Source organism: Stenotrophomonas sp. G106K1 (genome assembly GCF_037969685.1).
Classification (GTDB): domain Bacteria; phylum Pseudomonadota; class Gammaproteobacteria; order Xanthomonadales; family Xanthomonadaceae; genus Stenotrophomonas; species Stenotrophomonas lactitubi.
Genome location: NZ_JBBPFR010000003.1, coordinates 57,672 through 288,357, shown reverse-complemented (window position 1 = coordinate 288,357; position 230,686 = coordinate 57,672). Strand labels below are relative to the sequence as shown.

202 protein-coding genes, 1 tRNA gene and 6 pseudogenes (2 of these 209 only partly in view) are annotated in these 230,686 nt (G+C 64.4%); 103 read left to right on the top strand and 106 right to left on the bottom strand.

All coding sequences use genetic code 11. From position 1 onward, the window contains the following. Together WKB25_RS05330 and WKB25_RS05325 are read right to left on the bottom strand one after the other, a co-directional pair. On the bottom strand, window positions 1–2,588 hold part of the coding region annotated (locus WKB25_RS05330; RefSeq protein ID WP_340569120.1) for a hemagglutinin repeat-containing protein (this coding region is incomplete at its 3' end). Its footprint begins 7,099 nt before the window's first position; 2,588 of 9,687 annotated nt are visible. 21 nt (window positions 2,589–2,609) lie between these two features. After that, window positions 2,610–4,286, bottom strand: coding sequence for a ShlB/FhaC/HecB family hemolysin secretion/activation protein (locus WKB25_RS05325; RefSeq protein WP_340569139.1), 1,677 nt, complete (start codon window positions 4,284–4,286; stop codon window positions 2,610–2,612). A gap of 369 nt (window positions 4,287–4,655) precedes the next feature. Here WKB25_RS05325 and WKB25_RS05320 point away from each other — a divergent pair, with 369 nt between their 5' ends. The 4 genes from WKB25_RS05320 to katG all read left to right on the top strand — a co-directional run bounded on the left by WKB25_RS05320 (window position 4,656) and on the right by katG (window position 10,976). After that, window positions 4,656–5,048 (top strand): ribonuclease inhibitor, encoded by a 393-nt coding sequence (locus tag WKB25_RS05320; protein ID WP_340569119.1) that lies wholly within the window; start codon window positions 4,656–4,658, stop codon window positions 5,046–5,048. A 207-nt stretch (window positions 5,049–5,255) separates the two neighbouring features. Next, a complete protein-coding gene (gene mutS, locus WKB25_RS05315) occupies window positions 5,256–7,847 on the top strand; it encodes a DNA mismatch repair protein MutS (protein ID WP_340569118.1) in 2,592 nt (863 codons plus the stop codon). A 129-nt stretch (window positions 7,848–7,976) separates the two neighbouring features. Further along, window positions 7,977–8,591, top strand: a complete 615-nt coding sequence (locus WKB25_RS05310) for a DUF937 domain-containing protein (protein WP_340569116.1) — start codon at window positions 7,977–7,979, stop codon at window positions 8,589–8,591. A gap of 144 nt (window positions 8,592–8,735) precedes the next feature. Continuing rightward, window positions 8,736–10,976 carry a catalase/peroxidase HPI gene (gene katG, locus WKB25_RS05305; RefSeq protein WP_340569114.1) on the top strand — a complete coding sequence of 747 codons (2,241 nt, stop codon included), beginning with the start codon at window positions 8,736–8,738 and terminating at the stop codon, window positions 10,974–10,976. 193 nt (window positions 10,977–11,169) lie between these two features. Here katG and WKB25_RS05300 read toward each other — a convergent pair whose 3' ends face one another. The 3 genes from WKB25_RS05300 to WKB25_RS05290 all read right to left on the bottom strand — a co-directional run bounded on the left by WKB25_RS05300 (window position 11,170) and on the right by WKB25_RS05290 (window position 13,150). Continuing rightward, window positions 11,170–12,363: a cellulase family glycosylhydrolase gene (locus tag WKB25_RS05300; RefSeq protein ID WP_340569112.1), complete on the bottom strand. Its 1,194-nt coding sequence runs from the start codon at window positions 12,361–12,363 to the stop codon at window positions 11,170–11,172. 130 nt (window positions 12,364–12,493) lie between these two features. Beyond that, complete coding sequence (locus WKB25_RS05295) at window positions 12,494–12,901, bottom strand: RNA-binding S4 domain-containing protein (RefSeq protein WP_340569110.1); 408 nt, start codon at window positions 12,899–12,901, stop codon at window positions 12,494–12,496. A gap of 9 nt (window positions 12,902–12,910) precedes the next feature. Then, on the bottom strand, window positions 12,911–13,150 hold the full coding sequence (locus WKB25_RS05290) for a hypothetical protein (RefSeq protein ID WP_340569109.1): 240 nt from the start codon (window positions 13,148–13,150) through the stop codon (window positions 12,911–12,913). A 62-nt stretch (window positions 13,151–13,212) separates the two neighbouring features. Here WKB25_RS05290 and WKB25_RS05285 point away from each other — a divergent pair, with 62 nt between their 5' ends. Then, complete coding sequence (locus WKB25_RS05285; RefSeq protein WP_089239656.1) at window positions 13,213–14,685, top strand: MATE family efflux transporter; 1,473 nt, start codon at window positions 13,213–13,215, stop codon at window positions 14,683–14,685. 82 nt (window positions 14,686–14,767) lie between these two features. Here the strand turns inward: WKB25_RS05285 and WKB25_RS05280 are convergent, their stop codons facing one another. The 11 genes from WKB25_RS05280 to ffh all read right to left on the bottom strand — a co-directional run bounded on the left by WKB25_RS05280 (window position 14,768) and on the right by ffh (window position 22,277). Continuing rightward, entirely contained in the window at window positions 14,768–15,175 is a 408-nt protein-coding gene (locus tag WKB25_RS05280) for a DUF1801 domain-containing protein (protein WP_340569106.1), read from the bottom strand. 34 nt (window positions 15,176–15,209) lie between these two features. Then, window positions 15,210–15,644, bottom strand: coding sequence for a DUF1801 domain-containing protein (locus tag WKB25_RS05275; protein ID WP_340569105.1), 435 nt, complete (start codon window positions 15,642–15,644; stop codon window positions 15,210–15,212). Between the two features lie 76 nt (window positions 15,645–15,720). Beyond that, window positions 15,721–16,095: a DUF6404 family protein gene (locus WKB25_RS05270; RefSeq protein WP_340569104.1), complete on the bottom strand. Its 375-nt coding sequence runs from the start codon at window positions 16,093–16,095 to the stop codon at window positions 15,721–15,723. 81 nt (window positions 16,096–16,176) lie between these two features. Further along, on the bottom strand, window positions 16,177–16,578 hold the full coding sequence (rplS, locus tag WKB25_RS05265) for a 50S ribosomal protein L19 (protein WP_099821063.1): 402 nt from the start codon (window positions 16,576–16,578) through the stop codon (window positions 16,177–16,179). A gap of 152 nt (window positions 16,579–16,730) precedes the next feature. Continuing rightward, entirely contained in the window at window positions 16,731–17,489 is a 759-nt protein-coding gene (trmD, locus tag WKB25_RS05260; RefSeq protein ID WP_340569103.1) for a tRNA (guanosine(37)-N1)-methyltransferase TrmD, read from the bottom strand. An 8-nt stretch (window positions 17,490–17,497) separates the two neighbouring features. Continuing rightward, window positions 17,498–18,010 carry a ribosome maturation factor RimM gene (rimM, locus tag WKB25_RS05255; protein WP_025873820.1) on the bottom strand — a complete coding sequence of 171 codons (513 nt, stop codon included), beginning with the start codon at window positions 18,008–18,010 and terminating at the stop codon, window positions 17,498–17,500. A 45-nt stretch (window positions 18,011–18,055) separates the two neighbouring features. Further along, complete coding sequence (rpsP, locus tag WKB25_RS05250; RefSeq protein WP_025873821.1) at window positions 18,056–18,316, bottom strand: 30S ribosomal protein S16; 261 nt, start codon at window positions 18,314–18,316, stop codon at window positions 18,056–18,058. A 150-nt stretch (window positions 18,317–18,466) separates the two neighbouring features. Beyond that, entirely contained in the window at window positions 18,467–19,249 is a 783-nt protein-coding gene (locus tag WKB25_RS05245; RefSeq protein ID WP_340569101.1) for an aminotransferase class IV family protein, read from the bottom strand. Continuing rightward, on the bottom strand, window positions 19,246–20,322 hold the full coding sequence (locus WKB25_RS05240) for a nitronate monooxygenase (protein WP_340569099.1): 1,077 nt from the start codon (window positions 20,320–20,322) through the stop codon (window positions 19,246–19,248). Before WKB25_RS05240 ends, WKB25_RS05245 begins: the two co-directional genes overlap by 4 nt. 88 nt (window positions 20,323–20,410) lie before the next feature. Next, window positions 20,411–20,845, bottom strand: coding sequence for a hypothetical protein (locus WKB25_RS05235; protein WP_099821059.1), 435 nt, complete (start codon window positions 20,843–20,845; stop codon window positions 20,411–20,413). 55 nt (window positions 20,846–20,900) lie between these two features. Further along, window positions 20,901–22,277 (bottom strand): signal recognition particle protein, encoded by a 1,377-nt coding sequence (ffh, locus tag WKB25_RS05230; RefSeq protein ID WP_099821058.1) that lies wholly within the window; start codon window positions 22,275–22,277, stop codon window positions 20,901–20,903. A gap of 122 nt (window positions 22,278–22,399) precedes the next feature. On the opposite strand from ffh, the gene ccsA reads away from it, so the two are divergent. Beyond that, window positions 22,400–23,194 carry a cytochrome c biogenesis protein CcsA gene (ccsA, locus tag WKB25_RS05225; RefSeq protein ID WP_180164013.1) on the top strand — a complete coding sequence of 265 codons (795 nt, stop codon included), beginning with the start codon at window positions 22,400–22,402 and terminating at the stop codon, window positions 23,192–23,194. A gap of 160 nt (window positions 23,195–23,354) precedes the next feature. On the opposite strand, the gene WKB25_RS05220 is transcribed toward ccsA, so the two are convergent. The 4 genes from WKB25_RS05220 to radA form a co-directional block, all read right to left on the bottom strand. Beyond that, window positions 23,355–23,819 (bottom strand): hypothetical protein, encoded by a 465-nt coding sequence (locus WKB25_RS05220; RefSeq protein WP_340569096.1) that lies wholly within the window; start codon window positions 23,817–23,819, stop codon window positions 23,355–23,357. A gap of 64 nt (window positions 23,820–23,883) precedes the next feature. After that, a complete protein-coding gene (locus WKB25_RS05215; RefSeq protein WP_340569094.1) occupies window positions 23,884–26,190 on the bottom strand; it encodes a tetratricopeptide repeat protein in 2,307 nt (768 codons plus the stop codon). A 48-nt stretch (window positions 26,191–26,238) separates the two neighbouring features. Then, the gene (locus tag WKB25_RS05210) at window positions 26,239–28,095 is read right to left on the bottom strand and encodes an ATP-binding protein (protein ID WP_340569092.1); all 1,857 of its coding nucleotides are present in this window, start codon (window positions 28,093–28,095) and stop codon (window positions 26,239–26,241) included. 176 nt (window positions 28,096–28,271) lie between these two features. Then, on the bottom strand, window positions 28,272–29,648 hold the full coding sequence (gene radA, locus WKB25_RS05205; protein WP_164281002.1) for a DNA repair protein RadA: 1,377 nt from the start codon (window positions 29,646–29,648) through the stop codon (window positions 28,272–28,274). A 148-nt stretch (window positions 29,649–29,796) separates the two neighbouring features. On the opposite strand from radA, the gene WKB25_RS05200 reads away from it, so the two are divergent. Next, on the top strand, window positions 29,797–31,854 hold the full coding sequence (locus WKB25_RS05200; protein WP_340569090.1) for an EAL domain-containing protein: 2,058 nt from the start codon (window positions 29,797–29,799) through the stop codon (window positions 31,852–31,854). Window positions 31,855–32,066: 212 nt separating this feature from the next. Here WKB25_RS05200 and cyoD read toward each other — a convergent pair whose 3' ends face one another. Genes cyoD through cyoA form a run of 4 tightly spaced genes read right to left on the bottom strand, consistent with a single transcriptional unit; the run spans window position 32,067 to window position 36,086 of the window. Further along, entirely contained in the window at window positions 32,067–32,408 is a 342-nt protein-coding gene (gene cyoD / locus WKB25_RS05195; RefSeq protein WP_025873831.1) for a cytochrome o ubiquinol oxidase subunit IV, read from the bottom strand. Further along, window positions 32,408–33,046, bottom strand: a complete 639-nt coding sequence (cyoC, locus tag WKB25_RS05190; RefSeq protein ID WP_025873832.1) for a cytochrome o ubiquinol oxidase subunit III — start codon at window positions 33,044–33,046, stop codon at window positions 32,408–32,410. Before cyoC ends, cyoD begins: the two co-directional genes overlap by 1 nt. Beyond that, window positions 33,043–35,040, bottom strand: a complete 1,998-nt coding sequence (gene cyoB, locus WKB25_RS05185; RefSeq protein WP_025873833.1) for a cytochrome o ubiquinol oxidase subunit I — start codon at window positions 35,038–35,040, stop codon at window positions 33,043–33,045. The genes cyoC and cyoB overlap by 4 nt, the downstream gene beginning before the upstream one ends. Before the next feature lie 2 nt (window positions 35,041–35,042). After that, complete coding sequence (gene cyoA, locus WKB25_RS05180) at window positions 35,043–36,086, bottom strand: ubiquinol oxidase subunit II (RefSeq protein WP_340569086.1); 1,044 nt, start codon at window positions 36,084–36,086, stop codon at window positions 35,043–35,045. A 338-nt stretch (window positions 36,087–36,424) separates the two neighbouring features. Between cyoA and WKB25_RS05175 the strand changes: the two genes are divergently transcribed. From WKB25_RS05175 to WKB25_RS05150, 6 genes and pseudogenes are all read left to right on the top strand, one after another. Further along, complete coding sequence (locus WKB25_RS05175; RefSeq protein WP_340569085.1) at window positions 36,425–36,763, top strand: hypothetical protein; 339 nt, start codon at window positions 36,425–36,427, stop codon at window positions 36,761–36,763. A gap of 421 nt (window positions 36,764–37,184) precedes the next feature. Then, window positions 37,185–37,553, top strand: a complete 369-nt coding sequence (locus WKB25_RS05170; protein WP_340569083.1) for a hypothetical protein — start codon at window positions 37,185–37,187, stop codon at window positions 37,551–37,553. Between the two features lie 41 nt (window positions 37,554–37,594). Then, on the top strand, window positions 37,595–37,870 hold the full coding sequence (locus tag WKB25_RS05165; protein ID WP_340569082.1) for a hypothetical protein: 276 nt from the start codon (window positions 37,595–37,597) through the stop codon (window positions 37,868–37,870). Between the two features lie 877 nt (window positions 37,871–38,747). Then, a complete protein-coding gene (locus WKB25_RS05160) occupies window positions 38,748–40,856 on the top strand; it encodes an ATP-binding domain-containing protein (RefSeq protein ID WP_340569080.1) in 2,109 nt (702 codons plus the stop codon). Between the two features lie 8 nt (window positions 40,857–40,864). Continuing rightward, the gene (locus WKB25_RS05155) at window positions 40,865–41,533 is read left to right on the top strand and encodes a DUF2290 domain-containing protein (protein ID WP_340569078.1); all 669 of its coding nucleotides are present in this window, start codon (window positions 40,865–40,867) and stop codon (window positions 41,531–41,533) included. 191 nt (window positions 41,534–41,724) lie between these two features. Then, window positions 41,725–42,880 (top strand): annotated as a pseudogene (locus WKB25_RS05150) (IS3 family transposase). Window positions 42,881–43,094: 214 nt separating this feature from the next. Here WKB25_RS05150 and WKB25_RS05145 read toward each other — a convergent pair. Beyond that, complete coding sequence (locus WKB25_RS05145; RefSeq protein ID WP_340569077.1) at window positions 43,095–44,099, bottom strand: DUF4238 domain-containing protein; 1,005 nt, start codon at window positions 44,097–44,099, stop codon at window positions 43,095–43,097. 724 nt (window positions 44,100–44,823) lie between these two features. On the opposite strand from WKB25_RS05145, the gene WKB25_RS05140 reads away from it, so the two are divergent. Further along, the gene (locus WKB25_RS05140) at window positions 44,824–46,407 is read left to right on the top strand and encodes a TIGR04141 family sporadically distributed protein (RefSeq protein WP_340569075.1); all 1,584 of its coding nucleotides are present in this window, start codon (window positions 44,824–44,826) and stop codon (window positions 46,405–46,407) included. Window positions 46,408–46,694: 287 nt separating this feature from the next. On the opposite strand, the gene WKB25_RS05135 is transcribed toward WKB25_RS05140, so the two are convergent. The 3 genes from WKB25_RS05135 to WKB25_RS05125 form a co-directional block, all read right to left on the bottom strand. Continuing rightward, window positions 46,695–46,770 (bottom strand) — tRNA-Thr (locus WKB25_RS05135). Between the two features lie 84 nt (window positions 46,771–46,854). Beyond that, window positions 46,855–47,859: a 2-hydroxyacid dehydrogenase gene (locus tag WKB25_RS05130; protein WP_340569073.1), complete on the bottom strand. Its 1,005-nt coding sequence runs from the start codon at window positions 47,857–47,859 to the stop codon at window positions 46,855–46,857. A gap of 97 nt (window positions 47,860–47,956) precedes the next feature. After that, on the bottom strand, window positions 47,957–50,845 hold the full coding sequence (locus WKB25_RS05125; protein WP_340569072.1) for an autotransporter outer membrane beta-barrel domain-containing protein: 2,889 nt from the start codon (window positions 50,843–50,845) through the stop codon (window positions 47,957–47,959). A gap of 267 nt (window positions 50,846–51,112) precedes the next feature. On the opposite strand from WKB25_RS05125, the gene WKB25_RS05120 reads away from it, so the two are divergent. The 5 genes from WKB25_RS05120 to WKB25_RS05100 are packed head-to-tail and all read left to right on the top strand — an operon-like array spanning window position 51,113 to window position 57,103. Then, window positions 51,113–51,613 carry a sigma-70 family RNA polymerase sigma factor gene (locus WKB25_RS05120; RefSeq protein WP_340569070.1) on the top strand — a complete coding sequence of 167 codons (501 nt, stop codon included), beginning with the start codon at window positions 51,113–51,115 and terminating at the stop codon, window positions 51,611–51,613. Next, window positions 51,610–52,578: a FecR domain-containing protein gene (locus WKB25_RS05115; protein WP_340569068.1), complete on the top strand. Its 969-nt coding sequence runs from the start codon at window positions 51,610–51,612 to the stop codon at window positions 52,576–52,578. Before WKB25_RS05120 ends, WKB25_RS05115 begins: the two co-directional genes overlap by 4 nt. Window positions 52,579–52,589: 11 nt before the next feature. Continuing rightward, window positions 52,590–55,388 carry a TonB-dependent receptor gene (locus WKB25_RS05110; RefSeq protein WP_340569067.1) on the top strand — a complete coding sequence of 933 codons (2,799 nt, stop codon included), beginning with the start codon at window positions 52,590–52,592 and terminating at the stop codon, window positions 55,386–55,388. Between the two features lie 45 nt (window positions 55,389–55,433). After that, the gene (locus WKB25_RS05105; protein WP_340569065.1) at window positions 55,434–56,402 is read left to right on the top strand and encodes a hypothetical protein; all 969 of its coding nucleotides are present in this window, start codon (window positions 55,434–55,436) and stop codon (window positions 56,400–56,402) included. After that, a complete protein-coding gene (locus WKB25_RS05100) occupies window positions 56,399–57,103 on the top strand; it encodes a hypothetical protein (RefSeq protein ID WP_340569063.1) in 705 nt (234 codons plus the stop codon). The genes WKB25_RS05105 and WKB25_RS05100 overlap by 4 nt, the downstream gene beginning before the upstream one ends. Window positions 57,104–57,183: 80 nt before the next feature. On the opposite strand, the gene WKB25_RS05095 is transcribed toward WKB25_RS05100, so the two are convergent. The 7 genes from WKB25_RS05095 to murJ all read right to left on the bottom strand — a co-directional run bounded on the left by WKB25_RS05095 (window position 57,184) and on the right by murJ (window position 67,277). Continuing rightward, entirely contained in the window at window positions 57,184–57,849 is a 666-nt protein-coding gene (locus tag WKB25_RS05095; RefSeq protein WP_340569062.1) for a lysoplasmalogenase, read from the bottom strand. Further along, entirely contained in the window at window positions 57,846–59,729 is a 1,884-nt protein-coding gene (locus WKB25_RS05090; RefSeq protein ID WP_340569060.1) for a peptidase M61, read from the bottom strand. The genes WKB25_RS05095 and WKB25_RS05090 overlap by 4 nt, the downstream gene beginning before the upstream one ends. Before the next feature lie 590 nt (window positions 59,730–60,319). Then, window positions 60,320–61,270, bottom strand: coding sequence for a 4-hydroxy-3-methylbut-2-enyl diphosphate reductase (gene ispH, locus WKB25_RS05085; protein WP_340569059.1), 951 nt, complete (start codon window positions 61,268–61,270; stop codon window positions 60,320–60,322). Between the two features lie 27 nt (window positions 61,271–61,297). Continuing rightward, on the bottom strand, window positions 61,298–61,822 hold the full coding sequence (gene lspA, locus WKB25_RS05080) for a signal peptidase II (protein WP_100551860.1): 525 nt from the start codon (window positions 61,820–61,822) through the stop codon (window positions 61,298–61,300). Then, on the bottom strand, window positions 61,822–64,653 hold the full coding sequence (gene ileS / locus WKB25_RS05075) for an isoleucine--tRNA ligase (RefSeq protein ID WP_340569057.1): 2,832 nt from the start codon (window positions 64,651–64,653) through the stop codon (window positions 61,822–61,824). The genes lspA and ileS overlap by 1 nt, the downstream gene beginning before the upstream one ends. Then, the gene (locus tag WKB25_RS05070) at window positions 64,650–65,597 is read right to left on the bottom strand and encodes a bifunctional riboflavin kinase/FAD synthetase (RefSeq protein WP_340569056.1); all 948 of its coding nucleotides are present in this window, start codon (window positions 65,595–65,597) and stop codon (window positions 64,650–64,652) included. Before WKB25_RS05070 ends, ileS begins: the two co-directional genes overlap by 4 nt. Before the next feature lie 75 nt (window positions 65,598–65,672). Beyond that, entirely contained in the window at window positions 65,673–67,277 is a 1,605-nt protein-coding gene (murJ, locus tag WKB25_RS05065) for a murein biosynthesis integral membrane protein MurJ (RefSeq protein WP_340569137.1), read from the bottom strand. 116 nt (window positions 67,278–67,393) lie between these two features. Between murJ and rpsT the strand changes: the two genes are divergently transcribed. Next, window positions 67,394–67,663, top strand: coding sequence for a 30S ribosomal protein S20 (rpsT, locus tag WKB25_RS05060; protein ID WP_025873851.1), 270 nt, complete (start codon window positions 67,394–67,396; stop codon window positions 67,661–67,663). A gap of 178 nt (window positions 67,664–67,841) precedes the next feature. Here rpsT and obgE read toward each other — a convergent pair whose 3' ends face one another. Genes obgE through rplU form a run of 4 tightly spaced genes read right to left on the bottom strand, consistent with a single transcriptional unit; the run spans window position 67,842 to window position 69,683 of the window. Beyond that, a complete protein-coding gene (gene obgE / locus WKB25_RS05055) occupies window positions 67,842–68,897 on the bottom strand; it encodes a GTPase ObgE (protein ID WP_340569054.1) in 1,056 nt (351 codons plus the stop codon). Next, window positions 68,894–69,031 carry a hypothetical protein gene (locus WKB25_RS05050; RefSeq protein ID WP_157804331.1) on the bottom strand — a complete coding sequence of 46 codons (138 nt, stop codon included), beginning with the start codon at window positions 69,029–69,031 and terminating at the stop codon, window positions 68,894–68,896. Before WKB25_RS05050 ends, obgE begins: the two co-directional genes overlap by 4 nt. 59 nt (window positions 69,032–69,090) lie before the next feature. After that, window positions 69,091–69,354 (bottom strand): 50S ribosomal protein L27, encoded by a 264-nt coding sequence (rpmA, locus tag WKB25_RS05045; RefSeq protein WP_089239574.1) that lies wholly within the window; start codon window positions 69,352–69,354, stop codon window positions 69,091–69,093. Window positions 69,355–69,365: 11 nt separating this feature from the next. Then, complete coding sequence (gene rplU / locus WKB25_RS05040) at window positions 69,366–69,683, bottom strand: 50S ribosomal protein L21 (RefSeq protein WP_004148331.1); 318 nt, start codon at window positions 69,681–69,683, stop codon at window positions 69,366–69,368. Between the two features lie 342 nt (window positions 69,684–70,025). On the opposite strand from rplU, the gene uvrA reads away from it, so the two are divergent. From uvrA to WKB25_RS05025, 3 genes are all read left to right on the top strand, one after another. Then, window positions 70,026–73,025 carry an excinuclease ABC subunit UvrA gene (gene uvrA / locus WKB25_RS05035; RefSeq protein ID WP_340569051.1) on the top strand — a complete coding sequence of 1,000 codons (3,000 nt, stop codon included), beginning with the start codon at window positions 70,026–70,028 and terminating at the stop codon, window positions 73,023–73,025. Beyond that, window positions 73,025–73,432, top strand: a complete 408-nt coding sequence (locus WKB25_RS05030) for a thioesterase family protein (RefSeq protein ID WP_089239570.1) — start codon at window positions 73,025–73,027, stop codon at window positions 73,430–73,432. Before uvrA ends, WKB25_RS05030 begins: the two co-directional genes overlap by 1 nt. A gap of 82 nt (window positions 73,433–73,514) precedes the next feature. After that, window positions 73,515–74,240: an enolase gene (locus tag WKB25_RS05025; RefSeq protein ID WP_340569049.1), complete on the top strand. Its 726-nt coding sequence runs from the start codon at window positions 73,515–73,517 to the stop codon at window positions 74,238–74,240. A 53-nt stretch (window positions 74,241–74,293) separates the two neighbouring features. Here the strand turns inward: WKB25_RS05025 and WKB25_RS05020 are convergent, their stop codons facing one another. After that, window positions 74,294–74,740 carry a copper chaperone PCu(A)C gene (locus tag WKB25_RS05020; RefSeq protein WP_340569047.1) on the bottom strand — a complete coding sequence of 149 codons (447 nt, stop codon included), beginning with the start codon at window positions 74,738–74,740 and terminating at the stop codon, window positions 74,294–74,296. A 35-nt stretch (window positions 74,741–74,775) separates the two neighbouring features. On the opposite strand from WKB25_RS05020, the gene WKB25_RS05015 reads away from it, so the two are divergent. The 4 genes from WKB25_RS05015 to WKB25_RS05000 all read left to right on the top strand — a co-directional run bounded on the left by WKB25_RS05015 (window position 74,776) and on the right by WKB25_RS05000 (window position 78,462). After that, window positions 74,776–75,552: an enoyl-CoA hydratase/isomerase family protein gene (locus WKB25_RS05015; RefSeq protein ID WP_340569046.1), complete on the top strand. Its 777-nt coding sequence runs from the start codon at window positions 74,776–74,778 to the stop codon at window positions 75,550–75,552. Between the two features lie 145 nt (window positions 75,553–75,697). Then, entirely contained in the window at window positions 75,698–76,606 is a 909-nt protein-coding gene (gene tesB, locus WKB25_RS05010) for an acyl-CoA thioesterase II (RefSeq protein ID WP_089239560.1), read from the top strand. Window positions 76,607–76,610: 4 nt separating this feature from the next. Continuing rightward, window positions 76,611–77,120, top strand: a complete 510-nt coding sequence (locus WKB25_RS05005; RefSeq protein ID WP_340569045.1) for a pathogenicity-like protein — start codon at window positions 76,611–76,613, stop codon at window positions 77,118–77,120. A gap of 124 nt (window positions 77,121–77,244) precedes the next feature. Then, complete coding sequence (locus WKB25_RS05000; RefSeq protein ID WP_340569043.1) at window positions 77,245–78,462, top strand: RNA polymerase sigma factor; 1,218 nt, start codon at window positions 77,245–77,247, stop codon at window positions 78,460–78,462. Between the two features lie 51 nt (window positions 78,463–78,513). On the opposite strand, the gene WKB25_RS04995 is transcribed toward WKB25_RS05000, so the two are convergent. Then, window positions 78,514–79,077: an EF-hand domain-containing protein gene (locus WKB25_RS04995; RefSeq protein ID WP_340569042.1), complete on the bottom strand. Its 564-nt coding sequence runs from the start codon at window positions 79,075–79,077 to the stop codon at window positions 78,514–78,516. Window positions 79,078–79,234: 157 nt separating this feature from the next. Here WKB25_RS04995 and WKB25_RS04990 point away from each other — a divergent pair, with 157 nt between their 5' ends. The 3 genes from WKB25_RS04990 to WKB25_RS04980 all read left to right on the top strand — a co-directional run bounded on the left by WKB25_RS04990 (window position 79,235) and on the right by WKB25_RS04980 (window position 81,592). Continuing rightward, a complete protein-coding gene (locus WKB25_RS04990; protein WP_049467687.1) occupies window positions 79,235–79,990 on the top strand; it encodes an arginyltransferase in 756 nt (251 codons plus the stop codon). Between the two features lie 38 nt (window positions 79,991–80,028). Further along, a complete protein-coding gene (locus WKB25_RS04985; protein ID WP_340569041.1) occupies window positions 80,029–81,234 on the top strand; it encodes an endonuclease/exonuclease/phosphatase family protein in 1,206 nt (401 codons plus the stop codon). 121 nt (window positions 81,235–81,355) lie between these two features. Next, a complete protein-coding gene (locus WKB25_RS04980; protein WP_340569040.1) occupies window positions 81,356–81,592 on the top strand; it encodes a hypothetical protein in 237 nt (78 codons plus the stop codon). Between the two features lie 67 nt (window positions 81,593–81,659). Here the strand turns inward: WKB25_RS04980 and purT are convergent, their stop codons facing one another. Next, the gene (gene purT / locus WKB25_RS04975; protein ID WP_100463899.1) at window positions 81,660–82,847 is read right to left on the bottom strand and encodes a formate-dependent phosphoribosylglycinamide formyltransferase; all 1,188 of its coding nucleotides are present in this window, start codon (window positions 82,845–82,847) and stop codon (window positions 81,660–81,662) included. 145 nt (window positions 82,848–82,992) lie between these two features. On the opposite strand from purT, the gene WKB25_RS04970 reads away from it, so the two are divergent. From WKB25_RS04970 to WKB25_RS04945, 6 genes are read left to right on the top strand one after another with little or no spacing between them, the layout of a single operon-like run. Then, complete coding sequence (locus tag WKB25_RS04970; RefSeq protein ID WP_340569039.1) at window positions 82,993–83,874, top strand: SPFH domain-containing protein; 882 nt, start codon at window positions 82,993–82,995, stop codon at window positions 83,872–83,874. Window positions 83,875–83,919: 45 nt separating this feature from the next. Beyond that, window positions 83,920–84,099 carry a hypothetical protein gene (locus WKB25_RS04965; protein WP_005412615.1) on the top strand — a complete coding sequence of 60 codons (180 nt, stop codon included), beginning with the start codon at window positions 83,920–83,922 and terminating at the stop codon, window positions 84,097–84,099. Then, on the top strand, window positions 84,096–84,275 hold the full coding sequence (locus WKB25_RS04960) for a DUF4177 domain-containing protein (protein WP_165376544.1): 180 nt from the start codon (window positions 84,096–84,098) through the stop codon (window positions 84,273–84,275). The genes WKB25_RS04965 and WKB25_RS04960 overlap by 4 nt, the downstream gene beginning before the upstream one ends. A gap of 2 nt (window positions 84,276–84,277) precedes the next feature. Continuing rightward, complete coding sequence (locus WKB25_RS04955) at window positions 84,278–85,567, top strand: alpha/beta fold hydrolase (RefSeq protein WP_340569037.1); 1,290 nt, start codon at window positions 84,278–84,280, stop codon at window positions 85,565–85,567. Then, window positions 85,564–86,157 carry a PH domain-containing protein gene (locus WKB25_RS04950; RefSeq protein ID WP_340569035.1) on the top strand — a complete coding sequence of 198 codons (594 nt, stop codon included), beginning with the start codon at window positions 85,564–85,566 and terminating at the stop codon, window positions 86,155–86,157. The genes WKB25_RS04955 and WKB25_RS04950 overlap by 4 nt, the downstream gene beginning before the upstream one ends. Window positions 86,158–86,166: 9 nt before the next feature. Beyond that, the gene (locus WKB25_RS04945; RefSeq protein WP_340569034.1) at window positions 86,167–86,976 is read left to right on the top strand and encodes a M15 family metallopeptidase; all 810 of its coding nucleotides are present in this window, start codon (window positions 86,167–86,169) and stop codon (window positions 86,974–86,976) included. Window positions 86,977–87,235: 259 nt separating this feature from the next. On the opposite strand, the gene WKB25_RS04940 is transcribed toward WKB25_RS04945, so the two are convergent. From WKB25_RS04940 to WKB25_RS04925, 4 genes are all read right to left on the bottom strand, one after another. Continuing rightward, on the bottom strand, window positions 87,236–87,607 hold the full coding sequence (locus tag WKB25_RS04940) for a DUF423 domain-containing protein (protein ID WP_089239536.1): 372 nt from the start codon (window positions 87,605–87,607) through the stop codon (window positions 87,236–87,238). A gap of 104 nt (window positions 87,608–87,711) precedes the next feature. Continuing rightward, window positions 87,712–88,785 carry an SRPBCC family protein gene (locus tag WKB25_RS04935; RefSeq protein ID WP_099819371.1) on the bottom strand — a complete coding sequence of 358 codons (1,074 nt, stop codon included), beginning with the start codon at window positions 88,783–88,785 and terminating at the stop codon, window positions 87,712–87,714. A gap of 245 nt (window positions 88,786–89,030) precedes the next feature. Next, window positions 89,031–89,672 (bottom strand): response regulator transcription factor, encoded by a 642-nt coding sequence (locus WKB25_RS04930; RefSeq protein WP_025873873.1) that lies wholly within the window; start codon window positions 89,670–89,672, stop codon window positions 89,031–89,033. After that, a complete protein-coding gene (locus tag WKB25_RS04925) occupies window positions 89,672–90,877 on the bottom strand; it encodes a sensor histidine kinase (RefSeq protein WP_340569031.1) in 1,206 nt (401 codons plus the stop codon). Before WKB25_RS04925 ends, WKB25_RS04930 begins: the two co-directional genes overlap by 1 nt. A gap of 150 nt (window positions 90,878–91,027) precedes the next feature. Here WKB25_RS04925 and WKB25_RS04920 point away from each other — a divergent pair, with 150 nt between their 5' ends. From WKB25_RS04920 to WKB25_RS04900, 5 genes are read left to right on the top strand one after another with little or no spacing between them, the layout of a single operon-like run. Then, window positions 91,028–91,624 (top strand): GNAT family N-acetyltransferase, encoded by a 597-nt coding sequence (locus WKB25_RS04920; RefSeq protein WP_340569030.1) that lies wholly within the window; start codon window positions 91,028–91,030, stop codon window positions 91,622–91,624. Window positions 91,625–91,626: 2 nt separating this feature from the next. Beyond that, window positions 91,627–92,430 (top strand): septum site-determining protein MinC, encoded by an 804-nt coding sequence (gene minC, locus WKB25_RS04915; RefSeq protein WP_100551839.1) that lies wholly within the window; start codon window positions 91,627–91,629, stop codon window positions 92,428–92,430. Between the two features lie 36 nt (window positions 92,431–92,466). Continuing rightward, window positions 92,467–93,276: a septum site-determining protein MinD gene (minD, locus tag WKB25_RS04910; RefSeq protein WP_099819368.1), complete on the top strand. Its 810-nt coding sequence runs from the start codon at window positions 92,467–92,469 to the stop codon at window positions 93,274–93,276. A gap of 2 nt (window positions 93,277–93,278) precedes the next feature. Continuing rightward, complete coding sequence (gene minE, locus WKB25_RS04905) at window positions 93,279–93,539, top strand: cell division topological specificity factor MinE (protein ID WP_005408532.1); 261 nt, start codon at window positions 93,279–93,281, stop codon at window positions 93,537–93,539. 46 nt (window positions 93,540–93,585) lie between these two features. Further along, window positions 93,586–94,065 carry a hypothetical protein gene (locus WKB25_RS04900; RefSeq protein WP_340569028.1) on the top strand — a complete coding sequence of 160 codons (480 nt, stop codon included), beginning with the start codon at window positions 93,586–93,588 and terminating at the stop codon, window positions 94,063–94,065. An 85-nt stretch (window positions 94,066–94,150) separates the two neighbouring features. Here WKB25_RS04900 and WKB25_RS04895 read toward each other — a convergent pair whose 3' ends face one another. The 3 genes from WKB25_RS04895 to WKB25_RS04885 form a co-directional block, all read right to left on the bottom strand. Beyond that, window positions 94,151–95,395: a DUF819 family protein gene (locus WKB25_RS04895; RefSeq protein WP_340569027.1), complete on the bottom strand. Its 1,245-nt coding sequence runs from the start codon at window positions 95,393–95,395 to the stop codon at window positions 94,151–94,153. 125 nt (window positions 95,396–95,520) lie between these two features. Then, entirely contained in the window at window positions 95,521–97,599 is a 2,079-nt protein-coding gene (locus WKB25_RS04890) for a S9 family peptidase (RefSeq protein ID WP_340569025.1), read from the bottom strand. A gap of 243 nt (window positions 97,600–97,842) precedes the next feature. Then, window positions 97,843–99,807: an oligopeptide transporter, OPT family gene (locus tag WKB25_RS04885; RefSeq protein WP_089239520.1), complete on the bottom strand. Its 1,965-nt coding sequence runs from the start codon at window positions 99,805–99,807 to the stop codon at window positions 97,843–97,845. Window positions 99,808–100,007: 200 nt separating this feature from the next. Here WKB25_RS04885 and WKB25_RS04880 point away from each other — a divergent pair, with 200 nt between their 5' ends. Next, the gene (locus WKB25_RS04880) at window positions 100,008–101,156 is read left to right on the top strand and encodes a heparan-alpha-glucosaminide N-acetyltransferase domain-containing protein (RefSeq protein ID WP_340569022.1); all 1,149 of its coding nucleotides are present in this window, start codon (window positions 100,008–100,010) and stop codon (window positions 101,154–101,156) included. 79 nt (window positions 101,157–101,235) lie between these two features. Beyond that, the gene (locus WKB25_RS04875) at window positions 101,236–102,990 is read left to right on the top strand and encodes an oligopeptide:H+ symporter (protein WP_340569020.1); all 1,755 of its coding nucleotides are present in this window, start codon (window positions 101,236–101,238) and stop codon (window positions 102,988–102,990) included. A 55-nt stretch (window positions 102,991–103,045) separates the two neighbouring features. Here WKB25_RS04875 and WKB25_RS04870 read toward each other — a convergent pair whose 3' ends face one another. The 4 genes from WKB25_RS04870 to WKB25_RS04855 form a co-directional block, all read right to left on the bottom strand. Further along, entirely contained in the window at window positions 103,046–105,031 is a 1,986-nt protein-coding gene (locus WKB25_RS04870; protein ID WP_340569018.1) for a prolyl oligopeptidase family serine peptidase, read from the bottom strand. 67 nt (window positions 105,032–105,098) lie between these two features. After that, the gene (locus tag WKB25_RS04865) at window positions 105,099–107,084 is read right to left on the bottom strand and encodes a S9 family peptidase (RefSeq protein ID WP_340569016.1); all 1,986 of its coding nucleotides are present in this window, start codon (window positions 107,082–107,084) and stop codon (window positions 105,099–105,101) included. Window positions 107,085–107,179: 95 nt separating this feature from the next. Beyond that, entirely contained in the window at window positions 107,180–109,147 is a 1,968-nt protein-coding gene (locus WKB25_RS04860; RefSeq protein WP_340569014.1) for a prolyl oligopeptidase family serine peptidase, read from the bottom strand. Window positions 109,148–109,312: 165 nt separating this feature from the next. Then, window positions 109,313–109,948, bottom strand: a complete 636-nt coding sequence (locus WKB25_RS04855) for a LysE family transporter (RefSeq protein ID WP_025873889.1) — start codon at window positions 109,946–109,948, stop codon at window positions 109,313–109,315. A gap of 140 nt (window positions 109,949–110,088) precedes the next feature. On the opposite strand from WKB25_RS04855, the gene WKB25_RS04850 reads away from it, so the two are divergent. The 14 genes from WKB25_RS04850 (at window position 110,089) to WKB25_RS04785 (ending at window position 125,187) form a co-directional block, all read left to right on the top strand. Continuing rightward, window positions 110,089–110,994, top strand: coding sequence for a LysR family transcriptional regulator ArgP (locus tag WKB25_RS04850; protein WP_100551831.1), 906 nt, complete (start codon window positions 110,089–110,091; stop codon window positions 110,992–110,994). Window positions 110,995–111,096: 102 nt separating this feature from the next. Then, window positions 111,097–111,681, top strand: coding sequence for a hypothetical protein (locus WKB25_RS04845; protein ID WP_049464715.1), 585 nt, complete (start codon window positions 111,097–111,099; stop codon window positions 111,679–111,681). Between the two features lie 79 nt (window positions 111,682–111,760). Further along, window positions 111,761–112,207 (top strand): GNAT family N-acetyltransferase, encoded by a 447-nt coding sequence (locus tag WKB25_RS04840; RefSeq protein WP_340569010.1) that lies wholly within the window; start codon window positions 111,761–111,763, stop codon window positions 112,205–112,207. A 193-nt stretch (window positions 112,208–112,400) separates the two neighbouring features. Beyond that, the gene (gene mqo, locus WKB25_RS04835; protein ID WP_340569008.1) at window positions 112,401–114,092 is read left to right on the top strand and encodes a malate dehydrogenase (quinone); all 1,692 of its coding nucleotides are present in this window, start codon (window positions 112,401–112,403) and stop codon (window positions 114,090–114,092) included. A 329-nt stretch (window positions 114,093–114,421) separates the two neighbouring features. Continuing rightward, window positions 114,422–116,611 carry a TonB-dependent siderophore receptor gene (locus WKB25_RS04830; protein ID WP_340569006.1) on the top strand — a complete coding sequence of 730 codons (2,190 nt, stop codon included), beginning with the start codon at window positions 114,422–114,424 and terminating at the stop codon, window positions 116,609–116,611. Window positions 116,612–116,894: 283 nt separating this feature from the next. After that, window positions 116,895–118,538 (top strand): malonate decarboxylase subunit alpha, encoded by a 1,644-nt coding sequence (mdcA, locus tag WKB25_RS04825; protein WP_340569004.1) that lies wholly within the window; start codon window positions 116,895–116,897, stop codon window positions 118,536–118,538. Window positions 118,539–118,548: 10 nt separating this feature from the next. After that, window positions 118,549–118,869 (top strand): malonate decarboxylase acyl carrier protein, encoded by a 321-nt coding sequence (mdcC, locus tag WKB25_RS04820; protein ID WP_340569002.1) that lies wholly within the window; start codon window positions 118,549–118,551, stop codon window positions 118,867–118,869. Beyond that, window positions 118,866–119,774 (top strand): biotin-independent malonate decarboxylase subunit beta, encoded by a 909-nt coding sequence (locus tag WKB25_RS04815; RefSeq protein WP_340569000.1) that lies wholly within the window; start codon window positions 118,866–118,868, stop codon window positions 119,772–119,774. The genes mdcC and WKB25_RS04815 overlap by 4 nt, the downstream gene beginning before the upstream one ends. Window positions 119,775–119,776: 2 nt before the next feature. Continuing rightward, window positions 119,777–120,481, top strand: a complete 705-nt coding sequence (gene mdcE, locus WKB25_RS04810) for a biotin-independent malonate decarboxylase subunit gamma (RefSeq protein ID WP_340569135.1) — start codon at window positions 119,777–119,779, stop codon at window positions 120,479–120,481. After that, the gene (gene mdcG, locus WKB25_RS04805) at window positions 120,474–121,124 is read left to right on the top strand and encodes a malonate decarboxylase holo-[acyl-carrier-protein] synthase (RefSeq protein ID WP_340568998.1); all 651 of its coding nucleotides are present in this window, start codon (window positions 120,474–120,476) and stop codon (window positions 121,122–121,124) included. The genes mdcE and mdcG overlap by 8 nt, the downstream gene beginning before the upstream one ends. Further along, entirely contained in the window at window positions 121,121–121,978 is an 858-nt protein-coding gene (gene mdcB, locus WKB25_RS04800) for a triphosphoribosyl-dephospho-CoA synthase MdcB (protein ID WP_340568996.1), read from the top strand. Before mdcG ends, mdcB begins: the two co-directional genes overlap by 4 nt. Then, window positions 121,975–122,895 (top strand): malonate decarboxylase subunit epsilon, encoded by a 921-nt coding sequence (mdcH, locus tag WKB25_RS04795; protein ID WP_340568994.1) that lies wholly within the window; start codon window positions 121,975–121,977, stop codon window positions 122,893–122,895. The genes mdcB and mdcH overlap by 4 nt, the downstream gene beginning before the upstream one ends. A gap of 100 nt (window positions 122,896–122,995) precedes the next feature. Further along, window positions 122,996–124,363 (top strand): SLC13 family permease, encoded by a 1,368-nt coding sequence (locus WKB25_RS04790; RefSeq protein ID WP_340568992.1) that lies wholly within the window; start codon window positions 122,996–122,998, stop codon window positions 124,361–124,363. Between the two features lie 104 nt (window positions 124,364–124,467). After that, window positions 124,468–125,187, top strand: coding sequence for a GntR family transcriptional regulator (locus tag WKB25_RS04785; protein WP_099819348.1), 720 nt, complete (start codon window positions 124,468–124,470; stop codon window positions 125,185–125,187). 92 nt (window positions 125,188–125,279) lie between these two features. Here the strand turns inward: WKB25_RS04785 and WKB25_RS04780 are convergent, their stop codons facing one another. Beyond that, complete coding sequence (locus WKB25_RS04780; RefSeq protein WP_340568988.1) at window positions 125,280–125,609, bottom strand: hypothetical protein; 330 nt, start codon at window positions 125,607–125,609, stop codon at window positions 125,280–125,282. 154 nt (window positions 125,610–125,763) lie between these two features. On the opposite strand from WKB25_RS04780, the gene WKB25_RS04775 reads away from it, so the two are divergent. Beyond that, entirely contained in the window at window positions 125,764–126,711 is a 948-nt protein-coding gene (locus WKB25_RS04775) for a nucleoside hydrolase (protein ID WP_340568986.1), read from the top strand. A gap of 4 nt (window positions 126,712–126,715) precedes the next feature. Here WKB25_RS04775 and WKB25_RS04770 read toward each other — a convergent pair whose 3' ends face one another. The 6 genes from WKB25_RS04770 to WKB25_RS04745 form a co-directional block, all read right to left on the bottom strand. Then, window positions 126,716–127,990 carry an MFS transporter gene (locus WKB25_RS04770; RefSeq protein ID WP_340568984.1) on the bottom strand — a complete coding sequence of 425 codons (1,275 nt, stop codon included), beginning with the start codon at window positions 127,988–127,990 and terminating at the stop codon, window positions 126,716–126,718. Between the two features lie 181 nt (window positions 127,991–128,171). Then, the gene (locus WKB25_RS04765; RefSeq protein WP_340569133.1) at window positions 128,172–129,308 is read right to left on the bottom strand and encodes a metallophosphoesterase; all 1,137 of its coding nucleotides are present in this window, start codon (window positions 129,306–129,308) and stop codon (window positions 128,172–128,174) included. Between the two features lie 82 nt (window positions 129,309–129,390). Further along, entirely contained in the window at window positions 129,391–130,929 is a 1,539-nt protein-coding gene (locus WKB25_RS04760; RefSeq protein WP_340568982.1) for a TerC family protein, read from the bottom strand. A gap of 62 nt (window positions 130,930–130,991) precedes the next feature. After that, entirely contained in the window at window positions 130,992–131,216 is a 225-nt protein-coding gene (locus WKB25_RS04755) for a helix-turn-helix transcriptional regulator (protein ID WP_100551815.1), read from the bottom strand. Between the two features lie 13 nt (window positions 131,217–131,229). Continuing rightward, on the bottom strand, window positions 131,230–131,697 hold the full coding sequence (locus WKB25_RS04750; RefSeq protein ID WP_340569131.1) for a DUF2975 domain-containing protein: 468 nt from the start codon (window positions 131,695–131,697) through the stop codon (window positions 131,230–131,232). Window positions 131,698–131,883: 186 nt separating this feature from the next. After that, window positions 131,884–132,477: a hypothetical protein gene (locus WKB25_RS04745; RefSeq protein WP_340568980.1), complete on the bottom strand. Its 594-nt coding sequence runs from the start codon at window positions 132,475–132,477 to the stop codon at window positions 131,884–131,886. A gap of 131 nt (window positions 132,478–132,608) precedes the next feature. On the opposite strand from WKB25_RS04745, the gene WKB25_RS04740 reads away from it, so the two are divergent. Both WKB25_RS04740 and WKB25_RS04735 read left to right on the top strand, forming a co-directional pair. Next, entirely contained in the window at window positions 132,609–132,920 is a 312-nt protein-coding gene (locus tag WKB25_RS04740) for a metalloregulator ArsR/SmtB family transcription factor (protein WP_340568978.1), read from the top strand. A gap of 11 nt (window positions 132,921–132,931) precedes the next feature. After that, window positions 132,932–134,317 (top strand): DUF2867 domain-containing protein, encoded by a 1,386-nt coding sequence (locus WKB25_RS04735; RefSeq protein ID WP_340568977.1) that lies wholly within the window; start codon window positions 132,932–132,934, stop codon window positions 134,315–134,317. A 41-nt stretch (window positions 134,318–134,358) separates the two neighbouring features. On the opposite strand, the gene WKB25_RS04730 is transcribed toward WKB25_RS04735, so the two are convergent. The 6 genes from WKB25_RS04730 to arsH (WKB25_RS04705) all read right to left on the bottom strand — a co-directional run bounded on the left by WKB25_RS04730 (window position 134,359) and on the right by arsH (WKB25_RS04705) (window position 139,596). Beyond that, the gene (locus WKB25_RS04730; RefSeq protein WP_100551812.1) at window positions 134,359–134,790 is read right to left on the bottom strand and encodes a pyridoxamine 5'-phosphate oxidase family protein; all 432 of its coding nucleotides are present in this window, start codon (window positions 134,788–134,790) and stop codon (window positions 134,359–134,361) included. Window positions 134,791–134,924: 134 nt separating this feature from the next. Further along, entirely contained in the window at window positions 134,925–135,425 is a 501-nt protein-coding gene (locus tag WKB25_RS04725) for a GNAT family N-acetyltransferase (protein WP_340568975.1), read from the bottom strand. Window positions 135,426–135,436: 11 nt separating this feature from the next. After that, window positions 135,437–135,880, bottom strand: a complete 444-nt coding sequence (locus tag WKB25_RS04720; protein WP_340568973.1) for a hypothetical protein — start codon at window positions 135,878–135,880, stop codon at window positions 135,437–135,439. A 72-nt stretch (window positions 135,881–135,952) separates the two neighbouring features. Next, window positions 135,953–137,695, bottom strand: a complete 1,743-nt coding sequence (locus WKB25_RS04715) for a GGDEF domain-containing protein (RefSeq protein WP_340568971.1) — start codon at window positions 137,693–137,695, stop codon at window positions 135,953–135,955. 55 nt (window positions 137,696–137,750) lie between these two features. Then, on the bottom strand, window positions 137,751–138,776 hold the full coding sequence (locus tag WKB25_RS04710; RefSeq protein ID WP_340568970.1) for an AI-2E family transporter: 1,026 nt from the start codon (window positions 138,774–138,776) through the stop codon (window positions 137,751–137,753). Between the two features lie 88 nt (window positions 138,777–138,864). After that, the gene (arsH, locus tag WKB25_RS04705; protein ID WP_340568968.1) at window positions 138,865–139,596 is read right to left on the bottom strand and encodes an arsenical resistance protein ArsH; all 732 of its coding nucleotides are present in this window, start codon (window positions 139,594–139,596) and stop codon (window positions 138,865–138,867) included. 17 nt (window positions 139,597–139,613) lie between these two features. Between arsH (WKB25_RS04705) and WKB25_RS04700 the strand changes: the two genes are divergently transcribed. From WKB25_RS04700 to WKB25_RS04685, 4 genes are all read left to right on the top strand, one after another. Then, window positions 139,614–139,943, top strand: coding sequence for a metalloregulator ArsR/SmtB family transcription factor (locus WKB25_RS04700; protein WP_340568966.1), 330 nt, complete (start codon window positions 139,614–139,616; stop codon window positions 139,941–139,943). 15 nt (window positions 139,944–139,958) lie between these two features. Then, the gene (locus tag WKB25_RS04695) at window positions 139,959–140,465 is read left to right on the top strand and encodes an arsenate reductase ArsC (protein WP_340568964.1); all 507 of its coding nucleotides are present in this window, start codon (window positions 139,959–139,961) and stop codon (window positions 140,463–140,465) included. Between the two features lie 14 nt (window positions 140,466–140,479). Next, the gene (gene arsB, locus WKB25_RS04690) at window positions 140,480–141,502 is read left to right on the top strand and encodes an ACR3 family arsenite efflux transporter (protein WP_340569130.1); all 1,023 of its coding nucleotides are present in this window, start codon (window positions 140,480–140,482) and stop codon (window positions 141,500–141,502) included. A 134-nt stretch (window positions 141,503–141,636) separates the two neighbouring features. Next, complete coding sequence (locus WKB25_RS04685) at window positions 141,637–142,029, top strand: DoxX family protein (RefSeq protein ID WP_100551799.1); 393 nt, start codon at window positions 141,637–141,639, stop codon at window positions 142,027–142,029. 39 nt (window positions 142,030–142,068) lie between these two features. Here WKB25_RS04685 and WKB25_RS04680 read toward each other — a convergent pair whose 3' ends face one another. Then, window positions 142,069–143,076, bottom strand: coding sequence for a LacI family DNA-binding transcriptional regulator (locus tag WKB25_RS04680; protein WP_340568962.1), 1,008 nt, complete (start codon window positions 143,074–143,076; stop codon window positions 142,069–142,071). A 95-nt stretch (window positions 143,077–143,171) separates the two neighbouring features. Between WKB25_RS04680 and WKB25_RS04675 the strand changes: the two genes are divergently transcribed. From WKB25_RS04675 to WKB25_RS04655, 5 genes are read left to right on the top strand one after another with little or no spacing between them, the layout of a single operon-like run. Then, complete coding sequence (locus WKB25_RS04675) at window positions 143,172–144,224, top strand: sugar phosphate isomerase/epimerase family protein (protein WP_340568961.1); 1,053 nt, start codon at window positions 143,172–143,174, stop codon at window positions 144,222–144,224. A gap of 27 nt (window positions 144,225–144,251) precedes the next feature. After that, on the top strand, window positions 144,252–145,469 hold the full coding sequence (locus WKB25_RS04670; RefSeq protein ID WP_340568960.1) for a nucleoside permease: 1,218 nt from the start codon (window positions 144,252–144,254) through the stop codon (window positions 145,467–145,469). Between the two features lie 12 nt (window positions 145,470–145,481). Beyond that, window positions 145,482–146,606, top strand: a complete 1,125-nt coding sequence (locus WKB25_RS04665) for a Gfo/Idh/MocA family oxidoreductase (protein WP_340568959.1) — start codon at window positions 145,482–145,484, stop codon at window positions 146,604–146,606. A 19-nt stretch (window positions 146,607–146,625) separates the two neighbouring features. Further along, window positions 146,626–147,492, top strand: a complete 867-nt coding sequence (locus WKB25_RS04660) for a sugar phosphate isomerase/epimerase (protein ID WP_340568958.1) — start codon at window positions 146,626–146,628, stop codon at window positions 147,490–147,492. Between the two features lie 19 nt (window positions 147,493–147,511). Further along, the gene (locus WKB25_RS04655; protein WP_340568956.1) at window positions 147,512–147,808 is read left to right on the top strand and encodes a cytochrome c; all 297 of its coding nucleotides are present in this window, start codon (window positions 147,512–147,514) and stop codon (window positions 147,806–147,808) included. A 30-nt stretch (window positions 147,809–147,838) separates the two neighbouring features. Here the strand turns inward: WKB25_RS04655 and WKB25_RS04650 are convergent, their stop codons facing one another. Genes WKB25_RS04650 through WKB25_RS04635 form a run of 4 tightly spaced genes read right to left on the bottom strand, consistent with a single transcriptional unit; the run spans window position 147,839 to window position 151,774 of the window. Beyond that, window positions 147,839–148,612, bottom strand: a complete 774-nt coding sequence (locus WKB25_RS04650) for a DUF1080 domain-containing protein (RefSeq protein ID WP_340568954.1) — start codon at window positions 148,610–148,612, stop codon at window positions 147,839–147,841. Further along, entirely contained in the window at window positions 148,597–149,172 is a 576-nt protein-coding gene (locus WKB25_RS04645; protein WP_340568952.1) for a gluconate 2-dehydrogenase subunit 3 family protein, read from the bottom strand. The genes WKB25_RS04650 and WKB25_RS04645 overlap by 16 nt, the downstream gene beginning before the upstream one ends. Continuing rightward, window positions 149,172–150,857, bottom strand: coding sequence for a GMC family oxidoreductase (locus WKB25_RS04640; protein WP_340568951.1), 1,686 nt, complete (start codon window positions 150,855–150,857; stop codon window positions 149,172–149,174). The genes WKB25_RS04645 and WKB25_RS04640 overlap by 1 nt, the downstream gene beginning before the upstream one ends. Before the next feature lie 26 nt (window positions 150,858–150,883). Then, the gene (locus WKB25_RS04635; RefSeq protein WP_340568949.1) at window positions 150,884–151,774 is read right to left on the bottom strand and encodes a TIM barrel protein; all 891 of its coding nucleotides are present in this window, start codon (window positions 151,772–151,774) and stop codon (window positions 150,884–150,886) included. 905 nt (window positions 151,775–152,679) lie between these two features. Between WKB25_RS04635 and WKB25_RS21070 the strand changes: the two genes are divergently transcribed. Further along, window positions 152,680–152,814 (top strand): DUF2274 domain-containing protein, encoded by a 135-nt coding sequence (locus tag WKB25_RS21070; protein ID WP_343240238.1) that lies wholly within the window; start codon window positions 152,680–152,682, stop codon window positions 152,812–152,814. A gap of 6 nt (window positions 152,815–152,820) precedes the next feature. Here WKB25_RS21070 and WKB25_RS04625 read toward each other — a convergent pair whose 3' ends face one another. After that, window positions 152,821–154,056: a multidrug effflux MFS transporter gene (locus tag WKB25_RS04625; RefSeq protein WP_340568948.1), complete on the bottom strand. Its 1,236-nt coding sequence runs from the start codon at window positions 154,054–154,056 to the stop codon at window positions 152,821–152,823. A gap of 64 nt (window positions 154,057–154,120) precedes the next feature. On the opposite strand from WKB25_RS04625, the gene WKB25_RS04620 reads away from it, so the two are divergent. Then, on the top strand, window positions 154,121–155,008 hold the full coding sequence (locus tag WKB25_RS04620) for a LysR family transcriptional regulator (RefSeq protein ID WP_340568946.1): 888 nt from the start codon (window positions 154,121–154,123) through the stop codon (window positions 155,006–155,008). Between the two features lie 15 nt (window positions 155,009–155,023). On the opposite strand, the gene WKB25_RS04615 is transcribed toward WKB25_RS04620, so the two are convergent. Continuing rightward, window positions 155,024–155,620 (bottom strand): TetR/AcrR family transcriptional regulator, encoded by a 597-nt coding sequence (locus tag WKB25_RS04615; protein ID WP_340568945.1) that lies wholly within the window; start codon window positions 155,618–155,620, stop codon window positions 155,024–155,026. A gap of 116 nt (window positions 155,621–155,736) precedes the next feature. Here WKB25_RS04615 and WKB25_RS04610 point away from each other — a divergent pair, with 116 nt between their 5' ends. From WKB25_RS04610 to WKB25_RS04595, 4 genes are all read left to right on the top strand, one after another. Next, window positions 155,737–156,492: an SDR family NAD(P)-dependent oxidoreductase gene (locus tag WKB25_RS04610; protein WP_340568944.1), complete on the top strand. Its 756-nt coding sequence runs from the start codon at window positions 155,737–155,739 to the stop codon at window positions 156,490–156,492. A gap of 242 nt (window positions 156,493–156,734) precedes the next feature. Then, window positions 156,735–157,979 carry an NtaA/DmoA family FMN-dependent monooxygenase gene (locus tag WKB25_RS04605; protein ID WP_340568943.1) on the top strand — a complete coding sequence of 415 codons (1,245 nt, stop codon included), beginning with the start codon at window positions 156,735–156,737 and terminating at the stop codon, window positions 157,977–157,979. Window positions 157,980–158,148: 169 nt separating this feature from the next. Beyond that, a complete protein-coding gene (locus WKB25_RS04600) occupies window positions 158,149–158,898 on the top strand; it encodes an NAD(P)-binding domain-containing protein (RefSeq protein WP_340568942.1) in 750 nt (249 codons plus the stop codon). A gap of 413 nt (window positions 158,899–159,311) precedes the next feature. Next, window positions 159,312–159,740: a sodium-independent anion transporter gene (locus WKB25_RS04595; protein WP_340568941.1), complete on the top strand. Its 429-nt coding sequence runs from the start codon at window positions 159,312–159,314 to the stop codon at window positions 159,738–159,740. 142 nt (window positions 159,741–159,882) lie between these two features. On the opposite strand, the gene WKB25_RS04590 is transcribed toward WKB25_RS04595, so the two are convergent. After that, a complete protein-coding gene (locus WKB25_RS04590) occupies window positions 159,883–160,305 on the bottom strand; it encodes a hypothetical protein (protein ID WP_340568940.1) in 423 nt (140 codons plus the stop codon). 340 nt (window positions 160,306–160,645) lie between these two features. On the opposite strand from WKB25_RS04590, the gene WKB25_RS04585 reads away from it, so the two are divergent. The 5 genes and pseudogenes from WKB25_RS04585 to WKB25_RS04565 all read left to right on the top strand — a co-directional run bounded on the left by WKB25_RS04585 (window position 160,646) and on the right by WKB25_RS04565 (window position 167,506). Then, the gene (locus WKB25_RS04585; protein WP_340568939.1) at window positions 160,646–161,278 is read left to right on the top strand and encodes a hypothetical protein; all 633 of its coding nucleotides are present in this window, start codon (window positions 160,646–160,648) and stop codon (window positions 161,276–161,278) included. Between the two features lie 4 nt (window positions 161,279–161,282). After that, window positions 161,283–161,699 (top strand): response regulator, encoded by a 417-nt coding sequence (locus tag WKB25_RS04580; protein ID WP_340568938.1) that lies wholly within the window; start codon window positions 161,283–161,285, stop codon window positions 161,697–161,699. Then, on the top strand, window positions 161,662–161,931 hold the full coding sequence (locus WKB25_RS04575; RefSeq protein WP_340569127.1) for a LuxR C-terminal-related transcriptional regulator: 270 nt from the start codon (window positions 161,662–161,664) through the stop codon (window positions 161,929–161,931). Before WKB25_RS04580 ends, WKB25_RS04575 begins: the two co-directional genes overlap by 38 nt. 371 nt (window positions 161,932–162,302) lie before the next feature. After that, window positions 162,303–165,560, top strand: a complete 3,258-nt coding sequence (locus tag WKB25_RS04570; protein WP_340568937.1) for an autotransporter outer membrane beta-barrel domain-containing protein — start codon at window positions 162,303–162,305, stop codon at window positions 165,558–165,560. A gap of 980 nt (window positions 165,561–166,540) precedes the next feature. Next, window positions 166,541–167,506, top strand: a pseudogene (locus WKB25_RS04565) (IS5 family transposase). 182 nt (window positions 167,507–167,688) lie between these two features. Here the strand turns inward: WKB25_RS04565 and WKB25_RS04560 are convergent. The 4 genes and pseudogenes from WKB25_RS04560 to WKB25_RS04545 form a co-directional block, all read right to left on the bottom strand. Beyond that, window positions 167,689–168,264, bottom strand: coding sequence for a hypothetical protein (locus WKB25_RS04560; RefSeq protein ID WP_340568936.1), 576 nt, complete (start codon window positions 168,262–168,264; stop codon window positions 167,689–167,691). A 4-nt stretch (window positions 168,265–168,268) separates the two neighbouring features. Next, window positions 168,269–172,966 (bottom strand): RHS repeat-associated core domain-containing protein, encoded by a 4,698-nt coding sequence (locus tag WKB25_RS04555; RefSeq protein ID WP_340568935.1) that lies wholly within the window; start codon window positions 172,964–172,966, stop codon window positions 168,269–168,271. Window positions 172,967–173,374: 408 nt separating this feature from the next. Then, window positions 173,375–173,821: pseudogene (locus WKB25_RS04550) on the bottom strand (DDE-type integrase/transposase/recombinase); the annotation flags it as partial. 509 nt (window positions 173,822–174,330) lie between these two features. Then, entirely contained in the window at window positions 174,331–174,615 is a 285-nt protein-coding gene (locus tag WKB25_RS04545; protein ID WP_340568934.1) for a helix-turn-helix transcriptional regulator, read from the bottom strand. A 524-nt stretch (window positions 174,616–175,139) separates the two neighbouring features. On the opposite strand from WKB25_RS04545, the gene WKB25_RS04540 reads away from it, so the two are divergent. After that, window positions 175,140–175,610 (top strand): NIF family HAD-type phosphatase, encoded by a 471-nt coding sequence (locus WKB25_RS04540; RefSeq protein WP_340568933.1) that lies wholly within the window; start codon window positions 175,140–175,142, stop codon window positions 175,608–175,610. Window positions 175,611–175,647: 37 nt separating this feature from the next. Further along, on the top strand, window positions 175,648–176,103 hold the full coding sequence (locus tag WKB25_RS04535) for a hypothetical protein (protein WP_340568932.1): 456 nt from the start codon (window positions 175,648–175,650) through the stop codon (window positions 176,101–176,103). 853 nt (window positions 176,104–176,956) lie between these two features. Here the strand turns inward: WKB25_RS04535 and WKB25_RS04530 are convergent. After that, complete coding sequence (locus tag WKB25_RS04530; protein WP_340568931.1) at window positions 176,957–178,039, bottom strand: aldose epimerase family protein; 1,083 nt, start codon at window positions 178,037–178,039, stop codon at window positions 176,957–176,959. Window positions 178,040–178,402: 363 nt separating this feature from the next. Between WKB25_RS04530 and WKB25_RS04525 the strand changes: the two genes are divergently transcribed. The 3 genes from WKB25_RS04525 to WKB25_RS04515 all read left to right on the top strand — a co-directional run bounded on the left by WKB25_RS04525 (window position 178,403) and on the right by WKB25_RS04515 (window position 185,667). Continuing rightward, the gene (locus WKB25_RS04525) at window positions 178,403–181,054 is read left to right on the top strand and encodes a TonB-dependent receptor (protein ID WP_340568930.1); all 2,652 of its coding nucleotides are present in this window, start codon (window positions 178,403–178,405) and stop codon (window positions 181,052–181,054) included. Window positions 181,055–181,161: 107 nt separating this feature from the next. Continuing rightward, on the top strand, window positions 181,162–183,984 hold the full coding sequence (locus WKB25_RS04520) for a TonB-dependent receptor (RefSeq protein ID WP_340568929.1): 2,823 nt from the start codon (window positions 181,162–181,164) through the stop codon (window positions 183,982–183,984). 99 nt (window positions 183,985–184,083) lie between these two features. Beyond that, window positions 184,084–185,667 (top strand): alpha-N-arabinofuranosidase, encoded by a 1,584-nt coding sequence (locus WKB25_RS04515; RefSeq protein WP_340568928.1) that lies wholly within the window; start codon window positions 184,084–184,086, stop codon window positions 185,665–185,667. A gap of 574 nt (window positions 185,668–186,241) precedes the next feature. Here WKB25_RS04515 and WKB25_RS04510 read toward each other — a convergent pair. From WKB25_RS04510 to araD1, 10 genes are all read right to left on the bottom strand, one after another. Beyond that, entirely contained in the window at window positions 186,242–187,309 is a 1,068-nt protein-coding gene (locus WKB25_RS04510; RefSeq protein WP_340568927.1) for an arabinan endo-1,5-alpha-L-arabinosidase, read from the bottom strand. Continuing rightward, window positions 187,306–188,256 carry a glycoside hydrolase family 43 protein gene (locus WKB25_RS04505; protein ID WP_340568926.1) on the bottom strand — a complete coding sequence of 317 codons (951 nt, stop codon included), beginning with the start codon at window positions 188,254–188,256 and terminating at the stop codon, window positions 187,306–187,308. The genes WKB25_RS04510 and WKB25_RS04505 overlap by 4 nt, the downstream gene beginning before the upstream one ends. Then, complete coding sequence (locus WKB25_RS04500) at window positions 188,253–189,659, bottom strand: MFS transporter (protein WP_340568925.1); 1,407 nt, start codon at window positions 189,657–189,659, stop codon at window positions 188,253–188,255. Before WKB25_RS04500 ends, WKB25_RS04505 begins: the two co-directional genes overlap by 4 nt. A gap of 184 nt (window positions 189,660–189,843) precedes the next feature. Continuing rightward, the gene (locus WKB25_RS04495; protein ID WP_340568924.1) at window positions 189,844–191,796 is read right to left on the bottom strand and encodes a glycoside hydrolase family 127 protein; all 1,953 of its coding nucleotides are present in this window, start codon (window positions 191,794–191,796) and stop codon (window positions 189,844–189,846) included. Further along, a complete protein-coding gene (gene yjfF, locus WKB25_RS04490) occupies window positions 191,793–192,809 on the bottom strand; it encodes a galactofuranose ABC transporter, permease protein YjfF (protein WP_340568923.1) in 1,017 nt (338 codons plus the stop codon). The genes WKB25_RS04495 and yjfF overlap by 4 nt, the downstream gene beginning before the upstream one ends. Beyond that, window positions 192,806–193,858: an ABC transporter permease gene (locus tag WKB25_RS04485; RefSeq protein ID WP_340568922.1), complete on the bottom strand. Its 1,053-nt coding sequence runs from the start codon at window positions 193,856–193,858 to the stop codon at window positions 192,806–192,808. Before WKB25_RS04485 ends, yjfF begins: the two co-directional genes overlap by 4 nt. 26 nt (window positions 193,859–193,884) lie before the next feature. Then, on the bottom strand, window positions 193,885–195,411 hold the full coding sequence (locus WKB25_RS04480) for a sugar ABC transporter ATP-binding protein (protein ID WP_340568921.1): 1,527 nt from the start codon (window positions 195,409–195,411) through the stop codon (window positions 193,885–193,887). A gap of 13 nt (window positions 195,412–195,424) precedes the next feature. Beyond that, the gene (locus WKB25_RS04475; protein ID WP_340568920.1) at window positions 195,425–196,399 is read right to left on the bottom strand and encodes an ABC transporter substrate-binding protein; all 975 of its coding nucleotides are present in this window, start codon (window positions 196,397–196,399) and stop codon (window positions 195,425–195,427) included. A 94-nt stretch (window positions 196,400–196,493) separates the two neighbouring features. Next, window positions 196,494–197,924 carry an aldehyde dehydrogenase family protein gene (locus WKB25_RS04470; RefSeq protein ID WP_340569125.1) on the bottom strand — a complete coding sequence of 477 codons (1,431 nt, stop codon included), beginning with the start codon at window positions 197,922–197,924 and terminating at the stop codon, window positions 196,494–196,496. Window positions 197,925–197,963: 39 nt separating this feature from the next. Further along, entirely contained in the window at window positions 197,964–198,968 is a 1,005-nt protein-coding gene (gene araD1, locus WKB25_RS04465) for an AraD1 family protein (protein ID WP_340568919.1), read from the bottom strand. A 170-nt stretch (window positions 198,969–199,138) separates the two neighbouring features. On the opposite strand from araD1, the gene WKB25_RS04460 reads away from it, so the two are divergent. Beyond that, a complete protein-coding gene (locus WKB25_RS04460) occupies window positions 199,139–200,089 on the top strand; it encodes a LysR family transcriptional regulator (protein WP_340568918.1) in 951 nt (316 codons plus the stop codon). A 50-nt stretch (window positions 200,090–200,139) separates the two neighbouring features. On the opposite strand, the gene WKB25_RS04455 is transcribed toward WKB25_RS04460, so the two are convergent. Continuing rightward, window positions 200,140–200,925, bottom strand: a complete 786-nt coding sequence (locus tag WKB25_RS04455) for an SDR family oxidoreductase (protein ID WP_340568917.1) — start codon at window positions 200,923–200,925, stop codon at window positions 200,140–200,142. 189 nt (window positions 200,926–201,114) lie between these two features. Between WKB25_RS04455 and WKB25_RS04450 the strand changes: the two genes are divergently transcribed. After that, complete coding sequence (locus WKB25_RS04450; RefSeq protein WP_340568916.1) at window positions 201,115–202,839, top strand: IlvD/Edd family dehydratase; 1,725 nt, start codon at window positions 201,115–201,117, stop codon at window positions 202,837–202,839. After that, entirely contained in the window at window positions 202,802–203,740 is a 939-nt protein-coding gene (locus WKB25_RS04445; RefSeq protein ID WP_340569123.1) for an SMP-30/gluconolactonase/LRE family protein, read from the top strand. The genes WKB25_RS04450 and WKB25_RS04445 overlap by 38 nt, the downstream gene beginning before the upstream one ends. Before the next feature lie 32 nt (window positions 203,741–203,772). Here the strand turns inward: WKB25_RS04445 and WKB25_RS04440 are convergent. Both WKB25_RS04440 and WKB25_RS04435 read right to left on the bottom strand, forming a co-directional pair. Beyond that, window positions 203,773–203,975, bottom strand: a pseudogene (locus WKB25_RS04440) (LysE family transporter); the annotation flags it as partial. A gap of 141 nt (window positions 203,976–204,116) precedes the next feature. Beyond that, a complete protein-coding gene (locus WKB25_RS04435) occupies window positions 204,117–205,100 on the bottom strand; it encodes a helix-turn-helix domain-containing protein (RefSeq protein ID WP_340568915.1) in 984 nt (327 codons plus the stop codon). Window positions 205,101–205,126: 26 nt separating this feature from the next. Here WKB25_RS04435 and WKB25_RS04430 point away from each other — a divergent pair, with 26 nt between their 5' ends. Beyond that, a complete protein-coding gene (locus WKB25_RS04430; RefSeq protein ID WP_340568914.1) occupies window positions 205,127–206,080 on the top strand; it encodes an MBL fold metallo-hydrolase in 954 nt (317 codons plus the stop codon). Further along, window positions 206,077–206,565 carry an isochorismatase family protein gene (locus WKB25_RS04425; RefSeq protein WP_340568913.1) on the top strand — a complete coding sequence of 163 codons (489 nt, stop codon included), beginning with the start codon at window positions 206,077–206,079 and terminating at the stop codon, window positions 206,563–206,565. Before WKB25_RS04430 ends, WKB25_RS04425 begins: the two co-directional genes overlap by 4 nt. A gap of 428 nt (window positions 206,566–206,993) precedes the next feature. Here WKB25_RS04425 and WKB25_RS04420 read toward each other — a convergent pair whose 3' ends face one another. From WKB25_RS04420 to arsH (WKB25_RS04405), 4 genes are all read right to left on the bottom strand, one after another. Then, a complete protein-coding gene (locus WKB25_RS04420; protein ID WP_026070691.1) occupies window positions 206,994–208,163 on the bottom strand; it encodes an XRE family transcriptional regulator in 1,170 nt (389 codons plus the stop codon). A gap of 10 nt (window positions 208,164–208,173) precedes the next feature. Beyond that, on the bottom strand, window positions 208,174–208,320 hold the full coding sequence (locus WKB25_RS04415; RefSeq protein ID WP_340568912.1) for a hypothetical protein: 147 nt from the start codon (window positions 208,318–208,320) through the stop codon (window positions 208,174–208,176). A gap of 88 nt (window positions 208,321–208,408) precedes the next feature. Further along, on the bottom strand, window positions 208,409–208,828 hold the full coding sequence (gene arsC / locus WKB25_RS04410; protein WP_340568911.1) for an arsenate reductase (glutaredoxin): 420 nt from the start codon (window positions 208,826–208,828) through the stop codon (window positions 208,409–208,411). Then, entirely contained in the window at window positions 208,825–209,565 is a 741-nt protein-coding gene (gene arsH / locus WKB25_RS04405) for an arsenical resistance protein ArsH (RefSeq protein WP_340568910.1), read from the bottom strand. The genes arsC and arsH (WKB25_RS04405) overlap by 4 nt, the downstream gene beginning before the upstream one ends. 39 nt (window positions 209,566–209,604) lie before the next feature. Here arsH (WKB25_RS04405) and WKB25_RS04400 point away from each other — a divergent pair, with 39 nt between their 5' ends. The 5 genes from WKB25_RS04400 to WKB25_RS04380 are packed head-to-tail and all read left to right on the top strand — an operon-like array spanning window position 209,605 to window position 213,615. Beyond that, window positions 209,605–209,919: a metalloregulator ArsR/SmtB family transcription factor gene (locus WKB25_RS04400; RefSeq protein WP_049467965.1), complete on the top strand. Its 315-nt coding sequence runs from the start codon at window positions 209,605–209,607 to the stop codon at window positions 209,917–209,919. Between the two features lie 25 nt (window positions 209,920–209,944). Next, window positions 209,945–210,436, top strand: coding sequence for an arsenate reductase ArsC (locus WKB25_RS04395; protein ID WP_164280052.1), 492 nt, complete (start codon window positions 209,945–209,947; stop codon window positions 210,434–210,436). A 20-nt stretch (window positions 210,437–210,456) separates the two neighbouring features. Continuing rightward, the gene (gene arsB, locus WKB25_RS04390; protein ID WP_340568909.1) at window positions 210,457–211,515 is read left to right on the top strand and encodes an ACR3 family arsenite efflux transporter; all 1,059 of its coding nucleotides are present in this window, start codon (window positions 210,457–210,459) and stop codon (window positions 211,513–211,515) included. A gap of 3 nt (window positions 211,516–211,518) precedes the next feature. Continuing rightward, the gene (gene trxB, locus WKB25_RS04385) at window positions 211,519–212,505 is read left to right on the top strand and encodes a thioredoxin-disulfide reductase (protein ID WP_340568908.1); all 987 of its coding nucleotides are present in this window, start codon (window positions 211,519–211,521) and stop codon (window positions 212,503–212,505) included. A gap of 24 nt (window positions 212,506–212,529) precedes the next feature. Next, window positions 212,530–213,615: an ArsO family NAD(P)H-dependent flavin-containing monooxygenase gene (locus tag WKB25_RS04380; RefSeq protein ID WP_340568907.1), complete on the top strand. Its 1,086-nt coding sequence runs from the start codon at window positions 212,530–212,532 to the stop codon at window positions 213,613–213,615. Here WKB25_RS04380 and WKB25_RS04375 read toward each other — a convergent pair. From WKB25_RS04375 to WKB25_RS04365, 3 genes are all read right to left on the bottom strand, one after another. Then, a complete protein-coding gene (locus tag WKB25_RS04375; protein ID WP_340568906.1) occupies window positions 213,576–214,109 on the bottom strand; it encodes an arsenate reductase ArsC in 534 nt (177 codons plus the stop codon). The two genes, WKB25_RS04380 and WKB25_RS04375, sit on opposite strands and share 40 nt — an antisense overlap. Window positions 214,110–214,725: 616 nt before the next feature. Beyond that, window positions 214,726–216,204: a SulP family inorganic anion transporter gene (locus WKB25_RS04370; RefSeq protein WP_340568905.1), complete on the bottom strand. Its 1,479-nt coding sequence runs from the start codon at window positions 216,202–216,204 to the stop codon at window positions 214,726–214,728. A 432-nt stretch (window positions 216,205–216,636) separates the two neighbouring features. Further along, window positions 216,637–216,897, bottom strand: a complete 261-nt coding sequence (locus tag WKB25_RS04365) for a hypothetical protein (RefSeq protein ID WP_340568904.1) — start codon at window positions 216,895–216,897, stop codon at window positions 216,637–216,639. 80 nt (window positions 216,898–216,977) lie between these two features. On the opposite strand from WKB25_RS04365, the gene WKB25_RS04360 reads away from it, so the two are divergent. Further along, window positions 216,978–217,532 carry an XVIPCD domain-containing protein gene (locus WKB25_RS04360; protein WP_340568903.1) on the top strand — a complete coding sequence of 185 codons (555 nt, stop codon included), beginning with the start codon at window positions 216,978–216,980 and terminating at the stop codon, window positions 217,530–217,532. Window positions 217,533–217,726: 194 nt separating this feature from the next. Here the strand turns inward: WKB25_RS04360 and WKB25_RS04355 are convergent. The 5 genes and pseudogenes from WKB25_RS04355 to WKB25_RS04335 all read right to left on the bottom strand — a co-directional run. Continuing rightward, window positions 217,727–217,914 (bottom strand): annotated as a pseudogene (locus tag WKB25_RS04355) (transposase); the annotation flags it as partial. A 115-nt stretch (window positions 217,915–218,029) separates the two neighbouring features. Next, window positions 218,030–218,932, bottom strand: coding sequence for a plasmid partitioning protein RepB C-terminal domain-containing protein (locus tag WKB25_RS04350; protein ID WP_340568902.1), 903 nt, complete (start codon window positions 218,930–218,932; stop codon window positions 218,030–218,032). Next, the gene (locus WKB25_RS04345) at window positions 218,929–219,825 is read right to left on the bottom strand and encodes a plasmid partitioning protein RepB C-terminal domain-containing protein (protein ID WP_340568901.1); all 897 of its coding nucleotides are present in this window, start codon (window positions 219,823–219,825) and stop codon (window positions 218,929–218,931) included. The genes WKB25_RS04350 and WKB25_RS04345 overlap by 4 nt, the downstream gene beginning before the upstream one ends. Then, window positions 219,822–221,321 (bottom strand): recombinase family protein, encoded by a 1,500-nt coding sequence (locus tag WKB25_RS04340; RefSeq protein WP_340569121.1) that lies wholly within the window; start codon window positions 221,319–221,321, stop codon window positions 219,822–219,824. Before WKB25_RS04340 ends, WKB25_RS04345 begins: the two co-directional genes overlap by 4 nt. Window positions 221,322–221,953: 632 nt before the next feature. Next, window positions 221,954–222,865 (bottom strand): annotated as a pseudogene (locus WKB25_RS04335) (IS5 family transposase); the annotation flags it as partial. Between the two features lie 316 nt (window positions 222,866–223,181). Here WKB25_RS04335 and WKB25_RS04330 point away from each other — a divergent pair. From WKB25_RS04330 to WKB25_RS04300, 7 genes are all read left to right on the top strand, one after another. Continuing rightward, window positions 223,182–223,685 (top strand): H-NS family nucleoid-associated regulatory protein, encoded by a 504-nt coding sequence (locus tag WKB25_RS04330; protein WP_340568900.1) that lies wholly within the window; start codon window positions 223,182–223,184, stop codon window positions 223,683–223,685. Window positions 223,686–223,687: 2 nt separating this feature from the next. Further along, window positions 223,688–223,933: a hypothetical protein gene (locus tag WKB25_RS04325; RefSeq protein ID WP_340568899.1), complete on the top strand. Its 246-nt coding sequence runs from the start codon at window positions 223,688–223,690 to the stop codon at window positions 223,931–223,933. Further along, the gene (locus WKB25_RS04320) at window positions 223,934–224,095 is read left to right on the top strand and encodes a hypothetical protein (RefSeq protein ID WP_340568898.1); all 162 of its coding nucleotides are present in this window, start codon (window positions 223,934–223,936) and stop codon (window positions 224,093–224,095) included. A gap of 321 nt (window positions 224,096–224,416) precedes the next feature. Further along, a complete protein-coding gene (locus WKB25_RS04315; protein WP_340568897.1) occupies window positions 224,417–225,067 on the top strand; it encodes a restriction endonuclease in 651 nt (216 codons plus the stop codon). A 124-nt stretch (window positions 225,068–225,191) separates the two neighbouring features. Continuing rightward, on the top strand, window positions 225,192–226,412 hold the full coding sequence (locus tag WKB25_RS04310) for an ABC-three component system protein (protein WP_340568896.1): 1,221 nt from the start codon (window positions 225,192–225,194) through the stop codon (window positions 226,410–226,412). Next, on the top strand, window positions 226,409–226,897 hold the full coding sequence (locus WKB25_RS04305; RefSeq protein WP_340568895.1) for a three component ABC system middle component: 489 nt from the start codon (window positions 226,409–226,411) through the stop codon (window positions 226,895–226,897). Before WKB25_RS04310 ends, WKB25_RS04305 begins: the two co-directional genes overlap by 4 nt. Next, on the top strand, window positions 226,894–228,849 hold the full coding sequence (locus WKB25_RS04300) for a DUF3732 domain-containing protein (RefSeq protein ID WP_340568894.1): 1,956 nt from the start codon (window positions 226,894–226,896) through the stop codon (window positions 228,847–228,849). Before WKB25_RS04305 ends, WKB25_RS04300 begins: the two co-directional genes overlap by 4 nt. Before the next feature lie 479 nt (window positions 228,850–229,328). Here the strand turns inward: WKB25_RS04300 and WKB25_RS04295 are convergent, their stop codons facing one another. Then, window positions 229,329–229,766 carry a hypothetical protein gene (locus WKB25_RS04295; RefSeq protein ID WP_340568893.1) on the bottom strand — a complete coding sequence of 146 codons (438 nt, stop codon included), beginning with the start codon at window positions 229,764–229,766 and terminating at the stop codon, window positions 229,329–229,331. Beyond that, window positions 229,763–230,686 carry the end of a hypothetical protein gene (locus WKB25_RS04290; protein WP_340568892.1) on the bottom strand. 1,083 nt of this gene lie beyond the right edge of the window, so the window shows 924 of its 2,007 coding nt (coding positions 1,084–2,007); its start codon lies beyond the right edge, outside the window — the gene reads right to left on this strand; its stop codon occupies window positions 229,763–229,765. The genes WKB25_RS04295 and WKB25_RS04290 overlap by 4 nt, the downstream gene beginning before the upstream one ends.

The following is a 230,686-nucleotide window of genomic DNA, read 5'->3' as shown; positions in this document are numbered from 1 at the left end:
CCGCCCTGGTTGAGCAGACTGCCGACCTGAATCTGCAACAGGCCGTTACCGGAGATCGTACCGGCGCTGTTGTCCAGATCGTCGCGCACGCTCAGCATCGCGCCCTGGGTACCGGCCGACTGCAGCGTGCCCTTCTGGTTGTCGATGCGGCCCGCGTCGATGCGCAGGCCCGCATTGCCGAGCACCTGCCCGCCCTGGTTGTCGAAGGTTCCGCGCACATCCAGCGTCAGCTCGGAAGTGCCGAGCGAGACGATCTGGCCACCGGCATTGCGCAGGCCATCGGCGTTGATCTGCACGCTCTGGGCGGAGGTGGTGCCGCCACTCACATCCAGCTGGCCACCGGTCAGCGTCAGGTCGCCGTTGCTGAGCAGGCGGCCTTCGCTGCCATGCAGGGTATCGGCGTGCACGCGCAGGGAGCCGTTGCCTGCCTGCTGCAGCAGGCCCTTGCTGTTGTCCAGCGTGGTCGCTGTCAGATGCAGATCGCCATTGCCGGCCACGGTGCCACCGGCACTGTTGTCCAGCGTACCGGCGCGCAGCGTGCTGCCCTGGTTGCCCAGCGACAGCAGGTTGCCACCGCGGTTGTCCAGCGTGCCGGCGACGACCTGGAACTGCTTTGCAGTGAGCGTGCCATTGCGCACGTCCGCGTTGCCCACCGTCCAGTCCAGGCGACCGAGCGTGCTCAGGCGGCCACCGGCACCGGTCCAGTCGCCGGTGGTCAGCAGCATGCCGCCGTCACCGGCATGCTCGATGCGACCACCCGCGTTGGAGACCCGACCTGCGCCCAGGGTCAGGCGCTCGGCATTGCTGGCCAGCAGGCCACCGTCGTTGTTGAACGTGCCGTGCACCGACCAGGCCGATGCTGCACTGCCGGCATGGCGAAGCTCACCTGCCCGGTTGTCCAGCGACTGTGCCTCCAGCTGCAGTGTACCGGCCACGCTCAGCGTGCCCTTCTGGTTTGACAGCGCGCCCACCTGCAGCGCGGCGTCACCATGCACCTGCAGGGTGCCGCCATCGTTGTTCAGATCGCCCGTGGCCTGCAGCGCGGCCACGCCAAGGCGGCCTCCGCTGTTGTCCAGACCATTGCCGGCGACCAGCGAAACACGACCGCCGCTGCTGATGCTGCCGCCGTCGTTGTCGAGAAGGCCGGCGATGTCCAGCACACCCGCAGCCAACGGAATCACCGGCGTCACCGGCGTACCGCCCGTGCCGGTACCAGGGGCACCCGTACCTGGCGTGCCGGTACCCGGCGCACCGGTACCTGGCGTTCCGCCGCTTCCCGGCGAGGCACCACTGCCGGGGGTACCACCGGTACCACCCGACGCCACCGCATCCAGCGCACCGATCAGGCCTTCGCTGCGATTGCTCACGCTGCCCGCGTTGAGGCTCAACGCCTGCACGCCGGTCTGCTCGATGGCACCGCCACGGTTGCGCAGCCCCTGCGCCTGCAGCTGCAGGCGTTGTGCATTGAGCTTGCCGCCACTGTTGTCCAGCGTGCCGCCGGAAGTGATTGCAGCCTCGCGCGTAGCGGCTATCGTGCCGCTGTTGGCCACATCGCCGCTCGCCTGCACACGCACGTTCTGCAGCGACTGCAGCGCGCCGGTGTTCTCCAGCCGGCCGTCCACCGTGACCACCAGTTCGCCGGCCTGCGCACCGATGCTGCCGGCATTGCGCACACCCACGCCGTGTTCATTGCCGACCAGCCAGATCTTGTTGGCGAACATGCCGCCCAGCGCGCCCACGTCCAGCGCGAAGCTCGGCGCCTCGCCGCTGGCCGCGGTAGCGGTCACCTGGCTGTGATCGGCGCTGACCACGTTGTTGCCGAGCGAGGCCTGCAGCTGGTTGGCCCAGATGCCGGCGTTGACCTTCAGCGATCGGGTGATCAGGTCGGTGTAGTCGGCGCGGCTGGCATCGAGGCCATCGCCGTTGACCTCGATCGCACCACCACTGACACGATAACCTTCCAGCGAACCGCTGCCGCTGAACACCGGCGTGCCGGTGGTGAGCGTGACGCGGCTGGCATTGAGGAAACCGCCACCGTTGACCTGGATGCCGGCAGGATTGGCGATGATCACCTCGGCGCGCTGTCCGGCCACTTCCACGTAGCCATTGAGCCGGCTGGCCGGGCCGTTGACCTCGTTGAGGATCACCCGCGCGCTGCCGGTGGCGAGCCACGGATTGCCCTGCACCCAGCCACCCAGCTGCGTCTGCACCTGGCCACGCGCGTTGTTGAGGATCACGCCCTCGCGGCCGACATCGAACTGCGAATAGCGGTTGCGTGAGACACCACCGGCCGACGGCGTGGTGATGTTGACCATCGGCACACCGTTCGGCGCGGTCACCACGGTAGGGCGCTCACGGCCGGGCGCATTGGGATCGGACACGATGTGGCCGGCCGACTGTGCCTGCGCCAAGGGCACCAGGCTGACCCAGCCCAGCGAGCACATCAGCGCGAAGCCCAGCGGCGTCAACGCGGCGCTCTGCCGGCCAGCGACCTGGCCGACCAGGCCACCGCCGCCCTTGACCAGTTCCGAAGCGACCTGCCACACGCGCAGCGCGCGGTTGAAAACCAGGCGATAGATGCTGTTCATTTCACGAATCCTTGTGTCAGATCAGTAACGCCACGCCAGGCTGAAGCCGAAGGTGGTGTAGTCGGTCGGGAAGTTGGCCGGTTTGTGCAGGGCCGAGCCCACGAAGCCGTCCCAGGAAAGCTGCTGCCAGCCGCCGCGCAGGCCCATCGCCATGCCGGCCAGATCGCGGCCGGATTGCCATTGCGCCGATGGCCCGCCGATGCGGCCGTAGTCGGCGGCGACGTAGAACTCCTGGCCGCCGCCGATGCCCAGCGACAGATCGTTGCGCAGCGACCAGCCGCGCTCACCGCTGAGCGAGCTTTCGCCGTCGAATCCACGCACCGTGTAGCGGCCACCAATCGCAAAGCGATCCTGGGGCGACAACGGCGTGCGGTTCCACTGCGCGCGCCAGGCAGCGGTGTAACGCAGGCGCTGCTTGCCCAGCTGGAACGGCACGGTGAACTGTGCGTCGGCGGTGATCACCTTCATCCGCGAGGTGCCTTCCAACGGCAGGGTCGGATCCCACGCCTGCGCCATCTCTTCGGGCGAACGTAGTGCATGGAAGGCGCCGGTGCCGCGCCGGTAGGCCAGCGTCGCATCGAGCGTGGCCGCGCCGATGAACTGCTTGTGGGTCAGACCCAGTTCCCAGCCGGAGGTACGGCGGCGCTGCACCTCGATCTCGGTATCGTCGATGTAGTTCTTCGACGTGCGCTGCCAACCGCGGCCGTAGATGCCCAGCTTGGTCTTGGCGTTGCGCAGCAGCAGGCGATCCACCCGCGCCTCGGCATTGCCGCTGCGGCCGCTGTAGTCATAGCTTTCGTAGGCCCCGACCACGGTCTGGCGGTAGTCGTAGGCACTGGCCGTGGCGCCGAACAGCCAGTAGCCATAGGGCACGTCGTAGTGCGCGGTCCAGCTGTTGGTGTCCTTGCCTTTGCCATTGAACACGCCGCGCCCGGCACTGACGTAGAACAGCTCGTTCAGGCCCAGCGGATTGTCCAGCGACAGTGTGGTGTTGGCCTGCAGCTTGCCGGTGCCCTGGCTGCCGGCATCGTCCAGGGTCACGCTGGCGCGCAACGGCGAACGCTGCTTCCAGTCGATCTGCAGGTCGCTCTGCCCGGGTGCGGCACCTTCGCCATCGGCGGGTGCGATCTTGATGTCCGCGCTGACGGTGGGCACGCGCTGCAGGTTTTCCAGGCCCTGCTCGATGTCCCGCAGGTTGAGCAGGCCACCGCTGCGGATCGGCAGCGCATTGGCGATGGCCGGATGCCGCCCATCCGCCTCGGTGAACACCGCCTCGCGGAATCGCCCGGGCACCACCGACAGCGTCAGCGTGCCGGTATTCAGATCCTGCGGGGCCGACAGCACGCGGGTGGTGACATAGCCGCGCGCGATGATCGCGTTCTGCACGCGCTTCATCACCACGTTGATGCCTTCAGTGCCCAGGCAGCGGCCGCTGGTGGGATCTTCGCGCGGATCGGCTGCGGCCAGCGCCCACTGGAAGCGCTTGGCGGCCTCGCCTTCCAGCACGATGCGCTCAATGCGCACGCAGGGCTGCTCCTGCGCCGGCAGGCGCTCACCCTGTTCACCCTTGCTGCTCTCAAGGCGCACATCGGGCCGGCTTTCCTGCTGCTCGCGCAGTACGCGTTCGCGTTCCTGCTGGCGCAACAGCTCCTGTGCACCCGGGTCACCCACCTGCTGGGCAGCAACACCGAAGGCCATGGCCAGAAGCACCAACCCTCCACCTCCGCGGCGCGCACAGCGCGCAGACTTCTTCCTTGCTCGCACAATCAATTCCAGGTTTTGATGCCACGCGTCAGCGGTCCTGCTCCCGGAAGGGAGAAGGGCCAACCCGATGGCTTGAATCGAGGTTCGCCGGGGATATTCAACGGCACGCCACCGCGCCCGACGCGAAGTGACGCATAGGCTATCGGCTGCCCGGAGGATTTCTATAGGGAAATTTTCAAATGCCCAGAACTACGGGAAAGCACACCGCAGACAGACATTGTGAGTATGCGTGGGCACGCGCGACGTCGCAAAGCAACAGCGTTCAGCACAGCCCCTGCCGACAACCCACGCTACAGTTGGCGCATGACCGTATTCCTGCAGATCGAAGGCGCCACCATCGTTGACATCCCCAGTCTGTATGCGGAGATCAACCGGGTGTTCATGCCCGGCGAAGACTGGCAGCTCGGGCCCAGCCTCGATGCGCTGGACGATCTGCTGTACGGCGGCCATGGCGCGCTGGCGGGGCACGAAACCGCCACGGTGGTCTGGCACGACATCGACCGCAGCCGCGAGGCACTGGGGTTGCAGGCCACGCGTGCGTGGCTGGAAGACAAGCTGCGGCAGCCGGGTACGTTCAATGCCGAAACCATCAGCCGCCAGCTGGACGCCCTGCAACGCGGCGAGGGGCCGACCTATTTCCAGATCGTGATGGAGATCTTCGCCAGCCACCCGAACATTGTGCTGCTGCCGGCCTGAGGCCGGCGTCGACAGCGATGCGCGCAACCGGTCCTGTGCGCGCCCCCGTGCAGTTGGGCCGTGCGTGCCACGGCACCTGTTCGGATGGACCAGCCCCCCTGGCAATCGAGGCACCCCGGGCCCCTACCCGTTAACATGGACGACCCTGTACCCGCTCCGCCCCCGCTGCCTTCCGGCGCGAGCGGATGCCCCTGATCCACGAGTCCCATGTCCAAAGACAAGTCCGCCGAACACACCCCGCTGATGAAGCAGTTCTTCGCAGCCAAGTCCGACTACCCGGACCTGCTGCTGTTCTTCCGCATGGGCGATTTCTACGAGCTGTTCTACGACGACGCGCGCAAGGCCGCGCGCCTGCTCGACATCACCCTGACCCAGCGCGGCAGCTCCGGTGGTGCACCGATTCCGATGGCTGGTGTGCCGGTGCACGCCTACGAGGGTTACCTCGCACGACTGGTCGCGCTGGGCGAATCGGTGGCGATCTGCGAACAGATCGGCGATCCGGCGCTGGCCAAGGGCCTGGTCGAGCGCAAGGTGGTGCGCGTCGTCACCCCCGGCACGGTCACCGACGAAGCGCTGCTGGACGAGCGCCGCGACACCCTGCTGATGGCCCTGTCGCGCAGCAAGAGCGGCTATGGGCTGGCCTGGGCCGATCTGGCCGGCGGCCGCTTCCTGGTCAACGAAGTGGATACCGATGACGCGCTGGAAGCCGAATTGGCCCGTCTGGAGCCGGCCGAACTGCTGGTGCCCGACGAAGAGAACTGGCCCGACTTCCTGCGTCAGCGCAGCGGCGTGCGTCGCCGCGCGCCGTGGCTGTTCGACGCCGACAGTGGCCGCCGTCAGCTGCTGAACTTCTTCAAGCTGCACGACCTGAGCGGCTTCGGCATCGACGACAAGCCGCGCGCCACCGCCGCTGCCGGCGCCCTGCTCGGCTATGTCGAGGAAACCCAGAAGCAGCGCCTGCCGCACCTGACCTCCATCTCGATGGAGACCGCCAGCGAAGCGATCGCGATGAACGCGGCCACGCGTCGCCATCTGGAGCTGGACACCCGCGTCGACGGCGATACCCGCAACACCCTGCTCGGCGTGCTCGACAGCACGGTGACGCCGATGGGTGGCCGCCTGCTGCGCCGCTGGCTGCATCGGCCGCTGCGCCTGCGTGAGGTTCTGGTGCAGCGCCACCACGCGGTGGAAACACTGATCGACCGCGGCGCGGACGCAGATATCCGCGAGCAGTTCCGTCGTCTCGGCGACCTGGAACGCATCCTCACCCGCGTCGCCCTGCGCTCGGCGCGGCCGCGCGACTTCTCCACCCTGCGCGATGGCCTCGGCCTGCTGCCGGCCGTCCGCGAAGTGCTGGCACCGCTGGATTCACCGCGCCTGCAGACCCTGCACGCGGCGCTCGGCGAGCACGACGAGTGTGCGCACCTGCTGGCCAGCGCCATCGCCGAGATGCCGCCGCTCAAGCTCAGCGATGGTGGCGTGCTGGCCGATGGCTTCGACGCCGAGCTGGATGAACTGCGCCGCCTGTCGACCCACGCCGACCAGTTCCTGGTCGACCTGGAACAGCGTGAGCGCGAGAGCAGCGGCATCGCCACCCTGAAGGTCGGCTACAACCGTGTGCACGGCTACTACATCGAAATCAGCAAGGGCCAGTCCGAGCGCGCGCCGGTGCACTACACCCGCCGGCAGACACTGACCAATGCCGAGCGCTATATCACCGAAGAACTGAAGGCGTTCGAGGACAAGGTGCTGTCCGCCCGCGACCGTTCGCTGTCGCGCGAGAAGTACCTGTACGAGCAGCTGCTGGACACGCTGGGCACCCAGCTGGAGCCGCTCAAGCAGTGCGCCGCCGCACTCAGCGAACTGGATGTGCTGGCCGCCTTCGCCGAGCGTGCGCAGGCGCTGGACTGGGCGCGCCCGGAGCTGCAGGCCGAGCCGTGCCTGAACATCGAACGCGGCCGCCATCCGGTGGTGGAAGCGGTGCGTGACCAGCCGTTCGAGCCCAACGACCTGGACCTGCACCCGGACCGTCGCATGCTGGTCATCACCGGCCCGAACATGGGCGGTAAATCGACCTACATGCGGCAGAACGCGCTGATCGTGCTGCTGGCCCACATCGGCAGCTTCGTGCCGGCCAGCCGCGCGCTGATCGGCCCGATCGACCGCATCCTGACCCGCATCGGCGCCGGCGACGATCTTGCCCGGGGGCAGTCGACCTTCATGGTCGAGATGGCTGAAACCAGCTACATCCTGCATCACGCCACCGCGCATTCGCTGGTGCTGATGGACGAGATCGGCCGCGGCACCTCCACCTACGATGGCCTGGCGCTGGCCGACGCGGTGGCGCGCCACCTCGCCTACGAGAACCGCTGCTACACGCTGTTCGCCACCCATTACTTCGAACTGACCGCGCTGGCCGACGAGCAGCACGAGGGCGGCCGCAGCGGCATCGCCAACGTGCATCTGGATGCCGTCGAGCACGGCGAAGCGCTGGTGTTCATGCATGCGGTGAAGGACGGCCCGGCCAACCGCAGCTTCGGCCTGCAGGTGGCCGCGCTGGCCGGCCTGCCGCGCGCCACCGTGGCACAGGCGCGTCGACGCCTGGCCGAGCTGGAGCAGCGCGGCGGCGAAAGCCATGCCGCCGGACTCGCCCCGCAGGCGCTGGATGCCCCCCAGCAGTTCGGGCTGTTTGCTGCACCGCCGAACAAGGCGCAGGAGGCGCTGGCCGCGATCGACCCGGACGAGCTGACCCCGAAGCAGGCACTGGAAGCGCTGTACCGGTTGAAGGCGCTGTTGTAATCCCGGCCGCCGGGCATGGCCCGGCGCTACCGTTGTAGAGCCGAGCCCACGCTCGGCTGCCCTTCGCACTTCCGTCGTGTACACGGCGTTATGCTCGGGCGGTTCGTCCTTCACAGACCGGAGACCGCCATGAACACCGAATCCCTCGCTGCATCCCTCTTCCAGCAGCTGCAGCAGGGCCAAGGCCTGCAGCAGGTGTCACAGCAGCTCGGCCTGGACAGCAGCCAGGCCACCCAGGCCGTCGGCAGCGCCCTGCCCCTGCTGCTCGGCGCGATGGGCCAGAACGCCAGTGAGCCGCAGGGTGCGCAGTCCCTGCTCAATGCCCTGCAGCGCGACCACCTCGGTTCGGGCGGCGGTGGCGGCGGTTTCGATCTCGGCAGCATCCTCGGCGCGGTGATGGGCGGTGGCGGCGGCAACGCCACCAACGGTGCCGGCATCCTCGGCCACGTATTCGGCGGGCAGACCTCCCAGGCGGCCGAAGCGCTGGGCCAGAAGACCGGCCTGGACAGCGGCAAGTCCAGTCAGCTGCTGGCGATCCTCGCCCCCATCGTCATGTCGTTCCTGGCCCAGCGGTTTGCCCAGAGCGGCAACGCCGGCCAGCTCAGCCAGGCCCTGGGCCAGGAAGCACAGCAGTCCGGCGGCGGCATCGGCAGCCTGCTCGGCGGTGCGCTCGACCAGGACGGCGATGGCCAGTTCGGCGCAAGCGATCTGTTCAAGCTCGGCGCGGGCCTGCTCAAGCGCTGATCGCGCACAACGATGCAAGCGCCGCCGACCATAGGTAGCCACTATCGCATCGGTTGAATCAATCGAATTTACCCATCGTTAGGCGATGCCTATGGTGGGTAAGCGATCTGATTCCCTCATTCGCCAGTCCACAGGTAGAGACCCATGAAAAGCGAAGCGAAGTGCCCGTTCAACCATGCCGTCGTCGGTGATGCGACGACCAACCGCGACTGGTGGCCGAACCAGCTGCGCGTTGACCTGCTCAACCAGCACTCCACGCGCTCCAATCCCCTTGATGCGGGCTTCGACTACGCCAAGGCCTTCAACGGGCTGGACTACAGCGCCCTGAAGGCCGACCTGAAGGCGTTGATGACCGACTCGCAGGACTGGTGGCCGGCCGACTTCGGCCATTACGGCGGCCTGTTCATCCGCATGGCGTGGCACAGCGCCGGCACCTACCGCATCGACGATGGCCGTGGTGGCGGTGGCCGCGGCCAGCAGCGCTTCGCGCCGCTCAACAGCTGGCCGGACAATGTCAGCCTGGACAAGGCGCGGCGCCTGCTGTGGCCGATCAAGCAGAAATACGGCCAGGCCATTTCCTGGGCCGACCTGCTGATCCTGACCGGCAACGTCGCACTGGAATCGATGGGCTTCAAGACGCTCGGCTTTGCCGGCGGCCGTCCCGATACCTGGGAGCCGGACCAGGACGTGTACTGGGGCCGCGAGACCACCTGGCTCGGCGGCGACGTGCGTTACAAGCACGGCTCGGAAGGTGTGGAAGAGAACCACGGCGTGCTGGTGTCCGATGACGACGCTGATGGCGACGTGCATTCGCGCAAACTGGAAAACCCGCTGGCCGCAGTGCAGATGGGCCTGATCTACGTGAACCCGGAAGGCCCGGACGGCAATCCCGATCCGGTACTGGCCGCGCATGACATCCGTGACACCTTCGGCCGCATGGCGATGGACGACGAAGAAACCGTCGCCCTGATCGCCGGTGGCCACAGCTTCGGCAAGACCCACGGCGCCGGTCCGGCCGACAACGTCGGCAAGGAACCGGAAGCAGCAGGCCTGGAAAGCCAGGGCCTGGGCTGGGCCAACAGCTTCGGCAGTGGCAAGGGTGGCGACACCATCACCAGCGGCCTGGAAGTCACCTGGACCCGTACGCCCGCACAGTGGAGCCATGACTTCTTCGAGATCCTGTTCGGCCACGAGTGGGAGCTGAGCAAGAGCCCGGCTGGCGCCCACCAGTGGGTCGCCAAGAACGCGGATGCGGTGATCCCCGATGCGCACGATCCGTCGAAGAAGCACCGCCCGACCATGCTGACCACCGACCTGTCGCTGCGCATGGACCCGGCCTACGAAAAGATCTCGCGGAAATTCCTTGCGGATCCGCAGGCCTTCGCCGATGCGTTCGCCCGCGCCTGGTTCAAGCTGACCCATCGCGACATGGGTCCGCGTGCGCGCTACCTGGGCCCGGAAGTTCCGGCCGAGGAATTCATCTGGCAGGACCCGGTGCCGGAAGCCAAGCACCCGTTGATCGACGCCAAGGACATCGCCGCGCTGAAGCAGAAGATCGCGGCAACTGGGCTGAGCGTGGCAGAGCTGGTGTCGACGGCGTGGGCTTCGGCGTCGACCTTCCGCGGCTCGGACAAGCGCGGTGGTGCCAACGGTGCGCGCGTGCGACTGGCGCCGCAGAAGGATTGGGCGGTGAACCAGCCGCAGCAGCTGGCCAAGGTGTTGGCCGCGCTGGAAAAGGTCCAGACCGAGTTCAACGGCGCAGGCAGCAAGCAGGTGTCGCTGGCCGACCTGATCGTGCTGGCCGGTGGCGTCGGCATCGAGCAGGCGGCAAAGGCCGGCGGCCACGACCTGAGCGTGCCGTTCACGCCGGGCCGCACCGATGCCAGCCAGGAGCAGACCGACGTCGAATCGTTCGCGGTACTGGAGCCGGCTGCCGATGGTTTCCGCAACTACCTCAAGGGCGCTTACAGCGTGCCGGGTGAGGCGCTGTTGATCGACAAGGCGCAGCTGCTGACCCTGACCGCACCGGAAATGACTGCCTTGGTCGGTGGTCTGCGCGTGCTCGGCGCCAACGTCGATGGCGGCAGGCACGGCGTGTTCACCAACCGTCCCGGCACGTTGAGCAACGACTTCTTCGTCAACCTGCTGGACATGGGCACGACCTGGAAGGCGACCGGTCGCGAAAGCTATGAAGGCCGCGGCCGCAACGATGGCGCTGCACGCTGGACCGGCACCCGTGCGGATCTCGTGTTCGGCTCCAACGCCGTGCTGCGCGCATTGGCCGAGGTGTATGCCAGTGCCGATGGCGAGAAGAAGTTCGTGCAGGATTTCATCGCCGCCTGGACGCGGGTGATGGAACTGGACCGCTACGACCTGCACGGTTGACGTGCTCTGGTAGGTGCCAACCTTGGTTGGCATGCGGCACGCGGCACAACGCCCACCAAGGTGGGCGACTACCAAAGCGTTCGCGCCATGATTCGGTAGGTGCCAACCTTGTTTGGCACATGGCACAACGCCCACCAAGGTGGGCGTCTACCGATGCAACCGCCGGGCGTGGCCCGGCGCTACCGCGTAGGCGTCAGCGCGCCCCTGCCTTCAGCCGCTCCAGAATCGGTGAGAACAGCGGCGCCTGCATCGAACGCGGCGGCTGCACGGCTTCACCCTTTTCAACCGCCTGCCAGTACGACCATGGCAACGCCTTGTCGCCCAGCTCGTAATCCATGCCGTCCCAGCCGTCTTCGCGGAATGCGTAGAACGCCCAGTGCACCTTCTGCTGCTCGGCCACGTCCAGCACGTCGCGCAGGTAGCGGCCGCAATCCGGCCAGCGACGCATGCAGCCGAACTCGCCGATCACCATGCGGTTGGCGCCGATGCCATGTGTCTTCGCCCAGTCCATCGGCTGCTGCAGGTAGCTGCGCACGCGCGCGGCATGCCAGCGCTCGCTGCGGTCGCCGAACGGCACTTCGGCGGGATAGCGGTACGGTGTGCTGCGCTTCTGATTCGGCGCACTGGTGGCCGCGTATGGCTCGTACATGTGCACGCTGTACAGCAGCTTCGCGTCGTCCAGCGGCGCAGGCCAGTAGTCGAACGCATCGGCCGCGGCATACCAGCCGGCATCAAGCATCAATGGCATGTCTGCATCGACCGCTCGCACACTGGCCACCAGCTCCTTGTACAGCTGGCGCAGATCGCGCGGCCCGCCCTGCACCCCGGCGTACCACTTGAGCATGTCCTCGCGGGAGGCATGTTCGGCCAGCGTGGTGCCGTATTCCGGCGCCGGCTCATTGATAAGGTTGTAGGCGGCCAGCGCCGGATGCCCCTTCAGCGCGACAGCCAGATCACGCCAGAAGCGCTGCGCAGGTGCGTGGTTGTCGAAGGACTGCCACAGGCGCTGGTCGACCACATCGCCGTTCTTCTGTTTCCAGCGCAGCAGCGGCAGTGACAGCGGCACCAGCACCACTTTCAATCCCGAGGCATTGGCGTCATCCAGCGCGCGGCGCAGCTTGGCCACGTCGGCCTCGACCAGTCCTTGATAATGGTCGGCATCGCCCATCAGGAAATCGCGGCCGCCGGCACTGCGCCACTTGTCCGGGGTCAGTCGTACCCAGGTGGCGCCGGTCGCACGCAATGCCTGGAAATAGGCCTTGTCCGGCGGCGCTTCATTGAAGCTGTTGCCACCGCGTTGCGGCGTATCCCAGAAGGTGATGTCGGCGGCGAACACCGGGACGGCGGCGGACAGGACCAGGCACAGCAGGCTGCGGCGCAGGAACATGGTGGGCTTCCTTGAGGAGACCATCCAACGTGCGGGGCCTAAGCCGAACGGTGGCTGAGCGCGGGCGGCACAGCGCCCACCAAGGTGGGCGGCTACCAGAGCGCTTGCCGGTTCAATCCGGCAAATACCGTCAAAGCGCGTCAAGATCACCCAGGGCGCGGATCAACCGTCGCGCGCGCTTGTCCGGCTTGTGCTCCGGCGCCTGGTAGCCATCACGCGCGGCAATGCGCAGCGCACGCAGTTCGGTGCGGCGCGCCCTGGAGGCTTCGCTTTCGACATACAGCTGCTGCGCCACCGGCGCTGGACCGCGCTGATCGCTCAAGCCCAGTACCTGGATCTCGAAGTGTTCTTCACCGCGATCAACCACCAGTTGCTCCCCCACACGCACCGCGCGCGAGGACTTCGGCCGCTGCCCGGCCACGGATACCTTGCCGGTCTCGATTGCCTGTTTTGCCAGGCTGCGGGTCTTGAAGAAGCGGGCCGCCCACAGCCAGATGTCCAGACGGACGCTGGGCGCCAACGGGGAAAGCTCGGACATCGGTAGGGACTACTCCGTTCGCTTGTTCAGGGGGCGTGGATTGTCGGGGTCGGTACGGCAACCCGTGCCCCCGATCAATGCCGGCGTTCCGGCCGCCAGATCCTGGCGCTGGCTGCCGACCAGGCACTCGGGGCGGTCGGTCGGCCGCATCTGGGTATCGCCCAGCCGGTCACCTGACGAACATGCGGCCAGTGCCGCTGCGATCAAGGCCACCACGATGATCCGCGTCACCTGCTGTCGTTGATGCATTGCCACATCCTGCAAACCGGCTTGATGCTAGTGTGCGCCTCCCAGGAATTGATCACCACTCCATGGCCAAAGCGCCGCTTGACCTGACCTCCGGCCCGATCGGCCGCAACCTGCTGCTGTTCGCGCTGCCGATCCTGGCAGGCAACATCGCGCAGTCGCTGAACGGCTCGGTGAATGCGGTATGGGTGGGGCGCTTCCTCGGCGAAGCGGCACTGACCGCAACCGCGAACGCCAACAACATCATGTTCTTCCTGATCGGTTCGGTGTTCGGCTTCGGCATGGCCTCGACCATCCTGATCGGCCAGGCCATCGGTGCACGCGACATCGCCCAGGCACGGCGCGTGGTCGGCACCAGCGCCACGTTCTTCATCGGCCTGTCGGTGATCATCGCCATCGCCGGCTGGTTCCTGGCCCACCCGCTGCTGGCGGCGATGGGCACGCCTGCCGCCTCGCTGCCGTTGGCCGAGGCCTACCTGCGCATCATCTTCCTGGCGATGCCGACGCTGTACGCCTTCGCCTTCCTCAGTGCGGCGCTGCGTGGTGCCGGCGACTCGCGCACGCCGTTCCGTTTCCTGCTGGTCTCGGTGGTGCTGGACATCGCCCTGAACCCGGTGCTGATCTTCGGCATGGGGCCGTTCCCGGAACTGGGCATCGCCGGCTCGGCCTGGGCCACGCTGGTGTCGCAGACGCTGTCGCTGGCTGGCCTGCTGCTGTACATGCGGCACAAGCGGCACACGCTGTGGCTGGGCCGCGCCGACATGCACCTGTTCAAGCTGGACATGACCATCCTGCGTGCGCTGGTGGTCAAGGGCGTGCCGATGGGCCTGCAGATGGTGCTGATCTCGCTGTCGGTGATCATGCTGATGACGATGGTCAACCAGTACGGCACCGACACCGGCGCAGCCTACGGTGCATCGCTGCAGCTGTGGAACTACGTGCAGATGCCGGCGATGGCGATCGGCGCGGCATGTTCGTCGATGGCCGCGCAGAATGTCGGTGCGCAGCGCTGGGACCGCGTGCGCGGTACCGCACGCCAGGGCATTCTGTTCAACTTCCTGCTGACCGGCGCGTTGATCCTGCCGCTGGTACTGCTGGACCAGTATTCGCTGGCCTTGTTCCTGCCGCAGGGCAGCGAGTCGCTGCAGATCGCGCGGCACCTGAACCACATCGTGATTGGTTCGTTCCTGTTCTTCGGCGTCAGCTTCGTGATCTCCGGCGTGGTGCGATCCACCGGCGCGGTGCTGCCGCCGCTGCTGATCCTGGCGGCGTCGCTGTGGGGCGTGCGCGTGCCGTTCGCCGAATTCCTGCAGCCGTACTGGGGCGCGGACGCGATCTGGTGGAGCTTCCCGGCCGGTTCGTTGGTATCGATGCTGCTGTCGCTGGCGTATTACCGCTGGGGCGGCTGGCGCAAGGCGAGGATGATCAGCAAGCCGGTGCACGCGGAGGAACTGGCCACGCCATCGGAGATTCCGGCCTGCCCACCTTCGCCGGTGGCTGATCCGGATGCAGCGCTGGAAACCACCCCACCGCGTTGAACATGCACCGGTAGTGCCGGCCGCTGGCCCGCAACTCCATGGACGTAGCAAACATCGCGCAGTTGCCGGCCAGCGGCCGGCACTACCGCTTTTTCTTTTCCGCGTTGCGCTTGGCGGCTGCACGCAGCAGTGCCTTCAGCGCCGTGGCGTTGGGCATTTCGCCTTCGCGGATGTCGATCGCGCGGCGCGTGCCGCCTTCCAGGCTGGCATTGAACAGACCCTTCGGATCCGGCAACGCGGCGCCGTGGGCGAAGGTCAGCTTCACCGCCTGCTTGTAGCTTTCGCCGGTGCACAGGATGCCGTTGTGTTCCCACACCGGTGTGCCGCGCCACTTCCAGGTTTCCTCCACGTCCGGCAGCGCCTCGTGGATCAGCGCGCGCACGCGGGCGAGGATGTCGCCGCGCCAATCACCGAGCTCGGCAATACGAGCATCGATCAGCGCGGCGGCGGGGAGAGCGGCATCTGCGGGATCGGTCTTCTGCGTGGCCATCGTGTGGTCTCGTACGGGGAAAGATCCTGGGGAACTACATGCGTTCGCCGGGCAATTCGCTGGCCTGCCGCACCCAGTCGAGGAAGCGGGCCTCGTCCAGCGCCTCATTCTCAAGGATGTGCAGGTAACGCGTGTCGGCGCTCTTGGATGGTTCAGGCGGAACAGGCTGCAACCGCGCACCGCGGAAGAATGCGACCTTGATGTAGCGGGCGAAGCAATGGAAGCTGAGGAACCAGCCCTCGCCGGCAGCAACGCCGTACATCGGCGAGTTCCATTTCACCGCCTTGTGCACGCCCGGCACGGCCTGTTCGATCAGTGCATCCAGACGTGCACCGACGGCCCGTTTCCAGTCCGGCATGGCGGCGATATAGGCCTGCACGGGTGCATCGCCCTCCCCCTTGGCGATCTGCGGATTACCGCCGGACAGCAGCTTCGGCGCAGCACAGTTGGCAGGTCGCTTGGCGGACATCGCAGGGGCCATGGGGGTCGAAGGTCCGAGCGTACGCCGCAGCCCGGCAGCGGTCACGGCGCACTGCGCCATGGCCTCAGAGGCTGCGGCGGAACTGCTGCCAGGTGGGCAGCTTGCGGGCGCCGCGCAGGAACCACATCAGGGTGGCCATCACCAGGCCGAACATCGCGCCGGCGGCCACCCCGGCAAGCAACAGCAGCTCCAGCGCCGGGGCTCTGCCCTGCCACAGCAGCAGCCACATCAGCACCGTCCAGAACACGCCGAACAGCAGGCCCTGCAGCAGCGTATTGGTCAGGAACCCGGCCAGTATCGGCGGTGGCAGCGCGATACCCAGCCGCCACAGCATGCGGTGCAGCAGAGGGGCCGCTTCCCGCCGCGGAACGCCGGAAGCGTCCAGGAAGCGCAATGCCACCTGGATGTCGGCCGGGTATCGATGGTCGGTCTCATCCATCCCTTGAAACTAACGAGGCGACACCACAAACGCAAACGGCCGCCCGAAGGCGGCCGTCGCGGCAACAACCGAAGTTGTTTATCAGCCCTTGGTTGCCAGACGGGCAACCTTGGCGGCAGCAGCAGCAGCCAGATCTTCCTTGATGCGGGCAGCCTTGCCTTCCAGGCCACGCAGGTAGTACAGCTTGCCGGCGCGGACCTTACCACGACGCTTCACTTCGACCGAGTCGATGATGGCGCTGTGGGTCTGGAACACGCGCTCGACGCCGTAGCCGTGCGAGATCTTGCGCACGGTGAACGAGGAGTTCAGGCCGCCGTTCTTGGTCGCGATGACAACGCCTTCATAGGCCTGCACGCGCTCGCGGGCACCTTCCTTCACCTTCACGTTGACGACAACGGTGTCGCCCTGGCTGAACTGCGGCAGTTCACGGGTGATCTGGGCGGATTCGAATTCCGCGACGATGGACTTGTTCAGCTTGCTCATGGGTTACACCGATTCATTGTTCGGGTGGGCGTGTCATTCGACAGCGTGGGCTCATGCAGTCACCGGACTGTGCTGCACGTTTGTTTTGGGTATTGCACGCCAGCCTGGGCCGGCGGTAATTGGCCATGATAGCCGATAAAGCGGGGCTGGCGCTAGGGCCTGCCCTTTTCTGCCGGGGTCTGGCGGGCCAGGGCCAACAGCTTGCGGTCGGCCTTGCCCAGCGCCTGTTCATCCAGCAGGTCCGGGCGCCGCTGCGCGGTACGGATCAACGACTGCTGCCGGCGCCAGGCGGCGATGGCGGCATGGTTGCCCGAGCGCAGCACGTCCGGCACGTCACCCAGCGGATGCTGGGCCGGCTGGCTGTAATGTGGGCAGTCGAGCAGGCCGAGGTCCCCCTCGAAACTGTCCTGCGCGGCCGATTCGGCGTCATTCAAGGCGCCTTCCTGCAGCCGGGCCACCGCGTCGATGATGACCGCAGCCCCCAGCTCGCCACCGGACAGCACATAGTCGCCGAGGGAGATCTCCTCATCGACATTGGTGGCCAGGAAACGCTCGTCGATACCTTCATAGCGGCCGCAGAGCAGGACCATGCGCGGCAATGCCGCCAGTTCCCGCACCTTGGCCTGGGTCAGTGGTGCGCCCTGCGGGCTGAGATGGATCACCCGCGCAGGCGTCGGATCGGCGTCGCGGATCGCCTGCAGGCAGGCCTGCAGCGGTTCGATCAGCATCACCATGCCCGGGCCACCGCCGAACGGACGATCGTCCACCCGGCGGTAATTGCCCTCGGCGTAGTCACGGGGATTCCAGCCATGCAGGCTGAACAACCCCTTTTCCTGCGCACGGCCGACCACGCCCAGCCCAGCGGACTGGGCGAGGAAATCGGGGAACAGGGTGATGACGTCGAAACGCATGCTTACACTCAGAACTCGGGGTCCCAGTCGACCACGACCAGATTGGCCTCGAAGTCGACGGATTTGACGAACTCCGGCACGACGAACGGAATCATCCGCTCGCGATCGCCGCGTACGACCACCACATCGTTGGCGCCGGTACTGAACAGGTGCGAGACCTGGCCGAGGGCAACGCCTTCGACGGTCTTCACATCCAGGCCTTCCAGATCGACCCAGTAATACTCGTCGGCATTCGGCGGCGGCAGCGCACTGCGGGCCACAAAGACCTCGGTGCCATGCATCGCCTCGACCGTGTCGCGATCCTCGATGCCCGGGAAGCGGGCCACCAGGTGCTTGCCGGTATCCCGGCCACGGGCGCCTTCAAGAGTGGATTCCTGCCCGTTGGGGCTGCGCAGGATCCACGGTTGGTAACGGAAAATAGCGGAACGCGGCTCGGTCCAGGACTCGAGCTTTATTTCGCCGCGCACACCAAAAGCGCCGACAATCCTGCCAAGCAGGATGCGGCGCTCGTTATCTTTCATCTGCGTTCAATCAGATGGGCCGCACCAGGGCGCGGCCCGTCAGGATCAGGCCGCAGCGGCCTGGGACTTGCTCGCTTCCTTGATCAGGTTGCGAACTTTCTCGGTCGGCTGGGCGCCGTTCTTGACCCAATGGTCAACGCGGGCCAGGTCCAGCTCGATGCGCTTCTCGCCACCCTGTGCAACCGGGTTGTAGAAGCCGACGCGCTCGATGTTGCGGCCGTCGCGGGCGCTGCGGACGTCGGTGACGATGATGTGGTAGAACGGACGCTTCTTGGCGCCGCCGCGGGTCAGTCGAATCTTGACCATGGTGGTTTTTTTCCTATTGCCCAGTCGCCAGGATGGCGCGGTAAGCGGGCGATTATAGCGGCAGAGTGCGGCCGAGCCAACCCCGGGCGTCCACCCCGGGGTCAGATCCCTTTTGCCGAGCAAAAGGGATCTGACCCCAGCGACTTCCGTTCAGGAAAGCGGCTGCCAGGGCACCCGGGCCAGCACCGCCCTGCCCTGTTCGGCCAGGGCCTGCGAACCCGGCAGCACCTGACCGTCGATGGCGTCCAGTGCCCACAGCCCGCTGGCATTGCAGGCGAAGGCGGCCTGCATGCCGGCCAGCTCATTCAGTTGCAGCGGACGGATCTGCTGCGGATCCGCCCAGCCCGCCTGCAGCAGCGCTTCAGCGGTTCCCCGCAGCGCAGGCGCCTGCGGCCAGACCAGGTGTTCGCCGTCATGCATGGCCAGGTTCCAGGTCGTGCCCTCGCTGATCTGCCCATCGGCAGTCACCAGCAGCGCGTCGTCGAAACCCGCTGCCAGCGCGGCACGGCGCTGGGCGAACAGGCCGAACGTGCCGACGTGCTTGATCTGCGGCAGCTCGCGCTGCCAGGTCACGCTGCGTACGCGCCTGGGAGCGGTCAGCGCGACCGGCGCGGACACGGCAACCAGTACATCTACCGGCACGCTGGCCAGCGGATCGCGGAAATCGAAACGGCGCGAGAACACGGTGACCCGCATCGATGCATCGATCTGACCGGCCTGCTGCAGCGCCTGCGCCATCCACGCCTGCACCTGCGCGATATCGAGCGCGCTGCCGAACAGCTCCTGCGTTGCCTGGGCCAGCCGCTGCAGATGCAGGTCGAGCCCCTGCACCGCGCGGCCGCGCACCTGCAGCGAGGTGAAGTGGCCATAGTTGGTCAGCGCCGGCAGCAGGTCTTCGGCCCGCGCGGTTGCGCCGTTGCAGGTCACCGTCATCGCAGCAGTGCCCGCGCCTGTTGCCACATATCACGCAGCACGTCGGCGGCCGGCGCGGCCGGTGCCATCCACGCCGACTGCCCGGCCCAGGCCTGCATCGCGGCAAGCCGGTTTTCCTGCGTGGCCTGCTTGCGCATCGGTCCGGTCAGGCCACGCTGCACCGGATACGGGCGCGGCGTAGGTGCGCCCTCGGCGGCAGCGGCGCGCACGTAGGCGGTCGCCAGGCCACGGCCCAGGCGCCCACTGAACGCGCGGGTCGGCCAGGTGTCTTCGGGTTCGCTGCGGGCCAATGCATCGGCCCATGCCGGCGCCAACGCCGCTTCGGGCGTACGCAGGAAGGCCGTGCCGATCTGCACCGCGCTGGCCCCGAGCATCAACGCAGCAGCAATGCCACGACCATCGCCGATTCCTCCCGCAGCGATCACCGGAATCTTCAGGTTGTCCGCCAGCCGCGGCAGCAGTGCGAACAGGCCGACCAGCTGCTGTTCTGCACGTATCGGATCGAAGGCGCCGCGATGGCCACCTGCTTCGGCGCCTTGGGCGACCACCGCGTCAGCCCCCGCATCCTGCGCAGCGCGCGCTTCGGCCAGCGTCGTAGCGCAGGCGATCCAGGCGATGCCCGCATCCTTCAACTGCTGCACATGATGCGGCGACAGCACGCCCATGATGGTCGAGGCCACCGCCGGCCGTGCCGCCAGCAGCGCACTGAACTGCTCCTCGAAATCGGCAGGCGTGGCATCCGCTGCGCTGGCCGCAACCTCCGGCCCCCACTGGCCCAGGAATGCACGCGTGGCGGCCTCGGCGGCCACATCGCGCACCGGCGCGGGATCGGGCAACCACAGGTTCACCTGCGCCGGCCCGTTGGACGCTGTCCGGAAGTCCTGCATCCAGCGGCTGATCTCAGCCGCCGGCGACAACACGGCGCCCATCGCGCCCATGCTGCCGGCGTTGGCCAGCGCGGCGGAAAGCGGAACCGGACAGGCACCGGCCATCGGTGCCAGCAGGATCGGCAGCTGCAATGAAAAACGCCGACAGAAATCGTCGGCGCGTTCGAGAATCGGCGAAAGGCTCACGCGACGCACCTGTGGGAGGAGTCGCTGCCAGCATACGCCAGGCATTGTGGACGGGAGCGTCGCATCGGGCGATCTGCTCCCGCCTGGCTCAGCGGGCAGACACCGCGTAGGTGCGGACCAGCTGGCTGTCCATTTCCTCATTGAACTTGAACGTCACATAGCGTGCGTCATCCGCGGCGAACTCTTCCTCGGCGCTGGCGCGGCCGATCTCGGTGCCCTCGGCATCCAGCGCACGCGCCACCAGCTTGCCCTTGAAGGCCTTGTCGGCCACCACGTAGACCGCTGCGTCCTTGGAGCCCATGCCGCGGCTCTTGCCCAAGGTGACGGTGAGCCCGCGCGCAGCCAGGCCCGGATCGGCCTGCAGCGTCACGTTCATCTTCTTGTCCACGCCCTCGCCCAGCCCGGCGACGAAATCGGCAGCGGTGCCGCTGATGGCACTGCCGGCCTTCTGCGACACGGAGGTGTCGTCCTTGCAGGCAACCAGGCCCAGGGCCAGCGCCATCACCACGATCGACTTGTTCATGCACATTCCTTTGATTGATTCCGCGGGTTGTTCAAGCGTTCGATACAGCAAGCGCTCAGCGGAACGGCATGCCACGGCCGCCCATGGCGCCCATCATGCCCTTCATGCTGCGCATCATGCCCTTCATGCCGCCGCCGGCCATCTTGCTCATCATCTTTTCCATCTGCATGTACTGCTTCATGAGCTTGTTGACGTCGGCCGGGGTCACGCCCGAGCCCTTGGCGATGCGGGCGCGACGCGAGCCGTTGAGCAGGTTCGGGTTGCGCCGTTCCTTCTTGGTCATCGAGCCGATGATGGCGATCATGCGCGGCACTTCCTTGCCCTGGCTGACCTGCTGCTTGAGGTGCTCGGGAATCTGGCCCAGGCCCGGCAGCTTGTCCATCAGACCGCCGATGCCGCCCATGTTCTGCATCTGCTCGAGCTGGTCGCGCATGTCGTTCAGATCGAACTTCTTGCCCTTGGCGACCTTCTCGGCCAGCTTCTGCGCCTTGTCCTTGTCGACCTGCTGCTCGACCTGCTCGACCAGCGACAGCACGTCGCCCATGTCGAGGATGCGGCTGGCGATACGGTCCGGGTGGAACACGTCCAGGCCTTCCGGCTTTTCGCTGACACCGACGAACTTGATCGGCTTGCCGGTGATGTAGCGCACGCTCAGCGCGGCGCCGCCACGTGCGTCACCATCGGTCTTGGTCAGCACCACGCCGGTCAGCGGCAGTGCATCGCCGAAGGCCTTGGCGGTATTGGCCGCGTCCTGGCCGGTCATGGCGTCGACCACGAACAACGTTTCAGCCGGGTTGACCGCAGCGTGCAGGGCCTTGATCTCGGCCATCATCGCTTCGTCGATGGCGAGGCGACCGGCGGTATCGACCAGCAGCACGTCGACGAACGACTTGCGCGCGTCATCGATGGCGGCGCGGACGATGGCCTCCGGCTTCTGCTCGGCGCTGGACGGGAAGAACAGCACGCCCACCTGCTCGGCCAGCGTCTTCAGCTGCTCGATCGCCGCCGGACGGTAGACGTCGGCCGAGACCACCATCACCTTCTTCTTGCGCTTTTCCTTCAGGTGCTTGGCCAGCTTGCCGACCGTGGTGGTCTTGCCGGCGCCCTGCAGGCCCGCCATCAGGATGATGGCCGGAGCGGGAACGTTGAGGTTCAGGTCGCTGGCTTCGGCGCCCATCACCGCGGTCAGCTCGTCGCGCACGACCTTGATCAGGGCCTGGCCCGGGGTCAGCGACTTCAGCACTTCCTGGCCGACCGCACGCACCTTGATGCGCTCGATCAGGGCCTGAACCACCGGCAGCGCGACGTCGGCTTCGAGCAGCGCGATGCGGACCTCGCGGGTCGCCTCGCGGATGTTCTCTTCGGTCAGGCGGCCACGGCCGCGCAGGCGCTCGATGGTGCCGGAAAGGCGCTGGGTCAGGGACTCGAACATGCGGCGCAACCTGTCTGAAAGCGGGGGACAATAAGGCCCACAGTATAACGGGTCCACCGCGCTCCCCGGACTGCGACGCCAGGGCCGTCGCCAGCACCCCGGGGGTATGCGAAACTTCAACGATGACAATCGTTCTCATCGCCGTCCTGCTCTACCTGGCCGCCAGCGCCCTGCTGGTGCGCGCCCTTGGTCGCAACGACGGGGTGACCGCGCCTGTGTGGCTGTGGCCTGCGCTGCCGGCGATGCTGCTGCATGGCGGTTACCACGTGCTGGTCGCGATGCGCACGACCGGCGGACCGGACATGCACTTCTTCGCCGCGCTGTCGCTGGTCGGCCTGGGCATGGCCTGGCTGACCTCGCTGGTGGGCGCGCGCGGGCGCATGTCCACCCTGGGCGTGGTGGTGTTCCCGCTGGCCGCGCTGCTGCTGGTGGTCTACCACGGCTACGGCCACGAACCGAGCAAGCTGCTGGGCTGGCGCCTGGCCAGCCACGCCTGGTTGGCGCTGCTGGCCTACGCCACGTTGAGCATCGCTGCGCTGCTGGCGATCATGCTGTGGCTGCAGGAGCGTGCGCTGCGGCGCCGCGAATTCCGTCCGTGGCTGCGTGCGCTGCCGCCGATGGCCGACCTTGAATCGCTGCTGTTCCGGGTGATCACCGTCGGCTTCGCGCTGCTGACCCTCACCCTGGTCACCGGCGTGCTGTTCGTCGACGACCTGCTGGCGCAGAAGCTGGTGCACAAGACGGTACTCAGCGTGCTGTCGTGGATCGTGTTCGGCGTACTGCTGATCGGCCGCCGTCGCTACGGCTGGCGCGGCACGAAGGCGGTGCACTGGACGCTGACGGCGATGCTGTTGCTGCTGCTGGCATTCTTCGGCAGCCAGTTCGTGATCGAGCTGGTGTTCGGGCATTCGCGCTGAGCGGTGACCGCATCCACGCATGGCGTGGATCTACTGTGCTCCGATTGCCGGCCGGCGGCCGGCACGCCTCTGTCGCGAATGCCCGAACACCAGTAGTACCGGCCGCTGGTCGGCAACCGGGATGCAGTAGATCCACGCCATGCGTGGACGCCCCATACGCTCAAGGAAGCGACTGGGCCAGGATCCTGCGCACCGAGCGGCCGCTGTTGGTGAGGATGTCATCGACCTGCCAGCAGCCCTCGCCCTTGCGCACCATCGGCAACCGCGTCACGTAGGCCTTGTTCCATACCGCATAGCGCATCTCGACCTGGCCGGCCGTGGCTGAAGCCTGCTTCCAGCTGTAGCGCACCGGGCTGTCGATCTCCCCGTCCTGCGCGTCCAGCCACGGATCGGAATCGATCGTGCAGATGCCCTCTTCGCGCACCTGGCAGGCACGCTCACCGTGCAGCGCCTCGGCAAACGCCGCGCTGACCAGTGCCTGCGGCGGCGCCAGCAGGTCGCCCTTGCCGGTGGTCGCTTCGAAGAAGGCGCGCGCCACGTCAGCCGGTTGCTGGCAGACCGGCGCGGCCTGCACGGTGGGGGCCAGCAGCAGGCCGATGATCAGCCACATCCCTGTCCTTCGCATATCCAGTTCCTTGATGGTGGAGGGACGCCGGGCCATGCCCGGCGAGCGCGCAGCGCGGCAGAGATTACAACCCGTACCGTTCGATCGCATCTAGATGCGGCTGGCGGTCCTGGTCGCAGGACTCGGCCAGACGCAGCCAGCAGTGTGGATGTGCCCAATCCGCCGTGGCCTGCTGCAGGAAGCGGTGCAGCGCCAACGGCGCATGGTCCTGTGGCTGGGCGACGGTGAACAGCAGGCCCGGCAACGTCCCGTCTTCCACGTCCGGATCGGTCACGGTGTAGTCCGCACGGCTATGCGCCCATACCTTCCAGCCCTGTGCCTCGGCCGCTTCGACGAAGTCATTCCATGCCTCCTCGCCCGGGTGCGCGCCGTCGACCAGCCAGCTGCGCGCGAAACCACCCCGCTCCAGCACATGCACCTGTGCATAGGTCGGAATGAAGTGCTCGCGCTCCGCTTCGTCCTCTGGCGCGGGGTGTACCAGGCCGGCGTCGAATACCACCCAGTCCCCGACCTGCTGGGCGCGGTTGGCCGGTGCGTTCTCGACGATGCGCGCGGTTACCGGGCCGCTGCGGCGGGCGTAGTACTCCATCGGCTCGCCGCCTTCTTCGCTGCGGATGATCACCCAGCCCCAAGGCTCTTCGACCACGCCCTGCTGGCTGGACAATTCCATGCCGATCGCTGCCGCCGAGCGGCGCACCGCATCCCAGTCGCGCGCCGCGCTGGCCGCACTCATGTGGTCCCAGTGCGCGGCGTTTGGCTCTTCCAGCAGTTCCACCAGCTGCGCATAGCAGGCCTGCGCCTCGCTGAAGCGGCCGGTCTCCATGTACATGCGGGCAAGCGTCCCGCGTGCACCGTTCGATCCCGGCGACAACGCCAGCAACGCCTGCGCGGCCTGCTCCAGCGCCGGCCAGTCGGACGCACGCCGTGCACGCTGTACCTCGCACCAGTGCGCGAACACCGGCACGCTGTCGCGGTAGGTCGCGGCCAGCCTGCGCAGGCCGTCATCATCGCCCTGCTCGGCCAGCCAACGCATCAGCGTGTAGGCCGCTGCGCCATCTTCCTGCGCGTGGCCGCGCACGAAGTCCCACAGCAGTGCCTGCGCTTCGGTCCTGGCGCCACAGGCGTGCAGCGCCGAGGCGGCCACCTCGGCCAGCGCGCCGTCGTCCGGCCGCTCGGCGTGCGCCTGCAGCAGCCACTGCGCTTCACGCTCGGGATCGCGCGACTGGTTCTGTTCGCCCTGTGCTTGCAGCCACGCCAGCAGTTCATCGGCAGGCACCGGCAGCGGTGCCGTCTCCGGCAGCGCCTCGATCCGTGCCGCCAAGCCAGCCACCAGCGCGGCAGCGCCGCGGTCCTGCCGCAGTTGCCCCAGATGGGTGCGGGCCAGGCCCAGCTGGCGCTGCGCCACCCAGCGCGCACCGCGCTGCAGGGCCAGTTCCAGGCTCAGTGCAGCGATCTCGATCACCAGGCGATGCGCGCCAACAGTGGCGAAGTGCTCGATGATGGTGTTGAAGCGCGTGCCGAGATCCCAGGTGTTGCGTTCGCCATCACGACTGCACAGCGTCGAAGCCGTATTGGCCCACAGCCGCCAGTGGTTCGGCGTCAGCTCGCTCCAGGGCACCAGCTGCTGCAGCGCCTCTTCATCACGTCCCAGTTGAGCCAGCGCCCAGGCCTTGGACAGCCGGCGCGGCACCGTGCAGTTGGCCGGCTCGTATTCGCCTGCGGCGGCCACTTCGGCCTCGCGCTGCTCGATCAGTGCCAGCGCCTCCGCCGCACGGCCGCTGGCCAGCAGGATCTTGATCTGCATTTCCGGGAAGCTGTCGAACACTTCCTTGCCCCGCGCCTGGATCGCCGCCGCCTGCACCTGCAGGTAGTCCAAGGCGTCCTGGCCGCGGCCGTCGTCCAGCAGCGCGTCGGCCTTCTCGCAGCTCAGGCACTGGAAGCAGGCCCAGCTCGGGTCGATGCGGCCCAGCGTCTCGTCGCAGACCTCGATGCGCTCGGGCACCCAGCCCGGACCATCGATGTTGCCGTAGCAGGCGGCAAGGTCCTGGGTGACGCAGATCGACTGCGGGCAGTCCAGGGTATCGGCACGGTGTGCGCGCTCGAACAGCGCCACCGACTCGCCCAGCGCGCTTTCACCTTCCACGCGGTTGCCGACGCGGTTGCGCAGCGCCCAATGGCCGACATAGACGTCGACCCAGGGGTTGTCCAGCGCCTTGCCCAGCGCGCGCGCTTCGGGCAGCAGTGCATCGACGCGGTCGACCTGCAGTTCACTGACTTCATCGGCAAGGCGGGTCAGCAGGTGGGCGTTCTGTGCCTGCCCGGCCTGGCGCAGGTCTTCCTGCAGTTTTTCGACCCAGTTCCAGATATCCATGGGGGTAATGCTCCTGTCTAGCGAAGGCTGGATGAGAGGGGGCGGTGCTCAGCGCAGCATCTGCTGCAGGGCACCGGCAATATCGGTAAATGCACCATTGAGATCGGGGCCCGGCGTCGCCGCACTGCGCTGCAACGGCCGGCCCTGCGCGGACACGATGATCTTCAACGAGCGCAGCAGGCGCGCGGCCGACGCGGCCTGCGGGTGGCCATCGCGCTGGGCCTGCAGCAAGGCCTGCACGGCTGGATTTTCCAGATTGAGGTAGAGCCGCGACGGTGCACGCGCCTCGATGCGCGCGGTGAACTGGCGCGCCAGCCGCAATGCGGCCATCGATACGCGCTTGTCGTTCTCGTCGTCTTCCAGGCGCTGCTTCAGTTCGGCTTCGCGGTCAGGCACCACCACCACCGGCAGCGCCTCGGGGCTGAACCGCGCCGGCAACAGCTGCTCGCCGTCACCCAGGTGTTCGCGAAGCCAGGCCAGCTGCGTATCGTCAAGGCTGTCGTCGGTGCGGAACAGTGCGCGATTGCCCTGCTCGGTACCCAGTTCGACCAGTCGCAGGCCCTTGGCCTGGGCCCAGCGGCGCAGGAAAGGCACCACGGCATAGCGATGGCCATGCGCAACCGGCACGCCCATCGCACGGAACAGCATTTCCTCGAAGCCGCCACCGTTGTCGAGGATGACATGCACCGCGCCACGTGCCGGCAACGCGCTGGCCGGCAGGTCCCCCTGCGAGGTCGGCACGCGCACGTGTTCCAGCAGCAGGTCGAACAGGCGCTCATCGCACAGCGCCGCACCCAGCAAGGCTTCGTTGTGGCGGCTGAGCACGCGCCGCCAGGCTTCGGGCTGCTGCCGCGCGACGTCGGCCAGGCCATCGATCAGTGCTTCCAGCAGGGCGTGCTGCACGGCGCGATAGTGGTCATCGCGCTGCAGGTCCTCGCGGCTGGCGGTCGGGGTCAGCTTCGACGATTCGATCACCCCGCCGATGAAGCCGGCCCACGGCGGCAGCAGGTCGCGTGCATCATCGTCCAGCAGCATGCCGCGCACGAACACCGACAGGTTGCGGTTGTCGCTGGTGCCATAGGTGGCACCGTCCTGTACCCAGAGCATGCCGACGGCGTCGCTGCTGCCATCGGACTGCAGCGGCATCGTCACGATGGGCTCGAAATCGTGTTCGAAGCGGGCCGCGAACTGCTGCGCCTGGCGGCGTGCCTGCACCGGATGCAGCGCGACGTCACCCTGCCCGCGCCACGGCGGCGGTTCGGGATTGATCGCGGCGGTCGCCGCACCGATGAAGATCGGCTCGGACAGCAGCGCGCAGTAGCGGCCCAGCACCTCGTGCAGGCGCGCTTCGTTGGCCAGCGGCAGGAAGTCCGGATGCAGCTCCAGCTCGACCTCGGTGCCGATCGCGCGCGCCGGCACTTCGCTGACGGTGTACTGCTCGGCGTTGCTGGACACGTACAGGTGGCCCAGCTGCGGCGCCTGGTAGGAGGTGGTACGCACGCTGACACGGCGCGCCAGCACGAAGGCCGACAGGAAGCCCAGACCAAACATGCCGATCAGGCCATCGTTGTCCTCGCCGTCCTGGCGCAGGCCGCGGGTGTAACCGACACCGACCGTGGCCAGGTAATCGTGGATTTCCTGCCGGGTCAGGCCGGCACCGGTGTCGGTGATGCGCAGCACGCCGGCGGCGACATCGACCTGCACGTCGATGCGCGACACACTCTGGATGCCGGGCTGCTCGATACGGCGACGGATGATCGAATCGTGCGCGTTCTGCACCAGCTCACGCAGCGCCACCATCGGGGTGGAATACAGGTGCTTGCCCAGCACCGTCATCAGTCCATTGAGATCGACCCCGGCGCGGCGGATTTCGGCGGCGGGGGTGCTGAACATCGGATCCTGCATGTAATCGATTACTCCTTGCCACGGAAAGGCGCCAGGGGGCGCCTTCGTCGAGCCGGGAAAACTAGCACAGGCAGGCCGACCGTTGCCGCATGTGACGTTTGTAGAGCCGAGCCCACGCTCGGCTGGCCTTTGCCGGAAAAGCAGCCGAGCATGGGCTTGGCTCTACAGTACCGGCATCACGCCGCGTCGATGGCCTCGGACAGGCGTTCGACCGCGATCACTTCCATCCCCTTCACCGAGCCGCCCTTGGGCGCATTGGCCTTGGGCACGATGGCGCGCTTGAAACCGTGGGTCGCCGCCTCGCGCAGGCGGTCCTCGCCGTTGGGAACCGGCCGGATCTCACCGGACAGGCCGACTTCACCGAACGCGATGGTCTTCTCGGCCAGCGGACGGTCCTGCAGCGAGGACAGCACCGCCAGCAGCACCGGCAGGTCGGCGGCGGTCTCCTGCACGCGGATGCCTCCGACCACGTTCACGAACACGTCCTGGTCGCCGACCAGCACGCCGCCATGCCGATGCAGCACCGCCAGCAGCATGGCCAGGCGGTTCTGCTCCAGGCCCACCGCCACGCGGCGCGGATTGGACAGCGGCGAGGCGTCGACCAGCGCCTGCACTTCCACCAGCAGCGGCCGGGTGCCCTCGCGGGTGACCATCACGCAGCTGCCCGGCTGGTGCGTGCTGGCACCGGACAGGAAGATCGCCGACGGATTGGAGACTTCCTTCAGGCCCTTGTCGCCCATCGCGAACACGCCCAGCTCGTTGACCGCGCCAAAGCGGTTCTTGAAGGCGCGCAGCAGGCGGAAGCGGCTGCCGCTCTCGCCCTCGAAATACAGCACGGCATCGACCATGTGTTCCAGCACGCGCGGGCCGGCGATGCCGCCTTCCTTGGTCACATGGCCGACCAGGAACACTGCGGTTCCGGTTTCCTTGGCAAAGCGCACCAGCCGCGCAGCGCTCTCGCGCACCTGGCTGACCGAACCGGGCGCGGCGGTCAGCGTCTCGGTCCACAGCGTCTGCACCGAATCGGCAACGATCAGCCGCGGCCCACTCTTGGTGGCGTGCTGCAGGATGGATTCGACACCGGTCTCGGCCAACGCGTTGACGCCCTCCAGCGGCAGCTCCAGCCGGTGCGCACGACCGGCAACCTGGGCCAGTGATTCTTCACCGGTGACGTAGAGCACCGGCAGCACCGCGGCCATCTTGGCCACGGCCTGCAGCAGCAGGGTGGATTTGCCGATGCCCGGGTCGCCACCGACCAGCACCACCGCGCCTTCGACCAGGCCGCCACCGAGCACGCGGTCGAATTCACCGATACCGGTGCTGACCCGGTTGTGTTCGGTCTGCGCCACGTCCTTCAGTGCGGTGATCTTCGGCGGGTCGATCTTGCCCGCCCAGCCGGCACGGCGCGAGGCGGGCGCCTTGGCCGCCGCAGCACTCTCCAGGACGATTTCCGACAGCGCGTTCCAGGCATTGCACTCGGTGCACTGGCCTTGCCACTTGCTGTATTCGGCGCCGCATTCATTGCAGACATACGCGGTGCGGGCTTTGGCCATCGGGAATTTCCTGCAGGGGCAACGAGCGTGGCAGGATAGCCGAGCCGGGTCGCAGCTGCTGCGACCACTCAAGTCCCACCCGCCGGTGCCGATAGCGGTGGCGGGCGTGCGCCTTGCGGTCGCCCCTCCCTTTTCCTTTGGATTCAACATGACTGGTAGTTACAGTCAGGGCCTGGTCGCCATCTCGCTGCTGGTGGCGATCCTGGCGTCGTATACCGCACTCGACATGGCCGGCCGCCTGGCCACGGCCGACGGCCGGGTCGCCCGCTGGTGGCTGGCCGGCGGTGCCGCCGCGATGGGCCTGGGCATCTGGTCGATGCACTTCATCGCGATGCTGGCGTTCAAGCTGCCGATTCCAGTCGGATACGACCTGGCGATCACCCTGTATTCGCTGGCCGTGTCGATCGGCGCGTCGGCCTATGCGCTGTGGCTGGTGTCGCGGCCCAGACTGCCGCTGCAGCGGCTGGGCGCCGGTGCGGTGCTGATGGGACTGGGTATCGCGGCGATGCACTACCTGGGCATGGCCGCGATGCGGATGCAGCCCGGCATCGATTACCACCCTGGCTGGTTTGCCGCGTCGATCGCGGTGGCCATCGGTGCCGCAGGTGCAGCGCTGTGGATCGCCTTCCGGCTACGCGTAGAGCAACGCAACACGGTGCGCCTGCGGGTACTGGCGTCGCTGGTGATGGGCCTGGCCATCGTCGGGATGCACTACACCGGCATGGCCGCCGCGCGTTTCCCGGCAGGCAGCGTCTGCGGCGCGGTCGGCAGCGGCGGTATCGACCCCCGCTGGCTGGCAGTGCTGGTGATCGTGACCACCCTGGCCACGCTGGGCATCGCCCTGGTTGCCTCGTTGTTCGACCGCCAGATGCGCGTGCGCACCGGTCTTCTGGCCGATTCCCTGGCGCACGCCAATGACAAGCTGATCCAGGCGGCACTGCACGATCCGCTGACCCAGCTACCGAACCGCATGCTGCTGCAGGATCGGATCGAGCAGGCCATCGAGAAGGCGCAACGCCGCCAGCAGTCGGTGGCGGTGATGTTCTGCGACCTGGACGGCTTCAAGGCCGTCAACGATGCCTATGGCCACCAGCTGGGCGATCGCCTGCTGGTCGCGGTGGCCCAGCGCGTGGGGGCGCAGCTGCGGCCGCAGGACACCCTCGCCCGCCTCGGTGGCGACGAGTTCGTGATCGTGCTGGCCATCGATGCGCCTGACGACGCGGCGGTGGTAGCCGAACGGGTAATCGCGGCGGCCAGCGAACCGTTCGTGCTGGACGCGGCGGAGCTGCAGGTCACCGCCAGCCTGGGTATTGCCCTGTATCCGGACGATGCCGGCGACGAACGCGAGTTGATGGCGCATGCCGATGCGGCGATGTATCACACCAAGGAAACCGGCCGGAACGGCTACACCTTCTTCATCCCCTCGATGCAGCTCAGTGCCAACCGCCAGCTGCGCCTGCTGCAGGACCTGCGCAAAGCGATCGCACGCAACGAACTGCTGCTGCACTACCAGCCGAAATTCCCGGCGGCCGACGCACCCGCCACCGGCGCCGAGGCGCTGCTGCGCTGGCAGCATCCGGAGCTGGGGCTGCTGGCACCGGACGTGTTCATTCCCATCGCCGAGCGCAGCGGCCTGATCCTGCCGATCGGCGACTGGGTGCTGGACCAGGCATGCGCGCAGCTGCGGGCCTGGCATGACAGCGGGCACAGCGAATGGTCGATGGCGGTGAACCTGTCGCCGCTGCAGTTCGCCTCGCCGGCCCTGCTGGACAGCGTGCGGTCGGTGCTGGAACGGCATCGCATCGACCCGGAGCGGCTGACCCTGGAGATTACCGAAACCACGGCGATGAAGGATGTCGAGGCCAGCCTGGCGATCCTCAATGATCTGACCGCGATGGGCGTGCACATCGCCATCGATGATTTCGGCACCGGCTATTCCAGCCTGCTGTACCTCAAGCGCATGCCGGCCACCGAGCTGAAGATCGACCGGGCGTTCGTGCATGACCTTGAACGCAATGACGAAGATTCCGCCATCGTGTCCTCGATCATCGCGCTGGGCCGTACCCTGCAGCTGCAGGTGGTGGCCGAGGGCGTGGAGACCCAGGCGCAGCGGGATTACCTGAGTGAGCTGGGATGCGACCAGCTGCAGGGTTATCACCTGGGGCGGCCGATGGAAGCCGACGAGTTCCTGCGCAAGGTGGGGTGAGAGGCAACCGCATCCACGCATGGCGTGGATCTACTGCATCCTCCGGATGCATTGAACGGCAACCGCATCCACGCATGGCGTGGATCTACTGTGCGGGGACTTCGCGGTGACTGGTAGATCCACGCCATGCGTGGATGCGTTCCCCGCGATCGCGCAACAAACAGAAAGGCCGCCCGGGGGCGGCCTTTCTGCGTGGCAACGTCGGCAAGACGTCAGTGCATCATGTGCACGTTCATGTTGTGCATGACCCACAGGGTACCGACCACGATGATGCCGATCACCACCACGGTGAAGGCCGCAGCGTTGACGTTCCAGCGGCTCTCCGACGAGCGGTCCAGGTGCAGGAAGAACACCAGGTGGACCAGCATCTGCAGCACCGCGGTGATGGCGATCACCACACCGTTGACGGTGCGCGAGAAATCACCCGACATCACCATGTAGAACGGGATGACGGTCAGCACCACCGCCAGCACGAAGCCGATCAGGTACGACTTCACGGTGCCGTGGCTTTCGCCGCCGGCGGCGTGGTCGTGTGCATGGTTGTCATGTGCCATTACAGCGCTCCATTGAGGTAGACGACGGAGAACACGCCGATCCAGATCAGGTCCAGGAAGTGCCAGAACAGGCTCAGGCACGCCATGCGGGTCTTGTTGGTCGGGGTCAGGCCGTACTTCTTCAGCTGCACGAACATCACCAGCAGCCACAGCAGGCCGGCGCTGACGTGCAGGCCGTGGGTACCGACCAGGGCGAAGAACGCCGACAGGAAGGCACTGCGGTCCGGACCGTAGCCCTGATGGATCAGGTGCTGGAATTCATAGACTTCCATGCACATGAAGCCGAAGCCCAGCAGCCAGGTGATGCCCAGCCACAGGAACATCTGGCCGACCTGCTTGCGGTGCATGGAGATCATGCCCAGGCCGAAGGTCAGCGACGAGGTCAGCAGCAGCGCGGTTTCCCACGCCACGAACGGCAGCTCGAACAGGTCCTTCGCGCCGGGGCCGCCATCGGTGCCGCCGGCCAGCACCACGTAGGTGGCAAACAGCGAGGCGAAGATGAGGCAGTCGCTCATCAGGTACACCCAGAAACCGAAGACGGTGTTGCCGCCGGTGTCGTGGTGCTCATGGTCGTCATGGCCATGGGCCGCCGCGTGTGCGGCGTGCCCGTGGCTCAGGGTCGAGGTATTGGTGCTCATGCCTTCAGCTCCGACTTCACCAGGCCCTGGGCTTCCAGGTGCTTGCGGTGTTCGTTCTCGATGCGTTCCACCTCGGCGGCCGGGACCCAATAGTCCACGTCCTGGTCGAAGGTGCGGTAGATGAACGTGGCGATCATGCCGACGAAGCCGATGATGGCCAGCCACCAGATGTGCCAGATCATCGCAAAGCCGAACACCAGGCTGAAGGCGCCGATGACAACGCCGGTGCCGGTGTTGCGCGGCATGTGGATGTCGGTGTACTTGGCCGGCTTCGGCCAGGCTTCACCACGCTGCTTGCGCTCCCAGAAATCGTCCAGCTCGGTGACTTCCGGCAAAGTGCCGAAGTTGTAGAAGGCCGGCGGCGAAGAGGTTTCCCACTCCAGCGTACGGGCATCCCACGGGTCGCCAGTCAGGTCGGCAGTCTTCTTGCGGTCGCGGATCGACACGGCCACCTGGATGATCTGGCACAGGATGCCGGCACCCACGATGAAGGCGCCCACAGCGGCCACCAGCAGGAACGGCTCGTAGGCCGGGTTGACGGTGCTCTGCAGACGACGGGTCATGCCCATGAAGCCCAGCACGTACATCGGCATGAAGGTCACATAGAAGCCGATGAACCAGCACCAGAACGCGCACTTGCCCCAGAACTCGTTGAGGCGGAAGCCGAACATCTTCGGCCACCAGTAGGTGATGCCGGCGAACATGCCGAACACCACGCCGCCGATGATGACGTTGTGGAAGTGGGCGATCAGGAACAGGCTGTTGTGCAGCACGAAGTCGATGGCCGGGATCGCCAGCATCACGCCGGTCATGCCGCCGATGGTGAAGGTGACCATGAAGCCGATGGTCCACAGCACGGGCGTGGTGAACTGCACGCGACCGCGGAACATGGTGAACAGCCAGTTGAAGATCTTCACGCCGGTGGGGATGGAGATGATCATCGTCGTGATGCCGAAGAAGGCATTGACGTTGGCACCCGAGCCCATGGTGAAGAAGTGGTGCAGCCACACGATGAACGACAGCACGCCGATGCAGGCGGTGGCGTAGACCATGCCCTTGTAGCCGAACAGGGCCTTTCGCGAGAAGGTCGCGATGACCTCGGAGAACACGCCGAAGGCCGGCAGCACCAGGATATAGACTTCCGGGTGGCCCCAGATCCAGATCAGGTTGATGTACAGCATGGCGTTGCCGCCACCGTCATTGGTGAAGAAGTGCGTACCCAGGTAACGGTCAAGGGTCAGCAGCACCAGGGTGATGGTCAGCACCGGGAAGGCGGCGACGATCAGCACGTTGGTCACCAGCGCGGTCCAGGTGAACACCGGCATCTGCATGAGCTTCATGCTCGGGGTGCGCATCTTGAGGATGGTGATGAAGAAGTTGATACCACTCAACGTGGTACCCAGACCCGCCACCTGTAGTCCCCATATGTAGTAGTCCATACCTACATTGTTGCTGTACTCGATGCCCGACAATGGCGGGAAGGCCAGCCAGCCGGTGGCGGCGAATTCACCGATCCACAGCGACAGCATGATCAGCACCGCACCGGACACGAACAGCCAGAAGCTGAGCGAGTTGACGAACGGGAACGCGACGTCGCGCGCGCCGATCTGCAGCGGCACGGCCAGGTTCATCAGGCCGGTGATCAGCGGCATCGCCACGAAGAAGATCATGATCACGCCGTGGGCGGTGAAGATCTGGTCGTAGTGGTGCGGCGGCAGGTAACCCTCGGACCCGCCGACGGCGATGGCCTGCTGGGTACGCATCATGATCGCGTCGGAGAAACCGCGCAGCAGCATGACGAAGGCGACGATGATGTACATCACGCCGATCTTCTTGTGGTCCACCGAGGTGAACCACTCCTTCCACAGATAGCCCCACAGCTTGAACTTGGTGATCAGGGCCATGACGCCCAGGCCACCCAGCACCGCACCGACCAGGGTGGTCAGCACGATCGGATCGTGGGGGATCGACTCAAGAGAGAGTTTTCCCAACATGTTCATTCTCCCGAACCCATGTGGCCTTCATGGCCAGCGTGTTCGTGTTCTTCGGTGGCATCCAGGTTCTTCCCGGATTCCTTGGCATCATGCGCGTCGCTCGGGGCGTGCCCCTCGTGCGCTTCATGGCTGGACGCATCGGCAGCAGCCGCACCCGCATGGGCATGCTTCATGCCGTAGTGCTTGTTGTCGCCCATGTGCTTGGCGATGACCCAGTCGAACAGGCTGTCTTCAACCTTGCCGAAGTAGGTGACCGGGTACCACTCGGAATTCTTCGCTTCGCCCAGCGCCTTGAACGAGGTCTTGTCCAGGGTCTGCTCGCCGGCACGGACCTGGTCCAGCCACTGGCGGTACTGCGCATCGGTGACCGAATAGGCCGTGAAATGCATCTTGGCGAAGCCTGCACCGCTGTAGTGCGAGGACATGCCCGGGAATTCACCCAGCTCGTTGGCGATCAGGTGGAGCTTGGTCTCCATCGCCGCCATCGAATAGATCATGCTGCCCAGGTGCGGGATGAAGAACGCATTCATCACCGTATCGGAGGTGATCTCGAAGTTCAGCGGGGTGTTGACCGGGAACTTGATCTCGTTGACGACCGCGATCTTCTCTTCCGGATAGATGAACAGCCACTTCCAGTCCAGCGAGATCGCCTGGATGGTGACCGGCTTGACGTCCGATTCCAGGGGCTTGTACGGATCCAGCGCGTGCGAGGACCGCCAGGTCAGCACCGCCAGGACCAGCACGATCATGCAGGGGATCGACCACACCACCACCTCGATCGCCGTCGAGTGGGACCACTTCGGCTCATAGCGGGCCTTGGTGTTGGAGGCGCGATACTTCCACGCGAAGGTCAGGGTCATGATGATGACCGGGATGACGACCAGCAGCATGAGCACGGTGGCCGTGATCAGCAGTGTCTTTTCATCCTGGCCGATCTGGCCCTTCGGACTGAGGATGGCCACGGCATCGCAGCCGGTGAGCATCACCAGCAATGCGAGCAGCAGGCCCGGGCGCAACCAGCGCCCAAGGGTTTTCAACGGAATCATCGGTCGATCCAATTGCGAGGGAATGCCGTTCCCCGTCCTGCCCGCACCGGCCAAAGCCGGCCCACCCGTCCAGAGGACAGGCAGGTGAGGTGGGGTCGAGTCAGCCTTTCAATTTTAGGCCGTCACCCACCATTTAAGAAAGGCATTGACAATGATCAGGCGCAGGAAAGGCCCGGATCTGGATGCGACACGTTGTCGCACCGCGCGCAGCGCGCCCCTGTTGCGGGCGCTGGCGACCAGATTCGGCAAAGCAAGCTGAACATGCTCAGGCTACTTGAAGTGCATGTCTGCCGCACCGAGACTGGATGACAGACGCCTCGTCCTGGCAAAGATGCCTTATGACCGCCCTGCTCCGCTGGCTCAGCACGCCCGCCCTGCGCCGCACGCTTGCCGTGCTGGGCGCCACGCTGGTGGTGTTGCTGGCCTGCAACCCGGAACTGGCGCCGCTGCTGGCGGTGCTGGATGTGTTGGGGCTGGACGTGCTGGCGCTTCTGCTGGGTGCGCAACTGCTGGCCACTCTGCCCTGGCTGCAACTGCAGGTCGACCGCGGGCTGCGGGGCGCTGGGCGGCTGGCCTGCGGCGCGGTGGCCGGGGCGGCAGGCGGTTATCTGCGGCAGTTCTGGCCGTTCTGTCGTGATCGCCTCGGGTTGGGCCGTGGGGTCGGCCGTGCTGGCTGACGCGTTCGACGTTGGCTGCGCCGACCGCTGAAATGGGCCTGATGAGCACCCGGCCTTGCCGGCTAAGCGTTTCGGCCTGCGGGCCGCCGTGCCAAAATGCACCCGAAGCGTAAGGCAGCCCTGCGTTGACGGAATCTGCCCTTGGCAGCCTGCGGCGGGGTATGTACACCATGGCATGCCACTTAAAACGAGTGGCCGGGTCGGCAAAAACCCGATTACTGCTGGTTGTTTACGCTTGTCAGCCGGCGTCACCTCTGCGTGGCGCCGGCTGGCAATCCGTTCGCGTTCCATGGCGGGCGGTGCGTGGGGGTGCGTGCTTGCATGCGCCCGCCGGGTTCCAGCAGTAACCGGTTTTTGCCGCCACGCATCGTCCGCCACCTCCCCCGGTGGCGCTGCTGTCTGTCCTGCACGGAGCACTGCCATGCACGCATCGGAATATCTTGACCTCAACGCCCGCCATGACCCGGCCAATGCCGAGAGCCTGGGCGAGCCTGGAGCGGACCCCACCGCCTTCGTCTCCACGTTGCGCAGCATCCAGGCCGGCGCCGCCGTCGATGGGCGCCCGTGGCCGGAAACCTACCTGCGGCCAGGGCGCCGCATGGAACTGGCCGACGCCGACTGCGCGCTGGCCGGCCTGACTGTGGTGCAGGAAATGCTGTTGGCGGCGGAACGCACCCGGCAGAACGGCCCTTCCCACGAATACGTAGGCGAGCGCGCGATGGAGGGCATGATGATGGCCTGCCTGGCCCTTACCGCACAGGTCACTGCCTGCCTGCATGTGCGCAGCTAGTGCGCGGCCGGTTCGGCAGGCGGGCGCTGGCGTGGGCCGCCGTGTTGATGATCGCGGTGCTGGGCCCGGTGGTCGCGCACAGCTATCGGCCGGAGGCACGCATCAACGTCACGACCTATCGGGAGTTTTCCGATCTGGAGTTTCTGCAGCTGCAGGAAGACCTGCGCGTGCGGTTGCAGCGGGAAAGCGTGGCGGGGATGCCGGCATTCAACATGGTCAGCGCTGCGACGTATTTTGAGATCCAACAGGATGGCGAGCCCGTCATTCTGGTGGACAACTCGGCAGGCCGTTTGTTGGTGATCGCGTTCGGGGAATAGCGCGGGTTGGTTTTGAAGTGCCTTCGACGTATGGCCGAGGTTTGGACTTCAGGCCGTGGCCGATGTCCGACGCGCATCAACGGTGGGTTGATATAGAAGGCGTCAATCCATCCCCCGCATGACGCCAGCGCTTTAAGTTGTGCGTCGGGTCGGGACAACGCAAGACGTGCGGCGTTCCCGCGTTGCCAGCCATGGGCTGGCACTACTGAAGCAGCGAGTCGGTGGCCGGGCTGCCCAAACAAAAAGCCCCGACCAAGGCCGGGGCTTTTCATTACAACTGGTGCCGGAAATAGGAATCGAACCTACGACCTACGCATTACGAACCCGGCCGACAAGCCACACGAGCAAACAAAGCGGCTAGCAACGGACAGGATAAGCACCACTCGCGCGGAGCGGATCGGCAAGGACCGTCGCCAATGGCACGCTCTATAGAGCTCGCCCGGCAAGTGCCCAACAGGGGGCCCGGAGACTGAGGAGACTGACCGGAACTGGCCCGGCTGACGGTAAGCGCCAACTAAGCCTCGGGTTGCGGACAGCACCACCCCCGTGATCCCCCCAATGCGGACGAGGATGAGGACACACCTTACCTATACCTATAGGGGCACTCCGTCGCTGAACCCCAAACCGAGGAGCGTCGCATGTGCAACCCAGGCCAGATCCAGGGCACTTCCTTATTATTCAATGGTTTATCACGACACTGAACGGGCGTAAGGTTAGGGTAAGCCAAGTCAACCTCAGCGCAAGGAAGAAGTCCGACGTAGCTGATAAGATCGTCGCCAAATCGTGTGAGCGGCAACGCCAGAGCGTTCCCCTAAGCTAGGCTAGGACCACGCTTAACTTCCACTCACTGAAGCCACGCCATGCAAGAGCGAACAAGATGATCGAAATCAGAAGAGGCCAAGTAGATAGCCCTGGAGCCACTGAGGCATTGGCTCGTGCGATTGGCCTACTTCCTGCAGAGAGCGAGGGAGTCGTTTACGTTGGCTATCCGGTCATGGGTACGCCAGACGGGCCTTTTACAATAGATGCGCTTTTGGTTTCACCTGAGTTTGGTCTAATTGCCTTTGACCTAGTTGACGGCAAGGACCTGCGCGACTTTGAGGAAAGACACGATGCTGCCTATGCCATTCTTACGGCCAAGTTACTTCAGAGCGGCCGGCGCCTAAGTAAAAGAAAGCGTATCACAATCGAACCGCAGGTCGTCACGCTTGCTCCAAATTGCAAGCAGCCCGATGATGATCTACAGGACTACTCAGTCCTTTCAACCTCGCAAGAGCTTGCGCGGTGGATCGAGAATAATGCCACCGCTCTCCCCGAATTCAATGAAGTCCTGTCGACTATACAGTCGATTTCTAACATTCGTAGGGCTAGAGCTAAGCGCGACATTAAGAAGGCGGGGTCGCGCGGCGAGCGGTTGCAGCGACTAGAGGACGCGATTGCAACTCTAGACAGCCAGCAAAGCGACGCGGTGATCCAGACATTCGACGGAGTGCAGCGCATCAGGGGACTCGCCGGGTCCGGTAAAACCGTGGTACTTGCACTTAAGGTAGCTTACCTCTATACGCAAAACCCAGACTGGACTATCGCAGTTACCTTCAACACGAAATCTCTCAAAGGTCAGTTTCAACGGTTCATAACCTCTTTTATTTACGACCAGGCGAACGAAGAACCTGACTGGTCTCGCATTAAAGTTTTACACGCCTGGGGATCCTCCTCGAACGAAGGCATTTATTACAGCTACTGCATTCGCACGGGCACTGCCTATCATGACTTGACGGCCGCAAAGGCCAAGTTTGGTCAAGGCGCAGAGTTCGCGGGAGTGTGCCAGCTTGCACTCGAGTCATCAGTGGCAGATGTCCCTCTATACGACATCATCCTAATTGACGAAGCCCAGGACTTCCACCCTGCATTTCTAAGGCTTTGCTATAGGCTCTTAAAAGATCCAAAGAGAATTGTTTACGCTTACGATGAGTTGCAGAATCTAAACCGAGGGGAGATGCCTCCGCCGAGTGAGCTCTTCGGCGTGAACCAGAACGGCACTCCACTCGTCGCATTCTCCGACGACCCTGACCTTGCAAAAAGGCAGGACATCATTCTTAGGCGTTGCTACAGAAACTCTCGCCCAGTACTGACTACCGCCCATGCGCTTGGCTTCGGCATCTATCGCACGAGGGGACTGGTGCAAATGTTCGACAACTCAGACCTCTGGGAGGACATTGGTTACTCCGTTGTGGACGGGGAACTGGAGGATGGACAGAACGTCAGCCTAACCAGAACAGATGCGACCAGCCCGAAATTCCTCGAAACGCACTCCCCCTTGAGTGACCTGATTTCATTCGAAGTATTTGACGACGATGCCCAGCAAGTGGAGTGGCTGGCCGATCAGATTCGGAAGAATATCGAAGAAGATGATCTGCGCCCAGAGGATATACTTGTCATCCACCCAAATCCCGTCAACGCCCGGAAAGCTGTAGGCGGTGTACGAAGCGCCTTGATGTCTCTCGGCATAAACTCCATCATTGCAGGCGTGACGCACTCACCTGACGAATTTGAGTACGCCGGATCTGTCACCTTCACTGGCATTTACCGAGCCAAAGGCAACGAAGCCGCCATGGTTTACATCATGAACGGACAATTCTGTGGCACCGATTGGGATGCAGCGTGGGCACGCAACATACTATTCACTGGAATTACGCGCAGCAAAGCATGGGTTCGGGTCTGCGGCTTCGGGAAAGGCATGATCACGCTCAATGAGGAGTTTGAACGCGTTAAAGCGGCCGACTTCAAATTGAACTTCACGTATCCGACCGAAACCGAAAGAAAGAAGCTGAACATTGTAAATCGAGACCTCACTCCTGCGGAAAGAAGGCGCAGGGAAAGGTCGCGATCCGACCTTAAGCGCATTGCGAGCGACCTGAAAGCAGGCCGAATACAGCGTGAAGATATCGACGAGATCCTTGGATCACTGTTCCAACAGGGCGAATGAGGTCGAGCATGACCCTACTCAGCTCAATTGAAAAATCAACTTTATCCATAATAAAGGCATTGATTGAGAGGGGTCTCGCCGACCACTTCACGATGCCTTCTGTAGTGTCGAGCAACAAGTATACTGGTGACATCGGATTTGCCTCCGGCGTAGACATAGCATGGGCAATGAAAGACCAACCATACGCAGATCTATACGCAGAACTAATCCGTCGACAGCAATTTCACGTAATGCTCCCCGATGGCGGCACGCTTCAGTTCTTATATAAAGTTAGATTAGACAAGATAACCAAGCATCGATTGGCATTTTATCCAAACCCGAGCTTGAAGCCGTTCGACACCGACTCGATGCGCTATCTTCAAGACTCCGTATGGGGCCACGTAGTTTCCGAATTCCAAATGCCGGTTGTCGTCCGACTAGACTATGAGAGCACGCCCGAGAGCTACAAAGCGATTCAACACTCTTCAAGCCACATGACTCTCGGGCAATATCCCAACTGCAGAATCCCCGTAAGCTCTCCATTCACGCCCTGGGCGTTCACAGATTTGATCCTTCGGAATTTCTACAGCAAGGCGTTTGAACCACTTTCCAGAGCAAACATACATAAGTGCTTGCCGTTTGAAGACTGCCTCAAGCCAGATGAGATGAATCATATGCATCTAAGGTTGCCCGCTTAGTAGTGCGCGCGCAGATCGTCGCCAGCATTGAATTAGCGAGCTTTCGACATCAGTTCCAACCACCTAGCCCTACTTTCTTTCTACACACCGCTCACGGTAGGACTTGAGCCTCACCAAATTTTCACCGCCGGGTTCACCCCCGTTTTCACGGACACTTACGAGAAGGCCGATCCAGGCCATAAGGAGTGTTGATGTCAAAGCGCAGGAAGTTCAGTGCCGAGTTCAAGCGCGGAGCGGTTGAGCAGGCGAGCCAGCCCGGCGTCAGCTGCGCCCAGGTGGCCCGGGAGCTGGGGATCCGCGACACCCTGCTGACCCGCTGGAAACGCGAGGCACAGAGCCCGGGGCTATCGCCTTCGGGGGCACCGGAACACCTCGGGATGAGGAGTTGGCACGCCTCAAGCGTGAGCTGGCGCGGGTGAAGAAGGAACGGGATTTTTTGCGAGAAGCGGCGACGTTCTTTGCAAAGGGATCATCCTGAGGTATCAGGTGATCGAACGTTGCCGCGATGAGTATCCGATCCGGCTGATGTGCCGGTGCCTGAAGGTATCGGCCAGCGGCTACTACGCGTGGAGCAAGCGCCCTGCGAGCGCCCGGCAGGTCGACAATGAGCGCCTGGTGGTACGGATGCGCGTGCTGCACGAAGACAGCCGCGGTACGTTGGGGGCTGGTCGCATGCGCGAAGACCTGGCTGAGGAGGGCGAAAGTGCCAGCTTGAACCGGGTCGCGCGCCTGATGGCGGCCGACGGCCTGCAGGGCTGGCCCCGACGGAAGCGTCGCAGGACGCGTGGCAGCCCGGCCGTAACGCCGCCGGGCGTGGTCAACCTGCTTGAACGCGACTTTCTCGCGCTGGAGCCGGAAACCAAGTGGGTGACCGATATCACCGAGATCAAGACCCAGCAAGGCAAGCTGCATCTGTGCATCGCGCTGGATCTGTACGACCAGCGCGTTGTGGGCTGGTCAATGCACGCTGGGCAGGACCGTCAGATGGTGATCCGGGCGGTGCAGATGGCGGCGTGGCAGCGGCAAGGAAGCGATGAGGTGATCCCGCATTCGGATCGTGGCAGTCAGTTCCGCAGCGGCGACTACCAGGGGTATCTCGCGGCTAACGGGCTGATCTGCTCAATGAGCGCTGTGGGGCATTGCGGCGACAACGCGGCCTGCGAAGGCTTTTTTGGGCTGCTGAAGCGCGAGCGGATCCATCGAACGAGCTACCCCACATTGGATGCAGCAAGAGCGGATGTGTTTGACTACATCGAGCGACGCCACAACCCAAGGATGCGGCGAAGGATCGCCAGGCAGGATCAGAAGGTTGCAACTCTTTTAGAACCGTCCGTGATATCGGGGTAGAACCCCTGGCCGGTCCAAACTTAGGACAGGATGCGAGGCGGTGTTTGGATGCGGATCGTCCGTATCCCACTATCGCGAATCACCCGTGCGATGTGTGGGCCACAGGCAGGGGAGCGACGAATCCTTGTCCCTTTTGGAAGCGCTTCCCTTCGAGTTGGATCATGCTCCAACCGATGAAGTACGAAGGCCGGGAGTTCGGCCAGCTGTAAATCGTCTATTCGGCCGAAGTTCTCTTGCTTGCCATATCGGTGATTCGCGGCCCACCTCTAAGAATCGGATGATCCGCAACCATCCTGATGGGCAATGAGAAGTCTCCCATCGAGGAAAAAACATAGCGTTCGCTTCTGCTCACCTGAAGTGAATTGAAGTTCATCACATGCTCCGGCTTGTAGGGCAGCGCTGTGCCGAGGGTCAGGGCATCGTCCAATGCGAAAATTCCTTCACGGTCGCGTACGACCGACGCAGTGAGCTGGATTGGCAAGGAGTGAAGTGTGTTCGCCGCCTCAGCCACTTGTTGAGCCACCGATGGGCACCACATGGCGAGAGCACGTGTTGAAGAAAGGGGGAAGTAGATTTCGATCCCCTTAACACCGAGGCCGAGATTGCCGTACGGCTCCATGTCGATATGATTTTGGAGAGCGACCGGATTGTCGCCGATCATGAAGGGATGGGTCTTCGTGGTCTTCGCCAAAAACCAGACCTTGTTCAGAAAGTGAGGGCCGAAGTCAGTCGGCGCCTGCAAGATCATTCGTGCTGTGTCGATCTTGATTTCGTTCTCGGACTGCGGCCGAATGAGCGCTTCAGCCTGGGACCCTGGTGCGACGTGGTCGCCCATGGACTCAATCTTCTCACGCAGCAAGCGGCGCATGTCTTCCCATTGCATCCGGAACGCTCGCGTCCTAACGAACTGGATAGCAAGGAATGCGGCCAAAAGAGCGCGGCCTTGGGCTGGAATTGCGCCGACAGAATCATCTTGGAGAATCCGCTCCATGATGGGTTTTGCTTGCGACTCGATCCTTGACAGCCCATCTTCCAAGGAGTGGTCAGCACCATCGACCACAAAATCATAGAAGCGCGACTCACTGGCGACATTCTTGGCGTTCGTCTGGAAGCTGCGTCCGGAGGCCTTGTCGAAGACCCAGAGCTGGTCCTTCTTCCCTGTTCCGAAGTTTCGCAAGAGGAACTTCGGAACGTAGTGCTGGATCTTCGCTGCCGTCATGGCGGTCCTGAAAAGCTCTGGATTTATTGGGCGTAATCTTATCCTGCCCACGCGCCTTGCAGGTCACGATCCATGCCTTATGCCCGAAGGGTTGCACACGAAGAATCAGACCACGAACCCGAGTGTCCCTGAGCTCGTAGGGGCGTTCCTTGGGCTCAGCCGTGAGGACGATGCGCTTGGTGAGGGCGACTGATATTGAATGACTGTCCTGTAAGTGGCGATAAGGACCACTTAGGACAGGATGCGGGGCGGTGTCTGGATGCAGATCGTCCGCAGCCTAGCGTCTGCCGAGATAGCCAAGCAAGGATCTATCGATCCGGCAACTTGACCGACGTCACAGTTTCTGCCATAAGACCAATGGCTTTGGCCGATTCCAACTAGCTCCCGTAGAGAGCGAACCGCCTCAGCTTCAGTCGTCCCGATCTACTCCCATTCCGAAATTGGAGAGTCGATGTATGACCATACGAAAGATCCATCCCCCCAAGCCTCCGAAGCCACCGGATCGGCCCCAGAACATCCAGACATTTCGACCATTTGGAAAGACCAAATGGGTACGTGCGCACTGGCGGTGGGATTACTCGACCCATCAATGGGAATGGGTGGTTGGTCATTGGAGCAAGTAGCCATAGTTTCTGATGCCTGCAGGAAATTCGCACAGAAATCCCTTCATAGAGCATAAGAGTCCCAACAAATGGCAAAAGGATATCGCCGACTCAACCTTTTTATGGCAAAGCCACTGGCGAAAGAAAAAAAACTGGCCACTCTCCTCACTGCAGCGCCTGTCGATGAATATCCGATAGCAGGCGCCCTAGGCATGGACGGCACTCTCTTCGTGAAGAAGAGCGATGAGAAGAGACCGACTTGGGGCCCATTTCTTGATGAGATTGGTGGCGTAAATGTTCCAGGGCTCGCAAATAGATCGAGCTCAGCTGTTTTGCTTCTACGAGTGGATGACGATGTATTCGCATTCACTTTCGGATACGGGCGATATCTTATTGAGCAATCGTTGTTCGTACAGGACTTTGGGCTACGTACCGCGCTCAATACGCTAGACGAGAAGTCACTGCGGAGTGTCGATCTTCACACTCTTGAAGATCAACCCGTCCAAAAGAAGTCCCAGGCCGCTCGAGACTCAGAGGTCAGCATTTTTGGAATCGATATCCTAAGAGACGTTCTCCGCGCAGTGACAGGCGTACCCAGAAGGGGCATAGACCTTGTGCAGATCGCTGGAGGAGACGCCGGCTTCTCTTTTGGCATCGAGATGGAGCCCTCAGAGCTGCCCGCATTGAGCCGCCGCATCAAGAATTACTACGACAGCGACACCTATAAGACGTCGTTCTCTTGGGTCGATAACGTACGCAGGGTCAAAGACGAAACAGAAATTAAGAGACTTGACGAGCTATTGATCGCGGCCATACGCGCACGCAACGACAGGCTGATGATCACCCTGCCAGAGATAGGAGCATGGGACTCAATCCTAGGATTTAGCTTCACTCGAAACAAAAAGGGTCTACAACCCGTCATTGATCCCGCCGACTATCTCGACAATGTTGATGACCTTCCGAAACTGAGCATAGAGGCGGTCAAACGGGACCGTCTCTTTGTCCACGACGTCGACGGCAAAGTCACTGAACACTCAGTGTATCGATGCGTCTACTTTGAGATCACGGAAGGTGACAAGACAAAGATCATCTTCGACGGTAAGTGGTACGAGATCGATGCGACATTCATCGGTCGAATCACCGAGGTTCTGACTCATATCCCCCTTTGTCAGCTTCCATTCCCGGCAGTAGAGACTTGGGAAGACAATGGAAAGCCTAGGATTGAAGCAGAGGGCGATTACAACATCCGATCCGCTGCGGCAAATGGCTACTATTTGCTGGATAAGAAACTCGTCAAGACGGACCGCACAACAACTGCCATTGAGCTGTGTGACCTCTTATCTCCGACCAAGCACCTTATCCACGTTAAACATCGGAAGGGCGGCTCTGCGGGACTTAGCCACCTCTTTGCACAGGGAGGCGTAGCTGCAGAGATCATGCTCAGCGACAAGGGGTTTCGCAAGAAGGCTCGGACAGTGCTGCGAGGCGTGAATCCGGCAGCCGGAAATCTGATCCCCTTGAGTTCCCTCAAATCAGCAGACTATGAGATCGTCTTCTTGGTTCTTGGCGAAGCGAGCGCAACACTCAAGCAGAACCTACCGTTTTTCAGCAAGGTGAACCTTACAAAGACATTTGAGAACCTCAAACAACGTGGCTTCCGGGTTTCAATTGCGGGCGCTCCAACGATCCCGCGAGCAGTGCCATGACTATCATCGCCAGAAAGAAGTGAATTTCTGCCAGCAGCTCCTATTCTGTTCCCGGGACGAGCTTCTGCCATAGGGCCTCGTACAAAGCATCTTCGTTGCCCTTGTAAGTCGCCATGAAGCCGGAGCGCCAAGTGAACGGAGAAGCTGGAGCGGAAGCGAACCATCCGTAAAGGGCAGCAGGGATGCCCACCGATGCTCAAATTGCGGAGAATGGCTCACCAATCAATGGGTTCCGACCCGCCCACAAACAAAAAGCCCCGACCAAGGCCGGGGCTTTCTGCTGTATCTGGTGCCGGAAATAGGAATCGAACCTACGACCTACGCATTACGAATGCGCCGCTCTACCAACTGAGCTATTCCGGCTGAGCAGGCGATTTTACGGTCGCCCTGCCCCTGCGGTCAATGCGGTCGTGACGATTGCCGTCAAACGCCCACCCGCCCGGCCTCTCAACCCGCCGCCACCCGGTTGCCGCACGCCCGCCCCGCCGCGAAATCGGCCAGGTTGCCCAGCGTGATCGCCGAGATCTCCTGCAGCGCCTCCACGGTGAAGAAGCCCTGGTGGCCGGTCACCAGGACGTTGGGGAAGGTCATCAACCGCTGGAAGGCCTCATCGTCGATGATCTCGCCGGACAGGTCCTGGAAGAACAGCGCGCTTTCCTGCTCGTAGACGTCGATGGCCAGGTGGCCGAGCCGGCGCGACTTCAGCGCGCGGATCACCGCATGGGTATCGACCAGGCCGCCACGCGAGGTGTTGACCAGCATCGCGCCGGGCTTCATCCGCGCCAGCGAGGCGTCGTCGATCAGGTGTTGGGTATCCGGCGTTAGCGGGCAATGCAGCGAGACGATGTCCGAGCGCGACAGCAGCTCGTCCAGCTCCACCATCGCGCCGATCTCGGCGAAGGCCGGCGAGGGATACGGATCGTGACCCAGCACGGTGCAGCCCATGCCGCGGAAGATGCGCGCGGTGGCCAGCCCGATCTTGCCGGTACCGATGATGCCCACGGTTTTGCCATGCAGGGTGCGGCCGAGCAGGCCATCAAGCATGAAGTTGCCCTCGCGCACGCGGTTGTAGGCGCGATGGGTCTGCCGGTTGAGGGTCATCACCAGCGCCAGTGCGTGCTCGGCCACGGCTTCGGGCGAGTAGGCCGGCACGCGGGCGACGAACAGGCCGAGCGCGTTCGCGGTGGCCAGATCCACATTGTTGAAGCCGGCGCAGCGCAGCAGCACCGCGCGTACGCCCAGCGCATGCAGGGCCTGCAGCACCGGCGCATCAAGCCTGTCATTGACGAACACGCAGACGGCGGCGCAGTCCTGTGCCAGTGCGGCGGTGTGCACGTCCAGCGCGGCGTCGAAGTACACGAACTGGAACGGCTGCCCTGCCGCTTCGCGCGCGTTGGCTTCCTCCAGAAAGCGGCGATCGTAGGGACGGGCACTGAAAACGGCGATCTGCATGGGAAGGTCTGCGCGGAAATCCGCCACGACCATAGCGCACCCGCACATCGATGGGGATGGCACCGGCGGCGTGACTGCCGCCGGTGCCGGTACTGCCTTAGAACGTATAGCCCAGGCCCAGCATCACGCCGTTCTGCAGTTGGCCGTCGCGACGCTCGCCCACGTAGTCGACCATCACCGACAGGCGATCGCTGGCGCGGCTGGTCACGCCCAGATTCCAGGCCAGCACCTGCTCGCCCACGGTCTGGCTGCTGGCACCGAACACCAGGTCCGGCGCAGCGGCGAAGCCGGTGCTGTAACGGGCCTGGGTGTCGCCCAGTTCCTTCTGCCAGACCACGCGCGCGCGCGGGGTGATGCGCTCGCCGTTGTTGCCTTCAAAGGTCTTGAACACCTGCAGGCCCGCGCCGACGCGGATGCTTTCCAGGCTGTCACCACGCCCCACCAGTGCGCCGGCACCCTGCCCTTCATTGAAACGGGTGGCCGAGGTGCGCGCGTAATCGACCACCGGCAGCAACGGCTGGATCACCACGCCCTTGGCGGTGGTGAACGAGAAGCCGTGCTCCAGCCGGGCCGAGATGGCATCGTTGTTGTACTTGGCACGCAACGGACCCTGCAGGCCGTCGATGCCATCGATGCTGCGGCGGGTGTCGTGGCGCAGGTCGGTGTAGCGCACCGAGGCCGACAGGTAGCCCCGCGAGTAAGTGGCATCCAGGTAGCCGCCCACATCCAGCGCGCGCACGTCGCCGGTGAACCCGGAACCATCGCGGCCCTTGGTCGACATGTCCGCCGCGGCAACGCTGACACCCAGCGTCACCCGATCATCGGCCAGCTGCGTATCTGCACCGAGCACGATGCCACCGACGGTATGGCTCAGGCCGGCCACGCCGCCTTCGCCATCGATGCGGCCATGGCTGCCGAAACCGCGGCCCCAGAGGCCATGGCTGCGCGGCGCTTCGCCGCCGAAGTTGGTGTTGCCACCGCCCGCCCCCGCCGGCTCCACCAGATGCATTGCCAACTGATTGAACAGGCTGCCGTTGGCCATGCCCGGCTGCGCCGACGCCGCCTGCGCGGCCTGTGCCGCCAGGCCGCCGGCGTCACCACTGCCGCTGCGTCGTGCGGCCTGGTGCTGCTGCACCACGCTGCCGATGCTGCCAACCAGCGCGTTGTCGGCCAGGCGCAGGCTGGCATGGCCATCACCGCGCAGTGCACCGGCCTGCTGTGCGATCACATCGCGATCGGCGAACTGCAGTGCACCCAGCAGCGGCTTCAGGCCGGCATCCTGGCGCTGCCCGGCCGTGGCCAGCGCACGGCCGAGACCGTCGTTGCCGTTGCTGCCGGTGAGCTGCGCAAGCTGGTCGAAGCCGGGGTTGGCGGTCAGCGACAGGCCCTCGGCAGTCTGCTTGATGTTGAAGCTCAGCAGCGAGTTGTGGCGCGGCCGGAACACTTCGCCGTCGGTGATGCTGGCCGTATAGCCGGTGTCGCCCAGGCGCACCGCATCGGTGAAGCCGCCCTGGTAGATCGGGCCGCTCACCAGCTCACGCTGGTAGTTGCCGGCGTAGAAGCCCTGCGCCACGTTCAGTTCAAGGTGTGCGCCCGGCGAGATGACCAGCGCGCCCTCGTTGGTGCCGCTGTCGTAGAAGTCGCCGACGCGCAGGCGGCCACTGTTGGTGCCGCCCGCCTCGGTGACGTCGAACAGCACCTTGCCGCCCGGCATGATGTTGACGTAACCGTGGGTGACCAGGTCACCACCACGCGGCATCAGGGTGCCGTACACGCGCAGGCGGTTGAAGCCGTCCTCGCGGTACGACGGACCGGTGCCAGCGAACAGCGCATCCGAGTCGTTGGCGACCGAGGCGATGTCACCGTGGCCGACCACCATGCCGGCCGCCAGCACGCGCAGCTCCGGGGTCCGCAGGGCGCCGCCTTCCAGGGCGATGGTGCCGTTCTCCACCAGCATGAAATCGGCGCCGGTGGTCTCGGCGGTGCGCCAGGTGCCGCCCTTGGCGACACGGATCACGCCGGCCGAATTGCCCAGCGTGGAAGCATCCAGCTGCGACAGGCGCAGGCTCGCCAGAAGGTCGGCCTGGATGCCCGGATCGCTGAGGAAGTCCTGCACCGAGAAGCGACCGATGCCGTTGGGACCGCGTGCAGCCGCGTTGTAGATGGAGACGGCCTGGTTGATGTACGTGGTGGCGAAGTCGGTATCGTTCCAGCGCGCGAAGTCGTCATCGACGAACGCCTGCAGCTGGCGCGCAGTGCGCAGGTAGCCCGGGTTGATGTCGCCGCTGACATTGCCGGTGACCGTCAGGGTGTCGCCCGGATCGCGATAACCGGCAGCGGTGATGATGTTGTTGCTGTAGATGTCCTGCCCGGGGAAGGTCTCCAGCTTGCGGCCGCTGCCATCGGGATCGAAGCTGACCGAAGGGCCGGTGGTCCGGGCCGGGTCGCGGAACACCAGCAGGCCGTTGGGCTGCACCACCTCGTACATGGCCTTGTGCAGCAGGCCGGCATCCATGCCGCCGCCGTAGTTGCCGGTGTAGATCTCGGTCATCCGCGGCGACGGCGTGTAGATCACCTTGCCACTGTTGCTGGCGGCGTGGATCTGCACCGAGTCGACCAGCGGCAGGTCGCCGGCCAGGTAACGTTCGACGCCACCGGACTGCATGATCGAGCAGGACGAGATGCAGTGGCCGGACACGATGGTGTTCAGGCCGTTGGTGCGGATCACTCCTTGCAGCCACTCACCCGCGATCAGCGCGCCACCATTAGAGGTGCGCAGCACGACTTCGCGGATCGGGCGGCCTTCGGCCTGCGCTTTGGCCAGCAGCGCCGGCAGTGCGACCACGTCGGCGACGGTGACACCGCCACTGAGCACGACGCGATCGCCCTGCACGTGATAATTCATTGCCATGACGTCATCCATCTGGCCCAGGGTCGCGATACCTACCAGGCCTGCCAGGGCGATGCTCAACTTCGAATGCTTCATTGCGTTCTCTCTCTCCGCCCGCACCACGCGGGTCGAAAGCAGAACGCAGCAGCAGGGCGGACGCCCCCAGTCGACGACGAGGAAAAAAATGAATGCATTCACAATGGAAATGCAGAAGAAGCGTGGGCTTCCCCATCCGGTCACCGTCGCGTAAAACTCGGTGACGCGTCCGTCATCGTCGTCCGAGGCCCTCCCCTGTCCGCGCCCTCCCCTTTGCTCCGTCCTGCGCCGGAACTGCCCGGGGTTCCGGATGCCTTCATCGCATTCGTGCGCGAGGAACGTGCGCCGCTATGCGCTTTCCTGCGCGCCCGCGGTGTCGGCCCCGAGGATGCCGAGGACATCGCCCAGGACTGCATGGAGCGCCTGATCCGCTACCGTGCACACGGCACCGAGGAACTGCGGCTGCTGCTGTACCGCATCGCCCGCAACCGCCTGGCAGACCGCGGGCGCTCGCCACAATCGCGCAACCACCTGTCGCTGACCGAACGCGACGGCAACGAAGAAGCCGCCAGTGCTTCTCCTGATCCGCTGCGTCAGGCAGAATCCGGGCAGATGCTCGCCCTGCTGCGCCAGGCACTGTTCAAGCTTCCCGAACGTGCCCGCGAGGTGTACCTGCTCAACCGCATCACCGGGATGAGCTATGCACAGATCGCCCGGCATTGCGGCATTACCGCCAAGACCGTGGAAAAACACATCGCCCGTGCATTGCAGGGCCTGCGCAAGGAGCTGGGCCCCGATCCTCTCCACAATGATGGAGATACCGAATGATCCGCAACGACAACAGGGATGACACGTTGCTTTTTGAACACGCAAGCGCCTGGGTAGCCCGGCTGGACGCCCCCGACTGCAGCCCCGAAGAGCGTCAATCCTTCGAGGACTGGCTGGCCGAGGATCCCGCGCACGTCAGCGCATGGGTACAGGCCGAGAAGCTGCACCAGCGCAGTGCCGGCCTGGCCGGCGACCCGTGGCTGCGCACCGCCGCCGCACGCGCGGCACGCAGGCCGCAGCGGCGTTGGCTGCCAAGTGTGGCCGCCGCTGCCGGCGTGTGCCTGGCCGTTGGCCTGGGCTGGATGCTGTACACCGATGGCAATCCCACACCCCTGACCTATGCCAACGCCAGCCTGCTGCCGCAGCAGCGCACACTGGCCGATGGCAGCATCGCCATGCTCGACGCCGGCACTACGCTCACCGCACGCTTCGGCTGGCGCAAGCGCGAACTGGCGCTGGAACACGGCCGCATCCAGCTGCAGGTCGAACCGTCATCGCGCTCGCTGCGGGTGCAGGCCGGTGGCAGTTCGATCCGCGATATCGGCACCACCTTCCAGGTTGAGCGCCTGGCTGACGGCCGGGTCGAGGTCGCGCTGCTGGAAGGCGTGGTGGAAGTCACCAGTGGCAGGGCGCAGCACACGCTCTCACCGGGCCAGCAGCTGCAGGTCCTGGCCTCCGGCAAGATCCAGCCGGGCCCGCAGCTGTCCTCGACCGCCGCCGCCGAGGGCTGGCCACAGGGCAGGTTGGTGTTCGACGCCACGCCCCTGGCCACCGTGGTCGAACGCATGAACCGCTATGGCAGCACGCCACTGGTGGTCGCCGACCCGGACATCGCCGACCTCGCGGTCAGCGGCACCTTCCGCGCAGGCGATGCGCATGAACTGCTTTCCGCCCTGGAACTGGGGTGGTCCATTGCTGGCCAGCCGCGCTCGGATGGCGCGCTGGAACTGCGCCGCACCTACTGAGGCGGCGGCCGATGCCGGCGCCGGGTGTGCTTCGTTGGGACGTGCTGCGCTGGGGCCTGCTGCAGGCCCTGCTGTGCGTTGTGCTGGTGCCGGGTGTGACAGCCGCAACAGGCGCTGCCGAGGCAGTCACGCAGGTCGATTACCGTATCGCTCCCGGTGCCCTGCCACCGGCCCTGCAGCAATGGGCACGCCAGAGTGGCATCGCCCTGGTGTTCGACACACGTGAGCTGACCGACCTGCGCACCGGCGGCGTCGCCGGCTCGCTGGCGCCGGCCGCCGCACTGAAGCAGCTTGTCGCCGGCATGCCGGTGAACATCCTGCAGACCCCCAGCGGCGGATTCGTGGTGCGCCGGCATGCTGCGCCAGCCGACGTGGTCGCGCAGCCGGTGCGGCGGCCACCGCCGCCGGCGCCAGCGAAGCCGGTGCAGGTGGAACTGGCGCCGATCCATGTCACCGGCAGCCGGTTGCCGCGCACCTCCGTGCAGACCACGCTGCCGGTAACGGTGATCGATCGCGAGGACATCCTGCGCAGCGGCTACGGCACGTTGTTCGACCTGTTGCGCCACCTGCCCGGCATGAACGGTCACCCGCCACTGAGCACCTCGCGCAGTGGCGATTCGCTGTACCTGCCGGTCGGCGCGGCCGCCACCACCAGCCTGGACGGCATGGGCCCACGCGCGACCCTGTTCCTGGTCAATGGCCGGCGCCTGCCGCGCTATCCGATGGTCTCGCTGGAAGAAGGCGGGCTGACCGATCTGGGCGGCATTCCGCTCAGCTTCGTCGAGCGCATCGAGCTGGTGCGCGGCGGTGCCTCGGCCATCTACGGCGCCGATGCGATGTCCGGCGTGGTCAACATCATCCTGCGTGACCAGGCCGAGGGACCGGAAGCTACGCTGCAGTCGGGTGTCAGCAGCCGTGGCGACGGCGATCAGTACCGGCTGCAGGCGGCAACGGGTGGCGTGCGCGAAGGCGGCGATCGCTGGTTCGCCGGCATCGACCTGCATCGCCTGCAGCATGTGGCCGGTGACCAGCGCGACTGGCATGCGGAAACCTCGCTGTACCCGATCGGGCTGATCATGGCCAATGGCGATTACTATCCGGCCACGCAGTGCCATCCGCCGCTGCAGCGCGAAGACGACGGCTGCTGGTTCGACAACGCACGCCCGCGCTCGCTGCAGCCGGCATCGGAAACACTGTCCGGCTACCTGCGTTATCGCCATGAACGCGGTGACGGACGCTACGCCTATGTGGAAGCACGCGCCAGCCACAACCGCCAGCGGTTTGAACTGGGCCCGACCGCCGTCGCCCTCAATTTCAACCGTGGCGCGATCCTCAACGTGGTGCTGCAGGAAGGCGGCGAAGTGCGCCCGCGCGTGCATGCCACCGAAGGCGACATCAGTTTCGGCATGGGCCGTGAGCGCGCCGGCCGCAACTGGGATGCCGGCCTCAGCGCGCAGCGCAGCCAGGTGCACCTGCGCACCGAAGGCACCGTGCGCAGCGAGCGCCTGCTGGAAGCCGCACGAACGCTGGATTTCCTACCCGGCTTTTCCACCCTGCCGCCAGGGCTGGCAGAGGAACTGTTCCCAGCCATCCACAACCGCGGACGTACCGAACAGTGGCAGGGCTGGTGGGGCATGCAGCGCACCCTGATGACACTGCCCGGTGGTGCAGCACAACTGGCCACCGGCATCGACCTGCGCCGCGAGCGTTGGACGTCGCTGCCTGATCCGCTGCTGGGCAAGGGCGAGCTGGCGCTGGGCCTGCCGATGGAGCAGCGCCGGCTGACGCGGCAGAGCAACGCCGCCTACGCCGAACTGGGCCTGCCGTTGGCGCCGACGCTGCGCCTGGACGTGGCCGCGCGGCTGGACCGCGATGGCAGTGACACCGCGTTCTCGCCGCGTGCCGGCCTGCGCTGGAGCCCGAGCCCGCACTGGTCGTTCCTGCTGGCCAGTGGCCGCGGCTACCGCGCGCCCAGCATCTTCGAGCGACGACGACCGCCGGGCTACTTCGGCCTGTATCCCCTGCCGGCATCGGCGTCCCTGCCGCCGTGCGCGCGCCCGCTGCGTGGTGGTGGCTGCGCGGTGGAAGTAGAGGTGGTGGAGAACGATGCGCTGAAAGCCGAGACTTCGCGCAGCCACTCGCTGGCTGCCAGCTGGACTCCGAGCGATGCGTTCTCGCTGTCGCTGACCCACAACATCGTCGAACTGCGCAACGAGATCCTCGCCCTGCAACCCAGCGATGCACTGTGGAATCCCGGTACCTGGGAGCTGGATGAGCAGGGCCGCCTGCGTGATCTTCGCCTGTCATTCGACAACATCGGCCGCACCACCTCGCGCAACTGGGTATTGCGTGGCGAGTACCGGGTGGATGCCGGCCGCAACGGGCAGTGGCTGTTCTCGCTGGATGCATTGAAACAGCAGGAACTGCGTCGTGATCGCAGCCATGGCGAATCGGTGGATCTGCGCGGGCACGCCACGCCGGCAAACGCGGGCATTCTCAACGTGCAGTGGCAGAACCCGTCCTGGGACATCGCGCTGCGTGGCAATCGCGTCGGTCGCACCCGCGCATGGCTGGCCGGCGAGGCGTGCGCGCAGGAGCAGCATGACCAGCGCCGCTGCATGAACCCCGCGCAGCTGCGCTGGAACCTGCACCTGGCGCGCCGGCTGAGCCCACGCGTGATTGCCGCACTGGACGTGCACAACCTGCTTGGTACGCAGCCGGTGAACCATCTGGTCGGCAGCGGCGGGCAGATGCCGGGGCTGGACGATCCGCTGGGGCGCTACTTCCTGCTGACCCTGCAATTCCGCTGAGCGTAGTACCCTACGCCGCCTGTTCCACGGCGTCGAAGGCGAGTCATGAAAGCCTACCTCTGGTTCCTGGGCGCGCTCATGTTGTTCTTCGCGCTGCCCTTCCCCTGCCTGATCTACTTCGGCACCAGCTGGCCACTGGAGGTGGGCGAGCGCAGCGCGCCAGGGCTGGCACTGGGCCTGCTGGCGGCGTCGCTCGCGCTGTGGCTGGTGCTGCTGTACGCCTTCCTGCATTACCTGCTGCTGGCGCCACCGCGTGCATTGCAACGCGTGCGCAGCATCCTCGCCGACGGCGAGCCACGCAGCGCGCGCATCGAGCAGGCCGAACAGACCGGTGTGCAGGTGCGTGGCTTCTCGCAGTGGCGGCTGCAATTGGCCTTCGACAATCTGTCCGGCACGCCGATCACCGAAACGCTTGTCGTGGTCGACAGCAAGCCACAGCTGCAGCGTTTTGCCGTGGGCAGACAGGTGGGTGTGCTGCTCAGCCGCACGCCGGGCACTTCTCCCAATCTGATGCTGGAAGGAGCGCAACCGGAACTGGACAGCGCCAGCCTGTGGCGCCGCGCGATCGGTGGCCTGGTCGGCATCGTCGGGGTCGCTGCCGCGTACGTCATGGCCTACCGGCTGCAAAGCGATGGCATGGGTTGGACGTTCCTGGGTTTCGGTCATCCACTGCTGGTCTGCCCGCTGGTGCTGTGCAGCTACCTGATCGGCCTGCGCCTGCTCGCGCGACTGCTGGCCGGCACACTGCAGATCGACGCGCGCGCTGAAGCCCTCAAGTACCGCGGCATCGCTGCCGAAGCGCGGGTGCTCGACGTGCGCCAGACCGGTACCTACGTCAACGAACAACCGCAGGTGGAGTTCCAGCTGGAATATCTCGACCGCGAGGGCAACGTGCAGCACGCCAGCGTGCGCCGCTTCGTTGCGCTGCTCGAACTGGCCAACGTTCCACGTGGGCAGGTCGACATCCTGTACGACGCGGATGATCGCCGTAGCGTGCGCATGGAGCACGCGTGAAGCGGCCCGTGTCCACACCGCTGGTGTTCGCTGGAGTAGTGCTGGCCCTGGCCGGTGTCGCCACGGCAGGCGGCGCATTGCAGACCGTCAACGCGACCCTGCGTAGCGCTGCATCGACCACGCCTGCAGATGCAACGCAGCAACACCCCTGGGAACAACCGTTGCGCACCACGGCCATCGCCACGCCACGGGCGGCGCCCGAACCGGTGCAGGTGCCCGGGCGCACGCGGCCGAACCTGCTGCTCGACGCTGAGCGCCTGCAGGCTGCACGGCAGGCGCTGGAGGCAATGCCCGGACTGGCCGGCAAACGGCTGGTCGTCTTCCACAGCATCCACTTCCATGACGACGGCCGCATCGACATCGATCTGGTGGATCCACAGCAGCCGGACCACGTGGATGCTTACCACTACCAACGCGGGCAGTGGCGCAAGGGCGATGCGGTGAACCCGCAACAGTTCGCGCCGACCATCACCCTGCGCCGCAGCAGCACCGCACTGGCCAACATCGATTTCGATGCCGTGCCACGGGTGACGCAGGCCCTGCAGCAACAGCGCAATGCACTGATGCGTACACCCGCCGACGTCGGCCATGTGTATGTGGTCATCCGCAAGGGCGGCAAGCTGGTGTGGTTGCCGGATGAAGTGGCCGGCGACCGCCAGACCGTGCGCCTGCGCTACGATGCCAAGGGCAACCTGCAGTAGATAGAGGGGACGGAGGGGATCAAGTCGCACGTGGCTCAACGAGAGCAGCAGCGACTCAATCCCCTCCGTCCCCTTTTCTGCTATCTCACCGAGCGGGCGATGGCGTACTGCGCGGCGTAATAGGTGGACAGCACCAGCAGGCTGGCCATCGGCAGGCCGCCGCCGAAGCGATCCCATGCCAGCAATGAATCGCTGGCCACGAACAGCAGTGCGCCACCGGCGGCCCAACGCGCGCTGCCTGCTTCCAGCGCATCGGCGTGCGGCCACTTCCAGTAACGCGCCAGTGCCAGCACTGCCATGGCGGCCAGCACCACGACGTAGGCCAACACCGGAATGCGCATCGGCAGCGGCAGATGCGGCCACAGGCCGGCCACGTTGATCGAAGCGAATGCGGCAAGCAGCACGAACGCTGAGGGCAATCCGCGGCCCGCGCGCAGGCCGGCACGGAACGCGGCGATGTAGCAAAGATGCGCAAGCAGGAAGGCAACCAGCCCCGGCACGAACGCGTCGACCGGCAGCATCAACGCGATATCGCCCACGCAGGACAGCAGCATGCCGGCCAGCACCGCGCGCCGGTAGAACGCATCCGCCACCGGCCGCGCCTGCCAGGCGATGGCAGCGATCAGCAGCGTGGTTGCCGGCTTGGCCAACCAGTGCAGCCAACGCCCGTCGCCGTCCAGGTAGGCGCCGACGATGGCCAGCACGGCCACCACCAGGATCACCCCATCACGCGTGCGCAGCTTCATCGCGCCTTCCACAGCTCTGCAAGGCGGTCAGGGCGGCCGGCGATGCGTTCCAGCACCGGATACTGCAGGCCGCCGTGGTAGTCGATTTTCATCGTGTCGATGCGGTCGAACTGTTTGACCAGCAGTGTAATCGGCGCCTTGTCGGTGGCCGCTGCAGCCACCGCGTCCTTCAGGCGCTGGCTGCTGTACTCGCGACCGCCAATGGCGATTACCTTCATGCCCGGCGCCAGGCCTGCGTTGAACGCCGGGCTGTCCCAGACCACATCGCCGACCACGCCACTGTCGAGCACCGTCGCGCCCAGCGAATAGGCCAGCAGCGCCGCCTTTGCGCGCTTTTCCTGTGCCTTGTAGGCCTCGTTTGGCGCATCACGGTAGACCAGCTTCCAACCCGCCAGTTCCAGGCCGCCGGTCAGCGATCCGTGCCCGTCCAGGCGCTGGCGCAGGAAGCTCGCCCAATCGTACGGCGCGATGCCGTTGAGGGTCGCCACCACGTCATCGAAGGTGTATGGATTGACGTCCCAATCACCGTTGCCGACGCCAAAGAACGCACGCGCGAAATCATCCAGGCTGCGACGGTTGCCGGTCAGCCCCCGCAGCTTGCCCTCCACCTCCAGCCACAGCATCTGCCCGCCGGAGTAGTAGTCCTCGCTCATCTGGTAGTTGCGGTACGGCAGCGTGCGACGCTGGGCGATGGTCGGGTCGTTGGTGGTGTCCTGCAGCGGACGCCAGGCCAGGCCCGGGCGGCCGCGGTCATAGGTTGCCGCGACGTTCGCCAGCATGTCGCGCGCCTGCTCAGTGGTCCACAGACCGGAACGCGCGGCCAGCACCTGGCCCCAGAACTGGGTCTGGCCTTCGTACACCCACAGCAGGCTGTCGCCCATCGGTGTATTGAAGTTGGCCGTGGCCAGGTCGGCACCGCGACGGTACTTGCCGTTCCAGGAATGGGTGTACTCATGCGGCAGCAGGTCACGCATCCAGGCATTGCTGTCCCACTCGGTGAAATACCCCGGGTCGGCGCTGTTTTCGCTGGAACGATGGTGCTCCAGCCCGATGCCGCCGAGACGATCGGTCAGGGCAAGCAGGAATTCGTAGTGATCGTAGTGGCGCGCGCCGTACAGCTTGTCGGCCTGCTGCACCAGCGCGCGATGCGCCTTCAGCTGCGCGTCGGTTGGCTTCAGCGATTTGGCATCGTCGGCGAACACGTTCAGGTGCACAGGCGCCTTTGCACCGGGATCGAGGTCGATGCGCTGGTGATGCTCGCCGGCAAACAACGGCGAGTCGACCAGGTGGTCATAGGAGATCGGCTTGAACACCACGGTGTCGCCATCGCGGCGCGCGGTCTCCAGCGCGGTGGCATAGGCCCAGCCCTTGGGCAGCGTCACGCTCGCCTGCGCCTGCAGGTTGCGCGCGTCCACGCCGGCCGGATACAGCGAATTGGCGTTCCACTGCAGGTTGAGCATTTCCGGGGTCATCACCACCCGCCCCTGGCTTCCACCCTGCGAAGACAGGAAATCGAAGTGGGCGACGATCTCGCTCACCCCCGCCGGCACCTCCACCTTGAACGCGTACACGTTGAACTGGTCACGCTGCCAGGCCAACGGCTTGCCGTTGGCGGTCACCCGCAGGCCGGCCAGCTTGTCGATAGGGCCGGTGGGTGAATGGTTGCCGGGAATCCACTGCGGGTACAGCAGGGTCAGCGGGCCGGGCCTGGCCGGCACGGTGGCGGTCACCTTGAAGATGCGCCGGGCCAGGTCGCGCGCGTCGACATCGATGCGCAGCAGGCCCGGGGCGGCGGCATCACCCGGTGGCGGGGTCTGCGCCAGCGCGGGCGTGCCCACCAGCGCGAACAGCACGGACATCACCAGGGCACGGGTTTTCATCGGCAACTTCCAGCAGCGAAGGATTTCCCGATGCTAGGCCTGTGCGGTGCCGAGCCCCATGGCCGAAGGTCATGGTTGCTAGTGCATCGACCTGATGCAGCAAAGCCTCACCGCAGCGATGTCGAGGGCGGACCGCATCCCGAAGCCGTGCGAACCAAGGTTCGCACCCACCAGATGCACCATCGCAATAAACCGGAAGCCCCACCGGTAGATCCACGCCATGCGTGGATGGCGTGCATCCCGAAGCCGTGCGAACCAAGGTTCGCACCCACCAGATGCACCATCGCAATAAACCGGAAGCCCCACCGATAGATCCACACCATGCGTGGATAACGTGCATCCCGAAGCCGTGCGAACCAAGGTTCGCACCCACCAGATGCACCATCGCAATAAACCGGAAGCCCCACCGGTAGATCCACGCCATGCGCGGATGGCGTGCATCCCGAAGCCGTGCGAACCAAGGTTCGCACCCACCAGATGCACCATCGCAATAAACCGGAAGCCCCACCGGTAGATCTACGCCATGCGTGGATGGCGTGCATCCCGAAGCCGTGCGAACCAAGGTTCGCACCCACCCATAGCGCTATTGGTCAGTCGACCAGGCGCAGGCGCAGTTCCTTCGGCAGCGCGAACACCATCGATTCCGGCTCGCCGTCCAGCTCACCGATACCGGAAGCCCCCAACTCGGCCAGACGCGCCAGCACGCCATCAACCAGCACCTGCGGCGCCGACGCACCGGCCGTCACGCCGATATGCTGCTTGCCCACCACCCAGGCCGGGTCGATCTCGTGCGCACCATCGATCAGGTAGCTCTCCACGCCTTCACGGCGGGCCAGCTCACTCAGACGGTTGGAATTGGAGCTGTTCGGCGAACCGACCACCAGCACCAGGTCGCAGCGCTTGGCCAGGTCGCGCACGGCGTCCTGGCGGTTCTGCGTGGCGTAGCAGATGTCGTCGTTCTTCGGCCCCTGCATCGCCGGGAAGCGCGCGCGCATGGCTTCGATGATGCCGCGCGTATCGTCCACCGACAGCGTGGTCTGGGTGGTGTACGCGAAGTTCTCCGGCTGGTTGATGTGCAGCGTGGCCACCTGCTCCACGTCCTCGACCAGGTAGATCTGGCCGGTGCCCGCTTCGCGGTTCCACTGGCCCATCGTGCCTTCCACTTCCGGATGGCCGGCATGGCCGATCAGCACCACGTCACGGCCGGCGCGGCAGTGGCGGGCGACTTCGAAATGGACCTTGGTCACCAGCGGACAGGTGGCGTCGAACACCTTCAGGCCACGACGCTCGGCTTCCTGACGCACGGCCTGGGAAACACCATGGGCGCTGAAGATGACGGTGTTGTTGTCCGGCACTTCGTCGAGTTCTTCGACGAAGATCGCGCCGCGCTGCTTCAGGTCATCGACCACGAAGCGGTTGTGCACCACTTCATGGCGGACATAGATGGGCGCGCCGAGCGTTTCGATTGCGCGCTTGACGATCTCGATCGCACGATCGACACCGGCACAGAAACCACGCGGGTTGGCGAGCAGCACATCCATCAGTTCAGTCTCCCGGCAGCGGCCGGCTTACGGTTTCGGATTGGCATTATCCGCCTTTTTGGCGGACTTGCCGTCGAACAGGCCGAACAGGGCGATGCCTACGGCACCCACCACGATGGCCGAATCGGCGATGTTGAACGACGGCCAGACATGCTCGCCGACGTACCACTGGATGAAATCCACCACGTGGCCATGCACCTGGCGGTCGATCACGTTGCCGATCGCACCGCCGATGATCAGCGCATAAGGCACGGCGGCCTTCCAGTTGCCACGGGCGGTAGCGCGCAGCCACCAGGCCATCAGGCCGCTGATGGCGATCGCCAGCACGGTGAAGAAATGCTTCTGCCAGCCACCGGCGTCGCTCAGGAAGCTGAACGCTGCACCGGTGTTGTAGGTGCGGTACCAGTTCCAGAAGCCGTCGATGACCACCACCGGCTGGAACTCCGGCAGGCTCGACAGCACCCAGGCCTTCGACCACTGGTCCAGGCCGATGATGACTGCCGACAGCAGCAGCCAGATCAGTGCGTTCGGATGCGGGCGCGGGGCGGCCATCAGAACCAGCTCCGCACTTCGCCGGCACCGGCGATGTTGGTCACGCAGCGGCCGCACAGTTCCGGGTGGTCGGCATTGCTGCCAACGTCGGCACGGTGGTGCCAGCAGCGCACGCACTTGGACTTCTGCGTCGGCTGGGCGCTGACGAACACCTCGTCGGTGGTCGCCGGGCGCACCTGCACGTCACCGCTGATGAACAGGAAACGCAGTTCATCGGCCAGCGGCTGCCAGCGCGCGGCCTGCTCTTCGCTGGCGGCGATGGTGATCTCCGCTTCCAGCGCGGCACCGATCGCACCATTGGCGCGCATCGGCTCCAGCACCTTGGCCACCTGTTCGCGCACGGCCAGCAGCTGGTCGAAGTCTGCAGCGTTGAGCTGTGCATCGGCCGGCAGCGGCGCCAGGCCCTCGTACCAGGTGGTGAACAGCACATGGCCGGCACGATCGCCCGGCAGGTAGCCCCACAGCTCGTCGGCGGTGAAGGTCAGGATCGGCGCCACCCAGCGGGTGAACGCTTCGGCGATGTGGTACATCGCGCTCTGCGCCGAACGACGACCATCCGAATCGGTCGGCATCGTATACAGGCGGTCCTTGGTCACGTCCAGGTACAGCGAGCCCAGGTCCACGCTGCAGAAGTTCAGCAGCAGCTGCACGATCTCGGCCATGTCGTAGTTGTCATACGCCGCCTTGATCTTCTCCTGCAGCTCCCAGGCGCGGTGCACGATCCAGCGGTCCAGCGCGACCATCTCGTTGAGCGGACGCAGGTGCTGGGCCGGATCGAAACCATCCAGGTTGCCCAGCAGGAAGCGGGCGGTGTTGCGCAGGCGGCGGTAGGCGTCGGCGGTGCGCTTGAGGATTTCCTGCGACAGCGACATCTCGTTGCTGTAGTCGGCCGAGGCAATCCACAGGCGCAGGATGTCCGCGCCCAGCTTGTTCATGATTTCCTGCGGTTCGATGCCGTTGCCCAGCGACTTGGACATCTTGCGGCCGTGCTCGTCCACGGTGAAACCGTGGGTGAGGCACTGCTTGTACGGCGCGCGCTTGTCGATGGCCACGCCGGTCAGCAGCGAGGACTGGAACCAGCCGCGATGCTGGTCGGAGCCTTCCAGGTACAGGTCGGCCGGCTTGCCGAAGCCACGCGCAGCCAGCACCGCTTCATGGGTCACGCCGGAATCGAACCAGACATCGAGGATGTCGGTGACCTTCTCGTAGTCGGCCGCTTCGGCGCCCAGCAGTTCGGCCGCGTCCAGCGAGTACCACACGTCGATGCCTTCGGCCTGGACGCGGTCGGCGACCTGCTGCATCAGCTCCACCGAACGCGGGTGGATCTCGCCGGTCTGGCGGTGGGTGAACAGCGCGATCGGCACGCCCCAGGTGCGCTGGCGCGAGATCGTCCAGTCCGGGCGGCCGTCGATCATGCTCTGGATGCGCGCCTTGCCCCAGCTCGGGAACCAGCCGACGGTATCGATCGCGGCCAGCGCATCGTTGCGCAGGTTGGCCTTGTCCATCGAAATGAACCACTGCGGGGTGGCGCGGAACACCACCGGCGTCTTGTGCCGCCAGCAGTGCGGGTAGCTGTGGCGGATCTCGACGAAGGCCAGCAGTGCGCCGCTGTCGCGCAGCACCTGCACGATCGCCTCCTGCGCCTTCCACAGGTGCTGGCCCGCCAGCACCACGTCGCCTGCAGGCGGGGTCGATTCCAGGTATACGCCACGGCCGTCGATCGGCGTGATCTGACCGGCGTTGTACTTGTCCAGCAGGCCGTACATCTGGCTGACCACGTAGTCTTCCTGGCCGTGGCCGGGGGCGGTGTGCACCGCACCGGTACCGTCCTCGTCGGACACGTGTTCGCCGTTGAGCACGGGGATCTCGCGCTCCGGGTAGAACGGGTGCGCCAGCAGCTGGTTGTCCAGCGCCGAACCTTCGGCTTCACCGTGCAGCACCACCGCGTCCACGCCGTAGCGCTGCAGCGAGCGCTCGGCCAGCGCAGCAGCCAGCACCAGCCAACGGCGCTTGCCGTTGTGCGCCGGGCCTTCGGCCAGCACGTAGCGGATGTCCGCGCCCAGCGACACCGCCAGCGAAGCCGGCAGCGTCCACGGGGTGGTGGTCCAGATCGGCACGGCCACTTCGACATCCGCCGGCAGGCTGACACCGAACGCCTGCGCCACCGCCTGCGCATCGCGCGCGGCGTAGGCCACGTCGATCGCCGGCGAGGTCTTCTCGTGGTACTCGATCTCGGCCTCGGCCAGCGCCGAGCCGCAGTCGAAGCACCAGTACACCGGCTTGGCACCGCGCAGCAGATGGCCGTTGGCCACGATCTTGGACAGCGCACGGATCTCGTTGGCCTCGAAATCGAAGCTCAGGGTCTTGTACGGGTTGTCCCAGTCGCCGGTGACGCCCAGGCGCTTGAAGTCGGCACGCTGGATGTCGATCTGTTCTTCGGCGAACTCGCGGCACTTCTGCCGGAACTCGACCGCATCGAGCTTCACCCCGACCTTGCCCCACTTCTTTTCCACCGCGATTTCGATCGGCAGGCCATGGCAGTCCCAGCCCGGCACGTAGGGCGCATCGAAGCCGGCCAGGTAGCGCGACTTGACGATGATGTCCTTGAGGATCTTGTTGACCGCGTGGCCCAGGTGGATGCGCGCATTGGCGTACGGCGGGCCGTCATGCAGCACGAACAGCGGGCGGCCGGCGGCGTTGTCGCGCAGCTGCTGGTAGAGCCCCTGCTCTTCCCAGCGCGCCAGAATGCCCGGCTCGCGCTTGGGCAGGTCGCCGCGCATCGGGAATTCGGTGGCCGGCAGGTTGAGGGTGGTCTTGTAGTCCTGGCTCACGCAGTGGCTCGCAATCTATGTTCGGAAAGGATGGCACGCGCCTGTTCGGCGTCGCGGTGCATCTGGTCGGTCAGCGCCGCCAGATCGTTGAATTTCTCTTCATCACGCAGCTTGGCGACGAATTCCACTTCGATGTGGCGCCCGTACAGGTCGCCCTGGAAATCGAACAGGTGCGCTTCCAGCAGCGGCTCCACGCCGTCCACGGTGGGCCGGGTACCGAAACTGGACACCGACGGCCACGGCTGGTCGAACACCCCATGCACCCAGGTCGCGTAGATGCCCGACAGCGCCGGGGTCTTCGGGAACCGCAGGTTGGCAGTGGGGAAGCCCAGCCTACGGCCGAGCTGGCGCCCGCGCACCACTCGCCCGCTGATCGAGTAGGGACGCCCCAGCAGGTCGCCGACGCGGGCGAAGTCGCCTTCCTGCAGCAGCTGGCGGATCCGGGTACTGGAGATGCGATCACCATGCAGGTCGACCGCTTCGATTTCGCCGGCGCTGAAACCGAGCTCGGCGCCCAGCGCCTGCAGCAGGGCCAGATCGCCACGGCGACGGTTGCCGAAACAGAACTCCGGCCCGATCCAGACCTCGCGGGCGTTCAGGCGCTGGGCCAGCAGCTGGCGTACGAACGCCTCGGCCGGCATTGCCGCCATCGCCGCGTCGAAGCGCAGCAGGCCGATCGCATCGACCCCCAGTTCGTGCAGGATCTCGACCTTGCTGCGGGCCAGGGTCAACCGCGGCGGCGGCGTGCCCTGGGCAAAGAACTCACGCGGCAGGGGCTCGAAGGCCACCGCCACCGCAGCCACACCCAACGCGCGCGCGCGCGCGACCGCGTGCCGCACCAGCGCACGATGGCCCAGGTGGAGGCCGTCGAATGCACCGATGCAGACCACGCTTCCGTTGGGGAACAGCTCCCCGCCCTCGACGCTTCTGAACAGCCTGCTCATCAACTCTCGTTCCGGCCGGCCCAAGCCCGCCGTTTCAATGGTGTAACCCTGAAGTATAGCCGCCGGGAGCCACGATCAATGCCCACGCAGGTCGCGCGGACGGAAGCCCATCGCCACCATCGCCAGCAGATAGGTCAGACCGCCACCGCCGACCAGCAGGCCGAGGGCGCCGATCCGCTCCCACACGCCCATCGACGAAAAGCCCGGCAGCCAGTACAGCAGGGCCAGCAGCACGCCGACCATCGCCGCACACGCCAGCAGCAGCCGCAGCAGGTAGCCGCCCCAGCCCGGACGCCGCTGGTAGACATCGGTCTTGCCCAGCCAGTACCAGAGCAGCCCCAGGTTCAGGTAACTGGACAGTGCGCTGGCAATGCCCAGCGCCAGGTGCAGGCCGGGCTGCTTGCCGAGGGCGGCCATCACCCCCTGCGCCTTCAGTTCATCGGGCACCATCACCTGGTACAGCACCGCCAGCAGGGCGAAGTTGAACACCATGTTGGCCACCAGCGCGGCGACACCGGCACGCACCGGCGTTCTGGTGTCCTGGCGCGCGTAGAACGCCGGCAGCACCACCTTCAGCAGCGCAAAAGCCGGCAGGCCGAAGCTCAGGCCGTACACCGACAGCGCCGTCATGCGGGTGTCGAAGGCGGTGAACTGGCCGTGCTGGAAGATCGTGGAGATCAGCGGCTCGGCCAGCAGCAGCAGGCCGAGCATGGCCGGCACCGAGATCAGCAGGGTCATGCGCAGGCCCCAGTCCAGCGAGCGCGAGAAGCCTTCGCGGTCGGTGCTGACATGGTGCCGGGCCAGCGCCGGCAGGATCACCGTGCCCAAGGCCACGCCGAACACACCCAGCGGCAGTTCCAGGAAGCGATCGGCCAGCGACAGCCAGGACTGCGAACCATCGGTCAGCTTGGCGGCGATGACGGTATCCAGCAGCAGGTTGATCTGCGCCACCGATGAGCCGAACAGGGTCGGCACCATCAGCGTCATCACCTTGCGCACGCCCGGATGGTTCCAGCCCCAGCGCGGCAGGGTCAGCAGGTCGATGCCCTTCAACGAAGGCAGCTGGAACAGCAGCTGCAGCAGGCCGGCGGCCAGCACGGCCCAGCCCAGCGCGAGGATCTGCTTTTCCGGGGTACCTCCCAGCCGCGGCGCCAGCCACAGCGCGCCGGCGATCATGCACAGGTTGAGGATGACCGGCGTCAGCGCCGGCATCGCGAAGCGCTGGAAACTGTTCAGCGCACCGCCGGCCAGGGCGGTCAGCGAGACGAACAGCAGGAACGGGAAGGTCAGGCGGAACAGGTCGATCAGCAGGCCCTGCTTGGCAGGGTCGGTGTCGACGCCACTTGCGAAGACCGACGCCAGCTGCGGCGCGAAGATCAGCGCCAGCGCGGTGACCAGCATCAGCACGCCGCCCAGGGTGCCGGCGGTGCGCGCCATCAGTTCACGCAGCTCGGCATGGCTGCGGGTTTCCTTCACCTCGGTGAACACCGGCACGAAGGCGGTGGCAAAGGAGCCCTCGGCGAACAGCCGGCGCAGGAAATTGGGTATCCTGAAGGCGACCCAGAAAGCATCGGTGATGGCGTTGGTGCCGAAGGTCGAGGTCACCACCTGGTCCCGGACCAGGCCGAGAACCCGCGAGACCATGGTCATGCTGCTGAACGACAGCAGGCCCCGCAACATCTTGGGTGAACTCACTCAACGTCCCTCTTGACAATCGACTTGACGTACATTTCTTACGCCATCATACTAGCTAGCTTGCTGTTCCCATAACACCGATTTTTCAGGAAACCACCACCGTGGCCAATATCAAGTCCGCCAAGAAGCGCGCCAAGCAGACCGTCGTGCGCAACGCGCGCAACGTGGCTCAGCGCTCGATGCTGCGCACCGCTGTCAAGAAAGTGATCAAGGCGCTGGACGCCAACGATGCCGCCGGCGCCCAAGCCGCCTTCGCCGTTGCCCAGCCGATCCTGGATCGTTTCAGCGCGCGTGGCCTGATCCACAAGAACAAGGCTGCTCGCCACAAGAGCCGCCTGAACGACCGCATCAAGGCCCTCCAGGCCGCCTGATCCGGTTGGTTGCTGGAGCCCCGGCTCCGGCAGCACGCAAAAGCCCGGCTTCGGCCGGGTTTTTTGTTGCCTGCAGTTTCCGCTTCTGCAGAGCCGAGCCCATGCTCGGCTTTACAGAAGAGCGGCACCCACAAAAAACCCGGCCGAAGCCGGGTTTTTTGCGCGAACCACAACGGCATTACTGCGCGTTGCGGGCCGCCTCGAGCTCGTCTTCCTTCTGGCGATCGAAGAACGCCATGATCCGGCTCATGATCGGGAAGGTGCCTTCACGACCCAGTGCGGACACCAGGAACCACGGCTCCTTCCAGCCCAGCTCGGCAACGATCTTCTCGGCGGCGGCCTTGGCCTCGTCCTCGAACATCAGGTCGGCCTTGTTCAGCACCAGCCAGCGCGGCTTGGCCAGCAGCTCCGGATCGTGCTTTTCCAGTTCGCGCTCGATGGCACGCACCTGCTCGACCGGGGAAACACCTTCCACACCACCTTCCATCGGCGAAATGTCGACGAGATGCAGCAGCAGCCGGGTGCGCTGCAGGTGGCGCAGGAACTGCGCACCCAGGCCGGCACCGTCGGCAGCACCTTCGATCAGGCCTGGAATATCGGCGATCACGAAGCTACGGTAGTTCTCCACCTTCACCACACCCAGGTTCGGGTACAGCGTGGTGAACGGGTAATCGGCCACCTTCGGCGTCGCCGCCGAGACGGCGCGGATCAGGGTGCTCTTGCCGGCATTGGGGAAGCCCAGCAGGCCGACGTCGGCCAGCAGCTTCAACTCCAGCTTCAGCGTGCGCTCTTCACCCGGCTCACCCGGCAGCGCCTGGCGCGGCGAGCGGTTGGTGGAGCTCTTGAAATGCATGTTGCCGAGGCCGCCACGGCCGCCCTTGGCCACCAGCAGGCGGTCGCCATGCTGGGTCAGGTCGCCGATGATTTCATCGGTGGCCACGTTGATGATCACGGTGCCGACCGGCACGGTGATGATCATGTCCTCGCCGCCCTTGCCATAGGCCTGGCGGCCCATGCCGTTCTCGCCGCGCTGCGCCTTGAAGATGCGGTCATGGCGGAAGTCGACCAGGGTGTTGAGGTTTTCGTCGGCGCGGATCCACACGCTGCCGCCCGCACCGCCGTCGCCGCCGTCCGGGCCGCCGAGCGGAATGAACTTCTCGCGACGGAAGCCAATGCAGCCGTTGCCGCCGTTGCCGGCGAACACTTCGATTTCTGCTTCGTCTACCAGTTTCATTGTTTCGATGCCTGCGATGGGCGCGGCATGCACGCCGCCACCTTGATGTAGTGCCGGCCGCTGGCCGACAACCGGGCGATGCCCGTTTTACCATTGATTCCAACGAAAAGCCCCGCCGAAGCGGGGCTCTTCATGCAGCGAGCTCTTCATCCAGCACGGCCATGCCGAGGCATGGGCGCCGGACGCAGCCTTATCAGGCTTCGACCGAGACGACGCTGACGGTGCGACGCTTCTTCGGGCCCTTCACGGTGAACTCCACCTTGCCGTCCGTCAGGGCGAACAGGGTGTGGTCACGACCGAGGCCGACGCCGGAACCCGGATGGAACTGGGTGCCGCGCTGACGCACGATGATGTTGCCGGCTTCGATGGCCTGGCCGCCGAAGATCTTGACGCCGAGGTACTTCGGGTTGGAGTCGCGACCGTTGCGCGAAGAGCCTACGCCTTTTTTATGTGCCATGACCTATCTCCTTACTTGCTGCCACCGGCAATGCCGGTGATCTCGATTTCGGTGTAGTACTGACGGTGACCCTGGCGCTTCATGTGGTGCTTACGGCGACGGAACTTGATGATCCGGACCTTGTCGGCACGACCCTGGGACAGGACGGTGGCAGTGACCGCAGCGCCGCTCAGGGCGTCGCCGATCTTGATGCCATCGCTGTCGCCGAGCAGCAGGATGTTGTCGAACTTGATCTCGCTGCCGACTTCGACTTCGAGCTTTTCAATGCGGAGCTTTTCGCCCTGCGCCACGCGGTATTGCTTACCGCCGGTGACCAGTACTGCGTACATGACCAGACTTCCTCTGTAGTTATTGTGGTCTATGGACTGCCGCCGTCGAGGGCGGACAGGAGCGGAATTGTACGTGGACCACCGCGGACGGGTCAAGTCAACCCCTGGGCGGGGCCTGCGGGGACCTGTCCCCCGCCCTCAGTAGAGCCGAGCCATGCTCGGCTGAACGGTTCGGGGTCCGGCCAGCCGAGCGTGGCTCGTCTCTACTGGCCGTCTCACGAGGTGAGACACCGGGCTGGCATTGTCGCCCATTGCCCCCATCTGGTCACCTCGGTAGGCTGACCGATTGCCGCCCTATCGCTGGCCCGGCGGCCCAGCCACGCCCCCACAACCGGATTCCCCATGGCGATGGATTTCATCCGCATCCGCGGCGCGCGGACGCACAACCTCAAGAACATCGACCTCGACCTGCCCCGCGACAAACTGATCGTGATCACCGGCCTGTCCGGCTCGGGCAAGTCGTCGCTGGCGTTCGACACCATCTATGCCGAGGGCCAGCGGCGTTACGTCGAGTCCCTGTCGGCGTATGCGCGGCAGTTCCTGAGCGTGATGGAAAAGCCGGACCTGGACCATATCGAAGGTCTGTCCCCGGCGATCTCGATCGAGCAGAAGTCGACCTCGCACAACCCGCGCTCGACGGTCGGCACGATCACCGAGATCTACGACTACCTGCGCCTGCTGTATGCACGCGTCGGCACGCCGCGCTGCCCCGACCACGGCTATCCGCTGGAGGCGCAGACGGTCAGCCAGATGGTCGACCACATGCTGACGCTGGACCCGGAACAGCGCTACATGCTGCTGGCGCCAGTGATCCGCGACCGCAAGGGCGAGCACGCGCAGGTGTTCGACCAGCTTCGCGCGCAGGGCTTCGTGCGTGTGCGCGTGGATGGCGAGCTGTACGAAATCGATGCGGTGCCGCCGCTGGCGCTGCGCCAGAAGCACACCATCGAAGCGGTGATCGATCGCTTCCGCCCGCGCGAAGACATCAAGCAGCGCCTGGCCGAGAGCTTCGAAACGGCCCTGAAGCTGGGTGATGGCATGGCGTCGGTGCAGTCGCTGGACGACGCCAGCGCGACCCCTACCCTGTTCTCGTCCAAGTATTCCTGCCCGGTCTGCGACTACTCGCTGCCCGAACTGGAGCCGCGCCTGTTCTCGTTCAACGCACCGATGGGCGCCTGCCCCGGCTGCGACGGGCTGGGCATGGCCGAGTTCTTCGATCCCTCGCGCGTGGTGGTGCATCCCGAGCTTTCCCTGGCTGCCGGTGCCGTGCGCGGCTGGGATCGCCGCAATGCCTATTACTTCCAGCTGATCGCCTCGCTGGCCAAGCACTACAAGTTCGACACCGACGCAGCGTGGAACTCACTGCCGGCAAAGGTGCAGCAGGCCGTGCTGTATGGCAGCGGCGAGGAAGCGATCACCTTCACCTACTTCACCGAGGCCGGTGGCCGCACCCAGCGCAAGCATCGCTTCGAAGGCATCATTCCCAACCTCGAACGCCGCTACAAGGAAACCGAATCGGCGGCGGTGCAGGAAGAGCTGGGCAAGTACATCAGCGAGCATGCCTGCCCCGAGTGCAACGGCGCGCGCCTGAACAAGGCCGCGCGCAACGTGTTCGTGGCCGACCGCCCGCTGCCGGAACTGGTGGTGCTGCCGATCGATGAAGCGCTGAAGTTCTTCAGCGAACTGAGCCTGCCGGGCTGGCGCGGCGAGATCGCTGCGAAGATCGTCAAGGAGATCGGTGAGCGTCTCGGCTTCCTGGTCGATGTGGGTCTGGATTACCTGACCCTGGAGCGCAAGGCCGACACCCTGTCCGGTGGCGAGGCACAGCGCATCCGTCTGGCCAGCCAGATCGGTGCCGGCCTGGTGGGCGTGATGTACGTGCTCGATGAGCCGTCCATCGGCCTGCACCAGCGCGACAACGAACGCCTGCTGGGCACCCTCACCCGCCTGCGCGACCTCGGCAACACGGTGATCGTGGTCGAGCATGACGAAGATGCGATCCGCCTGGCCGACTACGTGCTGGACATCGGCCCGGGTGCGGGCGTGCATGGCGGCGAAATCGTCGGCCAGGGCAGCCTGCAGGACCTCCTGGATGCACCGCGGTCGCTGACCGGCCAGTACCTGTCGGGCAAGCGCGCGATCAAGATTCCGGCGCGCCGGCACAAGCCGAACCCGAAGATGACCCTGCATCTGCGTGGTGCCACCGGCAACAACCTGAAAGGCGTGGACCTGGCCATTCCGGCGGGGCTGCTGACCTGCGTGACCGGCGTGTCCGGTTCGGGCAAGTCGACCCTGATCAACGACACCCTTTTCTCGCTGGCTGCCAACGAGATCAACGGCGCCTCGCACCCGATCGCCCCTTACAAGGAGATCGATGGCCTGGACCTGTTCGACAAGGTGGTGGACATCGACCAGTCGCCGATCGGCCGTACCCCGCGCTCGAACCCGGCCACCTATACCGGCCTGTTCACACCGCTGCGCGAACTTTTCGCACAGGTGCCCGAATCGCGTGCGCGCGGCTATTCGCCGGGCCGCTTCAGTTTCAACGTGCGTGGTGGCCGCTGCGAGGCCTGCCAGGGCGATGGCCTGATCAAGGTCGAGATGCACTTCCTGCCGGACGTGTACGTGCCCTGCGACGTCTGCCATGGCAAGCGCTACAACCGCGAAACGCTGGAGATCCTGTACAAGGGCTTCAACATCAACGACGTGCTGGAAATGACCGTCGAAGATGCGTTGAAGCTGTTCGAGCCGGTGCCGTCCATCGCCCGCAAGCTGGAAACCCTGGTTGATGTCGGCCTGAGCTACATCAAGCTGGGCCAGAGCGCGACCACGCTGTCCGGTGGTGAAGCGCAGCGCGTGAAGCTGTCCAAGGAACTGTCGCGCCGCGATACCGGCCGCACCCTGTACATCCTCGACGAGCCGACCACCGGCCTGCACTTCCATGACATCGAGGCGCTGCTCGGCGTGCTGCACAAGCTGCGCGACGAGGGCAACACGGTGGTGGTGATCGAGCACAACCTGGACGTCATCAAGACCGCGGACTGGATCGTCGATCTGGGTCCGGAAGGCGGTCATCGCGGCGGCACCATCCTGGTGACCGGCACGCCGGAAGACGTCGCGGCATGCCCGGATTCGTACACCGGCCAGTTCCTCGCCCGGATGCTGCCCTCCACCAGTGCGCGACCGGACCAGCCCGCCGCCGTGGCCAACAAGCCCGATGCGCGCCCGCCGCGCAAGGTGAAGCCCGAGAAGCCGGCAAAGAAGGCAGCGGCCGCCAAGAGCACCGGCAAGGCCAGCAAGACCGCCGCGGCCGGCGGCACCAAGAAGAAAAAGGACACCTGATGAGCAGCGAACACAAGATCCTGGCCCGCATTCCGATCAGCGTGCGCTGGCGTGACATGGACAGCATGGGCCACGTCAACAACGCCAAGTACATCTCCTACCTGGAAGAGGCGCGCGTGCGCTGGATGCTGGGCGTGGAAGGCGTGTCGATGACCGACCGCATCGCACCGGTGGTGGCTGCCACCAACGTCAACTACCGGTTGCCGATCGTGTGGCCCAACGACATCCTGGTCGAGCTGTTTGTCGAGCGCCTGGGCAACAGCAGCGTGACCATCGGTCATCGCATCGTCGACCAGCAGGATGAGTCGAGGCTGTATTCGGACGGCAACGTGGTGGTGGTGTGGATGGACACGCAGACCGGCAAGAGCGCGCCGCTGCCGGACGCGATCCGCAACGCGTCGAGCTGACACATCTGGTAGATGCCGACCTTGGTCGGCACCGGCCCGCCGGGCATGGCCCGGCGCTACCGTTCCACATCAAAGGACTGACATGATCCACCAGACTGAACTGCGCGACCTACTGCCCGGCATGGTTCCCTTCCCGGCCGACGTATTCCCGGATGACCAGGCCTGGCTTGGCCAGCACCTGCTGCCGCTGCTGAAGATCGACCTCGGCGTGCTGCGCCCGGAACTGGCCGGCAGCGTGGCCACGATGTTGTGCCCGATCGAACCCTACGACGGCTGCATCGGCGAAACCACCGAAGACCACCACAACGCGTTCACCGGCACCAACTGGATCGCCTTTGCACTGACCGCCGACAACCGCATGCGTTTCCTTGGCGACGAGGGCTACTTCATCGGTGACCAGGTGCAGGACAACGACGCGCTGGAGCACATCACGGAGATGCGTGAGAGCTACAGCAAGGCACACGCGTACTTCCAGCAGCATGGACGCCTGGCCAGCTATTCGCGCTATGGCGATGGCGAGCCTGGCGAGCAGGCCTACCTCGACGTGCTGGGCGGGCAGATCTCGACCGGTAACTGGATTGAAACCGCGGAAATTCCCGCCGCCTTCGCGTTGGAGTTCACCGAGGCTGCCGACGACCGCCATGCGCCGGACGATGCCGAGTGCGCGATCATCACCCGCGATGGCAGGAAATTCTTCGCCGTGGCCGAAGTGGCCGGCTACAACTGGTGCGCCACCGGTGCCGATGCGATCGTGATGCTGTACGAGCCGGAAAGCCGCACGGTGCTGTTCTCGTACGACTGGTCGTAAGCCCCGCCGCGCTGCGCGCTCGCCGGGCATGGCCCGGCGGAACGAGCGCCGCGTTACGGCGCGGCCTTGCGTGCTATCAACGCGGTGCTGACTTCGGTGCCATCTTCCAGCTGCAGCTGCAGCCACACAGGCTGCCCCTCTTCCAGGGTGCGGTAGCCATCCATCAGCATCAGGTGCAGGCCACCGGGCTTGAGCACAGCGCGTGCGCCGGGCGCCAATGGCAGGCGCCGGACCTCACGCATGCGGCTGACCCCATCGACGATCGTGGTCTCGTGCAGCGACACATCGCCGAAGGTCGCACTGCGTGCACCGGTGATCACCACCGCGCTGGCGCAGCCGTTGCGGATCACCGCATAACCGGCAGTCATTGCCATCTTCGGGTTGGGCAACAACCGTACCCAGCCCTGCTCGACGGTGACGCACTTCGTCTCGGCGGCGGAAGCCGATGCTGCGGCCGCACACAGCACCAACAGTACGCCAACGAATGGTTTGGTTATCATCGCCTCAGTTCCCTCTTCGCAACGAGACCCGCAGCATGACGACGCTCATCGAGGTGATCAACCATGGCCCCATCCGCGAACTGCGGCTGGCGCGGCCGCCGGTCAATGCCCTGGACACCGAGCTGTGCCGGCAACTGATCCACGCCATCGAACTGGCGATGGCCGAGGACGCGCACGGCATCGTGCTGTCCGGCAGTGAGCGCATCTTCACTGGCGGCATGGATGTGCCGCACCTGCTCTCGCACGGCGATGACAAGCACAAACTGCTGGACACCTGGAACGCCTTCTTCGGCGCGGTGCGCACGCTGGCCGAGAGCCGCATCCCGGTGGTTGCGGCGATCACCGGCCACGCACCGGCTGGCGGCTGCGTACTGGCCCTGTGCTGCGACTACCGGGTGATGGCACGCAGTGCCGATCCGGCGCGCCCGTACGCCATCGGCCTGAACGAAGTGCAGGTCGGCCTGATCGCACCGGAAGGCATCCAGCGCCTGCTGCGCCGTGCCGTGGGCGCGCACCGCTCCAGCGTCCTGCTGGCCACCGGCGCGCTGGTACCCGCCGAACAGGCGCTGCAGATCGGCCTGGTCGATGAACTGGTTGATGGCGAGCTGGTGACTGCCCGCGCGGTGGCCTGGCTGCAGGACCTGCTGAAGCAGCCGCGGCAGCCGATGCTGCTGACCCGTGCCATCGCCCGCGCAGAGCTGCACGACGCCCTGCACCCGGACCTGATCCAGCTCGACCGCTTCGTCGAGGCCTGGTTCGCCCCGGATGCGCAGAACGCACTGCAGGCACTGGTCGCCCGGCTGGGTAAATAAGAAAGGGGGTAGTGCCGGCCGCTGGCCGGCAACCGCACGCATCCCGGGAGGACCACGAGGCTGCCGGCCAGCGGCCGGTACTACCGCTGTTGGGCCGGCCTGCACCGGTATAATCGGGCCCTCTTTCATCGCTGTGGCCGCCCCCTTGAACGACACGCCCGAACCCGTCGTCTCCGAGCTGATCGATCTGCTCACCCTGGAGCGGCTGGAGGACAACCTGTTCCGCGGCCAAAGCCGCGACATCGGCACCAAGTATGTGTTCGGCGGACAGGTGCTGGGCCAGGCCCTGGCGGCCGCACAGGCCACGGTCGACAACGGTCGCCATGTGCACTCGCTGCATGCCTATTTCCTGCGCGCCGGCAACATCGACCATCCGATCGTCTACGACGTCGACCGTACCCGCGACGGCGGCAGCTTCTCGGTGCGCCGGGTGACCGCGATCCAGCATGGCAAGGTGATCTTCTTCTGTGCGGCCTCGTTCCAGCAGGCCGAATCCGGTGCCGAGCACCAGCACAAGATGCCCGAAGTGCCGCAACCGGAAGACATCGAACCGAACAGGCCACTGCCGGCGGAGGTGCTTGAGCGCCTGCCGATCAAGGTGCAGCGCTGGCTGTCGCGCGGTGGTCCGTTCGAGTTCCGCCATGTGTATCCGCGCGATGAACTGAACCCGCCCAAGCGCCCGCCCTACCACCAGGTCTGGCTGCGCTTGAGCGAGCGTGTAGGCGATGCACCGGAGCTGCACCAGGCGCTGCTGGCCTACGCGTCGGACTTCCACCTGCTGGGCACAGCGACCTTCCCGCACGGCATCAGCTACTACCATCCGCACGTGCAGATGGCCTCGCTGGACCACGCGATCTGGTTCCATCGCCCGTTCCGCGCCGACGATTGGCTGCTGTACTCGCTGGACAGCCCCAGCGCGCAGGACTCGCGCGGCCTGGCCCGCGGCCAGTTCTTCACCCGTGATGGCGTGCTGGTTGCCAGCACCGCCCAGGAAGGCTTGATCCGCGTGGTTCCGGACCAGGCAGCAGCGGCCGCCGTGCCGGCCAAGGATTGATCCGATGCGTCAGATTTTCAGCAGCCAGCGCGTGGAAACCGTGGAAGGCGTGGCCGAGCTCCTGCGCAGCCACGACATCCAGGTGAAGGTCACCAACGGGCGCTCGTACAAGACCCGTCGCCGGGGCCAGTTCAGCTATACCGACCTGGGCAATACCGGTGCCTACCCGGCGGTCTGGGTCGTGCGTGCCGACGACCAGCCGCGCGCGCGCGAAATCCTGCGCGACGCCCGGCTGCTCGACACCACCCGCCGTGATCATCCGACCGCCGAATTCGCCTTCCGCGATGACGTGCAGGAAAGCACAGGTGGTCGCAGCTGGGCCTGGCGCATCCGCATCGCCCTGCTGGTGGTGATCGCCGGCGTGGCGCTGGTGATCGGCCTGCGCCATCGCGGTGTCCCGGCCCCCGCCGCCCCGGTGCCCGCCCCGCAGGCCCAGCCGCAGCAAGCCCAGCCGACCGCACCGGCACCGCCGGAAGAAGAGGAAGTCCGGGTCCGCATCCAGCCGGCGAAGTAGTGCCGGCCGCTGGCCGGCAACCGCAGACAGCCGCCGGGCATGGCCCGGCGCTACCGGAAAATGGCAGGTCACATTCCGCACGCGCCTCCGTCATGGGACACAATCCCTGCAGGAGCCCGCCGCCATGACGACCTTCGCCGCAAGCATCGACGACACACTGCACCGCGAACTGCCTGCCGCCAGCGGCGGCTGCCAGCATGCCTATGGGCGCATCGTGCTGGCCTGCCAGAACACGGTCACCGCCATCGCCCTGGCCATCACCGGCGACCGCCAGGCCAGCGAGGACATCGCCCAGGAAGCGTTCGTGAAAGGCTGGCAGCAGCTGCACCAGCTGCGCAGCGCGAGCAGCTTCCTGCCCTGGTTGCGGCAGATCACCCGCAATCTCGCCCGTGACTGGCTGCGCGCGCAACGCGGCCGACCACTGAGCGGCGAGGCTGCCGAAGTGGCGTTGACCATGGCTGCGGATCCGACCCCGGGCGCGGCCGATCGCCTGCAACGGCTGGAAGAGGAAATCGCCGCCGAGAACATCATCTCCGCCCTGCCCACCGACAGCCGCGAAGTGCTCCTGCTGTATTACCGCGAAGGCCAGCATTCGCAGCAGGTCGCCAACCTGCTCGGGCTGAGCGACGCGGCAGTACGCAAGCGCCTGTCGCGTGCCCGTGCGCAGGTACGCGAGGGCCTGCTGCTTCGCTTCGGCGAATTCGCACGCAGCAGCGCACCGAGTGCAGCGTTCGCAACGGCGGTGGTGTCGATGGTGATGATCGCCGCGCCCGGCACCGCCAGCGCGGCGATCCTGCTGGGAACCGGCGTCGGCGTAGGTGGCAGCAAGCTCGGCCTCGGTGGCGCCAGCGCTGCCGGCGGTACCGCGCTCGGATCGTTGACCGCCACGTTGGGCCAACTGCAGATGCTGCCTGCCTCAAGCTGGGCTGCGATCATCGGTGGCGTCGCCGGTGGCGCGCTCGGCAGCTATCTCGGCGGCCGTTTCCTGCTGTCGTACGCCGAGACCGGCGCCGAGCAGGCGCAGGTTCGCCGCTTCGTCAATGTCAGCACGGGCACGAGCCTGGGCTGGTGCCTGGCCATCCTGTTCACCGTAATGCTGCAGGCGCCGATGTGGGCGCAGCTGCTGGTGCTGGCACTGGGCCTGGTGGTGGTCAACTACCAGTGCCTGGTGACACTGCGGCGTATCATGGCACCGCTGCTCGCGCGTGATGCAACCCGGCGTGGGCGTCACGGGATCAACTGGAAGTACGAGTCCATGTACGGCCTGACCGGCATGATGGTGGTGAACCTGATCGTCATCGGTGCCTTGGCCTACACGATGACGCGCAGCGGCCGCCTGTAACGGACAACGCCGGCATCACGCCGGCGTTGTCGTCGATCACTGCATTGAAAATCAGCGCTGCGGCTTCGGCGCGGCGCCGTCACGCGGGCCGCCATGGCGCGGGCCACCATGCATCGGACCCTTGGCGGCGTCGAACTCGGCCTTGCTCAACTGGCCGTCCTTGTTGGTGTCAGCCGCGGCGAACCAGGCATCACGATGCTGCTTCATGCGCAGCTCGCGGTCGGCCTTGTCCAGGTAACCATCCTTGTTGAGGTCGAGCTGGTCGAAACGCTCGGCCAGGCGCGGATCGGCCTTGGCTTCCTCACGGCTGATGCGGCCATCCTTGTTCACGTCCAGCTTGGCCCAGCGCTCGCCGCCGCGACCACCATGGCGGCCATGCTTCCAGCGCGGCAGCTCATCACGCGAGAGCTTGCCGTCCTTGTTCCTGTCCAGCTCATCGAACTTCGCGGCCAGGCGCGGGTTGGCCGCCGCTTCGCTGCGGTCGATGACGCCATCGCCATTGGTATCCAGCTTGGCCGGACGCTGTGCCGGTGCAGCCGGGGTGTCGGCGGCCAAGGCGATACCGGTCGCGGAGGTGCCGAGCAGCAGGGCCAGCAGCAGGGGGGTACGGATCATGGGGTCACTCCTGGGAATGGGATTTGGCATCGGGGTGAACACCTCACCCTCGGAGGACAACAACGCCTGACCACGACCTCGGTTGACGCAGCCGCCCGTTCCATTCATCCGGCGGACAGTCGCCGCCATTGCGACAGGCTGGGGCTATGCTGTGCCCATGGCGAGACACGGCGACAGAGACGACGAACTGCGACTGTTCCAGACCGGCGAGCACCCCTGCGGGTACTGGCCGGACCGGGTCGCGCGCGATCTGGTGCTGGACCCGCAGGACCGTCGCCTCGGCGGGCTGTATCCGCTGGCCCTGAGCTGGGGATTCCGCCGCAGCGGTGATCTGGTCTATCGCCCGCACTGTGCGAACTGCCACGCCTGCGTCGCCGTGCGTATCCCGGTGGCGCGCTTCGCCCCCGACCGCAGCCAGCGCCGCTGCGCCGCCCGCAATGCCGACCTGGAAGTGCGCATCACTGCAGCCATGCCGCGAGAGGATCTGTTCGAGCTGTACCACCGCTACCTGGTACATCGTCATGCCAAAGGCGGCATGGACGACCACGGCCCGCACGAGTTCGAGCAGTTCCTGATCGGCAGCTGGTCGCACACACGCTTCATGGAAATGCGCCTGCCCGGCCACGATGGCCAGCCCAGCCAGCTGCTGGGCGTGGCGGTGACCGATGTGACCGAGCACGGCCTGTCGGCGGTCTATACCTTCTTCGACCCCGCCCATGCTGCGCGCGGGCTGGGCACCTTCGCGATCCTGCAGCAGCTGGAGTGGGCCCGCCGCGAGGGCCTGCCACATCTGTACCTGGGCTACTGGATACGTGAGCACCAGAAGATGGACTACAAGCGGCGCTATCGCCCGCTGGAGGCCTACGACGGCCGCCGCTGGCATGATTTCGATGACGATCTGGACGGACGCTGACAAACCACTGACACCGGGCCGGGTGCACAATACGGCCCATGAACGCCAAACCCCTGATCCTCGGCCTGGCCCTGCTCTGTGGCGCCGCCGCTCCCGCCTTCGCCACGTCCCCCGCGATGACCGAAAAACCGTCTGCAGCGCTGCGCCTGGCCACCTACAACACCTCGCTGTATTCGGACGAAGCCGGCGGACTGATCGCCGAGCTGGAAGGCGACAGCGAACACGCGCGCAAGATCGCCGCGGTACTGCAGCAGGCGCGCCCTGACCTGGTGCTGTTGAACGAATTCGATTTCGACGACGCCCATCGCGCTGCCGACCTGTTCCAGAAGCGCTACCTGGAAGTGGCCCAGCCCGGTGGCGGCAAGCCGCTGCACTTCGCCTACCGCTACCTGGCACCGGTGAACACCGGCGTGCCCAGCGGCCTGGACCTGGACAACAACGGCGTGGTCGGTGGTGAAGGGCGCGGTCGCGGCAACGACGCCTGGGGCTACGGCCTGCACCCGGGCCAGTACGGCATGCTGGTGCTGTCGCGTTACCCGATCGACGAAGCCAAGGTGCGCAGCTTCCAGCTGCTGAAGTGGAGTGCGATGCCCGGCGCGATCCGCCCGATCGATCCGCGTACCGGCAAGAGCTTCTACAACGACAGCGTCTGGTCGCAGCTGCGGCTGTCGTCGAAGTCGCATTGGGACGTGCCGGTGAAGACCCCGGCCGGCGTGGTGCACGCGCTGGTCTCGCATCCGACGCCGCCGGTGTTCGACGGCCCGGAAAAGCGCAACGCCGCGCGCAACCACGACGAACTGCGCCTGTGGCAGGAATACCTGTCCAAGGGTGAAAAGCCGTGGTTGTGCGACGACAAGGGCCAGTGCGGCGGCCTGGCCCAGGATGCACGCTTTGTCATCCTTGGCGACCTCAACAACGATCCGGTCGATGGTGATGGCCGCCACGAGGCGATCGTCGAACTGATCGAGAACGCCCGCGTCCTGCGCTACCCCACCCCGCGCAGCGTCGGCGCCGAGCAGACCAGCCTGGCCTATGCGGCCAAGGGCATCACCCGCAAGGGCGCACCGTTCCATGCCACCGGCGATTTCGGCCCGAAGTCCGGCACCATGCGCCTGGACTACGTGCTGCCCTCGACCGGTTTCGAGTACCTCGGCAGCGGCGTGTTCTGGCCGGCCAATGAAAGTGCCGAAGCGAAGATCGCCGACGGCAGCGACCACCACCTGGTGTGGGTGGACGTGCGGTAGAGGCAACTGTCAGTCGACTGAAGGGTGCCGGTCAGGGCGACCGGCATCGCCTTGTCGGGCTTGCGCGCGCCTGCATTCTTGTTACAGTCCCGCAACGGAACGGCAGGGGGAGCCGCCGCACTTGAAAAGGAACCTGCTGATCATCGTTGGCGTCTTCGCCATGATCGCGCTGTTGGTGGTGGCCCGGCAAAACTGGGCCTTCAATTTCATTCCGTTCGTGCTGATCGGCCTGCTTCCTGCCGCGGTAGCCTGCTGGAAAGGCTACGCGGACCGCTTCGGCACCTGGTGGCTGTACGGCTCGGTGCTGGGCATCATCGCCATCATCCACGTCACCGTGCTGCCCTGGCGCCGCGCCTGACGGCATCGCCGCGCCGAGCGTGCGGGCGCGGCTGAACGGCCGCCGGGCATGGCCCGGCGCTACCGATTTACGGGCGCAGTTCGACGCCGATGGCCTCGGCCGCATCACGCGCGATGGCGCGTGCTTCGTCGATGGTTTCGGCACGCGCCAGGGTCACGCCAACACGGCGATGGCCGTGCACGCTGGGCTTGCCGAACAGGCGCACGGCGGTATCCGGCACCTGCAGCGCGGCGGCGACGTTGTTGAAGTACGGCACGCCTTCGCCATGCGCCAGCAGTGCACACGAGGCCGACGGGCCGCTCTGGCGGATCACCGGAATCGGCAGGCCGAGGATGGCCCGCGCATGCAGCGCGAACTCGCTCAGCTCCTGCGATACCAGCGTCACCAGGCCGGTGTCATGCGGACGCGGCGATACTTCGCTGAACCAGACCTCGTCGCCCTTCACGAACAGCTCGACACCGAACAGGCCCCAGCCACCGAGGTCGTCGGTGATCGCGCGCGAGATCTCCTCGGCACGCGCCAGTGCCTTGTCCGACATCGGCTGCGGCTGCCAGCTTTCGCGATAGTCGCCATCCTTCTGCAGGTGCCCGATCGGCGCGCAGAACGAAGTGCCACCGGCGTGGCGTACGGTGAGCAGGGTGATCTCGTAATCGAAGTCGATGAAACCCTCGACGATGCAGCGGCCGGCGCCGGCACGGCCACCGGTCTGCGCATACTCCCAGGCCGGGGCGATGTCCGCCTCGCTGCGCAGCGTGCTCTGGCCCTTGCCCGAGGACGACATCACCGGCTTGACCACGCACGGCAGGCCGATCGCGGCCACGGCGTCGCGGTACTCGGCCTCGGTATCGACAAAGCGGTACGGCGAGGTCGGCAGGCCCAGGGTCTCGGCGGCCAGGCGACGAATGCCTTCACGGTCCATGGTCAGGCGTGCGGCACGCGCAGTCGGAATCACCCGCAGGCCCTGCTCCTGTTCCAGCTGCACCAGGGTCTCGGTATGGATCGCCTCGATCTCCGGCACCACCAGGTGCGGCTGCTCCTGCGCGATCAACTGGCGCAGGGCCATCGCATCCAGCATGTCGATCACGTGCGAACGGTGTGCCACCTGCATGGCCGGGGCATCGGCGTAACGGTCGGCGGCAATCACTTCCACGCCCAGCCGCTGCAGCTCGATGGCCACCTCCTTGCCAAGTTCGCCCGAGCCCAGCAGCAGCACGCGGGTGGCGGAGGGGGACAACGGGGTTCCAAGCTTGGCCATGGCGGGGTTCCAGCGGCAATGTGAAGGCGGGTGGGCATTCTAGCCGGTCCAGCCGCAGCGCCAGGGCAAGCCCAGCCGACGAACGGCAACCCGAATGTGATATCACTTTGATATCTTCATTTCGAATCCTCAAGGACGTACCGCCATGAAAGAGAAGTCGCTGTCCTCCCTCAACGGCCTGGGCGCGCTCGCCGGGTCCCTGGTCGTGGCCCTCGCCGGCGGCGTCCTGTTCGTGGCCGGGGTCGCGGCGAAGGCCAGCACCGGCTCGCCCAATGTGCTGCTGATCCTGGCCGGCCTGCTGATCGCCGCGCTGGCCCTGGTCGCGCTGGCCGGCCTGTACACCGTGCAGCCCAACCAGGCGGCGGTGGTCAGCCTGTTCGGCAAGTACGTGGGCACCGTCAAGGACAACGGCCTGCGCTGGAACAATCCCTTCTTCAGCAAGCGCCGCGTGAGCCAACGCGTGCGCAACTTCGAGAGCGGCAAGCTGAAGGTCAACGAGCTGGACGGCAGCCCGATCGAGATCGCCGCGGTGATCGTCTGGCAGGTGGTCGACGCCTCCGAAGCGGTTTACAACGTGGACGACTACGAGAGCTTCGTGCACATCCAGTCCGAATCGGCGCTGCGCGCGATGGCCACCAGCTATCCCTACGACCAGCACGAGGACGGCCAGCTGGCATTGCGCAGCCACGCCAGCGAGATCTCCCAGCACCTGAAGAACGAACTGGCCGAGCGCCTGGCCGATGCCGGCGTGCAGGTGATCGATGCGCGTATCAGTCACCTTGCCTACGCCGCTGAAATCGCCCAGGCGATGCTGCAGCGGCAGCAGGCCAACGCGGTCATTGCCGCACGCACGCGCATCGTCGCCGGCGCGGTCGGCATGGTCGAGATGGCGCTGGCCGAGCTGCAGAAGAACGGCGTGGTGCAGCTGGACGAGGAGCGCAAGGCGCACATGGTCAGCAACCTGTTGACCGTGCTGTGCTCGGACCGCGGCACGCAGCCGGTCGTCAACACCGGCTCGCTGTACTGAGCCACCCTCGCAACGGGGCGCCCCACCGCCCCGCCAGGAGTCTGCATGAGCGAGAAAAAAGCCTATCCGCTGCGCATCAACGCCGAGGTCCTGGCGGCCGCGCAGCGCTGGGCGGACGATGAACTGCGCAGCCTCAACGCGCAGATCGAATACGTGCTGCGCGACGCACTGCGCAAGGCAGGACGCCTGCCGAAACCCAAGCCATCGCCGGAGGACAAGGAATGAGCAAGCGCTGGAGCTACCTGACCGTCGAGGTGAAGACCACCATGATGGGCCTGCAGAAAGCCGACGACATCCAGGCCGAACTCAGCCGCCAGGGCCAGCTGGGCTGGGAACTGGTCAACATCATCGTCCCGGCACCGATGCGCCCGGCCCTGCTGGTGTTCAAGAAGGAGCTGTGACCATGAGCGCACGCCGTTCGTTGCTTGCTGTTTCCCTCGCCCTGTTGTCCGCCAGTGCAGGCGCGGGTGAACCGCAGCAGGTCGCAGCCCGCCTGCTCGATCACCTGCAGGCGGGGAGGATCGCCGATGCCGAAGCCATGCTGACCCCGCAGATGGCCGCGGCCGTGCCTGCCGACAAGCTGCAGGGCCTGTGGCAGTCGCTGGGTGAACTGAAGCAGCGCGGACCGGCGCACAGCAGCCAGCAGCAGGGCCTGCACCTGGTGGAAGTACCGCTGCAGTTCGCCAGTGGCGCGGTGATCGCGCAGGTGGCGGTGAACGCGCAGGACAAAGTAGCGGGTCTGCTGCTGCGCCCGGCCCCGGCCGCCAAGGCACCGCCGCCGCCGGCCGACGCGAACTACAGCGAAGCCGATTTCAGCGTGCCGCAGGCGCGCGGTGCGCTGCCCGGCACACTATCCCTACCCAAGGGCAAAGGACCGTTCCCGGCGGTGGTGCTGGTGCACGGTTCCGGCCCGCAGGATCGCGACGAAACCATCGGTGGCAACCGCCCGTTCCTGGACATCGCCCGCGGCCTGGCCGCACAGGGCATCGCAGTGCTGCGCTACGACAAGCGCACCCATGCCCGTCCACAGGACTTCCAGAGCAGCAGCTTCAACGTTGATGACGAGACCATCGACGACGCCGTCGCCGCGCTGAGCGCGTTGGTGGTGGACCCACGCATCGACGGCAAGCGGATCTTCGTGCTCGGCCACAGCCAGGGCGGCATGCTCGCCCCGCGCATCGCCAGCCGCTGGCCACAGGCGCGCGGCGCGATCCTGTGGGCCGCGCCGGCGCGCACGTTGCTTGAACTGCTGCCCGAGCAGAACCGCTACCTGCTGTCGCTGGACGGCTCGATCAGTGCGCCGGAACAAGCCTTTCTGGACAGGCTGGCCGCGCAGATCGCCGCCGCCCGCAGCGACACGCCTGCAGCCGCCAGCGAACTGCCTCTGGGCGTGCCGCAGGCGTTCTGGAAAAGCATCGAAGCGGTGAACGCTCGTGGCGATGCGGTGGCACTGAACAGGCCACTGCTGATGCTGCACGGCGGCCGCGACTTCCAGGTACCGGAAACGGATTGGGCACTGTGGAAAAAAGCCTTGGCCGATCGCACGGACGTGCAATGGAAGGCCTACCCTGCCCTCAACCACATCGGCATCGCCGGCAGCGGCTCCAGTTCATTGAAGGAATACGCGCAGCCGGGCCACGTCGATGGGCAGCTGATCGATGACGTCGCGCATTGGGTGGAGTCGCAACGATGAGCGGCAGTGATCCACGTCCGTTCGACGTTGCCGAAAGCTCCTCGCTGCGGGTGCTGTGGGTACTGCTGCCACTGCTGGCGGTACTGGGCGTCGGCATCTGGTCGCAGCTGCACGACAGCCGCACCGACGCTCCCTGGATGGAGGTCACGCTGTCGCCCCCGTTTTTCCTGATGGGTGGCAGCGCGGCATGGAGCCTGGCGGTGATCGTGCTGATGGGCGTCGGCCTTGGCTGGGCGTTTTTCCGCCGGCGGGTGGAGCTGGCAGATGACGTACTGGACGTGCGTTCGACGCTGTACCGCCGCAGCACTCCCATCGCGGACATGCTGCTGGACCAGGCCGAGGTGGTGGATCTGGGCCGTGATCGCCGCTACGGCATCCGTTTCAAGACCAACGGCTACAGCATGCCCGGCTTCTACTCCGGGCACTTCCGCCTGCAGGGCGGCGGCAAGGGCTTTGCCCTGGTCACCGACCGCGCGCGCACGCTGGTGATTCCGGTGCGCGGCGGCAGCACCCTGCTGCTCAGCCTGGAGCGCCCGCAGGCGCTGCTGGAAGCGCTGCGCAAGGTGGCCGCCACGGCGCCACGGCAGTAAGCTGGATCGATGCACCGCACCACTCCACTGTTAATCAACACCGAGACCGTCGAACTGTGGCCAGCGCCGCTGCTGCGCGCGCGCAGCAATCTCGACGCCCGCCTGCTGGCGCGCGCGCAATGGGTATTGCGGCGCAAGCAGGATGGCCGCTACCTGGCGGCGGTACTGGCACACGGCGTGCACTCGCTGGTGCCGCGCCTGCCACGCGAACCGGGTGTGGAGGAAGCGCTGGCGTTGCTGGATGGCGCGCGGTCACGGCCGTTTGGCTCTGCACTGGAAACGCAGTGGCTGCCGCTGGCCGGCCTGCAACAGCGCCTGCAGCAATTGGGCCTGGATATGCAGCGCTATGCGCAGGACAGTGGGCTGGCGCTGGAGGCCGAGCCCTGCCTGCTGCACTTCGCCGGACGTGACCGCTTCGCGCGCCCGTTGTGGCTGCGCCGCGGTGCCGCGCAGGGTTGGCGACGGATGCGTCTGCATGCCGCGCGGGATGGCATTGCACTGGACGCGATCTCCGGCTTCCGCAGCCACGCATATCAGCTCGGCATTTTCGAACGCAAGCTGGCGCGCGGGCAGCGTGTGCCGCAGATCCTGCAGGTCAATGCTGCGCCAGGATTCAGCGAACACCACAGTGGTCACGCACTGGACATCGGCACACCGGGGGACGCGCCGGCAGAAGAGACCTTCGAGGCGACGGCGGCGTTTGCGTGGCTGCAGGCCAATGCCGGAGCGCACGGGTTCCATCTGAGCTATCCGCGCGACAACCCGCATGGGATCGTCTACGAACCGTGGCACTGGTGCTGGAAACCGGCCAACGGCTGAGCCCCTCGTGGCGAAGGCCTGGAGCAGTCCGCGCATGGCCGCGGGCGGGATGAACTTGCGGGGGCCGCCGTAAATCCATCCCTGGAGGCTTGGGCGCCGCATCCATGCGGCTTACACCCCCGCAAGCTCATCCCACCCGCGTCCCGGAATTGTTCCGGGGGCGTTCGCCACGGAATGGAACAGGAGAGAAAAGGCAGACGCGGGTCGCTGCGCTCGACGCCGGGCGTGGCCCGGCGCTACCAGTGCTTGGGCGTTGCGGCTAGCGCCGCAGCGCGTTGATCGCCAGCAGCACCCATCCGGCCATCAGCGTGGTGCCACCTACCGGCGCCAGTCGCGTCGGCCACTGCCACAGCGCACCGCCCAGCAGGCTGCCGGAGAACAGCAGCACGCCCAGCAGCAACACGTACAACGCCAGATGCGCGATCGCGCCCTGCGCGCGCGGACCGAGGGCGGCCAGTACCGCTCCGTGGGCAAAGGCGTACAACGCCGCCATGTTCAGGTGCTGCTGCGCCAGCGGATCGGACACGCCATGCGCGGCATACGCCGAGAGGCCGATCGAGGCAGCTGCCAGCAGCGCCCCCAGGCAGGCCAGCAACGACGGTTTACGCGCGCGTCGTTCGGAATTGAACATGACAGCTCCTTGCGCAATGCCCGACACCGGGCTCGGGATGAAAAAAAACGCGCCGCAGGAAGCGGCGCGTTTTCGTGTCCAACACTACATGGGTCAGCCGAGGCTTACTTGACGGCCCAGTAGATGTCGTACGTCGCTTCCGGGGTAAACGACTTGTCCACGCCGTCCTTCCAGGTTTCGTACGGACGGTCGATGACTTCGTTGCCCGAGGTCACGGCCCAGGCGCGCAGGGCGCTGCGGGCAACGTCCAGACCCGCCATGTGGCCGGTGTAGGCCGCATGTGCCGAACGGTGCGGAGCAACGCGGACGTACTTGACCGGAGCACCACCGTCGATCTTGACGGTCAGCTGTTCGGCCGGCACACCTTCGGCACCCTTCTTCTTCACCGGCTGGGCGATGTCGAAGGCGTACTTCTCAGCGCCGAAATCGGTGGTGATGATACGCAGCGGGCCAGCGGCTTCCAGGCCATTGGCCTCGATCACGCGCTTGATCCACTCCTGGTTGTCCTTGATGGACTTGGTGATGGAGTCCTGGCCACGATCGACGTTGCCGGCGGTGACGACCAGCAGGTCCTCGGCCGGGACATCGACGATACCCAGATCGGTCAGCGGAGCTTCGGAAGTGCGGTAGTCGACATTCGGCACGGTGGCCAGCATGTTCGCCATGCGCGACAGACCCATCTTGATGTCATCGCCGATCTGGCGGCTGACATACAGGCCTGCGTAGCGGCCGAACAGGTCGAAGCCGTACTTCACCGAGTAGTCCTGGGTGATCTTGACGTTGCGACCGCCCTTGCCGGTCGGCTCCAGGGTGAAGGTGGTGACCTTGTCGTGACCCTTGGAGGCATCGTCGACGGCGATCACAACACGCTTGTTCTCTTCGGCTTCGGTCACCTTCCAGGAACCGGTGCCCAGGTCCTTGGAAGTGAAGTCGAGAGTGGCACCGACGCCGGAGGCCGGGCCGGACAGCTTCAGTTCAACGGCGGGATCGCGCAGTACCAGCGGGTTCCAGTCCTTGAAGCGGCGCAGACTGCTGACCGTGTCGTACACGATCGTCATCTTGCGGTTGGTCTCGATGCTTTCGGTGATGTGACGCTCGCCCGGCAGACAGACGCCAATGATGACGAACAGGCCAGCCACGATCCCCAAGGCGATCAGGAACTCGATAATACGGGTCATTCAGAGAGTCTCCGGGGCCGATCCCACGGCCGGGTTGATTGAAGCGAAGCGCCAATCCTAGCAGGCTTCGCGGGCATTGGTTATCGGGATTGGCGCACCGGTTTCCGTGCCGGCTGCGCATTTGTATGCACAAAGAATTCGAAGGGTAACGCATCCGCGTACCCGGCAAGTAGGGGGCAAACAGGGGGCAACCCTGAATCCGGGCCCGGACTGCATGCCAAGTCTTTGTCGTTAAAGGATTTTCCTTACACCAACTGGAGTTCAAACGCTTTCAGCACCGCACGCGTCCGGTCGCGCACGCCCAGTTTGGAGAGGATGTTGGACACATGGTTCTTGATCGTGCCCTCGGCGACCCCCAGCGAATTGGCGATCTCCTTGTTGGAGAAACCGCTGGCCATCAGCCGCAGGATCTCGGTCTCACGGTCGGTCAGCGGGTCGGGGCGGTCCAGGCTGACGAAGTCGTTGCGCATGTGCTCCAGCCCGGACAGCAGGCGCTGGGTCACCGCCGGCTGCACCAGCGAACCGCCATCGGCCACCGTGCGGATCGCCCCGACCAGCTGCGCCAGGGTCACATCCTTGAGCAGGTAGCCCTTGGCGCCGGCCTTCAGCCCGGCCAGCACCAGCTGGTCATCGTCGAAGGTGGTCAGGATGATGGTCGGCGGCAGCTGTTCCTGCCGTGACAGCACCTGCAGCGCCTCCAGCCCGGACATCACCGGCATGCGCATGTCCATCAGGACCACGTCCGGACGGATCTGCGGGATCAGCTCGACCGCCTGGCGGCCATCGGCGGCCTCGGCCACCACTTCGATGCCGTCGTCGAGCGCCAGCAGCGAGCGGATCCCCTGCCGCACCAGGGTTTGGTCGTCGACCAGGCAGACGCGAATCATCAACGCACTCCTTCAGGAACCTGGGTAAGGGCCGCCAGTACCGTTGCCGGTACCGTCGCCCGCAGCTGGAAGCCTTCGCCGGGGCGGGTCTCCACCTGCAGCTGGCCTCCACATTGTTGCAGGCGTTCGCGCATGCCGCGCAAACCATTGCCCACATTGACCGTTTCCGCCCCGACACCGTCGTCGCGGGCCTCCACTACCACCAGGTCCGGGACCTCACGGTACACCCGCAGCCACAGGTGGCGGGCGCCGGCATGGCGCACCGTGTTGGTGATGATCTCCTGGGTGCAGCGCAGCAGCACATGGGCCCGCTGCGGGTCTTCCACGTTCAGCGGCTCCTCGATCTCCAGCTGGATGTCCAGCGAAGGCACGTGCTCGGTCAGCGGACGCAGGGCAGCGGCCAGGTCGATGGCGCCGGTCTCGCGCAGCTGGCTGACCACCTCGCGCACGTTGCCCAGCAGCAGCTTGGCCAGGGCATGTGAGCGCTTCACGTGCTCCAGCGCCTGGCCCTCGGCCAGGTGGCCGGCCACTTCCAGGTTCAGGGTCAGCGCGGTCAGCTGATGGCCCAGCAGGTCATGCAGTTCGCGCGAAATGCGGGTGCGCTCGTTCACCCGCGCGCTTTCGGCCAGCAGCGCACGGGTGGCGCGCAGCTCGGCATTGAGCCGGCGCTGCTCCTCGCGCGCCTCGGCCTGGCGGCGGGCCACCAGCGCGATCACGAACACGAAGCTGGAGAAGCCCATGTAGCCGACGGCCTGCAGCACGGCAATGACCGGCGGGAAGCCCAGTGGCTGGATGTAGACCGGCAGCACGGCCAGGTTGCTGGCCACCAGCCACACCACGCCAATGCGCGGGCCCAGCAGCCAGGGCAGCAGGCCGGCCACCACCATCAACAGGATGCTGCCCAGCGCGGTGCCGGAGAAATAGCTCACGCCGATCGCGCAGCCGGTCAGCAGGATCAGCGCGGCATGGTCGAAGAAGCCGGGCCGGCTTTCGCCCAGCGAGCGGGTCAGCACCCAGTACACGAAGCCGAAGGCCAGGTAGGCCGAGGCCCAGGGAATGATCCGGAAGCCGGCCTCGCCGTCCAGGCTCTCCAGCGTCAGCGACACCGGGTCGATCAGGTAGATCGCAAGCCAAAGGCCGACGGTGCCCCAGGTGAACAACCCGGAGTAGCGCAGCATCGCATTGTGGTTGAGTCGGGCCAGCATCACCCATCGTAGCCTGTGTGTGGCTGCTCCCAAGCGCCGAAAGTCATGCTTGGGCATATCCCCCTGTTCATGCCGCAGCCCACCCCGGGCATGCAATAATCGTGCGCAGGGTCTTGTAATGGACCAACCGCGTTACCCCACGGAGTCACAATGTCGATTGTCATCCGCGACGTGCGCGAGCACGAGCTCGATTCCGTCCTGGCTTTGAACAACAATGCTGGCCTGGCCATCCTTCCCCTGGATGCCGAGCGCCTGCGCCTGTTCTATGCAACCGCTGAGTATTTCCGCGTCGCCGAGCGCGACGGCAACCTGGCCGGCTTCCTGATCGGCTTCGGCAGCGACAGCCAGCACGACAGCAGCAATTTCGCCTGGTTCAAGCAACACCTGAACACCCCCTTCTTCTATATCGACCGCATCGTGGTCGCCAGCCGCCGCCGCGGTGGTGGCGTCGGCCGTGCGTTCTATGCCGACGCGCAGAGCTTCGCCGAACTGCGCTACCCGCAGATGACCTGCGAGGTGTTCCTGGACCACGGCGCCGATGCCGCCCTGCTCTTCCACGGCAGCTTCGGCTTCCGCGAGCTGGGCCAGAACACCATGCCGCAGGTGGACGTGCGGGCCAGCATGCTGGCCAAGGAACTGTGCAGCTTCCCGTGGGTGAACGAAACCTATGGCGGCAAGCTGCCCGATGTGGCGTGGGCACGCGACCGGCAGTTGCCGGCGCAGGCACACCGGTCGACGGGGACTTGAGCGTGGCGGTGAATTTCGATTACGAACAGGCCGGTGAACTGAAGATCGGCCAGGTGGGCATCGCCAACCTGCGCATCCGCACCCTTGATGTTGAACGCCTCGTGCAGGAAATGCAGGAACGGGTGAGCCGTGCGCCGAAGCTGTTCGGCCGGGCGGCGGTGATCCTCGACTTCGGCGGCCTCAGCCAGGTGCCCGACGTGGCGACGGCACAGGCGCTGGTGGATGGCCTGCGCGGTGCCGGCGTACTGCCGGTGGCACTGGCCTATGGCACCAGCGCGGTGGACCTGCTCTCGCAGCAGCTCGGCCTGCCGCTGCTGGCCAAGTTCCGCGCCCAGTACGAGCGCGCCGAGGCAGAGCCAGCCCCGCCGCCGGCACCCGCACCGGAACCGCGGCGTGCCGCGCGGGCCGAGGCGAAGGCCGCTCCGGCAGCGGCACCGGCCACGCCGATGGGCAAGGCTGCCGATGCCGCCGCGCCACAGCCGGGGCGCATGCAGCTGGGCAACGTGCGTTCGGGCCAGCAGCTGTATGCGGAAAACTGCGACCTGACCGTGATGGCTACCGTCGGCGCCGGCGCCGAGGTCATCGCCGATGGCAGCATCCATATCTACGGAACCCTGCGCGGCCGTGCGCTGGCGGGGGCCCAGGGCAACACCGCGGCACGCATTTTCTGCCGTGATTTCCATGCGGAACTGGTCGCCATTGCAGGCCATTACAAGGTGCTGGACGATGTCCCGGAAACCCTGCGCGGCAAGGCCGTGCAGGTGTGGCTGGAACAGGACCAGATCAAGATCGCTGCGCTGGACTGACGCAGCACCTCAAACAGAATCATCAGGAGAAGTCCTTTGGCTGAAATCATCGTAGTCACCTCCGGCAAAGGCGGCGTCGGCAAGACCACTTCCAGCGCCAGCCTTGCGTGCGGCCTGGCGAAGCGTGGCAAGAAGGTGGCGGTGATCGACTTCGACGTCGGCCTGCGCAACCTTGACCTGATCATGGGCTGCGAACGCCGCGTGGTGTACGACTTCGTCAATGTCGTGCACGGCGAAGCCACCCTCAAGCAGGCCCTGATCAAGGACAAGCGCTTCGACAACCTGTTCGTGCTGGCTGCCTCGCAGACCCGCGACAAGGATGCGTTGACCCAGGAAGGCGTGGGCAAGGTCCTGAAGGACCTGGCCGCCGACGGCTTCGACTACATCATCTGCGACTCCCCGGCCGGCATCGAGAAGGGCGCCTTCCTGGCGATGTACTTCGCCGACCGCGCGGTGGTGGTGGTGAACCCGGAAGTGTCCTCGGTACGCGACTCGGACCGCATCATCGGCCTGCTCGACTCGAAGACCCACAAGGCCGAATCCGGCCAGGACGTGCCGGCCTTCCTGCTGCTGACCCGCTACACCCCGGTGCGCGTGGAAAGCGGCGAGATGCTCAGCATCGCCGACGTCGAGGAGGTCCTTGGCCTGAAGGCGATCGGCGTAATCCCCGAATCGGGCGACGTGCTCAATGCCTCCAACAAGGGCGAGCCGGTCATCCTGGACGGCGAATCCGCTGCCGGCCAGGCCTATGACGACGCCGTCGCGCGCATCCTCGGCGAAGAACGCCCGATGCGCTTCACCAACGTCGAGAAGAAGGGCTTCTTCAGCAAGCTGTTCGGAGGGTAAGCATGGGCCTGTTTGATTTCCTCAAAGCGAAGAAGACCACCGCCGAAACCGCCAAGAACCGCCTGCAGATCATCATCGCGCAGGAGCGCAGCCACCGCGGCGGTCCCGACTACCTGCCACTGCTGCAGCGCGAGCTGCTGGAAGTGATCAAGAAGTACGTCAACATCGACGTCGATGCAGTGAAGGTGGACCTGGTCAAGGATGGCCAGCACGACGTGCTGGACATCTCCGTGGCGCTGCCTGAAGGCCCGGACAAACCCTGACCCCCTGCCCCGCCCGTGCCTGCATGGGCGGGGCTGCCTGACCCGCATGACTGATACCACGCCCGAACCGAACGTTACCCGCGTCGGCGACATCGCCTTCGCCGATGCGCAGCGCCTGCTCGCTGCGCATGAGCTGCGCCTGCACCACGTTGCGGCCGGCGAACCGATCCCCGGCAGTTACTGGGGCGAGCCCGAGGCCGGCATCATCGCCAGCGACGTGTACGTGCGCGATGACACGCCGGTGCACTCGATGCTGCACGAAGCCTGCCATCTGATCGTGCTGCCGTCGGAGCGGCGCGCGCTGGTGCATACCGATGCCACCGACTCCGTGCCGGAGGAAGACGCCACCTGCTACCTGCAGATCGTGCTGGCCGGGCACCTGCCCGGCGTCGGCAGCGAGCGACTGATGGCCGACATGGATGCGTGGGGGTATACGTATCGATTGGGGTCGACGAAAGCGTGGTTTGAGCAGGATGCGGAAGACGCAAAAGCGTGGTTGATCGAACGCGGTTTGCCGGTGGCGTAACCGCCGGTGGGTGCGGACCTTCGTCCGCGCCATCCACGCATGGCGTGGATCTACTGTAGTGCCGGCCGCTGGCCGGCAACCCGGATCAACCCTGCCCCGCCAGGGCGCGCAGGGTGATGCCGACCACATACGCCAGATAGGTGCCGGTGGCATAGCCCATCGTGCCCAGCAGCACGCCTACCGGCGCCAGCGCTGGATGGAACGCGGCGGCCACCACCGGTGCCGAGGCCGGGCCGCCGATGTTCGACTGCGAACCGATGGCGAAGTAGAAGAACGGCACCTTCAGCAGCTTGCCCAGGCACCACAGCAGTGCAATGTGCACGCTGATCCAGATGATGCCGAGCAGGAACACCCACGGGCGGTCCAGCAACGCCAGCAGATCCATCTGCATGCCGATGCAGGCGATCAGGAAGTACAGCAGCAGCGAACCCAGGCGCGAGGCGCCCGCGCCTTCCAGCGTACGTGCACGGGTGAAGCTCAGGCCCAGGCCGAGCGTGGTCGACAGCACCACCACCCACACGAACGGCGCATCCAGGCTGAACTGCGATGCCCAGCTGACGTGGACCTTGAACCAGGCCGCCAGCGGCGCGCCGATGGCATGGGCCAGGCCGACGCCACCAAAGGCCACGGCTACGATCAGCATCAGATCGGCCAGGCTGGGAATGCGCTCGTGCTCGGCCTGGAAGCGCGCGATGCGCTCCTTCAGCTCGTCGATGGCGGAGGTATCGGCACCGCTGCGTGCATCGATCTTCGCCGCGCGCCCGGCCAGGAAGATCAACGCCGCCGTCCACACGTAGCCAACCCCCACATCGACCACCGCGAACTGTCCGAAGGTGGTCGCGTTGACATCGAACACCTCGCGCATGGCCAGCATGTTGGCACCGCCGCCGATCCAGCTGCCGGCCAGTGCCGCCATGCCGGCCCAGGTGTCGCCGGCGACGGTATCGGGATGGATCGCACGCATCACCAGGAACGCCACCACCGCACCCAGCATGATGCTGGCCGAGGCCCCCAGGTACATCAGCACCAGCTTCGGCCCCAGCCGCAGAATGCCCTTGATGTCCACCGCCAGGGTCAACAGGATCAGCGCCGCCGGCAGCAGGATGTCACGCGCGATGGGGTTGTACAGCTTGGTGTTCTGCCCGTCGATCAGGCCGAACGTGTTGTAGATGCCCGGCAGCAGGTAACACAGCAACAGCGCCGGCACAAAGGTATAGAAGCGCTTCCACAGGCCCTGCTCGCGCGAGGCGGTCCAGAACACGGCGCCAAGAGTGGCGGCGATCAGGCCGAAAACGACAATGTCGTTCTGGATCAGGGCAGTCGAGGGCATGCAGGCGCTCTTGTTCGGGGTCGGATCCCTTTCGCCATGCGAAAGGGCTCTGACCCCAGGGACAGTCGATGGCGGGGTCAGAGCCCTTCCGCCGTGCGGAAGGGATCCGACCCCTCGGCGCTACATCAGTTGCCGATGTGCTGCTTCAGCCAGGCGTTGACGGTGTCATGCCACAGGATGCTGTTGTTCGGCTTCAGCACCCAATGGTTTTCGTCCGGGAAGTACAGGAACTTCGACTCGATGCCCTGGCGCTGGGCAGCGGTGAACGCGGCCAGGCCCTGCTCGACCGGAATGCGGAAGTCCTGCTGGCCGTGGATCACCAGGATCGGCTTCTTCCAGTCAGCCACGTGGTTGACCGGATTGAACTTCTCGTAGTTCGCCGCCTTCTGGTACGGGGTCCCGCCCTGCTCCCATTCGGTGAACCACAGCTCTTCGGTGGCGTAACCCATCATGCGCTGGTCGAACACGCCGTCATGGTTGACCAGGCACTTGAACGGGCTGTTCCAGTTGCCGGCGATCCAATTGACCATGAAGCCGCCGTAGCTGGCGCCCAGTGCACAGGCCTTGTCACCATTGAGGAAGTCGTACTTCTTCAGCGCCGCGCTCCAGCCCTTCTGCAGGTCTTCCAGCGGGCGGTCGCCCCAGTGCTGGCTGATCGCATCGGTGAAAGCCTGGCCGTAACCGGTGGAGCCGTGGAAGTCGATCATCACCACGGCGTAGCCCTGGCCCGCATAGGTCTGCGGATTCCAGCGGTAGCTCCAGCCATTGCCGAAGCTGCCCTGCGGGCCACCGTGGATCAGGAACGCAACCGGGTACGACTTGCCTTCCTGGTAGTTGTGCGGCTTGACCACGTAACCGTGCACGGTGTCGTTGTTCCAGCCCTTGAACTCGAACTGCTCGTAGTCGCCGAAGGACACGTCCTTCAGCACCTCGCCAGCGGCCGGGGTCAGCGCGCGCAGCGCGCCGATCGGCTCGCCAGCGGCCGGCAGCAGGCCGACCAGCACCTGGTCGTTGCTCTTCAGGCTGTTGCGGGTGATCGCCACGCTGTTGCCGGCCACGTCCACAGCAGTGACGCTGCCGTCGCCGATCAGCTTGGTCGCCTTGCCGCTGGCCACATCGATCTGGAACAGCGGGTGCTCGCCGAGGTCATCGGCAGTGGTGTAGATGCTGGTGCCGTCAGCGGACAGGGCGATGCCACCAGCCGAACGGTCCCACTGCGGAGCGATCTCGCGCGTCTTGCCGCTGGCCAGGTCCATCGCCATCAGGCCGAAGCGATCGGCTTCGAAGCCCGGGCGCTTCATCGCGCGGTAGAACAGGGTCTTGCCGTCGGTGCTGAACACCGGGCCGGCATCCCAGGCCGGGTTGGAGGCGGTCAGATTGACCGGCGCCTGCTTGCCGGCGGCATCGAAGCGGTACAGGTCGAAGTTGGTCGACCACGGCTCCTGCTTGCCGGCCACGCGGATGCTGGCGACCACGCTGCTGCCATCCGGCGACCACGCGAAATCATCATTGCCACCGAACGGCTTGGACGGAGCATCGCCATCGATGGTCGCGCTCAGCGCCGATGCGCCCTTGACCGCACCGGCCTTGGCTGCCGGCAACGGCGCGACGAACAGGGTGTTGCGACGGCCGTCGTTCCAGGTATCCCAGTGGCGCACGAACAGCGAATCGAAGACCTTGCCGCTGGCCTTGGCGCCTTCCACGTCCTTGAGCTTCTTTTCGGTGCAGGCCAGGTCCGAGGCACAGGCCTGGAATACGCCGGCGCTGAACAGCACGCGGTCGTCCTGCGGCGACACGTGGTAGCTGTCCACGTCCACCGGGAAATCGGTCAGCTGGCGCGGGGCGCCGCCACTGATCGGCTGTGCGTACAGCTGCTGGCTGCCGTTCTTGGCGCTGAGGAAGTACACGGTCTGGCCATCGGCCGACAGCGAGGCGGAGTTGACGTTCCAGCCAGCCGGGGTGATCTGCTTCGGCGGCGCCGCATCGCGGGTGCGCAGGTTGCGCGCGAACAGGGCGGTGCTGGCCTTGAGGTTGGCATCGGTGCTGCGCTTGGCGAACACCACGGTGCCGCCGTCAGCGGTCAGTACCGGCGCGGAGACGCGGTCCATGGCCACCATGTCGCGGATTTCCAGGCCACGGGCAGCGGCGACGCTGGGCAGGGCAGCCAGCAGGCTCAGTGGCAGCAGGGCATGACGCAGTTTCATCGGGGTCTCCGCAGGACGGCAAAAAACCGATGGTAGGCCTGCGCGGCCGGGCCTGCCAAGGCCATCGGTCATGGCCGTGGCTGAGCTGCCGCCAGAAATAGCAAACCGCGCCGTAGCGCGGTTTGCGGGAAACGCAGGGGCCGGATCCGAATCCAGCGGAATCGGCTCTGACCCCGGCCCTGTTACCGGCGATGAACCTGGGGTCAGAGCCCTTCCCATTGGGAAGGGATCCGCCCCCATTCCTTACGCCACGGCGCGCTTGCCGGTGCGGTAGATCAGCCAGCCGACCAGGAACAGCACGGCCAGGCCGATCCACTGCGCGGCCGGCAGGTGGAACGGCACGGCCAGTACGTCGGCACGGCTGCTGACCACGATCGGCACGGCAATGGCGATACCCATCAGCGCCTCACCGGTGATCAGGCCGGCAGCGAACAGCACGCCCGGCTTGTGCACGCGGTCGCGGCCCTCTTCGTCATCGGCGCGCACCTTGTGGAAGCGCTCGACGAGGTAGGAGATCAGGCCACCGAGGAAGATCGGCACCATCAGTTCCAGCGGCAGGTAGATGCCGATCGCCGCGGCCAGTACCGGCACGCGGAAACGCGAGTTGCGCGACTTCAGCCAGCTGTCGAAGGCGATGATGGCGGCACCGACCACGGCACCGATGCCGATGAAGGTCCACGGCAGCTCACCGCCGAACAGGCCCTTGGCCACCGACGCCATCAGGTTCGCCTGCGGTGCGGCCAGCGCATTCGGATGCAGCTCCGACTTGACGCCGATGCCGTAGGCGGTGGCCAGCAGGTTCAGCACCGGGGCCATGATCAGCGCGCACGAGAACGCGCCGATGCCCAGCATCAGCTGCTGCTTCCACGGGGTGGCACCGACGATGTAGCCGGCCTTGAGGTCCTGCAGGTTGTCGCCACCCACGGCGGCGGCACAGCACACCACCGCGCCGATCATGATCGCGGCCACCGCACCCAGCGGCGCACCGAAGGCACCGACCGGCTGCAGGCCGTCCTTGCCCAGCAGCAGCACCAGCACCGCCGACGCGAACAGGATGGTGGAGATGGTGATGCCCGAGACCGGGTTGTTGGACGAGCCGATCAGGCCGGCCAGGTAGGCCGACACCGAAACGAACAGGAAGCCGGCGACGATCATGATGAGGGTCATCGGGATCGACACGTGCCACTGGCCGACGATGGCCTGGTACAGCGCCAGCAGCGGCAGGGTGAACACCACCAGGGCCACCAGCATCCACTTCATCGGCAGGTCGCGCTCGGTGTGCGCCAGTACCGGGCCACCGCTCTTGCGCGCGGCCGCAAAGCCGCTCTTGACGCCGTTGAGCAGCGACTTGCGCAGCGAGATCAAGGTCCAGATACCACCGATCAGCATGGCGCCGACGCCCAGGTAACGCATCTTCGCACCCCAGATGGCGAACGCCGCTTCGGTGGACGAAGCGGTGGCGATCGAGGCGGCCAGCGCCGGATCGGTGTTCATGAAGAACGCCTGGTAGATCGGAATGGCGATGTGCCAGGTCAGGATCGAGCCGGACACCACCACGATGCCGACGTTGAGGCCGACAATGTAGCCCACGCCCAGCAGCGCCGGCGACAGGTTGGTACCGATGAACGCGGTGATCTTGGAACTGCCGACGTAGGCCGAAGTGGCCCAGGCGTCGGGGATCAGGCGCATGCCGCTTTCCGCGGCCAGCTTGACGAACGCACCGATCACCGCCGACAGGCCAAGGATCTTCAGGCCCGGGCCGGGGTTCTCACCGGCCTTGAGCACTTCAGCCGCGGCCTTGCCTTCCGGGAACGGAAGCGGGTCTTCGACGATCATCGAGCGGCGCAGCGGCACCGAGAACAGCACGCCCAGCAGGCCGCCGAGACCGGCGATGCCCAGCACCCACCAGTACTTGAAGTCCGGCCAGTAGCCCATGATCACCAGCGCGGGGATGGTGAAGATCACACCGGCGGCGATCGACGAACCGGCCGAAGCGCCGGTCTGCACGATGTTGTTCTCAAGGATGGAACCGCCACCCAGCAGGCGCAGTACGCCCATGGAAATGACCGCGGCGGGAATCGCGGTGGCGATGGTCAGGCCTGCGAACAGACCGAGGTAGGCGTTTGCGGCCGACAGCACCACCGCCAGCACGATGGCAAGGACCACCGCGCGGAAAGTGAGCTGCTTGGGCGCAGCGTCATGGTTCATGAAAGCCCCTGCTGGCAAAAAATCCCTTGCACGCTAGCGTTCAGGGGCCAGCAAGTCCAGCGTGCCAAAGGATGGGGCCGAGCATGGAACAGACACAGGCCCGCACCGGCACCGCCAGCCAGCCGATGCGGCAAAGCCCGAGTGGGCACCATGCAATCGATATGTTATAACTTTCGATTGATCCGCACCCGCTCCATTGCATGCCCCCTTCCGCCTCATCCCGGCTGGCCTCCATCGACCAGCTGCGCGGCACCGTGATGCTGCTGATGCTGCTCGACCACGTCCGCGAGACGTTCTTCCTGCAGTACCAGGTGAGCGACCCGATGGACGTGGCCAGCGTGTCCCCCGCCCTGTTCGCCTGCCGCCTGCTGGCCCACCTGTGCGCACCGGTGTTCGTGCTGCTGACCGGCCTGTCGGCGTGGCTGTACGGCCAGCGCCAGGCCGACCCGCGCCGCGCCATCGCCGCCTTCCTGCTCAAGCGCGGCCTGTTCCTGGTGGTGCTGGAACTGACCCTGGTCAACTTCGCCTGGACCTTCCAGTGGCCGCCGGACACGGTGTACCTGCAGGTGATCTGGGCGATCGGCCTGAGCATGATCGCGCTGGCCGGCCTGCTGTGGCTGCCGCGGCCGGTGCTGGCAGTACTGGCGGTGGCGCTGGTGGTTGGCCACAACCTGCTGGATGGCGTACGCGTACAGGGCGACAGCGCCCTCCCGGTGCTGTGGAAAGTACTGCACCAGCGCGACTGGATCGAGGCGGGAGCACTGCGCCTGCGTACCTCCTACCCGGTGCTGCCATGGATCGGGGTGATCGCGCTGGGCTACCTGATGGCGCCGTGGTTCGGCGCCGGCAGCGATCCGGAACAGCGCCGGCAGCGATTGCTGTGGGCCGGGCTGGGCGCGCTGACGGCCTTCGCCCTGCTGCGCTTCGCCAACGACTATGGCGATGCACCCTGGCAGTACCAGCAGACCACGCTGCGCACGTGGATGAGCGTGTTCAACATCACCAAGTACCCGCCGTCGCTGCAGTTCCTGCTGCTGACCCTGGGCGTGGGCCTGCTGCTGTTGCGACTGTACGAGTGGCCGCCGCTGGCGCGTGCGCTGAAGCCGCTGGCCGATATCGGCGCAGCGCCGATGTTCTTCTACCTGCTGCACCTGTACGTGCTGAAGCTGTTGTACCTGGCCGCGCTGAAAACCTGGGGCCCGACCCACGGTTGCCTGTATGCACTGGACTCGGTGGCTGGCCTGCTGCTGGTGGCCTGCGCGCTGGCGGTGGTGCTGTATCCACCAACGCGGATGTTCGCACGGTTCAAGGCACGGCGACGCGACCTGGCCTGGTTGCGGTATCTGTGAACGCCGAAGCCGGGCCGGCAATCCACGCATGGCGTGGATCTACTGAAAGCAGGTCGGGCCACACGCCTATAATTCCGCGATGAATTCCACTGCTATCGCTTCCGACGACTTCCTGGGCCATCCCAAGGGCGTCTACGTCTGCTTCTTCACCGAAATGTGGGAGCGCTTCTCCTTCTACGGCATGAAGGCGCTGCTGCTGCTGTATCTCACCAAATACCACTTGTTCGGCGACAAGGCCGGGCTGGACCTGCTCGGCGCGTACGGCGGCCTGGTGTACTGCATCCCGGTGTTCGGCGGCATGCTGGCCGACCGCTGGCTTGGCATGCGTCGGGCGGTGCTGTTCGGCGGCATCCTGCTGGTGCTCGGCCACCTCGGCATGGCCTTCGAAGGCCACGCGGCGTATAGGGTCAATGGTGAAGTGGTGCGCGACACCTCGGCACTGGCAGTGACCTACCTGTCGCTGGCCTTGATCATCATGGGCGTCGGCTTCCTCAAGCCGAACATCTCCACCATCGTCGGCAAGCTCTACCCGCAGGACGATCCGCGCCGCGATTCGGGCTTCTCGCTGTTCTATGCCGGCATCAACCTGGGCGCCCTGTTCTCCTCGCTGGTGTGCGGTTTCCTGGGGGAGGTCTACGGCTGGAAGTACGGCTTCGGTGCGGCCGGCGTCGGCATGATCGCCGGCCTGGCAATGTTCCTGTGGGGCCAGAAATACCTGCAGGGCCACGCCGAACCGCCGCAGCCGGCCACGTTGAAGCAGAAGGTGCTGGGCCTGCCGCGCGAATGGCTGATCTACCTGTGCGCGGTGATCGGCGTGCTGCCGGTGGCCTGGCTGATGTGGGCGGCCGGCAACGGTGCCTTTGCACTTGGTGGTGAAATCAGCCTGGCGCTGATGCTGATGCTGGTCGTGCTCGGCGGCGTGCTGATCTGGTTCGCCTGGTTCACCGGCAGCAAGTGCACGCCGGTGCAGCGCCAGCAGATGATCGCGCTGATGGTGCTGATCTTCATGGCACTGGTGTTCTTCACGATGTACGAGCAGTCGTACGGCTCGTGGGTGACTTTTACTGATCGCCTGCTGACCAAGGACATCGTGCCGGCACTGGTGATCCGCGAAGGCTCGCCGCTACCGTGGTCGATCGTGTCGCTGCTGCTGGCGCCGCTGGGCTTCGTGGTCAGCGCGCGCTTGTCCGAACGCCGTCCTGGTTCGGCCGCGCCGCGTACGTTCTTCATCGGCATCGTTGCGCTGATGCTGGTGCTGCTGGTACGTGACTGCCTGGTGATTCCGCAGACCGCCGGTTCGCTGACCTATCTGGGTGGCCTGTTCCTGGTGTTGCTGGCGCCAGCCTTCGCTGCGCTGTGGACGTGGCTGGACCGCCGCGGGTGGGAGCCGGGCAAGCCGGTGAAATCAGCCTGGGGCCTGGTGATCGGTGCGTTGTCGTTCGTGCCGCTGGCACTGGCCGCACAGCACGTCGGTGCCACCGGCCAGATGGCCAGCGTGTGGTGGCTGGTACTGGCCTACTTCCTGCTGGCCAGCGGCGAGATGTGCCTGTCGCCGGTCGGCCTGTCGGCGGTGACCCAGCTGGCGGTGCCGCGGGTGATGAGCCTGATGATGGGCACCTGGTTCCTCGCGACCGCCTTCTCGGAAACGCTGGCCGCGCTGTTCGGCAAGCTGGCGGCGATCGAGGTGCCCGAAGGTGAAACACTGGACATGGCCGCTGCCGCCGGCGCCTATGCGCACCTGTTCTGGCTGCTGATGTGGATCGGCCTGGGCTGCGCGTTGCTGGCCTTCATCGCCGCGCCGTTGTTGAAGCGGATGATGCATGGGGTGAAGTAACACCCATCGGCAGGTCGCAGCGGCGGTAACCATGATGGTTGCCGCCGCGCCTGTTTCAGGGTGCCTTGGCCTTGCTCGAAGCGGTCGCGGCGGCTGCCGTACCACCGCCCAGGCTGCGCGACAGGAAAGCCAGCAATCGGGTGTAGTAGTCGCGCTGGTTGGCTTCGGCGTACAGGCCATGCCCCTCCCGTGGGTAGTACACCGCTTCCACCGGCACGCCGGCCTGCTTCAACGCGGCCTCCATGCGCTCGGTGTGCTGCGCGGGCGCGCGCAGGTCTTCGCGGCCGGCGGCCAGCAGCACCGGCACCTTGATGCTTGCCGCCAGGTTGACCGGCGACACCGTATCCAGCGTGGCCGGCTCGCCCAGCCACTGCTGCAGGTAGGTCACGCCCGAAGCCCGATCCTGGATGTCGCCACGCTTGAACATCAACGGCAGGTCGTACACGCCGACATAGCCTGCCGCGCACCGGTACAGCCCGGGCTCGCGCACGACGCCCATCATCGCCGAGTAGGCACCGTAGCTGGCGCCGTAGATGCAGATGCGTCCGCCGTCAGCGATGCCCTGGCTGATCGCCCAACGGGTGGCGTCGGTCACATCGTCCTGCATCGCGCGGCCCCATTGCCGGGCAGCGGCCTGGGTATGCGCGCGACCGTAGTTGCCCGAGCCACGGAAGTTGACCTGCAGCACCGCGTAGCCAGCCTCGGCCAGCAACTGGTTCTCGCGCTCGAAACCACCGTCATCGAACACACCGATCGGGCCGCCGTGCGGGACCACCACCATCGGCAGGTTGCGGCCATCACTGCCCTTGGGCAGGGTCAGGAAGCCATGCAGCGGCAGGCCATCCCGCGCAGCCAGGGTGAGCGGGCGCACGCTGGCACCGCCCTCGCGATCGAACCAGCGATGGCGACTGGTGAGAAAGGCGGCGTTGCGGGTGGCGGTGGTGTACATGAAGTAATCGCCGGGATTGGTCGCCGAGCTCACCTTGACCAGCAGACGCGTGTTGTCGCGGGTGCCGGAGAGCAGGCTCACCGCCTGCCCTGGGAAGGCCTTTTCCAGCTTGCGCTGGATGCTGGCGGTCGGCGACTGCTCATCGAAGAAGGCCGTGCGCGTAACAGCGCCGACGAACTGGATGCCCACCGGCACGCGCGTGCCGGGCTGGTAGACCACGCGGGTAGGGTCAACGGTATCGTCCTGCAGCAACGTACGCCGCTCTCCGCTGATCGGGTCCCAGCTGACCACCGCGTCGGGACCGCGGGCCTGCTCCACCACCAGGTAGGCCAGGCGGTTGTCGGCAGAGAAGCCGATCGGGCGCTCGATGCGATGGCTGCTGCCTTCGTCGTTGATCAGGGTCCAGTGGTCGCGGCCCTCGCGATAGTAGAGCTTGTTGACGTTGTCAGCGGCGGCGCCGTGGGCGAAGCGCAGCTCTCCCTGGTTGTCGGTGGTGAACGTCGCGCGCTGCACCGGTGTGCGCGAGACAAGGACGCGGCGCCCGGTGATGACATCCATCCGTTCCAACCGCGTATTGGTGTCGTTGGCAAATGGCCACAGCGAGATCAACACGCTGCGTTGGTCGGCAGGCAACGGATCGGTCAGGAAGGCGGCAACCGGCTCGACCACGCGCCCGGTCACGAAGCCGGGCTCATCCGGGCGGGCCCGATAACCGACCAGAAGATCACCGCGTTTGCCATTGGCATCGATGGCATACAGTTCGCCCGTCGGCCGCGGTTGGTCCAGCGGCCCCCATTTCTCGGCCAGACCGATCAGCAGGCGGGTGTCGCTCACCCAGTCGACCTCGGCAGCGTGATTGTTGCGGGGCGGCCGGAAATTGCCGACCAGTTCCATCGTGTCCGTTCGCAGCACCGCCACCGCGGTTGCGCCGTCCAGCGGCAAGGTCATGGCCAGATACTCGCCGGTGGGCGAGAGCTGGATGTCATTGAACTCGGCACGACGCACGTAGCCGTCCAGCGAAACCTCCGCCGCCTCTACCCCAACCGAGCCGCAGATGGCCATCATTGCGGCCAGCACCCTTGCATGCTTCATGACGTCCTCCTTGAAGCCGGGCATCCCCCTGCCCGGCACCGGGTCCGCTGGCCGCAGCGGGTTTGCCTCAGGGCGCCTTGTCAGCACCCGCAGTTGCGCTGGTGCTGGCTGTGCTGCCGCCCAGGCTGCGCGAAAGGAAGGCCAGCAGCCTGGTGTAATACTCACGCCTGTGTTCGGGCCGGTAGAAACCGTGCCCTTCGGTGCGGTAGTACAGGCTCTCCACCGGCGAGCCAGCCGCCTTCAGTGCGGCCTCCATGCGCTCGGTGTGCTTGACCGGCGCACGCGTGTCTTCGCCGCCTGCAGCAAGAAACACCGGCACCTTCACCTGTGCGGCCAGGTTCACCGGCGAACTGGCACCCAGCGTCTTCGGATCACCCACCCATTCGCGATGCCACGTCATGGCCGAATCACTGGACTGGGCGTCATTGGTGAACATCAGCGGCAGGTCGTACACGCCGACATAGCCGGCCGCGCACTGGTACAACCCCGGCTCGCGCACCGGCCCCATCATTGCCGCGTAGGCACCGTAGCTGGCACCGTAGATGCAGATGCGCTTGCTGTCGGCGATACCCTCGGCGATGGCCCAGCGCGTGGCGTCGGTCACATCGTTCTGCATGGCCGCGCCCCACTGCTTGGCACCGGCCTGGGTGAAGGCACGACCATAGTTGGACGATCCACGGAAGTTGACCTGCAGCACGGCATACCCTGCTGCCGCCAGCATCTGCGGCTCATTGCTGTAGCTGCCCTCATCGAATACGCCGAAGGGGCCACCGTGCGGCAGCACGACCAATGGCAGATTGCGCCCTTCGCTGCCCGGCGGCAGGGTCAGGAAGCCGTGCAGCGGCAGTCCGTCGCGCGCCTTCAGCGAGAACGGGCGCACGGTGGCGGCCAGTTTCGGGTCGATCCATTCGCTGCGGCTGACCAGATGTTCGGCGGCCTTGGCGCGGGTATCGAACAGGTAGAAATCGCCGGGGTTGCTGCCCGACCACGTCTGCACCACCACCTTGCTGCCATCGCGGGTACTGGAGGTGATGAATACCGGACCACCGAACGCCGCTTCCAGGCTGCGGTATTGACGCGCATCGGCGCCCTTTTCATCGAAGAACCGGGTGCGCGGTGCGTCCCCCAGGTACAGCGCGCCTACGGGCACGCGGGTGCCCGGGCGGCGGATGATCGCGGAAGGATCAACCACCGCATCCCGCAGCACCTCACGCCGTTCGCCCGTCTGCGGATTCCAGCTGACGATGGCGTCGGGGCCGCTGGACTGCTCGACCTGCAGGTAAGCCAGCGTGCCATCCTCGGAGAAGCCCAGCGCGCTCTCGATCCTGTGGCTGAGTGACTCGTCATTGACCAACGACCACTGCGCGTTGGTGCCGGCGCGGTAGTACAGCTTGTTGACATTGTCCGACGCCGCGCCGTGGGCGAACCGCACTTCACCCTGATGATCGGTAGTGAAATCGGCACGCTGCACGGGTGAACCCGAAACGCGCACGCGACGCCCACTGACCACATCAAGCCGCTCGACCCGGGTGTAGGGGTCCTCGGCGAACGGCCACACCGCGATCAGCACGTTGCGGTCGTCGCCCGCCAGTTCATCGGTGAGGAAGGCCGCGACGTCCTCCACCTTCTTCGGCTGGATGCGCGTACCCAACCCGCGCCCCTGCACGCGGTAGCCGACCAGCAGTTCGCCGCCCTTGCCGTCGACATTGACGCCGTAGAGTTCGCCGGTCGGTTGCGGGGTATCCAGCGCGCCCAGCTTCTCGGCCAGGCCGACCAGCAGGCGATCATTGCTTACCCATTCGAAACTGTTGGCATGGTTCTTCGCCTGCGGCCGGAACACACCCGCAGGCTTGCGGTCGGACGTGCGCAGGATGACCAGCGCGGTGGAATCGTCCAGCGGCACGGTGCCGGCCACATAGTCGCCTCCCGGCGACAGCTTGATGTCCGAGAATGACTCCGGTTTCAGGTACCGCTCCAGGTCCACCCCGCCGGTACCCGCCGACGTCCCGCCCACCACCGCGCACAACAGCCCGGCAAGTACAGTCCTGCGCATCCTTCCCCCTCCCTGCCCGGACACCCTGTCCAGATTTGCCGATTCTAGGCAGGCCGACGATGGCTGCGCCAGTGACGAGCGCGCCATCGCCAGACTCAGGGCGCCTTCTCTGCAGTACCGCTGGCGTGCGTTTGCGCGGTGGCTCCCCCCAGACTGCGTGACAGGAACGCCAGCAGGTGGCCGTAGTACTCGCTGCGATGCGCCTGGGTGTAGAAACCGTGGCCCTCGGTGCGGAAATAGAGGGTTTCCACCGGCGTGCCGGCCCGTTCCAACGCGGCCTGCAGGCGCTTGCTGTGCTGGATGGGCGCACGCGCATCCTCACCACCAGCGGCCAGGAAAACCGGTACCCTGATGCGATCCGCCAACGCAACCGGCGACACCTCATCCAGCGAGGCCGGATCGCCCAGCCACTGCTGCAGATAGGCCGCACCGGAACGGCTGTCGCCCACATCGCCCCGGGTGTACATCAACGGCAGGTCGTAAACGCCCACGTAGCCTGCCGCGCACTGGTACAGCCCCGGCTCGCGCACCGGTCCCATCATCGCCGCGTAGGCGCCGTAGCTGGCACCGTAAATGCAGATGCGTTTGCTGTCGGCGATGCCCTCGGCGATGGCCCAGCGCGTTGCATCGGTCACGTCATCCTGCATGGCGCGGCCCCATTGCCGCATAGCCGCACGCATGTGGGCACGGCCGAAGTTGCCGGATCCGCGGAAATTCACCTGCAGCACGGCATAGCCGGCCGCTGCCAGCAACTGCGTCTCGTGCGCGAAACGGCCGTCATCGTACTCGCCGATGGGACCGCCATGCGGCAGCACTACCATCGGCAGGTCGCGGCCGGTACTGCCGTGCGGCACGGTCAGGAACCCATGCAGGTCCAGTCCGTCGCGTGCCTTCACTCTGATGGACCGCACCGATGCGGTCACAGCCGGGTCGATCCATTCGCTGCGCGCCAGCAGGAAGCGCGCCTGTCTGCGGTCAACGTCATAAAGGTAGAACTCGCCCGGATTGGCGCCGGACCAGGTTTCCAGAAGCAGCTTTCGTCCATCTAGGGTGCTGGAGGTGATGAACACCGACCGCCGGGGAAATGCCGCTTCCAGGCTGCGGTACAGCCGCGCTTCGGCCGATGCTTCATCGAAGAAGCGGGTGCGCGGGGTATCGCCCAGGAACAGCGCGCCGACCGGCACCCTGCTGCCGGGGCGGCGGATCACCCGTGCCGGATCGACCACATCGTCACGCAGGACAACCCTGCGTTCCTGCGTGGCCGGGTTCCAGCTGACGATGGCATCGGGCCCCGTGGCCTGCTCGCTCTGCAGGTAGGCCAGCTGGCCATCGGCGGAAAAGCCGAGTGCCGCCTCGATGCGGCCACTGGCCGTTTCATCATTCACCAGCGCCCATTCGCCGCCGTTGCGGTGGTAGAGACGGCTGCCATTGTCGCTGCCGGTGCCACGCACGAAGCGCACGTCACCCTTGGGGTCGATCGTGTAGGAAGACGCCGGCACCGGCGCTCGGGCCAGGATGCGCTGCTTGCCCGTAGCGAGGTCGAGCCGGGCTGCATAGCCATTGGCATCCAGGCGCGAAGCGCCCATTGCAATGACCACCTGGCCATCGTCGCCCGGCAGGGTGTCACTGAGGAATGCCGCCGCCTCGCTGTGGTACCTGGGCCGCAGGCGCAGTCCCAGGTTGCGGTAGCCGACCAGCACGTCCGTACGCCCGGTTCGCGCGTCGAGCGCCAGCAGCTCGCCAGTGGCCCAGGGCGCATCACGGGTGCCGAACTTCTGGGCCAGGCCGAACATCACCTGATCGTTGTTGACCCAGTGCATATCGAAGACATGGGAATTGCGTGGCGGCCGCAGGCTACCCACCGGCGTGTTGTCGTCCGTACGCAGGATGATCAACGCGGTGAAGCCATCACCGGGCACGGTAGCGGCCAGGTAGTCGCCGCTGGGCGACAGGATCACATCCTCGAACTTGTCCGCCCGCACGTAAGCGCCCAGATCAACCGCAGCGGCGGTCCCCCACGCCATCCCTGCCACGATGATGGTGGCCAATCCATACCTGCGCATCCTTCCCCCTTACGCCTGGACGCCTTGTCCCGGTTGGCCGATTCTAGGCAGGCCAGCGGCCGCGCCGCCAGTGGGCACAAAAAACGACGGCACCGTTGCCGGTGCCGTCGTTACCACTACCTTGGAGAGAGAGTCAGGACGTGGGTTCGGGGGGCGTGCGCCGGGTCAATGAACCCCGCGCACCGCCAGAGTGAGGGCCAGGATGCTGAGGATCACAGCAATGGTGCCGTCCAGCACACGCCAGGTGCTGGGCTTGGTGAACAACGGTGCCAGCAGGCGCGCGCCCAGGCCCTGCGCGGTCAGCCACAGGCAGCTCGCCGTGACCACGCCGGCAGCGAAGGCCATGCGCGCATTGCCGAAGTTCTCTGCGATGGAGCCGATCACCATCATGTCCAGCCAGAAGTGCGGATTGATCAGGGAGAAGCCGACCGCCGCCATCAGCACCGCGCGGCGACTGCCGTCATCGCTGTCAGCCTCGCCCATGCCGCCGCCGCCGGCGATCGCACGGCGTGCCGACTTCATGGCGTACCAGGCCAGGAACGCCACGCCGGTCCAGAGGACGGCGGTGGTCAGCCACGGCAGCGCGGTGGTGAGCGTGCGCAGGCCGGCCACGCTGGCGAAGATGAAGATCGCATCGATGGCCGCACAGGTGGCCACCACCGGCACGATGTGCTTGCGCAGGATGCCCTGGCGCAGGATGAAGGCGCTCTGGGCGCCGACCACGGCAAACAGGCCGATGCCGGTGGCTGCACCAGAGAACCAGGCACCGAGGCCGGTGCTGGCGGAGATGACCGAGAACATGGGATTCACTACCTTGTCTTGCTTGGGGGGAGCGGTGCCTCGCGAAGGCGGACAGCACCGGAACGGGCGCCATTGTCGCGCCGCAACATAGAAAAGACGAGCTAAACTTACTAAACCAACATTAGCGGAACTTAATCGCCATGCGCATCGACCATGCCCAGTTGCGGGCCCTGGCTGCGGTGATCCGCGAAGGCAGCTTCGACCGTGCCGCGCAGTCGCTCAACGTCACCCCCTCGGCCATCTCGCAGCGGGTCAAGGCACTGGAAGACCGCATCGGTCGCCTGCTGGTCAAGCGTGGCACGCCTGCTACCGCGACTGCCGAGGGCCAGTTGCTGGTGCAGCTGGCGGAGCAGACCGCGCTGCTGGAGCACGACGCCCTGCACCGGATGGGCCTGGCCGACGAGGACTTGCCGCAGGCCAGCATTCCCGTAGCGGTGAACCACGACAGCCTGGAGACCTGGTTCCCGCAGGCCGCCCAGCAGTTCGCGCAGGGCACCGGCACCACCCTGGACTTGCGGGTGGAAGACCAGGACCACACGGTCGAGCTGCTGCGCCAGGGCACCGTGCTGGGTGCGGTGACCACCCTGGACGAACCCGTGCAGGGTTGCCAGATCCACGCACTGGGCAGCATCCGCTACGCCGCGACCTGTACGCCGGAGTTCCGCGAGCGCCATTTCGCCAAGGGCGTGACCGCGCAGGCACTGGCGCAGGCGCCGGTGCTGGTGTTCAACCGCAAGGACGACATGCAGTCGCGCTTTGCCCGGCGCATGGCCGGCGCCGACCTGCCCAGCACCGCGCCGACCTGGTGGATTCCGTCCACCCGCGCCTTCGTGCAGGCCAACCTGGGCGGCCTGGGCTGGACCATGAACCCGTTGCCGTTGGTCAAGCGCCATCTGGATGCCGGGCGCCTGGTCTACGTGCGGCAGCGCGCGTGGGAAGACGTGCCGCTGTACTGGCAGCATTGGAAGGGCGACGTGCAGACGATGGCACTGCTGACCCGGGCGGTGCTGGACGCCGCCTCGGCGCTGGTGCAGCGCAGGCGCTGAAAAAGGGGTCGGAGGGGATCATGTCGTTCGTGGCATGAACGACTTGATCCCCTCCCCCCCTTTTTATGCAAGCATCGGTGCAACCGACGAGGGGGCTGGCTGATGGAAACCGAACCGGTATTCCTGCATATCCGCGTGGTGATGGGGATCATCCTCGGCCTGTCCATCACCACCCTGCTGAAGGGGCTGGCGCAGATCATCGAACACCCGCAGCGGCGCGGCTGTTCGGCGCTGCACCTGTGCTGGGTGGTCTGGACGCTGGTATCGCTGGTGACCTTCTGGTGGTGGGAATTCCGCCTGGTTGAAGTACACCGCTGGACGTTTGAAACCTATCTGTTCGTGATCACCTACTGCGCGACCTGGTTCCTGCTGTGCGCGCTGCTGTTTCCCGAAGATCTGCGCGAGTACGGCAGTTACGGCAACTATCTGATGCAGCGTCGACGCTGGATCTTCGGGGTGATCGCGATATTGACGCTTCTGGACCTCGTGGATACCGCGATCAAAGGGGGAAGTCGATGGCGGCTGCTGGGTGCTGCCTACCCACTGCATACCGCTCTGATGCTCGTGGTCGCCGCGCTCGGCTGGCGCCTGCGCACTGTGCGTTCGCAGCTGGTGCTGGCCGCAGCGACGCTGGCCTATCAACTGGTCTACTTCGCCGCGGAGTACTTCACCATCGGCAGTGAATGAAGACCGCCCCCCGCCTCCATCCAATCTCCATGCGGGCCGGCCACAATCACGCGGTTCCGTTCGACCGCAGGTTTCCCAGATGACGATCCACTACCGCAATGCCCTTCCCGATGACGCCGCCGCCTGCATCGACCTGCGCGGGCGTACCCGCGAGAACGCCTTCAGCGCCGCGCAACTGGCCGAGCTGGGCATCACCGGAGAGAGCTGGGCCGCAGGCATCGCCGATGGCGATTCGATTGGCCGCATCGCCTGCGAGGACGAACGGATGGCCGGCTACTGTTTTGCCGACCGCAGAAGCGGCGAGGTGCTGGTGCTGGCCCTGCTGCCGGAATTCGAGAACCGCGGCATCGGCCGGCAGCTGCTGCAGGAAGTGGTCAGCCTGACCCGCGATGCAGGCCACACCCGCCTGTTCCTGGCCTGCTCGGCGGACCCGCGTTCGCGCTCGTATGGCTTCTATCGGCACCTGGGCTGGAAGGCGACCGGCGAGATCGATGAGGCCGGTGACCAGATCCTTGAGCTGGCGTGATTGAGTGCATCGCCGGGCATGGCCCGGCGCTACCGGGTGAGGGTGCCGCGAACCGTCGGATGCTGCGTTGCATCAAAATCGGACCAGGAACGGTTAAAATTGCCCCTGGAATGCTGCAAGGCGTTGTTTCTTCACGCTCTTTCCCTGCTTCTTGCGCATTCTGACCCCCTCCCCCGCCAACGATTCCGCCCCCATGAAGAAATTTGGCAAGGCCCTACTCGCCCTGCTCGTGCTGCTGTTGCTGGTCGCCGCACTGTTCCTGTACTGGCCGCTGACCCAGCGCTCGGTGCCCGCCGCGAGCAACGACAAGCCCGTCGATGTGGTGCTGGTCGGCGCCGGCATCATGAGCATCACCCTGGCCACCTACCTGCAGGAACTGCAGCCGGACTGGAACATCCAGGTCTACGAGCGCCTCGACGGCGTCGCCGGTGAAAGCTCTGACGGCTGGAACAACGCCGGCACCGGCCATTCGGCATTCGCCGAACTGAACTACACCCCGGAACTGCCCGATGGCAGCATCGAGACCAAGCGCGCGGTCGGCATCGCCGAATCGTTCGAGGTCTCGCGCCAGTTCTGGTCGCACCAGGTGAAGGAAGGGCGGCTGAGCCAGCCCAGCGACTTCATCAACCCGACCCCGCACATGAGCTTTGTCTGGGGCGATGACAACATCGCCTATCTGCACAAGCGCCAGCAGGCGCTGGTGAAGAACCCGCTGTTCTACGGCATGCAGTACTCCGAAGACCCGGCGCAGATCAAGCAGTGGGCACCGCTGCTGATGGAAGGCCGCGACCCGAAGCAGAAGGTCGCCGCAACCTGGATGCCGCTGGGCACCGACGTCAACTTCGGCGTCATCACCCGCCAGCTGACCGCCGGCCTGCAGCACAGCCCGAACTTCGGCCTGCACCTCAACCATGAAGTCAGCGCGCTGCGGCAGAACGCGGACAAGAGCTGGAACGTGACGGTGAAGGACCTCAAGGCCGGCACCGAATCCACCACCCACGCCCGCTTCGTGTTCATCGGTGCCGGTGGCGCCGCGCTGAAGCTGCTGCAGATGTCGGGCATCCCGGAATCGAAGGACTACGCCGGCTTCCCGGTGGGCGGCCAGTTCCTCGCCTTCCAGGGCCAGGACGTGACCTCGCGCCATGGCGTGAAGGCCTACGGCATGGCCGAAACCGGTTCGCCGCCGATGTCGGTGCCGCACCTGGACGCGCGCAAGCTGGATGGCAAGCCGGTGGTCCTGTTCGGGCCGTTCGCGCTGTACAGCACCAAGTTCCTCAAGCACGGCTCGTGGTGGGACCTGTACTCGTCGGTCAACCACAACAACGTCGGCCCGATGCTGGAAGTGGGCAAGGACAACCTGGACCTGGTGCAGTACCTGATGGGCCAGGCGCGCCTGAACGATGCCGATCGCCAGGCCGAACTGGTCAAGTACTTCCCCAATGCCAAGCCGGGCGACTGGAAGCTGGTCACCGCCGGCCAGCGCGTGCAGATCATCAAGCGTGATCCGCTGAAGGGCGCGGTGCTGCAGTTCGGTACCGAGATCGTGACCGACAAGGACCATACCCTCGCTGCGCTGCTGGGTGCCTCGCCAGGCGCCTCGACCTCGCCGCCGATCATGCTCGACCTGATGGCCAAGGCCTTCCCGGACCAGATGAAGGCCGGTTGGGAAGCCCGCCTGCGCGAGATCGTGCCCTCGTACGGCCGCAAGCTCAACGACAGCGCCGCGCTGACCAACGAGATCCGCACGCTGACCAGCCAGACCCTGCACCTGCCCTACCTGGAGGTTCCGGTGGAAGCCGGTGCGACGCCAGCCCTTGCACCGACGGCCGCGCCGTCGCCGGCCAAGGAAAAGCGCAACGCCAACGAGGAACTGCAGGCGCTGTAAGCCTGCGCTTCCCCTTGGATGGAAACGGACGGCCACCTTCGGGTGGCCGTTCGCGTTTGTGTCGCATCCACCTGTAGAGCCGAGCCTGCGCTCGGCTGCTCCTCGCGGTTGCCGACAGCCGAGCATGGGCTCGGCTCTACAGAGATCCGTGCCAGGCGCCGACAAGCCCGCGCACAATGACGCGAATTGTAATGTTGTTAAGAATTATTTACATTTACGTCCTGCGCAGTGACCGCGCCCCTCCCAGATGGACCTGACGTGCCCGAAGCCGCCGCCCCGGGTGCTGGACGACTGTTGCCCCCTCCCCGCCTCCACGCTTCGAGCCCGCCATGACCCAGATTTTCCCCAGCCGCCAGCCCCGCCGTGCGCTGCTGCCCGCTGCCCTGCTGTCCTGCCTCACCCTGGCTGCGCCGTCGGCATTCGCCGAGGTCGCTGCCGACGCCAAGACCCTGGACCGGGTGAGCGTGCGCGCCGAGCAGTCTGCGCCGCCTTCGAGCACCACCCGCCTGCCGATCACCCTGCAGGAAACGCCGCAGTCCTCCACGGTGATCGGCCTGCAGCGCCTGCAGGACGAATCGTTGTTCAGCCTCAACGACGTGATGCGCAATGTCACCGGCGTCAGCGTGTCCTTCTATGACACCCAGCGCCCGCTGTACTACGCGCGCGGCTTTGCCATCACCGATTTCCAGGTGGACGGCATCCCCACCTACAGCGGCTCGACCAACCAGGAATACGACACCGCCTTCTATGACCGGGTGGAAGTGATCCGCGGCGCCAACGGCCTGCTCAGCGGCGCGGGCGTGCCGTCGGCCACGGTGAACCTGCTGCGCAAGCGCCCGGGCAAGGAGTTCGACGCGTCGTTCTCGGTCAGTGCCGGCAGCTGGGACTACCGCCGCATGGAAGCGGACGTGACCGCGCCGCTGACCGCCGACGGCCGCTTCCGCAGCCGGGTGGTCGCCGCCTATACCGATCGTGATTTCTATTACGACCGCTACAAAGAGAACAAGATGGCCGGCATGGCCGTGCTGGAGGGCGATGTGACCGACAGCACCACGGTCACCGTCGGCTACCAGACCCAGGACAACAACCCGGTGGGTTCAACCTGGGGCACCGTGCCGTTCTTCGACAGCAAGGGCAACTTCGCCCATCTGCCGCGCTCGACCAACCTGGCACCGAAGTGGAGTTACTGGCAGCGCGAGACCAGCACGGTATTCGCCAACCTGGAACAGCGCTTCGGTGACAACTGGCTGCTGAAGATCAACACCGCCTACACCCGCGGCAACGTGCAGAACATGCGCCTGTACGGCACCGGCAATCCCGACCCGGTGACCGGCGCGGGCATCTACCTGCGCACCGCCGCCGGCGATTCGGAAGACACCCGCCGCAACGTCGACGCCTACCTGACCGGCACCTTCAACCTGTGGGGCCAGCAGCACGACGTGACCGTGGGCGCACAGTGGGCCGACCTGGAAGGCACTACCAATACCCTGGCGCTGAACTACCCGCGTGACTGGGCCCGCTGCGGCAGCGAGCGCTGCTACTACATCCCCAACGTATACACCTGGGATGGCGACATCTCCGAAGTGACCTACACCCTTACCGGCGCACGCCGCGTGGCCAGGACCACGCAGAGCGGCTTCTACCTGGCCACCCGCCTGCGCCTGGCTGATCCGCTGGCATTGATTGCCGGCGCACGCCTGAGCCGCTGGCAGACCCAGACCCGCGCCTACAACGCGGCCGGCGCCTACACCGCCACCAGCGGCGCGTACAAGGTGAGCGATGAAATCACCCCGTACGTGGGCCTGGTGTATGACATCACCCCGAACGTGGCGGCCTATGCCAGCTACACCGAGATCTTCAACCCGCAGAACTACAAGGACCGAAACGAAAACCTGCTGGCGCCGGTGCAGGGCTCCAACCTGGAGGCGGGCCTGAAGACGCAGTGGTTTGATGGTCGCCTGACCGCCAACGCGGCGATCTTCGAGGCCAAGCAGGACAACTACGCGGTGCGCGACATGAGCGTGCCGGAAGGCTCGCTGAGCGACGGCAGCTCGGCCTACATCGGCGTCAACGGCACCAAGGCGCGTGGCTGGGAAGTGGACGTCAACGGCGAGATCCTGCCGGGCTGGACGGTCAATGCCGGCTATACCCACGTCAAGGTGACCCGCGCGGCCACCGACCTGCTGTACGCCAACCCGGCCGAAGACCTGCTGCAGCTCAACACCCAGCTGCAGCTGCGCGGCGCGCTGGAGCGCCTGAGCGTGGGTGCCGGCGTGCAGTGGCAGAGCAAGGTGCAGGGCTACAACATCCCCTACCCGGTGGGCGTGGGCACCACGGTGACGGTGAACCAGCCGTCCTATGCGCTGGTGCAGTTCAACGCCAACTACCGCATCAGCGACAACTGGACGGCGACGCTGAGCGTGCGCAACGCGCTGGACAAGACCTACTGGGCCAACCTGGACTACAACAACTACGGCGAACCGCGCTTCGTGGCGGCCAGCCTGCGCTGGAAGTTCTGAGGTAGCTGCGAGAGATTGCCGGGCTGCTCCCGGCAATCTCAACAACAACTGCGGGCTCGCTGTGGGATGGCGGGTCACTGTTTGCCAGTAGATCCACGCCATGCGTGGATGACCACGAATCCCCAATGGGCCCGCCTCTGCGCGGGCCCTTTCGTTTGCAAGACCATCCACGCGTGGCGTGGATCTACTGAATACGCGGCGCCGTCAGATTTGCTGCGCTGCGGGTTGCACACACTCCAATAATTATGGCGTAATTATTTCAACACCATTCGGAAGTCCGTCGATGAACCCGAGCTGGGACACGCTGGAGCGGGGCCGCCAGGCGCGGCTGGAACGCGCCGCGCCATGGGCCAGGGGCCACGAGGTGGCGGCCGGCGATGTCGCCGAGCTGCTGCACGCGTTGCTGGAACCAGGCGACAAGGTCTGCCTGGAAGGCAACAACCAGAAGCAGGCCGACTTCCTCGCCCAGGCCTTGGCCGACCTCGACCCGGCACGCGTGCATGACCTGCACATGGTGCAGTCGGTGCTGTCGCTGCCCTCGCATCTGGATGTGTTCGAGCGCGGCATCGCCTCCAGGCTGGATTTCTCCTTCTCCGGGCCGCAGTCGGTGCGGCTGGCCAACCTGGTGGCCGAAGGGCGCATCCAGATCGGTGCCATCCACACCTACCTGGAACTGTTCGGCCGCTACTTCATCGACCTCACTCCGCGCGTGGCACTGGTCGCGGCACAGGCCGCCGACCGCCACGGCAATCTCTACACCGGCCCCAACACCGAAGACACGCCGGTGATCGTGGAGGCCACCGCATTCGGTGGCGGCATCGTCATCGCCCAGGTCAACGAGATCGTCGACACCCTCCCCCGCGTCGACATTCCTGCCGACTGGGTCAACTTCGTGGTGCAGGCGCCGCGCCCGAACCACATCGAACCGCTGTTCACCCGCGATCCGGCGCAGATCTCCGAGATCCAGGTGCTGATGGCGATGATGGCGATCAAGGGCATCTACGCCGAGTACGGGGTGAACCGGCTCAACCACGGCATCGGTTTCGATACCGCGGCCATCGAACTGCTGCTGCCGACCTACGCCGAATCGCTGGGCCTGAAGGGAAAGATCTGCCAGCACTGGGCGCTCAATCCGCACCCGGCGCTGATTCCGGCCATCGAATCGGGCTTCGTCAAATCAGTGCACTCGTTCGGCTCGGAACTGGGCATGGAGAAGTACATCGCCGCGCGCGGGGATGTGTTCTTCACCGGCGCCGACGGTTCGATGCGCTCCAACCGCGCGTTCTCGCAGACTGCAGGACTGTATGCCTGCGACATGTTCATTGGCTCCACGTTGCAGATCGACCTGCAGGGCAACAGTTCCACCGCCACCCGCGACCGTATCGCCGGCTTCGGTGGCGCGCCCAACATGGGCTCGGACGCACGCGGCCGCCGCCACGCCAGCGACGCCTGGCTCAAGGCGGGCCAGCAGGCCGCGCGGCCCGGCGAGATGCCACGCGGGCGCAAGCTGGTGGTGCAGATGGTGGAAACCTTCCGCGAGCACATGGCGCCGGCCTTCGTCGATCGCCTCGATGCCTGGGAACTGGCCGAGCGCGCGAGCATGCCGCTGCCGCCGGTGATGATCTACGGCGACGACGTCAGCCATGTGCTGACCGAGGAAGGCATCGCCAACCTGCTGCTGTGCCGCAGCCCGGAAGAACGCGAGCAGGCGATCCGCGGCGTGGCCGGCTATACCGCCGTGGGCAGGGGACGCGACCGCGCCATGGTGGAAAACCTGCGCGACCGCGGAGTGATCCGTCGCCCGGACGATCTCGGCATCAACGTGCGCGATGCCAGCCGCGATCTTCTTGCCGCGCGTTCGGTGAAAGACCTGGTGCGCTGGTCCGGCGGTCTGTACGACCCGCCCAAGCGCTTCCGCAACTGGTAAGGGCCACGCCATGGAAACCCTCGACTATCGATTCGCCGGCACGACGCCCGTGCGCTTCCCCACCGATGCAGTGCTGGTGGGCGTACTGGCCTCGGGCAACCTGGAAGTCCTGCTGGAACCGGCCGACCTGGACGGTGCGATGAGCGTGCGCATCATCACCGCTGCGCGCGGCTTCGGCACGGTATGGCAGGCGGTGATCGCCGACTTCGCACAGCGCCATCCCCTGCGCGATGTACGCGTGTCGATCAACGATGCCGGCGCCACACCGGCGGTGGTCAGCCTGCGCCTGGACCAGGCCGTCGAGACCCTGCTTGCCGGAGGCCAGCCATGACACTCGCACAACGCACCAGCTATTACGAAGCCGATGCCCGCGCGCGCATCGCCGGGCTGCTTGATGCAGGATCGTTCCACGAATTTCTCGGCCCGGCCCAGCGCGCTATCAGCCCACATCTGGCGCAGCTGGATCAACCGGCCGCCTTCGACGATGGCATCGTCGTCGGCGAGGGACGCCTGCGCGATAAACACGTGCTGGTGGCCGCGCAGCAGGGTGAATTCATGGGCGGCGGCGTGGGCGAGGTGCATGGCGCCAAGCTGACCGGACTGCTGCGCCGTGCGGCAGACACCCATCCTGATGGCGTGCTGCTGCTGCTCGATACCGGTGGTGTGCGCCTGCACGAAGCCAACGCCGGCCTGATCGCCATTTCCGAAATCATGCGCGCCACGCTCGGCGCGCGGGCCGCCGGCGTACCGGTAGTGGCGCTGATCGGCAGTGGCAACGGCGCGTTCGGTGGCATGGGCATCGTCGCCCGCTGCTGCAGCACGGTGATCATGTCCGAGGAGGGGCGGCTGTCGCTGTCCGGCCCCGAAGTGATCGAGACCGTGCGCGGCGTGGAGGAATTCGATTCGCGCGACCGCGCATTGGTGTGGCGGGTGACCGGTGGCAAGCACCGCTACCTGATCGACCAGGCGCAGGTGCTGGTGCCCGATGCGATCAGCGCGTTTGCGCAGGCGGCCTTTGATGCGCTGCAGCCAGACACCACAAGCACCGACACCGACGCGGCGCTGGCCGCGCTGCAGGCACGCCACGCCGCATTGAAAGCGCGCGTGGCGGCGTGGGGCGACTGCAACGATGGTCTGCAGATCTGGGCACGCCAGGGCATAGCGGACCCAGAACGCCTGGCGCTGCTGGAAACCGATGCCTTCCTTGCCGCCACCGCGCACCGGAGCCTGCCATGAGCATGCCATTGAAAACGCTGCTGGATGCGCTGTTTCCGCGTGGCCATGCAATCGCCGTGAACGACTCGGTACTCACCGGTACAGCGTCCACCGACGACGGCGAGGTGACGGTGATCGGCACCACCGACAGGATCGAAGTGGGCGTGGATCACGCCCTGGTGCTGGCCGATGCCGTGCTGGCCAGCACCGCTGCACATCCGCAGCGTCCGATCGTGATGCTGGTCGATACCGCCGGCCAGCGCCTGGCGCGCCGCGATGAACTGCTGGGCATCAACGGCTACTTCGCCCACCTCGCACAGACCCTGGACCTGGCCCGCCGTCGTGGTGCGCGCCTGGTCACGCTGGTCTATGGCGAATCGGTCAGCGGTGGCTTCCTGTCGTTCGGGCTGATGGCCGACCACATCCATGCCCTGCCGGATGCACAGGTGCGGGTGATGGACCTGCGCGCGATGGCACGGGTGACCAAGCAGCCGCTGGAAAAACTGCAGGCACTGAGCTTGACCTCGCCGGTGTTTGCGCCGGGCGTGGAGAACTATGTGGCGATGGGCGCAGTGCAATCGCTGTGGGAGGGCGACCTGGCGCGTCACCTGCTGGAAGCACTGCACGCACCCGCCGACGGTGACCATCGCGCTGCGCTGGGCGCCGAACGCGGTGGCCGCAGATTGGCTGCACAGGTCGCCGCCGCCGTGAGCCAGGGCAATGCCTGAGCGGCCTGCCCGGCACACGCTGGCCTGGCTGTCGGCCGACGCCGATTGGCGGGCCGACGTGCCCACGCACGAGCCGCGCCTTGCCGCGTGGCTGGCGCACGGCTTCCCTGCCGTAGTGGCACGTCGTGCGGCGGATGATCCCGATCCGCGCCTGCGACTGGGCGTTCCACTGCCACCGGCCGAAGGCAAGCAGCGCCTGTCGTTGCGCGTGCCGTTACGCGACGTTGCTCGCATGCACGCACCGCCGGCATTGAGTGAGCTGCTGGCAGCGGGCGATGCCGTGGTTCCGCAGGCATGGCAGGAATCACTTCACGACCTGCAGGCACTGGCCCCGGCCCGTGTGTTCGGCGCCTTCGCCTGGCAATGGCTGACTGCCCTGCCCTACGTGCAGGAGCGTTCGGACATCGACCTGCTGTGGCAGGTGACCGACGCCGCGCAGGCCGAGGCGCTGATCGCGCAGTTGCTGGCATGGGGGACCCGCCATCCGCATCGCCTTGATGGCGAGCTGTGCCTGCCCGATGGCGGCGCGGTGAACTGGCGCGAACTTGCCGGCCGCAGTCGCCAGGTGCTGGTGAAGCGCCTGGACGGAGCCGCATTGGAAGCGCGCGATGCGCTGTTCGCCACGCGCGAGACGATCGCATGACTGCCGCTCGCAAGCCGTTGCCTGCATGCGGCGCGGCGGTCGACAGCGCACGCCTGGGACGGCTGGCCATTGCCAGCCTGCACACCGAGCTGGCCTGCGCCCCGAAACCGGGCCTGGTCACGCCGTTCAACAGCGGCAGCCATGACGACATGGATGCCAGCACGTTCCTGCGTAGCCTGTTCGCACTGCGCCACTACTTCACTGCGGTGGCCAGGGCCGGTGCCGCGGGTGCCCCCTTCACTGTGCTGCGCGATCACGGCATTGCCGCCGAAACGGCCATGCTGGCCGCCACCGCCGGTATCAACACTCACCGCGGTGCGATCTTCAGCCTTGGCCTGCTGGTGGCCGCCGCTGCTGGGTGCCGGCGCGTGCATGGCCATGCCGTATCCGGCGCGCAGGTGTGTCTGGCGGTCCAGCAGTGGAAAGGCGCGCTCATCGCGGCGCCACTGGACCCGCACAGCCCGGGACAGCGCGCGCGCGCACGGCACGGGGTCTGCGGGGTGCGCGAACAGGCCGCCGCCGGTTACCCGGTGCTGCGCGAGCTGGCCCTGCCGACCCTGCGCCACGCGCTGGGCAGCGGCCTGCCCCGCGACGCCGCGCTGTGCCACACGCTGATGCAGCTGGTGGCACAGGTGGACGACCTGAACCTGCTGCACCGTGGTGGTGCCGAGGGCCTGCACTGGGCGCAACAACAGGCAACCACCTTCCTTTCCTCGGGCGGCGCCTTCGCGCCGGACTGGCGCATGCGCCTGCAGTCCATGGGCGATGCCTTCGTGATGCGTCGGCTCAGCCCGGGTGGTAGTGCCGATCTGCTGGCCTGCGCCTGGTTCCTGCTGCAGCAGGAGGGTGCATGAGCCTGGCCCTGCTCTGCCCCGGACAAGGTGTGCAACATCCAGCGATGTTCGACCGCGTGCGTGGCATCGCCGCTGCACGCGTGGTACTGGACGCGGCGGGCGACGTGCTGGGACGCGACGTGTTCGCTGCCGCAGCCGCCGAGGACCGCTTCGACAACGCCCAGGCGCAACCGCTGCTGTGCGCCGCCAGCATCGCGCAATGGCATGTCCTGCGCGACGCCCTGCCGAGCCCGATCGTGCTGGCCGGGTACAGCATCGGCGAACTGGCGGCGCACGCCATCGCCGGTAGTTTCGATGCCACCACCTGCCTTTCGCTGTCGGCCCAGCGCGCGCGCCTGATGGATGCCGCCAGTCCCGCCGGTGCGGGCATGCAGGCGGTCCTCGGCCTGGATCGACAGACGCTGCAGCCGCTGTGTGACACGCACGGCGCGCATGTGGCCATCGCCAACGGCGCAGATCATTTCATCGTTGGCGGCACGCAGCAGGCACTGCAGACGCTGGCCGCTGCCGCGCACGCGCAGGGCGCGGAGGTACGCCTGCTGCCGGTGCATGTGCCGGCGCACACGCCACTGCTGTCGGCGGCAGTCGAACCGTTTGCCGCAGCGCTGCAGGCCATCACCCTGCATGCCCCTCGCCTGCCACTGCTGGCCGGCATCGACGCACGGCCGGTGCGCGACACCACTGCGACGGTGCATACGCTGTCCGCGCAGCTGGCGCAGACCATCGAATGGGCGCAGGTGATGCACCAGGCCTTCGAGCGCGGCGCACGGGTGTTCCTGCAGCTGGGTCCGGGCAACGCGTTGGCACGCATGATCGCGCCGGCCTATCCGTGCTGCGAAGTGCGCGCGGTCGAGGAATTCCAGAGCCTGGGCGGCGCGGCAGCATGGGTCCGCAGCGCGCTGCAGCGGCTGCAGTAACGGGTTTGAGCAGTACGTAACGCGCAGTACGTAACAGGCCATACCCGGGATGGCGGGCTTCCATCCGTGCAGTACGCGAATCAGGTGTCTGGGAGGGCGCATGACTCCACAAATTGCAACGATCATCGGTCTGGTGATCATGTTCATCGTCGCCACCGCGATGCCGATCAACATGGGTGCCGTCGCCTTCGCGCTGGCCTTCATCGTCGGCGGGCTCTGGGTCGACATGGGGGGCAAGGAGGTCCTCGCCGGCTTCCCGGGCGACCTGTTCCTGACCCTGGTCGGCATCACCTACCTGTTTGCCATCGCGCAGAAGAACGGCACCATCGACCTGCTGGTGCATTGGGCGGTGAAAGTGGTACGCGGCCATATCGTGGCCATTCCGTGGGTGATGTTCGTGATCACCGCGGTGCTGACCGCCTTCGGTGCGCTGGGCCCTGCCGCAGTGGCGATCATCGGCCCGGTCGCGCTGCGCTTTGCCAAGCAGTACAACATCAACCCGCTGATGATGGGCCTGCTGGTGATCCATGGTGCGCAGGCGGGCGGCTTCTCGCCGATCAGCGTGTACGGCAGCATCACCAATGGCGTGGTGCAGAAGGCCGGGCTGGAAGTCACCGAGATGGCCGTGTTCCTGACCAGCCTCGGCTTCAACTTCATGATGGCCACGATCTGCTTCTTCGCCTTCGGCGGCATCGCACTGCTACGTCGCGGTTCAATCACTGCGGCGAGCACGGTCGGCACGGTGGAACTGGCGATGACCGGTGGTCCGCAGGCCTCGTCGCGGCAGTTCGCCATCGAAGGTCACGGCGCGCTGGTCGCGGCCGGCGGTGGCACCCTGTCCAACGATCCGGTGGCACTGGATGCGGTGGGCCTGACCCGCGAGCGGTTGTTCACCCTGATCGGCCTGCTCGGCCTGGGCGTGGCCGCGCTGATCTACAACCTTAACGTCGGCCTGGTCTCGATCACCGTGGCGGTGGTTCTGGCCCTGCTGTCGCCGCAGAGCCAGAAGGGTGCGGTGGATGGCATCAGCTGGTCCACCGTGCTGCTGATCTGCGGCGTGGTCACCTACATCGGTGTGCTGGAACATGCCGGTGCCGTGGACTTCATCGGCCACGGTGTTTCCAGCATCGGCATTCCGCTGCTGGGCGCGCTGCTGGTCTGCTACGTGGGCGGCATCGTCTCAGCGTTTGCCTCGTCGGCGGCAGTGCTGGGTGCCACCATTCCGCTGGCGGTGCCGTTCCTGATGCAGGGCCATCTCGGCGCCGCTGGCGTGATCTGCGCGCTGGCCGTGTCCTCCACCATCGTCGATGTCAGTCCGTTCTCGACCAACGGCGCACTGGTGGTGGCCTCGGCCGCGAAGGAAGAACGCGAAACGCTGTTCCGCCGCTTCCTGGTCTACAGCGGCCTGGTGGTGGCATTCGGCCCGCTGCTGGCCTGGCTGGTGTTCGTGGTGCCGGGCTGGATGTAAATGCCTGCGGTAGTGCCGGTCGCTGGCCGGCAACCTCGTGGATCCGTGCAACGATCACGGGTTGCCTGCCAGCGGCCGGCACTACCTGGCGTTACACTTTGCGCATGGCCATCGCTCCCGCTCCACGTACACCCAAGAAGCGCGCCCCTCTGTATGAGGAGGTGGCCGAACACGTGCGCGAGCGGATCTACGACTACCGCCTGCCACCGGGCGAGTGGATTGACGAGCCCGCGCTGTGCGAGGAACTGGGCATCAGCCGCACGCCGCTGCGTGAAGCGCTGAAGCTGCTCGCCGCCGAAGGCCTGGTGCAGATCGATGCGGGCCGCGGTGCGCGGGTCACCCGATTGACGCTGGAAGACCTCAACCAGCTGTTCCCGGTGATGGCGATGCTGGAAGGCCGCTGTGCGCATGAAGCGGTCAAGCACATCGACGACGCCGGCGTGCAGCAGCTGGAAGAACTGCACGCGGCAATGGAAACGGCGGCCGCAGACGGCAACATCGCCGAGTACTACCGCAACAACTATCTCATCCACGAAACGGTGCAGCATTACGCCGGCAACCCGTGGCTGATCCGCATCACCCACGACCTGCACCGTATCCTGAAGATGCATCGCGGTCGCCAGCTGCTGGCCCCGGGGCGCACCGCGCAGTCGCTGGCCGAACACCGCGAACTGATGGAGTGCTTCCGCCAGCGCGATGCCGCGGCCGCCGAACGCACCATGGAACGCCATCTACTCAGCCAGGGCCAGGCCCTGGCCGCGTACGTGGCCAGCGGCGGATTGCTGAACGTGCCCGCGCCGTTGCCGACCGAAGGCGGAAGCTGAGTTGATGGGGTTGCCGGCCAGCGGCCGGCACTGCCCCCGCGAGGCCAGGTCACGGTAGTGCCGGCCGCTGGCCGGCAATCAGGAACCTCGCGTCAATCGCCGCCGCCGCAGCTGCCGCCGTCACCGCCCCCACCGCTGTCGCAGTCCGAGCTGCTGTAGCTGTGGTGGCTGTGGCTGTCGCCGGAATAGCCCCCGGAGAAATCGGCGGGCCCACCGCCACTGCCATCGCCCCGTGCGGGTGAGCCATCGGCGGTGGCCATCGCCATGCACACGATCGCACCAACCAGCGGCAGCAGCCACACCACCAGCAGCTGCCCGGCGCGGCTGCTGACGGGAAGGTCGTCGCGCCCCAGCACCACGAAGCTGGCCACCAGGTTCAGCCCCAGCACCAGGGCAATCAGGACGAGGGTTACAGCCAGCATGGCGCAGCTCCTTGCGACGGGTTCGGGCCCGCAGACGATACCACCGCCTCCGGTTCGCCCTGCCTGTCATGAAGATGGGACAATGCAGGGCGCGCCGGCCTGCCCTCGGGGCCGCCGGCCCCCCTGCACCACACGGAAGAAGAAGAACAACAACATGCTGAAAGTCATTTTCGATACCGACCCGGGCGTCGACGACGCGCTGGCGCTGCTGTACCTGCACAAGCATCCGCAGATCGACCTGATCGGCGTCACCACCACCTTCGGCAATGCCTCGGTGGCGTCGACCACCCACAACGCGCTGTACCTGAAGCAGGCCTGGGGCCTGTCCGCGCCGATCGCGCGCGGCGCTGGAGGCCCGCTGCAGCCCGAAGCCACTCCGGAAGCCTGGCCGGTGCACATCCATGGCCACAACGGCCTGGGCAACCACCCGGTGCCGGAGGTCCTGGACGTGGCCGCTGATGCGCGCCCGGCCCACCAGCTGATCATCGACCTGGTCCGCGCCCATCCGGGCGAAGTGACCCTGGTAGCGGTCGGCCGCATGACCAACCTGGCGCTGGCCCTGCAGCAGGCCCCGGACATCGCTGGCCTGGTGCGTGGCGTGGTGCTGATGGGCGGTGCTTTCCACGTCAACGGCAACATCACCCCGGCGGCCGAGGCCAACATCTGGGGCGACGCCGAAGCGGCTGACATCGTGTTCACCGCCCACTGGCCGGTGACCGCCATCGGCCTGGACGTGACCACCCGCGTGGAGATGAACCGCGACGGCCTGGACAAGCTGGCCGCCATCGGTGGCGCCGATGCCGAACTGGTACGCGCCCTGTCGCAGGACTACGTCGACTTCTATCTGCAGGCCGGCCACAAGGGCATGGTCGTGCACGATTGCTGCGCCTGCATCGCCCTGACCCGCCCGGAGCTGTTCCAGTTCGAGCGCGCCAGCGTGCGCGTGGCCACCGACGGCGTCGCCCGTGGCATGACCGTTCCCAAGCCGGAAGGCATGGGCTTCGGCCCCAGCGTGTGGGACGGCCACGTGCTGCAGTCGATTGCCATTGGCGTTGATGCGGCCGCGGTGCTGGCCGACATCGAGCAGACCCTGAAGGTCTAAGCGTTCACTGCCCGCCCCGGGACACGGGGCGGGTCTTCGGCACGGTCTCCGGCAGCGTCCACAGCACCGGCAGCACCAGCACCGCCACCAGCGCGATCATCGCCCCCGGCGCCGCCGCCCAGCCGCTGCGCTCGACCCACCATTGCGCCAGCCACGGCGTCGCCCCGCCGAACACTGCGGTGGCCATGGTTACCCCCAACGCCAGTCCACTGACCCGGCCCTCGCCCGGGAACTGTTCTGCCGTGGCCGGTGCCGCCACGGCACTGATGCCGCCAGCCACGCAGGCCAGCCCCACCGCTGCGAGCACGATGCCCAACGGCGCGGCGGACGCCATCCAGCCGAACATCGACAACGGCAGCAGCGCTGCCAGTACCGTCAGACCCAGCAGCAGCGGACGTCGCCCGAAGCGATCGGACAACGCGCCGCACAGCGGAGTGATCGCGATCACCGCCACCGCTGCAATGGTCGACAGCCACAGCGCATCGCCTTCGTCGTGTCCCTGTGCATGCAGGAACGCCGGCACATAGGTGATGCCCACGTAGTAGGTAATCGATCCCAGCGCGGAAATCGCAAACGTGCGTGCCACCGCACCGGGATGGTTGCGCAGGACATGCCGCAGCGGCGTGGCGGGAATGCTGCCTTCGCGCCGCTGCCGTTCGAACTCCGGCGATTCGTGCATGCCCGAACGCGCGATCAGGATCACCAGTGCCAGCGCCGCGCCGAAGAAGAACGGGATTCGCCAGCCCCAGCTGTCCAGCTGCGGTGCAGGCAACAGCGCCACGGTGAGTGCGGAGATCGCCACTGCCAGCAACGCGCCCACTTCGCTGGCCGCCGAGGCCAGCGAGGTGACCAGGCCACGTCGTCGCGCCGGTGCACTTTCCAGCAGATAGGCGACCACGCCGGTGTATTCGCCGCCCACGGAAAACGCCATCGCGCAGCGCAGGACCAACAGCAGCACGCCAGCTGTCGCACCGGCGGTCGCGGCGGTCGGCAGCAACGCGGTGGCCAGCATGGCCGCCGCCATCAGTGCCATCGAGGCCAGCAGCATCCAGCGCCGGCCGAGCCGGTCGCCCAGGTGGCCGAAGCACAGCGCACCGAGCGGACGCATCAGGTAGGACACCGCGAAGCCGGCCAGGGTAACCAGCATCGCCTCTTGGCCGCCGCCGAAGAACACCCGCGACAGCACCGTGGCGAAGTACAGGTACAGGGTGAAGTCGTACCACTCCACCACCGTGGACAGGCCGGCCACCCACATCGAGCGCTGCCGCCCCGCGGTCATTGCGTGTTTTCCTTCATCGCCGAAGGGTGTCATGGCGGCAGTGACGATGCAGTAGATCCACGCCATGCGTGGGTGCCCCGGAAGGAAAGCAGTAGATCCACGCCATGCGTGGATGCTCGCCCTCCGTGGCAAACGGGGTCAGAGCCCTTTGCCGTTGGCAAAGGGATCCGACCCCGCTCTGTCACGGCGCCCGGCGCAGGGTGATCAACGTGATCTCCGACGGCACGCCGATGCGCGCCGGGAATCCCGCCCACAGGCCGGCACCGTTGCTCACGTACAGCGTCATGCCATCCACCGCATAACGGCCGGAAACGAAGCCGCCGTTGGCACGCTTTACCAGCTGGTCCATGCCGATGATCTGGCCGCCATGGGTATGCCCGGACAACTGCAGCTTCACCCCGCGTGCAGCGGCCTCGCGCGCATTGCGTGGCCGATGATCGAGCAGGATCACCGGTGCGCGGGGGTCGGCACCGGCCAGTGCGGCCTCCAGGTTGGGCAGCGGCAGGCCATAGCGCGCAGCCACCGGGTCGGTGACGCCAGCGATGGTCAGCGCGGCATCACTACGGCGTACCTGCGTGTGGCTGTTTTCCAGCACCTGCATGTGCAGTGCACGGAAGGCCCGCATCCATTCGCTGTACTGCGCGTAGTACTCGTGGTTGCCGGTGATGGCGATCACCCCGTCCGGCGCACGCAGGTCAGCCAGTGGGGTGTAATCGTTGCGGCGCGCCTGCACGCTGCCGTCGATCAGGTCGCCGGTGATCACCACCAGATCCGGTTGCAGTGCGTTGCTTGCAGCCACGACCTGGCGCACCCAGTCGCCGGTCAGCAGGCGGCTTGCGTGGATGTCGGTGAGCTGCAGCACACGGTAGCCATCAAAAGCCTGCGGCAGGCCGGTGATGGCCACCTCGATCTGCCGCGGCTTGGGCACGGCCATGCCCTGGCTGACACCGAAGGCACTGAGCAGCAGCGCCAGCACTGCGGCAGACGGACGCAGCGGCCTGCTGCGCAGTACGGAAAGGGCGCGCGGTGCGCGCAGCAGGCGCGCAGCCAACAGGCCGGCGTCCAGCACCAGCAACGCCAGGGCCAGCAGCAGTACCGCGGTGGAACCGGTGGCCAGCGTGGCGATGGCCATCTTCGGAATTTCCGGCGAGGCCATCGTGCCCCAGAAGTTGGCGACGATGCGCAGCTGCACGGCAATGCCCACCAGCAGCACCGACAGCACCACCTTCGACCAGACAGGCAGGCGCAGCGGCCAGAAAAGGCGCCAGGCCACATACAGGCCCATCAGAAAACCAATCGTACTCAACACTACGACAATCCAGAACGGCGAACAGGCCCGCCATGGTGACGGCAGAAGAGGGCAATGGATAGAGCCGGGCATGGGCTCGGCCCTGCCATCGTCACGCTTCCGGCAGGCGTTCCACCCGCAACCGCGTGATGCGGCGCTTTTCCATCGCCAGCACGGTGATGCGGATACCGGCCACCTCCAGCGTGTCGCCGATGTCGGGCAGGCGCCCCAGCTGTTCCAGCACCAGCCCGGAGATGGTCATGTAGTCCGCGCTGCGCGGCAGCGACACGCCGGCCAGCCGCTGCAGGTCGTCCAGGGTCAGCGCGCCGTCGGCATCCCAGCAGTCCTCGCCCTGCGCGACCACACCATAGCGCTCGTCCTGGGTATCGGCCAGGTCACCAGCGATGGCCGCCAGCAGGTCATTGGCGGTCACCAGGCCTTCCACGCTGCCGTACTCGTCCACCGCCACCGCCAACGGCACCGGGTGCTGGCGGATCAGTTCCAGGGCCTGCAACGCACTGGCGCTGGACAGCACGTACTGCGGCTCGCGCAGGTTGCCTTCCAGCTGCAGCGGCCTGCCCTGCAGCAGGTCGGCCAGCAGGTCGCGGCTCTGCACCACGCCGCGCAGGCTGTCCAGGTCGCCCTCGCCCACCAGCATCCGCGTATGCGGCGACGCCACCAGGCGGGCGACCACGTCGTCGTCACCGCGCGCCATGTCGATCCACTGCACGTCGGCCCGCACGGTCATCACGCTCGATACCGGGCGATCAGCCAGGCCCAGCACGCTGCGGATCATCTCGTGCTCGGCAGGCTGCAGGCGTTCTTCGGTACTGCCGCGTTCATCGGCTTCTTCTTCATCGTGGCCATTGGCCTGGCGCGCGCCCAGCAGGCGCAGCACTGCATCGGCGGTACGCTGGCGGAACGGCTGGCGCTGCTCGTTGCGCTCGCGGTTGAAACGTATCCACTGGTTGAACGCTTCCACCAGGATCGAGAACGCGATGGCCGCGTACAGGTACCCCTTCGGAATCTTGTAGCCCAGGCCCTCGGCCACCAGGCTGAAACCGATCATCAGCAGGAAGCCCAGGCACAGCACCACCACGGTCGGATGCTTGTTGACGAAGCGGGTCAGCGGCTTGCTGGCCAGCAGCATCAGCGCCATCGCGATGGTCACCGCCGCATACATCACGCCGAGGTTGTCGACCATGCCGACGGCGGTGATCACCGAGTCCAGCGAGAACACCGCATCGAGCACCACGATCTGCGCCACCACCATTGCGAAGCTGGCGTAGACCTTCTTGCCATCTTCGTGATGCTCGCGGCCTTCCAGCCGCTCGTGCAGTTCCATCGTGCCCTTGAACAGCAGGAACAGGCCGCCGCCGAGCAGGATCAGGTCGCGCCCGGAGAAGCTGTGCTCGAACAGGGTGACCAGCGGTTCGGTCAGTTTCATGATCCAGGCCAGCGCAGCCAGCAGCACCAGCCGCATCAGCAGCGCCAGCGCAAGGCCGATCACCCGCGCGCGGTCGCGCTGGTGCGGTGGCAGCTTGTCGGCCAGGATCGCGATGAACACCAGGTTGTCGATGCCGAGAACGATCTCCAGCACGACCAGGGTTGCAAGGCCCATCCATATCGAGGGGTCAGCCAACCATTCCATTTCAGGTCCGTTTCGTCAGTAAGGGGAAAGTAATGCGGTGCAGGCGTGCGGCGCAGCGAAGGTCAATCTGCATCCTGCGCCTGCGTGGGGTCATGCCCGAGCAGGTCGCCGGGGCTGCATTGCAGTTCGCGGCAGATCGCATCGAGCGTGGAAAAGCGGATCGCGCGCGCCTTGCCGGTCTTCAGGATCGACAGGTTGGCCAAGGTGATGTCGATGCGCCCGGCCAGCTCGGACAGGGTCATGCCACGTTGCTGCAGCATGCGGTCGAGGGTGATGATGATCGCCATCAGATCATGCTCATCAAATCACGCTGTCCAGATCGTCGCGCATCGCTGCGCCGACGGTGAACACGCGCGCCAGCACGAACAGCATCAGCACGGCCACCAGGCCGGTGATCGACATGCCGCCGCCCACCTCCATCCAGGCGAAGTCCGGCCCCATCCAGCTGGCGTACAGACCGATCACGATGGACAGCACCTCCATCGCCAGCATCAGCCAGGCCATGCGTTGCAGGCGTACGGCATTGGCATGGGTGAAGGGGCGTTCGTTGGCCGCAGACCGCAGCAGCCTCGCCAGGTGGCGCAGGAACACCAGGCACAGCACCAGCAGCGCGACGATGGCGGCAAGGCCCACGCAGAAGTGCAGGAACAGATGCGAACCGTGTATGGCCGCCGCGTGCGCATCGTGCACGCTGTCCAGCAGCCAGCTACGGTCGTAGGCCACCAGCGGCACTGCCAGCAGCGCGGCCAGGATGCCCAGCCAGCACATCGCGCGCACCGCCTGCACGGCGGTCTGGGCCAGGGTGAACAAGCCGCGCGCAGGAAGGGCGCGGGCAGGACGAACGGTCAAGCAGCCTCCGATGTGGAGCGGCCCTGCCGCCCCGGGGTGTATTTATCGATAAACGATATATCACATCCCCGGGCTGTTGGCTGAATCTCGTGTGCTCCAGCAGCGCTACCGGGCGGGTGCCGGTGCCGGCGGCGCGGCCTGTTCGCGCATCGCCTCGCCCGGCGTGGCCGAGGCCATCGCCTGCACCCCCGCTTCAGCGGCCTGCCGGGTAACCAGCCGGAAGCGCACGCGCAGCTTGCTCTCGCCCGGCGTTGCCCAGCCGTACTGGATCGCCACCTGATCGCCGGACAATGGACCGCGCGAGGGCAGCGAGCGAATCTGCAGTGGCTTCGGTGCGGCCTGCATCAGCCGCGCGAAGCCCCTCTGCACCACCGCCGGATCGGCCTTCTCGGCATACACGGTGCAGGTGCCATCGTCGGCCCAGCTGACCGCATAGCGACCACTCGCCAACGGCACCATCCACGCCATGCCCGGCTGGCCCTGCAGCAACGTGGCGGCCTCGGCCGGCTGCAGCGGGGTCAGGCCGTTGGCATCCATCAGCGACTGCAGCCGCGCCGGTGCACCGATGTGCTGCATGCAGGTGGTGTCGAACAGTTCGCTGAAGGGATCCTGCGCCGGTGCCTTCGGCGCACGCGCGGGCTGGGCCATCACCACGATCGGCAGCAGCAGGCCAGCCATCAGCCAGGGCGCAGGGCGCATCGCAACTCCAGGGGACGGAAAACAGCGGGGAGGATGGCAAAGCCGGGTGGCAGAACGCAACGGGCACGCCCGCGCTTGACATCACCCAGCCCCGGGGAGAACATCAGTTAACGAATTAGTTAAATTCTCCCATGGACCGCATCTTCGAAGCTCTGGCCTCCACCGCACGCCGGCAGATCCTGGCCTACCTCAGCGCCGGCGAGCTCAGCGCGGGCGAGCTGGCCGAGCGCTTCGATTTCAGCAAGCCGGCACTGTCCAGCCACCTGCGCATCCTGGAAGACGCCGGCCTGATCGAGCGCGAGAAGCGCGGCCAGTTCGTGTACTTCCGGCAGGTGCCCGAGCGCCTGGCCAACACGCTTTTTTCCTGGGCCGCCGAAGTCTGTCCGGTCGGCGGCCCGCTGAAGCGCGAAGCGCGCGCACGCCGCAAGATCCCTGCCCGCTGAGGAGCACTGCGATGCCCGGTTCGACCCGCACCAGCCGTTCGTTCCCGAGTATCCAGCTTCCGGCACAGGACGGCGGTGGCCCGGTGGAAGTCACTCTGATCGCGCAGCTCGGCATCGGTGCCGGCGATGCGCTGGTGAGCGATGCCAGCCAGCGCCAGCGCCACCACCCCGCTTTCATCGATGCACTGGACGAGCCTTCAGCGCGGCTGGGTGGCATGCACCTGCAGCACGGCGATGCGTCGTCGCTGTACAGCTTCGTGGTGGGTGCCGGCGGCCATCCCTTCCATCGTCATGCCGGGCCGCGCATGTTCACCGCCATCGCCGGCAGTGCGGGTGCCGAACTACGGTTTGCCAGCGCATCCGATGGGCAACTGGCGGACGATCCCGCACACTTCCTGCGATCACTGCGTCGTGTCCGCATCCCACCGGATTGCCTGTTCACCGTGCGCTTTGGCGGGGGCACCTGGCACCAGTTCGCCTCGAACAGTCCGGCACACCCTGCCCTGTTCGCGCTCTCGTGCCACAGCAATGAGTTGGCCGGGGCAATGAGCGAGCAGGCACGCGCACAGGCACAGGCCAATGCCGCAGACATCCCCAGCTTGACCGACGTGCTGCCTGCAGCGCACTGGCCCACCGCAACCACACTGGCGGCCACACCGTTGTTGCAACTGTCACTGCAGGCGGCAGCACCCAGCCTTCGCGCGCGCCTGTGCGCGCAGACGCGCACGTTGCTCGGGCCGCTGCGCCGCTTCAGCCTGCAACCACTGCGCGGATTCGTGGAACGGGCGACGCCGGCGTACCCGGTCTGCAGCAGCGCAGTGCCGACGCAGGGGTTGCTCGCCAGCGCACTGCAGCACAGTCACTACAACGACACGACCACGCTGGCGCTGCACGGCGGGCAGACCCGCCATCGATCGGCCTCCGCCCTGCTGGCCGACATACTGGACGGATTCCTTCGCAACCCGCCAGCCGGCGTCGGCCGCTTGATGGCCCTGCGCAATCGCCTGGTTGCGCCGCTGCGTCTGCGCACCTCCCCGCTGGGCTGTCCGGTATCGTCACTGCTGTCCACCGACCGCAGCCGCGTCTTCGGCGGACGTTTCCCGGTACTGGATGCGCAGGTCGATGCGGAAGACCGGTGTGCCGAAGTGCTGCTCGGTGCCGATGACCGTCATCTGCGCTTCCGCAGCAGCGTACGCGTGCAGTTCAACGAGGACGGCCAGGTCGAGATCAGCCTGGGCTCGCGCGTACAGACGCTCAATGCCTTCGGCCGCTTCTACATGGCGATGATCGACAGCGCGCACCGGCATTATGTGGCCCCCGCCCTGCTGCGCCGCGCAGTGGAACATGCGCTGGCACCGGAACTGGCAGCGTGGTCCGGCGAGCCTGCGCACTCCTGACCCATGGATGCAAGGCACGGGGCCCTGTGCGGCCCTCGCGATCAGACCACGATTTCGCCCTCGTCCTCGCCATCCCAGTAGTGGATGCGGCTGGCGTGCACGTGGATCAGCACCAGCCCCGGCGTGTCCACGCCCTGTTCGAACCAACGCTCCAGGTCCTTCACCCAGTGCTGGGCCATCGTGCCGCGATCGCGGACCAGCGCTGCCCTGCCCTGCACGTGCACGAACAGCGGCGGCTTGCCCAGCAGCGACTTGCTGCCGGTAAGACCCAGCGCCACGTTCGGGTCGGCGCTGATCTCGCGCACCATGTCGGTCTCTTCCATGGTGAAGAACCAGCTGTCGCCGTCGTAGTCCACATCGCCGTTGTTGCTCATCGGGCGGCCAGCGATCTGGCCACCGGCATGGGTCTGCAGCATGGTGAAATCGATGCCGGCCATCTTCTTGGCCAGTTCGGGCAGGGTGAGCGTGGTCATGGGCAGTTCCTTCAACAGGTGGGCGCCCAGCGTCTGCCCAGTGCGGTGACCGAGGCGTGGATGGCTGCTGCCGGTTTCTTCACGCTGCGAGCCGCGCGGTGTTTCTGCGCTCGCGCGGTAGTGACCCTCGGGCGTCAACGCCGATAGCGGAACACCAGATCGTCTGGATCGCTGCGCACTGCCGCCCCATCCAGCACCCCGCCAAGCCGAATCGCCACGGCCTGCGAGGCGTGGTTGTCCGCTGCCATGTAGCTGACCAGGGTTGGCAGGCAACGCACCACGAACGCCCAATCACGCAGCGCCGCCGCTGCTTCGCTGGCGAAACCCTGCCCTTCCTGCCCCGCATACAGCAACCAGCCCAGTTCCTGTTCCGGGAACAGCGGGCCGTGGTTGATGCCTACCTGGCCGATGCACTCACCCGTGTCGCGGCGCTCGATCATCAACGCGCCGTGCCCGAACAGATGCCAGCTGGCCAGGTCGTGGCAGAACTGTCCCCATGCGGCAACCTCACCAAACGGCCCCCCCATGCCGCGCGCGCGGGGCGAGGCCAGGAATGCGGCATACACGGGGAAGTCGTCCAGGCGCTGCGCGCGCAGGCGCAGGCGAGGTGTTTCCAGCAGCGGAATGTCGATCATGCGTGTATCGGTCAGTACACGGCCAGGAAGCCACAGCCGCGGCGCTGTGGCTGGCCTTCAACCGTCACCTGCACGCTGGCCGATGTATCCACGCCTTCGGCATTGCGGCAAGGCTCGCGCTTGATCTCGACGATGGTGGGCTGCTTGCCCAGCTCACCGTTGAGTACCGTCAACGAGCTGGGCGCGCCGGCCGGCTGGCCGAGGTAGCGCAGTGTACCCGCGCGGCTGCGGCCAGCGATGATGAGGGTGGCATCGTGGTTACCCTTGCCGGTGGAGGCGATCTCGATGGACCAGCCTTCGCCACCACCGGTGAAGGCGGGCACCGGGCTGGCATCGGCAGCAATCGAAGGATGACGCGGCGCATCGGCGCCCGCACCGGCTTGCGGTGCGCTGCTGGCGCAGCCAGCGAACAGGCCCGTCAGCAGCGTGGCAGTCACAACGGAACGCAGGGTCATGGCGTACTCCTCCTGCAGACGAGGCTCCAGTCTAGGCAGCAGCACGTGCGCTGGCGATGAACAAGGCTATCCTCAGCGTGCCGCACGCCCACCCGTAGCCACCTGCACCCGGTCGCGGCCAAGTGATTTGGCCGCGTACATGGCGGTGTCGGCAGCGCGTACCAGCGCGTGCCAGCCGATCGGGTCAAGCGTTCCCTGGGCAACGCCGAAGCTGGCGGTGACCCGCAGGATCTCGCCACTGCCCAGCACGATGTCCTTGCCGCGCAGTGCCACCCGCAGCGACTCGGCCAGCTGCCGGCCACTGGCCAGATCGCCTTCGGCCAGCAGCACCAGGAATTCCTCGCCGCCGTAACGGGCAATGCTGTCGTTGCGGCGCAGGTGGCTGCGCAGCAGCTGCGCCACCTGCACCAGCACATCGTCGCCGGCCGCATGGCCCTGCCCATCGTTGATCGACTTGAAGTGATCAACGTCCAGCAGAATCACCACCGCCTGCGTGCTTCCATCGGCATGCCGCTGTCGTACCAGCTCCTCCAGCGAGCGCCGGTTCAACAGGCCGGTCAGCTGATCGGTATCGGCCAGCTCACGCAGCTCACGGGTCAACGCCGAACGCTGGTGCGACTTCGCCCGCAGTACCTCGATGGCATCGAACAGGCGCTGCATTTCCGCCATCGGGTGGGTGGCATGCTGCTCGGTGCCCGGCGTATCCGAGGCGATCTGGATCACCTGCGCCTGCGCCTGCAGCAACGGCCGCAGGATCTGCACGTGGGCGATGCGCAGGGCCAGCGCTAGCAGCAGCAACGTCCCCAGCACCGTGGCGGCCAGCACGGCCAGGCGCACCGCTTCCTTGTTGCGGGTGTGCTCGAAGCGCGCGATCGAAACGCCGAGGTAGCCATCACGCAGCGCTTCCAGCGATTGCAGGGTGGGCACGTAGCGCGCGGTGAACTCGGCCGCCGTCCAGGGCGGCGGTACCCCACGCCCCCCATCTTCGATCAGCTGTTCCACCATCGGCAGCGACTGGCCGAAGAACTGCCGGCGTGCCGTGTCCCAATGCCAGGACAGCGTCGGCTCGCTACGGAATACAGACTCGTGGCTGGCGGCCAACCGCCACAGCTCCAGCAGGCGGCCCTCGGTCTGCTGCGCAGCGCGCACCTGTGGCTCCCGCCATGCGCCGGGCACCGCCAGCGGCACCATCACGTTGGATGCCAAACGGCCACCATGTTCGCGCAGGTCGATCAGGATCTGCCCCTGCATGGCAGGAATCGCGGCTTCGCGATCGGCGGCGACCAGATCGCTGATCTGCACCGACGTCAGCGCCTGCAGCCGGTCGTACACCGCGAACATGCTGTTGATCGCGTGCTCCACCTCCTCTGCCGAGCGCTCGCCCCTGGGCAGTGCGGCGACACGGTCCACCGCAGCGCGCGCGGTCTGCAACCGCCGCTGCGCTTCATGCAGGCGCGGTGTTTCGTCCATTACCTGCGGGTCGGTCAGGAACACGCTCTGCAGGTGCTGCGTCGCTGCGTCCACTCGCTGCCGGGCGACCACCAGCTGTGCAGCCAACCGTCGCTGCTCCTGCGCATCGGCGCTGTCGGCGCCGAGCAGGCTGTTCGCCGGTCCGCGCTCGGCCGATACCAGATTGGCCAGCTCGAAGGTCAGCCGCAGCTGCTGCAGGCTGACCAGGTTGGCCTCGGCTTCGGTGTAGCGCTGCGTGCCCTGCACCAGCGCAATGGCCATCAGCGGCAGCGTGCACAGCACGAACAGGCCACCGAGGATCCAGAGCCAGGTCTGCAGTCCGTTTGGCGATGCCCTGCGCCCCATCGATGTACCCCCTGGCGTGCGCATCAGTGTAGCGCTGCGCTCGCGTAACGGCGGGTCAAATCCAGCGCTGGTCCACCAGTTCGCGCTTTACGTAGGCGTAGAACACCGGCGCGGCCACCAGCCCGGGCAGGCCGAAGGCCGCTTCCATCACCAGCATGGCCAGCAGCAGCTCCCAGGCGCGAGCCTGGATCTCGCCGCCGACGATGCGTGCGTTGAGGAAGTACTCCAGCTTGTGGATCACCACCAGGTACAGCAGCGCAGCCACGGCCACGTAGAACGATACCGACAGCGCGACGATTGTGATGATGGTGTTGGAGATGATGTTGCCCACCACCGGCAGCAAGCCGGCGATGAAGGTGATCAGCACCAGCGTCTTCGACAATGGCAGGTGCACGCCAAACAACGGCAGCACGCCCAGCAGGAAGATCGCGGTGAACACGGTGTTGAGCAGCGAGATCTTGACCTGGGCGAACACCACCTGGCCGAACGCGGTGGCCAGGCGACTGGTACGGCCGATCAGCTCCTGCGCCAGCGGGCCCATCTTCGGCAGCGGCAGTTCGTCGTACAGCGCGATCATCGCGCCCAGCACCATGCCGATCAGCACGCGCACCCCCACCTGCACCACCGATGTGCCGGCCACGCCCAGCTGGCGCTGGTGTTCGGCCGCCCATTCGTTCACGGCCGCTCGCAGTGCCGTCAGGTCTTCAGGGATGTAGGGCTGCAAGAGGGCCGGCACCTGGTGCCGGGAGGTGTTGAGGATGTCCATCAACCGCGCCAGCAGCACGTCAGGGCCACCGGTCTCGTTGCGGAAGAACGCGGCCACGCCGATACCTGCCAGCACCAATGCGCTGATGATCACCGCCGACAGCACGATCACCGCGATCGCCCGTGCCCGCCCGGGACGCAGTTTGCCTTCCACGGTGGAGGCCAGCACATGGGTCAGCTGGAACACCAGCAGGCCGGACAGCAGGGTCACCACCAGGCCAAGCTTCAGTGCCAGCCACATGCCCAGCAGCATCATCAACCAGGCGGCGATGCGTGCGGCGGGAGGCTTGGGCAGGGTCGGGATGACAAGGGACATCAGGGCACATCCTGGTGGGGTGGCCCATGGTAGTGGATTGAGGTGATGCGCCCGCGCACGCGCGCATCCCTGCGGCCGCCGCCTGCCGTCAACGTGCGACCACCGCGCCTGCCGAACGTGCCAGTGCGGCCGCTTGCTGATCACCCTTGCGCTCGCTGTAGCGATCCACCAGGTAGTCCGAACGGTCCCGCGTGAGCAGGGTGAACTTGACCAGCTCCTCCATCACATCCACCACCCGGTCGTAGTACGCCGAGGGTTTCATCCGCCCGTTTTCGTCGAACTCCTGCCATGCCTTGGCCACCGAAGACTGGTTGGGGATGGTCAGCATGCGCATCCACCGCCCCAGCACGCGCAGCGTGTTGACCGTGTTGAACGACTGCGAACCGCCACTGACCTGCATCACCGCCAGCGTCCTGCCCTGCGTCGGGCGCACGCTGCCATCTTCCAGCGGCAGCCAGTCGATCTGGTTCTTGAACACGCCGGTGACCGTACCGTGGCGCTCCGGGCTGATCCAGACCTGGCCTTCGGACCATTGCGACCACGCGCGCAGGCGCTGCACTTCAGGGTGATCGGCGCCGACACTGTCGAGCATGGGCAGCGCATGCGGATCGAACACCCGGGTCTCGCAGCCAAGGTGGCGCAGCAGGCGCTCGGCCTCCAGCGCCAGCTTGCGGCTGAACGACTGCGGACGCAGCGAGCCATACAGCAGCAGGATCCGCGGCGGGTGCGCGCGGCCGGCGCCCAGCAGGATGGGGTCGGGCTGGGGAAGCGAGGCTTCGGCCAGATTAGGGAGGATGGGACTTGCGATGGATTCATTCATTCGACTATTCTAGAAATATGGAAACGAAGAATGCAATCGCCGCTCTCACCGCCCTTGGTCATGCCACCCGCCTGGACGCCTTCCGGTTGCTGGTGGAAGCCGGCCCCGCCGGCCGCATGGCCGGCGACATCGGCAGCGCCCTGCAGGTGCCGCCGGCCACGCTCAGTTTCCACCTGAAAGAGCTGCTGCAGTCCGGGCTGGTCGAGAGCGAGAGCCAGGGCCGCAATGTCTGCTATCGCGCCAACTTCAGCGCCATGACCGGCCTGATCGATTACCTCACCCACAACTGCTGCGCAGGCTCGCCCGACCCGGCCTGCAGCCCAACGTCCCCTGATTGCGCCTGCTGACCGGAGATCCGCTTCGTGACCACCCAACGCGTCCTGTTCCTGTGCACGGGCAATTCCGCCCGCAGTGTTCTTGCCGAAGCCACGCTGCGGGCGTGGGCCGGCCACCGCTTCGAGGTGTTCAGCGCCGGCAGCCAGCCGGCCGGCGCGGTCAATCCATTCGCACTTGCCCAGCTGCAGGCCGAGGGCATCGCCACCGCAGGCCTGCGCAGCAAATCATGGGACGAGTTTGCTGATGGCGCGCCGATGGACCTGGTGATCACCGTCTGCGATGCCGCGGCCGCCGAGGCGTGCCCGGTGGTGTTCGGCGACTTCGTGCGCACGCACTGGGGCTTGCCCGATCCGGCCGCCGTCGAGGGCAGCGCGGATGACAAGGCGGCCGCGTTCGCGCAGGCACATGCCATCGTCAAGGCACGGTTGCTGGCCCTGCTGGCATTGCCCGCAGCCACCTGGTCCGACCGCGGACAGTTGAAAGACGCGCTGGATCGCATCGGCTTCGTGCAACCCGAGGACGACCAGGCGTGAGCGCGCCGGCACCGATGGGGTTGTTCGAGCGCTACCTGACACTGTGGGTGGCGCTGTGCATCGTGGCAGGCACCCTGCTTGGCCACGCACTGCCGCAGCCATTTGCTGCGCTGGCGTCGGCGGAGGTGGCCAAGGTCAACCTGCCCATCGCCGTGCTGATCTGGTTGATGATCATCCCGATGCTGCTGCGGGTTGATTTCAGTGCGATGCGCCAGCTCGGCCAGCACTGGAAAGGCATCGGCGTGACGTTGTTCATCAACTGGGCGGTCAAGCCGTTCTCGATGGCACTGCTGGGCTGGTTCTTCCTGCGCCACGTGTTTGCCGATGCGCTGCCCGCCGCACAGGTCGACAGCTACATCGCCGGGCTGATCCTGCTGGCGGCAGCGCCCTGCACCGCCATGGTCTTCGTGTGGAGCAACCTGTGCCGCGGTGATGCCAACTTCACCCTCAGCCAGGTGGCGTTGAACGACGCCATCATGGTGGTGGCGTATGCACCGGTGGTGGCATTGCTGCTGGGCCTGTCGGCGATCAGCGTGCCGTGGGACACGCTGCTGCTGTCGGTGTCGCTGTACATCATCGCGCCGGTGCTGGTGGCCGCACTGCTGCGGCGCTGGCTGCTGGCCCGCAATGGGGAGGCCGGCCTGCAGTCCACGCTGCGAACGCTGGGGCCGGTCTCGCTGCTGGCGCTGCTGCTGACGCTGGTGCTGCTGTTCGGCTTCCAAGGTGAGCAGATCGTTCGGCAGCCGCTGGTCATCGCCATCCTGGCAGTACCGATCCTGATCCAGGTCTACTTCAACTCAGGGCTGGCCTACCTGCTCAACCGACGCCTGGGGGTCGCCCACTGCGTGGCCGGTCCTTCGGCGCTGATTGGTGCCAGCAACTTCTTCGAGCTGGCCGTGGCCACTGCCGTGGGCCTGTTCGGCGTGCATTCCGGTGCGGCGCTGGCGACGGTGGTCGGCGTGTTGATCGAAGTGCCGGTGATGTTGTCGGTGGTGCGCATCGTCAATGCGTCGCGCGGCTGGTATGAGCGACGCTGAGGCAGGGCCGCGCCGTAAGCCTGTCCGCAGGCTTCCAGCACAGCAGGCCTCAACACCGACTTCACCCGTGATGGGCTTCGATGGCCGCAGGTTCTCGACGATCCACCCGCCCTGCCCACCCTGAGGACGTTGCCGTGAACACATCACTTCACTCCCTTGCGAAGCTGGCCGCCCGCGTGCTGCTGATGCTGCTGTTCCTGGTATCCGGCCTGGGCAAGCTGTCCGACCCGGCGGCAACACAGGGTTACATGGCCGCGATGGGTCTTCCGGGCATCCTGCTGTGGCCCACCATCCTGTTCGAGATCGGCACGGCCCTGTGCATCCTGTTCGGTTTCCAGACCCGGGCGGTGGCAGCGGTGCTGGCCGCCTTCAGCCTGGTCACGGCCTTCATCTTCCACCACCAGCTGGCAGACCCGGTGCAGCAGATCATGTTCCTGAAGAATCTGGCGATTGCCGGCGGCTTCCTGCTGCTGGCGTGCAGCGGGCCAGGACGCTACAGCGTGGACGCAAAGCGCGGGAAGCCCTGAGGCGGGGAAAGCACGTCATCCCGCCGCCCCGCCCTTGCCTCAGCGGCCATTGGGCGGGGCCGTCGAGCCGCGCAGCATCAAACTGAAATCCAGCGTCTGCTGAAGCGGCACATCGACCTGTTCGATGATGGCGAGCAGCAGGTTGACCGCGCGCTCACCGATCTCCCGCATCGGCTGCCTGATGGTCGTCAACGGAGGCGTCAGGTAACGCGAGGAGGCCAGGTCGTCGAAGCCGACGATGGACAGGTCATCGGGCACGCGGATGCCCAGATCGCGGCAGGCCGCCAGGGAGCCCAGCGCCATCTGGTCGCTGAAGCAGAAGATCGCAGTGGGCGCCGGCGTGCCGGCCAACAGTGCCATCGCGGCCGCATGGCCGGACTCCACGGAAAAGTCACCCGGCACGACGCTGAGGTGGCGCAGACGGCCACGCGCCCTGCCGGCGGCGCGAACCCCTTCCAGCCGTTGCGTGTGCAGGGGATTGTCGGGCGGTCCACCTACCACGGCTATCCGCTCGTGCCCCAGGCCGTACAGGTGTTCCATCACCGCGCGCGCGGCGGCGGCGTTGTCGATGTGGACGCTGGGAATGCCCAGCGCGGGGTCGAACTCGCACCCGTTGACCACCGGCGCGGCGACACCCCGTTGCTCGACGATATCGCGCGCCGTCGGCGGCAGGCGATGCCCCAACACGATCAGGCCATCGGCCTCGTTGCGCCGGAGCATCTGCGCGTAGCGCTCCTCGCGCTCGGGCAGGTTCTGGGTGTCGCCCAACAAGACGGCGTAGCCGACGGCCTGCGCTGCGTCCTCCGCGCCCTGCAGGATCTGGGCGAAGAACGGGTTGGCAATGTCCGGCACAGTGACCAGGATCTTGCCGCTGCGCTGGGTCTTGAGCGTCCTGGCCACCGTGTTGGGAACATAGCCCAGTGCCGCAGCAGCCTGTTCGATGCGCGTACGCGTGGCGGGCAGGACTTTGTCAGGCCGGGAAAGTGCGCGCGACACCGTGCCGGCAGAGACGCCGACGTGCTTTGCGATGTCGTAGATGGTGGCCATGGCGTTAGTTTTCCTGTCCGCTGTGCAGTGCACAACAGGTCCTGCGTGAGCCCCTGCTAGGATAATGCAATCGATTGCATCGAGGGCGAATCACGTTGAAGACGCTCAAGGGTCCAGCGCTGTTCCTGGCGCAGTTCATCGGCGACACACCTCCCTTTGATCGGCTGGACACGCTGGCCGGATGGGCTGCGGGCCTGGGGTATTCTGGCCTACAAGTACCGACCAGCGCGCCCCACCTGTTCGATCTGGCCGAGGCGGCGCACAGCCAGGCGTACTGCGATGACATCGCCGGCATGCTGGCCGGACATGGTGTGCAGATCACCGAACTGTCCACCCACCTGCAGGGGCAGCTGGTCGCCGTCCATCCCGCCTATGACAGCCTTTTCGACGGATTCGCGCCGCCGGACAAACGCGGTGATCCTGCCGCCCGCCAGGCTTGGGCGGTGGAGCAGCTGCTGCTGGCCGCCAAGGCCAGCCAGCGCCTGGGCCTGACCGCGCATGCCACATTCTCCGGCGCGCTGGCCTGGCCCTACTTCTATCCCTGGCCGCAACGTCCGCCTGGTCTTGTGGAAGAAGCCTTCGCCGAACTTGGCCGCCGCTGGCGCCCCATCCTGGATGCGTTCGACGCGTGCGGCGTGGACCTGTGCTTCGAGATCCACCCGGGCGAGGACCTGCATGACGGCGCGACCTTCGAGCGCTTCCTCGACGTGGTGGACCACCATCCCCGCGCGAAGATCCTGTACGACCCCAGCCATCTGCTGCTGCAGCAGATGGACTACCTCGGCTTCATCGACCGCTACCACGCGCGAATCGGCATCTTCCACGTCAAGGATGCGGAGTACCACGCCAGTGCCAGCAGTGGCGTGTATGGCGGCTACCAGGGCTGGGTCGATCGTCCGGGGCGGTTCCGATCGCTCGGCGATGGCCAGATCGACTTCAAGGCGATCTTCTCGAAATTCGCGCAGTACGACTTCCCCGGCTGGGCAGTGCTGGAGTGGGAGTGCTGCCTGAAGCACCCGGAAGACGGCGCGCGCGAGGGTGCTCCCTTCATCCGTGACCACATCATCCGCGTGACCGAGCGCGCCTTCGACGACTTTGCCGACAGCGGCACGGACGCCGCATCACTGCACCGCATGCTGGGAATCTGAGCCGATACCGCCCCGGGAGGGCAAGCCATGACGCACGCGATGTCGCGCTTGGGCGCGATGATGTTTCTGCAGTTCTTCATCTGGGGAGCGTGGTTCGTGACCCTGGGAACCTACCTGGTGCAGGGCCCGCTGCAGGCCAGCGCGAGCCAGGTGGCGACCGCCTTCCTCAGCCAGTCCATCGGCGCCATCGTGGCCCCCTTCCTGGTCGGCCTGATCGCCGACCGCTACTTCGCCGCGCAGCGCATCCTCGCGGTACTGCATCTGGCCGGCGCGGCGCTGATGTGGCTGGCGTCCACGGCGACGGACTTCAACACGTTCTTCGCCTGCGTAATGGGCTACATGTTGCTGTTCATGCCGACGCTGGCGTTGGCCAACAGCGTGGCGATGCGGCACATGCAGTCGCCCGAGAAACAGTTCCCCCCGGTGCGCGTGGCCGGCAGCATCGGCTGGATCGTGGCGGGCGTGCTGATCGGCTGGCTCGGCTGGGAGCAGGCGCACCGGCTGGAGCTGACGTTCCGGATGGCGGCGCTGGCGTCGCTGGCGCTGGGCCTGTATGCATTCACCCTGCCGCACACGCCGCCGCTGGCGCAGCAGCGCGATGCCGGGCTGGGGCAGATCCTCGGGCTGGATTCGCTGCGCCTGCTGAAGTCACGCTCCTACCTGGTGTTCTTCCTGGCCTCCATCGCGATCTGCATCCCGCTGTCGTTCTACTACAACTTCACCAACCCGTACCTCAACGACCTGGGCGTGCGCGGCGCGGCAGGCCTGCAATCGCTGGGGCAGGTCTCCGAAGTCCTGCTGATGCTGGCCATGCCGTTCCTGTTCGTGCGGCTGGGGGTGAAGACGATGCTGGCGGTAGGCATGGCCGCGTGGGTGGTGCGCTATGTCATGTTCGCCTTTGGCGATGCGGGCGGCGGCTTCTCCCTGCTGGTCATCGGCATCGTCCTGCACGGTATCTGCTACGACTTCTTCTTCGTCACCGGCCAGATCTACACCGATGCGCACGCCGGCCCCGCCGCGCGCAGCAGCGCGCAGGGCTTCATCACCCTGGCCACGTACGGCGTGGGCATGTTGATCGGCACGTTCCTGTCCGGCGCGGTGGTGGAGCACTTCACCACGGCGGCGGGACCGGACTGGCAGCAGATCTGGCTGTTCCCCGCAGGCGTCGCGCTGATCGTGCTGGTCGCCTTCCTGTTGCTGTTCCGCGACCGGCCCGTGGTCGCAGCCGCACCTTCCACGCCCTGAGGACACTACCCGATGCCAAAGCTTGGAATCGCCATCGTCGGTACGGGCATGATCGGTGCCGTGCATCGTCGCGCGGCGCTGCTGGCGGGTGCCGACATCCGTGGCGTGGCCGCCTCCTCCCCGCAACGCGCGCTTGAAGTGGCGCAGTCGTGGAATGTTCCGCGTGCCTATCGGGACATCAAGGAGGTGGTCGCCGATCCACACGTCCAGGTCGTGCATGTCTGCACACCCAACCATCTGCACCACCCCATGGCACAGGCCGCACTGCAGGCTGGCAAGCACGTGATCTGCGAAAAGCCGCTGGCCACCACGCTGGAAGACGCCGCAGCCCTGGCTGCACTGGCTGCCGCGACCGGACTGATCGCCACGGTGCCCTTCGTCTACCGCTACCACCCGGTCGTCCGCGAGGCGCGCGCACGCATCGCGCAGGGCGAACTGGGGCCGCTGCACCTGATTCATGGCAGCTACCTGCAGGACTGGCTGCTGGACCCGGCCAGCAACAACTGGCGCGTGGACCCGGCACTGGGCGGCGCATCGCGCGTGTTCGCCGACATCGGCTCGCACTGGTGCGACCTGGTGGAATGGGTCAGCGGAGAGCGTTTCACCGAGGTCAGCGCGGCGTTCGACACGGTGATCCCGGAGCGCAGTGCCATCAGCGGGAAGAGCTTCAGCACGCCGGCGGCAGGCGGCGTAAAGCAGGCGGTGGCGAGTGAGGACGTGGCCGCTGCGATGTTCCGCACCGGCGCCGGTACGCTGGCATCGTTGACGGTCAGCCAGGTATCGGCCGGACGCCACAACCGCCTCTGGTTCGAGATTGATGGTGCCAGGGCCAGCGTGGCGTTCAACCAGGAGGACGCCGAGCGCCTGTGGATCGGTCTGCCCGAGCAGCGCGAGGAAATTTTCGTGCGGGGGCCGGGCGCCGGTAGTGCCGAACAACGCCAACTGTCGGTGCTGCCGGCGGGGCACGCGCAGGGCTATGGCCATTGCTTCGAGGCATTTGTCGCCGACACCTACCGCGCCATCGAAGGCGAGCGACCGGATGGCCTGCCCACCTTCGAAGACGGCATGCGCTCGGCGCTGATCGTCGACCGCGTCATCACATCGGCCAGGACGCGTGCCTGGACCGCCATCGGTTGAATTCCGGGAGGATCTTTTGATGAACACCCCTGTTCGTAGAGCTGCGACGCTCGCAGTGCTGCTGCTCGCTGCCCTGCCCGCTTTCGCACGCGAAGCTGCCGGCACGCAGAAACCCATCGCAGTACAGATGTACACCCTGCGCAATGCCGGCTCGCTCGACCAGCAGTTGAAGATCGTCCACGACGCCGGCGTGGATGCGGTGGAAACGGTGGGCACGCAGGGCGTCAGCGCCAGCGAACTCAAGCAGTTGCTGGACCGCTATTCGATCAGGGCGATTTCCTCCCACGTGCAGCTGGCCGAACTGCGCAAGGACCTGGACGGCGTGGTGGCCTTCAACCGGTCGATCGGCAACACCACGCTGGTGGTGCCTTACCTGGACGCGAAGGAGCGGCCGACCGATGCCGCAGGCTGGACCGCGCTCGGCAAGGAGCTGGGCAGGATCGCGAAACAGGTACGTGCCAAGGGCATGCGCCTGGCCTACCACAACCATGACTTCGAACTGGTCGACTTCAATGGCCGGACCGGCCTGGAACTGCTGTTCGCAGCGGCCGGGCCGGACCTGCAGACCGAGCTGGACCTGGCCTGGGTCGCGCGTGCAGGCCTGGACCCGGCGGTGATGCTCGGCAAGTTCCGCGGCCGCCTGTTCGCGGTACACGCCAAGGACAATGCGGCCAAGGGCCAGGCCGAAGACGAGGGCGGCTTCGCGGCCGTCGGCCAGGGTGTGCTGGACTGGCGCGCGATCCTGCCAGCCGCCGCCGCTGCCGGCGTGCACTGGTACATCCTCGAGCACGACCAGCCACGCGATCCGGCCAAGGTCATCCAGACCGGCGCGGACTACCTGCGTGAACACCTGCCCGCCAACGTGTCCACCCGTACGCAGCACTGATGCCTGAAGGAGGCCCCACATGAAGACGACCCTGGCAATGGCCGTGGCCCTGGGCAGCATGAGCGTTGCGACAGCCGCATGGTGCAAGGACGACCCTGCAGCCGGCGCAAAACTCTACACCGCCAACTGCACGGCCTGCCACGGTGCCGATCGTGCGGGCATGCCGGGCGCGTTCCCGGCGCTCACCGATATCGGCAAGCGCATGGCACCCGCGCAGATCAAGGAAAAGATCAGCAAGGGCGGCGGGCTGATGCCGCCCTTCTCCCAGCTGTCGCAGCAGGAAATAGATGACATCGCCAGCTACCTGGCGAAGTAAGCGGCCGGCGATCACGCCGGCCGTGTGCCGCTACAGCTCGCGCACCCAGATATTGCGGTAGCTGACCTTGGAATCATGTTCCTGCAGGTAGAGCGGCGCGCACGCATGCGGCGAATATGAGGGCGCACCGATGTACTCGGTCTTGCCCGCCAGCACAGTATCGTCCTGCACCAGCACGCCGTTGTGCAGCACGGTGATGCGCGCGGGCGAGATGAGCCCGCCGCCCGGCGAGAAGCGCGGCGCCTTCCAGAGGATGTCGTAGGCCTGCCACTGCCCCGGTGCACGCGAGGCGTTCACCAGCGGCATGGCCTGCTTGTAGATGGAACCGGCCTGACCGTTGGCATAGGTCGGGTTGTTGTAGCTGTCCAGCACCTGCAGCTCATAGAGTTCCTGCAGGAAGATCCCGCTGTTGCCCCGGTTCTGGCCGTCGAAACCCTTGGTCTCGACAGGTGTGCGCCACTCGACATGCAGCTGGATATCACAGAAGCGCTGCTTGGTGCGGATGCCCTTGCTGCCCGGCACGATGGTCATGGCGCCGTCGGCGACGGTCCAGGGCACACGCCCGCCCTGCTCCGACTCCCACGCGGAAGCATCCTTGCCATCAAACAGCACGATGGCGTCGGACGGCGCCTTGCCCGGCGGCGTGGCCACGGTTGCAGGCACGGGCGTCCACACCTCGGTCTTCGCCGGGTCGCGCGCGGGCTCGGTGTTGGCCTGCGCGAACGCCGGTGCAGCGGCCAGCACGCTGGCGGCGATCAATAGAGGCGTGATCTTCATGGCGTGATCCATCAGCTGGTCCCCCATGCGGGCGTGCCGGGAACATAGGCCAGGTCGCCGTCGTAGCGACCCGGCACGGCGACGTAGCGCAGCACTTCGGTCGCGCCGACCTTGGAGGTGAAGAAACCGAAGATGGTGAGCTGCTTGAACATCGTGAAGTAATGCGGCATCGGTTCTCCTGCCTCGGCGGTGCCGGTTTCGGTCACCTCGACTGCGTGTTTCCTGGCCTCTGCATCCAGCGTGCGCAGCAGTTCGGTGCGGGCCTGCGGCGCAAGTGAAACGAAGCGGCCGCCGGCGCGTTTGTCGATATCGGCCAGGCCAGCGCGGAAAGCCGTCTGCTGCCGGGCGGTGTAGCAGTCGCTGACGAACGTCGCCATGAAAGCACCGGCGCCGGCATCCTTCGCCCCCGGCGTCTTCGTCCGCGGCAGGATGGTCTCGGCGATCTCGTCCAACGTTCCGATGTCGGCGTCGGAGAAGTAGCGCTTCGTACCGGCAGCAGGCGCCTGCCCATGGACAAGCGCAGGCAGGCCGACCATGGCCGCGCCGGTGGCGGCGACGATCATCTTCAGCAGTTCGCGGCGGTCCATCAGAGGTTCCCCGCTTTCAGTTCGCGCACGGCGTGGTCGGCAGCCCGCGCGGTCAGCGCCATGTAGGTCAGCGACGGATTCACGCACGCGCTGGAGGTCATGCAGGCACCGTCGGTGACATAGACGTTGGGCGCATCCCAGACCTGGTTGTGCTGGTTCAGCACGGACGTCCTGGGGTCACGGCCCATGCGCGCGGTCCCCATCTCATGGATGCCCTTGCCCGGGGCGTAGTCGTTGTCGTGCATCTCCACGTCCTTGACGCCGGCGGCCTCGAGCATCTCGGCGGCATCGGCGGCCATGTCCTTGCGCATGGCCAGTTCGTTGGCGCGCATGGATACATCCATCGCCAGCACCGGCAGACCCCACTTGTCCTTGCGGACCCGGTCGAGGCGGATCGTGTTGTCGTGGTGCGGCAGCATTTCACCGAAGCCGGTCATGCCGATGCGCCAGTCACCCGGCACGGTCAGCGCCTCCTTCAGGTCGGCGCCGATGTTCAGCTCGGCGATCTCGCGCGACCAGCCGGTGCGGCTGGCACCGCCCTGGTAGCCAAAGCCACGCAGGTAGCCGCGCTTGTCGGCAGCGACGTTGCGGAACCGCGGAATGTAGAAACCGCAGGGACGACGACCGAAGTAGTACTTGTCCTCAAAGCCTTCGACCCGGCCGGAGGCGCCAGCACCGAAATGATGGTCCATCACGTTGTGTCCCAGCTCACCGGACGAAGAGCCCAGCCCGCCTTCCCACACATCGGTGGCCGAGTTCATCAGCAGCCAGGTCGAGTTGAAGGAGGACGCGTTGAGGAAGATCACCTTGGCGGTGTACTGGTAGGTCTGCCCGGTCTCTGCGTCGATGACCTCCACGCCGCGCGCACGCTTGCGGTCCTTGTCGTAGAGCACTTCCTTGACGATCGAGAAGGGCCGCAATGTCAGGTTGCCGGTCTTCATCGCCGCCGGCAGCGTCGCCGCCTGGGTCGAGAAGTAGGCACCGAAGGGACAGCCGAGAATGCACTTGTTGCGGTACTGGCAGTTGACGCGCCCCTGCTCGGGCATCGGTCTGGTGATGTTGGCGGTGCGCGAGTGGATCATATGCCGCGTTCCGCCGAAGGCTTTCTGGATCCGTGCGGCCACGTCCTTTTCGACGATGTTCAACGGGATCGGCGGCAGGAACTCGCCGTCCGGCAGCACGTCCAGCCCTTCGCGCGTGCCGGCGATGCCGGCGAACTTCTCCACATGGTCGTACCAGGGCGCGATGTCGGCATAACGGATCGGCCAATCGGTAGCGATGCCGTCCTTCAGGTTCGCTTCGAAATCCAGGTCAGAGAAGCGATAACTCTGACGGCCCCACATCAGCGAACGGCCACCCACGTGGTAGCCGCGGAACCAGTCGAATCGTTTCGTCTCGATGTAGGGCGATTCCTGTTCGTCGGCCCACATGCCCTGCAGGTTCTCGGCCAGCGCGTAGTCGCGCATCAATACCGGGAAGGCAGCCTTCATCGCCTGTGTAGGCCGGTTGCGATGCGGGAAATCCCACGGCTCCTTCATCGCGTTGACGTAGTCCTTGACGTGCTCGATGTTGCGTCCGCGTTCCAGCATCAGGACCTTCAGGCCCTTCTCGGTCAGTTCCTTCGCCGCCCAACCGCCACTGATTCCCGAGCCAACAACGATGGCGTCGTAATGATTGTCTGCCATGGATCTCTCACCTGGTGGATATCGTTTCAGACGTCGCAGAGGCGGATGGCCTCGCGCAGCGAACCGACGGGATCCGGTGCCGCAGGCATGAATTCCTGCGCCAGATACCCATCGAAACCGGTGTCGCGGATCGCGCGACAGATGGCGGGGTAATTGAGCTCCTGCTGGTCCCCGATCTCGTGCCGTCCAGGCACGCCGGCGGTGTGGTAGTGCTTGAACCAGGCGTGGTGCCTGCCGATGGTGGCGATGATGTCGCCCTCCATGATCTGCATGTGGTAGATGTCGTACAGCAGGCCGAAGTTGTCCGAGCCGAGCCGCTTGCACAGCGCCACGCCCCATGCGGAGTGGTCGCACAGGTAGTCGCGATGATCGACCCTGGAGTTGAGCAGCTCCATCACCAGCACCACGCCACGTTTCTCGGCATGCCCGAGGATGCGCTTGAGCCCGACTTCGGCATTGGCCATGCCCTCCTGCGGGTCCATGCCGTTGCGGTTGCCGGAAAAGCAGATGAGGTTGCGATAGCCGGCATCGGCGACCAGATCGATGTGCCGCGTGTAGCGCTCCACCAGCTGATCGTGGAACTCACGGCCGGCAAAGCCCTGGGTGAGGCCCAGCTCCGCGCCGTTGCACATCGAGCTGTATACGCCATGCGCCTTCAGCGTGGGCCAATCCTCCGGGCCCACCAGGTCAATGGCGGCAAAACCGATGCCCTTCACCGTCTGGCAGAGCTGGGCGACCGACAGCTGCGGGAAGGTCCAGCGGGCCACGGAATGCTTCAGGTTGTCCTTGAGCGGTGCAGTGGCTGCAAACGCAGGCAGAACGCCCGCAGCGGCCACGCCAAGACTGCCGGCAACCGCGATGCGCAGCGCATCGCGCCGCGTGAGCCCCGGGCCCGGTCTGATCGAATGGATGGACATCCACCTTCCGGCCTCCCAACCGGTACCAAACACTCACGATTTCGCCGCAATGCAATCGATTGCACCATAGAGGAGGAAATTGTTTTTTTGCAAGACGCAGTGCAAGAAAGCGGATGCTGCGGGGCACAACGTCGACAGGGGCCCCTTGAAAAAAAGAAAAGCCCCGCATGGGCGGGGCTTTCGTTCTTCCTGCTGACGAGCGTTCGATCAGAACGGTAGTGCCTACTTAAAGACCGTTGATAAAGGCGAAAACCACTGAAATATAGAGCCAACACTTCGGAACACGAACATACGAATGTTGTTAGCTTCACTTATTTCTACCAAATGTCCACCAGAGGGTCAAACTGATCGAAAAGTGTTGATAGAAGGGCATGCTGTGCATTGATAGGACCACGACAGCCGAATAGCTGCTTCGACTTCACCAGGAGTCAAAGCCTAGAGCGTGGCCGCTCTGAGCAACCGAGAAGCCGGCATTCGCAGAACCGCAGCGACTCGAAGAATAGTCGACAAGCGACAGTCCTTCCTTGCTCAATATGTCCCAACTGCGTCCGATGCATGCCCAGGGCCTCCGCGAGGTCCTCTTGGCTCATGCCCGTCCGCTGCCTCTCCGCCTGAACGGCGCGGCCAAAAGCTAATTGGTGAGGGGCAGTAGTCACCCGTCAAAGCTTTGTCTCTGCAGTACTTATGGTCTACCGTATTTACGGTAGCGTTTAACTCGTGGGCAGCCGGTCCTCGGAAGACACGAGCCACATCTGCGGCTCCTTCGCCATGTCGGTGTGGCGCTCGCGGCAATCACGCCTGGTCACGACCTACGGCTCGGCGCGTTGGGCCAATATCGCCGACATTCGCAAGGCCGGACTGATGCAGTCTGCCGGCGTCCTTCTCGGTTTGTATGCCCGGCCAGCCTGAAAGCCGACCTCGACCACTACGCCGCGCTGCACGCGCAGGCGTACGGCGAGGCCGTCGATGCCGTGACGCTGATCCCGCACATGCTGGAGGCGTTCATCGCCGGCGACCGAGGATTCAAGCGGCGTACCTGATGCTTCTCAGGCCGCGCCCGCCCGGCGCCCAGGCCATGGCAGACAGGTGGACAGCGCAATCAGACCGAGCACCAACACCGTGCCACCAAGCACGCCAAGGCCGGTGCCGAAGGCCGCGCTGACACCCATTGCGACCAGCGCGGCGCTGCCGATCTGACAGAACCCTACCAGCCCAGAAGCGGTCGCCGCATGCCCGTGCTCGCTGGCAATGGCCCCTGACACGGCCAGAGACAGCGATGAACCATTGGCGAGGCTGACCAAGCACATCGGCAGTACTACGGCGGCCGCGCCATGTAGCCCCAACGCCACTACAGCCAAGAATGACACGCCGCCCAGCACGAAGCACATGATACCGGCCGCGAGGATGCGGTCGTAGGGCCGGCGATCCAACACACGCTTGACCAGCAGGTTGGCACCGATGATGCCGGCCGTCAGCGGCAGATACAGCCAACCGCTTTGTTCCTCGCTCAAGCCCAGGCGTGCGAATAGAAACGGCGATTGCGTCAAGTAGACGAACCAGGCGCAATAAATCGTGCAGACCACCAAGGTATAGCGGCGAAAAGTTCGGTCGTGCAGCACATGGCTGAAGCCAGCAAAGGGAGAGGTCCGGGTACGGGCAGTGATGGGGAGCGTTTCCGGTAGCGTCATCATCACCATTAGCAATGCCACGACACCGAACGCGGCGACGAACATGAAGTCAGTCCGCCAGCCGAAAGCCGCAGCCAGGTGCCCGCCTATGGCCGGCGCCAAGGCTGGCGACAGCGACACCAGCGGATAGATCACCGCATAGACCTTGGCAGAGGTGCGCTTGTCGCAGGTGTCGGCGATCAGGGCACGGCCAACGACAAGGCCCGCAGCCGCGCCGACGGCTTCCAACATTCGCCACGCCAGGAACCCGTTGTAGCTGGCGGAGATAGCACAGCCCACCGAGCCGACGATGTAGAGGGCGATGCCAGCCAGCAGTACGGGCTTGCGGCCATTGCGATCGGACAGTGGCCCGTACGCCAACTGGGCAATTGCTAGTGCCAGCAAGTAGAACGAGATGGTCTGCGGCATTTGCCAGTCGGCGACGCCAAACTCCGTGGCCATGTTCGGCATGGCGGGCAGATAGACGTCCGACGCAATCAGGCCGAAGGCACTCAGCATGGCGACGGTCAGAATGAACGATAAGCGAGGCATGGCAGTTCCCGGCAGCCAGGCATGCCGGCTGCGCGTTAAAGGTTCAGAAGGGATGAGCGCCATGCTACGGATATGCCTTTCATGTGAAAATGCATAAAACCGCAGCCTATGACTGCATATTTGCAGCATGAGCAATGAGGCAGTGATGAATTGGGACGACGTTCGGATATTTCTGGCAATTCAACGCGCCGGCACCTTGCGTGGGGCGGCGCAGCAACTGGTCATTGACCAGACTACGGTGAGCCGGCGTCTGACCGGATTGGAGCGGGCGCTGGGCAGTCGGCTGTTCCTACGCACCACGGGCGGTTTGGTGCTGACCGACACCGGCCTGGAAGTGCTGCGCATGGCCGAGGACATGGAACGCATGGCCGTCTCCTTCGAGCGCCGCAGCGAAGGTGCCGATGCGCGCCTGGCCGGTGAGGTGCGTGTGACCACCACCGACGCGCTGGCGGTGGACTTCGTGGTTCCAGCGATTGAACAACTGCGCGCCAGCCATCCTGAGGTGCGGGTGATCCTGAGCACTACGACGCGGCTACTCGATCTTGCGCGGCGGCAGGCCGACATTGCTGTACGGACCCTGCGGCCGGAGCAGCCGGATTTGATCGTTCGCCAACTCGGCTGTTGGGAAGTCGGTCTGTACGCTACCCGAGGCTATCTTGCAAAACATGGCGAACCGCAGACCGGACAAGGCCTTGCGGATCACGATATTGCGCTGTACCAGCAGGGTGTGACCGGCCGGCAGGACGACACGCTGGCGGGTGAATCCAGGGCACAGGGGCGCGTGGTCGCTGAACTGGATTCGAGCCTGATGCTCGCGACCTTTGTGCGCGCCGGCCTGGCCATAGGCGAGTTGCCCGAGTACCTGGTCCGGCGCGACCCCGAACTGGTTCGGCTATGGCCGGAGCGCCGTCGGGCGACGCCCTACGAGGCGTGGTTGGTGTTGCACCAGGACTTGGCGCGCACGGCCAGAGTCCGTGTCGTCGTGGAGGCAATCACATCGGCTTTCGCGGATTGAACGTCGGATAACGCCTTACGCAGAGGCAGGCCGTGCCGGCGCGCCCGCGCGTAGGCCTTCCATAACGAAGTCCATGAGCCAACCCAGTCGGGATTTCCACTCATCGTTGAAGTTGATCTGCCAAATACCTGCAATGGCGAGAAAGAAGTCATCGGTGGTGATGCCGGGGCGGATCGTGCCCGCCTTCTCATTTGCATCAAGTAAGGACTGGGCTGCAGCAACCACGGGCGCATAACTCTCCTTTCCTGCACAGTCCCCCACACTGGACACCTCGCGTATCGCATCAGCCAAGCCAGCCTTGTTCATGGCGTACTCGGCAAGACGAGCCATCCACTCACGCAGTGCTTGGTCCGGCGGGCGACTCTGGAGCAGATGTTCGGCGTATTTTGCAACCTGCAACATCTCATAGCGGTAGACCTCCATCACCAGTGCCTCTCGCGTCGGGAAGTGACGATAGAAGGTTCCTTGTCCTACGCCAGCCTTCCTAGCGATCACGCTTAGGGGAACGTCCGCAGAATGAGGCAGCTCCGCCAACGCGACCTCCAAGATGCGCTCGCGGTTAAGTAATGCGTCGGCACGCGCACGACGCTCAATCTTTTGTGACTCTGCCATTTGTCCTCTTCCTCCTCGACGGGTCTCTTGCTAAGCGGACAACTGTCCGTTAATATTCCAGCTTACGGACAGTTGTCCGTTTCAATTCTACCCGTTCCACCGATCTGGAGAAGCATATGAAGCCGTCTGGCAATACCATCCTTATCACTGGTTCCACTGCGGGCATAGGACTCGGTCTAGCGCTGCGGTTTCATAAGGCGGGCAACAAGGTTGTCGTCGCGGGACGACGTAAGGCATTGCTGGAGCAGATCACTGCCGATTATCCGGGCATCGAGGCTATTGAGCTTGATGTTGCCGATGCTACTTCCATCGCCCGGGCGAGTGAGCTAGTAGCCGCGCGTTACCCCGATCTGAATGTCGTAATTAACAACGCGGGCATCATGCCGCGCGAAGATGCGATGAATCCAGAGTCACTCAGGGTTGCAGAAGAGGCCGTCGCGATCAACCTCTTAGGCACCATCCGGATGACCTATGCCTTCTTGCCGCAACTTGCGAAGCAGCAAGATAGTGCCCTCATTAATGTCAGTTCCTCATTGGCATTTGTTCCATTCCCCATTGCGATGACATATAGCGCCACCAAGGCGGCTGTTCATTCGTTTACCGAAGGCTTGCGTGTGCAGCTCGCAAACACCTCCGTGCGCGTCGTTGAATTGGCTCCACCTGGCGTGCAAACGACGTTGTTCGGCCAGGAAAAGGACGAGCATGCTATGCCTCTGGAAGACTTCCTCGACGAGACACTCGCCCTTTTGCATGGCGAACCCACACCTCAGGAAATCATTGTGGAACGGGCCAGATATCTCCGTACTGCCGAGGCTGCTGGTAACTATGAAGCAGCCTTGGCAATGCTGTCCGCATGGCAAGACCCGAGCTGAAGCATTGAGTTATGAATCAGGTCATTGCACAGAAATAAACTTGGTCATGCCGGCCGGTGGCTGGCCCGGCTGAGGTGTCGGGCCCTCGAAGTCTCGGCAAACGGCTAACGGATCAGTGCATCCAAACGGCAAGTTGCCGAGAACGGGAGCAGTCGGGAATCTATATGACCAAGCAAATGATGATTGGGATGGTTTTCAACGGCGGTTACGGCTCGCAACTGGGAGCGTAGCGGATGCCGGGTGTGGATCCCAAGAATTACACGAGTTTCGACAGTCAGGTGCGGTACGCTCAAGCCGCCGAACGAGGTAAGTTTCAGTTCCTGTTCGCCCCAGATTTTCCAGCGTGGCAGAACGACCTCGAGACCGAGGCTCCGTTGAATATCAATGAGCCGTTGTTGACCTTTGCCGCAGTCGCGCGCGAGACCCAGCGGATCGGGTTGGTCGCCACCGGCTCCACGACGTTCAACGAACCCTTCAATTTGGCTCGCCAATTCAAAGCGCTCGACCTGATGAGCCTCGGCCGAGTCGGATGGAACGCCGTGCCCTCCAGCGATCCTGGTGTCGCCGCCCTCTACGGACGAGCCCTGCCACCTCGTAACGAGAAGTATGAGCGACTGCATGAATTCATCCAACTTGTGCAAGCCTTATGGGGCACCTGGGGGTTGGACGCGTGGCTGCATGACAAGGAATCCGGCCGATTCGCTGATCCCACCAAGCTCCGGCCAATCAATCTGAAAGGGCGCCATGTGGCCGCCAGCGGTCTGCTTCAGCTCCCGCCTTCGGAACAGGGCCAGCCGGTGATATTCCAAGCCGGTGGCGGCGCCCAGGGGCTGGAGGTTGCGGGCCGCTATGCCAGTGGCGTGATCGGTGCCGTCTTCACAATCGAGGACGCACGCGCCCAGCGAAGCGCCCTTCGGAACGCAGCCGAACGTGCAGGGCGGAACCCTGACGAAATCAAGTTCTTCGCTGGTTTGATGACGACAATCGCGCGTGATCGACGCGCAGGCTTGGACCGACGAACTGCGCTGAGCGGGCAGGCGTTTCCGCAGCGCGTCCTATATCTCGGTCAGATGTTGGGGCTGCGGCTCGACCCAGGCCAGCTGGACGCGCCGCTTACACCGGAGCAATTGGCCGCTGCTCGTCCGTCACCCGGCGACCCTCGTTCGGCGAACGCTCTCAAGATCGCACGTGAGGGTTGGACCCTGCGCGACGTGCTCGCCCATGGCGTGATCGATTATCACCCAGCGATCGTTGGCCCGGCCGTTGAGGCCGCCGATCATATGCAGGAATGGTTCGAAGCTGGCGCCGCTGATGGCTTCTGGCTGTCGCCTGACGTGTTTGAGGACGGAATCGATGCCTTCGTCGACGGCGTGGTCCCGATTCTCCAGAAGCGCGGGCTTTTTCATCGGGATTATGAGGGCACGACGCTGCGCGATCATCTCGGCGGGCCGGCTCAATACGGGCTAGACCCGCGGGTCAGTGGCTGAGGGATCTTTTCCGGAGCTAAGAGGCGCATGACTAAGATCAAGCTTACCCAATCCACCGTCGATGCAACCTAAGTGACCGGCAAGAACTAAGAACTGCGGGACACGATTGTCCCCGGTTCCTCTGCAAGTTTGCACAGCAAGATGAACCAAGTGAAATGGAGTAGGAATCATGAAAGTAGGCATTCTGGGCACCGGCAATATCGGAAAGACACTTGTCCGTGAATTGACCAAAGCTGGTCATGAGATCAAGGTTGCGAACTCCCGTGGCCCTGAGACAATCGACAAGCAGCTACTGGCTAACGGCGCCCGCGCGACAACCGCTCAAGACGCGGTGAGGGACGTGGACGTGATCATCCTCTCGATCCCGTTTGCGAGCCACTCGAAAGTCAGATCCCTCCTCGCGGGCGTCCCGGAAAAAACGGTGGTGATCGACACGGCCAACTATTATCCAGTGCGGGACGGCGCGATCGAGGCGATTGACGCGGGCCAGGTGGAAAGCCTCTGGGTAGTGGAACAATTGGGCCGGCCGATCGCCAAGGCGTGGAACGCGATAGGAGCACAAGCATTCGCCGAATTTGGGCTGGCGCCGGGAAGTCCCGATCGTATCGCGATACCCGTTGCTGCCGACCGCACAGTTGATCGAGAAGTGGCGATGCGCCTAGTCGAAGAGACTGGCATCGACGCATTCGATGCTGGATCGCTCGCGGATTCGTGGCGCCAGCAGCCTGCTGCGCCGGCTTACTGCACCAACCTTAAAAAGAAGGAGATGGCGGCGGCTCTCGCAGCGGCAGAGAAGGATCGTCTCCCGAAACGCCGCGATTTGGTGTCCGCGATTGTGCAAGAACGCTTCGGTCTTGCGAACTTGAGCAATTCCGATGCCGACTTCCTCGAGAAGCTCAACCGGCTCATCTATATGTAAGCCGCTGGGTCTGCTGTCTTTGCGCAAACAGGCTTGTTCGCTTAACATCGAGCGAACGAGTCCGCTTGCTCCGTTAGGGCCTCCCTGTTTCTCACGCTGTGTACGCGCCCGATTCCCTAGATACCTGTTCTTGTCTTCTGCGGTTGGGGCTATGGCGAACAAGTGACTTGCAGACGAGTTCAAGGCCGAGGCGGTCCAGCTCACCAAAGTGGTCGGTCAACATGAAGCGTCGGGCTGCCTGGCGTACCGGTGACAACGGTGAAAAACTGGAGTCACCAGCCGGTCGCGCAGAACCTGCTGGATCGCCGACTCTCGGGTTGGTGCCCCAGTCAAGCCTAGGTTCGTGAAATCACTTTCTCTTCAACCGCGTAGCCCGAGGCTGCGCGTTCTTCGTTCTGAAGAACGGTGGCCGATTGGGCTATGACAAAAACATAAGCCCGCCGCTTCTCGGCAATCCAACACGATCAGGTGCGATCACCGTCGAGGTTGCCTCCGGTATCCGGCTGATCGACGAGAACGGGGAGACGACTGAAGATTTGACCCAGCGCGATCAGCTTCCGCAAGGCGTTGAAGTCTTCCAGATCACGGGTCCGCTATTCTTCGGTGTTGCCAACCGCCTGAACGACGTGCTGGACCAGTTCCGCGTGCCGCCGAAGGTCTTCATCATCAGGATGAGTCTGGTTCCCATTGTGGATTCCAGTGGCGTGCATGCGCTGGCGACGCTGCTGGAGCGCTGCCGGCGGCGGGGGATTACCCTGATCATATCGGGCCTGCAGACACAGCCACGCACCATGGTCGAGCAGATGCACCTGCATCCCCACGAGGGCGAATTGTCCCCGTGACGCCGTCGGCACCGGTTTCGCAAACACCAGAATAACGAAGCCCATCAATGGTTTAGCTTGATGGGCTTCATTGTTCAGGACTTCCGCATGGGCAGAAATGGGCATTGATTGGCAATGTAGTGCCAGCTTTTCTGCAAACAGCCTAACCATTGCCGCGCGAGGGCGCCACTGAAGCCTCTCGAGCAATCCCATCAATAAAGGCTAGGAGCTCTCCACTCTCGTTGCCATGGGGCTCCAAGCCCAATCCCCTCAGCACCCCAACCCCTCTGGTCTGCGCAATCATTTCGGCGGCCTTGACCATTGCAGTCGACTTGCCCCCAAAGAATGCGATTCGGGACTCTCGTGACTGCTGAGAGAAGTTGTTGATCAGATCCACCAATGAGCGTCCAAGGCCGAACACGTTCACCACCACTATGCTGTAGTGCCGCCACTCAACCAGTGCTGCAGCGCTGCAAATGTCGCCCACGGTTTCCACTTGGACCCTAGCGTCGATCGACAGGCGTGACTCCATATCTATTCGATCCATGGTTCGATCACCGACCAGCAACACCCTGACCAACACCATCACCCTTCTCCTTACATCACATCTTCCAGCCGAGGAGGGCTGCCTGGCTTTGACATCGACCAGGGCCGTGTGCGCAGCCGGGAATCCAAAGTGAGGGGAGATGCTAGTGGGCCCGCGGCCTACCGCAAATAGGACAACCCTTAATTCCACCTACACATTAAGTAGTAGTACACAGGATGGCCGGCGCAATACAGGACCAGAATTGGAAGAATAGGAAAGGTCTCATTCTCCACAGCATGTTCACCGCTTTACTCTCACCACCTTCGAATCGCAGCACTCCCACTCGATGCATGACTGCCGCATTGAAGTAGTTTGGAGAGCATTGAAGGAGAACATAGGAATGTCGATTCATGGCCACCTCGGCGACATTGACCTGGAAGAGATCATTGCGTTGGTAGGGAGTAGAAGTGGCGTGCTCTCCCTCGGCCCCGTGCAGGGGAAGACACTGATCATCCAAGTTGCCGCCGGCTTGATCGCATCGTTCTCCATCGAGCAAAAGGTCGAAGGTAAGGACAGGATTTTCAGGCTTGCGCGCTGGTTCGCCGGGCACCCTTGCAACTTCAGCTTCGAGCAGAAGCCGATATATACGACTCAGGCTGAGCACGTGGAGCTACCTCAACTTTCCCCACGCCGGCAGCAAGAAGAAATGGAAGCGGGACCAGGGATTCACCTGCTGTCCGATCCGGACACAGTGTTCATGCTAATCAAGGCAAAGAAGACGGACCTTACACTCGAGCTGCAGCGCTTCCTGGACAGAGCGGCGCCGATGCTAGAAAGGGGCGCAAGCGCCAATGACATTGCGCGTCGCACACAGATGCCGGTGAAAAATGTGCAACTTGCTTTGCATGGCCTGAAACAGGCCAGAAAAGCATGGCCAGCGTTCGTCGCCACGCCTTCACCATCTCGCCCCCCTGGACGGAGCCTGATCTCCAGACTCCTGCGACCGCGAACAGCTCGCGTCGGATCGAGCTGAGAACATGGTCAACGTAACCTCTTCGACTGCCGTGGGCGGCAGAACCGTGGTCGTCGCCGACGAGCACTCCATTTATGTCCTGGGCGTGGTGAGCACACTCCGGTCCATTCCAAGTGTCGCGATAAGCGGCCTAACGACACAGCCTCACACTTTGCTTGAGCTCGTGGCGCAACATCGTCCGGACATCGTCATCACCGGCTACAACTTGCAATCCGAAGAAGGCACAACTGCCAACTGCGCGCCGATCGCCGAGATCGGCCAACTGTCACCGCGAACCCGCATCATCGTCATCACACCGCAAGCAAGCGAGGGCCTGCGTCGGAGCATCCTTGTGGCAGGTGCTCATCTCGTAGAGAGCAAGGCATGCACCACCAGCACCCTCCATCGACAACCTCAAAGGCCATGCCGACAGCGCAGCTGAAGAACAGCGCGCTGAAATCATCCGCACCGCGAAACTATCCCCGTGCGAGAAGGCAGTCCTTCGCCATTATCTTTCCGGCATGAGCGTTACAGCCATCGCCGCCCTGCTACAGCGAAGCAAGAAGACTATCAGTTCGCAGAAAGTGAGCATGATGAGGAAGCTTGGAGTCTCGAGCAACCAAGAGCTGGTTCTGGTTGCCAGCAACTTTCCTGAACTCTCAATGACTACCTAGCGGCACACAGAGGAAGCAGAACGTCGCTGCGTCATTAATGCTCCGGCGCGCAAGCAGAAGAAATGGGATTCGTCCAATTCCTTGGCTACGCCAGCGTTCCTGAACTTGAGCCAACCCAACATAGTGCGGACAAGCTCAGCCGCCACTTTTAGGACATTTCTGATTTCCATACAAAACCCCATCAATCAACCTACTGACTACTAGCAAGAAATTCAAAAACGAGTAGGAGAACACTGATGGCAGTCCCTAGCCGCTTGGCGCCCATTCCCCAGGGGCTGCCTTGGATCATTACATCAAGAGTGGAAAACACCCAGCATCGACCGTGAGTCTGGCCAAGCACTTCGCGTGCGCTCCTCCCTATCTGCATTGGATTGAATCTAGCAGCGTTAAGCGCATTTCCGGCCAAAGCAGCCAACTACACCGGGCCCATCGTAATCAATGCAGGCCAATCGCTTAACTTGGTTGACGGAGATAGCGTCGAGCAAACCTCAAGTGGATTTGCTCTAACCACTACAGGCGTCGGCGCACTGCTCAATGCATCCAACCTAGATCTGAAGACTTCAGGCAAAAACGCCAGCGGAATTCGCGCGATCTCAGGCAGCGAGGCATGGCTCAACGGCGGCCACATGCAGATCGGCACTGCCAACATCGATGGCGGCTATGCGTTGCTCGCCAGCGATGCCGGCAGCACAATCTACGCAGACGATATCCACATTGATGCAACCCGTAACGAGTACGGACTAGGCTCCGTTCATGCCGAGAACGGAGGGACGATTTGGTTGGCCGGCGGCAGCGTCAGCAGTGGTGGGCATCCACTCTCTGCCACGGGGAGGAATAGTGCACTTATTGTCGGCGGCACCGACATTAATAGTAGTGGAAAGAATAATGGGGCCACCAGCACAGCGTTCGCTCGCTCCGGTGCGCTACTCTCAATGGAATCGCTAAAGTTCACTTTTTCGCCGAGCGATAAAGGAACCGACTTACGCTTGTACGCAAATGGACTTGACAGCCTTCTATCACTAAGGCACGTCGAGGTAGTTAATGGCTACTTCGAAGCAACCGATGGTGCCAAGTTGCAGATCAGGGGAAGCAGTGCAACTAGCAATATTGGCAGTATCAGCATTGCCGGAAGCAAAGTCACGCGCCAGTATGCTTTTGCAGAAATTATTGACAGCAGCTTTGAGACGATCAAAGGCTATGGAGTCAAGGTATATCCTTGGTCCGTATTGAGTGCAACTGGAACACATTTCACGGTCCGCGATGGTCAATCGGGGATCTGGATGTCTGACGCAGACTATAACGCGCAACCGACCGTCAATCTGACCAATACCGTCATCAGCACATACAGCGGCAATGGCAATGGCCACGGCTTGGACGTGTGGAGCGGGACTGCGACCATCATTGGTGGCAGTGTCGACACTCACGGCGATAACGCATATGGGTTGCGCGCCCAGGGCCATGACTCATCACTAGCATCAAAAATAGACGCCAATGACCTAGACATTACCACTCAAGGGAAAGGTGGTGGCGGTGTGTTTTTGACCGGCAGCGCTGCTCAGTTGAAGCTACTGGGCGGCTCGGTCATTACCTCAGGCAAGTCCTCATTCGGAATCGTGCAAACCGATGCTGCCGGGCTCGCGGTAGACGGCGTGAAGATTCGAGCCCGTGGGGCGGATTCCGGTGCCTACCGCTCCTACCATACAGTTCCGGGCAAGGGATGGAATAGGCTTGCACTTAGCAACAGCCTGCTGGAGACCGAGGACGGTCAAGCGATACTGTTGCAGGGTAGTAATCATGAACTGAACCTCGATAGCACCGACGTCATGGCTCGGCAACAGGGCGATCTGGACAGCGGACGCCTCCTTCAGGTCAGCGATACCGTGTTAACCAATGGGAGCACGGTTGCAACCTCTGACATTCTGTTCAGCGCGGACAGCAGCCGCCTGACTGGTGACGTCGTAGTCGACAGCGCGACCGCCAACGTACAGATGACTCTGCGCAACGGCACCCGGTTCACTGGCGCGCTCCGCAATGATTCGGGCTACCAAGTCGCCCGGTTGGCATTGGATGGCAGCAGCCAGTGGAACCTACGTAGTGGCTCCATTGTGGGTGCGCTGGACCATGCCGGCACCATCGACTTCGTTGCCCCCACCGCTGGCGACTTCAAGACCCTGACCGTCACCGGGGACTATGTCGGTAACGGCGGCCACTGGATGTTCAACCGCGCACTGGGCGACGATTCCTCACTGGGTGACCAGTTGGTGATCAGGGGCAACAGCGGCGGGACGGCCACCGTCAGCGTGCACAACGCGGGGGGCGCGGGCGCGCTGACTAGCGAGGGCATCCGCTTGATCAGTGTAGGTGGTCAGTCCGATGCGCAGTTCACTCTGCAGGGACGCGCAGTGGCGGGCGCCTATGACTACTTCTTGTACAAAGGCGGCGCCTCCACCCCGGATGATGGCAACTGGTACCTGCGTTCAGAATATACGCCTCCTGTTATCCCGCCGGAGCCTCCCGAACCACCGGTCGAACCACCAGTCCCACCGGTCGAGCCGCCTGCCCCACCCACCGAGCCTCCGCCGGTCCCGCCGGTCCCGCCGGTCCCGCCGGTCCCGCCAGTCCCGCCAGTCCCGCCCATCGAGCCTCCGCCGGCCCCACCACCGGTCGAGCCGCCACCGGAACCGCCTCGTGTGGAGCGCCCGGAGCCCGCTGTTTATCTGGCTAACCGGAGCGCATCGCTCAACATGTTCCGGCATAGCCTGTACGACCGCAGCGGTGATCCTGCCGATGCAACCGACGGCGGCAGCGACGCCATTGCATGGGCACAGGTGCGCAGCAGCCAGCCCAGCAGCCGCGGCAGCCAGGTGGGTGTGCACAGCGAGCTCAACAGCGTGCTGCTGGGCGTCGGTCGTCGCTTCGAAGCCAATGCCGGTGGCCAGCTGCAGGCGGGTGTGATGGCCGGCCAGGGCCGGGCACGCAACGACAGCCGTTCGCAGGTGACCGGTTACACCGCGCACGGTGTGGTCAACGGCACCAGCCTGGGCCTGTATGCCACCTGGTTGCAGGACGCGCGGATGGACCACGGTGCGTATGTGGACGGCTGGTTGCAGTATGGGCGGTTCCGCAACAGCGTGCAGGGCGAAGGGCTGCAGAAGGAGCAGTATCGCTCGCACAGCTGGACCGGTTCGGCCGAGGCAGGCTATGTGCTGCCCGTGCAGCGCACAGCGCAGCGCTGTGTCTACCTGGAGCCACAGCTGCAGGTGATCCACAGCCGCTACGATGCCGATCGCGTGGTCGAGGCCAACGGCACGGTGGTTGAAGGTTACGACAAGGACGGCACCACCACGCGTGTGGGCCTGCGCCTGTACACCCGTTCGCTGACGCAGCGCCAGGGGCAGGTACAGCCGTTCGTCGCGGTGAACTGGTGGTCCGGTGGCAACGACGCGGCCATTGCCGTGGACGGAGAACGTCTGCGCCGGCAATTGCCGCGTGATGTCTACGAAGCCAAGGCTGGCGTGCAGGTGAATCTGTCGGGCGGCTGGCGCGGCTGGGGCGAGATCAGCCGGCAGACCGGCGGCATGGGCTTTCGCGACACCAGCGGACAACTGGGTCTTTCGTACAGCTGGTGAGGTCCATCTGGATAGGGGTTTCGAAATGAAACCCGTACTGCTTAGTGGATGATGGACACCACGGTGCTGGATGCACGGGGCATGGACGCCCATCCCTGCAATCCGCAGAATCTTGAATTGGACTACATGCAGCCCATCGGTGTAGCCCTGTAGCTCATAGGTCCGGCAGGCCCAGTCGTCTCCGCAGAGCTGCCAGAAGCACGGCCGAGGTCCGTACCAGCGCGTGCTGGTCGCGGGTCAGCTCGTCATACATCTCCAGCACCTCCGGGGGGGACCTGCCCTGCCCGGCCTGCCTTGTAGGCCACCGACCTCGTGGTTATGAGCCACGCGAGCTGCCGGACTGCTCTACCCCGCAAACAAGAAGGCCGCTGATCGACCAGTGGACTCCCACGTCCTGGTCAATCAACGGCCTTTGAATTGAGGCGCCCACAAGAACGCCCACTGTAGGAATTCAAACCTACTTTCGGTTCCCGAGGTAACTGAGGTTCCTCATGAGGAATAAATCTTCCTCATGAGGAAACTGGTGAGGTCAGGTAAGTGAACGAACGGATTAGCATCAAAACATTATATGTGTTCGCGGAAATCTGTTCACTGCGTCGCCGGCCATCACGGATTTATCCCTTAAGCCTAGTGGACCAAGATGAGGACTTAGCCCCCTAGCCCAAGGCAATAGAGGGCAGGTTGGCGCCTAAATCGCGGCCGCCAATGCCGCCCGTACCGATTCCTGCAGGGCTTATCTGAGGATTCAACAGTGCTCCTGGGCTGAGGGAGGCGGAGGGCCTCCCCCTCGGCGGTCGAGGAGAAGTAGCCGTCTCATAGATGCTGAGCTTGGCGCCGCCTTTGTGGAGCTGATAACAGCACAGGCGGGAAATCGTCTACGTGTGAAACGATCTAAGGATGTTCTGACCAGTCACTTCGGCGGTGCCGTGCCCTGGCCTGCCGCCTGAGAGACAATGGCGGCACACCTTGGGAAGCTATCCATGCAGCTGACATTTGGTGATGCCGAGGGCCTGGGCAAGCGCAAGCAGACCCAGCGCGAGATCTTCCTTTCCGAGATGGAGCAGGTAGTGCCGTGGAAGGCGCTGCTGGTTCAGATCGAGCCGCACTACCCGCGCGCAGGCCGCGTGGGCCGGCCGCCGTATTCGATGGAGACGATGCTGCACATCCACCTGCTGCAGCAGTGGTACGCGTTGAGCGATCCGGGGATGGAGGAAGCGCTGCACGAGATCGCTTCGATGCGGCTGTTCGCCCGGCTCAGCGGGCTCGATGTGATCCCGGATGAGACCACGATCCTCAACTTCCGTCGTCTGCTGGAGAAGAATGCTCTGGCGGCGAAGATGCTGGAGGCGGTAAATGCGCACCTTGCGCGCAAAGGCCAGAGCCTGCACGCCGGCACGATCGTGGATGCCACGATCATCCACACGCCCAGCTCGACCAAGAACGCCAACAAGGCGCGCGACCCGGAAATGCATCAGACCCGCAAGGGCAACCATTGATGATACTTCGGGATGAAGGCGCACATCGGTGTTGATGAATTCTCCGGGCTGGTGCACCACGTCAAGTGCACGGCAGCCAATGTCAGCGATGTCACGGTCACCGACGCGCTGCTGCATGGCAAGGAAGAGTGCGTGTTCGGCGACAGCGGCTATACCGGTGCCGACAAGCGTGCAGAGCTGTCCAACTGCAAGGCGATGTTCTTCATCGCCGCCAAGCGCTCGCAGGTCAGGGCCGTTGGCGACGCGCGGGAACGCAAACAGGTGGAACGCTGGGAGAGCTGGAAGGCCAGCATGCGTGCCAAGGTCGAGCACCCGTTCCGGGTGATCAAACGTCAGTTCGGTTACACCAAGGCGCGCTACCGCGGCTTGGCCAAGAACACGGCACAGGTGCTGACATTGTTCGCGCTGTCCAATCTGTGGATGGTGCGCCGGCAGTTGCTGCCGGCATAGGGGTCAATCCGTCCGCAGGTGCCTGCCGGCACCACCCAAACGGCGAAAAACCGCACATCTGGCGCGCCTGTCGGTCGTTGTTCGGGCCGGACCTGGAAACTCAGGACTCAGTGCTGGTTGTTCAGACCATCCCTAAGCGGCTGACGGCTGCCCACGAAACCCTGGGCGATTCACAACTTGGATCAGCCCCCCCCCAGCTTCTTAACATTCTCCTCCTTCACCACGTCCAGCATCGATTTGACTGCCTCAACTCCATGATTCAGCGCCACTATTAGAGCATCGCAAAGTTTTAGATCATGATCATCCAACGCCGGGGCTAGTTCCTTCAGCAACTTTAGCGCCAAATCCTTCTTCCCCAATAGCGCCAGTGTCGCTGCATGATTGATATGAGCGTGAGCGCCTCTCAAGCCCCGCGTCTCAAGGAAGGATGCAAATTCCAGCAAGGTCATTGAAGACTTCGCTTCAAGAACATTCCGCAGCTCGAGCGACGAAAGAATGCTCTCAATCACATCATCGTCCGCCATTTGATCCTTTCCGATAAACGGCCGTTCCGCGATTCGACTGCTGTAGGACAGATGCGGTCCAAAGAAATCAAACAATGGAAATATAAAATTCCATACATAGAGTCCTCTTGGGACGAACTCCAGAACAATTCCTTGTGCCACATAGTCAAAGTCACTTCTGAAAAAATATCCACCTGACCCGCCGATCAGGCCGGACCTTTTGCGCAGAAGGTTGCAAATGTATCGCTTGTTCATCTTATCAACGACCTTCGGGCTTAAGTTCCACCACAAGAGTTCCCTCGGGGAGATTCTTGACGTACTTATTGTACTGATCCCAGGAGATATAAGCCCAACCAGTCTTCAGATCGAAGATGGCTTTAGGTGCATCAATTGGGCCGTACACAGCGTCCGCCCGTGAGGACCCCGGGTACCCATACCTAACAACCCTACGGCCAGCGTAGCTCACCTCAGTTGCATACTGAGAAGTCGGGCATGTCGTATCCACCAGGCGCTTGAACTCACTATGGATGAGCGTTCCGCGTATCCAAGGGAGTGAGCAACGCCATCCACAGGTGGCGTCAATGGTGGACGCTGCTTGGTTTGCCAGCCTCTGGAGCCGATTGCCGGCCGCCTGCAAATCCGGTGAAACAGGTACGGACTGAGGTATGTACCACTCATCTGCCAAGCCTAGTGGATCTGTACGGCCAGTGGGATCTCCGCTCACATACGCGAAGGAGTTCAGCCCACCCATCAACCCAATCGGATCGCTCTGGGAATACCGCCCCACTGCCGGGTCGTATTCCCGCTGGTAGTTGTAGAACAGCCCACTCGCATCCGTCGCCTGCTGCCCGGGAAAGCGCAGCGCCAAATCGAACGCCACGCCATCGCCATCCGGATCAGCACTTGGAATCTGGTCACCGAACACCTCGCTCTTGTTGCTCCACTCCCAGATCGCGACATTCCGCACCGGGTCGATCACCAGGCGGGGCGTACCTAGATGATCCGGCTGGACGTAGGCCAGCTCCGGCACGCCAGCAATCGGCAGATTTATCAACGCCACCGGATAGTTGTCCAGCCAGATGGCCTGCTGCTGCGCCTGGCCCGTGGCCGAATAGTTGCCCAGCCACTGCCCCGCTTCGTTATACAGGGTGATCTGAGCCACGCCACCTGCTGGGGTACGTAGCACGCGCTCTCCGCGATGGTTGTAGGCGTAGCTTTCCAGCACGGTATTGCCCTGCTTCACCGCGCTCATGCGGTTGGCATCGTTGTAGGTGAATGTCTTGCTGCCAATGCTGGTGGTGTTGCCCGCTGCGTCATGGTTGCGTGCTTCACCATCCACCGCAGTCAGACGATGGCTGGTTGCTGGATAGGTGTAGCTGGCGGTGCCTGCCGAGGTTGTCAGCGCGGTCCGATTGCCAGTGGCGTCATAGGCATAGGTCTCAATCGGTGTGCCAGTCGCGCCATCCTGGGTCTGGGTCAGGCGACCCAGCGTGTCGTAGGCGTACTTGGCGAGCACCGTCGAGCCTGCGCCGTTTTTCAGCTCGGTGATCGAACCAACCGGGTCATAGCCATAGCCCAGCGACAGGCCGCCTGCGGCCGGGTCATGCACCGCCTGCGGGCGATAGTCCAGATCCAGCGGACGCTGCAGCTGGCGGCCGTTGCCATAGGTCCAACCGGTCGCCGGGCCGAAAGCCGCATAGCTCACGTTGGTCACCACGATCTGGCGCGCCTGGCCGGGCCGGGTCAGGCCAATCTGGCTGATGCGCCCCTGGCTATCGCGTACATAGTCAGCCACGCTGCCGTCGGGGTAGGTCAGCTTGGTCAATCGACCTGACTTGCTGTAGGCATAGCGCAGCGTACTGGCGACACCATTGACGGTCTGCACCTTGCGAATGACCTGACCGAAGCGGTCGTGGCAGTACTGGGTGCTGCCATTGGCATGCAGCACCTGTCCCAGACGCCCCTTGGCAAAGCGCTCGTCGGCGGCGCAGGCAGCTGGCGCCACGTCGTAGCTGTAGCCCACGTCCAGATTGGGGTCCGGGTAGGCAATGCCGATCAGACGGTTGAGTGCATCGTAGTGATAGGTGGCGGTGACGCCGCGCGCGTCCGTGGCCGTCTTGCGGTTGCCGGCTGCGTCCATGGTGAAGCTGCTGGCACCGCTGTCCGGGCTGACTTGCCCGGTCAGATCACCGAAACCGTTGTAGGCGTAGGTGGTGTGCAGGCCCTTCGGGTCGGTGACCTGGGTGACCTGGTCCAGCGCGTTGTACTGGCGGCGGATCTCCGCCGCCACGCCGCCGACGTCCTGCAGGGTCTGCGCCAGGCGGTTCAGGGGGTCGTACTGCTCGCTGGTCACGCGCTGCAGGGCGTCGGTCACCGTCTGCGGGTTACCGTTGGCATCGTAAGCAAACCCGGTGGCGTGGTTGCCCGCGTCCTTCAGCGCGGTCAGCTGGCCGAGTGTGTTGAACGTCCTTGCCAGGGTGCGACGCAGGGTACCCCCGGTATCCAGCGTGTCTTCCTTGAGGCGATTGCCCGCGTTGTCCAACGCGTAGTGAATCGTATTGCCTGCGTTGTCCTCTATGTCGGTCAAGCGCAGCGCAGCATCGTAGAGATAGGAAACGCTGCTGCCATCCGGCTCGGTGATCTTCTGCACCTGGCCGGTTGGCCAATAGCTCAGCTGGGTAACGCGGTCCTCGGCCGTGCTGGCGCCGCGTACGGTGAACGAGGTCGGCCAGCCGCGGGCATGGTAGGTGTAATCGGTGACCACGCCGTTGGCGTCCTTGACCGACAACGGCCGTCCGAACGCGTCGTATGCCAAAGTCTCGACCGTCTGGCCCAGCGCATTGGTCACGCTGCGCAGGTCACCCTTGCGATAGGTACAAGCTCCGCCGGTCGCGCACCCTGCATCATCCGCCGGATAGTAGGCATAGGTAGCAGTATCGACCACATCCGTGCGCGGGCCATCCACGCCCTTCAGCAACCCTTCCACGGGGCAGCTGCCTGCCGCAGCCACGTCCGCGGCTTCGCAATAGGTGTAGCTGGTGGTGCGCGCCTGGCCGGTTGCGGTATCGGTCACTGTGTTGACCGTGGGCTGGCGCCGGGCATTGAAGGACGTGCGGGTTTCACGATTGCCGATCCGGGTGGTCAGTACCACATTGGTTTCGACGTCGCGCGCAGTGGTCACCACGCGCTGCTCGGGCAGGCCGACCGCTTCGGTCACGGTATGGATGCTCACGGCACGACCGCTCACCGCATCGGTGCCCTGCGCATAGGTGTGCTTGGTCTGGATACCGCGGCGATCGGTGTAGGTATCCAGACGCCTGCGGAAGTCGACACTCTGGTCGTAGTAGGTTCGGCTGACGGTTCCCTGCGAGTCCGTCAGGCCGGTCACCTTGCGCGACGGAGCGGTATCGCCGCCGGGTGTCAGGGTGTAGTCGGTCTGCCGCCCAAGCGCGTCGGTCACCACCGCACCGCCGTTGGGGCTGTAGGCGAGCGTCACGCCATCGGCACCGCCGGCGTGCTGGCTGGAAATGACACGGCCGTCGGAATCATAGGTAAAAGTGCTGTAGCGACGCCCGTCTTCCGCCGTAATGCCGGTCAGATGTTGAGGGAAGTCCTGGTTCTCGTAGTGATACGTGCGCACACCTCCACCCGCATAGGTCACCGTGGCGACCTGGTTCTGCGATGTGTAGGTGTAGGTGGCGAGCGCAATGCCTTCGACCAGCACCGAAGTGATCAGCGCCTCATAGTCGTTGGACTGGTAGACGAACTCCAGCGTGCGGCCACTGCTGTGGGTGACGGCCGCAAGGCGGTCGCTGTCATCGTAGATATAGGTCAGCGAGGTGCCATCCGGGAAGCGCTTGGCGGCCAGACGCCCGTCCGCGCCGAAGGTCGAGATGGAATCCTCCGAATACAGTGTCCAGTTACCGTTCTGGACAAGGCGATCGCCACTGTCGTCGTCCGCCTCATAGGCTTGCCCGATCTTCTTGAATGCCCGCTGGAAACCGGTGCTTTCAATGATGCCAACGCTGTCAACGCCATCCAGTGCCAGGTGGGCGCCCAGCGAATGGGTCCAGCCATAACCGAAGCCACCGGAGGAGGTGGAGATGCCGGAGTGATAGAAGCGCGTCAGCGCGATCCAGCCCAGATCGAAATCCTGCGCGATTTCGTATTTCTCGCCCGTTTTGACGTCACACGGATTGCCTACGGTGCCGTCGCAAGGCGCGCTATTTGCGTCCTCGCTTTTCTCTGCTGTGGGACAATTGGCGCCAGCGCCGTCCTTGTCGCACTTCTGCGACTTGGAAGTGATGGTCGCAACGAATTCCTCGCTGACACAGGCGTTGTGCTTGTTGGACCACTGCGTAAGCGGAATCGGGCAGTTCAATCGCCGGGTACGCGCGACTGCCACCGTTCCGGTATACGGGGTGCAGGGCGATTCAGCCGTATTGTTGCCAGCCATTGAAGTCAGATCGTAGAAGCGTGACTCGATGACACCTTCCTGATCGGGCGAAGCCGCAAACCAATCGCCTGACGGAGTGACCGCCGCCCCGGGGCACACGGGATTGTTGGCTTGTTGGTCCGCGAGAAAATCGGCAACCATCGCCTCTTCCGTCGGGAATATGTCACGCCCTATGTAGGACCAGTCTGGGTCGGAGGGCTGCGTCTTTCCCATCCAGTAGGTGATCGACGTGTTTCCGTTCAAGTCCACGATTTTGGACTTGATCTTGTCGACGTACTGCCAGCCGAACTGGAACTCCGGCGGGAATGGGCTGGGCGCCGGCAAGTTCTCGATGGCGGCCACCGCCGCCTGCTGGGTCTTGTATTGGGTCGCATCGCCGCTGGGCTGCGAAATGCGCCAGGTAATCTTGCTTTCCTGCGCCTGTGCCACGGTCGGGGTGATGCCACTCAGGGCGATGATCGCCAGCGCGGCACACGATAAGGACTTCAGTCGTTCCAACATCCCTGTTCTCCTTCCTGGAGGAACACAGCGCCGGAGGGGAACGAGAACGCGGGGATAGGTCCCCATCGCGTCGTACTTCGGATCGTCCCTGGCCCGGAATGCGGCGCAGCCGCACGAAACCTTTATCCTCTAGATCTGCAACATATTCAAGCTTATCTGTGTGATAAATATCACATTTTTTATGAGCAAATTGAAGAAACCCGCTGCCCGATCATTGAGCCAGCGCTCCAACACAGGCAAATCATCGTTCAACGCCCCGGCGCCATCGCAATTTTTGGGGGCGTCTTTTCTACTTCTTTTACGGAGGAATGGTATCAGTGCTCGAGAGCGTATTGCTCCGTATCCCTGTGACCTCCGCTCCAACTGCATCGTTCGCTAGGCCTGTGGCTGCCCCCCGCGTTTTGGGTTCTACCCCGATATCACGGACGGTTCTAAAAGAGTTGCAACCTTCTGATCCTGCTTGGCGATCCTTCGCCGCATCCTTGGGTTGTGGCGTCGCTCGATGTAGTCAAACACATCCGCTCTTGCTGCATCCAGTGTGGGGTAGCTCGTTCGATAGATCCGCTCGCGCTTCAGCAGCCCAAAAAAGCCTTCGCAGGCCGCGTTGTCGCCGCAATGCCCCACAGCGCTCATTGAGCAGATCAGCCCGTTAGCCGCGAGATACCCCTGGTAGTCGCCGCTGCGGAACTGACTGCCACGATCCGAATGCAGGATCACCTCATCGCTTCCTTGCCGCTGCCACACCGCCATCTGCACCGCCCGGATCACCATCTGACGGTCCTGCCGAGCGTGCATTGACCAGCCCACAATGCGCTGGTCGTACAGATCCAGCACGATGCACAGATACAGCTTGCCTTACCAGTATGCTAGACACTTGGAGTCACCACCGATCGCGAATCCCCGCGGATTGTCGATGCCGTTTTTCTGGCGAGATGTTGTTGCGGACGGCGGTCCGCCACTATGCGGTGTATCTGTCCAGCTTGGCGAAGGTGTCCAAGATGGAGCTGGTGTCCAGATCATTGGGCGGCAGTGTCCAATTCATTTGGCGTCACTGTTCAGTGTGTTTGGCGCTGGGCGTCCAGTTGCTTGGCGTTTCGTAACAAATCACGGGTCCTGGTTGATCCGTGCCAAGAGAGGTAGGGAATCTGCGCAAACCAGCACTGGGTACGCACGACGGCAATTCTTGTCGCCGAAAAGTCGCAATGGTTGACGTGGTTCCGTATCGTCAATAACTGTAGCTACCGAGTAGCTATGCACTAAGTCCAAAACGACTTTGCGAGAAGGCTGAGCCTCTGCCGAATTAGACACGGGCAAGAGATGGCTACGCTTGCATCGTGGGAGGATACCAGGCGCCGCTCCGGGCTCTAGGACGCTCGGCTGCGCAACCGTTTAGCCTTCAGCATAGCCATTGGGCTAACGGTCGGGACTGGGACGAGAGAAGTCAGCTGTTGTTCCAAGCCCAATGCTCTAAGGGTGGAGATCAGCGTGTAGACCGTCGATCCTTGCCCGCTCTCCAGTTGCACCAGTGCTCTGCGAGAGATTCCCGCTTTGTCGGCCAACGCTGCTTGCGAAACATTGGCCAGAAGGCGGCGCGCCCTGATCCGCTTTCCTAGGGCCTCGGCAATTTCCTCAGGGGACTGGATTGGCATGTGAATCATATGCGCGCAAATGTACTCATTAAGGGATGTCTTCTTCCGTTGTGCGCGGAAAAGCGCGCAACTCTGGCGCTTCCATAAATCATCGTAATGACGTGAAATCTCCCGCGGAATAGAAGCCTAGATAGACAGATGCTACATACCGGCAGGTGTCATGCGCACAACTGGCACCAGACTGTGCTCAATTGCTGGGTAATATCATTGCCGCGGCCGGACCAACAAAGATGTTCGGCGTTGGCGTGCTGGAGCAACTGATCGTCGTCAGTCAGCTGCAGCTACGTTGCGCGAACCGCTCGGAACTGCGCCACGGTCGCGGGCAGAACTTAGCAATCTCGACGACTGGATGAGAATAGCAACGATGCCCGCAAACTTGTGGCTCCTGCGGTACACCTGTTGGCTGTGCGCGCCACGCTCGCCCCGGGAGACTCACTCCGGTGCGTACCAGTAGGCTCACACGATAGACAGCGTTCAGCCAAGAGAGCAAGGTTGGGCGCTCGCACCAACGATAGAGGCAGCATATGAAGCCGACGATCTTGGCACTTGACCTTGAGGGAACGCTCATCTCAAACGCAATCAGCCAGATTCCCAGGCCCGGACTCTACCGGTTCCTTGAGGAAATCCAGGCGTTGTTTGATCAGCTGACGATGTTTACAACAGTTCCCGAAGATCGCTTTCGCAGCATCGCCGCGCTGTTGGCTCGCGAAGGCAGTGCCCCGGCCTGGTTCGTGGAGCTGCCCTACATCAGGTGGTCGGGAAAGACGAAAGACCTACGTCTCGCCTCGCCAAATCTGGGCGAGGCCCTCCTACTCGATGATCACGGCCCCTATGTCCATCCCGGGCAGGAGCAACTTTGGGTCCAGGTCCCGCTGTTCGGTTCTCCCTATTCATCAGACGATGATGGCCTCAACCTGGTACTCCACCGTTTGCTTGATCGCACCGGCAATGCGGACGCTGACTTGCGTCCCCTAGCCCGGAGCGGAGACGCGTAGCCATGCGCAATCCATCTTTGGTTCAGCTCAGGCTCGCATGACTCGCTTCGCGCCCCCACGAGAGATCCTGGATGCCGCCGCAGCACGGCGCGAAAGTCTCGCCTCACAGTGGTTCAGTGCAGCACAGGTCAATGCCGGGCTGGACTTGAAGCTCGGCAGAGGCTGCCACAGTGCAAGCGAGTTGCGACGTCAGGGGAAGCTGCTGGGCGTGTATGTCACCCACCCCATCGGCAGCTACCGCTACCCGACCTGGCTGTTCCGCCCAGATGGCCAGCCTGTTGAGCAATTAGCCGAGATCCTAGCAGTGTTGCGCGACTTTGGTCCTTTCCAGCGTGAGCCGGATGGTCTGCGTCGCAGTACCGGTTGGGGCGAGGCCGAGTGGTTCTTGTCGCCGCATGCGTTGCTTTGGGGCGCGGCACCGGCCGCGATGCTGAGCGTAGACCCAGCCCGCGTGTTGCATGCAGCGCGTTGCGAGTTCGAAGAGGATGTCTGAGAGGAACCTTACCGAGATGACTCAACGCTAGCGTCTACCCGACATCCTTCAATTGAAATTGAGTCTGGCATTGCGGAACTAGTTGAGAGCGAATACGCGGAGGCCTACAGTCTGGCGGCTTGCAGGCATCCAGCAAGCTACGGCTATGCTCACCTGGTGATGATGCAGCAACCACCAACCGCCAAGACAGAGGCTCAGCCAAGTTCCTGCGGCGCGTACACGGAGGACAATCGTAGGGCGAATGTCGAAGCTACCCCTTAGTTGAATCACCGCCAACTGCCTTGGCAGGCAGTTGGCGGCGTGTTCAATCCTGCTCTAGTAGGCGTAGCCCACATGCAGTTGGGCCTGCGTGTCTGTGACGTCGAACTGATGCTGCGCCATCAGCGCGGTCCTGATCGACAGACGCGCCCGTCAATAGTCAGCGCCCAGCATCAGTCGATAGTCCAACCCTTGTGCGGTGGCACCCGGAATTTCAAAGGCTTGGTTGTCCCTAGAATGTCCTCGCCCAGCGGTGAATGGCTATCACCGCTGGGCGAGCTTTCTTGGGGGCAGCGAAGGCCCAGAGCATGCCTCCCGCCCGACGATTGGGGCTGGCCAAGCCGCCTGACCCTCTCTCAGTTCAGTGATAGCCAGATCTAGTGTTGCAAGTAGTTCGCGTCGTGGTTTGCAGTCGTCGTAGCCACGCTCGACAATCATGCGGGCCTTCGTGAGTGCCTCAAGACATTCGGCCGTTGTCTCGCAGATTGACGTACTGGGCCCGCCAAAGTAGAGGTCGTAGACGGCCTCATCATGCCGATGCTCGATGATCCGCCATTGTGGCTGGGGTGCATGGCCCGGTACTACCGCGGCTTGTTCATGTGCCCGCGTTGGCGTCCAATGCCTGCCCAACCTCGGCCCACGAGCTGGCATTGCTCACGTGCGCGAAGGTGTAGCGGATCGGATGCAGGTAGATCTCAGCAGGAGACAGCATTGTCGAAGGGAAATGCGGGTGATTCGGTGCGTCCGGAAACCCTTGAGGCTCCAAGCAAAAACCACGTCCCAGTTTCGGCTGACTGCAGTCCAGTGCCTGCCCCTCGTAGAACTGCAACGCCGGCATCGGGCTGGCTATCCGCATTGCCACGCCGCTGTGCGGCGAGTACAGCTCCGCACTGCAGTCGGCATCGCCAGCCAGCACCAGGCAATGATCGTAGCCGGACGAGGCGCTCACCTGCGCCTCGTCGGTACGCCGCAGCCGCACCTCCACTGCCTCGCGGAAATCAAAGGCACCGCCGCTGACATCGCGCACCTCTCCCGTGGGAATCAGCTCAGCATCCACCGGCAGGAAATGATCAGCCGGCACCCGCAGCCATTGGCTATCGGCAGGCACCTGAGGATCACCAGCCAAGTTGAAATAAGGATGGTGGGTCAGATTCACAGGCGTCTCGGCATCGGTGCGCGCGTGATAGGTCAGTAGAAGTTCAGCACCGGAGAGCTCGAAGGTCGCGGTGACATCCAAGGTGCCCGGATAGCCGCCCTCGCCAGCGGGCGAGGTAAGCGCAAGAACAAGGCGATGCGGCGTCTGCTCAAGCACGGTCCAGAGCCGGCGGCCGAAGCCATGCCGTCCACCATGCAGGTGATTGCGCCCTTCATTTGCATCCAGCCAATGCCGCACACCCGCATGCTCGTACCGCGCGCCGGCAATGCGATTGCCGTAGCGCCCGACCAGAATGCCGAGGTTGTCCGTATCAGCCACGTATGCCGCCAGGTCGGGCAGACCCAGCACGGCCTCGACCGGGCCATGGGGAGTGTTCACCTGCAGGCTGCGCAGCACCCCGCCACGGGTCAGTATCTCGGCCCGCAAGCACCCGTTGTCCAGAGTAACGGCCTGCACCGTGGTGCCATCGGATAACTCGCCAAACACACGCTGCGTCACGTTCGTTGCCTCGGAATTCGTCACTGCCGGGCAGCATAGTCAGCCACCTGTCCGACAACCATGGCAAATACTGCATGGGTCTTGCCCGCGATGGCATAGCAGCAGTAAAAAACTTGCGCATCGCAGCATTGCAATTGCCATATGGCAAACCGGTGACAAATTATTAGTAGGTTATCAGTCGCTGTCCTATCCTCCCCTGCACTGCCAATTGGCAGTCGCCACTACCGATGGCGCCTGGTGAGGGGGATGGGTGAGAACCAATGAACCCGTTCCACATTCGATGCTCGGCTCCGCTGCGGCGTTCATCCCGCCTACCGGGACCAGCGGCTGTATCACCGGTCGCGCCTGCAAGTGAAACTCTGGGAGGGGTTCAACGCGATGCATATCGTGAGCAAGAACATGCGGTGCAAGCCGCTGGTCACAGCCGCTCTGCCAGCCGCACTGGCATTGGCATTGGCATTGGCCATCATCGGCAGCGCCCACGCGCAGCAGGCCAGCACCAGGCAGGAAGGCGCCACCGAACTGGATACCGTGCAGGTGCGCGGGGTGCGCAACAGCATCGCCAGCGCCATTTCGCTCAAGCAGAACAGCGCGCAGATCACCGATTCGATCGTTGCCGAAGACATCGGCAAACTGCCTGACAACAGCGTAGCCGCTGCACTGCAGCGCGTCACTGGCGTGCAGGTGGCGCGTGGCGCCGGCGAAGTCGGTACCGTACTGGTGCGTGGCCTGCCCGACGTGGTGACCACACTCAATGGCCGCAGCGTCTTCACCACCACCGGCCGTAGCATGGCCCTGGCCGATATACCGGCCGACCTGCTGCAGCGCGTGGACGTGTACAAGACCAGCGGCGCGGAAAACATCGAAGGCGGTATTGGTGGCCTGATCGACGTGCGCCTGCGCCGCCCCTTCGATTTCGACCAGCCATTCACCATCGCCGGCAGCGCGCGTGCCGTGTACAGCCGCAATTCCGAGCAGGCCGACCCGAATGCCAGCCTGACCATCAACAAACTGTGGGATGGCGACCATGGCCGCTTCGGTATCATGGCCAGCGCCTCCTACCAGTCGCAGGACTATCAGGAAAGCAACACCTTCAACGGCATCTACAGCCTGAAGGATGCCCCGACCGGTGGCGATGGGAAGGTCTACATCCCCGACACCATCGGCTCGATCTACACCCTTGGCGACCGCAAGCGCAGCTCGGCCAACCTGACCCTGCAGTGGGCGCCCAACGATTCAACCGAGCTGTACTTCGAGAACTTCTATACGAAGTACGACAACGACAGCCAGGTCAACTTCCTGATTCCGCTGCCGACCCTGGTCAACGCAGGCAATGTCGTGGAAATGGGTCTCAAGCCCGGCAGCCAGGTGGTGGAACACTTGGTCGCACGTGACATGTTCACGCTGACCAGCAACCAGGCCTTCGCCAATTCCTCCGATACCTGGCAGAGCGCGATCGGTGGGCGCTGGCGCGGCGAGCGGATGACCCTCTCCAGCGACTTGGCCTATACCTACAGCAAGGCCGACAACCGCAGCTTCATCCTCGATACGGCATTCAATGCGCCGCTGCTGGAGATGGACTTCGGCAACGGGGGGGCCAGCAACGCGCAGGCACGCAACGCTGATGGCAGTCCACTGGACGTCACCGATCCATCGCGGTACTGGCTGAACCAGTACTTCGATGCCTGGAGCCGCCAGGAGGGCAAGGACTGGTCATGGAAGGCCGACATGACCCTGCAGCTCGATGCCGGTCCATTCACCGGTCTCGATGCCGGCGTGCGTGCCAGCCGCCGCGAGGCCCTGAATGTCGCTGCCGATACCGGCGGCATGGCCAACATCAGCGGCAACACGGTGTTCGTCAACCAGCTCGCCGGGCTGGCCTCGACCACTCCGTCGAACTTCCTCAATGGTGAGCGTCGCACGTCCACGCCGCAGTGGATGGTCGCCGACCGTGGCTACCTGCTGCGCAATTCAGGGCTGATCCGCACCGCCATGGGACAGAATCCCGCAGCGCCGGCAGCCAACCCGCTGCTGTACTTCAACGACCAGGAAGACAGCTACGCCGCCTACCTGCAGGGCCGCTACTCGATGCAACTGGGCGGCCTGCCGTTGGATGGCGCGATCGGCGTGCGTGCGGTGCGCATGGAATCGGACCTGGCGGGCACCACCGTACTCGACGGTGTGTCTTCGTCGGTGAATCTGTCCAAGCGCCACGACGAAGTGTTGCCCAGCTTCAGCGCCAATCTGGGCCTGCGCGACAACCTGCTGCTGCGCGCCACCTACGGCAAGTCGATCACCCTGCCCAGCTTTGCCGCCCTCAATCCGCAGCTGTCGCTGTACCGGGCCACCGACACCGTGCCCGCCACCGGCACCGGCGGTAATCCGGACCTCGCACCGATCACTTCGGAGAACCTCGATGTCTCGCTGGAGTGGTACTTCCGCCCGGGCTCGATGCTGTCGGCCGCAGTGTTCAAACGCAGCATCGATGGCTACATCCAGACCTACGCCGATGACGAGCTGATCAACGGCGTCATCTACTCGGTGAGCCGTCCGCGCAACACCGGCCGTGGCACGCTGGAAGGTGCCGAGCTGGCATATACCCAGTTCTTCGATCAGTTGCCTGGCTGGCTGTCCGGCTTCGGCGTGCAGCTCAACGCCACCTTCATCGATGCACAGACCCGCTCGCCGACAGGCGAGAAGCAGGACCTGGTCAACGTCTCCGACCGTGCCTACAACGCCGTGCTGATGTACCAGCGCGGGGGTTTCTCCAGCCGCCTAGCCTGGAACAAGCGCAGCGAATACGCACTCAGCTATACCGCCAGTGGCGACCAGCCGCAATCGATCTACGTTGCGCCCACCGACTATCTGGATCTGTCGATGAGCTACGACATCGATCCCTCGCTGACGGTTTCGCTGGAAGCCACCAACCTGCTCGGCAAGGTCACCCGCAACTACTTCGGCAGTGATCCAAGCCTGTTCCCGCGCGATCTGGCCATGGCCGAACGTACGTTCTCGCTCGGCCTGCGCTTCCGCTTCTGAACCTCCCCGCGCGACTACAACTGCAGGGCCATGACGGCCCTGCAGCGGTCCCGCGCGTCCCCACGCACGACGTTTTCCCCGCTACTCCAGCCTGAGGGTCAAACGCAATGAACTGTGCACGTGCTTTCCAACCTACCCCCGCACTGCTGCCGCTGGCCCTGGCCCTGGCGCTGAGTACCCCGGCCCTGGCGCAGAGTCCGTCGACTGCTGGCCGTGACGCGGCCGCCGAGGATGCCGTGGCCTTGGACGCCGTGGAAGTGCGCGGTGTACGCCAGAGCCTGATCTCGGCACAGGCGATCAAGCAGGCTACCCGCCAGGTGGTCGATGCCATCGTTGCCGAAGACATCGGCAAGTTCCCCGACAACAACGTCGTCGAGGCACTGCAGCGGGTTACCGGTGTGCAGACCACCGGCCGTGGCGGTGGCGAGGTGGCCGGGGTGACCATCCGCGGTCTGGGTGATGCCTCCACCACGATCAACGGGCGGCAGATGTTCACCTCCACCGGGCGCTCGGTAGCACTGGCCGACATCCCGGCGAGCCTGCTTTCGGAAGTGACGGTGTACAAGACCCGCTCGGCCGACCTGGTGGAGGGGGGCATCGCCGGGCAGATCGATATCCGCACCCATCGTCCCCTGGATTTCGAGGACTCCAAGGTATCGGTCGCCGCGCGCGGCATCCATGCCAGCAACACCGGAAAATTCGATCCCAACCTCAATGCGTTGTTCAGCGACCGCTGGTCCACCAGCGTCGGTGAGTTCGGTGCCCTGCTCAACCTGAGCCACGCGCGCACCAACTACCGCGACGAGAACATCTGGAATGGTTCGGCCGATCCCTACTACGCCGATACCTACCAGCGCGTTCCCGAGTTCGGTGCCAACGGCCAGCGCATCGTCGACCGCGGTACCCCGCTGTCCACCGTTCCCGGCTCCGCCCTGGCTGTCGATGGTACACAGCGCGAGTATGTCCTGCTGCGCGATGCACTGGGCGGCTGGAACCGCTTTGGCGAACGCAAACGCCCGGCCGCCAACCTGGCGCTGCAGTTCAAGCCAAATGACTGGTCCGAGTACACCTTCGAGGCCTTCTACAACGGCTACCGCAACACCGATTCCAACTCGCTGCTGTTCGCCTTCGCCAACAACCCTGACCGCTACCAGGACAGCGCGCTGTATCCGGGCAGCAACGTGGTCAAGGAAAACTACATCAACAACCCCTATATCTTCACCAGCACGCAGGCGCGCACGGCCAAGACCGATACCTTCCAGTACGCGTTGGGCGGCAAGTGGGAGTTCACCGAACGCTTCAAACTGAAGTCCGAAGTGGTCTACCAGACCTCGCAGTACGACTGGCACAACCAGATCCTGGACATGGGCAGTGTCCGTCACCGCATGGCGGTGGACTTCAACAATGCAGGCTCGGGTACGCCCTCACTGTCATTCCCGGACAACCCCGCTACCGCGGATATCGACGAAAGCGACCTGACCGATCCGCGCGGCTGGGGCCTTGCCTGGTACTACGACCAGCACGGCCGCGATAAAGGTGATGCACTAACCTGGCAGGCCGATGGCGAATACCGTTTCGACACAGGCTTCTTCGAGGCACTGAAATTCGGCGTGCGCCTTGATCGCCGCAGCGCGACATCGCAGGCGGGTGACCGTTCGGCCGACTGCGGTGCGGTGGCCAACTGTGCCAGCCAGCGTGACGTGGCCCTGCATCCTGATCTGTACCGTGCCAGCCCGGGGTCGTTCTACTCCGGTGAGGCCAACTTCCCGCGGCGCTGGATCATCGCCGACCACAAATACCTGCTCTCGCACTCGGATGAAATGCGGGCCCTGTACGGCTTCTCCAGCGGCCGCCCGTTGTATGACGCGGCACGCTTCTTCGATATCGAGGAAGACACCTACGCAGCCTATCTGCAGACCGACTTCAGTACCGACCTGCCGGTCGGCGTGCTGGATGGACAGGTCGGTGTGCGTGCGGTGCGCGCCCGCACAGACATGAACTACAACAGCCTCGTCCAGGACTGGGTGCCGACCTCATTGGGCAAGAGCCGTACCGACGTCCTGCCCAGCGCGGTACTGCGCTGGCACGCCACGGAAAAGCTGATGGCCCGCCTTGCCTACGGCCAGACGATCAGCCGCCCGGCCTTCGCCCAGCTCAACCCGGCGATGGTGCTGACGCCCCCGTCTTCCACGGCGGCCACCTTCGGCTACGCCACCAGTGGCAACCCCAACCTGGCGCCGGTGGAAGCCAAGACCATCGACCTGGCCCTGGAGTACTACTTCAGTGCGAGCAGTAGCATCTACGCCGTGGCCTTCCTGCGCGATGTCGATGGCTTCATCTTCAACGCCGACCGCAGCATCACCGTCGACGACCGCAGCCCGGAACTCAACGGCAACTATGTGCTGACCTCACCGCAGAATGCCGGTGCAGGCACGCTGAAGGGACTTGAACTGGGCTTTCAGTACTTTCCGGACAACGTACCCGAGTGGCTGCGCGGCATTGGCATCCAGGGCAACTACACCTGGATCGACGGCGAATCCAAGGATCCGGTGTATGACGAAGCGGACTCCACCCGACTGCTGGGCTACCAGGCCAACCCGCTGATCGGCGTCTCCGACTGGTCCTACAGCGTTGTGCTGATGTATGAGCGCGGCCGCTTCTCCTCGCGCCTGTCGTGGGTGGACCGCGACAAGTTCCTGACCAGCTACAACTACTGCTGCTCGATGCCCACCCAGGTGTGGTCGGCCGGCGAAGGTTCCATGGACCTACAGTTCAGCTGGCAAGCCACGCCCTCGCTGGTGCTGACCCTGGACGCGACCAACCTCACCGGCGAGAAGTACCAGGATTACTACAGCAACCGCCAGTTGTTCAACCTGGGCACCAGCATGTTCAGCCGCACCTATGCGGTAGGCCTGCGCTACCAGTTCTGACCTTTCCCAACCTGCACCGCGGCCGGCGGCGGGCCCACCAGGTGCATTACCCGAGGCGGGCCTGCCGATCCGCATGCAATGGCAACAGGAGGAACACTGATGCCCATCAATTCAAACGGAAACCGTCGGCCGTGGTTGCGCCGGCTACCTCTGGCGCTGGCCGCACTGGCCCTGGTCAGCGGCCTCGCCAACGCCGCCGAGGTCAAGGTGCGCGCTACACTCAAGGCCGATCAGCCTGGCCCGCAGGTATCCAAGCACATCTTCGGCCAGTTCGCCGAGCACTTGGGCACCGGCATCTATGGCGGCCTGTGGGTCGGCGTGGATTCGCCGATCCCCAATACACGCGGCTATCGCAACGATGTGATGGCCGCTCTGAAGGCCATCGAGGTGCCCAATGTGCGCTGGCCGGGCGGCTGCTTCGCAGATGAATACCACTGGCGAGATGGCGTCGGCCCGCGCGAGAAGCGCCCGACCAGCATCAACACCCACTGGGGTGGCGTGGAAGAGAACAATGCCTTCGGTACCCATGAATTCATGGAGTTCACCGAACTGCTGGGTACCGACGCCTACGTCGCCGGCAACGTTGGCAACGCACCTGCCGACGAGATGGCGCAATGGGTGGAATACATGACCGCCCCGACCCGCTCCACGCTGGCCGAAGAACGTCGTGCCAACGGCCGCGATAAGCCCTGGAAAGTACCCTACTTTGGTGTGGGTAACGAGCTGTGGGGCTGCGGCGGCAACATGCGCCCAGAGTACGCCGCGGATCTTTACCGTCGCTACCAGACCTTCGTGAAGGCACCGGCTGACCAGAAGATCCTGAAGATCGCTCCCGGCGCCAATGTGGACGATTACAACTGGACCGAAGTGATGATGCGCGAGGCCGGCAAGTTTATGGATGGCCTGAGTCTGCATTACTACGTGGTGCCTGGGCAGTGGCCGCCGCGCGCCTCGTCCACCGATTTCGACGAAGACGGTTGGATCGAAACCCTGTCCGAAGCCCTGCGCATGGACGAACTGATCCGCAAGCACAGCGCGATCATGGACAAGTACGATCCAGAGAAGAAGGTCGCCCTGGTCGTGGACGAATGGGGCACCTGGTACATGGGCGTGCCAGGCGTGAATCCTGGCTTCCTGCACCAACAGAACACGCTGCGTGATGCGATGGTTGCCTCGTTGACACTGGACATCTTCACCCAGCACGCCGACCGCGTACGCATGGCCAACATCGCGCAGATGATCAACGTGCTGCAGGCGATGATCCTCACCGATGGCAACCGCATGCTGTTGACACCGACCTACCACGTGTTTGCGATGTACAAGCCTTACCAGGATGCAACCCACCTGCCGATGCAGTTGCAGGCGCCCAAGTACACGCACGGCAAGTACACGGTGCCGGCGGTGCATGGTTCGGCGGTGAAGGCCAGGGATGGGCATGTCTATGTCGCCCTGACCAACCTGGATCCGGACAACGCCGCCAGCGTGAGCGTGCAGGTCGATGGTCTGGCCTCGGCCACCTCGGTGAGCGGGCAGATCCTGAGTGCGCGGGCGATCACCTCGTTGAACACCTTTGATAGGCCGGATGAAGTAGTACCGCAGGCCTTCACCGGCGCCAGCCTCGATGGCCGTTCACTGCAGGTGCAACTGCCAGCCAAGGCGATCGTGATGTTGAAGCTGCAGTAAGGACTGCAGGACCTCGCAGCCGGCACCTCTCCGGCCGGCTGCGAGGGTGGGATGGATGTTCCTTGTGCCGCCAGGTGACACATACGGCATCCGTCACCGAGAAACGTCCACCATTGCCAACTCGGGCGTGCCAACCAAGCGCGGGTTTCATGGTTGATCACCCGCTGAAGGTTCGCCATTTTATCGCCACGACTTCATTCGCGGTCAGCGCACGCGCAAATTACGGATTCTCTTTTCTCACTTGCCTGAAAGCGACTGACGCTCAACATTGCAATTGACTATATTGAACGCCACCCTGGCATGTCCTCCAGTCTGGCCATTCTCGCGGCGCAGGCTTACTGCGATCGAGCACATGGCTAAGCGAGGGCGGCCATGAAGACCAAAACGACTTCTGTTTCGTACAGCGGCGCTACCCATGATCTCTGCGTAGGGGGCTGGCTTAGGCATCTTCATCGCGACCTCAGCACCACCTTCTGCCGTCCTGTTCTGCAGGGCGTCGCCGCTACTGCTGGGTGACGGGCCTGGCCCATCACTACCGCCTATGAAGAACCCCGCCAAAGCGGGGTCTTCTGACTCACTTGAATGAAGCCTGTGGCCAACCTTCGCGATCATAGGTCAGCGGCAGCAGCTGCAGCTTGGGCAGGCCGTTGTCCTTGGGATCGTATGCATGGAACACCAAGTAGTCCTTGCCGCCGTCGCTCAGCACGCTGTTGTGGCCCGGGCCGATCCAACGGCTGTTGCCGCGCAGTACTTCGGTGCCACCGCCCTGGTCAAGTCGCTTGCCTTCGTGATCCAGGTACGGGCCCTGCAGGCTGCGCGAGCGGCCGACCATCACCCGGTAATCACTCTTGATGCCACGGCAGCAGTGGTCCCAGGACAGGTACAGATAGAACCAGCCGTCATGCCGCACGATATGCGGTGCTTCCAGTGCTGCGGGCTCCGGCTCGGCATCATCGATCAGGATCGAGCGCTCACGCTTGGCAATGGTATGCCACTCCTGCGGCTCGGCCAGGCTGCGACGGTCGGCGCCCAGCTTGACCAGCTTCAGCCCGCCCCAGAACGAGCCAAACGAAAGCCACGGCGTGCCGTCGACATCGTCGATGGGATTGCCATCAATGGCATTCCACAGATCACGCTGCGGGATGGAACGCAACAGCGTGCCGTGGTCCACCCACTGGAAAGCCGGATCGGCCGGATTCAGCGTGGTGTTGGTGGCCACGCCGATCGCCGAGGTGTTCTTACCGCCGGAGGAGATCGAGTAGTACAGCGTGTACACGCCGTTGTGGAAGGAGATCTCCGGCGCCCAGATATGGCCGTTGAAGCCCGATACGATCTGTTCCGTCCATGCCGGGCTGCGCGCGAATACCGGTGCCTGCTGCACCCACTTCTTCAGATCCCTGGAGCTCCACACGCTGATGCCCGGGCCGGTGGTGAACAGGTACCAGGTATCGCCCTGGCGTTGGATCACCGGGTCATGCGCAAGCACATCCGATGTCGGCCCCCGGTTGGCGACGACCACCGGCGGTGCGTCCATCATGTCGGTGTTGCCGGGCTGCGGCGCATTGACCGGCTGCGCCCACGCACTGGCTGCCGGCAGGGCCAATGCCAGGCACAGGACCCCGCCCAACGGACGCCGGTTCATGCCTGCACCTCGCGCAGCGGGCGGCCAAACACCGGCATGCCCTGCGCGTCCCACTGTAGCGGCTGCACGCAGGCGTGACGATCCGGGTTCCACAACGGGTCACCCTCGATGCCGACATAGTTGCGCGCGTGGTACACCATCAGATCGGTCTGACCGTCTTCGCTGGTGGTGAAACTGTTGTGTCCTGGACCGAAGACCCCGCGTTCGGCATCGCTGCTGAACACCGGCGTGGAGGACTTGCTCCAGCTTGTCGGGTCGAGCAGGTCGGCCTCGGCATCGGCCCACAACAACCCCATGGCATAGCGCTCGTCGGTGGCGCTGGCCGAATAGGTAATGAACACCTTGTCATTGCGCACCAGCACGGCGGGGCCTTCATTGACCGCAAAGCCCTGCACTTCCCAGTCCAGCTCGGGACGCGTGAGCAGCACCGGTTCCCCACCCAGCGTCGTCGGGGTGACCAAAGGTGCGATGTACAAGTTGGAGTTGCCGGCGACTTCCGGATGCTTCTGCGCCCACAGGTAGTAGTCCTGTCCGCGATGACGGAAGCGCGTGGCATCCAGGCAGAACGCATCGATGCCACTGTCGACCTGGCCGGCGAATACCCAGGTGCCGGTCATCGGATCGGCATCTGCACAGCGCAGGGCATACATGCGGTGCTGGAACAGCGCGTCCTTGATCTCGCGGGTCGGCGCGGCGGCGAAGTATACGTACCAGCCGCTTTCGAAGCGGTGCACTTCAGGGGCCCAGATCAACTGGCTCCAGGCGCCTTCGGCCGGTGCGCGCCACAGCACGCGCTCCTCAGCGTCGACCAGGCCCTGCAGGGTCGGCGAACGACGCAGCACGATACGGTCGTACTCCGGCACCGAGGCGGTGAAGTGGTAGTAGCCGTCTTCGCGCAGCACGAAGGGGTCCGCGCGGTTGAGGATGAAGGGATTGCTATGGGTCATGGCATGCATTCCGTGGTGCGTTGGGAGATCGGCAGTGGCGTGTGTCCGCCGCCTGCTGGCGCCTGTTCGGGAACGATCTGCTCCTTCATCACGCGGTAGTACTCGTCGGTGATGCGGTAACGGAACATCAGTGCGCCCATCAGTGCATGGAACACACCGGGGATGATGGTCAGCATCAGCGCGATGCCGGTTAACGACAGCGCGCTCTGGGCTTGGTCAGGTACGTAACCGAAGGCAGCCAACAGCACGCCGACGATGGCACCGGCCACGCCCATGCCGGCCTTCTGGCAGAACGAGATGCCACCGAAGGACATGCCTGCCACACGCTTGCCGCTGCGGGCATGGCCATAGTCCACGGCCTCGGCGATGGCCGACCAGAACACCGGGGCATGCAGATCGACCACGAAACAGATCAGGAAGTAGAGGAAGAATGCCAGCACGGTGTCGCCCGGCTTGACCAGCAGATACATAGCCACGCTGAGCACACCGACCGCCAACTGGCTGTAGCGGAACAGTTTGATCTTGCAGTACACCTTGGTGATCCAGGTCGAGGCGACCATCGCCAGGATCGCTGCAACTACACCCGTCGCCATGAACGCCGACATCAGTGCAGCATCACCGCCGAGGAAGTACTTGGCGTAATAGGCTGCCACCGAACCACGGATCACGTAGCCAATGGTGCCGATCACGCAGACCGCGGCCAGCACCAGCCACTGGTCGTTGCGCAGCATCAGCTTGACCTGCTCGCGCACCGGCTTGCGGTCCACCTCGTGCTGGATGCGCTCCCTGGTGCTGGCAAAGCAGAACAGGAACAGCACCGTGGCCATCAGCCCCATCAGCCCCATCGCCCATTTGTAGCCGTCGGCAAGGTTGCCGTCGCTGCTCCAGGCCACGGCCAACTGCGGTACCACGATGGTGACCAGGAAGGCCGCCACCTTGGCGAAGAACAGCCGGTAACCATTGGCGGACAGGCGCTGCTGCGGATCGGCGGTCAATACACCGATCAGCGAGATGTACGGAATGGTCACCACGGTAAAGATCAGCATCACCAGCAGATAGGTCGCGTAGGCCCAGGCCAGCTTCAGGTTGTAGGAGAGGTCAGGTGTGGTGAAGGTCAGGAACACCGAAATACCAAATGGCACCGCCATGACCAGGAAATAGGGCCGGTAGCGACCCCAACGCGTGGTGTGGCGGTCGGTGAACACGCCCATCAACGGATCGGCGAACGCATCGATCAAGCGCACCACGATGAACAGCAGCGCCACGTCGGTGGGCTTCAGACCGTAGATGTCGGTGTAGAAGAACGTGATGATCAGCATCATCGACGAGATGACCACGTTCACCGCCATGTCGCCGGCACCGTAGCCGATCTTCTCGACCACGCTTAGTTTCTGGTTCTGCATGCGCCCTCCTCTTGAGCTCCTGCATTGCTTGGCTTGCCTCGGCCGTGCCCTCCACGCCGGTGCTCTTTTTCGTTGTTCAGCTCATTTCAAAGGACTCTGTTCCGGTTTTCGTGCGCATGGATGGCGAGAGTATCTCCATCCATGCCTGCTGCGAATGCGACCAACGGCGCGCTGCGGTAACGCCTCAGAACTGCGCCAGCTTTTCCCACCTGGGACGCACCCGCAGATAGACTGAATAGCGCTCATGCAGGACCTGGTAGAACGGCACCAGCTCCACCGTGCCATCGATGCCTTCAGCCTCGAACACCCGTGCCTGCTCGGGCCGCGCAGTGACCCATGCGGCGTTGCCGTGCTGGTAGGCCGTCGGCAGCTGCTGGCCATGGATGCGGTTGAGCGAGGGCCGCTGATCGGAGACGTGCAACTGCGAAGCGGGAATGTCCTCGGTGCCCAGGCGCGCGGCCAGCACCAGCGGTCCGAACATCATGGCCTGCAGGCTGGGCTCATCCGACAGCGGCGCAGCGTGCAGCGCCATCGGCAGCTCCAACTGCACGACGTCACCATCGACGAAGCGGCGCTGCAGGCTGGCATAGCTGCCGGGCGATAGCGGCAGATCCTGCAGCACACCGTTCAGGCGCAGACGCGCACCCGTTGCCCAGCCGGGAATGCGCAGACGCAGTGTCAGCTGCTGGGGCGAACGCAGTTCAAAGCGCAGCGTACTGCCCTGCTCTTCCGGGAAACGGGTCTGCTGGGTCAGGCGCAGGCCGCGCTCGGGCCAGTCCAGCCGCGAGGCGATGTACAGGTTGACGCTCAGCCCGGCATCGTCGTGGAAGTAGATGGTGTCCTGGGTCTTGGCAAAATCCTCGGCACCGGTGCCGGTGCAGCACCAGAACGAGGCATCGGGTGTGTTGAACAGCTTCCAGTAGCCGGCATCCATGGGCACGAAGTACATCATCATGCCGCTGGCGTCCTGGGTTCCCAGGCGCGCGTTGAACATCACCCGTTCGTAGTAGTCCATGTAGCGTGCATCGGGCTTCCAGCCATGCAGGTGCCGAGTCAGCTTGAGCATGTTGTAGCTGCAGCAGCACTCGTGGCTGTGGCCACTGAGACGGCCGGCGAGATGGTCGGGGCGGCCGAAGTGCTCGTAATCGCTGGTGCCACCGGTGCAGTAGGTGTGGTGTTCGACCACCTGCTGCCAGAAGTACTCGGCCAGGCCGCGCTGCTCCAGGTCACCGGTAACTTCGTAAGCACGAGCGCTGGCCACGATCTTGGGGATCTGGGTATTGGCATGCAGGCCGTCCAGCGCGTCACGGCGCTCGCGCAGTGGCTGCAGCAGGCTGGGCTGATCATAGCGCGCAGCCCAGCGGCGATAATCGTCCTTGCCGGTCTGCAGGTACATTTCCAGCAGCGATTCGTGTACGCCGCCAAACTCCACTTTCAGGATATCCAGCCAGCGCGCGTCGTCGAACTGGTCCATCCACGCACCCAGCCAATCGGCCAGACGGGTCGCGGTGCGCAGCGCCTGCGCGTTGCCGCAATGGCGCGCCATGTCCAGGTGGCCGGCGATGATCTTGTGCAGGGTGTAGATCGGAACCCACACTTCGGTGCCTGCTGCCAGACGGTCGTAGAACTCGGCCGGATAGGCCCCGAGATAGCCATCGGCGGCTTGGCAGCGCGCCAGTCCGTCGACCAGGGCATCGGCCTTGCGCTTGAGCGCCTCGTCACCGGTGGAGGCATGCAGCAACGCACAGGCAGACAGGTAATGGCCGCCGCTGAAGTGCCCGCGGATCTCGCAGTGGGGGGACTCCCAGCCGCCCAGGGGCTCGGCGTTCGAAGGCAGCCCAGCGGTAAGACGGAAGCTGTGCAGGAGGCGCTCATTGGGCAGCGACATCAGGAAACGGCGATTACGCTGCTGGGCCTGCAGGAAAGGGCCCTCCAGCAGGGTTACCTGATCCAGCGCGAACGGCTGCTCGTGCCAGTGCACCACCGCGCCGCGTGCCGGTGGCGCAGGTACGGCGGCGGCCGACGCAGGCAAGGCCACCGAGGCGGTGACGGCAGCGGCGCTGGCCGCCCCCACCTGCAGGATGTCACGTCGGCTCCAGCGCTGGCCGAATGGGTCCGGCGTGCCTACCTGGCTCACAAATACTCTCCCTGTGGATGGCGGCCACCGGCCAGCACACGTTGCAGAAGGCAGAACACCAGCAGCAGCACACCCACGGCTATGCGTGTCCACCAAGAGCTGAGCGTTCCGTCGAACACGATCAAGGTCTGTATCTGGCCCAGTATCAACACGCCGAACAGCGTGCCCGACACGTGACCGCGGCCACCGGCCAGCAGCGTGCCGCCGATAACCACGGCGGCGATGGCATCCAGCTCCAGCCCCAGAGCGTGCTGGCTGTAGCCGGACAGCATGTAGAGCGCATAGACCACGCCGGCCAGGGCGGCGCAGAAGCCACTCAACGCATAGACCGAGACCACCGTACGCGGCACGGGCAGTCCCATCAGTCTCGCCGAAGCAGGATTTCCACCCACGGCATAGACCGCGCGGCCAAAGCGGGTCCAGCCGGCCAGCAGTACACCGGCCAGCACCACCACGATCGCGATGCAGGCGCCGAGGGTCAGCGACGCACCGGGCAACACAGGCACGCGCACGCTGGCCACGGCCACCAGCAGCGGTTGGTCGATGTTGATTGAATCGACGCTGAGCAGCGTCGCCGCACCACGCGCCAGGAACATGCCAGCCAGAGTCACCACGAAAGGCGCCAATGTGTAGCGCTGGATCAACCAGCCCATCAGCGCACCAAAGCCGGTGCCCAGCGCCAGCACCAGTGCGATGGCCAGCAGCGGTGGGCAGCCGTGGCGCTGCACCAGCTCGGCCAGCATCACAGTGGAGAAGGCCAGTACCGCGCCCACCGAAAGATCAATGCCGCCGGCGAGGATGACGAAGGTCATGCCCACGGCGACGATCAGCAGGAAACCATTGTCGATGAGCAGATTGGCGAACACCTGCGGTGACAGGAAGCCATCGAACATCACCCCGCCGGCCAGCGACATCGCCAGGAACAGCGCGATGGTCACCATCAACGGCAGATGCGCCCTCTGCCAGCGGCGCGCCCGCGGTGCGGCCAGGACCGGACTGTCAACGGCGCTCATCGACTGCCCTCCTTGCCGCCGCGCGTGAACACGCTGCGCACACTGCCACGGAACTGGCTGGACTGCAGCAGCATCACTGCAAACACCAGCAGCGCCTTGACCAGCAGGTTGACCTGTGGCGCCATGCCGATGGCATAGATGGTCGAGGTCAGGGTCTGGATGATCAGCGCACCGATGACGCTGCCGGCCAGGCTGAACCGACCGCCGCCGAGCAATGTGCCTCCCAGGCTCACCGCGAGGATCGCGTCCAGCTCGAACAACTGCCCGGCGCTGTTGGCATCGGCACTGCTGACGTTGGCACTGACCAGCAGACCCGCGATACCGGCGCACAAGGCACAGAACACATAGACCGCCAGGGTGATGCTGCGGGTACGGATGCCCGCACCATGGGCGGCGGCCGGGTTGTGGCCGATGGCGCGCAGAAACAGGCCCAGCGCCGTACGCGAAAGCAGCAGCAACAGCGCTGCCAGCACCACCAGCGAGATCCAGACCGGCACCGGCAGGCCAAGCAGGAAGCCGGTGCCGAGCCAGGCATAAGGCGCGTAGTAGACGGTGAGGATCTGTCCGTCACTGATCAGCTGCGCGATACCGCGCCCGGCCACCATCAGCACCAGCGTGGCAATGATCGGCTGCATCCCTGCTCTGACCACCAGGGCACCGTTCCACAGCCCACACAACAGCGCCGCCAGCAACGCAGCGGCGATGGCCAGCAGCAGCGGCCACGGCCCGCCCAGGCGGGCGGTGAGCGCCTGGCCCAGTGTCCAGGTCGCCACGGTGGCGGCGATGGCCAGCACCGCGCCAACGGAGATGTCCAGGCCGCGCACGGCGATGACCAGGGTCATGCCCATTGCCACCAGCATCAGCGGTGCGGCGCGGTTGAGAATGTCGATCAGGTTGCCGTACAGATGGCCGTCGCGCCATTGCAGGTGCAGGAAACCGGGGTTGAACAGGCCATTGCCTGCCAACAGCAGCAACAACGTCAGCAGCGGCCAGAACAACGGCCATGCAATCACGTTGCGCCATGCCGCACGCGGTACCGCGAGCGGCATACTTGCACGGGAAGAAGATGCAGACATCAGGCGGCCCTCGTCTCGTGCCCGGCAATGAGTTCCAGCACTTGCGCCTGGCTGCTGCCACCAGGCAGTACGCCGGCCATGTGGCGCTCTCGCAATACCGCGATGCGATCACCGAGGCGGATCAGTTCTTCGATTTCAGCGGAGATCAACACCACGGCCATGCCCTGCCCGGCCAGCCGTGCCACTTCATCCATGATTTCCTGTTTGGCCGCGATGTCGATGCCACGGGTCGGTTCATCGAGCACCAGCAGGCGCGGCGCGGTCAGCAGCCAGCGCGCCAGCACGACCTTCTGCTGGTTGCCACCGGAGAGCAGGCTGATCGGCGTCTCGATGTCAGCCGTCTTGATGCCCAGCGCCTGCACCCAATGGCTGGCCAGTCGGCGCTGTTCTGCCGCCGCCAGCGCGCGGGTCCAGCCTTGCCGCGCCTGCAACGCCAGAATGATGTTCTCGCGCACGCTCAGTTCGGCGACGATTCCATCGGTTTTGCGTTCCTCAGGGCACAACGCAATGCCGGCAGCAATGGCATCGGCCGGATGTCGCCACTGCATTGCTTCGCCGTCCAGCTGCAACTGGCCAGCATCCGGGCGGTCGAGGCCGAACAGCAGACGGGCGAACTCGGTGCGCCCCGAACCCAGCAGGCCGGCCAGCGCCAGCACTTCACCCTCGTGTACCGTCAGGTCGACTGGCTGCAGTGCACCGCGGCGCGCCAGTCCTTTCAGCTCGATCACGGTGGCGCCCCGCGGCGCACGTGCGGCACCCGCATGACGACCACCGCCCAGCGCTACCTCACGTCCCACCATGGTTGATACCAGTGCTGCCTGCGGCAGCGCTGCGGTCGAGTACTCACCGACAAGCCCGCCATTGCGCAGCACGGTGATGCGATCGCTGACCGCATACACCTGATCCAGGAAATGGGTGACGAACAGGATCGCCATGCCTTGCGCGCGCAGATGCCGCATCACCCTGAACAGCTCCTGCACTTCATCCTCGTCCAAGCTCGAGGTGGGCTCATCGAGGATCAATACGCGCGCGGACACATCCACGGCGCGGGCAATCGCCACCATCTGCTGCACCGCCACCGGATGGCTGCCCAGCGGGCTGCGCACATCCACCTGCACGCCGACGCCCTGCAACACGGCCTCGGCACGCGCATGCAACTGTTTCCAGTCCACCAGGCCGAAGCGACGCGGATATCGGCCGGCGAAGATATTCTCGGCCACCGACAGATTCGGGCACAGGTTCACCTCCTGATACACCGTGCTGATGCCAAGCGCTTGCGCCTGTAGCGGCGTTGCCGGTGCAATCGGCTGGCCGTCGAGCACGATCTGCCCGTGATCACCGGCGATGACGCCAGTGAGCACCTTGATCAGCGTCGACTTGCCGGCCCCGTTCTGGCCCATCAGCGCATGGATCTCACCTGCACGCAGACACAGATCCACCTCCTGCAGGGCGACCGTGCCGGCAAAGCACTTGCCGATCCCTCGTGCCTGCAGGACAGGCACTGCATTGCCGTGGTCATTGTTCACCGACGCCTCCCCCTCAGTAACCGCGACGCGGCAGTTCGGCGGCAGCCTGGTCCTGGGTGAACACACCTTCCTCGACCACCACACGGTGCGGTACCTGTTTGCCGGCCACCACATCGGTCAGCAGCGCGGCCAGCTGGTCGCCGAACAGCGGGTTGCACTCGACGGTCGCGTTGAGCTTGCCTGCCTTCATCGCCTCGAAGGCACCACGCACACCATCGATGGAGACAATGCGGATGTCCTGGCCCGGTTTCAGGCCGGCCTCTTCGATGGCCTGGATGGCGCCGATGGCCATGTCATCGTTGTGCGCGAACAGCACGTCGATGTTGCGGCCTTCCGATTTCAGGAACGCCTCCATCACTTCCTTGCCACGCGCACGGGTGAAATCGCCACTTTGCGAACGCACCACGGTGAAGCGCGGATCGGCGTCGATGATTTCGTGGAAACCCTTCATGCGGTCGATGGCCGGCGCAGAACCTACCGTGCCCTGCAGCTCGGCGATGCGTACCGGGCCCGGGCGCTCCTTGCTGTCCCCAATCAGCCAGCGACCTGCACGGCGTCCTTCTTCGACAAAATCCGAACCGATCAGGGAGGTGTACAGCGAGCTGTCGGACACCTTGACCGCGCGATCGGTCAGCACCACCGGGATGTTGGCGGCCTTCGCTTCGCGCAGCACGTTTTCCCAACCCGATTCGACCACCGGCGAGAAGGCTATGACATCCACGCGCTGGGCAATGAACGAGCGGATCGCCTTGATCTGGTTTTCCTGCTTCTGCTGCGCATCGGAGAACTTCAGGCGGAAGCCTGCCGCTTCCAGGCCCTGTTTGACCGAACGGGTATTGGCCGTGCGCCACTCGCTTTCCGCACCCACCTGGCTGAAGCCGATGGTAGCCTGCGTGGTACCGGCAGCACCGTTGCCGTTGCCACCGCAACCGGCAAGCAGCGCGCACGCGCCCAGCACCGCGCTCAGAACGAAGCGTTTGGTATCCATCTTCCCTCCCTCATATTTTCAGGCCATCACACACGCGGCCGTTCAGCCAACGTGCCTGATGTGCCGGCAGGCCCCTTCCGCCTGCCGGACGGGTTCAGGCCGCGGTGTAGGCGGTCTTGACCGTGGTGTAGAACTCCACGGCGTAACGGCCCTGCTCGCGCGGACCGTAGCTGGAGCCCTTGCGACCGCCGAACGGCACATGCGGATCGACACCTGCAGTGGGCAGGTTGACCATCACCATGCCAACCTGCGCGCTACGCTTGAAGTGCGTGGCGTACTTCAGCGAGGTGGTGACGATGCCACCGCACAGGCCGAACTCGGTGTCGTTGGCCAGCGCCAGGGCGTGCTCGTAATCACGTGCGCGCAGCACCGCCGCCACCGGTCCGAAGATTTCCTCGCGGGCGATGCGATGGTCGGCCTCGACAGCAAACAGCGTCGGCGCAAGGAAATGGCCTTCGGTAGCGCACTGCACCTGCTCGCCGCCGAACAGCAACTGGCCGCCGTCTTCGTGGCCAGCGCGGATGTAGGCCAGGTCGGTATCCAACTGCGCCTTGCTGGCCACCGGACCGATGTGCACGCTGGCATCAAGTGGATTTCCCACCTTGATCTGTGCCAGGCGCTCCTGCACCCGCTTGACGAAGGCATCGTGGATGCCGTCTTCGACGATCAGGCGGCTGGACGCGGTGCAACGCTGGCCGGTGGAAAAGAACGCACCATTTACCGCGCATTCCACGGCCTTGTCGAGGTCGGCGTCGGCCAATACCACCAGCGGGTTCTTACCGCCCATTTCCATCTGGATCTTCAGCCCCCGCGCAGCCGCCTGTCGATGCAGGGCCGTGCCGGTGCCCACCGAACCGGTGAATGTCAGCGCGTCCAGCTTCGGGTGCTCCACCAGCGCCTGGCCAACCACGCGGCCTGCACCCAGCACCATGTTGAATACCCCTTCGGGCAGGCCGGCGCGGCTGATGATCTCGGCGATGGCCCAGGCGCAGCCCGGCACTATCTCGGCCGGCTTGAACACCACGGTGTTGCCGTAAGCCAGGGCCGGGGCGATCTTCCACGCGGGGATCGCCAGCGGGAAATTCCACGGCGCGATGATGCCGACCACGCCGACCGGCTCACGGGTGATTTCCACGTCCACGCCCGGGCGCGTGCTGGCCAGGCGTTCGCCTGGGATGCGCAGCGCTTCACCTGCAAAGAATTTGAAGATCTGCCCGGCACGGGTGGCCTCGCCGATGCTTTCGCCCAGCGTCTTGCCCTCTTCCAGCGCCAGCAGGCGGCCCAGCTCATCACGGCGGGCGATGATCTCGCTGCCGATCGCATCAAGGATGTCGGCGCGCTGCTGCGGATTGCTCAGGCCCCAAGCCGGCGCAGCGGCCGCGGCGGCGTCCACCGCCTGCGAGGTCAGTGCGGCGTCGACGATGCCGTAGGCACCGACCGGCGCCGCCAGATCAGACGGGTTTTCATCCACGCCTTCGCTGCTGCCGACGACCCACTGGCCGTTGATGTAACTCTGGAAACGCATGTTCACGGAACTATCTCCTGTTGCATTGACCATTGCCGCTCAGAGCTCGCCAACACCGCCAAGGGCGAAGCCGGCGGATTCAGCGCGCAGCGGATTGACGAGCGCTGCGCCGAGCGCGGGCAGTTCGATTTCAAACACGTCACCTTCTTCGGCACGCACGTTGTCGGCAAAGCTCAGCGTTGCGGTGCCGAAGAAGTGCAGGTGCACATCGCCTGGACGGCGATGACCGGGATACTTGAAGTGGTGGTACTCGAGGTTGGCCAACGAATGGCACATGTTGGCCTCGCCAGTGACGAAGGGCTTCTCCCAGATCACCACATCGCCACGACGGATGCGGCTGCTGCCCTGCAGATCGGCCGGCAAGGCGCCACTGCGCAGTTCCGGGCCGATGGCGCACGCGCGCAGCTTGGAGTGCGCCAGCAGCAGATAGTTCTGGCGCTCGGTCACGTGGTCGGAGAACTCGTTGCCGATGGCAAAGCCCAGCCGATGCGGGGTGCCGTCGGGACCGATCACGTACAGCCCGACCAGTTCCGGCTCTTCACCTCCATCGAGCGCGAAGGCCGGTGACGGCAGTGCCGCGCCCGGTGCAACCACGATCGCACCGTCGCCCTTGTAGAACCACTCCGGCTGCGCGCCAGGCTGACCGTTGGTGGGAATGCCTCCCTGCAGGCCGGCCTGGAACATGCGCATCGAATCGGTCAGCGGCGCCTCGGCCTGCTGCGACAACTGCTGGTGCATGGCATTGCGGGCGGCGGCACTGCCCAGATGGGTCAGGCCAGTGCCGGTGACCAGGCAATGCGCCGGGTCCGGATGGTGCAGCGGGCTGAGCACCCGACCGGCAACCAGCAGCGCGGCATACTCCAGCAGTTCGCCGCCCAGCAAGGGCGCTGCGGCAGCTTCCAGATCCTGGCCAGCGGCAATGGCGCGCAGGGCCAGGGCGTAGGTGGAATCAACCGCGTCAAGCAGGCGTACCTGCTGGCCATCTGCCAGCACTACGCCCACACGCGTTGCGCCTAGATCATCAACAAGCTGGATAAATCGCATTGTGTTCACCGGAGCCAAGAAGGCCGGGTGCTCCCGGACGCAATCCCGCCTTCCGAAGGATCGCGCCGGATCGGAAGCAGACCCGGAGACCCGATTCTGCCCTTGCAACCAATACACAACAAATATACATTTGCCAATCAATCATACTTAAATGGATATGTGCAGGCCTCATGCATACATCACCCTGGTTCGTGCGCGCCCGCCTCAAGACCCGGCAACTGATGCTGCTGGTGGCCATCGAGGAAGAGGGCAACATCCACCGCGCCGCTGAAGTGTTGAACATGTCCCAGCCGGCTGCATCCAAGCTGCTCAAGGACCTGGAGGACATGATCGCGGTACCGCTGTTCGAGCGATTGCCGCGCGGCATGCGCGCAACCTGGTACGGCGAAAGCATGATCCGCCATGCACGCATCGCGCTGGCCAGCCTGGGCGAAGCCGGTGCCGAAATCGAAGCACTGCGCGGCGGCCATGCCGGCCAGGTGGCCATCGGCACCATTTCCGGCCCGTCGGTAACCCTGCTGCCCACCGCGCTGGCCCGAGTCACGCAACAGCACCCCGACCTGCGCCTGTCGGTGCTGGTGGAAAGCAGCGATGTGCTGCTGGAGCGGCTGTCGCAGAACCGCGTGGACTTCCTTGTCTCCCGCCTGTTTGCCCAGCACGATAAAAGCCAGCTGCACTACGAGGCCCTGGCTGAAGAAGAAGTCTGCGCCATCGCCCGCCGCGGCCATCCGATCTTCCAGATCACGCGACCCGGCCTGCGCGACCTCGCTGCGCACGGCTGGATCGTGCCGCCGGTAGGCAGCGTGCTGCGCCATCGGTTCGAGCTGATGTTCCAGAGCGCCGGGCTGGAGCCGCCGCGGCAGGTGATCGGCACTGCCGCACTGGTGTTCCTGACCAAGATGCTGCAACAGGGCGATTACCTCGCCGTGGTGCCCACCGACGTGGCCCGCCATTACGCCGAGTTCGGCATGGTCGAGGTCGTGCCTGTGGAGCTGTCGTGCCGGATGGATTCGTTCGGCATCATCACCCGCAGCGACTGGCTGCTGTCGCCCGGCGCGACCAACGTGCTGCAGGCGATCAAGCAGGCAGCCAACGAAGTCTACGGTCTGGCGCCCGCCTGATCGGCACAAGGCAGGCGCCCCTCACGGGCGCCCACCAATGACTGCCAGGCTCAGGACCAGCCGGCGTCGACCACGAACTCCTGCGCCGTGCACGCGCGCGACTGGTCAGAGGAGAGGAACAAGGCCATCGCTGCGATGTCGGCCGGCACCACCTTGTCCGGCAGGCACTGGTTACGCTGCAGGTCCTGCTCACCGGCCGCGTCCAGCCACAGCTCCACCTGGCGCTCGGTCATCACCCAGCCCGGGGTGAGCATGTTGATGCGGATGCGCTGCTGGCCCAGTTCGCGTGCCAGCCCGCGGGTCAGTCCCTGCACCGACGATTTGGCCGTGGCATACACCGGGTAACCACCGGTCTTGGTCTGCCAGCCAGTGGACCCCAGGTTGACGATCGATCCACCGCCCAACCGCTGCATGCCCGGCACTACGGCCTGGATGGCAAAGAATGCCGGACGCTGATTGATCGCAATGCGGCGCTCCCAGTACTCCGGCGTCACCTCGGCCAGCGCGTGCCGGTCATCGCTGCCGACGTTGTTGATCAGCGTGTGCACATCACCCAGCGCGGCGCCGGCATCGGCGATGGCCTGTTGCAGCGCTGTCACATCGACCACATCACAACGGCGCCACCACGGTGCTGCCACACCATCAGCCTGCAGCCGCGCAGCCAACGCCGCGCTGGCCGCCTCGTCGATATCGATGAAAGCCACGCGCGCACCCTGCTTGGCGAAGGCCTCCACCATCGCCGCACCGATGCCGCTGCCACCTCCGGTGATGAACACGGTTCTTCCCTGCAGATCGGGGTACTGCGGCACGATGGCCGGGGATGGATCAATGAACACTGGGCAAGCCTCCACTTAAATACATGGCTATTGATAACTTTTTTTATATCGCATTTGGCGATACTTTCATTTTTACCGCATCAATATGCCCTGTAGCATCCGCTCCCGTAAAGCGATTCGTTGCCGCCTCATCTGCATTGATCGCTCGACCATCCCCCCGACCACCTCGTCGCAAGGATCTACGTTCCTATGGGCTCACCGAAACAGCCAAACCGCCGCAGCCAGGACTGGTTCGGCCGGGAAGGCAAGCAAGGCTTCTACTACCGCAGCTGGCTCAAGAGCCTTGGACTGCCCCACGATGTCTTCGATGGTCGCCCCGTAATCGGCATCTGCAACACCTGGTCCGAGTTGACCCCGTGCAACGCCTCGTTCCGCGAACTTGCCGAGCATGTGAAGCGCGGCGTGTGGGAAGCCGGCGGCCTGCCGGTGGAGTTCCCGGTGATGTCGCTGGGCGAAACCCAGGTCAAGCCGACCGCGATGCTGTTCCGCAACCTGGTCAGCATGGACGTGGAGGAATCTATCCGCGCCAACCCGCTGGACGGCGTCGTTCTACTGATGGGCTGTGACAAGACCACGCCATCGTTGCTGATGGGTGCAGCCAGTGTCGATCTACCAACCATTGGACTGTCCGGTGGCCCATCGCTGTCCGGCAACTGGCGCGGTAATCCGGTGGGCTCCGGTACGGGTGTCATCGAGATGTCGGAGATGGTGCGCGCCGGCGACCTCAGCCAGCAAGAATTCGTCGAAGCCGAGGCCAGCATGCAGCGCTCAAAGGGCAGCTGCATGACCATGGGCACCGCCTCGACGATGGCCAGCATGGTTGAAGCACTGGGCATGTCGCTACCAGAAAACGCCGCCATTCCGGCCGTGGATTCACGCCGCTTCCGCCTCGCCCACCTGACCGGTCGACGCATCGTGGAGATGGTCAAGGAAGACCAGGTCATGTCCAGCATCCTTACCCGCTCGGCGTTCGAGAACGCGATCAAGGCCAACGCCGCGATCGGTGGCTCCACCAACGCGGTGATGCACCTGCTGGCGCTGGCCGCACGGCTTGGGGTGAAGCTGGAACTGGAAGACTGGGATCGCCTCGGCTCACGCCTGCCCTGCCTGGTCAACCTCAAGCCGTCGGGCAAGTACCTGATGGAAGACTTCTACTACGCTGGCGGCCTGCCCGCCGTGCTGCGCGAAATTGCCCCGCACCTGGACCTGGACGCAATCACCGCCAACGGGCGCACGCTCGGCGAGAACGTTGCCGACGCACCGTGCTGGAACCGCGATGTGATCCGTCCATTGGATCAGCCGTTCAAGCCCGAGGCCGGCATCGCCGTGATCCGCGGCAACCTGGCGCCCAACGGCGCCGTGATCAAGCCATCGGCCGCCTCACCGCACCTGCTGCAGCATCGCGGTCGCGCAGTGGTGTTCGAGAGCATCGAAGACCTCAAGGCGCGCATCGACGATGAGGCGCTGGACATCGATGAAACCTGCATCATGGTGCTGAAGAACTGCGGTCCGCGCGGCTATCCGGGCATGGCCGAAGTGGGAAACATGCCGCTGCCGCCGAAGCTGCTCAAACGTGGCATCACCGACCTGATCCGCATTTCCGACGCGCGCATGAGCGGCACCGCGTACGGCACCGTTGTGCTGCATACCTCGCCCGAAGCCGCTGCCGGCGGCACGCTGGCATTGGTGCAGAACGGCGACTTCATCGAACTGGACGTGCCCAATCGTCGCCTGCACCTGGACGTGGATGATGTCGAACTGGAGCGGCGCCGTGCGCTGTGGGTCGCGCCGCCGGCGCCGACCCGCGGCTGGGCCAGGCTCTACGTCGACCATGTGCAGCAGGCACATCTGGGCGCCGACCTTGACATCCTCGTTGGTGGAAGCAGTCATAGCGTCACCCGCGACTCGCATTGAACCCATGATCCACCCCTCCCTCACCCTCACCGCCCAAGCACACTGCATCTGGCCTTTGGGCGCGACCCTCGGCGAAGGCGCTACCTGGTCGGTGCGCGAACAGGCGGTGTACTTCGTCGATATCCTCGGCCGTCGCCTGCACCGTTATAAGCCGGCCGATGGACAGCGCAGAAGCTGGGCCTTCGATGAGGAAATCACAGCGCTGGCCGAGCGCCGGGAGCATGCGGGCCTGCTGGTCAGCCTGCGCCAGGACCTGGCCCTGTTCGATCCAGAAACCGGGCACCTGCAGCGTCTGCATCGCCCGGAGCCGGACAGGCCAGACAATCGCTTGAACGATGGAAAGTGCGATGCCGCCGGGCGGTGGTGGATCGGTAGTACGGACTTCCAGTGCGAGGCCGCAACGGGTGCGTTGTACCGCTACCACGAGGGACGCTGCGAACGGATGCGCGACGGCATCCATATCAGCAACGGCCCAGTCTGGTCCGCCGACGGGACCCAGATGTTTCTCAACGAAACCGGTGCGCTGCGTACCTGGCGTCATGCATTTGATCCGCACACCGGTGAGTTGGGCCCAGCTGAGCTCTGGCTGCAGCATGACGAGGCCGACGGCGCTCCCGATGGCATGGTCACCGACAGTGCCGGCTGCATCTGGATTGCCCGCTGGGGCGGCGCAAAGATCACGCGCCACGATGAGACAGGGGCGCTTGTTGGTCAGGTCACGTTGCCTACGCAGTTCATCACCAGCGCCTGCTTCGGCGGCAAGGATCTGCGCACGCTGTACATCACCAGCGCGCTTGGCGAGCTGACCTCGGAGCAGTTGAAGGATCAGCCTTTGGCGGGCGGGCTCTTTGCTGTGGAGCTTGAGATCGACGGTCCGCAGGCCGCTGCTTTCGCTGGGTGAAGATGGCTTGCTTGGTGCACTAAGCTCACCCGTAGTGGCTTGAGCAGCAGCAGAAGGCTTAGTCCAAACACGAAGGCGGTCATCGCGCTGTCGAGCCCCCCCGCCACGCGGTCGGCTTCTTGAACACCAGCACCAACAGCCGGGCGCCGTAGCCCAGCAGCCGGAACCACACCACACTGGCGCAACAGGCGCCCAGTGCGAACGCTCAGCGGATCTCAAGCGGACAGCCATAGCGGCAAGGGTCGGGGGAGGTCTCTTCTGTTGACCTGAGTCCGCTTTCGGCCAGAAGCGGACTTAGCCAAGGGTACTTTGATGTGCTCAAACACGGGCGTGTTCGGCTATCCAACCTCTGGGAGCGCGTTGGAGCGGGACGGTATCACCCATCTAGAGAAAAGGTACGCCTCCAGTTGCGCGGACTCATATTGTATGTCCGGTTGAAGCTCTGTCGGAACGAGACGGACGTCCGGTAACCGGATTGCTCTGCCACCTGTTCGATCGACAGGGCGGTCGACTCGAGCAATTCCTTGGCACGCCTCAATCGCTCAGCCTCCAGCCAGGCCCCCACCGTCATGCCGGTGGCCTTGCGGAACCGTCGGGTGAACGTCCGCCGACTCATCGCGACACGGTTCGCCAGTTCATCGAGCGAGTGGTCCTCCTGCAGGTTCCCGCGCATATGGTCGAGCAACCCGCTCAACAAGGCATCGTGCGACGAGCTAGGTACTGGTTGGTCAATGTACTGGGACTGGCCTCCCTCGCGGTGGGGCGGCAGGACCATCAGGCGGGCAACCGAATTGGCCTCGCGGGCTCCGCAGAGCTTCCTGACCAGATACATGCAGCAATCCAGCGCTGCACCCGTACCTGCTGAAGTCACGATGCGGTCCTCGTCGACGTAAAGTGCGTTCATGTCCAGATTCACGCAGGGAAACCTTGCGCCGAAATCGGCTTCGGCTACCCAATGGGTCGACGCACGCCGGCCATCCAGCAGCCCGGCATAGGCCAGCGCATAGGCGCCATAACAGAGTCCGACCACATGCGCACCCCGGCGGTGCGAGGCGACTAGCCTGGCCGCCAGTTCACTGCTGGGCGGTGTGCCCAGGTCCGCCCAGCCCGGAACAACGACCACTTCTGCGTCGTCCAGCAGGTCCAGCCCACCGCTGCTGCTGACACCTACCTGGCCACCCGTCAGAGTCACCAGGGGCTGCTCTGCAGCAATGCGGACATTGAACAGGCGACGATCATCCGGGCTGATGTCGAAGATCATCAGTGGAACTGACAGATGGAAGGCGCTGATTCCCTGCGGGGCGACGACGACCACGTTTATTGGGCAATGAGCAGGTTCTGTAGCATGGCGGTTGATCATGGCCTGATTCCATCGATTATGGTCCCTTGGGCCAGTATTGTGCTCGGCACGGAAGCGTCAAGCTCTGTTTTACGAATTCATACAGAGTCTGCGCCATGAAAATGATGTCACTCGCGATCGCCACCCTGCTGGCCTTTGGCCTGCAGGCCGATGTACACGCAGCGGACAACCCGCCAGGTACCACATCCATCCAGCAGATCCGCAATGCCACCGCGAAGATCGCCTACGGCGACACGGTGCTACTGATCGATCCGATGCTGGCCACCAAGGGCGCCTACCCCGGCTTCCCGGATACCTACCGCAGCGAGTTGCGCAACCCGACCGTCGATCTCCCCTTCGATGTCGCCCAGGTACTCAAGGGCGTGGATGCGGTGTTGCTGACCCATACCCACCTGGATCACTGGGATCCCGCCGCAGAGACGTTGATTCCGCGGCGGATGCCCATGTTCGTCCAGAATGAGGAAGACGCTGCTCTGCTTCGCGGCAAGGGATTCGAAGATGTGCGGATACTACCCGCGCAAGAGACAATTGGCGGGGTGAAGATCTCGCGCGTCGCCGCCCAGCACGGCTCAGCCGCAATGTTGAAGGTGGAGCCGCTGGCGAAGCTGCTGGGCAGCGTGACCGGTTTTGTTTTCGAGAAGGCCGGTGAGCCGACCATCTACGTTGCAGGTGACACCGTCTGGACCGGCGACGTGCAGGATGCAATCAAGCGCTACACGCCGGATGTCATTGTGCTGAACACTGGCGATGCGCGGGTCAAAGGTTTCGACACTGGCATCATCATGGGCGTTGATGACACCTCGCGTGTGCATGCGCTGGCGCCCAAGGCAAAGATCGTTGCCGTGCACATGGATGCGGTGAACCACATGACCGTGTCCCGCGCCGATCTGCGTCGCTATGTCACCGCGAAGGCCATCCAGGACAGTGTGCTGGTCCCTGAAGACGGCGAGACCCTTACGTTCCAGGGGAACAAGAAATGAAGACTGCACTGATCATCGTGGACATCCAAAACGACTACTTCCCCAGCGGCCGATTCCCGCTCGAGAACAGCGAGCCGGCTCTGGCCGCAACACTGGAGGCCATCGCACAGTCCAGGCAGGCCGGTGAGGTGGTAATAGGCATCCAGCACATCTCGCCCAGCAACGGCCCCTTCCTGGCAAGAGGCACGGCGGGCGCCGACCTGCATCCGGCCATTGCGGATGCGCTGGAAGGCTGCGTGGTGATCGAGAAGCACCAGGCTGACAGCTTCCTGGGCACCACCCTTGGACAGGAGCTTGCCGCCCGGAATGTCTCCGCCATCCGGCTGGTCGGCATGATGACCCAGCACTGCGTTACGCACACGGCACTGTCGCCCGAAGCTGCTCGCCTTGATGTGACCATCCTTGGTGCGGGCTGCGCGGCACCAACGGCCATGATCAGCGATATCGCGTTGTCGGGCCTGGCGGGGCGCTGCCGGGTGGTTTGAATCCGGAGCTCGGCGCGGATGACCTACAGCTGCAACAGCCCCACTAACCATCCGCGTCTGGACTGGGTTGGGCTGTCCGCAGTTGAGGATGGCGCATCCCCGGACGTGCGGGCGACATTCCGTCAATGACCGGATCCACGCCTTGCCCCCCGGATCAGCGCTACCTGATTGCCGACTGGCTCAGCGCCTAGCCTTCGTTGGTCACCATGCACAGAAAACGCCTGTCTGGATAGTCGATATCAGCTCGCAAGATGACTCTCCAGCCAGCACCTTGGCGACCTGTGCCCCCTGATCTCCGTTGCTTGTAGTGAGGCGAGGACTCGCTGTTGCGGCACGTCCGCTTTCGGCCATCAGCAGACCGATGCTCCTTCTCGAATCCAAAAACAAGCATACCCTACGAGGGACCCGCCCAAGTCTCACTCCCGATACTAGCCCTTGACCAAACGCAAGTTGGCCCTTCTCGCGGCAGGCTCAGCCATTCTCGGCGCTCCACCCTTCAGTGCGTTGAGCATCAGCCCAAACGTAAGCTCGTTAATCTCGTCAGAAAAGATCGCTAGCTGTTGGGCAACATCCGCTTTCGACAAGCCTTCTTCGCGAAGTGCTCCGAATACCTTTTCAAGCACTAATGATTTCTCGTGCGGCACACCTTCAGGCTCCGACTTGCGGTAGCCCGCTTGCGCTAGCTGGATGCAAAGCGTGCGGTAGGTCCAGTCAGTTGTCAGGCCAAGGGCATGCATCCGGTAGTTCAGCGCTGCCAAGGAGACTGCCCAGTGCTTCTTGTGCCGGATGAGACTCGATAGCGTCGGGGCACGCGGCGCCATGGCAAGCACGCTCGCCCGCGGCATGAGAAAAGCGGACGCAAACGCATTTGCCTCGCGCTCCAGGTCGGGACCATGGGGTTGGGCATGTTGGTGTAGCACCAGGTGGCCCAGCTCATGCGCGGCATCAAACCGGCAGTGTTCGGCCGACTTGAACGTATTGAGGAAGACGTAGGGCCGGCCGCCACTCCACATCGAAAAGGCATCCACTTCCTTGGCATCGATTGCCAGGGAATAGACCCGGATGCCCTTGGATTCCAGCAAGGCAATCATGTTCTTGACCGGCAACTCGCCGATGCCCCAGTGAGCGCGCAGCATTTCTGCCGCCGTCTCCGGAGTCTGGGAAGAAGACGATGTCGGATAGGCTTCTGGCTCTTGAGCGTGTTTGTGCACGCTAACGGGGCGACTGTCTCCTCCCTCGCGCCCCAAATCCGGAACGTCAGGGTCTGGCAGGGCGAACCGCGCCTCAATCCATTCGTTCAACAGCAGGGCAACAGCGCCCGCACCAAGCGCGGTGTCGCGCTGGCTGGCTGTCATTTTCGAAAGCGAACGGAAACTCGCCACATCGGGGTGAGGAACTTCCGGGTCCACACCAAAGAAAAAGGCTTCGGGGAACCGAAGCGCTTCCGATAGCTTTCTAAGCGTATTGGCCTCTGGCTCTTGGGAGCCCGTCTCGTAGTTGGAGACGGACTTCTCTGTTACCCCAATTTTTTCGGCCAACTCACGCTTTTTCATCCCTCGCCGTTTGCGGGCGAGGGTAAGCCGTAAAGCATTGAACATAGCAACCTCGTCACGCTTTGCGGCGGATCTCAATGTCGATGTCAGGACCACCCGGCTCGAGGATTTCCGTCAGGTCATCGTCAAACGGAATGCTACCGAGCACGATGCGTTCCGACCACGAAGTGATCTTGCCGTCATTACCGATTTCAGCCGGCAATGACAGTTCAAAGCGGATCTCACCCTTGGACGTATCCGTGTGCCCGTCTATGGTTCTCAACGGCGGCGAGCCCAGCCCGGCACTGGGATCACGGCGTCGAGCTTCCGGCGTTCCCGGTCACCATCTCCCCATCTTCCTTTCGGAACGGTCCGGGTAGCGGCGGCAGGATCTCCAGCACCACCTCCGAAGGCCGACACAGACGAGTACCCCTATCGGTTTGCACGAAAGGACGATTGATGAGTATCGGGTGCGCCACCATCGCGTCAAGCAGCGCGTCATCGCTCAGTGCTGCATCGCCCAGTGCCAGCTCGTCATACGGCGTGCCCTTCTGCCGGATGGCGTCGCGCACGCTCAAGCCCGCGGCCCTGATGAGGTCGACCAGGCGCGCGCGGCTGGGCGGGTGGGCCAGGTAGTCGATCACTTCCGGTTCGATCCCGGCGAAGCGGATCATCGCCAGGGTGTTGCGCGAGGTGCCGCACTTGGGGTTGTGGTAGATGACCGCGTTCACGCACTTTCCTCCTCGTTCAAAACAGTTTCCACCACCCCTGCAGCGGCCGCCAGCGCCGCCGCCTCGATGGCCCCCTTGCGCTCGCTGTAACGGTCCACCAGGTAGTCGCTGCGCCCACGCACCAGCAGGGTGAACTTGACCAGTTCCTCCATGACGTCCACCACGCGATCGTAGTACGCCGAAGGCTTCATTCGACCTTCGTCGTCGAACTCCTGCCAGGCTTTGGCGACCGAGGACTGGTTGGGGATCGTCACCATCCGCATCCACCGGCCGAGCACACGCAGCGCGTTGACGACGTTGAACGACTGCGAGCCGCCGCAGACCTGCATCACGGCCAGCGTGCGGCCTTGGGTGGGGCGCACGCTGCCCTCTTCCAGTGGCAGCCAGTCGATCTGGTTCTTGAATACCGCGGTAAGGGTGCCATGGCGTTCCGGGCTGACCCACACTTGGCCCTCCGACCACAGCGAGGCCTGGCGCAGCTCCTGCACCTTTGGGTGGGTGGCTGGCACCGAGTCAAGCATCGGCAGCTCGTGTGGGTCGAACAGGCGGGTTTCCGCCCCGAGCTGTTCCAGCAGCCGCTGCGCCTCCAGCGCCAGCTTGCGGCTGAACGACTGAGGCCGCAGCGAGCCGTACAGGATCAGGATGCGCGGGCGGTGCGGCTGCGCGGCCGGGTCGTTGAGCTTGGTGGCCGTCGGGATGTCCAAGGCACCTGGGACCACGTTGGGGATCTGCTGCACGGGGTTGTCCTGCGGTATCGATTCCATTATTCTAGAATCATGGAACATAAAACTGCAACCCACGCTCTTGCTGCCTTGGGCCACGCCACCCGCCTGTCGATCTTCCGCCTGCTGGTACAGGCCGGCAGCGGCGGCAAGCTGGCCGGCGACATTGCCCAGACGCTCTGCTTGCCTGGCGCCACGCTCTCCTTCCACCTGAAGGAACTGTTGGCTGCGGGCCTGATCAGCGCCGAGCAACGTGGTCGGACGATCTGCTACCGGGCCGAGTTCGAGGCGATGACCGCATTGGTGGCCTATCTCACGGAGAACTGTTGTGCCGACGAACAGGCCTGCGAACGCCCCGCTGGCTGCTGACCAACCCACTTTGGAGATCGCTCAGATGACCCGTCGCGTCCTGTTCTTGTGTACCGGTAATTCCGCTCGCAGCGTGTTGGCCGAATCAACCCTGAAAAAGTGGGGCCAAGGCCGCTACGAGTCCTTCAGCGCCGGCAGCCAGCCGGCCGGCCGCGTCAACCCGTTTGCCATTGCTCAGTTGCAGCGCGAGGGTTTCCCGGTGGACGGCCTTCGCAGCAAGTCGTGGGACGAGTTCGCCGAAGCGGATGCCGCGCCGATGGATCTGATCGTCACCGTCTGCGACAGCGCGGCGGCCGAGGCATGCCCGGTAGTGTTCGGCGACTTTGTACGGGTGCACTGGGGCCTGTTCGATCCGGCCGGCGTTGAAGGCTCGGACGGAGAGAAAGCCGAAGCCTTCGATCGCGCGCACCAGATCATCAAGGCGCGCCTGAGGGCGTTCCTGGAGATCTCCGACAGCGTCTGGGATGACAGCGAGGCCCTCAAGGCGCGGCTCGACCCGATCGCACAGATCAACTGACCGTCCTTCCGGAAATCCCCATGACCACTGATACCTCCCGCCTGTCCTTCCTGGACCGGTATCTCACGCTCTGGATCTTCGCCGCCATGGCGCTCGGCGTCGGCCTGGGGGCATTGTTCGAGGGTGTGCCCAGCGCGTTGAACAGCCTGTCCATAGGGTCGACCAACATCCCGATCGCGATCGGCCTGATCCTGATGATGTATCCGCCGCTGGCCAAGGTGAAGTACGAAGAACTGCCGCGGGTTTTCGCCGACAAGCGGGTGCTGATGCTCTCGTTGCTGCAGAACTGGATCGTCGGTCCGTTCCTGATGTTCGGCCTGGCCGTGCTGTTCCTGCGCGACTACCCCGAGTACATGACTGGCCTAATCCTGATCGGGCTGGCTCGCTGCATCGCCATGGTGCTGGTGTGGAACCAGCTCGCACGCGGCGACGCCCAGTATGTTGCTGGACTGGTGGCATTCAACTCGATCTTCCAGATCGCACTTTTCAGCGTCTACGCGTGGTTTTTCCTGTCCTGGCTGCCGCCGGTGTTCGGTCTGCAGGGCAGCGTCATCGATGTCAGTTTCTGGACCATCGTCGAGGCTGTTCTAATCTACCTTGGCATCCCGTTCCTGGCCGGCTTCCTCACCAGTCGGCGGCTGAAGGCGCGTAAGGGTGGGCGCTGGTATGAAGAGAAATTCCTGCCTGCAATCAGTCCGATCACCTTGGCTGCGCTGCTGTTCACCATCGTAGCGATGTTCAGCCTGAAGGGCGGCGACGTGCTGCGGATTCCGATGGACGCGGTACGCATTGCGATCCCGCTGACGCTGTACTTCATCATCCAGTTCGTCATCAGCTTCTTCATGGGCAAGCTGATCGCCAAAGACTATCCCCGTACCACCGCGATCGCGTTCACCGCAGCAGGCAACAACTTCGAACTGGCGATCGCGGTGGCCATCGCGGCCTTCGGCCTGGCCTCGCCGGTCGCATTCGCCGCTGTCATCGGCCCGCTGGTGGAAGTGCCGGTGCTGATCCTGCTGGTCCACGTCGCCTTGCGGCTGGGCAAACGCTACTTTCCTGCCGATGCACGGAGCCGCTGAGCCATGAGCACCACCCGACACATTCCATTGCTGATCCTTGGTTCCGGCCCGGCCGGCTGGACCGCCGCCGTCTACGCCGCCCGCGCCAACCTGAAGCCGGTAGTGATCACCGGCCTGCAGCAGGGTGGCCAGCTGATGACCACCACCGAAGTGGACAACTGGCCGGGTGACGCCCATGGCCTGATGGGCCCGGACCTGATGGCGCGCATGCAGGCCCACGCCGAGCGCTTCGAGACCGAGGTCATCTTCGACCACATCCACACGGCGGATCTGTCGCAGCGCCCGTTCAAGCTGATCGGCGACAGCCACGAGTACACCTGTGACGCCCTGATCATCTCCACCGGCGCGACCGCCAAGTACCTGGGCATCCCGACCGAAGACGAGTTCAAGGGCCGCGGCGTGTCCGCCTGCGCCACCTGCGACGGCTTCTTCTACCGCGAGCAGGACGTGGTCGTGGTTGGCGGCGGCAACACCGCCGTGGAAGAAGCGCTGTACCTGTCCAACATCGCCCGCAAGGTCTACCTGGTCCACCGCCGCGACACCCTGAAGGCGGAAAAGATCATGCAGGACAAGCTGTTCGCCAAGGTCGAAGCCGGCAAGATCGAAACTGTCTGGCACCACCAGGTGGAGGAAGTGCTGGGCAACGAGGCCGGCGTGACCGGCGTGCGCGTGAAGTCGACCCTGGACGGCAGCACCCGCGACATCGACGCGCACGGCTTCTTTGTGGCCATCGGCCACCACCCGAACACCCAGCTGTTCGACGGCCAGCTGACCATGAACAACGGTTACCTGGAAATCCGTTCGGGCCTGGGCGGCAACGCCACCCAGACCTCGGTGGAAGGCGTGTTCGCCGCCGGCGACGTGGCCGACCAGCACTACCGCCAGGCCATCACCTCGGCCGGTTTCGGCTGCATGGCCGCATTGGACGCGGAGCGCTATCTGGATGCACTTAAGATCTCCGATCAACAGCAGCACAAGAACGCCGCCTGAGTGCAGCGGTGTGAGGAAGTCCAGATGGACAACGTCGATGTGGTGGTGATCGGAGGTGGCCAGGCGGGTCTTTCGGCTGGCTACTTTCTGCGTCGCAGCGGGCTGTCCTATGTGATTCTTGATGCCGAAACGTCACCTGGCGGGGCGTGGCAGCATGCGTGGAAATCCCTGCATCTGTTCTCGCCGGCGGGCTGGAGCTCGATTCCCGGTTGGCCGATGCCTGCTACCCGGGAACCGTACCCGTCGCAGGCGGAAGTGCTCGACTACCTCGCGCGCTACGAGCATAAATATGCGCTGCCTGTCATCCGTCCCGTGCAGGTGAAACGCATCAGCCGCTCGGGGAGCCGGCTGCGGGTGGAAGCAGATGACGGCCGGCAGTGGCAGACACGTGCAGTGATCAGCGCCACGGGTACGTGGCGGCATCCCTGCACGCCCGGATATGAAGGTCTGGACGCTTTCGGCGGCGTGCAGCTGCACTCGGCCCACTACAGCCATCCCGAACCCTTCGCCGGAATGCGCGTGGCCATCATCGGCAGCGGCAACTCAGGCGCACAGATTCTGGCCGAGGTCTCCAAGGTGGCCGAGACCACCTGGATCACCCAGCGGGAGCCAGCCTTCCTGGCCGACGATGTCGACGGGCGCGTTCTGTTCGCACGCGCAACCGAGAAGTGGAGGGCTCAGCAGGAAGGACGCGAGCCGGATGTTCCGCAGGGTGGTTTTGGCGACATCGTCATGGTGCCGCCGGTGGTGGACGCACGGCGCCGCGGTGTACTGGTCTCCATGCCGCCCCCCGTCCGTTTCACCGCCACCGGCATGCAGTGGGCAGATGGCAGCGAACGCAACTTCGACGCAGTGATCTGGTGCACCGGCTTCCGGCCGGCGTTGTCGCACCTGGAAGGACTGGGCATTGTCAACGCTCAGGGTCGGATCGACGTGGATGACACCCAGGTTCGGTCGGTCGCAGCGCCATCGGTCTGGCCGCTTGGCTATGGCGACTGGAATGGCGCAGCGTCGGCCACGCTGATCGGGGTGACCCGATACGCGCGCGAGGCAGTAAGGCAGATCAGCGACTACGTCGGGGAGGCTTCTCCGCTGTCATCTGGCGCGTGAGCCTCGGCGCCATTGCCCAGCGCCCGCACCTGCGATTGCAGGGCCATGCGGTCCAGCGCTTCAGGCTTGAGCGCCAACAGCAATCCGAGACGGTGCTGGAGCTGGTGAAGCGTGCTCAGGAACGCCTTATGGACCTGCTCAGCACTGCCCTGCACTGCGGCCGGGTCGGGGATTCCCCAGTGGGCGGTAGCCGGGTGACCTGGCCACACGGGACACGCTTCACCCGCGGCGCGATCGCACACGGTCACGATGAGATCCATCTGCGGTGCTTGCGGACCTGCGAATGCCTCCCACGGCTTGCTCGACAGCCCGGCAACGTCGAAGCCAATCTCCGAGAGCACCTGCAGGGCCACTGGATGAACTACGCCCTTGGGATGACTGCCGGCACTGTAAGCGCGGATACGTTCACGCCCTAGATGGCTGGCCAGTGCTTCGGCAAGAATGCTGCGCGCCGAGTTGCCTGTGCAGAGGAACAGAACATTCAGGGTACGCATATCATCGCAACCATTTATCTAGAATAATCGAAGTATTGCCTTACCATATGTCAGTTAGATGACTGTCGGAAAGGATGCGGCACCCCTCGGTGCCCGCTTGGCTCATTCGTTCAATGACCCGACGACAGCGCGGCGCTTGGCGTACGGTGCTTTCCCAGACGGTCTACCAAGGTCTCACTTGCATCGTTGAGACCGCACACTTCAACGGTCGCGCCGTGCTCGCGCAGCTTCTACTGTGTGCAGCATCCCGAGTACTCCACATCCGAAGGGGTGAGCAACAACGCGGCAGAGACCTGGAACAGCAGGATACGACGGCACGAGTACGGCGTAGCCCACGGCTTCCGCCCTACCTATATCCAGGATTACGCCTGCGAGATGGTCTGGCGGGAAATTACCGCCGGGCCTGCCAGAGATCTCGCGTTCATGCTCTTCTCAAAAGCATGGTCCAGTCCCCTCGGTTAATCTGGTGGCGAGGATACTTCCAAGGCCACCACCGCGAAGGTGAGCTGACCATCGAGTACTTCCTGTCCAAGACGGGGTCAGTCTCGGCGTGAGCATGGAGGTGCCTTCCGCCGAAAGAAAGTCGGGCGCCCAATGGCGCCCGAATTCCCACCACTCAATGACCGGACGAAAGCGTGGCGCCTGGCATGCGATGCTTGCCCAGGCGGTCCACCAAGGTTTCGCTCGCATCGTTGAGCCCATAGACCTCGACAGTGGCTCCGTGCTCGCGGAGTTTCATCACCACCCGGTCCAAGGCGTCTACAGCAGTCAGATCCCAGAAATGCGCATCCTTCAGATCAATGATGACATCCTTGGGGACATCCAGATAATTGAAGCTGCTCACGAACTGTCCAGCAGACGCAAAGAACACCTGCCCCTTCACCACATAGACGCGCGAGTCCGCCTCCACCTGGGTTTCGTCGATGGTGAGCATCTTGCCGACCTTGCGGGTGAAGAACACTGCTGACAGAACGACGCCTGTCAGGACGCCCTTAGCAAGGTCGTGGGTGGCCACGGTGACAATCACGGTGCCAATCATCACCACTGAAGAACTCTTCGGATGGATGGCCAGCTCACGCAGCGAACGCCAACTGAAGGTGCCGATGCTGACCATGATCATCACCGCCACTAGTGCTGCCATCGGAATCTGACTCACCAAGCCGGAGCCATACACCACCAGCAGAAGCAGGACCACGCCGGCTACCAGACAGGAAAGCCGGCCGCGGCCTCCCGACGTAATGTTGATCACCGACTGACCGATCATGGCGCAGCCAGCCATGCCGCCGAAGAACCCGGTGACCGTATTGGCTAGCCCCTGGCCCGCGCATTCACGATTCTTCTGGCTGGGCGTCTCGGTCATGTCTTCCACGATCTGTGCCGTCATCAACGACTCCAACAGGCCTACCACCGCCAGGGTCGCCGACACCGGCAACAGGATCTGCAGCGTTTCCCAAGTCAGCGGCACGTCTGGAATCAGGAATACAGGGAGGCTATCCGGTAGATCGCCCATGTCCCCGACGGTTCGCACGTCAAACCCAAAGTACATGGAGGCAGCAGTCAGCACGACGATGGCCACCAAGGGCGAAGGAACCGCCTTAGTCAGAAGCGGCAACAGATAGATGATTGCCAAACCCGCAGCACAGACCGCGTAGACCAGCCAAGGCATTCCGATCAACTCGGGCAGCTGTGCAAGAAAGATTAGGATGGCCAGCGCGTTGACAAAGCCGGTGACCACCGAGCGCGACACAAAGCGCATCAGCGAGCCCAGTCGCATAGCACCGGCAAGCATCTGCAGAACGCCCGCCAAGATCGTCGCCGCGAACAAGTACTGGATGCCATGGTCCTTGACCAGCGTGACCATCAATAAGGCCATGGCACCGGTCGCAGCCGAGATCATGCCAGGACGCCCACCGGCGATGGCGGTGATGACGGCGATGCAGAACGAGGCATACAAACCCACCTTGGGGTCGACGCCGGCGATGATGGAGAATGCGATCGCCTCAGGAATCAGGGCGAGTGCAACAACGATGCCGGACAGCAGGTCGCCACGGATATTGCCGAGCCATTGCTGGCGCAGGGGATAAATTGCAGACATGTGAAATGATCTCCGCGCACAGTCATGCGCGCTAAGCGAAAAAACAGGCACCCTTCCAGACATCAATGTCTGGATCGCTTCTTAAATCAAGCGTCAGGGTGGAGTCATCGCTGGCGACCGTTATTCGTGAGAATGGTCGATTGTACCCTGACAATGCTCTGCTGGCGAACTAGGGCGGAAGAGGCTAAGCCTTGTCCGAGAGCAGGCGCCAGCGGGTGTGGTTCTGCCGGCTATCTGTCCTGCCCTGAGAAAATTCGCGCTCCACGCTTCCCCGGGAGACCAATGAGGTCAGGCGTTTCCGGAACGACCGCCGGATCCTCTCGTACAACTTTCGGTCGCAATTCTCGTAGGTGTGCCCCGTCAGGCGTTCGACCAACTCACCGGTCGTCAGCCAATCCCCAGCGATTCTCAACGCACCGTACAAGTTCCGAGTCAGTCACCGTGCCTGTAAAAAGGCTGGTTGACGTGAGGAATGACCGCGGCGATTTCGCAAACGTCGACTTGCACTTCGTGCATGCCAAGAGATGTCTCGATGGCTAAGAGGTTTCTTTCTGCCCTTTCTAAGCGCTGACGCTGCTCGACGACTTGAGCATCTAGCTCGTCCGCCTCCCGTCGCAGTAGCTCAATCTCCCCTTGCAGCCGGGAGTGCTTTACGATCAACCACTTAAGTGAGGAAGGGGTGCGCCAAGTCATGGAGGACTGTATAAAGTCCTCCCAGCATTTTCATGGGGCATCTGCTACCAAATAGCGTGCCTGAACACGAAAGGCCCCCCATGCAGGCCCCGGTTGAGCCGGTGACTGCATGGGCTGAACCCGTGACGGAACCTACCCCGCATCCGGCCCATGCAGTGGCGAGCGATGCCGAGCCGGTGCGGATTGCGCGCGATGAGAAGGCTGATCCCACCCGCCCGGGTCACCCCGACCACGTGCTTTACCAGCAGGTCTTAGAGGGTGTGCAAGCCTTGGATGCCAAGCATGGGCGCAGCTTTGACGCTACCAGCGAGCGGGTGGTGGCCAGCCTGCTGGTGCTGGCCAAGGACAACGATCTGGAGCGGGTCGACCACGTGCTGCTGAGCAACGCCACCGCAGACAAGCCGGCCGGGTACACTCTGTTCGTGGTACAGGGCGAACCAGGCAATCCTGCTCATCTGCGGGCTGCGATGCCGACGGAACTGGCCGCACAGACCTCGGTGGAAGAGTCGATGCAGCAGTTTGATGTTGTGACTCAGGAAGCCCATCAACGGGCCCTGGCCAATCAACTTGAGCAGCAGATGGAGGATCAGCGGGTACAACACGATATCCAGATTCGCGCTGCCAGTGGAGGGTGAACCTTGGCCTCGGTCCTCTGCGGACTAGGCAGCACCATCCTCGGCTACGTGCAGCAGATGCGACTGCCCTATCGGTGGTGTCCAGTATGGTGCGCCTGTCCAGTTCATTTGGCGCCACTGTCCAGTTTGTTTGGTGGCGGTGTCCAGTTCATTTGGCGACGGTGTCCAAGTGCTTGGCTGTATGTATTCAGGCTTGTGTTCTCGGCCTCCAGGTCCTTGAGCCGCTTGGCGTCGGCACGCTCATGCCACCGAACTTTCTGCGCCGCAGGTAGTACGAGGCCTCACTGAAACCATGCTGGCGGCATAGGTCCTTGATCCGCATGCCCGCCTCGGCCTCGCGCAGGAAGCCGATGATCTGTTCTTCGGAAAAGCGCTTCTTCACGCCCAATTTCCTTGTCGTTGAGGATTGGACTCCAAACCGTCGCGCTACTCAATCTCGGGGGGCGTCGCGGTTTCGCAATATCGCGGGGGAATCCAAGTGGGGGGAGTTCAGAAGGCTACCCCGCCTTGAGGTGCTTGATGTCCGCAATGCGCTGAAGCTGTTGGAGATGATCCGGCTTGTTCTTGGCCAGCCATCGTACAACTGCGGCATTTTCCAGCAGAGCGGATCCAATGTGCGTTTTGACGATCTCGAGCTGAAGACTGGCTGGCCCATAGTTCTCCTCCAGCAGCTTCGTATCGGCTTGCAACGCTGCCAGCTCCCGTTCTAGGCGTTGGAGGGCTTCAATAGGGGCACCATTGGCCGGCTTTACCTCCGAGGGGTCTATCAGCTGTTCCGGAAGGGTATTCTGGAGAAGTGCCGTAGCCAGCTTGATCGAGTAGTCCCCCAAGTTGACCATGGTCTGAGCAGCATCGATCTGTCGGAACGGTTTCATTTTCCGCAGCGACCGGAAGACGCCTGCAGCTACTGACTTGTCAGCCAGTATGGACGTGGCTTCGTCGCAAACTCCATCCAAAAGCCGGAATTTGTCCCGGATAGAACTGGCCGAGATATTGAGGACATCCGACAGCTGTTCCACGGAGACCCCGCGCTCCGCTGCCCTGAGAATCATTCGGTGCTCTTGGACAACCGATAGCCTATTCACCTGCTTGTTATAGGTGTAGCCTTCGTCGTCCGTCGAGATTAAGCAGGGGGCCACGGATGCTCCCAGCTCTTTCAGGGCATCCAGGCGCATTCTCCCATCCAGTACCAAGAACCACCCGGCGTTGCCCCGGTCCAAGGTGACCACGATGGGCTCAACCAATCCTACCGTCCTGACCGAGCTCACGATCTGCTGATACTTGACCGAGGTCTTGGTCCCCGTGGGCATGGCCACACTGTAATGCAATTGGGCCAGCTGGATGTCCACGCAATCCTTTTCAAAACCCAGGCGCACGCCCGAAGATTGCCTCTTACTCATCGGCCCAGTCCTCTGCGGGGCAGCAAGTCAGCCAATGGCTGCGGGACGCTGGTCAGCCCCTCCGATTGGAGAAGTCCGCAGAAATCTTTCAAGGCAAACAGCTCCTTGAATATCTGCCTGGCCAAGAGGAGCGATTGCTGCGTGAACTCAGCCTTCTTCTGGATGCGCTGGTGCATTTCCACGTCGCGTTTGTAAAGCTTGGCCAGGTCCTCGGGGGTCAACTTCTTCCGAGGTGTGCCGTGAGCGTAGGTGTTGGCTCCCTTCTTCCCGCTTCTAGCTCGATGAGCCAAGATCTTTCGGACCACGGTCACCTTCTTTCCCTTAAGCTCACCGGCCTCGTAGGCATCCATCAGCAACTGTTGCGCATCGCGATCGTTTGCCCGGGCGATGTTCACGGCAAGCGCCAAGGAAATGTGGCCGGCCTCCGCGGCGGCCAGCAGACGGCGCTCTCCACGCTCCATGAGGTTGGCCACGCTGTTCACCCAAGACGGAGTGCAGCCAAGCTTGGTGGCTATCTCCGGGTCTGAGTAACCACGCTCCCTAAGCACCTGGACCTGCTCCATGGTCTCAGCTGCCCTGGGCGTTCGACGGGCCACATTCTCCACGATGCTCATGACGTGGCCGGTGTGCTCGTCCACGTCCAGGATTAGGGCGGGGATTTCGCGGTGGCCCAACAGCTTACAGGCCTCGAGGCGGCCTTGGCCGCAGATCAGTGCATAGGGGAGCGGCGTTTCTTCAGGGGATGCCTTGCGAACGCTGACGGGGCGCTTTAGCCCCACCGTTTCGATGCTTCGGGTGATGCCGCGGTGGATGCGTTGGTTTCGGACACGCGGGTTGGCGACGTGAATGTCGGCAATGGGGATCATCTGAACGCTTGTGCTTTTTTTCGTCATGCGGCCTCCAGCAATGCGGCCCGACCGGCCAGGGCGAAGAACTCCTCCAGCGTGTCCATCCGGTAGGCGTCCAAGGAAAAGCCGTTATCCTCCATGGAGGGCATGCCTTCGGGGGTGAAATCGATGGAGGGAAGCACGTAGTAGTCGTAGGCATGACGGTTGCCGGGATCCATTCGGACCACCACAGTCAGATGCGGCGTCAGGCTTGCATCCAGTCGGATGCGCCAGCGGTTAGAGCCAGCGGGCGTGGGCTTGCACCGTGCGATGACGACGGACGTGAGGAGCTCACCGTTCACCCGCAGCAGACCGGTATCCCGGCATGGCTCGACCCACCCACCGTGTTGGGCGATGCCATCGACCACCAGCTGAACCATCTCAGGATGCCGCTGCCGAAGTGCGCGATTGATCTCCAGGTAGGCGTAGTCGCGTTTGGGGGAGTAACCAACCAAGCCATAGGCCCGGAGCAGGCTTCCAAACCGATGGCGGAAGGCGCTACTTGAGGGGGCGCCTTCTTCTTCGTCGATCAGCATCCCTGACAGCGCGCCATGCCGTTCGAGCAGAAAGCGCAGGGCTTCCAGCATCTGGCCATTGTCCAAGTGGACCGAACGTGCCGCTATGACGGCTTGTACGCTTTCGAACAGATCAACGGGAACAATAGCTTCAAACGCATGCTCCTTCCGCACCCACGCCTCCGGCGGATTTTGAACGTGTTGCAGCTTCAGCTTGAACGAGGTCCGGTTGTATACGTTGTGACCGACGTATTTCTCATTCGTTAGTATTTGATGGATGGTCCCTCTGCTCCAGAGGCCACCCACCTCATTGAGAGTGCCTTCTCGGTTCAGAACGGAGGCGATGACCCGCTCGGGCATGCCGTCCTTCAGAAACAGCCGATAGATGCGCAAGACGGTGGCAACTTCTTGCGCAGGCCCGGGCACCAGGATCACCCGGTCGGTCTGGATACTCTTTTGCTCTCCTCGAGCGAGCAGCGCCTTGGGCCGGAGGTGCTCATCCACGAGTTGGCGGCGCAAGCCATATCCCGGCGCGCCTCCTTGTCGAAACCCGTGCCGCACGATGTTGCACGCCCCTCTGAACACCTTGTCAGATAGCTCGCGGCTGTATTCGGCAGCCATGCTGCGCTTGAGGCCAATCATGATGGTCGAGGGCAACGAGCCATCGTTCTTGAAAGCTTCTGCGCAATAGATGACCGGGACGCCATGGCTCTTACAGGCGTGAACGTAGGCGGCGGCCTCGTCGGGGTCCGGGAACCGTCCCCAACGGCTGACGTCGTAGACCAAAATGGCGTTGAAGCTGGGAGAGGGGAGCTTCACATCGCGCAGAAGAGCTTGAAGGGCGCTTCGACCTTTTAAGTTGAGTCCACTCTTACCAGAGTCCTCGTAGGTCTGGACGATCCGCATGCCATGCGCCTTGGCGTATTCAGCGATTGCCGCAGCCTGGTTCTCCGTTGAGTAGCGCTGATGCTCGGTCGACATCCGCACATACTGGGCAACCGGTATGAGCCCGTCGGAGGATTGGATAGCATCGGACACTGCGTGGTGCGAGGACACGGCCAGTGCTTCCCATCTAGGACTATGTGTTCAGCGACCGTAGGCGGGCAGTCTGACGGTCTCGTTACGCTTTGAGTTCTTGACTGAATCAATCAAGTTCGTGATGCCTGTATGCAGTCGATAGGCATAGTGGAAGGTGAAGCGGCCCCGCTGCAAGCCGGGCTTGCTCCTATCACTGTCAGTGCAGAAGAGTCCATTCCAATCCATCGGGCCCTGAGCCAGTACGCCAGAACCCATACCTCTTCCCGCAGCGTCGTCGGGGCCTCCGCGATACTAGCGGACACTGGAGCAGTACCTTCTGCGGCCGCGGCGTCAGGTATGCGCTCCGTGTGGCGGGGTAGCCAGTACGTTCTCGATCGTTCAAGTTGTCACTCAAGCCGGTGTACAAGGGTTCCGAGATGCGTTGCAGAATCAGAATTTTGCCTAGGGATGCTCTGAACAATCGTCGCTGAGCCTTGGATTTCCAGTGCCGGAGTCATCCGGAGCCGGTGGGCGCAGAGCATTGCCGTATTATTCCGCTCCCCAAGTGCCCTTGCGGACACCTCGGGACGAATTTACCCCTATGCTGGCATCAACTGCCGACGCACCATCCACAGATTGGACAGTGCGAACAGCGTGAGCACCTGTGCGGTGTTCTTGGCCAGCCCCCGGTAGCGCACCTTGGTGTAGCCAAATTGCCGTTTGATCACCCGGAATGGATGCTCGACCTTGGCGCGCAGGCTGGACTTGCAGCGCTCCCAGCGCTCGACCTGCTTGCGATCGCGAGCGTTGCCAATTGCTTTCACCTTCGATCGCTTGTCTGCGCCGGTATAGCCGCTATCGCCGAACACGGAGTCTTCTTTGCCGTGCAGCAGCTCATGGGTGACGGTCACGTCGCCCACATTGGCCGCAGTGCACTTCACGTGATGTACCAGGCCGGAAAACTCATCTACGCCGATATGCGCCTTCATACCGAAGTACCACTGGTTGCCCTTGCGGGTCTGGTGCATCTCAGGATCGCGCGCCTTGTCGGCGTTCTTGGTCGAACTGGGCGCGTGGATGATCGTGGCATCCACGATCGTACCTGCGCGAAGACTCTGGCCCTTACGGGCAAGGTGCGCGTTGACCGCTTCGAGCATCTTCGCCGCCAGGCCGTGCGTCTCCAGCAGACGACGGAAGTTGAGGATCGTGGTCTCATCAGGAATCGCATCAAGGCCGCTGAGTCGAGCGAACAGCCGCATCGAGGCGATCTCGTGCAACGCTTCTTCCATGCCTGGATCGCTCAATGCATACCACTGCTGCAACAGGTGGATGCGCAGCATCGTCTCCATCGCATAGGGCGGCCGACCCACGCGGCCCGAGCGCGGGTAATGCGGCTCGATCTGGCCCAGCAACGCCTTCCAGGGAACCACCTGTTCCATCTCGGCCAGGAAGATCTCGCGACGGGTCTGCTTGCGCTTGCCCAGGCCCTCGGCGTCGCCGAATGTCAGCTGCATGGATGGCTCCTCAACATGAGCCGTCAATGTCTCTCAGGTTGCCAGCCAGCGGCCGGCACTACCCCGGGAGTTGTTCAGAGCATCCCTAAGGCAGGCTCGGCGTACGTTCGTTTTGGCCCGGATGGATCACGTCACAGCCATCGCGCGGCCAGAACAAAAATATTGAGCGAGAGGTAAAGAAGATCCAGAACAGTTCCCGAGGAGACCCATTAGAAAACTGAGGCAACTTGGTTCTCCCGTTGGCCCCCGGTAGCGTCGGGTGGTCATGCACATAGCGATGGGCTATAACCATTGAATTCCCGAACGGAGCGTTCCCTTGGCCCTGACCACCCTGAAGTCCCTCAACGCCGAAATCAAACAGCTCGAAGCCCAGAAGAAGCTGGTGGAGAAGCGCGACGGCGAGGTGCCCAAAGCCCTGGCGGTCCTACAGAAGTATGCGAAGGTCCTCAGTCCAGCCCAGCGGCGGCAGGTGGCCAAGCTCATCGGTGAAACGATCGACGCCAAGCCGGCGCGTGCCACCAAGGCCGCCAAGGGGCCAATCAAGGGCCGCAAGCTCGGAAAGGTGGCTCCGAAGTATCGCCTTCCCAGCGGGGAAACCTGGGCGGGCCGTGGCCTGGCCCCCAAGGCCTTCACCGCATGGGCCAAGTCCGCCGTGGGTAAGGCGTGGGCTCAGGCCAACCCCGGTGCGAGGTTCCCGCCAGCCGATGGTGCAGTGAAGAAAGCGCCCGCCAAGGCCATGAAGAAGGCGGGCAAGGCGGCGAAGAAGATCACGCGGAAGGCCGTCAAAAAACCTGCGAAGAATGTCACCAAGAAGGCCTGATCGTGCTCGGACTGTTCCCCAAGAAAAAGAGCCGGCTCTCTCCCCAAAGCAAGGCCATCGCGGCCGCCCACGTGCTGCTGGACAGTGCCCAGGGCCAGTTGGACGAGAAGGCCGCCGGCAGGCGCTTGCGCGAGGAAGTGGGCCTCCAGTGGTCTTATCTGACTTGTATCCAATACCTGTCAGGGCAAGAGGCTATGGCCGCCATTGAATCCCTGCCCAAGGGGTGGGAGGAAAACGGGCGCACCTAGGTGCACCTGCTGGGGGCCGCAGTCCTGGCCGCGCACACGGTGGCCAACCTGCGTTCGGACGGCACCTCGCTTTGCGCCAGCTACTTGGCTCAGGAGCTCAAAGGAAAAACCGTGGAGCAGTGGCTGGCTGAAAAATCCGACGCGTTCCGGGAAGAAACCTGACAGCCGGTGCACATGGCCCCCGATGGCGGCCTGAAGAGCTTTCGGAACCGTGGGTGTGCCGTCCCGGCAATCTCACCCGGAAATGGGGAGCGAGCGCGAGAATCCCTGCGCAAGCGCCGACGAACGAGGCCCCCGCAAGGGGGCTTTGTTGCACCGGCACACCGGCCAGTTCATTGGGGCGGTGCCGCTGGGCCCAGGTCGGTCGGCGTCTTCGGATCGATGCGCAGCGCGACAGCGCGGACCGGCAAGGCCGGGAGGCGCCCAATTGAGCTATCGTTTGTCAACGGAGAGAAGGATCATCGACGCCGAACAGCAGGGATCATGACGACTGAAACCACAAGAGAAGGCAGCACTACGAAGGAGCGACTGCGGCTCGGACGAGCATTGAGATCCGGCCATCTGGTTTTCGATAGCATGGATAATGCGCTGCACGTGGTCCAGGACGGAAAGCCAGTTCACAGCTTCCCCTACGCATCGCTTTCACCCTCGCACTGGGGCTATGTGTACGAACGACATGTCGGCTTGGAGTTCGAGGCTCAAGGCTATGCGTTGACGTACCGAGGACTTCAATTCGGCTTCGTGGACAGTGGCGTGGACCTGGTTCTTGAACGCGACGACGAGACCATTTACGTCCAGTGCAAATACACGCTCGGAAAGCGCATCAGCGCCAATGAAGTCCGTTGGATTATACACAAGGCCGATGCTTACCTTGCGGAACAATACCAAGGTCGCCGACTGCATTTCCATCTGGTGGTCCCTGATTCAGAGCGGTGTTTCTCGTCGGTCAAGCTGCGACTCAATGGCAATGTCAAGAAGCATTCGACTGCACGCTACTTCGAGGAGCACAACAATCTCCAGAATCGCTTCAGGCTCAAGGTCGTGGAAGTACCCATGCACCACCCAAGCAGCGAAATTCAAAATCGATTCCCCAGCCAAGACGATTTGTTACTATTGCCAGAAATGGACAAGTAGGGGGCGGGTTTGCGGCCATAGACGGGAAAAAAAGAGCGTAAGACATAACGCATCGGAAGATGCGCTATGTGGCCCCGGCCTATCGTCGTTCCCGCCCTCCAAGAACTAGCACAAGGACTTAGGCATGGCCGAGGCGCCCACCGATAAGTTTTCAGCCAGCGAGCAGGGTCTTGGATATATCTACCAGGCACGTCTCGCGCTGCTACAACTGCTTCAGTTGCCGGAAGACACTGCCATCTCACTAGAAAAGGACGACGACCTCGACTTTGTCGACGGCGACGGTGGCAAGTCCTTGGCCTCACTTAAACACAAAGCAGTTGGCGATAGGTTGACCGACCTGTCGACGGACTTTTGGAAGTCCGTCAACATCTGGCTGGCGCGGTACAAACGGGATGGCCACGCCGCATCGAACCTGCGGTTCTTTCTGTTCACCACCGGTACGGTATCGACCAGCTCGTTCCTTACCCGTCTTCTCCCTGATCAGCCCGCCGCCGGCGATGCGAAAACGCTGACCGAATTGGCCGATACCGCACTTGCCGGTTCGACATCAAAACTCATCGCGCCGATCGCTACAGCCTTCAACGAACTGAGTGAACCCGAAAAGCAAGATTTTCTCGAACGCATCCTGATCCTCGATGGCAGCCCACGCATCAGTGACATTCCGGCGCTCATAAGGGACAAGCACATGCGAAGCATCCGACGCGAGCATCGCGAGTTCGTCTTCGAGCGGCTGGAGGGCTGGTGGAGCGACGCAGTGATCAAGCAGTTGACTGGCGCCAAGTCGGAAGGGATCTTTGGCTACGAAGTCTCGGACAAGCTCTCGAACTTCGCCGAGGAATATAAGGCGGACAATCTGCCTATCACGTTCCGTGGAAAGGTGCCCACCGACGAAATCGACACTGATGCCGACCCGCGCCTGTTCGTGGCCCAACTTCGCGAGATCGGCATATCCTCCAATCGAATCAGGAGCGCGATTCTGGATTACTACCGAGCGTTCGAGCAACGATCGGCCTGGGCACGCGAGAATCTGCTTGTGTTGGGAGAAGTCGAAGAGTACGAAGATCGCCTCACCGATGAGTGGGGACGCTACAAGGATGTCGCTTTCGAAAAGCTGAATGACGACAGCGTGGAAGAAGCACTGCGCGAAGCTGGCGCATTCCTTTATAACTGGGCGGAATTTGAGACAGGGAAGATCGAATCCCTACGCATTCGCGCACGAGTGACGGAGCCCTATGTCCTTCGCGGCAGCTTCCACATCCTGGCGGATGCCAGGCCCGAACCCAAGGTCTACTGGCATCCCAGATTCCTGGACCGCCTTGGCGAGGTGCTGGGGGTGGCTTCGTGAAGCGATGGGATCAGCGCCCCTTTGAAATTCGGAACCTGTTCAATCCTGCATTCTGCGGCTTGGTCCTTTTCCGCGCCCTGCACGGCTACGAGGAAGAAGACGCCCGCGGCATGCCATTTTCGCTGTCGCTGCTCGTGCTGCCCCTGTGCATGCACAAGGATTCACGCGAGGTGATCGCCAGCAGTCCACGCAGTTACCTGCTCAAGACCGCGGAGAAGAACCAGCAAATCATGGTGGGGTTCACCGACCGAGTTACGCAGATGTTGCCGTATGCCTTCGAGGGGTTCGGTGTGCTGATGGAAAGGGGTTGTATCGCCGTCGCGGACGATGGTCGCATCCAGACCGTCCCCAAGAGGGTCCGCAAGAGCGTTGATGGAACCGCCGAAACCGTTGCCTGCCAGAGAGCGGCACGCATCATCGGAAAGGAATTTGCACGCATCGCCGACCGAGCGACCGTTTACACGACTTTCGGGATTCGTCCATGAAGATCAGATCTATCCACATCTACAGCCATGATGGCCAGCGCCGTGACCTCCAGTTCAAGGTAGACGGACTCAATGTCATCACCGGTCGCTCCTCCACCGGAAAGTCAGCGCTCTCCGAGATCATCGAATATTGCATGGGACGATCCTCGTTTAACGTCCCCGAAGGCATAATCCGCGACAAGGTGGCCTGGTTCGCCGTGATCTATCAGTTCGAGAATGAGCAGGTGCTGGTCGCCAAGCCGACCCCGCCCGGCGGAGGCGCCAGCTGCAGCACGGCCATGCTGCGAAGGGGGGCTCAATTGCAGGCTCCCTTGTTCAAAGATCTGGCGATCAACACCGACGACGACAGCATTGTCGAACTGCTGTCGCGCCTGCTCGGCATTCCGGAGAACCGCACGGAAGTCGCGGTTGAGCACAGCCGCGACAGCTACGATGCGAACGTCAAGCACACCTTCTACTACCTGTTCCAGAAGCAGGGCTTGGTTGCCAACAAAGATCAACTTTTCTATCGGCAGAACGAGCAGTTCCAACCGCAGGCGATCCGTGACACGCTGCCAATCCTGCTCGGCGTCTCCTCGCACGATCGCTACGAGCTGAAATCCAAACTGCGTATAGCGCAGCGCGATCTCAGAATCAGCAACAAGAAGCTAGAGCAGGCGCGAGACGCCGTCGACACATCGCATGAACAAGCTATCGGCCTCTACTCGGAAGCAAAGACGGTCGGAGTCATCGGCAGTACCGACGAGAACCCGAATACCGACGGGATCATTGATGCATTGAGGTTGGCGCTGTCGTGGAAGCCCGAAACGTTGCCAGACGACGATGGCAGCCGGGTTTCGCTTCTGGAAGATGAACTTGCCCGGTTGCGTCAGGATCGTCGTGACACCCAGACCCGGATCGACGCAGCACGACAGTTCGCCAAGCGGTCGGGTGGCTACGAGAACGAGGCCGCCGAACAGATAGACCGGCTGGCCTCGATCAAGGCGCTGCCGAAAAACCCCGACAGCGGTGAATGGCAATGGCCGTTCAGCGAGCAAAACTTGGCGCTGGAGTCTCCGGTCGCCGTCGTCCTGCTCAAGGAACTGGAATCGCTCGACAAAGAGTTGCGCATCGCCACCGGCCAGCGCCCCAAGCTCGAAGCCTACCTGGCCGAACTGACCGGCAAGGCGGACGGAATCGCGGGCGATATCAAGCTGAAGGAAGCCGAGCTATCCGCGGCGATCTCGGCCAACGAAGTCATCGCCCAGATGGGCACCCGCACCAACGCCGCCGCCCGCGTCGTCGGCCGTATCAGCCTGTTCCTGGAAGCGATCCTCCCGAATGAGGATCTTGCCAAGCTGGAAGCTGAAAATCGCCGTCTCAACAGTAAAGTCAAACAGCTCGATGAACAAATCGGCGCCGACGACAGCAACGAACGCCTGACCTCGATTCTCAGCAACATCTCTGCACAGGTATCGCGGTACGTCCAGAAGTTCAACGCCGAATTTGGCCCTTATCCTGCACGGCTCAACCTGCCACAGTTGACGATCATCTTCGATCGACCCGAGCGTCCTGTGCCGATGGGCCGGACCGGAGGCGGTGAGAACCATCTGGCTTACCATCTGTCGGCACTGCTCGCCCTGCATCTATTTGCGGCACAGAACAACCGTCCCATTCCAAGCTTCCTGCTGATCGACCAACCAACCCAGGTCTACTTCCCCTCCGAGCAGGTTTACAGGGACGCCGACGGCTCTGTGCAGAAGACGGAAAAGGACGCCGATCTCGATGCGGTGCGCCGGCTGTTCGAGTTGCTGCTGAAGTTCACCCTGGAGGATGTCCCAGGTTTCCAGTTGATCGTCACTGAGCATGCGAACTTGCGCGATCAGTGGTTCCAGGACGCGCTGGTCGAGGAACCGTGGACCAAGCCGCCCGCGCTGGTTCCGGAGGAATGGCCGCCAGAAGCGGCGAACTGATCCATCGAGCCGACTTGCAACGGCCGGTATGGGGAGCTGGCGGGGGGGGGGGGACGTCGGCCTCCACTCCGCACCCCTTACTCGGCACACCGATCGATATGCTCGCACTGCCGTGTAACGCACGATATCGAGCAGTTCCACGATGCCACCGTGCATGCCGGCGTAACCAGCTGGCGCAGTGGAATTTGGGGGCCGCCATTGCGGATGAGCCCTCGGGATCTGCGGGGGCATTACGACCCTTATGCAGAATCCATCAAAATGTCAAGGCTTGCTAGTGGCTTCCAGCCTGGCAGCGCTGTCCAGCATGGTTACCGCATCCAATTCATTGACGTCACTGTCAAGATTGTTTGGCAACAGGTGTCCAGTTGGTTGAGGGACTGGAACAGAATTTACGGCATGCTCGCCTTCGTGCGCGCCCTTCCAGCTCACAACCAGCGGTTCAGGATCTTTGGCAGCAGCGGAGCGCAGGCACCGCACGCTTACTCCTTCGAGGCCTTGGACTGATCTCGACTTGGTTTCGGCAGCGGGGCGCTCAGCATCAGCATGGTCACCCCCTTTCGCTCAGCGTTGAGAGCCCAAGTTACAAACTGCTCCTTGAGCAGCATGTTCTCACTTCTGAGCCGCTGAACAGATCTCTGCAGCCGCTCAACCTGCTCCAAGGCAGCGCGCACCTTCTCGTCCCTAGGAACGGACTGCTCGCCCGTCCAAGTACCTCTCAAAGTCTCCTTCCGCAGCCTAAAGGCGTTGGCAATCTCTGGATACGCACTTAGCGTAAACCTAGAATATTCAATGCCCGTCGTCTTCTCCACTGCAGCGATAAGCAGGTCCCATGTAAGCTTTCCTTTCCATCCGTCAATGGAATCAAGGATACTGCTCACGACATCCTCGGTGAGATCAGGAGCACGTCTCTTCTTCATTTGGCTGGCTTCGATCCCTTGGACTTGAACAAGCCACATTGAATTTTTCCGCGGTCCACTATCATCGCTGCATTCACGATGTTCAGTCGAATGCGTGCGCCGTCCGAGACTGAATTGTCCTCCAGAATGGCAAGCAGCGAAACAATTCTCTCCACCGTCAGTTCCTGATGCTTCACCCATGTATCTGCGCCGTACTCCTCATCTTCAAGTGCAAGCCTGGCAGCAGCCAAAAGACACTCAGTCTCTCTTTTCAACGCACGCAGGTTCTGCTCCTTCTGCTTCTCCCCCTTCACACACTCCTGCTCCTCGCAGTTCATGCAATCGCGGTACATCAGACATGGCTCACTTGCGAAATCATGCATACACCATCCATACGCAGTGGTGTGGGCGGCTGAGGCACCTACCTCGGAGAAATGGCTTCGCAAGATGATGTGCCTGGGCGGCTTCTCCACCAGATTAGCCATGAACCCGGATGCAATGGCTTGACTCACTGGAGATTGGACTTCGTCAGAGCTCATGTGGTCGTATGCCCGATTCTGCGCTACGTCCTTGCGGCCGGAGAAGATCGCAATCTCGACGTCACTCATACCTCCCATCTGAGCAAGCATATTCAAGTAGTGTCGAAGCGAATGCGTGTTCATGCGGATAGAGCTACCGTCATCCTCGGTGTATCCGAACCGCGTGAAGATGGACGGCCGACCGTCATGCGCTTTAATCGAATTGGCGATCATCGTATAACTCACGCAAGAGAACATACAGACGTAGGTAATCTTATCGGCATTAAGTTCATTGAAAAGCACAACACCAATTGAGTCGCGACATAGAAGTTTTTTCGCACCAGGGACAAAGGGGAATGTGCGAGGAAGCATAGCAACTACCGCAGCCTCGACATCTGCAAACAGGAAACCTAACCGCCTTCC

Coding starts and splice junctions, on each gene's coding strand:
- WKB25_RS05325 (WP_340569139.1), bottom strand. CDS start 4,286: ATGGCCTTCGGTGTTGCTGCCCAGCAGGTGGGTGACCCGGGTGCACAG.
- WKB25_RS05320 (WP_340569119.1), top strand. CDS start 4,656: ATGACCGTATTCCTGCAGATCGAAGGCGCCACCATCGTTGACATCCCC.
- mutS (WP_340569118.1), top strand. CDS start 5,256: ATGTCCAAAGACAAGTCCGCCGAACACACCCCGCTGATGAAGCAGTTC.
- WKB25_RS05310 (WP_340569116.1), top strand. CDS start 7,977: ATGAACACCGAATCCCTCGCTGCATCCCTCTTCCAGCAGCTGCAGCAG.
- katG (WP_340569114.1), top strand. CDS start 8,736: ATGAAAAGCGAAGCGAAGTGCCCGTTCAACCATGCCGTCGTCGGTGAT.
- WKB25_RS05300 (WP_340569112.1), bottom strand. CDS start 12,363: ATGTTCCTGCGCCGCAGCCTGCTGTGCCTGGTCCTGTCCGCCGCCGTC.
- WKB25_RS05295 (WP_340569110.1), bottom strand. CDS start 12,901: ATGTCCGAGCTTTCCCCGTTGGCGCCCAGCGTCCGTCTGGACATCTGG.
- WKB25_RS05290 (WP_340569109.1), bottom strand. CDS start 13,150: ATGCATCAACGACAGCAGGTGACGCGGATCATCGTGGTGGCCTTGATC.
- WKB25_RS05285 (WP_089239656.1), top strand. CDS start 13,213: ATGGCCAAAGCGCCGCTTGACCTGACCTCCGGCCCGATCGGCCGCAAC.
- WKB25_RS05280 (WP_340569106.1), bottom strand. CDS start 15,175: ATGGCCACGCAGAAGACCGATCCCGCAGATGCCGCTCTCCCCGCCGCC.
- WKB25_RS05275 (WP_340569105.1), bottom strand. CDS start 15,644: ATGTCCGCCAAGCGACCTGCCAACTGTGCTGCGCCGAAGCTGCTGTCC.
- WKB25_RS05270 (WP_340569104.1), bottom strand. CDS start 16,095: ATGGATGAGACCGACCATCGATACCCGGCCGACATCCAGGTGGCATTG.
- rplS (WP_099821063.1), bottom strand. CDS start 16,578: ATGAGCAAGCTGAACAAGTCCATCGTCGCGGAATTCGAATCCGCCCAG.
- trmD (WP_340569103.1), bottom strand. CDS start 17,489: ATGCGTTTCGACGTCATCACCCTGTTCCCCGATTTCCTCGCCCAGTCC.
- rimM (WP_025873820.1), bottom strand. CDS start 18,010: ATGAAAGATAACGAGCGCCGCATCCTGCTTGGCAGGATTGTCGGCGCT.
- rpsP (WP_025873821.1), bottom strand. CDS start 18,316: ATGGTCAAGATTCGACTGACCCGCGGCGGCGCCAAGAAGCGTCCGTTC.
- WKB25_RS05245 (WP_340569101.1), bottom strand. CDS start 19,249: ATGACGGTGACCTGCAACGGCGCAACCGCGCGGGCCGAAGACCTGCTG.
- WKB25_RS05235 (WP_099821059.1), bottom strand. CDS start 20,845: ATGAACAAGTCGATCGTGGTGATGGCGCTGGCCCTGGGCCTGGTTGCC.
- ffh (WP_099821058.1), bottom strand. CDS start 22,277: ATGTTCGAGTCCCTGACCCAGCGCCTTTCCGGCACCATCGAGCGCCTG.
- ccsA (WP_180164013.1), top strand. CDS start 22,400: ATGACAATCGTTCTCATCGCCGTCCTGCTCTACCTGGCCGCCAGCGCC.
- WKB25_RS05220 (WP_340569096.1), bottom strand. CDS start 23,819: ATGCGAAGGACAGGGATGTGGCTGATCATCGGCCTGCTGCTGGCCCCC.
- WKB25_RS05215 (WP_340569094.1), bottom strand. CDS start 26,190: ATGGATATCTGGAACTGGGTCGAAAAACTGCAGGAAGACCTGCGCCAG.
- WKB25_RS05210 (WP_340569092.1), bottom strand. CDS start 28,095: ATGCAGGATCCGATGTTCAGCACCCCCGCCGCCGAAATCCGCCGCGCC.
- radA (WP_164281002.1), bottom strand. CDS start 29,648: ATGGCCAAAGCCCGCACCGCGTATGTCTGCAATGAATGCGGCGCCGAA.
- WKB25_RS05200 (WP_340569090.1), top strand. CDS start 29,797: ATGACTGGTAGTTACAGTCAGGGCCTGGTCGCCATCTCGCTGCTGGTG.
- cyoD (WP_025873831.1), bottom strand. CDS start 32,408: ATGGCACATGACAACCATGCACACGACCACGCCGCCGGCGGCGAAAGC.
- cyoC (WP_025873832.1), bottom strand. CDS start 33,046: ATGAGCACCAATACCTCGACCCTGAGCCACGGGCACGCCGCACACGCG.
- cyoB (WP_025873833.1), bottom strand. CDS start 35,040: ATGTTGGGAAAACTCTCTCTTGAGTCGATCCCCCACGATCCGATCGTG.
- cyoA (WP_340569086.1), bottom strand. CDS start 36,086: ATGATTCCGTTGAAAACCCTTGGGCGCTGGTTGCGCCCGGGCCTGCTG.
- WKB25_RS05175 (WP_340569085.1), top strand. CDS start 36,425: ATGACCGCCCTGCTCCGCTGGCTCAGCACGCCCGCCCTGCGCCGCACG.
- WKB25_RS05170 (WP_340569083.1), top strand. CDS start 37,185: ATGCACGCATCGGAATATCTTGACCTCAACGCCCGCCATGACCCGGCC.
- WKB25_RS05160 (WP_340569080.1), top strand. CDS start 38,748: ATGATCGAAATCAGAAGAGGCCAAGTAGATAGCCCTGGAGCCACTGAG.
- WKB25_RS05155 (WP_340569078.1), top strand. CDS start 40,865: ATGACCCTACTCAGCTCAATTGAAAAATCAACTTTATCCATAATAAAG.
- WKB25_RS05145 (WP_340569077.1), bottom strand. CDS start 44,099: ATGACGGCAGCGAAGATCCAGCACTACGTTCCGAAGTTCCTCTTGCGA.
- WKB25_RS05140 (WP_340569075.1), top strand. CDS start 44,824: ATGGCAAAGCCACTGGCGAAAGAAAAAAAACTGGCCACTCTCCTCACT.
- WKB25_RS05130 (WP_340569073.1), bottom strand. CDS start 47,859: ATGCAGATCGCCGTTTTCAGTGCCCGTCCCTACGATCGCCGCTTTCTG.
- WKB25_RS05125 (WP_340569072.1), bottom strand. CDS start 50,845: ATGAAGCATTCGAAGTTGAGCATCGCCCTGGCAGGCCTGGTAGGTATC.
- WKB25_RS05115 (WP_340569068.1), top strand. CDS start 51,610: ATGATCCGCAACGACAACAGGGATGACACGTTGCTTTTTGAACACGCA.
- WKB25_RS05110 (WP_340569067.1), top strand. CDS start 52,590: ATGCCGGCGCCGGGTGTGCTTCGTTGGGACGTGCTGCGCTGGGGCCTG.
- WKB25_RS05105 (WP_340569065.1), top strand. CDS start 55,434: ATGAAAGCCTACCTCTGGTTCCTGGGCGCGCTCATGTTGTTCTTCGCG.
- WKB25_RS05095 (WP_340569062.1), bottom strand. CDS start 57,849: ATGAAGCTGCGCACGCGTGATGGGGTGATCCTGGTGGTGGCCGTGCTG.
- WKB25_RS05090 (WP_340569060.1), bottom strand. CDS start 59,729: ATGAAAACCCGTGCCCTGGTGATGTCCGTGCTGTTCGCGCTGGTGGGC.
- ispH (WP_340569059.1), bottom strand. CDS start 61,270: ATGGATGTGCTGCTCGCCAACCCGCGTGGTTTCTGTGCCGGTGTCGAT.
- lspA (WP_100551860.1), bottom strand. CDS start 61,822: ATGGCCGCCCCGCGCCCGCATCCGAACGCACTGATCTGGCTGCTGCTG.
- WKB25_RS05070 (WP_340569056.1), bottom strand. CDS start 65,597: ATGAGCAGGCTGTTCAGAAGCGTCGAGGGCGGGGAGCTGTTCCCCAAC.
- murJ (WP_340569137.1), bottom strand. CDS start 67,277: ATGTTGCGGGGCCTGCTGTCGTTCAGCAGCATGACCATGGTCTCGCGG.
- obgE (WP_340569054.1), bottom strand. CDS start 68,897: ATGAAACTGGTAGACGAAGCAGAAATCGAAGTGTTCGCCGGCAACGGC.
- WKB25_RS05050 (WP_157804331.1), bottom strand. CDS start 69,031: ATGAAGAGCCCCGCTTCGGCGGGGCTTTTCGTTGGAATCAATGGTAAA.
- rpmA (WP_089239574.1), bottom strand. CDS start 69,354: ATGGCACATAAAAAAGGCGTAGGCTCTTCGCGCAACGGTCGCGACTCC.
- rplU (WP_004148331.1), bottom strand. CDS start 69,683: ATGTACGCAGTACTGGTCACCGGCGGTAAGCAATACCGCGTGGCGCAG.
- uvrA (WP_340569051.1), top strand. CDS start 70,026: ATGGCGATGGATTTCATCCGCATCCGCGGCGCGCGGACGCACAACCTC.
- WKB25_RS05030 (WP_089239570.1), top strand. CDS start 73,025: ATGAGCAGCGAACACAAGATCCTGGCCCGCATTCCGATCAGCGTGCGC.
- WKB25_RS05025 (WP_340569049.1), top strand. CDS start 73,515: ATGATCCACCAGACTGAACTGCGCGACCTACTGCCCGGCATGGTTCCC.
- WKB25_RS05020 (WP_340569047.1), bottom strand. CDS start 74,740: ATGATAACCAAACCATTCGTTGGCGTACTGTTGGTGCTGTGTGCGGCC.
- WKB25_RS05015 (WP_340569046.1), top strand. CDS start 74,776: ATGACGACGCTCATCGAGGTGATCAACCATGGCCCCATCCGCGAACTG.
- WKB25_RS05005 (WP_340569045.1), top strand. CDS start 76,611: ATGCGTCAGATTTTCAGCAGCCAGCGCGTGGAAACCGTGGAAGGCGTG.
- WKB25_RS05000 (WP_340569043.1), top strand. CDS start 77,245: ATGACGACCTTCGCCGCAAGCATCGACGACACACTGCACCGCGAACTG.
- WKB25_RS04995 (WP_340569042.1), bottom strand. CDS start 79,077: ATGATCCGTACCCCCCTGCTGCTGGCCCTGCTGCTCGGCACCTCCGCG.
- WKB25_RS04990 (WP_049467687.1), top strand. CDS start 79,235: ATGGCGAGACACGGCGACAGAGACGACGAACTGCGACTGTTCCAGACC.
- WKB25_RS04985 (WP_340569041.1), top strand. CDS start 80,029: ATGAACGCCAAACCCCTGATCCTCGGCCTGGCCCTGCTCTGTGGCGCC.
- purT (WP_100463899.1), bottom strand. CDS start 82,847: ATGGCCAAGCTTGGAACCCCGTTGTCCCCCTCCGCCACCCGCGTGCTG.
- WKB25_RS04970 (WP_340569039.1), top strand. CDS start 82,993: ATGAAAGAGAAGTCGCTGTCCTCCCTCAACGGCCTGGGCGCGCTCGCC.
- WKB25_RS04965 (WP_005412615.1), top strand. CDS start 83,920: ATGAGCGAGAAAAAAGCCTATCCGCTGCGCATCAACGCCGAGGTCCTG.
- WKB25_RS04960 (WP_165376544.1), top strand. CDS start 84,096: ATGAGCAAGCGCTGGAGCTACCTGACCGTCGAGGTGAAGACCACCATG.
- WKB25_RS04955 (WP_340569037.1), top strand. CDS start 84,278: ATGAGCGCACGCCGTTCGTTGCTTGCTGTTTCCCTCGCCCTGTTGTCC.
- WKB25_RS04950 (WP_340569035.1), top strand. CDS start 85,564: ATGAGCGGCAGTGATCCACGTCCGTTCGACGTTGCCGAAAGCTCCTCG.
- WKB25_RS04945 (WP_340569034.1), top strand. CDS start 86,167: ATGCACCGCACCACTCCACTGTTAATCAACACCGAGACCGTCGAACTG.
- WKB25_RS04940 (WP_089239536.1), bottom strand. CDS start 87,607: ATGTTCAATTCCGAACGACGCGCGCGTAAACCGTCGTTGCTGGCCTGC.
- WKB25_RS04935 (WP_099819371.1), bottom strand. CDS start 88,785: ATGACCCGTATTATCGAGTTCCTGATCGCCTTGGGGATCGTGGCTGGC.
- WKB25_RS04930 (WP_025873873.1), bottom strand. CDS start 89,672: ATGATTCGCGTCTGCCTGGTCGACGACCAAACCCTGGTGCGGCAGGGG.
- WKB25_RS04925 (WP_340569031.1), bottom strand. CDS start 90,877: ATGCTGGCCCGACTCAACCACAATGCGATGCTGCGCTACTCCGGGTTG.
- WKB25_RS04920 (WP_340569030.1), top strand. CDS start 91,028: ATGTCGATTGTCATCCGCGACGTGCGCGAGCACGAGCTCGATTCCGTC.
- minE (WP_005408532.1), top strand. CDS start 93,279: ATGGGCCTGTTTGATTTCCTCAAAGCGAAGAAGACCACCGCCGAAACC.
- WKB25_RS04900 (WP_340569028.1), top strand. CDS start 93,586: ATGACTGATACCACGCCCGAACCGAACGTTACCCGCGTCGGCGACATC.
- WKB25_RS04895 (WP_340569027.1), bottom strand. CDS start 95,395: ATGCCCTCGACTGCCCTGATCCAGAACGACATTGTCGTTTTCGGCCTG.
- WKB25_RS04890 (WP_340569025.1), bottom strand. CDS start 97,599: ATGAAACTGCGTCATGCCCTGCTGCCACTGAGCCTGCTGGCTGCCCTG.
- WKB25_RS04885 (WP_089239520.1), bottom strand. CDS start 99,807: ATGAACCATGACGCTGCGCCCAAGCAGCTCACTTTCCGCGCGGTGGTC.
- WKB25_RS04880 (WP_340569022.1), top strand. CDS start 100,008: ATGCCCCCTTCCGCCTCATCCCGGCTGGCCTCCATCGACCAGCTGCGC.
- WKB25_RS04875 (WP_340569020.1), top strand. CDS start 101,236: ATGAATTCCACTGCTATCGCTTCCGACGACTTCCTGGGCCATCCCAAG.
- WKB25_RS04870 (WP_340569018.1), bottom strand. CDS start 105,031: ATGAAGCATGCAAGGGTGCTGGCCGCAATGATGGCCATCTGCGGCTCG.
- WKB25_RS04865 (WP_340569016.1), bottom strand. CDS start 107,084: ATGCGCAGGACTGTACTTGCCGGGCTGTTGTGCGCGGTGGTGGGCGGG.
- WKB25_RS04860 (WP_340569014.1), bottom strand. CDS start 109,147: ATGCGCAGGTATGGATTGGCCACCATCATCGTGGCAGGGATGGCGTGG.
- WKB25_RS04855 (WP_025873889.1), bottom strand. CDS start 109,948: ATGTTCTCGGTCATCTCCGCCAGCACCGGCCTCGGTGCCTGGTTCTCT.
- WKB25_RS04850 (WP_100551831.1), top strand. CDS start 110,089: ATGCGCATCGACCATGCCCAGTTGCGGGCCCTGGCTGCGGTGATCCGC.
- WKB25_RS04845 (WP_049464715.1), top strand. CDS start 111,097: ATGGAAACCGAACCGGTATTCCTGCATATCCGCGTGGTGATGGGGATC.
- WKB25_RS04840 (WP_340569010.1), top strand. CDS start 111,761: ATGACGATCCACTACCGCAATGCCCTTCCCGATGACGCCGCCGCCTGC.
- mqo (WP_340569008.1), top strand. CDS start 112,401: ATGAAGAAATTTGGCAAGGCCCTACTCGCCCTGCTCGTGCTGCTGTTG.
- WKB25_RS04830 (WP_340569006.1), top strand. CDS start 114,422: ATGACCCAGATTTTCCCCAGCCGCCAGCCCCGCCGTGCGCTGCTGCCC.
- mdcA (WP_340569004.1), top strand. CDS start 116,895: ATGAACCCGAGCTGGGACACGCTGGAGCGGGGCCGCCAGGCGCGGCTG.
- mdcC (WP_340569002.1), top strand. CDS start 118,549: ATGGAAACCCTCGACTATCGATTCGCCGGCACGACGCCCGTGCGCTTC.
- WKB25_RS04815 (WP_340569000.1), top strand. CDS start 118,866: ATGACACTCGCACAACGCACCAGCTATTACGAAGCCGATGCCCGCGCG.
- mdcE (WP_340569135.1), top strand. CDS start 119,777: ATGCCATTGAAAACGCTGCTGGATGCGCTGTTTCCGCGTGGCCATGCA.
- mdcG (WP_340568998.1), top strand. CDS start 120,474: ATGCCTGAGCGGCCTGCCCGGCACACGCTGGCCTGGCTGTCGGCCGAC.
- mdcB (WP_340568996.1), top strand. CDS start 121,121: ATGACTGCCGCTCGCAAGCCGTTGCCTGCATGCGGCGCGGCGGTCGAC.
- mdcH (WP_340568994.1), top strand. CDS start 121,975: ATGAGCCTGGCCCTGCTCTGCCCCGGACAAGGTGTGCAACATCCAGCG.
- WKB25_RS04790 (WP_340568992.1), top strand. CDS start 122,996: ATGACTCCACAAATTGCAACGATCATCGGTCTGGTGATCATGTTCATC.
- WKB25_RS04785 (WP_099819348.1), top strand. CDS start 124,468: ATGGCCATCGCTCCCGCTCCACGTACACCCAAGAAGCGCGCCCCTCTG.
- WKB25_RS04780 (WP_340568988.1), bottom strand. CDS start 125,609: ATGCTGGCTGTAACCCTCGTCCTGATTGCCCTGGTGCTGGGGCTGAAC.
- WKB25_RS04775 (WP_340568986.1), top strand. CDS start 125,764: ATGCTGAAAGTCATTTTCGATACCGACCCGGGCGTCGACGACGCGCTG.
- WKB25_RS04770 (WP_340568984.1), bottom strand. CDS start 127,990: ATGACCGCGGGGCGGCAGCGCTCGATGTGGGTGGCCGGCCTGTCCACG.
- WKB25_RS04760 (WP_340568982.1), bottom strand. CDS start 130,929: ATGGAATGGTTGGCTGACCCCTCGATATGGATGGGCCTTGCAACCCTG.
- WKB25_RS04755 (WP_100551815.1), bottom strand. CDS start 131,216: ATGGCGATCATCATCACCCTCGACCGCATGCTGCAGCAACGTGGCATG.
- WKB25_RS04750 (WP_340569131.1), bottom strand. CDS start 131,697: ATGTGCTGGCTGGGCATCCTGGCCGCGCTGCTGGCAGTGCCGCTGGTG.
- WKB25_RS04745 (WP_340568980.1), bottom strand. CDS start 132,477: ATGCGCCCTGCGCCCTGGCTGATGGCTGGCCTGCTGCTGCCGATCGTG.
- WKB25_RS04740 (WP_340568978.1), top strand. CDS start 132,609: ATGGACCGCATCTTCGAAGCTCTGGCCTCCACCGCACGCCGGCAGATC.
- WKB25_RS04735 (WP_340568977.1), top strand. CDS start 132,932: ATGCCCGGTTCGACCCGCACCAGCCGTTCGTTCCCGAGTATCCAGCTT.
- WKB25_RS04730 (WP_100551812.1), bottom strand. CDS start 134,790: ATGACCACGCTCACCCTGCCCGAACTGGCCAAGAAGATGGCCGGCATC.
- WKB25_RS04725 (WP_340568975.1), bottom strand. CDS start 135,425: ATGATCGACATTCCGCTGCTGGAAACACCTCGCCTGCGCCTGCGCGCG.
- WKB25_RS04720 (WP_340568973.1), bottom strand. CDS start 135,880: ATGACCCTGCGTTCCGTTGTGACTGCCACGCTGCTGACGGGCCTGTTC.
- WKB25_RS04715 (WP_340568971.1), bottom strand. CDS start 137,695: ATGGGGCGCAGGGCATCGCCAAACGGACTGCAGACCTGGCTCTGGATC.
- WKB25_RS04710 (WP_340568970.1), bottom strand. CDS start 138,776: ATGTCCCTTGTCATCCCGACCCTGCCCAAGCCTCCCGCCGCACGCATC.
- arsH (WP_340568968.1), bottom strand. CDS start 139,596: ATGAATGAATCCATCGCAAGTCCCATCCTCCCTAATCTGGCCGAAGCC.
- WKB25_RS04700 (WP_340568966.1), top strand. CDS start 139,614: ATGGAAACGAAGAATGCAATCGCCGCTCTCACCGCCCTTGGTCATGCC.
- arsB (WP_340569130.1), top strand. CDS start 140,480: ATGGGGTTGTTCGAGCGCTACCTGACACTGTGGGTGGCGCTGTGCATC.
- WKB25_RS04680 (WP_340568962.1), bottom strand. CDS start 143,076: ATGGCCACCATCTACGACATCGCAAAGCACGTCGGCGTCTCTGCCGGC.
- WKB25_RS04670 (WP_340568960.1), top strand. CDS start 144,252: ATGACGCACGCGATGTCGCGCTTGGGCGCGATGATGTTTCTGCAGTTC.
- WKB25_RS04665 (WP_340568959.1), top strand. CDS start 145,482: ATGCCAAAGCTTGGAATCGCCATCGTCGGTACGGGCATGATCGGTGCC.
- WKB25_RS04660 (WP_340568958.1), top strand. CDS start 146,626: ATGAACACCCCTGTTCGTAGAGCTGCGACGCTCGCAGTGCTGCTGCTC.
- WKB25_RS04655 (WP_340568956.1), top strand. CDS start 147,512: ATGAAGACGACCCTGGCAATGGCCGTGGCCCTGGGCAGCATGAGCGTT.
- WKB25_RS04650 (WP_340568954.1), bottom strand. CDS start 148,612: ATGGGGGACCAGCTGATGGATCACGCCATGAAGATCACGCCTCTATTG.
- WKB25_RS04645 (WP_340568952.1), bottom strand. CDS start 149,172: ATGGACCGCCGCGAACTGCTGAAGATGATCGTCGCCGCCACCGGCGCG.
- WKB25_RS04640 (WP_340568951.1), bottom strand. CDS start 150,857: ATGGCAGACAATCATTACGACGCCATCGTTGTTGGCTCGGGAATCAGT.
- WKB25_RS04635 (WP_340568949.1), bottom strand. CDS start 151,774: ATGTCCATCCATTCGATCAGACCGGGCCCGGGGCTCACGCGGCGCGAT.
- WKB25_RS04625 (WP_340568948.1), bottom strand. CDS start 154,056: ATGGCGCTCATCCCTTCTGAACCTTTAACGCGCAGCCGGCATGCCTGG.
- WKB25_RS04620 (WP_340568946.1), top strand. CDS start 154,121: ATGAGCAATGAGGCAGTGATGAATTGGGACGACGTTCGGATATTTCTG.
- WKB25_RS04615 (WP_340568945.1), bottom strand. CDS start 155,620: ATGGCAGAGTCACAAAAGATTGAGCGTCGTGCGCGTGCCGACGCATTA.
- WKB25_RS04610 (WP_340568944.1), top strand. CDS start 155,737: ATGAAGCCGTCTGGCAATACCATCCTTATCACTGGTTCCACTGCGGGC.
- WKB25_RS04600 (WP_340568942.1), top strand. CDS start 158,149: ATGAAAGTAGGCATTCTGGGCACCGGCAATATCGGAAAGACACTTGTC.
- WKB25_RS04590 (WP_340568940.1), bottom strand. CDS start 160,305: ATGGTGTTGGTCAGGGTGTTGCTGGTCGGTGATCGAACCATGGATCGA.
- WKB25_RS04585 (WP_340568939.1), top strand. CDS start 160,646: ATGTCGATTCATGGCCACCTCGGCGACATTGACCTGGAAGAGATCATT.
- WKB25_RS04580 (WP_340568938.1), top strand. CDS start 161,283: ATGGTCAACGTAACCTCTTCGACTGCCGTGGGCGGCAGAACCGTGGTC.
- WKB25_RS04560 (WP_340568936.1), bottom strand. CDS start 168,264: ATGAACAAGCGATACATTTGCAACCTTCTGCGCAAAAGGTCCGGCCTG.
- WKB25_RS04555 (WP_340568935.1), bottom strand. CDS start 172,966: ATGTTGGAACGACTGAAGTCCTTATCGTGTGCCGCGCTGGCGATCATC.
- WKB25_RS04545 (WP_340568934.1), bottom strand. CDS start 174,615: ATGCCAATCCAGTCCCCTGAGGAAATTGCCGAGGCCCTAGGAAAGCGG.
- WKB25_RS04540 (WP_340568933.1), top strand. CDS start 175,140: ATGAAGCCGACGATCTTGGCACTTGACCTTGAGGGAACGCTCATCTCA.
- WKB25_RS04535 (WP_340568932.1), top strand. CDS start 175,648: ATGACTCGCTTCGCGCCCCCACGAGAGATCCTGGATGCCGCCGCAGCA.
- WKB25_RS04520 (WP_340568929.1), top strand. CDS start 181,162: ATGAACTGTGCACGTGCTTTCCAACCTACCCCCGCACTGCTGCCGCTG.
- WKB25_RS04515 (WP_340568928.1), top strand. CDS start 184,084: ATGCCCATCAATTCAAACGGAAACCGTCGGCCGTGGTTGCGCCGGCTA.
- WKB25_RS04510 (WP_340568927.1), bottom strand. CDS start 187,309: ATGAACCGGCGTCCGTTGGGCGGGGTCCTGTGCCTGGCATTGGCCCTG.
- WKB25_RS04505 (WP_340568926.1), bottom strand. CDS start 188,256: ATGACCCATAGCAATCCCTTCATCCTCAACCGCGCGGACCCCTTCGTG.
- WKB25_RS04500 (WP_340568925.1), bottom strand. CDS start 189,659: ATGCAGAACCAGAAACTAAGCGTGGTCGAGAAGATCGGCTACGGTGCC.
- yjfF (WP_340568923.1), bottom strand. CDS start 192,809: ATGAGCGCCGTTGACAGTCCGGTCCTGGCCGCACCGCGGGCGCGCCGC.
- WKB25_RS04485 (WP_340568922.1), bottom strand. CDS start 193,858: ATGCCGCTCGCGGTACCGCGTGCGGCATGGCGCAACGTGATTGCATGG.
- WKB25_RS04475 (WP_340568920.1), bottom strand. CDS start 196,399: ATGGATACCAAACGCTTCGTTCTGAGCGCGGTGCTGGGCGCGTGCGCG.
- WKB25_RS04470 (WP_340569125.1), bottom strand. CDS start 197,924: ATGCGTTTCCAGAGTTACATCAACGGCCAGTGGGTCGTCGGCAGCAGC.
- araD1 (WP_340568919.1), bottom strand. CDS start 198,968: ATGCGATTTATCCAGCTTGTTGATGATCTAGGCGCAACGCGTGTGGGC.
- WKB25_RS04460 (WP_340568918.1), top strand. CDS start 199,139: ATGCATACATCACCCTGGTTCGTGCGCGCCCGCCTCAAGACCCGGCAA.
- WKB25_RS04450 (WP_340568916.1), top strand. CDS start 201,115: ATGGGCTCACCGAAACAGCCAAACCGCCGCAGCCAGGACTGGTTCGGC.
- WKB25_RS04435 (WP_340568915.1), bottom strand. CDS start 205,100: ATGATCAACCGCCATGCTACAGAACCTGCTCATTGCCCAATAAACGTG.
- WKB25_RS04425 (WP_340568913.1), top strand. CDS start 206,077: ATGAAGACTGCACTGATCATCGTGGACATCCAAAACGACTACTTCCCC.
- WKB25_RS04420 (WP_026070691.1), bottom strand. CDS start 208,163: ATGTTCAATGCTTTACGGCTTACCCTCGCCCGCAAACGGCGAGGGATG.
- WKB25_RS04400 (WP_049467965.1), top strand. CDS start 209,605: ATGGAACATAAAACTGCAACCCACGCTCTTGCTGCCTTGGGCCACGCC.
- WKB25_RS04395 (WP_164280052.1), top strand. CDS start 209,945: ATGACCCGTCGCGTCCTGTTCTTGTGTACCGGTAATTCCGCTCGCAGC.
- arsB (WP_340568909.1), top strand. CDS start 210,457: ATGACCACTGATACCTCCCGCCTGTCCTTCCTGGACCGGTATCTCACG.
- trxB (WP_340568908.1), top strand. CDS start 211,519: ATGAGCACCACCCGACACATTCCATTGCTGATCCTTGGTTCCGGCCCG.
- WKB25_RS04380 (WP_340568907.1), top strand. CDS start 212,530: ATGGACAACGTCGATGTGGTGGTGATCGGAGGTGGCCAGGCGGGTCTT.
- WKB25_RS04375 (WP_340568906.1), bottom strand. CDS start 214,109: ATGCGTACCCTGAATGTTCTGTTCCTCTGCACAGGCAACTCGGCGCGC.
- WKB25_RS04370 (WP_340568905.1), bottom strand. CDS start 216,204: ATGTCTGCAATTTATCCCCTGCGCCAGCAATGGCTCGGCAATATCCGT.
- WKB25_RS04365 (WP_340568904.1), bottom strand. CDS start 216,897: ATGACTTGGCGCACCCCTTCCTCACTTAAGTGGTTGATCGTAAAGCAC.
- WKB25_RS04360 (WP_340568903.1), top strand. CDS start 216,978: ATGCAGGCCCCGGTTGAGCCGGTGACTGCATGGGCTGAACCCGTGACG.
- WKB25_RS04350 (WP_340568902.1), bottom strand. CDS start 218,932: ATGAGTAAGAGGCAATCTTCGGGCGTGCGCCTGGGTTTTGAAAAGGAT.
- WKB25_RS04345 (WP_340568901.1), bottom strand. CDS start 219,825: ATGACGAAAAAAAGCACAAGCGTTCAGATGATCCCCATTGCCGACATT.
- WKB25_RS04315 (WP_340568897.1), top strand. CDS start 224,417: ATGACGACTGAAACCACAAGAGAAGGCAGCACTACGAAGGAGCGACTG.
- WKB25_RS04310 (WP_340568896.1), top strand. CDS start 225,192: ATGGCCGAGGCGCCCACCGATAAGTTTTCAGCCAGCGAGCAGGGTCTT.
- WKB25_RS04300 (WP_340568894.1), top strand. CDS start 226,894: ATGAAGATCAGATCTATCCACATCTACAGCCATGATGGCCAGCGCCGT.
- WKB25_RS04295 (WP_340568893.1), bottom strand. CDS start 229,766: ATGAAGAAGAGACGTGCTCCTGATCTCACCGAGGATGTCGTGAGCAGT.